A 230,686-nucleotide genomic window follows, 5' to 3' on the forward strand; every position below is an offset into this window, starting at 1 on the left:
GTGAAGATACCTTTTACCAAACTAAACATTGACAAGCTCACCTGCGCCAAAGAGCTGGGGCGGGCATTTTGGCGCGACACTCTGTGCCGTGGCTTGTTAGTTGAAGTGCGCTCAACAGGCGGAAAAACCTACTATCTCAGCTACAGGGACACACGCGGCAAACAGCGCATGTTCAAGCTCGCAAACGCTGGAGACATCACACCAGCACAAGCGCGGCAGCTATGCGACAAGCGCCGTATGCAACTAGCAATGGGCGAAGATATCGCAGATGAGCGTCAAGCCGCACGCAGCTGTCCACGAGTAGATGAGTTTTTTTACGAGCAGTATCTACCCTATGCCAAAAGCTATAAGCGCAGCTGGGATACAGATGTGAGCTATTACGAAACGCACATACGTGATTGCATTGGTGAACTGCACATGGACAGCGTGGGCAAGCGCGAAGTCATAGTTCTGATGCAGACAGCGAATCAACGCATAGCACCCAGCAGCGCCTATCGCCTCTTCGTTCTGGTGCGTTACATGTTCAATCTCGCAGTGCGCTGGAATGTGGGTGGCATCAAACAAAATCCCACTAGCGGCTACGATTTGCCACGCATTGAGAATCACCGCGAGCGCTACCTCAACAAGGAAGAAACGCAACGACTATTAAACGCCATCAACCGTTCGCGCAATCCTATGCTGCGCTTCATCATCCCCATGCTGCTGCTCACAGGCGCACGCAAACGAGAAGTGTTAGATGCACGCTGGGCAGACTTTGACACAGAGCGCCGATTTTGGCGCATTCCCTATACCAAAGCGGGAACCGAACGTCACGTGCCCTTAAGTGATGCCGCACTGGCCTTGCTGCGTAGCATTCCGCGTCGTTCCAACTGCCTTTATGTGTTCGCCAATCCGAACACACATCAGCCTTACGTTTCTATCTACTACTCATGGCACAGTGCTCGCAAAGAAGCGGGGTTGGCAGATGTGCGGGTACATGATTTGCGCCACAGCTTTGCCAGCTTTTTAGTCAACGCGGGATGCAGCTTGTATGAGGTACAAAAGCTTCTCGGACACAGCAGCGCAAAGATGACGCAACGCTACAGTCACCTCAATCAAACGTCGCTGCTGCGAGCCGTGAGCTTGGCGCAGGACTATGTGTGCAGCACTGCGGGTGCCGAGGGTATTTCTACTATGCCTGCCGTCACCGAGCGTAAGGTGTCGTAGAAAAACCCTGCAACCGTCAAAACCGTGTTCTTTTGCGTCGATTTCCAACATTAGCCCTTGGCTCTTAAGCGCACAGACGCTTGCTGTTGTCGCTCAAGCTCCTTTGCACGCCGCTGTCGTTCGCGCTCTACTGCCAGTGCACGCCGCTGCTGCTCAATATTCTTCTGCAGTGCATGGATACGCAGCTGGGAAGGTGTTTTAGCAGTTGTGGGCTTTTTTGCAGAGAACTCAATGTAGCGCATACAGGTATTTATTACCTGCGCACAAAGCCAGCACGCAGTTGCCCACTCACCGCTTCAATCTGCGCATCCAGCTCGCCACTGATGACAGCGGATTTGATGATGTCCAGCGTGGGTACGAGTTCTTCGCGGCTTGCCAGCTCCACGGTGACTTTGCCCTTTGCCAGCTCCACCACCTTGCTGCCATAACGAATATGCACACAGACTTTGCCATTGTCGGATTCAAACCACCAAGGTTTTACCCTTTTTTGTACCTCCACAGTTTTACGCACACCTTCAGTGCTCACGATGCTTTTGAGTTGTTTGCTGGTGTAGGTATTGCCCTGCGCCTGTGCGCGAGCCAGCTCCATTTGCTCCCAGATGCGCTTTGCCAACTTATTGCGACACTGCACGATAGCAGGCTGCTGTGTGGGTTTGCGTGTATTGGTGAGTTTGAGGTTTGCGAGTGCTGTCATGGACTGTCTCCTATTTAGGACAAGGGTTGTAGAACACAGCCTTTACTGTGCAATCAGACGCTGGATAGGACAACAGGCACGCACATCTTCGAAAAGAGAAGAACCATTTTTTATGGCATTTCTTTTCTTTTGCATAAATAAATGTATGCGTAAAACACAAACACCTTTACAGCTGTGGCTAGCACAACAGGGACTCAATGAAGAGCTTTTTGCAGCTTTGCCACTGCTGCACGTACAGGCTTGGCAGGCAGCACATGAGCTGGTTGCCCATCACCGTAATCTGCTCAATCCTGAACAGGTGCAGCTGCTACGCACGTACATCGAAGTAATCCACAATCGCAGGCTACGCCAAGGCATCACCAACACACAATGCTACGCAGTTTTGAATCTCAGCAAGAAAATTTATCGGCAACTGTTTAAGAAACATCGCAGGCACATTGCACGCAATCAAACGCACACAGGCACAGCAACGCACGCAACAACTGTTTAGGCACAGGATACAAGCGCAGATAAGCCACTGCCACAAACAAAGGGCAAAAACGCAGGTTGTAATATGACGGCTAATGAGCCTGCACTTATTCAGTGTTGGATATAGAGGACACTGAAGCAATAAGTGAGCCGCAGAGTTTTACTGGTGTGCGCTGCGCACTGGGCTTTGGAAGTTTCAATCCATTCGTCTTCCACCAAACTCTTCTATATTCGTGTAGTAACAACTCAACTCAAATGAGACTACGCGACACGGCGACTATGGCACGACTATGTTTCTCGTGCTATAGCCGTCGTGCGTCCAATCTAATCTAAATGAGCCATTCAATATCAATCACAACTGCTGTTGTTCAAAGAAAAAAAGTGGCGATGAGCGAAGAGCGAAGAGCAGGCGAACGCAAGTTCGGCTCAACACTACACCAAGCAATGCCACAAAGCGGTAGGACAAAGCCGTAGGACAAAGCGGTAGGACAAAGCAGCATCACGCAAGTGGTGGTTGTGGGGTATAGAAATCACCACACCAAATCCATAAGTACTCCGCAACAGAAAACTGCAGCAGTGGCATATCAGCCACAACATACCCATCGCGCATAACCCAGATGCGGGCTGGGTTTTGTGCACTGAATTGTGTATGTAAGCGTCATGAAAATTGACGCTCAAGCAGCGCACACAACACGCTACAGCGCGCGTTTAGGCGCTAGTGGTTGTGCGGGTAGCGACGGCTGGCTAAAACAGCGCAAAGACGCATTTTATGCAGCGAGCGCAGCTGCTGCGGCATAAATACTGCGAGAAAAGGAAATACACAAAAGCTTATCGCACCACGCTATGTCGTTGATTTGTGGAAGGCTTTTATGAGAGCAGATTCTGGTAGGAAAAACACAGAAATGAAAACACACTTATACGCATCAATTCATTGATAGCACAGGAGCAAAACACAATGGCACAGGCAAAAACACTCACTCAATCCGAAGTCGAACAGGTGCTGCGCTACGCAGCCAGCACTCGCTACCCACAGCGCAATCGCGCACTGCTGCTCACCAGCTTGTGGAGTGGGATGCGGGTGGGTGAGATTGCAGCATTGAAGGTGAGTGATGTGCAAAACAGCGATGGCAGCATAAAGACAGAAGTGCGATTAGCGGCTGCGCAAACCAAGGGCAAGCATGGCAGGGTGGTGTTTTTAAATGACAAACTGCGCGAGGAGTTGGCGGCGTATCTCAATACCCGGCGCATCAAGCAACCCACCCAGCCGCTGTTTTACACAGAGAAGGCAGCAGGATGGACAGCGAACACACTCACGCAATGGTTTCATTGGACATACAAAAAGGCAGGCATCGCGGGTGCCAGTAGCCACAGCGGACGCAGGACGTTTATCACCACGCTTGCCAGCAAAGGCATTGGTGTGCGGGTATTGGCAAGCCTAGCTGGACATCGCTCAATAGCGGTTACGCAAGCCTATATTGATGTAAACGACGAGATGAAACGTGCTGCAGTGCAGCTAGCTTAGGTAGAAGCGCAGACAGAAAGAACAGAAAGAACAGGCGAGTTAAATGGACAGGACGGTGCGCAGTGCGCAGCCACGCTAGCGAGAGAGGCTGTTTTTGGCACTGCAGGGTTTTTTGACGAGACAGGCAATTCCCACACTATTGAGAGGGTTTTTGCTGCTGCTGGGTTTTAGGACAGGATGTCTGCGCAAAAAACCCCGCACTGCGCTAAACTGAAGTAGTTTCGATTTGATCTGACAATTAGGCCTTGCCAAGAGGTGGGGTTACCCAGTTTGATAGAGGTGCGAACTTTTATCAACTAGCGCGAAGCGCAATGGAGTAACCCCATGAGTAGTGTTAACCAAAATGTCATCAAACACAAGGTCGGCCTGTTGAACTTGGCTGCCGAGCTTGGAAACGTATCTCGCGCCTGCAAGGTGATGGGCTTTTCCCGAGACACCTTCTACCGATACCAAGCAGCCGTTGCTGAAGGCGGTGTAGAAGCTTTGCTCGATGCCAACCGCAAGAAGCCAAACTTGCGAAATCGTATTGAGCAAAGCATTGAATCTGCCGTGGTGGCCTTTGCCCTGGAGCAGCCCGCCTTTGGCCAAGTCCGTGTCTCTAACGAGCTGCGTAAGCGAGGTGTCTTTGTTTCGCCATCTGGCGTGAGGTCGGTTTGGTTACGTCATGACCTCGAATCATTCAAGAAGCGCCTGATTTCGTTAGAGAAACATGTAGCAGCCACGGGCGAAGTCTTGACCGAAGCTCAGGTCGCAGCACTCGAGAAAAAGCAAGAAGACGACGTCGCCCACGGAGAGATTGAGACTGAGCACCCCGGTTACCTAGGCAGCCAAGATACGTTCTATGTGGGTACCATCAAGGGCGTGGGTCGTATCTACCAATCAGACCTTTGTCGATACCTACTCCAAGTGGGCGACTGCGAAGCTGTACTGCACCAAGACACCGATTACCGCTGCAGACCTATTGAACGACCGTGTGCTGCCGTTCTTTGCAGAACAGCAGATGGGTGTTCTGAGGATCCTGACAGACCGTGGGACAGAATTCTGCGGCAAGGCCGAAACTCATGATTACCAGCTGTACTTGGCGCTCAATGACATCGAGCACACCAAGACCAAGGTCATGCACCCTCAGACCAATGGCATCTGTGAACGGTTTCACAAGACGATTCTGCAGGAGTTTTATCAGGTCGCCTTCAGACGAAAAATCTATCGGTCCATCGAAGAGCTGCAGGCTGATCTGGACGAGTGGCTGCATTACTACAACCATGACCGAACTCATCAAGGCAAGATGTGCTGTGGTCGAACACCGATGGAAACATTAATTGCTGGCAAACCAGCGTGGGAGGATAAAATCAACCAACTGAATCACTGAACTTGATCTGACATACAGGCACCGCAAACTGGGGATCTGTCAGATCAAGTCGCGACTACTACAGCTAAACCCTATCCTTTCCGTTCTTTTTGCCCCTTTTTATGTCATTTTTGCCATTTTTGCCCTGCTTGCTCCTGCCCCTGCCCACTGCCTGCTGCGATTCCAACTCCCTCGCCATTTCCAGCTGTTCCCGTTCATAAGCGTCCAGTTCGGACTCAAAGCCCTTAAGCAGCTGTTCTTCCATCTCACGCACTCGTCTGTCTCTTGCGCTAACACCACTGTCTCGCAGCGCATCTTCGCGTGCAAACCCATGGCGCTGTAGTGCCGCATTGGCTGCACTGTGCGGATTGGTGCCTTCGTCTGCAGCAAAGTAAGCGTCTAGATACACACGGGCTGCCCGCACTTCACGTCGATGCTGCTCACGCTCCAGCTCCTCAAGCAGATTGTCATGGAGCTGCGCACGTTGCGCCTCTAACAATTCAAGACGAATCTCACGCTTGGTTTTCCAGCCAAAGCGTTCTTCCACACTCACACGCCTGTGTGCGCTGCGGCTGGTGACTAATACGGGCAGCAAATCAAACTGGGTAGTGAGTTGTGCGGTGATGCCGCGCAGTTCGTTTGCGCCAGTGCCACCGTCTAAATTGATTTCAGACAGCCTGTGTGCCACAGCCCTGTCCAGCCAATGTGCATGGCTTGACTGCTCATTAACCACACGCTGCACTTCAGCCTGCGCTGCCGTGATAGCCGCCCACAGTCTTGAGTGCAGTTTCTCCAGTGCTCGCTGTTGTGTCTTGGTATTTACCTCTGCTGCCACACAGCGTGCCAACACTGCCGCAGCTTGGCGATGCAGTGCCTCGTAGTCGTTCAGTGCCGCTGGCTTTTTGGCTTTGCGTAATGTCTGTTGCCGCTGCCACTCCATATCAAACTCACGCTGCTGCGCTGGTGATAACAGCACATTGATGTGTTTGGCATCGATCTCTGCACCCGCATGCAATTCAGTGATGCGCTACTCCAACCTCTCCAGTCGTTCAAACAGGTTCATGCGCAGACTGTAGCGCCAAGACTCACGGACAATAAAAACCCCGCCTTTTGAGTCGGGGCCTGACTAACTAACCCACGATGTTTTGTGGGTTGAAGGGTGTTTAGGCAATAAAGTCCGCCTGAGCAATCCCCGTGCTTTGATTGATGCCCGAAAGAATAATTAATGAGTCGTTATTATCAAATATGTCATTACCGTTCTGATCGATTGCTACCAATGCGTTGCCTTCGGAAATATTCGCAACGTTCCATGCCACATACACAGAATCACCACTGTTTGACACGTGGAAAGCCCTTTCCGCATCCGAGACGAATTCCTCTAGGCTGGTTATCAAAGTTCCGTCAGCGATAGTGACGTCTGCCGATGTCAAGCCAGCGACATTAGTTTTAATTTTGTCTATGCCAGTAGCAAAGTCAAGGATTGTGTCTGCCGTAGCAAGTGTGATGCCAGTTGCACCGTCTGCGTACACAAAAGTATCAGCCCCATTGTTACCCATTAGAAAATCGGCACCCGCGCCGCCAATGATGGTGTCGTTGCCATCGCTGCCAAAAATTCGGTCGTTTCCGGCGTCACCATAGAGGGTGTCATCGCCCTCAAATCCAAAGAACAAATCGTCGCCACCACCGCCCCTAATAGTGTCATTGCCATTGCCCCCCGCAATGGTGTCTCCTAAGTCACCACCTACTGCAGTTCTGTTACCACCATTCGCCAGTGTTACATCCAAACTGATGTGACGTTCGTCAATGGCCAAGACTGTACCATCGTGTGTAGTCACCTTAATGACGGTTACAAAAGGGGAAGAGGTATTTTGATGATTCACCCTCAGCTCACCAGTCGGCCCAGTGCTGTGAGGGAACACGAGAGTAACATCGCTGCTGGTTAAGTCAATCCCAGTCAATAGACCAGTATTATCAATGATGCGTATTTGGTCTGTTCCATTACCGAAGTCGGTGATCGAGTCTTTTGCCTGGTCAGGACTGTCTCCCGACGTTGCATCGATACGCTCGAAATAAAAGATATCGTTGCCAGCCCCACCAGTTAGCGTATCAACACCCACCCCACCATAAATTTTGTCAGCGCCATCACCTCCATCAATTCTGTCGCTACCCGCCATTCCATAAATTTCGTCAGCGCCATCACCACCATTAATTGTGTCGTCACCACCCCCTGCATCAATGTAGTCATCACCTCCGCCACTATCAATTGTGTCGTTACCAGCTCCGGCTTCAATGTAGTCATCACCGCCGCCACCATCAATCGTATCTGCACCAGAACCGGTGATGTAACTGCCTTCACCAGTCGTTAGTGCACCTCCATCAATGGTTACGGAGGCAGTCGAAGTTGAGCCATCGACACGTCGATTAGTCGCAGTGTCACCACCAGCCGTTACGGTGGCACCATCTTCCAGAGCTGCTACGTTGATCCAATCCGATCCCGTCACTTCGATTTCTACTGTCGAATTTGCAGCGTTGTGGGTAATAATGTCCGCACCAACGCCAGCATCGGTGATGACATTGTCACCAGCCCCACCAGTCAGCCTATCCGCACCTGCACCACCCGCAATGGTGTCATCGCCCGCACCACCAATGATGACGTCATTTCCAGAGCCGCCGAGGATGGTGTCATTCCCGGTACCGCCAACGATGGTCTTAGCAGCATCATCGCCTATACCTGAACTACCCGTAATATTCAGTGCTTCAGTTTGAGCGCTAAAGTCGAAGGTGTAGGCACCTCTCACACCCACATTCTCAACGTTCACCAAATCTGCGTCCAGCAAATTCGCTGCCGAAACAGCTGCCGTAAATACTGCCGTGTCAGTATCGTCACCACCGTCGATCGTGTCGGTGTCGTCGGCGATCAATAAGTCTTGTCCCGCCCCACCAGTCAGCGAATCCGCACCTGCACCACCCGTAATGGTATCCGCAAATCTAGATCCAATTAACGTATTTGCACTTGCGCCACCAATCAAATGATAGCCTGTGATGCTATCGTCGGATCCAATGCTCATATCGATGTTGAAGTCGCCTGATAAAGTGACGGCACCAACGCTCGTGTTTACGTTAGAGACCGTTGACGTGTAGTCATCCACGACAGCGGCATTCACAACCGCAGATCCATATGCCAGCAAGATATCAGCACCATCACCAAGATCGGTAATGGTGGCGGATTGGCCAGAGACTGAGAATGTATCTGCACCTAACCCGCCCGTAAGCGTATCGCCACTGCCTTCCGACGTCAGGCTGTCGTCACCGGCACCTCCATCGAGGGTGTTGGTACCACCAAAGCCGGAGATGACGTCGTTGCCGTCACCGCCTAGCAAAGTATCATTGCCAGTGCTCCCGAAAATCCTATCGTCTCCATCACCACCCGTAAAACTGACACTCGCCCCAGGACCGGCCGTTGCTCCACTCATTGCAACTCCGACTGAGCCAGTTACTATTGCACGCATGTCAGCATTAGCCGTACCAGCGATAATTGTGGTGACGCGTTCCGGAACGGAACTGCTTACCTCTACTGTTGTAAGATTTGACGCACCGCCTGTACCCAGATAGATAAAATTAGGAAGTACGCTGTCAATTCTCACAACGTCGAGTCCATCACCCGCGTACACGGTATTGCGACCCGCCCCAGGATTGATGACATCCGCACCTGCACCACCCGTGATAGTGTCATCACCACCATTGCCGTTGATCGTATCGTTTGCACTAGATCCCGTCAGGCTGTCTGCACCGTCACCGCCATTTAGCGTGTAGCCGTTGGTAGCTACCGTAGTCACTGTAGCCAGATTCAAATTAATCGTGGAACTGGTTGTTGCAGCATTGAGAGTCGCGCTACCACCCTCGTTCCTGGTAGCCGCTGTTGCCACAAAGGCAGACACGTTGTTAGCTATCGCGGTTGATCCGTTGCGAACAATTAAAATATCTCCAGTCGATAAGTCCGTAATGGTCGCTGTGCCCGATGCGTTCACATCAAACGTGTCGTTGCCACCACCACCGGTCATCTCATCAGTGCCACCACCACTGATAATCGTGTCATTACCGTCAGTGCCAGTTAACGTATCGGCATTAGCCGTGCCTTGAATTGGGGCTGGTGCCACTGGGGTGCCACCATCCCCGCCACCCCCGTCTCCGCCGCTCTGGATTTGAGAGTTGACGGGCGGCTCCGTTGTTTGACCACCCGCATTTGAATCACCAGCGTCTGAATTGCTGGCGTCAGGGTTCGCCAGTGCATCAAGCCGAGCCCTGATCATCTGCACCGATGCCGGGTCAGCGGTTACACCTTCAAGTGCGCCTGCGGCTAACGCAAAATCATTACTAGCTAGCGTGATCGCCACGTACTTTGCAACAGTGACTTTGTTTTCTACTAAAGCCTGGTCCAGCGGATTGACATCCGGACCTCCCTTAAAGGCTGTGTCGATGATGGCATTGGCAATGTCATAGAAAGGGTAGCCCTCGTTGACCTTACCTACCCAGAAGTCAAGGCCATCGGGATCCACTTCTCGATTCAGTGTGTTCTCGTAGAACCGACTGACCGCATCCCTGACGGTCGCATCACCATACGTCCGCTCAAACTCCACTGTCTGAGCAAACGTCGCTGCAAGCTCAGTTAGCTTTGCCCCATTAGTTAGCGCAGCGACCCAGTGATTAAACCCATCGGCCTCAGGCGCCCGCCCAAAAAACGCAATGTATAGCTTTGCGACTTGATCCTGATAGACCTCTAACTCGGTTGACATCTCTTTACCTCAATCCTATTGATTGCCTGTCATAAGTAACTTATAGTCACTTTGAGCAACCGCACTCTCAGATAGTTCCCGCGCATGACGTAGATTTTTTTCTTAATTCTCAACCGCGACTTATTGCGTTTAGCGATTAGGTTTATTGTGCAAGTCAAGCGCCAATTTGCCTCTCATAGACTCTCATGCTCTTATCGTTAGAGCGGATTAAGATGGGCAATTGAATTTGAGCGACAACCTGATTTAGGAAATACTGTTGGTAGCTATCCGCCATTCACGACTTGTGCTTCAGGTGCTAAGCAGCTTATGTCTGTTCTGCCTTGCACTGTCGCTAGCTGTTGCGAACGAACCCAGCAAACCTACCGTGTTGGTGCAATATTGCCTCGATGGGCAAGATATAGAGACACTCAAAGAAGCGGCGGCGTGCCAATACGGTAATTACGGTGACCTATCCTTAAAAATGCGCTATGCCAGCACGCGTTGGGCCAAGGTAACGGCACAAACAGTTGACCGGCCAGGTCTACTAACCATCCATGTTGCGCCCCACCTACTACAAGAAGTCGAGATCTACGATGGGCAAACAGGTGCAGGCTTAGCGGGTCCAATTGGCACACAATATCCCTACTCATCCGAACACGGACTACTTGCCGGTTACACCTTCGCATTTGATCTAGACACCGCTGGCCAGCACACTTTCTACGTAAGGATGGTGACCTATGGCCTGCCGTACAGCTTTGTCGAAGCATCTCTAGATCCTGTCACTGCCCAAGAGCAGAATCAGCAAATCGGTTTAGGCATTCACCTCGGTGTCTTAGGCTTGCTGACATTGATCAGCACAACCGTATACATCGCCACGCGTAGTCGTATCATGGGTGTGTTTGCTTTAAACATCTTGAGTTTGTTGCTGAGCATCTTGTTGGGATCGGGCTTGATGTACGTCTATTTATGGCCTAACTCACCCGGCTTTAACGAATGGCTATTTACAACACTGTTCTATCTAAAGCCAGCACTCTGGGTACTACTGGCTCAAACCTTTTTACTGCCATACCAGACCCCTAATTGGTATCGCCCAGCCTGCAACATAGCTTACGTGGTCGTATTGCTGATGCTCGGCTTGTCGTGGTTGGGGCATAAAGAGATCAGCAATTGGTTGATGCTGGTGTTTGGCGTGACGCTCATACCATTGATGCAGCTAGTGGCTATCCGCGAAACATCTGACATCCGAGCCTTGTATAGGCGCATACTGATGCTGGGATACGGCCTCGGCGCCCTGGTGATGTGGATAGGACTCTTGATCACCCTTTATCCAAGCGACAATCCACGCCTACCCATTCAGTTATCTAGATTGGTCGATTACGTCAATCCAATTGTGTTGCTCGCATTAGTGATGTTTCACTATCGAGAAACAGTCACTCAGCTTGCCGTAGCCGAAGAAGAAAACCTGACCATGCGACTTGGCTTGGAGTTCGAACAAAGACTGCGTGAAGAAAGAAAGCTGATGATCGACATGTTGACACATGAGCTTAAAAATCCATTGGCTAGCATCAGCATGGCCATGGGTTCGCTGTCCAACGCGTTTAAGGACAGCGACAGTCCTGTAAAGCGTCGCCTTAAAAATATCGATCAATCAGTGCGCAGCATGGATTTAGTGCTTGAGCGCTGTAACCTCATGAATCAGCTTGATCACAGCGCACTGCCATTCAGCCCAGAGACTGTCAACCTGCGCAACGTCATGTCGAACATCATCGAACGATTTGCCGAAGGTGACCGAGTATCGCTCCATTTCTCAGGTTCAGATACGTTTGCTACTGACCCGCAGTTTTTTCAGATGATGGTCTCTAATTTGATAGAGAATGCACTTAAATACTCTGCACCGAATAGCGAGATCAAAGTGTCAATGACGCAGTCGGCGACCAACGAAACATCACGCCTAGTCATTGAAGTCAAGAACCAAATTGGCAGCCACGGTTTTCCCGACAAAGCCCAAGTATTTGCTCGTTTCTATCGCCATCCATCAGCACGCGACAAAGCAGGGTCGGGTGTTGGGCTATATCTGGTGAAAGCACTCACCAAACTTTTAAATGGTCGCATTACCTACGAACACGACACTGAGCACGTTGTGTTTCGCATTGAACTGCCGGAGACAACTAGCGATGCCTGACACACCTCCCTTATCAATTGCCATTGTTGAAGACGATGTGATTCTGCGTGAAGAACTTGGACACTTCCTTCAAGGCATGGGTCATACCGTCCATGAACTTGTCAGTGGCACTGCATTAGACGACATCGTGCAAGAAACCACGATAGATATTGTGATTTTGGATTTAAACCTGCCAGGTGAAAGCGGTTTTGAAATTGCACAACGCTATCGAGAAGACTATCCTGAGCTTGGCATCATCATATTGTCAGCTCGCACGGCACCCCTGGACCGAATTGGCAGCTACGAACAAGGCGCTGACATCTACATCCCCAAGCCATGCCCACCCGACGAACTGTTAGCGGCCATTAGAAGCCTGGCCCGCCGGGTTAAGCCCACGCAAACAACCGACAGCTGGCAACTTGATCCCATTCGTCATCTCCTGCTCAATGCCAATGGCACCATCACGGTCCAATTGCTTGCGGTTGAAAGCAGCATTGTTGCGCTACTCGCACGCGCCCCTAAACACCAAATGAGTGCTGACGACCTGTGTGCTTTGACGGTAGAGAACAACTCAAATCGGGATACCAGTGAAGTCATCACCCGTCGTGCCCTAGAAAACAAAATCAGCCGCCTGCGCAAGAAATTCGCTCAACTCGCACAGAACGAACCAACATTAATCCGCTCGGTTCGTGGTGAGGGCTATCAATTGTGCATCCCGGTAAACGTTCTACCAGACCCCGGCTCGAAGGCTTAGGAAACGAGACCATCGATGTCATCGACATCACCGATCAACGCAACACTTAGGACTACAAACGACTACTGCAACTAAAGGGGTAGTTTTGATCCAGACGGTCATGCGCCGACGTATTGATACTGAAGTGCTAAGTCACCGCTTTGTGAGCTGATAGAGGGATCAAACAGACTGATGTTGTACACGCCGTCCAGCACTAGATTGATGGCCTGACCCAAGACTTCATCCCAATAAGTCACCACAAAATCCGTACCTTGCTTTGCAGTTGTCCACTGCCCTGGGGTACTTACATCCGATGTCGAATTAACTTTGACAGCGTTAAACGGCACCAGGTGCTTCGTCAAATAAAACTGTGAGTCTTCTCGATCGAATCCAGTAACCTCAGCTAAGCCAGTCCCCTGAGTGAGTATCACTGAATTTAAGCCTCCAGCTAAGACCGATAGCATTTCGATGCCTGTGACGTCTCTGCCGACAAAAGAAATTGAACCTGCCTGAGAAAACTCTAGGACGTCCACACCGCCACCTCCCTCAATCGTTTCCCCAACCGCGAATTGAGTAACTTGGGTGAACTGGAACTGGTCATTACCTTCTCCACCAGACAGCCAATCCGCACCCGCACCACCCGTGATGGTGTCATTGCCATCCCCGCCCGCAATGGTGTCGCTATTGTCATAGCCTGTCAACAGATTGTCGCCAGCAGTCCCCGTGAGGTCGTAAGCAAGCGTTTGGAACAGGTCGTTAGCACTAACAGTGGTGCTGGAAAAAACCCTCATCACAATATCGGTGGAACTATCCCCAGCATTAAGCGTACCTGTTGGGGAGATTTTCAAAGAGCTCCACGACATGGAGGTAGGCTCGGTAACCACATAATGCCCCCAGCTTCCTACGCCACCACCACCGTCAAAAGCATCAAGATTCGTGATGTTGACTCGCACGAGATCAGCACCATCACCAAAATCGTAGATTTCGTCTGACGCTGTCGAGGTAGAGTCACTGGAGACGTTTGCTACTGCGTTAATCACAATCGTATCGGCACCCGCCCCAAGAAAATATATATCTCCCCCGGCACTACCAGCGATGGTGTCATCACCACCACCACCACTCAATGTATCTGCACCAGCCGTGCCTACGATGCTATCTGCCCCATCACCAGCAGTGAAGTTGACGGTAGCCCCTGGGCCAGAAGCTGCGCCAGTCATCATCGCACCAATTTGCCCGGTGACGACGGCTCGCATATCTGTTGTTGCCGTACCAGCGCTAATGGTGGTGGTGCGATCCAAGGCCCCCCCACTAATTGCCACGGTCGTAAGATTGGTGTCCAACCCCTTAAGCAAATGAATCGTATTGGTTGATAGCGTATTTACAGTAATCACATCTCGACCATCACCTGAATAAATGATGTTCGTTCCAGATCCCGGGTTGATCTGGTCGTTACCTTCACCCCCTGTAATGGTGTCGTTTCCTGCTCCTGCTGTGATGGCGTCTGGACTCGCAGATCCCACCAATTCTAGATGCTGCGTCGAATTCGCCCGAGATGCATCTATGAGGTTTTGCGCCATGCTGTTCTCATCAGCCGCGAATGAAATCGTGCGCACACCAGCGGCGAACGCGTCGGCATTCAGCGTTAAAGACATGTTGTATTCATGGTCTTGCCCACTGATGGTTATCGTCTCGATTGAGTTTGCACGGCTAAATGAATCTGTTGCTGATATCGTGAAGCCAAGTAGCCCATTGATTTCGATGGTGTCGGTGCCATCACCGCCCACGATGCTATCGACAAGCGCACCACCAGAAAACAGCTCGGCAATGCTAGCGTAGATAAATACATCGTCATCTGCTCCACCGGTCAGGGTATCTGCGCCCGAACCACCGGTTAATGTATCCGCACCACTCCCACCCTGCAAGACATCATTACCAACACCACCTGACAGGCTATCGTTGCCTTCGAACCCAAACATAAAATCGACACCAGCTGTCCCAGTCACTACGTCACCGCTGGGTGATCCGCGGAAGATAGTTTCGCTGCTGTTCGAATAGTTCCCCGCGATATCTCGCACTTCCAAGTACTCTGGCAACACATTGACAGCCCAACTTAACTCCATCGTGACCAGCTGATTGGCAGTAATCGGCGGTATCGCAAGGTAAAACGGATCTTGCCCTGGGATCGGCAAAAGCCCAGCCGTCCCATCTTCCGAACTCACAAACGAGAGCATCTCCTCACCAGCGACTCCGAAACTGGAGATCGTAGGCGCTGTCTGGTCAAGCACATAATTTCGGCTATAGGCGGTGCTGACATTGCCTGCTGCATCCACTACTCTTGCGACTGCTGTGTTTGATCCAACCAGTGTTTGGTTTGCCACCGTCCAGTTGGTATTGGAAACTGTCGCTGTAGACCACGTGGCACCATTGTCCACAGACACTTGTACCGTCTCATCTGCATCCAGTGCCTGTGTCAACAATCCGTTAATGGTCTGCGACGCCGTATTCGTCACAAAATCAGAGGGACTAAACCCTGTGTCTGCGCTTAGCCACATGTTAATGACCGCTGCGACTGGGGCAGATGTATTGATTGTTACGTCAGTACCACTAGAGACACTACTCACATTGCCTGCCACGTCCGTAGCTTGTGCGGTGATCGTGTAAACCCCATCAGCCAGTGTTGAGCTCGTGATACTCCAGTTACCACCATTTACAACACCGGTACCAACTGTTTGACCATTGGCATACAGCGTGACTGTACTGCCTGACTCGGCAGTGCCTGTAAATGTTGGGGTGCTGTCATTGGTCAGGTTGTCGGTATCCAGATACCCCGTGTCGCTACTAGCCAGCAAATCTGGGGGGCTCGGTGCTGCGGGTGGCGTTGTATCTGCGACCGGATCGGAATCGGGTTGCGGCACGACCACAATTGGCAACTCTACTGGAGTTTCCGGTTCAGTTTCAGGATCGACAAACCTTGGTAGACCAGGTACATCAGGCCCAACATAGTCCGGGCTGGTGTAAATGGACTCAATCACATTAAGTGAAGTAGTTTCGATTTGATCTGACAATTAGGCCTTGCCAAGAGGTGGGGTTACCCAGTTTGATAGAGGTGCGAACTTTTATCAACTAGCGCGAAGCGCAATGGAGTAACCCCATGAGTAGTGTTAACCAAAATGTCATCAAACACAAGGTCGGCCTGTTGAACTTGGCTGCCGAGCTTGGAAACGTATCTCGCGCCTGCAAGGTGATGGGCTTTTCCCGAGACACCTTCTACCGATACCAAGCAGCCGTTGCTGAAGGCGGTGTAGAAGCTTTGCTCGATGCCAACCGCAAGAAGCCAAACTTGCGAAATCGTATTGAGCAAAGCATTGAATCTGCCGTGGTGGCCTTTGCCCTGGAGCAGCCCGCCTTTGGCCAAGTCCGTGTCTCTAACGAGCTGCGTAAGCGAGGTGTCTTTGTTTCGCCATCTGGCGTGAGGTCGGTTTGGTTACGTCATGACCTCGAATCATTCAAGAAGCGCCTGATTTCGTTAGAGAAACATGTAGCAGCCACGGGCGAAGTCTTGACCGAAGCTCAGGTCGCAGCACTCGAGAAAAAGCAAGAAGACGACGTCGCCCACGGAGAGATTGAGACTGAGCACCCCGGTTACCTAGGCAGCCAAGATACGTTCTATGTGGGTACCATCAAGGGCGTGGGTCGTATCTACCAAAGAGCAGACCTTTGTCGATACCTACTCCAAGTGGGCGACTGCGAAGCTGTACTGCACCAAGACACCGATTACCGCTGCAGACCTATTGAACGACCGTGTGCTGCCGTTCTTTGCAGAACAGCAGATGGGTGTTCTGAGGATCCTGACAGACCGTGGGACAGAATTCTGCGGCAAGGCCGAAACTCATGATTACCAGCTGTACTTGGCGCTCAATGACATCGAGCACACCAAGACCAAGGTCATGCACCCTCAGACCAATGGCATCTGTGAACGGTTTCACAAGACGATTCTGCAGGAGTTTTATCAGGTCGCCTTCAGACGAAAAATCTATCGGTCCATCGAAGAGCTGCAGGCTGATCTGGACGAGTGGCTGCATTACTACAACCATGACCGAACTCATCAAGGCAAGATGTGCTGTGGTCGAACACCGATGGAAACATTAATTGCTGGCAAACCAGCGTGGGAGGATAAAATCAACCAACTGAATCACTGAACTTGATCTGACATACAGGCACCGCAAACTGGGGATCTGTCAGATCAAGTCGCGACTACTACACATTAAGCCAGTCTCTGATAGGAACTGCCTCTCGAATCATAGCCATGGTAGGCGGCTCACCAGTCAGCGCAAGATACAGCAGCGCAAAGTCAACTTCCTGTGCTCGTAATTCAACCATCTCTGCCGAGCCAGAAAAGCTCTCCAAGACAGATGCTCGTGACAACCCGCCCGACAGTTGCGCTGCCCAATACGCCTGTCCCGCCTCATCAGGTTCGCGTCGCAGGGCGTTTTGATAAAGAGACGTGATGAATTGCTCATCATCCATCTGCCCATACTTGGCTTCAAATTCATCAGCTTGGCTGAATTCCGTTGCAATAACGTCCAATGACACACCAGCACGATGAGCCTTTACCCAAAAGTCCAAGCCATCCGCCTCGGGGGCTCGATCAAACGTCACGAAATACAATTGTGCAATTGGCTGTACATGCACTTTGTATTCAACCGATGAGATGAATTGCTCGGTCATCTTGGCGGCACTGATACCGCCATACTCAATCATCTCGCGCCAGAATGCCAATCCTGATGCATCAGGCTCTCGACCCAGAATGTTTTGATAGAGCTGGCTGACAAATGACGCAGACATCGATGTGCCTCGTTGAGCAAAGAACCGACCATGACCAACTGCTTAGTTAGATCATGCGATTCTCCTCGTCAGACCCAAAAATGGCTCTCAGAGGCTCTCAACCGAGGCTTATTCACTAACTTAACTTTTACTTGCTATTGATTTGTCGAGTTTTTACGACAGTGACTAAGGATATCGGCTGTAAATTTCTGGCAATATCCTTTCAACCCTGCCCTAACCGGCACTAAAACCGATTAGCCACCACAGTGAAGGACACAGTGTCATGGCGAGAGACCTGCATCTGCTTCGATTAGCCACTTGAATCTATGCCTGGCAGTCAACCATCCTAAAAACCAAAGAAGTTCAGTGGACTTATTTCATAGTCCTCACCGACACCCCGCAGAATGATCAATGAATCATTACCGCCGAAGCTGCGGTGATCCTCGCGATTGAGAATGACCCATGTATCACCGGAATCTGCCGCGTTAGGGACGACATAGATATAAGGAATTTTTTCTGCGCGAGGATCATCAAAACCCTTGCTAAACACCTCATTCACTCGGGACTCAAGCTCGTAAAAACTTTCTGGCCCAGTCTCTTCAATCCAAACAAATCGCTCCATAATCTCAAAGGGACTGCCAGGCCCCCAAAAGGACAAGTCCGATGTCAATCTATCTTCGTCTGCGTTAAAGTCGATGATGACATCGGCTGATTCGAGTGTTGTGCCACTATCACCAGGCTCGAACCTAAATGTATCCGCACCTTCATTTCCAATCAGTACGTCCGCTCCCGCATGACCAATAATCCTGTCATTGCTACTACCACCAATTAGCGTATCAGAGCCTGCCGTGCCCTCAATGTGTTGCGGTAAGGAAATGCTCATATTTGTGAGAGCCGCTTTCACCCTAAGCACCTGCGACGGATCAGTGGTCACCCCATCAAGAGCGCCGTCCACCAACTGCTGATCATTGCTAGCTAGCGTCAATGCCACGTACTTTGCAACCTCAACCTTGTTGCGCACAATTGCGGTGTCATTCGTATCAACATCGTCACCACCAGCAAAGGCTGCCTCTATCTTGCCAACGGCAACCTCATAAAAAGTGTGACCTTGATCGATTTTGTTTAGCCAGTAATCAAGTCCCCGTGGATCAGCTGCCCGATCTAGTGCGTTTTGATAAAAACGGCGGATCGCTTCGGAGGCACTTAAGTCACCATAGTGCGACTGATATTCGTCACTCTTTGAAAACCCGACCGCCAGGTCATGAATAGTCGCTCCGTTACTGAGTGCTTGTACCCAGTGATTCATCCCTTCCGCCTCAGGGGCTCGACCAAAGAATACGATGTAGAGTTCAGCGACTTGGTTTTGATATGTTTGCAAGTCGGACGACATTGCCTTGTTCTCCATTTTCTGACTGTCCATTCGGATGGTTGAACTCACCTACACAAAAACAACTCATCACAAATAACACACTATCACCGACCTAATCCTTCCACGTATGCTGAGGCGTACCAAATTCGGTAAACACTCGATTCACCCCTTGAAGCGTTTCTGCTTGATCCATTTGGTTAAGTCAATGTTTCCCAGACTCTCTTGATCGGAATAGATGTCGTTCACTCTATTTATCTGCTGTAAAGCGATCTACTTTTTGGGGAAGTAAGGATGCCTATCGAGGCGCCGACACACTAAGAAAAGGGGCACCAAATCGATAGGTAATCTCTTTGTGGTCACAGCATCAAATCAGGCTCAAGTTTGAAATGAAAATTGCTCAGCTCAAAACTATTTTGAACACCCTGAAGAATGACTAACGAATCTTCCGCATCAAAACTGGCTCGATCTCCACGATTAATCACCACCCAGGTGTCACCCGAGCCAAGCGCGTCCGCTACCGCATAAACAAAAGGAAATCCAACTAGTTGATGTTCTTTAGCTTCTTGAAAAGCCGTCGAAAATTTATCAGCTACTTTTTTGGCAAACAACTCAAAACCATCCTCTTGCAAAGCTCGATCTAAGCCGTGGTCTTGCTCTATCCATACGTATTCATCAACACGTACGTTGCTAGAAACGAGGTCGTGAATCTCAAGGAAGTTAGTCCCCAAAGAAAAATCCATAATGACATCAGCTGTTTGCAATGTGATACCACTGTCACCGGCTGCGAGAACAAATATATCGTTGCCCAAGCCGCCACTCAAAGTATCGGCCCCGTGAGCACCTATTAGCCTATCATTGCCAATACCACCTAACAACACATTAGGACCTGACGTTCCCTCGAGTATTTTTGGTTGAGGATCGGCCTGTGCATAAAGCCAGTCTTCTGTGGTCCGAACAGAGGCAGGGTCTGCCGAAACGTTGTCAAACGCTCGACCGACTATATGAGTTCCGCTGGCACCCAACTCCAATGCAACATACTTCGCAATCTCGACTTTATTACGCACAATCGCAGTATCTTCGGGATGCGTATTATCCCCCCCAACAAATGCTGTCTCGATCTTGCCAACGGCAATCTCGGCAAACGTGTGGCCCTGTTTAAGTTTATTGAGCCAGAACTCTCTTCCTTCGGCATCCGGTTCCCGATCGAGTGCGTTCTTATAAAAACGACGAATAGCTTGACTCACATCGGCATCACCATATGTGCTTGTAGATAGATCACCGTACATCTCTCGATATTCGGAACTTCTTGCAAACTCATCTGCCAAGTCATTCATTGTGACAGCGCCATGGCTTAAAGCGCGCACCCAGTGGCTCATACCCTCAGCGTCAGGCGCACGCCCAAAAAATACGATGTATAGCTCAGCGACTTGGTTCTGATAGGTCTCTAACGGTGTTGCCATGGATTGGCTCGCTTTTAAATCTGTTGTTAGTTGGCTTTGTCAGACATCACCCGACTATGTGCAAATAGTGCGGCTGAGCTGAACCGGTGGAACGCCTTGGGATAATTAACTGACCATTCATTTGTTAGTCAGTTCCGTAACTGCTTGGAGCGCAACAACACTCAGGGCCTCTTTTGAAACCAGTTTTTGTATTGTCCGAGAGACAACGAGAGTTTTCTCTCACAATCTCTCACGAGCTTGGATGTGATGGCCAATGATCGCCAAGAAAGGCTAGTTAAGGATATCCTTGCCTCACATCAAATAGGGATGCGGCTTAAGGGTAAGGACTTGCCAGGGCTTAAGCCGCCAGCCAACTCTGCGAGTCGCCCAGGAGAGCAATATCGGCTGGGGTGACCATGAATGCCGCGACCGCCATATCACCACCACTACCAGCATAATTCACATCATTGCGTGCGATTTCTCCACTGACCTTTTGATGTGCCTCTTCTGACTGGGCAATGATGGCCGCAATTTCAGCGCGCGTGAGCAAGCCGGCTTCGTAGGACTCAGCCCAGTAGTTTTGTGCTGCTTGTTCAGGCTCTCGTTCAAGCACATTCACATAGAGTTTGCGCAAGTAATCAATATCCGATTCCGTGGCATCGGTCTTGAGTTCGTATTCGTATGAATCAATAAAATCCTGCGCAATGACCGCCAGTGACACTTGGCTATCGAGTATGCCCTTCCAATAGGCCAGCCCTTGTGCATCTGGTGTGCGGCCCAATAGTGCTTGATAGAGAGCAAACAAATCATTCACACTGGCCAGATCATCATCTTGATAGACCTGCCCGACGGAATACAAATTGTCTTCAGACAAACCAAGCGCACCATTTGCGCCCGAATCACCATCTGGTCCATGGTGATAGATGCCGCTATCTCCACCCGGGCCGCCTTGACCTGCTTGCCCTCCGGCACCACCGGTACCGGCGTTCGATTCATAGGTGACCTTGTCTAGCCTTAATATGCCGGCATTAAAAAGTGCCCCAACGCCCGCACCACCTTCCCCACCGTTGCCACCGTCACCGCCATGACCACCGTGCCACATTGTGCTGTAACCACCAATGCCACCTGCACCACCATTTCCACCGCCACCACCTCGAGCAATGTTGCCAATGAATTCAACGTTATAGAGAGAAACATTGGCACCGGCTGTGATCGCTAGCCCTGCTCCCAGGGCACTACCACCCACACCACCATTCTCGCCATTACCACCACTGCCACCGCCACTGAACACGTGGTGACTGCCTGTACTGCCTTGGCCTCCATTCTCACCATGGACACCAATCAATTCACCACCGTAAAACGTGAGATTACCTATAAAGACACTCCCATCAAAAAGCGGCATGCCCAAGAGCCCGCGCCCATCAATCAGCATCAAGCCATTGCCATCACCCATGATTGAATGGCCCAGACCGTTGATGGTGAGGGAATCGCCCGACCGGACACCAAACTCAAAGTAATGAGTCGATCTAGACCAAACAGCTCCAGTTAGGTCGATATCAGTCGTGATGTAGATCGTGTCACTTTCAGCGTTCTCTGCTTGCTGAAAGAGTGCGTCTGCGAGCTCTTGTGCATTGTTGACGTAGTAATCCAAAACGTCCTCTATGAGTAAAGATCGCCAATCGAGTATGACGAAAACCGACTCATCACAAATAGATCATCCATTCCTACCTGACCAGTCGATGAGCTCTGTGACTCTGCCGAGGTGAGTAGGCTGATGATGAGCTCGCCCTCGGTTGCTTCATGCACCACCAACGCTTCGACCCAGTGGCTAAGTCCCTCGGTATCAGGGGCTCGGTCGAGGATCGCTTCGTAGAGCTCTTCGACCAGTTGTTCTTCTGATGGTGTGCCATACAGTTGTTTGAACTCTGTCGATTCGGCTAGCGCTTGTGCGACGTCTTGTAATGTCGCACCTTGGCTCATCTGTTCAACCCAGTACGTTAAGCCTTCAACATCAGGGCTACGACCCAACACCTCTTCATACAAATGATCTAACTCCTGATACGCCACACCGCTTGCCATCTGATCATCGGCTTTGATTAGCTCGGCATCGGAGAAAGTAATTCTCTCCACCCCTCTGACAATGATCCGGCCCTCGGGGCCATAGAGCGTGGCTTGTAGCTGCCCCTCAAAGGACTCTTGGGTGATCACATAGTCTGCCATGGCATTCGATAGCTTGACCGTGTCTTGACCCCCATTGCCTTGAATCACCCAGTTACCCACGATGACTTCAAACACATTGTCTTGGGCGTTACCGGTGACCGTATTGTTCAGTCCGTTCTCGGTTAGACGGATATGTTCAATATCATCGGGTAGTGCCACGTCTTGTTGGTGACCGTGGATGAGAAGATCAATATTGGCAGTACCTAGTCCTGTAGCCAGTGCACCGTGTTGCTCAACCGTGATGACGTTACCCCCGGTGCTGTGGGTGGTCGTTGACGTCACAGCCGCTTCGGTATCTGACCCATCCCAGTAGAACTGAATGAGCTCTGACGCAAGTGACACGTTGCCTGCTGCATCCACTTGTCTGACCTGCACTTGATTCAGTCCTGACTGGGCTTCAAACGTATCGCTCCACGTCTGACCACCATCAATCGAGAACTCAAGTGTGGCTCCGTCTTCCACCTTGCCAAACGAGAGCTTGCCCGTGCTCGTACGAGGAATCGTATCGTTGCTATCTGCTGGTACAGCGGCTTTAAATGCGGGTGCAGCCAATGGAGCTGCAACCGCCACCCCATCAACCACCACCTCAGGTGCCTCAGGCGCTGTCGTGTCCAATACAAAGGTGATGGCCCGAGTAGCGGCTGAGGCCTGACCCAGTACATTGACCTGGCGAACATATAGGGTATTACTGCCTTCCTGGGCCGTAAACGTCTCGGACCACGTGGTGCCATCAGAGGAATATTCCACCCTTGCCTGAGGCCACACGCCAGAGACATCCAACTCAAACTTGCCCGTGATCTTGTCACCGGCGACTTGACCGTTCTCGTCTAACACCTGCACCCCTGGCACCGGTGTGACAATCTCGGGCAGGTTCGCCGCCGTGATGAACTCACTGAAACTACCCTGTACATCGCCCATCTGCAGGTTGTTCTCGCCACCAGTGCCAATCACCGTACGGCCCCGCAAGTCCGGCAAAGCAAATGTGGTGACGCCGTCGCCACCAAATGCCGTTCCAAGCAAGGAATACAAAGCGTCGTTATTCGCGATAGAAAGCAGTTGGCCTTGCGCAAGTACCCAACCATCTGGGATTCGCTGCCCGGCAAACAACATCACTTGACCGAGCATTGGGGTGTAATCGTCGTAATACCAATAACCACCCCTTGTATTAATGATGTAGTTCATTCCCAGAGAAGGTTGCATCGTATTGACTAACTGACCTTGTGGCTCAGCAATGTCAACGTTGTTAAGGCTCAGCGATGAAGCACCTAGTTTTTGACCGGTATAAATCTGCTGACCATTGGACGCCAATCCTGTTCCGACCGGCACATGATTGCGCAAGTCTGGCAAAGCAAACGTATTAACGCCATCACCACCATATGCTCTGCCTAAAATTGAATAGAGCACTGGGTTGTCTCTGACACTCAATAGTCGACCGTCGGCCGGTAAAAAACCATCAGGTACTCCACCTTGAGTGGGTGCTGCGTAGGGGTACACCATCCCGATCGTGCTCAAGCTTGGTAGCCCGCCATTTGCTGGATAAAGGCCCGTGGTCTGAATGACATATTGCATGCCAAGCCCGTACTGCTGATTAGCAATAGGGTCTGAGAGACCACCCAACGCCGATGGCAACTGTCCAGGGGAAATAAATTCAGTATTGTCTGGAGTACCCTGCGTGGTTCCCCAGAGAGTGGGGCCCGTGCCTTGTTTCAGATACAGAGGGGCTGCCCCTTGTAAATCAGGCAATCGGTAGGTAGTCGACTGACTGCCGCCGTAGGTATTACCTAACAGCGCATACACCGCTTGATTGCTATTGATGTCTATCGTCTGACCATTGGCTTGTAAAAGTGTTTTGACACGCGAGGGATCAAACGCTGTCTGATAAATGAAACCCAGAAAGCTTGCATCATTCCCTCCCCCGCCATAAAAACTCGGGAACGGCCCTTGAAACACAAACGACTGTGGAAGTGCCAGAGCTGGTTGGCCTAAATTAACCGGGGTCGTCACCGAAGCTCTCCTGACAAAGGGTGGTAAGACATTAGAGGATTGCCCTCAAACATACCGATAGGTACGAGCAGTACCATGTTTTAAGGATTTTTAGCGGTTTTAGCAACAAAAAATTGTGACCAATACAAGTAACTTATCCCGGCACAAACAACCCATTACCGCTGACTTGGTTCGTCGACGCACTCTGCGACTCTGCCGAGGTGAGTAGGCTGATGATGAGCTCACCCTCGGTTGCCTCATGCACCACCAGCGCTTCGGTCCAGTAGGCAAGCCCTTCAGTGTCAGGGGCTCTGTTTAATATGGCTTCGTAGAGTTCCTCGACCAGTTGTTCTTCTGACGGTGTGCCGTACAGCTGCTTGAACTCTGTAGACTCGGCTAGCGCTTGAGCGACGTCTTGTAATGTCGCTCCTTGGTTCATCTGCTCAACCCAGTACGTTAATCCTTCAGCATCAGGGCTGCGTCCCAAGACTTCTTCGTACAGATGATCGATTTCGGTGATGTCTGTGCCAGTGGTTTTGATGAGGGTGACATCACTGAACTCGATCGTCTCAACGTCTCTGACAATGATCCGACCCTCGGGGCCGTAGAGCGTGGCTTGGAGTTGCCCGTTAAGTTGACCGTTATGGGACTCTTGAGTGATCACGTAGTCTGCGAGAGCGTTCGATAGCTTGACCGTATCCTGACCCCCACTGCCTTCAATCACCCAGTTACCGACGATGACTTCAAACACGTTGTCTTGGGCGTTACCGGTGACCGTGTTGTTCAGTCCATTCTCAGTTAAGCGGATGTGTTCAATGTCATCGGGTAGTGCCACATCTTGTTGGTGACCGTGGATGAGAAGATCAATATTGGCAGTACCTAGTCCTGTAGCCAGTGCACCGTGTTGCTCAACCGTGATGAGATTGCCACCGGTGCTGTGGGTGGTCGTTGACGTCACAGCCGCTTCGGTATCTGACCCATCCCAGTAGAACTGAATCAGCTCTGAGGCAGGTGACACATTGCCAGCCATATCCACTTGTCTGACCTGCACCTGATTCAGTCCAGGTTGAGCTTCAAACGTATCGCTCCACGTCTGACCACCATCAATTGAGAACTCCAGTATGGCACCGTCTTCGACCTTGCCAAACGAGAGCTTGCCCGTGCTGGTGCGAGGAATCGTATCGTTGCTATCTGCTGGTACAGCGGCTTTAAATGCGGGTGCTGCCAATGGAGCTGCAACCGCCACCCCATCAACCACCACCTCAGGTGCCTCAGGGGCTGTCGTGTCCAATACAAAGGTGATGGCCCGGGTAGCGGCTGAGGCCTGACCCAGTACATTGATCTGGCGTACATACAGGGTATTACTGCCTTCCTGGGCCGCAAACGTCTCGGACCATGTCGTGCCGTCTGTGGAATACTCCACCCGCGCCTGAGGCCACACGCCCGCAATATCCAACTCTAACTTGCCGGTGACCTTATTACCACTGATCTGGCCCGGCTGCACAACGAGTTGTACGCCCGGCACAATAACCGGGAAATCGACACTTCCCTCCGGTAATGCGCTGACCGCGGACCCTTGTTTATCACCGATTTGCAAGTTGTTCACACCACCTGTTCCGATGATTGCTCGTCCACTTAGGTTAGGCAGGGCAAACGTCACCTCACCATCACCACCGAAATGAGTGCCCAATAATGAAAACAAAGCCTGATGCTGGGCGATTGCCAGAACCTGGCCTTGCGCCTGCATCCAGCCTCCAGGCAGGTACTGACCCGCATACAGTGTCACCTGACCGAGCATCGGGTAATTGGTGTCGTAGGCCTGATATAGACCATCGGTATTGATGATGTAACGCATCCCGAGTGAAGGTGGTTGTACATTCACTTGCCCACTACCAACAACGGGTAAGTTATGGTCCGTGATCACAGTTTGGGCTGCCCCAAGCACACTACCCGCAAGCAACTCATCACCGCCTGGTATCAATCCCATTCCAACTGGGACGCGGTTACGCAAATCGGGTAATGCAAAGGTGTTCACACCATCGCCACCATAAGTTGTGCCCACTACAGCGGCCAAGGCTTTGTATTCATCGATGTTCAACAAACGGCCATCTGCTGGTAAAAACCCAGCTGGCATCCGCTCAGATTCAACCGGTCCTGCAAATGGATACACCATGCCTATGGTCGTCATGGTGGGAGAGTTACCAGATGGGAATGTTCCGCTGACCTGAATCAGGTACTGCATCGTCAATGCTTCTTGCTGATTGTCAATCGGTATGGATCTACCACCAAGCTCCGGTGGCATTTGCCACTGGTTCAACGTTATCTGATTACCGGGGTGGCCAAGTTCGGCTCCCCAGATAGGATGAGCCTGACCTTCAAAAGTCTGTGTTTTGACGAAGGGCATAGACCCTTGCAGGTCTGGCAACTTGGGGTTACCGTCCCAGTACGTATTGCCTAGAAGGCTATACAACGGGGTAGCCGCATTCAAAAACTGACCTTGAGCGGGCGCGACTGTTTGAATCCGCGTTGGTTCAAACGCGAGATTCAGTATGAAGCCAAGCGATGCCGCTGTACCATAACCATCCGGTCCACCCTGGAAGTTCGGAAACATGCCACCGGTCACGATCACCTGTGGCATTGCCACACTGGGCATTGCAATCGAAATTGGCTCTGACACTGGATCTCTCCCGTTATATCTTACTATTTATTCTGCGCACTCGGTCAGGCTCGCTCTGACCAATCATTCATCAACCCAACACAAACAACCCACCAGTGCCGACCTGTGTCGTTGACATGCCTTGCGATTCTGCTGACATCAGCAGGCTGACAATCAACTCGCCCTCGGTTGCCTCATGCACCACCAGTGCTTCAGTCCAGTAGGCAAGCCCTTGCGCGTCAGGGGATCTATTTAAGATGGCTTCATAGAGTTCTTCTACGAGTTGTTCCTCTGACGGTGTGCCGTACAGTTGTTTGAACTCTGTCGATTCGGCTAGCGCTTGCGCGACGTCTTGTAATGTCGCTCCTTGGTTCATCTGGTTCACCCAGTAGGTCAAGCCTTCCAGATCTGGCATGCGTCCCAGTACTTCCTCATACAGATGATCAATCTGCGCAATGTCTGTGCCGTCTGTTTTGAGGAGCGTGGCATCACTGAACTCGATCGTCTCAATGTCTCTGACAATGATCCTGCCCTCTGGACCATAGAGCGTGGCTTGTAGCTGCCCCTCAAAGGACTCTTGGGTGATCACATAGTCTGCCATGGCATTCGATAGCGTGACCGTGTCTTGACCCCCATTGCCTTGAATCACCCAGTTACCCACGATGACTTCAAACACATTGTCTTGGGCGTTACCGGTGACCGTATTGTTCAGTCCGTTCTCGGTTAGACGGATATGTTCAATATCATCGGGTAGTGCCACGTCTTGTTGGTGACCGTGGATGAGAAGATCAATATTGGCAGTACCTAGTCCTGTGGCCAGTGCTCCGTGTTGCTCAACCGTGATGAGATTGCCACCGGTGCTATGCATTGTTGTGGACGTCACAGCCGCGTCGGTATCTGACCCGTCCCAGTAGAACTGAATCATGTCTGAGGCAGGTGACACATTGCCAGCCATATCCACTTGTCTGACCTGCACCTGATTCAGTCCAGGTTGAGCTTCAAACGTATCGCTCCACGTCTGACCACCATCAATTGAGAACTCCAGTATGGCACCGTCTTCGACCTTGCCAAACGAGAGCTTGCCGGTGGCAGTGCGGGGAATCGTTGCATCATCAGAGGGTGTAGCGGGAACGCTGAAAGCGCTGGGAACAGCTGCCTTAAACATCGGGGCGAGCTCAACAATATTGCCGATGGTCAAGTTGGTTAGATTGATCTCGGGTACTTCTGGAGATGTTGTGTCCAGCACAAAGTTGATCGGGCTACTGGCTTCAGACGGCAAATTGAATAGCGCCACTTGCCGTACATACAATGAGTTGTTGCCTTCTTGTGCCTCGTAAGTCCCAGACCACGATGTGCCATTGGTCGAGTACTCCACCCGCGCTTGCGGCCAGACTCCCGAGATGTCAAGCTCAAACTGGCCGGTGATCTTATTGCCTATTGCGGATCCATTGGCGTTTAACAACTGAACGCCAGGTACAGGAACCGTGATTTCAGGGAAATTGTTCAACGACACGTACTGTTCTGCGCTGCCCTGCGTTTCACCGAGTTGCAGATTGTCTGACCCCCCGGTACCTACGACGGTGCGGCCGCGCAAATCTGGCAGGCCGAAAGTCGTGGCGCCATCTCCGCCGAACGTGTTGCCGAGCAACGAATATAAATCCTTATTGCCACTGATAGATAACAACTGACCTTGTGCCAGGGACCAGCCGCTCGGGAGATAAGAGCCCGCATACAACATGACTTGGCCTAGGAGGGGTGTGGCGCCGTTTTCCGGTAGTCCTGTGGTCGAACCCTCGGTGCTGATTACGTAATGCATGCCCAAAGAGGGCTGCATAACTGGGATAGTCCAGCCATCCGGGTCATTGGGCGCCAATAAATTTGTGCTGGTTACACCGAGTTTCTCACCAAGCCGGACATCCGTGCCAGAAGAAGAGACTCCGACGGGCACTCGGTTGCGCAAATCGGGCAATGCAAATGTAGAAAACCCATCCCCGCCGTAGGTGGTCCCAAGCACGGCGTGAAGTGAAGGGAAATCCGAGATCTGTAGCAAACTGCCATCAGCCGGTAAAAAGCCATTGGGCAGACCACCACGAGAAGGTGAGGCAAACGGGTAAACCATGCCGATGGTATTAAGCGAAGGCGAAGAACCCGCCGGAAACATGCCCTCAGCTTGAATCACATACTGCATACCCAAACCAAACTGTTTCAGATCTATCGGTGAAGACCAACCACCGAGCGTAGTGGGTAATTGGTGCAAACCAAGCTCAACCTCAGTGTTCGACCCCCCCTGGGTCTGCCCCCACTGAGCCCCGCCACCGCTCGCACTCAAATACAGTGCTGCTGCACCTTCTAGATTCGGCAAAGAGAAATTGATCATCCCGTTACCGCCGTATGTGCTCCCGAGTAGCGAGAACAAATCGACGTTGGACACGATGCTCATCAAGCTTCCATCGGCTGGCAACAGTTGTGGCTCTCGCGTCGAATTGATATCAAACGCAGTTGTCACCATAAAACCGATGCTTCCGCCTGGATCCGGAGATCCGCCACCGAAGCTCGGATAAAGCCCGCTGGCAATAATTGACTGCGGCAGCGCAATAGAAGGTTGTGCAAGATTGACTGGCGTTGCCACGGCTCATCTCCTTTTTAGTTCGATTGCTTTTTGTGACAACTCGCCACAGATCACTGCGCTTTAACTATACGATCAATCTGTGACCACTTGGTTCAATAAATTGTGATTGATGTAAAGCACGCGATGTAAGCAAATGCCCAGTTTCCATCGAAACTGGGCATGTTTTTTACACGGACATCACGTCAATTACTCACATGACTAATAGCCTATCCCAGCACGAACAAACCAATCGCACCAGCCTGGTGCATTGACGCACTCTGCGACTCTGCGGAAGTGAGCAGGCTGACAATCAACTCACCCTCTGTGGCCCCATGCACCACCAACGCTTCGGTCCAGTAAGCAAGTCCTTGCGCGTCAGGAGATCGATCGAGAATCGCTTCGTAGAGTTCTTCTACGAGTTGTTCCTCTGACGGTGTGCCGTACAGTTGTTTGAACTCTGTAGATTCGGCTAGCGCTTGGGCGACGTCTTGTAATGTCGCTCCTTGGTTCATCTGCTCAACCCAGTACGTTAATCCTTCAGCATCAGGGCTACGACCCAACACCTCTTCATACAAATGATCGATTTCGGTGATGTCTGTGCCGTCAGTTTTGAGGAGGGTGACATCACTGAACTCGATCGTCTCAACGTCTCTGACAATGATCCGACCCTCGGGGCCGTAGAGCGTGGCTTGGAGTTGCCCGTTAAGTTGACCGTTATGGGACTCTTGAGTGATCACGTAGTCTGCGAGAGCGTTCGATAGCTTGACCGTATCCTGACCCCCACTGCCTTCAATCACCCAGTTACCGACGATGACTTCAAACACGTTGTCTTGGGCGTTACCGCTGACGGTATTGTTTAGTCCGTTCTCGGTTAGACGGATGTGTTCAATGTCATCGGGTAGCGTCACGTCTTGCTGGTGACCGTGGATGAGAAGATCAATCGAATCCGTCCCTAGGCCTGTAGCCAGTGCCCCGTGTTGCTCAACCGTGATGACGTTACCCCCGGTGCTGTGGGTGGTCGTTGACGTCACAGCCGCTTCGGTATCTGACCCATCCCAGTAGAACTGAATCAGCTCTGAGGCAGGTGACACATTGCCAGCCATATCCACTTGTCTGACCTGCACCTGATTCAGTCCAGGTTGAGCTTCAAACGTATCGCTCCACGTCTGACCACCATCAATTGAGAACTCCAGTATGGCACCGTCTTCGACCTTGCCAAACGAGAGCTTGCCCGTGCTGGTGCGAGGAATCGTATCGTTGCTATCTGCTGGTACAGCGGCTTTAAATGCGGGTGCTGCCACCGCTACTCCATCAATTACCACCTCAGGTGCCTCAGGGGCTGTCGTGTCCAATACAAAGGTGATGGCCCGAGTAGCGGCTGAGGCCTGACCCAGTACATTGACCTGGCGTAAATATAAAGTGTTAGTGCCTTCCTGGGCCGTAAACGTCTCAGACCACGTGGTGCCATCTGTGGAATATTCCACCCGAGCCTGCGGCCATACACCTGAGACATCCAACTCAAACTTGCCCGTGATCTTGTCACCGGCGACTTGACCGTTCTCGTCTAACACCTGCACTCCTGGTACCGGTGTCACAATCTCGGGCAGGTTTGCAGCCGTAATGTACTCACTAAAGCTGCCCTGTGTGTCACCAATCTGCAGGTTGTTCACGCCACCGGTGCCCACAATCGTACGACCCTGCAAGTCGGGGAGCGCAAATGTGGTGACGCCGTCGCCACCAAAACGGGTGCCAAGTAGAGAATATAGCGATGACGTGTCGTCGGTAATCTCTATCATCTGACCTTTCGCAAAGGTCCACTCATCCGGTATGTGTGCCCCTGCGTACAGGAGCACTTGAGCCATCATTGGTTTACCTTCATTGAATGTGCCATATGGGCCTTCGAGGATAATCACATAGTTCATACCCAAGGACGGCTGCATGACCGAAACCGCAGAGTCACCGGCGATATCAGGCTGCAGCAGGCTTAACGGCGCCACACCAAGCTCTTGACCAACTGCGATGTACTGACCTGTCTCTGTTCTACCTGTGCCTATCGGCACTCTATTACGCAAATCAGGCAACGCAAAGGTGGAGATGCCATTGCCTCCATAAGCAGTGCCGAGTGCTGCATAAAGCGCCGGATAGCTTGCTATATCCAATAGACGACCGTCTGCAGGTAAAAAACCATCAGGCACACCTCGCTCAACAACAGCCGCGAAGGGGTACACCATGCCGATGGTGTTGTACATGGGTTCAGAGCCAACCGGAAAAATACCTTCCACCTGGATCATGTATTGCAAACCGAGACCGTATTGGCTGTTGTTAATGGGCGCCATGGTTCCGCCCAAGGTCGTTGGCAATTGCTCTTGTGAGAGCAGAACCGAGTTTTCTGGGGTACCTTGCGTAATCCCCAAACGCGTTTGCCCACCACTAGTGCTTAGATAGACCGGGGCAGCACCTTGCAGATCCGGCAGACTGAAAGACTCTCGAGCCTCTGCGCCGTAGGTATTACCCAATAATGAATAGAGAGTCCGATTACTCGCAACGCTGATTACCTGTCCGTTTGCGTCATACAAATTAGGTGCATACGATAAGCGAACATCAAAGGCCGTCGTCACAACGAACCCTTGGCTAGAACCAATTCCAAAGGCGCCACTACCCTCAAAACCAGGATAAGCACCCAAGCCAATAACGTAGTACGGCATAGCCATTGCAGGCTGACCAATGTTAACGGGCGTTGTCACGGCTCATCTCCTCTTTACTTTTTACTGTGGTTTACGCTCGTGGCAGTTCGCCATCAGTCAATGCCTTGATTAATCTACACTAACAGTACGATCAATGTTTACCCATTTCGTTCAAAAAATCTACAGTAGGGGAAATGCTGAGGCACTTAAGAGTGGCATACAAAGCAAGCATCTAGGTTATGCCCTGATCTGGTGCACGCCCGCTAGGCAAACACCTTCGCACCGCACCTTACTGAATGAAGTCCGTGCCACTCATCAGGATATCGTTTTGGATGCCTTGCAGAATAATGAGGGAGTCGCCTTCACCGAACGCGAGCGGCGACCCTCCATTGTTGATTGCTACCCACGTTTCACCCACGATGGGATTACTAACGACGTAAACGGGATAACCAGTACCAAACGCTTCAGAAGCTTTGCCGACGAAATCTGCGTAAGTATCAATTTCAGCAGTGCTGGAGTCCTCGATCAGAACCTCGGTCACAGAGAAGTTCGGTAGGTTGGTTTTGATCTTATCAACGCCCGGCTCAAAGTCGGTAATTCGATCTGCTGTTGAGAGCCTCTCACCCGTGGCACCTGAGGCATATACAAACACGTCACGCCCTTGACCACCCGTCAATGAATCAGCCCCGGCCTCACCGACAATCGTGTCATCACCGACACCACCCATGATGGTGTCGGGACCGAGGCCACCTGTTAGCGTCTGCGCTTGCTCGTCACCCTCAATGACACGGCCTGAGCGTCCAGCGGCCTGAGCAGCCAGTCGAGCCTCCGTAGAAGTGACTGAACCAGGTTCTGCCGTGACCCCATCAAATGCGCCGTCTACCAGATCGGTGTCGTTGCTTGCCAGTGTCACGGATACATACTTGGCAACCTCGACCTTGTTGCGCACAATTGCTGTATCGCTCGGACTAACACCATCGCCACCGGCAAACGCGGCTTGAACTTTAGCAATAGCCACATCCGCTAACGCTTTGCCTTGTTGAATTTGCTTAAGCCAGTAATCCAAGCCTTGAGCATCTGCATCACGCTCAAAGGCGTTCTGATAGAACCGTTTGATTTGCTCAGTCGAATACAAACTTCCCTCGATTGATGACAAACCACCATACCTCGACTGGTATTCAGCGCTCATTTCAAAGTGGGCGCCAATATCACTCATGGTCAGACCATCCTTTAATGCCTGCACCCAGTGATTCATCCCTTCAGCATCAGGCGCGCGTCCAAAGAACACGATGTAGAGCTCAGCGACTTGGTTCTGATACGTTTCTAGTTGTGTTGTCATCGCTTGGTTATCTCTTTAATTGGCTGTCAGTCATTTACCCATGGGTTAACCCACCACAAACAACCCACCGCTGCTGACTTGGCTCGTAGACGCACTCTGCGACTCTGCGGAAGTCAGCAGGCTGACAATCAACTCACCCTCTGTGGCCCCATGCACCACCAGTGCTTCAGTCCAGTAGGCAAGCCCTTCGGCGTCAGGGGATCTATTTAAGATGGCTTCATAGAGTTCTTCTACGAGTTGTTCCTCTGACGGTGTGCCGTACAGTTGTTTGAACTCTGTAGACTCGGCTAGCGCTTGAGCGACGTCTTGTAATGTCGCTCCTTGGTTCATCTGGTTCACCCAATAGGTCAGCCCTTCTATGTCTGGGTGGCGTCCCAGTACTTCCTCATACAGATGATCGATTTCGGTGATGTCCGTGCCGTCTGTTTTAACCAGCGTGACATCACTGAACTCGATCGTCTCAACGTCTCTGACGATAATCCTGCCCTCGGGACCATAGAGCGTGGCTTGTAGCTGCCCCTCAAAGGACTCTTGGGTAATGACGTAGTCTGCCATGGCATTCGATAGCTTGACCGTGTCTTGACCCCCATTGCCTTGAATCACCCAGTTACCGACGATCACTTCAAACACGTTGTCTTGGGCATTACCGGTGACGGTATTGTTTAGCCCATTCTCGGTTAAGCGGATGTGTTCAATGTCATCGGGTAGCGTCACGTCTTGCTGGTGACCGTGGATGAGAAGATCAATATTGGCAGTACCTAATCCCGTGACCAGTGCGCCGTGTTGCTCAACCGTGATGACGTTACCCCCGGTGCTGTGGGTGGTCGTTGACGTCACAGCCGCTTCGGTATCTGACCCATCCCAGTAGAACTGAATGAGCTCTGACGCAAGTGACACGTTGCCTGCCGAATCCACTTGTCTGACCTGCACTTGATTCAGTCCTGACTGGGCTTCAAACGTATCGCTCCACGTCTGACCACCATCAATCGAGAACTCAAGTGTGGCTCCGTCCTCAACCTTGCCAAACGAGAGCTTGCCTATGCTCGTACGAGGAATCGTATCGTTGCTATCTGCTGGTACAGCGGCTTTAAATGCGGGTGCTGCCACCGCTACTCCATCAATCACCACCTCAGGTGCCTCAGGGGCTGTCGTGTCCAATACAAAGGTGATGGCCTGAGTAGCGGCTGAGGCCTGACCTAGTACATTGACCTGGCGAACATATAGGGTATTACTGCCTTCCTGGGCCGTAAACGTCTCGGACCATGTCGTGCCGTCGGTCGAATACTCCACCCGAGCCTGTGGCCACACGCCAGAGACATCCAACTCAAACTTGCCCGTGATCTTGTCACCCGCAACTTGACCGTTCTCGTCTAACACCTGCACCCCTGGCACCGGTGTGACAATCTCGGGCAGGTTTGTAGCCGTGATGAACTCACTGAAACTGCCCTGCGTGTCACCAATCTGCAGGTTGTTCACGCCACCAGTGCCTACCATCGTGCGACCTTGCAAGTCAGGAAGGGCAAACGTACTCGTGCCATCGCCACCGAAATTATTTCTGAGTAAAGAGTACAGCGCAGTGTTCTGATTAACGGGGAGCAATTGCCCGTGCGCGAACGTCCAGTTCTCAGGGATCCGGCTACCGGCATAGATGCCGATTTGCCCAATCATGGGTGTTTGCTCATCCATGCCCCAATACACACCATCGGTAGCCACCACATAGTGCAGCCCAAGCGATGGTTGTGCGGTTGGCAGTGGTTCGCCACTAGTTGCTTGCGCAGACGACAATTGGGTTGTCTGGGTACCGAACTCTTGGCCTAATGCAATTTGCTGTCCAGTTGATGTGACACCCGTACCAACCGGGACGCGATTGCGCAAATCCGGCAATGCAAATGTTGTCTGTCCGTTTCCGCCATAAGTGGTGCCAATGACCGCATATAGCGTCTCAAACTCGGCGATGTTTAACAGACGACCATCTGCGGGCAGGAATCCATCAGGCACCCCGCCCATCTCTGGCGCGACGTACGGGTAGACCATGCCGATGGTATTCGGTGTGGGGGAGTTGCCCGTCGGGAAGAGCCCTGCCGTTTGGATCAGATACCGCACACCCAGACCATACTGGCTGACATCAATCGGAACCGAAGCCCCTCCGAGTGCTGCTGGTAGCTGCGGCGAGCTTAATAGGAGCTGATTGTCAGGACTACCCTGAGTTTGACCCCAGTCAGTGATCGTGCCCTCGACAATCTTAAAGATAGGCGCAGCACCTCCTAGATCTGGCAACTTAAAGGTGTGCGGGAAGTTTCCACCGTAGGCATTGGTGAGCAAAGCATAGAGCGTGCTCTGTGAGGGAATCGACAACGCCTGACCGTCAGCGGGCATCAATTCGAGAACATTATCCGGCGAATATTCAAACGCGGTCGTGATTACGAAACCGAGCATTGCAGCCGACCCAAAACCCTGCGGGTTATTGTTGAAACCCGGAAACCAACCATCTGTCACAATCGACTGTTGCAGTGCCAGACTTGGTTGTCCAATATTGATTGATGCGGTCATGCCAACGTCTCCTTCGGCTAAATTTTTATGCGATGCGACTAGAAGTCGCTTACAACTGATAGTTACTATACGATCGTTTTAGTCGGAAATGGTTCACACTGAGTCAAACCACTTGCCCAATCAAGTTAACGCGCGAGTTCGCCTCAGTGGATTAAAAACAAAGACGCCCAACTGTTTGATCAGTTGGGCGTCTTTGTTTAATAACCGTCACTTCTAGCTACTTTCAATTCCGATTAGCGCTCTCGCAAGGCATCTCGCAATGATTCAATCGGTCTAAAGATGTACTCCATCACCGTCTTCTCACCGGTGAGGATATCCACGGTGGCTGTCATACCTGGCCGCGGAATCAATTTCATACCATTGCGCTCGATACCGGCATTGGTGATTTTCACGAGGATTTTATAGAAACCGGGCTCAAAGTTAACGGGTGTGGCATCTGAACGGCCACCACCCTTGGAGTCTTCAATCAAAACGTCCGGGCTCACCAAAATCACCTCGCCGTCGAGATCACCATAACGACGAGTGTCATAAGCACTGAGCTTAACCTTGGCCTGAGCGCCTACTTCCACGTAAGCCACTTCTGTGGGCGGCATGAAAGCTTCGACAAGCATCTCGTCACTCGTGGGCACAATCTCCATAATGACTTGCCCTGAGTTGATGATGGCACCAATGGTCGAGACGCCGATGTCTTTGACAATGCCATCGGTCGGCGACCTGACGGTTGTTCTGGCCAAGGTTTGTTCATGCGCCATGAGGATCTCGCTTACCTGACCTAGCTCTGCATCCACCCTGACTAACTCATCACTGGCAACTGTCAGATAACGAGTACGCAACTCAGCAATCTGTCCTTCAAGACCTGACGCTTGTCGCTTTAAGCGCAAGAGTTCCACCTCAGAAACAACTCCTTGCTTGACCAATGGGGCTGTTAACTCTACCTCGCGGTTCAGGGCATCACGTGATTTCTCAAGCGCGACCAATTGTTCATCAAGCGCTGACTTGCGAGCCTTAAACGCCTTGGTCTCGATCTCGACCAACTCTTTGTCCTCGGCTACCTCCGGCGGGAACTTCAGCTCCATGCCATAGGCTTCAGCGCGCAGACGGGTGGCTCGCGCCAAGAGCGATTGCCACTTTTCGTAAGCCTCGCGGTAGACCGGACCCGCACGCGAATCGTCTAGCTGTAGCAACACCTGACCCTTTTTGACTTCCTCGCCCTCTTTCACATTGAGCTCTTTGAGGATGCCAGTCTCTAGGACCTGTACTACTTGGCCACGGCTAGCCGGAATCACCTTGCCATTGGCAACCGTCACTTCATCCAACTGAAAGTAGGATGCCCAAGCAATCGCTGCCGCTACGACAATCAGCACGAGATAAACAAGGTAACGCCCCCATCTACCCTCATCCTCTTCGATAGCAGAAAAAACAAAATCCTCTTCTTCCTGACTCACCGGTGCTTTATCTTTCTTGCTCATGCTGCACTCGCCTGCTGTTTGTCGTCACCGGGCACGGCCGACATGCGCTGCTTGGCCTGCGCTGCCCCACGTGAAAGTTTTTGCAGGATCTCATCGCGTGGGCCTTCGCTTAAGATCTTGCCTTTTTGCATGACTGCGATACGATCAACCCACGCAAGTAACTGTGGACGGTGCGTTGAGATGAGTAAGGTACGACCTTTAAGCCACTCACCCAACACCTTGATAACACGCGCCTCTGTGTCCTGATCCATGTTGGCAGTTGGCTCATCCATAAATACATACACTGGGTCACGCAACATCATGCGCGCCACGGTGAGCAACTGACGCTGGCCACCGGACAGACCACCACCAGCTTCTGTCAGAGGCATGTCGAGTCCGCGTGGGTGTGCTGCAACCATCGGATACATGCCCAGAGGCTTTAACACCTCCATGATGCGCTCATCAGTAATCCAGGTCTCAGACAACACCAGATTGTCACGCAAGGAACCCATGAACAATTGGGCGTCTTGCCCCACATAGCCAATGCGGCTGCGCAACTCCGAGGGTTCAATCTGCAGGATATCCAGATCATCGACCCGCACACTACCGCTCAGTGGCTTATACAGACCGGCCATTAGACGTAGCAACGTGCTCTTGCCGCACCCTACGTGCCCAAGCAGTGCCACATGATCACCCGGGTCTAAGTTCAACGAGACCTTATCGATGACCTGAATGGGCTGAGGACCTGGGTAAGCAAACTCCAGATTGTCTGCCGCTAGCCGACCTTTGAATGCCTCGGGCACGATGTAGCGTTGATCATGGTCGCGGTCACGTGGGCGCTGCACTAAGCCATCAAGCATTTCCAAGGAGGTCTTGGCCTGTTGATAGCGAGTGGCCAATTGAACGATCTGACCCAATGGCATCACAGCCCGACCCGCCAAAATATTACAAGCAATCAAAGCACCTAGTGACAGCGTGTTGTCATGAATGAGATAAACACCCATCACGATAATCGCCACTGAGGTTGCCTGCTGCAAGGTAGTGGTCAAACCAGTTAACCAGATACTGGTTTTACGGATGTCCATAAACGACTGCACGGCAGCAGCATTGGACTTTTCCCAGCGACGTTGCAAGTAGCTCTCAGCATTGTGGGCTTTGAGCATCTCCAGATTCATGAGTGCTTCAACCAGCACCGATTGCTTTTCTCCTGCTTGCTTCATGTTCTTGCGCATGGCACGCATGAGCTTAGGCTGCACCACAAATGAGAGTATCAGCAGAACAGGCACAACTACGACTGGAATCCAGACCAGTGGACCACCAATCACCCAGATCAGGAACAGGAACATGAAGACGAACGGCAAGTCGGCGATCGTCACAAACAACGACGACGAGATGAATTCACGCAAGGAATCAAAGTCGCGCATTGAACTTGCAAAAATGCCGATCGATTGCGGTCGATGATCAAGTCGCACCGACATGATTTCACGCAAAAGCGTCGAGTTCACTGCCAGGTCAGCGCGCTTGGCGCCTTCGTCAACCAGTCTGGCTTTGAGCCAGCGCATGAGAAACTCCAGCAGCATCGCAAGACCAACACCGATGGTCAGTGTCCATAACGACACATAGGCTTGCGCCGGAATCACCCGGTTAAAGACGTTCATCGTGAAGAACACGGTGGCCAGCGTCAGTATGTTCGCCACCACAGTCGCCACCATGGATTCGTAATAGAACCGGCGAAACCGCCACATGGTGTTAAAGAACCAGCCAAACGCCTCGGTTTTTAATGGAATCAGTTGCTGTTTGCTGCTTTTGGGTTGTAGCTTGACGACTAGGGTGTTTTCACCGAGCAGCGCATCAAACTCTTCGAGCGCCATCTCATGTGGCCGCATCCCCGACTCGGCAAAGAGCACAGTGGCTACACCGTCCTTGACCGACCGCAAAATCGCCATGCGGCCATCCATCAGCGGCGCAGCCACCGGCAACGCATAATTAGGGAAGGCGCTAGCGCGACGTTTGACCCAGGCGGCATTAAACCCATAGCGCGTTGCGACCTCAGGAATGGCCGCCGGCGGAATGTGTCCTTTTGAGTCGAGCGCAAAGCCCGAGCGCAAGGTTGACATCGGAATCGGGTTGTCTAGCAGCTGAGTCATCAGTGCCAGACAAACGAGCAAGGGGTCGCTTTGCGAAGGCCCCTCAAGTTCCACTGTGTTCTGCGATTCGTTATTCGGGTTAGTCAAGTGGGATTACCTGTCATGAAATATCGATAAAAAGAGCATTTTAGCCCTTGGAAGCATCGGAGTTTTCAAACTCACTGGCCCAGCTCTGTGCTGATGTTAGTTGTCGCACCAAACCCGGTTGTCACGGTGTTGGATGATGCGCTAGGTTCAGCGCTGCGAACTGGCGTTGGAGCGGCTGGTCGAGCAGAGGCTGGTTGCCTTGCTGGTGCCGCGCTGGCAGGCTGGGCAGGCATAGCGGCTTGCTGATCATGCGGGCTCTGGTAGGCGAGCGCCAAGCGATTCAAGATCGCCAGAATCTTGGCCTTGGCAATGCGCTCCTCATAGCTGGCATTGGTCGCATTGGTCTGATACGAATACAAATTGTCCTGAATCGTTAGCAAATCAAGCAATGAGCGACGACCAACGCGAAACTGTTTGTCATAGCCTTCGACCAACTTGATGGCATTGACGACTTGCTTTTTACCGAGCACGGCACGCTGCTTGGCTGACAAATATTCAGACCAGCCCGTCAACAAATTTTCTCTTAACGTGACCTTCACTTCAGTCAAGCCCTGCTTGGCTGCATCAAGCTCTGCATAAGCACTGCGGGTCGCACCATAAGCCGAGCCACCATCAAAAATCGGTACCTGCACATTTAGCTGCGTAATGTAGTCACCTTGCCCGCTTCCTTGCGTGGTCTGGCGCTGATAAGACAAGTCAACCCGCGGTGAGAAACCCGACTTGGCACTACGCACCGCGGCTTCAGCAGCATCAATCTGAGCCTGCTGCTGCGCAATCACTGGGTGAGTAGGCGCTAGCAGGGCCAGTGCCTGGTCCGTCGTGGTCGGCAAACGGCCTTTGATCTGCTCATAGCCCGCCGGGAATTGAGGTAACCGCCCTAGTAGCATGCGGCGCAGGCGCTGGGCAAAAATCTCATATTCGGCACGGCGTTGCTCAAGCGACAGCCGAGCATTCTCGGTACGAACCAACGCTTGGTCGACATCAATACGCCGGCCTTGGTCAACTGCGGCAATCTTGTTGACGTCACGGGTCAGGCGCTCATGAGCAGCCAAGTTGTCTTCTGCCAACTTGACCAAATCACGTAACCGCATCCAGTTCAGGTAAGCCTCAACTACCAGGAACGCTACCTCATCTCGGGTGATGCGCTGTTGTTGCTGACGGGTATCGTGTATAGCTTGGGCACGCTCGACTTCGGACTGTACCCGCCAACCCGACCAAACATTCATGTTCACCGTCGGCGACTGGATCCACGTGTCGTTGGGTCCAAACGGAGTCGGCGAGACATCGCTGTAGACACTGTTGGTGCCTTGCCACCCAACCTGCGGAAAGTGGCCGCTGCGCGCACGCGTTATCTCATAGTCTGCCGCTTCCACGCGGGACTGTGCCGCCAGGATACTGGGGTACTGCGATAAGGCAATCTGCACCGCCTCCGGCAGGCTTTGGCTAAGCACAACTGAAGGCATGACGAGCGCGCCTAGGAGCGCTACGTGTTTGAGCCGCATGGGAAATCCGAATTGCATAACAGAACGGGAGATTGTACGCCCCTGAAGTGACATCTCAAATATCGATGACTTAGGTAGATTGGATCATGTGGTCTGATTGATTATACCTATTGACTCGATAGTTTGATTTTACACAACTACGCCACCCAACTATCGAACCACACTCCCTGACCCAGCACTGGTTCCAGCAAGCGAACGTTTTCTGGGGACTCAGAGAACTGGGCAAGCACTTCATAGCCCTGCAATCGACCGGCGTTCATATGATCCACCCAGAACGCTGCGCCCTCAGCGTCTTGCTCGCGCCCCAGAATGTTGACATAAAGCGCTGACACGAAGTCCTCGTTACTGGGGTTTGGGCCGTAACGGTTCACAAACTCCACACTCTCGGTAAATCCTTGCGCGACACCCACTAGCGATGCCCCACGGTCAAGCACATCGGTCCAATAGCCCAAGCCCTCATCATCGGGCTTACGCGCAAAGGCGGCTTGATAAATCCGGTAGGCTTGCTCAACCACACTGTCATTTAGCGCATACGCACGACCGTCACCAAAAACCAATCGCTCCAGATCGCCGGTGGCCAAATGCTCGCGAACACCCGCTACTTGTGACGACAGCAACATCACCGTATCTGATAAGGACTCGATCTCTATCTGCTCGTGACCGACGTTCAGTGTCAATACGTCGTTGCCCTCACCGAAAGACAAAAAACTTCCCGTCAGTCGATCGAGTACCACCCGATCGGCCTCAGCGGTGAACGCTATGGCCTTGTCCAGTAACTCATTAAGATTGTCACCAAGCTTGTAGACCTCGTCGAGGATACTGTCTATCTCAACCGTAATGACATCTGTGAGTAAATCAAGCCCCTGACGCACAAAGCCGCCCATGTCTGAGACGGTGGCCGACAGACGGTCAACATTAAGTCCAAATGTGGTCATGGGTTCTGACCCAAACGCGTAAGACCTGCCATTATTGTCTCTCCAGGCGATTGATGCCACATCAGGATCAATCACGTCTAGTTGATACACAAACGGGGTTAACTGCACAAGGTGAGCGGCACTACCAACCGTCTCATAAATCGCATGCACGATTGCTTCTTTCTGTGGTGCAGAAAACGGCTCATCATAATCGCGCATCTTTGATGTCATTGTCGGGCGCCATACCCCACGGTCGCGATAGTAGCCACCCTCATAAGTGCCCACTACGCCGAGCTCATCGCGATAGCCTAACCAGGCTGACCAAGGCACATCCGTGCGACTGGTCGACAGATGCACGCTATTAGCCAGTGCAGTGCTGGTTAACGGAAAAAATGCCGCAACCTCGGGATCGACATATTCATCGTCAAGCCCAGCAAACGAATGACCTACCTCATGCAACAAGACCTCAATTGACTGTGGATGGCGGGCGGTTACCCACGTCACGTTGCCAGAGGCCGCGCCACCATAGTCGGCCGTATTGACCAACACAATGATGACATCCTGTTCATCGATGGTGGTGTTCTCATTGACAAACCGCCGCACCGCATTACCGTTACCGATGATGCCACGACCATCGGCCAAAGTTGCCGCAGCATCGAACGCTGTATCAATCGGCGAGCTTGAGGTTGAATACCCGGACTGGCTCGATGGGGTAAACAGTGCCTGCACGTTGAAATACTGCTGGTACTCGTGATACGGGGACGTCAACGAATTCGGCGCAAACATGGCATCGGTCAAACGCCTGGCATCTGCGTAAAACCGCTCCATTTCACTGGCGGTATAGCCCTCGGCTACGAGGACAATATCCACGCGCTTGTCAGCAGATCCGGTGTTCTGTATGTACATCTCAGGCTACCCAAGGCACGTAGGCTACACCCAACTCAAGGTCAGCACTAGTATTGGCGAGATTCTCAGCCGACTCAGAGAAATAGGTCAGCACGGATTCCCGGTTCGTCAGCCCAGCATTGAGCACACCCGACCAATAGTCATAACCCGCCGCCTCAGGCGCGCGCAGCAAGACGTTGTTATAGAGCAAATTCACGAATGTATCGGTGTTGGGATCAGCGCCATAGCGCGACTGGAACTCTTCACTGCGCATGAACCAATAGGCAGCATCTTGCAGCGCCACACCGTCTTCAAGTTGGGCCACCCAATAGCCCAAGCCTCGCAGATCCGGCTCCCGACCAAACGCGGCCTGATACAAGCGCAGCGCCTGGCCAGGTGCTTCATCTGCCGCATCGAGTGCTACACGAGCATTGCTAAAGGACAGCAACTCAACGTTATATAGCGTGTCGGTCCCCACCGGCGTGATCAAGGTATAGAACTCTTCACCGCTATTGTCACGGCCCTTGCTAAGCGTGGTCTGCTCACGGCGCAATTCATAGAGCACCATGTCACGACCACCCGCACCATCGACCTCGTCATTGCCACCCTGCGGTTGCAACCAGTTGTCTAATTCATTACCCAAGATCGTGTCGTCGTAGTTAGATCCCAAGGCGTTTTCTATGTCGCCTAGCAGCCAAACCAAGTCCTCGGGCACGACCAAGTCAAGATCGACCATGGGCTCAGCCCGACCGATCTTGGTGTCGACCAAGTCCGAGATCGTGAATCGGGGCAGCTCAATTAACCAGCCCTCGGTGCCAGTGGCCACGCTCACCGTGTCGGTGCCAGACGCATCCCAAACCGAGTGGTACATGCCGGTGCGGTCAATACGGAAGAAAGTATCCCCCACATTGGTCGATTCATTTTTACCGTAGAGATACTGCATGGCGATCACATCGAACACCATGGGCGTGGCGGGGTCCCACTGAACCAGATTCCAGGCGGCATCATCGTTGTAGGACATCACCGAGACATAGTCCTGATCCAAACGACCAATACCTAACTCATCGAAAGTCGGTCGTCCAGTACCACCATCATCATGCGGGTGTTTAAGACCAAAACTGTGACCCAGCTCATGCAACAACAAGAAGTACCCTTGGGAGCCAGGCTCGTAACTCGGCAGGCTGTTGGCTTCACTCTGGGTATTAATAAACACATCACCCGCGGCGCCAACGTAGGGGGAGCGCAGATACTCTTGCGCCGGGAAGAACGCCATCGCCCAAGCGAACGGGCTGGGAAACAAAACCCCTGCACCATCAATTGACAGGTTGATATCGCTGCCAGCACGATAAGCCAAGCTCGGATTGTCATACTGACCGACGTTTTGAAACTTGATGTCAATAAACGGCTCAAAGGCTTGGATGGCGCTGCCAAAATACCCAAGCATCCGCTCCGGATTCAGAAAGTATTCGCCATTAAAACCGTTGGAGATGGAGTAGGTCAGGGTCTTGTTGGAATCAAGCACCCAGCGGAAACCCGTGGTCAATCCATCGACCGCATCATCGCCTGTCAATCCGAGATATTGAACCGAGTTTGCCACGAGAACCACCCGCCTGATACCAGATGACTGGTCAAGACCACCATAGGTTTGCCACTGGGTATCAGTTACTAGTCACATTGTAATGTGACCGCCTACGCCTCGGTAGGTTCCCGAGAAAATCTATAGGTTTTCAAAACTGATGGTGGTATCGTCAGCCAGAAAGCTCAAGTCAATCTCACCCGCCTCGTTCTTGGGCAGCGCAGCCTGTTGCTCGGCAGCCTCATAAGCTTTGGCAAGCTCACCTAGAACCGGCAAGTGCTGCATTGAGAGCAACTGGCAGTAAATGACTGGCAAAGCGCCCCCTTGATGCAAGACGTGTAGTGATTTTTCATCGAGTTGATTAAAGGCAACTTCGTTAATCCTGAACAAGCCCTCAAGATTGCGCTCGGGCTCACCTTCCTTGCCCTTAAGCTTGATGGGCCAAGGCTCAATCAGCCCGTGTTCTTGCAAGAGGGCACAAACTCGCTGAGTTGCTTGACGATTAACCGCCAACTGGGTCAAGAAATTCAAGATATCGTTGATTGCTTGTGTTGGCTTGCCATCTTCACCGAAAAAGGGTTCCCCTTCGGTTTCGCTTAACAAGCCACTGCTGTCATCAAAACAAAGAATCTGCTTGTCCTCAGGTCCATTGGCAAGCACATAAGGATAGCCGCGATAAGCCGCTGGCACGTAACGACCCACCCAACGGCCATCAGGCGCCACAAACAGATTCTTGCCATTGCCTAGCCCAAGCACCGCCACCGGGACAAACGCGTCTTGCACCATCGCAAATCCAACCGGCATCACCATGGTCGCGCGCACCAGCTCTTTCAAGACCAAGGGCGCCAGCGCATCCTTGGCTGCAAAAGCGTACGATTCGTAGCGCTTAAAACGCTTGTTGCCGAACTCGGATTGTGAAATGGGGACGATCGCCATAAAAGAATTTCCTTATCTTTGACTGCAAATGCTGTAATAGACATTGTACGAGTGAAACCAAAGAACAGAACCAGTCAATCAATCCATGAAAATCCTTCTCGTCCATCAGAACTTTCCTGGGCAGTTCAAGCACTTGGTGCCAGTGTTGTTACAAGATCCACGCAATCAAGTCGTAGCATTCACCATGAACGACTATCAAGGGCCCGAGCAACTGCAAGTGGTGCGCTATCAAGCGGCCAAAGGTACCGGCAAAGATGTGCACCCTTGGGTAGCTGAGACGGAAACCAAAGTTATTCGGGGCGATGCAGCGTTTCGTGCCGCATTAAAGCTCAAACAAGATGGGTTTGAGCCAGACCTCATCCTGGCCCATCCGGGTTGGGGTGAAAGCCTATTTCTGAAACAAGTCTGGCCCAATACGAAGATGGTGATTTATTGCGAGTTTTATTACGCTGCCCAAGGATCAGACGTTGGTTTTGATCCTGAGTTCGCGTCACAAGATCCTGCTGACGCTTGTCGCGTGCGCATGAAAAACGTCAATAACCTCTTGCACTTTGATGTGGCCGATGGCGGCATCTCACCCACTGAATGGCAGCGGAGCACATTTCCCGAACCGTTCAAATCCAGTATCGATGTAGTTCATGATGGCATCAACACCGATGTGCTCAAACCGAACCCCGATGCGTGGCTGCAAATCGGACAAAAGAAGCTCTCGCGCCAAGATGAAATCATCACGTTTGTGAACCGTAATCTAGAACCCTATCGCGGTTACCACATCTTCATGCGCGCATTGCCTGAGATCCTCAAATCACGCCCGAACGCCCGCGTACTAATAGTCGGCGGCGACGGGGTTTCCTACGGCGCCAAGCCACCGCATGGTAAAACCTGGAAGCAGATCTTCCTTGATGAGGTCAGAAATGACCTTGACGTATCACGAGTCCATTTCTTGGGTCAGATTCCTTACCAACACTTCATCACACTGCTACAACTTTCAACGGTTCACATCTATCTAACCTACCCGTTTGTGCTGTCCTGGAGTTTGCTTGAAGCCATGTCATGTGGCTGTGCGATTGTCGCAAGTGACACCAAGCCACTGCATGAGGCAATTATCAACGAAGAAACTGGCGTGCTTACCCCATTCTTTGACCCCAAACAGCTCGCACAAAATGTCACGCAGTTACTCAATGACCCAGACAAGCGAGAAAGACTCGGTCGCAATGCCCGTGAATTTGCTGTCAAACACTACGACTTAAAGCAAGTGTGCCTGCCAAAGCTCATGTCAATCATCGAACGGTATCGATAACTCCCCACAAAACAGTCATCGGCTCGATTTGTTACGATGATGAGCTATTGACACCCAACCTATAAAAGGAGCACAAATGGCTGAAATCACCATTGACGGCAAACCATACGACACCGACAAACTCTCAGACCAAGCCAAAGCACAACTCGGCAACCTGCAGTTTGTTGATCAGGAAATTGCACGCGCACAAGCCAATCTGGCCGTGCTGCAAACAGCCAGACAAACCTATGCACAAGCGTTAAAGGCTGAGCTAGAAAAACAGTAATTCTTGCAAGCAACAGCCTTAGATAAGAATAGGGGTAGCAGCGTACTCAATTGACCGACTCATGCACGCATAAAACCAGTGCCCAGCCCACTACCCCACGAACGCCACGTACTGAATTCCATCTTCAATTAGCGGCGCAACATTGGCCACGTTTTCCCTCGACTCACTAAACTCAGCCAGCAAACCTGCACGCGTTAAACCACGGTCCAAGGCCCCGATCCAGAAGTCATAGCCCGATTGATCGGCCTGACGATCCAGCACGTTGGCATAGAGCAAATCAACAAACTGCTCGTCCGTTGGATCCGCACCATACATACGAATGAACTCGGCGCTATTGATGAACTCTTGGGCCACAGCCTCAAGACTCACGCCTGCATCCATGTTCTTGATCCAGAAACCCAAGCCAGTCAGGTCTGGTTGACGATCAAACGCTGCCTTGTAGATCCGATAGGCTTCGGCTGCGATGCCATCGATGTCCAAGGCAAGTGTGACGTCTGAGAACTGCAGGCGATCAATATTCAAAAGCTCATCAGTCCCGTCTCTCGTCGAAAAAAAGTCCTGGACTGAAAACTGATGGGATCCCAGACCCATAATTACATAGTCACTAAAGCGACCCTGATATATGGCACGATCAAAGCCATCGGATCCAACCAGAGTATCGTCCCCTGCTTTTCCAAAAAAAGTATCGCTACCATTGAAGCCACGGATTAAATCATGACCCATGGTGCCAGTCAGCGTCTCATCTCCGTTTACTCTCCCAAGAGGCTCCCTGGCGCGAACGGTAAACGCGTGCGTGTAAATTGGTTCCGACTGGGGAATCGCACCCAATGGAGTTTGCACAAATCCTAAAAAATCAATAAGGCCATCGTTCCCAAGATCAATCGGATGCATTTCAGGTACGGCAGTTTTTTGCCATTGCTCTAGGTGCTCAAATCCTGCCATCTGAAACGGCTGAACGTAGGCGATGACCTGATTCAACGGCACTAACTTTCCTTTTTGATTTAGAAATATGGTCGTCTGGTCACCCAAGGACTCAGGTTGCCCGGGTTGACCAAACATGGGGGCACCACCCATCAAAATCAAATCAACCCACCCATCAGCATTTACATCTTGGGCCAGTACGTTAGCGCCACCCTGCCTTATCCCAGCATGGGGATCGATAATATGGTCTAACCTCTCAACAAAACCGCCCCGTCCATCCCCTGAAAATAATCGCAATAGACCGTTTCTGTAATAGTTGGTGGAGTCACCGCTATTAGTTACCCAACCGTGCTCAAACAAAACCAAATCCAGCTTACCGTCACCATCAAAATCAGCGGACGCTATCGAACTAGTCCCAACGTTATCAGCGCCCCCTGCTCTGAAGACTGATTGAGCCGAATCTGCGTCTAGCAAACCACCCGGGCCGCCAAACATCACAATAAGATCGCCACCATTTCTAGTTGGATCACCAATATCTGGACCACTTGAGGATGCAATGTCAGAGAATCCATCACCATTGAAATCTGCAGCAGTGATTGCATTACCGCCAACACCAGACAATCTCTGTAACGAAAAAGTCAAGTCTGACTGGCCATAAAATGCATACCAACCTGAGACCCAGTCATCGAATCCATCGCCGTTGAAATCCCCGACCGCCATGATGTGGCTTTGGCCGTAATCCTCAGCGCTCATCCCTTCGAATTGATCAGTCGCAGCGGACGGTCCTTGTAAACCGCCAAAGATGACGAGTGGTGTTTGTTGCTGCGCCGTATCTCGCCAGTCCGGCAAAGACAAGTCCCGCAGACCCTCAGAGCCGAGTGCGACGTCTTGGATACCGTCGCCGTTAAAGTCACCACTTTTTATCTGATTCAGAAAATGCTTGTTTGGCAGACTCAAGCCAAAGTCTGTTGACTCTTTTAAGCTGATTGCGCCATTTTGATCTTGCATCAAAAATAATGGCTGTATTTCCGTTTGTCTTGGTACAACGTGGGGCACCATCATGGGCCTAGCGATCAGGTCTTCAAACCCATCACCATTTAGATCCACAGCATGTAATGGCCATGGCGTAACGCCAAACCAACCAGGCTCTTTCACATCATTGATCGTTGGATACGCATATGCGCCGTGCTGCTCAGTAGTGCTTAAAACCAAGATCCCGAAATCTGCAACCTCAAACCAAGAGGTCTGAAGTCCTGCGGTCTTGGTTTGGGACAGGGCCCGGGCAACGTAAGAGTCAGGTGCTAGCAACGACATGAATCACCGCCCGTAAGCTGTTTACATACCTCAGTGTAGAGCACTCAGAGTTCAGCCGATAAACGCCACGTACTGAATCCCGTCTTCAATCAAGGGCGCCACATTGGCCACGTTCTCTCTGGACTCACTGAATTCAGCCAGCAAACCCGCACGCGTTAAACCACGATCCAAGGCCCCGATCCAGAAGTCATACCCCGATTGATCGGCCTGACGGTCAAGCACGTTGGCATAGAGCAAATCAACAAACTGCTCGTCGGTGGGGTTGGCCCCATACATCCGGATGAATTCGGCACTGTTGATGAACTCCTGGGCAACAGCTTCCAAGCCCATCCCAGCATCCATGTTCTTGATCCAGAAACCCAAGCCAGTCAAGTCTGGTTGACGATCAAACGCTGCCTTGTAAATCCGATAGGCTTCGGCTGCAATGCCATCGATGTCCAAGGCAAGTGTGACGTCTGAGAACTGCAGGCGTTCGACACCGACCAACTCATCTGTATCGTCACGCGAGCTCACCAAGTCAGTAACCCTATAGCCTGAAGCGCGAGTACCATCGTTTGCACGACCATCCCAAATATCATCCGAACTAACAATGACATACTCACTTAACTTTCCCTGGTACACAGACGTATCAATACCGCCTTCCCCAAAAAAGTAGTCACTCTCGCCCACCGAGCCATAGCCCATAAAGACATCATTACCATCACCACCGCGCACACCATCGCCCGAATCATCATGACGTAACGGTGAGCCCGCAAAGTAGTCGTTGCCGCTGAGCAGAGACATTTGGAACGCGTACGATCCGTTTTGCCAGGCATTAGCTGAAGTGCCCGCAGGAAAGATTTCTTCCGCAAATAGCGTCTCGTTCAGATAAGCCTTCCATTCGGAAACAGTGCCATAAATCTGTGTGGTTGCCGTGATAGGCGCTGACCATTCAAACGCACCAGTGGCGACTATCTTGAAGATAACCCCACCATATGGGATTTGGAATTCGAGACGATTATTGGTTGCCGACACCGGCTCTACAGGAGCGTCCTCATCGTCATCGGGTCTTAAATTCCAAACACTATTAGTTGCGTAAGCTTTATTCACGTAGTTGTAGTTCGCCACTTTTATTCCTCAGAAAATATCACTTCACTTTGTGTCACTTCATTTTGATTAATCAGTCAACTAACCCACAAAAACCGTGTACTGAATCCCGTCCTCAATCAAGGGCGCCACATTGGCTACGTTCTCCCTCGACTCACTGAACTCAGCCAACAAGCCTGCACGCGTCAAACCACGGTCCAAAGCCCCAATCCAGAAGTCATACCCAGACTGATCGGCCTGACGGTCAAGCACATTGGCATAGAGCAAATCAACAAACTGCTCGTCGGTGGGATTGGCCCCATACATCCGGATGAATTCGGCACTAGTGATGAACTCCTGGGCAACAGCTTCCAAGCCCATCCCTGCATCCATGTTCTTGATCCAGAAACCCAAGCCAGTTAAGTCTGGTTGGCGATCAAACGCTGCTTTGTAAATCCGATAAGCTTCGGCTGCGATGCCATCAATGTCTAAGGCAAGTGTGACGTCTGAGAACTGCAGGCGTTCGACGCCCACCAGGCGGTCGGTGTCGTCACGAGCCGTCACAGAATCAGTGACGATGTATCCAGACGTTGTTGTACCGTCTTGCAGGCGCCCATCCCAAATACTTTCTGACCAGACAATGGTGTATTCAGAGAACTTACCTCTGTAGATAGCCGTATCAATTCCAGCCTCCCCGTAAAACTCATCGTCGTACTGAGTCGACCCATATCCAATAAAAGTGTCATTACCATCGCCACCGCGGATACCGTCGTTGTCATAATTGTCATGACGCATCGGTGAACCGGCGAAATAGTCATTACCGTTGAGCAAGGACGTATCAAATGCGTAGCCACCATTTCCGAGATTCCAAGCTTGCACAGAGGTTCCAGCGGGAAATATTCTTTCACTCTGAGGTAAGTCGTTGAGCCAAACGTAGAGCGAGTCAATGGTTCCGGTTACATCTGAAAAGCTGTCAATTGTCAGTGGTGCGGTGAACTCAAAATGACCCCGAATTTCCCCATAAAGGCGATTTCCTTGGCTCTGCGCCGTTAACGTGATCAAGTTCTTATCTGCCTGACCCACTGTTAGCGTTAGAGAATCACTGTCTTCGGCAGACGGCAAGTTCCAGACATTATCTGTACCAAATGCCTTCCATACAAAGTTGTAAGCCGCCATTATCAATCCGCCTTTGTGTTTTTAATACCACTAACCCACAAACGCCACGTACTGAATCCCGTCTTCAATTAGCGGCGCGACGTTGGCCACGTTCTCCCTGGACTCACTGAACTCAGCCAGCAAGCCTGCACGCGTTAAACCACGATCCAACGCACCAATCCAGAAGTCATACCCAGACTTATCGGCCTGACGGTCAAGCACGTTGGCATAGAGCAAATCAACAAACTGCTCGTCGGTGGGGTTGGCCCCATACATCCGGATGAATTCGGCACTGTTGATGAACTCCTGGGCAACAGCTTCCAAGCCCATCCCAGCATCCATGTTCTTGATCCAGAAACCCAAGCCAGTCAGATCTGGTTGACGATCAAAGGCTGCCTTGTAGATCCGATAGGCTTCGGCTGCAATGCCATCGATGTCCAAGGCAAGTGTGACGTCTGAGAACTGCAGGCGTTCGACTTCGACCAAAGCGGTTGCATCATCACGTGCGTTTAACCTGTCAGTCACGACATAACCTGTAGCGTTGGTGCCATCACGTAAACGGCTATCCCAAATACTGCTTGACTCTTCAATCAAGTATTCGCTTATCTTGCCCCGGAAGATTGCTGTGTCAATCCCCGCCTCACCGTAGAACTGATCCCAGCCCGGGGCCGCACCATAGCCGATAAAGGTATCGTTGCCATCACCCCCACGAATGCCATCATTCGAGTTAGCATGCGGCAACGGTGATCCCGCAAAATAGTCATTCCCGGTGATGAGAGCCATTTCGAGGGCATACCCGCCTTTGAATAACATCGACATGGAAATACCATCAGGGTATTGCTCTTCTTGGGTCAAGATCTGGTCTTCGTAGATTTTTAATGTGCGAGGGCTTCCACCCACGTCACCCAAGTTATCAGCAGTCAAAGGGCCCGAATAAGTAAAGTCACCCCCGAGAACAACACGCGCGGTATCGCTAGAATCCGAGACATCCAAAACGATTTGAGTTCGATCGTAAGATATCAGTGTGAACGCCTCATCGATCCCGTCGTCGAAAGGGAAAGTATTCCAGATAGAGTCCGCGCCATAGATCTTCCAAACGTAATCGTACTGCTCCATCATCAAGCCCCTGTAGGGTTTAAATATTTTTTAACTCATGTAGGCCGTGTACTGAATCCCGTCTTCAATCAACGGAGCCACATTGGCCACGTTCTCCTTTGACTCACTGAACTCAGCCAGCAAACCTGCACGCGTCAAACCACGGTCCAAAGCCCCAATCCAGAAGTCATACCCAGACTGATCGGCCTGACGGTCAAGCACATTGGCATAGAGCAAATCAACAAACTGCTCGTCGGTGGGATTGGCCCCATACATCCGGATGAATTCGGCACTAGTGATGAACTCCTGGGCAACAGCTTCCAAGCCCATCCCTGCATCCATGTTCTTGATCCAGAAACCCAAGCCAGTTAAGTCTGGTTGGCGATCAAACGCTGCTTTGTAAATCCGATAAGCTTCGGCTGCGATGCCATCAATGTCTAAGGCCAGCGTGACGTCCGAGAACTGCAGGCGTTCTACACCCACCAAGCGATCTGTATCATCACGAGCCGTCACGGTGTCAGTGACGATGTATCCGGAAGTCGTCGTACCATCACGCAAACGTCCATCCCATATATTGTCTGACCATTCGATGGTGTATTCAGAAAACTTTCCCCGATAGATGGAGGTATCTATACCCGCCTCACCGTAGAACTCATCGTCATACTCTGTTGAACCGTAACCGATAAAAGTATCGTTACCATCGCCGGCTCGAACGCCGTCACTATCATCAGGATGACGAAACTCAGACCCTGCAAAGAAGTCGTTTCCGCCTAATAGCGACAATTGGAAGGCGTAATCCCCTTTGATAAAAGGAATCACGTCTGTACCGGCGGGCAGACGCTCTTCAAAATGCAGTTGATCTTCTCGATAAACAGTGAGTGAATCAGCGGTACCATTGAAAGTGTCCAGTGCAGGCGTTGGGACGCCTTGGAATTGAAAATTACCGCGAACTTCAAATACAAAACTAGTGCCCTGAAAGATCACTTCGGATACGATGGTTTGTTGATCGTATGATCTGACAGTAAACGAGAGATCAGCGGTATCCGGTGCCAGATTCCAGGCAGACGAAGTACCGTATGATTTCCAAACGTAATCGTATTGATCCATATTTGTCTAGGTGAGCAACGATAGGGTTATTTGGCTATCCAAACCAATCACAATCGCATCTGCAATGACCGCACGGTCATATTTCGACTGATTGGTAACTATTTCATAGTTGGCAAGAATAACCTATCCAAAGAACGGTGTGTAGAAAATTCCGTTAGCAATCAAAGGCTCGACGTTTACCTGGTTTTCTGGGGACTCGCTAAACTCTGCTAGCACCTGGGCACGACTGACGCCACCGTTCATGGCATTGATCCAGAAGTCATATCCCGACTGATCCGCCTCGCGCTGCAGGACATTCTCATAGAGCAGATCAATGAACTGCTCATTTGTCGGATTGCTCCCGTACAACTGCTGAAACTCAGTGCTAACCAAAAAGCCCTGTGCCGCTTCGGTCAGGGTGACACCAGCGTCCATGTTTGCAATCCAGAAGCCCAATCCCTCGGCGTCAGGCTGACGATTAAAGGCGGCTTTGTATATGCGGTAGGCCTGCCCTGCAACTCCATCGGTGTCGAGCGCTAAATCCGCGTCATGGAATCGGAGCCGTTCGATGCTTTCGAGCACATCGACGCCATCCCGAGAAACCGCAATCGAATCAGTTACTTGCAACAATCCATCATCGTTAATCTGTGCACTGTACTGACCTGCGCTAGCGGCATACACCGCGTAATCCAGGCCGGCCCCACCCGAAATGGTGTCATTGCCGGGACCGCCAACTAGCGTGTCGCTACCATCCCCACCAAGCAAGGCGTCGTTACCCGACAGGCCGTAGATGAGATCATTGCCGCCCTCACCAATTAGACGATCGGCGGCCGATGACCCGCGCACCAGATCATTACCTTGCAAAGCTGCGCTTTGCAGTAAGGCATGATTGCCTTGGACTAGGGCTTGTTGAACCGCGGCTCCATCGAAGCTCACACCGCGCACCTGTACTTCGAGTGATGAACCCTTAAATAAATCGTAGCCATCCACCACTCCACTGACGATCCCATCATCGCTATAGGTGAAGTTACCGAGATACACGCCGGCATTACCTGTGCCTTGCAATCCGAAGTAACGGCTTTGGGCCACTACAAATTCTCCGGTCCAGGTGGGAACTGTGCTCATGTCGACTGCTTGAAAGTAGGTGAGTTGTGCCATTGAAAAGTCCATCTAATTGTTGATTTACGCACTTAATAGAGCCGTTATGGAGGTTTTGGTTCCAAATCTGTAACTGCCTCCAATTCCTTATTCGACCACAACTAGGCATAGGCAATCATCCGGTATCGCCACTTACCAGCGCGCCAAGGGAAAAATTCACATGATTTGGATACACCTACTTACGATCGGAGTCAGGAGTTTGTGCCGTCTAACAATCAAGTGGCAAGATCGCCAAGCCATCACGAATATGCATTTAGGCGGTACTTCTGGCAGCGAACGATTGCCTATTACCCCGACTCCCCATAGGGTAGATACACAATGCCACCTGCAATTGCATCCTGCACGTTTGCAATGTTTTCAGCTGACTCACTGAAGTACGCTAACACGTCAGCTCGACTTAGTCCCTTGCTCATGACATCAATCCAGTAGTCGTAACCAGACTGATCCGGTTGGCGATCGAGCACATTGGCGTACAGTAAATCTACGAACTGCTCGTCACTGCTTGATGCACCATAACGAGTTTCGAACTCAAGGCTCTGGACGAACCCCATGGCAACCGAAGACAGCGACGCCCCCTGATCCATCTGAGCAATCCAATAACCCAGACCGCTGGTATCGGGTGCACGGTCAAATGCGGCTTGATAGATGCGATAGGCTTGACCAGAGATCCCACTGATATCTAGCGCTACGTTCACGTCCGTAAAACTCAACCGCTCGATACTCTTGAGTGTGTCGCTATCTGAGCCGGCGCTAGTCACTATCCATTCATCGTCGCCTCGACGATCAATGGTAACCATTGCGAAACTGACCCTGTAGGCAGCTGTATCTAGACCTACGCCACCATCCAGTGACAGATTTGTGCCCGTAACATCAAATAAGTCATCACCCGCATAACCCTTGATGTCAGTGCCAACGCCAGCAGCATTCAATCTTTCGCTGGCATCACGATACAGTGCATTGATGACAGCGGTGACTGGCGTGCCATCCTGTTGCATCACAAATAATTCGGGTCCGCTGTCAAACGTATCAATGACTCGGATGTACTCAGTCGTTGTGAGCAAGCCAGGCAGCGTTAAGCCTCTTGCGCCCGCAGCACTCAACTGCACAAATTGCTGGCCATCGACATTGCGAAACATCTGAGGGGCCAAGTTCCAATCTGCACCCGAACGATTGGCTGTTCCATTCCAACCATTGAGAATGATGTCTTGATAGCCATCACCGTCAAAGTCAACGATCTCGAACTCGCGAAACTGCAGCTCAGAAAACGACCAAGCGTTGCGAGCCATCAGCTCGCTCGTCACTCGCTCAAGGCCACCGAGACCATCGTTCTCATAAATTTCTAGTCCGTTCCCCGTATAGCGTCCCTGCAAATTGCCATACTGTCCCTCGAACGACAGCACCAAATCGAGGTCACCATCCAGATCATAGTCAACTGGCACGACACGAGTGGCGCCCATACTGTTAAATAAGCCATCGCGCGGCATCACGGACGCCACCCGATAGTCACCCGAGCCTGAACGCTCTAGCACCCGAATGGCACCCCAGTCAGGATTGCCCTCGTGATGCAGGTAGTTCACCTGAATAACCTGATCTGCACCGGCGCCTTTGATGTCGGCTAGCGCCACAGCACCAGAGCCCCATGATTGAGAAATCACAGAAGCAAACCCTCGATCTTGCACAAAACTGCCATCGGCTTGTTGCAGGTAAGCGTGTAAGTCGACATAAACTCCACCTTCCTTTACGCCCATGTGACTGCTGACTACATCAACACGACCATCACCATTCAAGTCCCCCGTATCAACAGCATGATTAAACGCACGGGTATTTGATACTTGCTCGAATACAAAGCCATCGCCTCGGTCTGTTGCGACCCAGACATGCCCAAACGGCCATGCCTGATAACCACCGTCAGCATATTCCGCACCATGATCCACCACCACAAAACTAGCGGTACCAGCGCTGCCATCACTGATTACCGCAAAATCTCTGGCGCTCCCCATGGTCACGTCATTCAATATCCGAGACAACTCAAATCCACTATCGCTTGAGCGTACATACTCAAGCCCCGGCAGCTGCGGATCCCGATAAAAAAGGGTGGGAAAGACATAAGCGTAATCACGACCGTCTGATCCGGTCACAAACGCAGTGCCCCCCGGCTGGAACGGTAAGCCCTCCAGAATGTTCTGCGCGTCCACAGATGCACCAGACAAATCAGGGGTCGCACCGCGAATCACATTGACATTAAAAGATAAGTTTGTGTCGGTTATCATGGCAGCGCCTAGCTAAAAAAGGATAGATACTGAAACTTGCAATCTGAACTATCACATTCTAGCCAGGCGAGATCCACCTTAAAACGCCCAATCCACCACCGTGGAGATACCACCCGCAGCAGAGAACACACCCTTGACCGTGTCATTGCCCCACATCTCGGGCTCACCCGCAAAATCCACTGCTACCTGAGCGCGCGCCGCACCGCTTTGTAGTTGTTCAACCCACCAGTTGCGACCCTCGCCTTCGGGATCACGACCCAAGCCCTGCGTGTAGAGCTGATCGACAAAGGCTGCATCCGACAAATTAGGTTGCTCTTGACTGAGCACATCGACCATGTGGTTGGCCATCGCAAGTTCCGACCCGCCTTTTGCTAAAAAGTCTGACCAATGGTTCAAGCCCTCTTTGTCTGGCGTTGGACGGTTTAGCACCATCTGATACATCACACCTGCTTTCAGGTCGTTCATATCGAAATAAGACAGGGGGTTGTAGGTCGATACCAGTCCGGGTGCCAAGGCGAGTTTGTCACCGCCCGGTTCAATCGACACAACCGTGACACCCGGATTCGTCACAAAGCTCGTGATGCTGCCATTGTCGTTGGTTGAATAAATATCGTAGACCGTCTGCAATGACGAGCCTAACTCCCCAATCACTAATTGGTACCAACCAATATCTCCATCGGCTACCGGCACATTGTCAATGAACAAGAACCCATCCAGACCAGAGGTACCCGCATTGGTAATCGTGAAATCACTGTTCATGACCCAGGATGACCATGGATCGGATTTGGCATCCGATGTGGCTAGGTCATACGTCACAAACCCATCTGCACCCGCTTTCTCACTAGACGGTGCATACACACGAAATGTCATCGGATAGTTCGCATCGGGGTGATACTTCCCGCCCAAGCGCGTATCAATTTGCAGCAAGTTCCCGACACCCGCGCCTGCAAAATCATCAGCAGGTTGGTAGTACCAACTGTTGGGTGGCGTAGTGGTCGGTGCAAGATAGCCCGTCGGGCTTTCGTTAAAACCCGATGGTGGGTTGGACGTCGCACTTGGCGTGGAGCCATTGGCAAACACATTGATGTCTACACTAGCTGCATCCTGTGTACCCGTCCAGAGATTAGGCGCAGGCGTCACACCGCCTACAGCCAACAAATCAGAGAACGTGTAGCCATAGGGATTACCGAATCCCGCAATCGCACCGGCATACTGATCATGGGTCGCATTAGGCAATACATTATCAACACTGATGGTTGTGACACCCTGTGCCTTTGCTGCCGCCGCCTCATAGTTATAAAGCTGTGACCAATTCCAACTATTGGACAGAGAAATCTTCGCTACACCAGGCCCACCATTGATTGCCGTATCCGTGGTGTGCGGGTTGGTATATGTGGCACTAGCGCCCCACAGTCCGGCATCAAAGCCAGACACCAAATACGACTTCACAAACCCATTTGCGTCATTGGCAAACGTCGGCGCATAAATCGCATTTTGTAGATCAGCATACGAAACAGTCACTGTCTCCGTATTCGATCCTGGCAACCCAGGAAACAATGGCTTTAATACAAAATCGGCATTCTCATCTTTGCCTTGAACACTCAATTGATACAAGTTCAACGTACTGGCATTAAAGAAATACTGCGACTTCACGCCTGCCGCGACACGCGGGTTAGAAACCAGATCATTCAGGTACGGTTGCCACACATCGGTTGGCCAAAGATCTGCATTAGCGTTAGGCCCCAAAATCATCGGGACATTCGTGCCCGCACCTTGCACGGCTGCAGCCGGCATCGCGTCGATCATGGTTTGCAGGCTGACCTTGAACCCAGACGAACTAATCGTGCCGGCTGGCTGGCCGTTGACATGCACCGCCACATTGGGTCCGTAGTTGTTCAGAGCCGATATATCGATCTGGTCAAACACTGACGGTGTCAAGACCGCCTCAACCAACGTGAAGCTGTATCCAGATGCCAGGGCATTGGCAGTCGTGATATTGGTCTTGTCTGACAGGATGCTGCTCAGATCGCCCGCAGTCGAGTCAACCGACTGCATCACCACAAAGTAGTTTGACGGATACACGCCAGGCTCATTTGATCCTTGATTAACCGTCGCTTGGACAACGCTTGGAAACGCGCCGTTCTCCAACAAGGAAATGACGTTGCTGCTGGTACCGGTCTGCCCATTAACGGGCACCGGGTTACCGCTCTGGTCAAAAGCCGCGAAATAAATATTGCTGTAATCCGATACCGAGATGGCCGGATCTAGATTCAAGTTAAATGTCGTGGTTGCCATGGTGCTTTACCTCCTGACTAGACCGAAGCAGCGCTGCATCTGTCGCATACACAACGCACTGACGACTGAACACTGGTTTCAGGCTATACCCATTGGTAGCATCGGGCAAGCGCCTTCATCACAAAATAGGCCATCTGATTGTTGACACAGACGGTTAGAATCAAGGCATTGATCCCTATAACCAAGGCAAACTTTATGACCGACTGGACCGCTGGCTATGTAGCTGACATTGGCTACACCTATGGCTACTACACTGAACTGAACCCTTTGCGCGCCCGCCTGGCCTTGATTCAATCCGGCATTGCGCCACCAGCGGCCAACGGCGCGTCTTGCGAACTGGGATTTGGCCAAGGTGTCAGCGTGAACATGCACGCGGCAGCGACCGCTTCTTCATGGTGGGCAACCGACTTTAATCCTAGTCAGGCGGGATTTGCCCAGTCGTTGGCACAACACTCCGGTGCCGCCGCACAGCTGTCGGATGAAGCATTTGAAGAATTTTGTAACCGCGACGATCTGCCCATGTTTGATTTCATTGGCTTGCACGGCATCTGGAGCTGGATATCAGATGACAACCGCGCAGTAATCGTCGATTTTGTACAAAAACGGCTCAAGGTCGGTGGTGTGCTCTATATCTCCTACAACACACTACCTGGCTGGGCGGCCTTTGCCCCGATGCGTCACTTGATGACCCATCACGCCAGCGTCGTCGGTTCTAGTGGCGCCGGCATTGTGTCGCGTATTGACGGTGCGATTGATTTCGCAGAAAAGTTACTTGCGACCAACCCATTGTTTGCCAGAGCCAACCCGCAAGTTGGTGAGCGGATCAAGAAACTCAAAGAACAAAACCGTCACTATCTGGCACATGAATACTTCAACCGTGACTGGCACCCCATGCACTTCGACACGCTGATGCAATGGCTTGAGCCCGCCAAGGTTCAATTCGCAGGATCAGCGAACTATCTGGACTACGTTGATGCGCTAAACCTCTCAAAAGAGCAACAAGAACTGCTCGCCAGTATCAGCGATCCCATGTTCAAGGAAAGTGTGCGTGATTTCATGATCAACCAGCAGTTCCGTAAAGATTACTGGGTCAAAGGCAAACGCTCACTATCGGCTCTCGAGCGCTTGGAAGCATTGCGCCAAGAAAAAGTACTACTGACCACCCCACGCGCTGATATTGCACTGAAAGCCACAGGCTCACTGGGCGAGGCGACGCTCACCGAATCGATCTACAACCCGATTCTTGATCTTTTGGCTGACCATCAGGTCAAATCCATCGGTGAACTCGAGCAAGCACTGGCCAAACAAAACGCCAATGTCAATCTAGGACAGCTGTTGCAAGCCATTTTGGTGTTAGCCGGTCTGGGTCATGTTTACTCGGCTCAAGATGATGCGACCGCCACGAAAGCCAGTAAACAGACACAAGCACTAAACAAGCACCTGATGCAACTAGCCCGCAGCAGCCAGGACATCACCGTTCTGGCCAGCCCGGTCACGGGCGGTGGCCTGCCAGTGAGCCGCTTTGGGCAACTGTTTCTTCTTTCACTCGCTTCGGGCAAGAAAGAGCCCAAACAGTGGGCCGAGGATGCCTGGCACTGGCTCGAGATCCAAGGGCAACGTTTACTAAAAGAGGGTAAGACCTTGGAAACCAAAGAAGACAACCTGAAAGAACTGACCGAACAGGCGCAAACCTTCGCAACCAAACAGTTACCTATCCTGAAGTCAGCCAAGGTCATCTAACACCCTCGCCAGCAACCTAGCCATCCATATCCACCCCATTTAAAGAGATTTTTTCTCTCTAAATGGGGTGGATATTTGTTTTCATGCGATAATTGGCGCCTCAAAGATAATTTTTCCGTTTAAAAGCGATGATCATCAGCTTTACCGTCGAGAATTGGATGTCGTTTCGGGACCGGGTCACGTTTTCCATGGTGGCCAGTCGCGAACGTCAGCATGGCGACCGATTGCCCAAACTGGCCAAATACAACACCCGTGTGCTGCCGTTGGCTGCCATTTATGGTGGCAACGCATCGGGCAAGACCAATTTCTTCAAAGCACTTAATTTCGTCAAAACACTTGTGGTCAAGGGAACCCAACCCGACAGTTACTTGGCAGTTGACGGCTTTCGGTTGGATGAGGTCAGCACCGACCGTCCATCTCACTTTGCCTTGGAGCTTCTCATCGATGACATCATTTATGAGCTGTCCTTTACGGCCAACCGCAAAGTAATCCTCGAAGAAAAGCTGGTGATGATCACAAGTACCAGCGAACGAGTGCTATACGAACGACTAGGTGAAGCCATCCGTTTCGACGCATCATTAAAAAAAGACCAATTTCTGCAATTTGCCTTTAAAGGCACTCGCAGCAATCAGCTGTTCCTGACCAATTCAGTCTCACAGAAAGTTAACAACTTCCGGGGTGTCTACGACTGGTTTAAGGACACACTGGACCTAGTGGCACCAGACTCACGGTTTGAGCCGTTCGAGCAATTCCTAGACGACAGTCACCCGCTTTACAGCACAATGAATGAACTGCTGCCACAACTGGACACTGGAATCACTCATCTGGGTGGTGAACAAATACCCTTTGAGAATATTGCTCTGCCAGAGGCAATGAAAGTTATGTTGCAAGAAGAAATCAAAGAAGGCATGACGATTCGGCTGATGTCCGACAAAAATGATCGATTCGTCTTTACCCGCAAGAGCGGTGAACTCACCGCCCAAAAACTAGTCACCTTCCACCCTAAAGCCAATGGAGCCCTTGCTAAATTTGAGATCAGGCAAGAGTCCGATGGCTCGCAACGAGTCATCGATTTGCTGCCCGCATTTCTTGAGCTCGCAACGCCCGGGTCAAAGAAGGTGTTCGTGATTGATGAGCTCGATCGCAGTTTGCATACGCTGCTAACTCGCCGGCTGCTGCAAGCGTATTTGGCAAGTTGCAGTGCCGGTTCAAGGTCACAACTGTTGCTCACCACCCATGATGTACTTCTAATGGATCAAGATTTGCTTCGTCGCGATGAAATGTGGATTGCCGAACGCAAGTCAGATGGCGCATCAATATTAATGTCATTTGCTGAGTATAAAGATGTGCGCTACGACAAAGATATTCGCAAAAGCTACCTGCAAGGCAGGCTAGGTGGTATTCCACAGTTGCTGCTCGGTGAGCATCTTCTAAAAAACACAAAGTAAACGCCTGCAAGAGGTTTACCGCTTGACGACATCACGCAGAAAATTCCAGCGCCCACTTGGTGTGCGACGTTACAAAAAATTATTTGTCATCGCCACAGAAGGCACCAAAACGGAACCGATCTATTTCCGCATGTTCAATGATGATGCACTTATCGTGCGCATTAATTGCTTGAAAGGAAATGTAGGCAGTGCGCCCCTCAAAGTCTTAAAAAGAATGACTGATCACCTACAACGCGAGAACCTCCGGCCCTCAGACCAAGCATGGCTGGTTGTAGACAAAGATCAGTGGACCGAAGACCAGCTAGGTAAGTTACACCAATGGTCGCTGAAACAGAGGAATTATGGATTTGCATTAAGCAATCCAAAATTTGAATACTGGTTATTGTTGCACTTTGAAGAAGGAATCGGGGTCGCTTCGTCCCGCGATTGCACGGAACGACTCAAACGCTGGCTGCCAGATTACGATAAAGGGCTAGACACAAGAAAAACTGGCCGTCCACAAATCAACGCAGCGATTAAGCGGGCCAAAATACGCGATCATCAAACATGCGAAGACTGGCCCAGATCATTCGGACAGACAACGGTTTATCGCCTTGTAGAGAACATCCTGAATACCCATGTTGAGCAAGCCGCATAATCACCCAGGGGTTTCCAGCACGCGAGCGTAGACCGCCAGCAAAGTCTCTTGTAGGCCTTGCACTGCCCGGGGTAGATCCATCAGACTTGAACCTTGCATGCGTGCCCGCAGTCCTGCTCTCATCGATTTCAAGGCCTCGGTATCGCTAGCCAGTTCAGTCGCGATTCGTACATAATCATCCGCATCCGAAGCAGCCAGTGACTCCAAACCCATCGTTGTCAGGAATGCCCGCGTCTGACGACTAACGACCGAAGTCTGCGGCCAGGTCACTACGGGCACACCCATCCAGAGCGCCTCACAACTGGTCAGCCCACCCGTAAAGGGAAAGGGATCAAGTGCGATATCAATATCGCCATATTCCTTCAAGACATCAACATGAAACCCTGCACCACGTAGTTCAAGGCGAGACGGATCTATACCTCTGGTCGTAAATGCCGCTCTAATTGATTCACGCAATGCCTCATCATTGAACGTGCGCCATTTCAGTACCAAGCGGGCGTCTGGCACCATGGCTAATACCTTTGACCAAACTTCAAATACTTCCGGATTCAATTTAGCGCTGTTGTTAAAGCATCCAAACGTGATGTAACCATTTTGCGTAAACGGCAGATCACTGACCTCTTTGGGTGCCCAAGGTACGCTGCCATAATAAAAACGTCCTGATGGCAGTAACTCGATCGGCTCAACAAAGTGCTGTTTGGTGCCTGATGTGACGTGCCATTGGTCGAGCAACACGGCGTCAATATATTCCAACCCCGTCGTCGCAAAATACCCCAACCAGCTCACCATCACCGGTGCCGGCCTAAGTGCAAAGGCCGTTAAGCGTGATCCTGCCGTGTGACCAGACAGATCAATCAGAATATCAATCTCATCGTCCTGAATCTGCTTGGCAAGCACCGCATCATCCATAGCGGATACATTGCGCCACTGACAGGTTGTTTTGATCAGCTTGCTGACCCAGTCCTCATGGGCTCGGGCGTGATAGGCAACCACTGGCCAAGTCTTACCCAATTCACGCAGGATGTCTTTGACGAACAACCCAACCGTGTGTTGGCATAGATCAGCTGACACCACGCCGACTCGTGGCACGCGGTCAATCAAGGGTTGAACCGGTGGCCGTGGCTGGTGACCACCAGCACGCGCGATCGCCCACTGACCCCAGGCCATCGCTTGCTGGTAGCGATCGTAATCAGAAGCGTCAGGGTTGTACTGCTCTGCCACCAACGCGTTGCGTCGTAATACTTCGCTATCAGGCCATTGCGCGACCAAGCGTTGATAAATCTTGCTCGCCTGCCCATGCTCACCCACATCAGTGGCCACTCGGGCCAACCCCGCCCAAGCTGCCAGGCTCTCGGGCTCTGACTGCAAGACCGCTTCGTAGTAGTGCCGCGCATGCGTTACAAACCCGTATTCAATACACAGACCTGCCGCTTGCAACAAGATATCTGGAGAAGAGTTGGTCTGGGTCGCCTGCGCCAACATCGATAGCATCTCGGCAGATTGCCCTTGGCGTGCATGCTGCGCAGCGAGAAACAAGGTGTGGGTAGGATCAGACATCAACGATGGTATTCCACAAGACTAGACGCGACAGTGACCTTACCTAAGCGATATTAGCGTTAACTAACTTTTTGTGAGTGTGAAAACTGTAGGCAATTGCAAGGTTTTGCAAGGTTAGCGCAGTATGGTTTGTTTTTTAGCATCAAAACTTCCAAAGGCACTCTCATGGCTATTGTCTACACCCAACTGGCTGACCCCCTACTCAATTACCTGAGTTCCGTAGAAGCAGACACCAGCGGTACATCGGCTAGCCTGAGTAACAACTTGGCACTATCAGCTGATTACTTCAACAGCCAGCCACAGATACTGACAGCTAACTTCGGGTTTGATGGTTACATGGGCGTACCAGGTTTGCTTGGCACGGGCACCAACGCCCAAACCGCCGCCTATCAGTACGGCGTCTCTTATGAAGCCATTGATCCGGCACTCGGTGCGCCAGCCCGTGCCTATTACTCAGCGGTCGGGTCAGCTGCGTTTTTAGCGACCTACGGTGTGCCCGCCAATTTGCTAGATACGATTCCTGTGGTGTTTAGCCATCCCGTGTTGGGCACATCACTGAATCCCGAGGATTTCAGGATTGAACTGAACACCGGTGAGTTTGTCACCCCGATAGCGGCTAGTTTCTTGCCAAACGTTGAGTTTAACGAACGCCAGACTGTTGTCATTACCGGTGATTGGGGTAATCGCTTGCAACCGAGTGATCCAGACGCCCTGTATCCGGTCAGTGTCAGCATCGTTGATGATGGCACCCCTTTGCAACTGATCACCAAGTCAGGGCTGGTTTCAGCCGTCGGGTTCACCGTGGCAAGCGCCAACCCCTACGTACAAGGCAATGGTCCCAGAATATTGTCAGCAAAACTTGATGCCTACACTGATCTTGGCGAAGGCGCGCCGGCCTGGTTAACTGCATCAACCACCAACAGTGGCTCTGATCTCTATGGCGATCAAGCCATGTATCGGTTGCGCATCTATACCAGTGCTGGATTCTCGCCTGACGGTATTGCCAGCCTCACGCCTGATGACTACTCGAAGTTCTTTCAGATGAAGGCACTTGATCAGAACGGCAACGAAATCATGTTGCTGGAATCTGGTGTGGATTACACCATCGCGGGTTACGGTACGGTCCGAATCCTCGGTATTGCCGATACCGGCCCGGCACAAGACACCTATAACGCTGCGTACGTGGAAGACCACGACAACCAGTACGACATTATCTTAAGTGGCGATGCGGCAGCCATTGCGCAACTGCAAACCATACGCATGCCGTCTAGCGGTGACTACTCACCGGTGTACAACCCCGGCGGTCCAGGTAATGACCCTGAGAACAACCCACCCGTGCCGTTTACGGTACCAAGCTCGGATCAGACGGTAGCCATTACGCATGATTTTGACGATGGCGCATTCGTCTCGTATGTCGAAGTCGATGGGCCTGTGGTCCGTAACACCTTGACTGGCCAACCCATCGGTGCCGACTGGGGTTTGGCTGTCGATGATCTGAGCACTGGCCATCAAATCCATCAGTACATCGATCCAGATGGCAAGATTTTTTATGCGTCGTTTGAAGTGAGCCCGATCTACGACATCCGTCTCACAGATAGCAACCCCAGCACCAACTCTAGAGTGACCGATGATCAAATATTTGGGTCAGATGCCATCAACACCGTCACATTTGCGGGCAGCTTTGACCAATATGTCAGAGCCGGTAACTTACAAACGCTGTCCTCTGAAGACCAGGTGCCACTGCGTGATGCCGATGACAACTTGTTCGATGTCGAGCGTCTGATCTACACCGATACAGGGTTCGCATTGGACATTGAAGGCAACGCAGGGTTTGCGTATAGCTTGTACGGTGCCTTTGATCGTGCCCCTGATGTCGATGGCCTTGGATACTGGATCGCCAAGTTTGACCAAGGTGCAAGTCTGACCGACGTCGCGGCTGGCTTTATCGATAGCGCCGAATTCACGGCAGACTATGGCTCATCACCTACTAATACCAGCTACGTTGAAGATCTCTATCAGAACTTCTTTAACCGGCAAGCTGAAACTGAAGGTCTTGAGTTCTGGGTTGGTCTACTCGATGCAGGTCTACTCGATCAGGCTGATGTGATGGCGGGCTTTTCTCGGTCGGCGGAGTATCAAGCCATCATCGCCCCCGATATTGATAGCGGGATTCAGTACCAGATGTGGGTGGGATAGGCTCAAAGATTATCGATTTAAAGATAGTCGATGACATGCGAGCGGTTCGCTTGCGATCCGAAGAACGAGATTTTGCGTCTCAGATTCCGAATGGGATGGTCGGCGCTGTTCTGACTGCATGTCCGAAATGCTTATACAAATTTCGGACAAGAATTAAAAATTTTTACACCCTCAATCAGTGCCACACCAGCACGCAGAACGAGCAGCTCATCAATTGACCGTCAGGCTTATTCTGGCGGCTTAGGCAAGTGCTTGCGCCACGCGAGTCGCCACAGAGCCGCCAAACACAGTGCGTGCGCAGCGTTGTATGCAAGGTCAAATCGACTCTCGAGCGCTAACGTCAAGTTAGTAGCATCTCGCAGTCTAGCTAGTCCAGATCCAATCAAACCGGTGATTTCACTCTGATCGAGCGACTCCTGGCGCAATGGTTTGCCAGGGCCCAAGAGGTTTTCAAGTGAGGATATCTGCTTCACTACCATTAATCCAGATCTTCGGTTGCGCAAGGCCGAAAGTTTTTTGAAATACCCATATTGGGTATTTACAGCTGCGATCTGAGCTCGTCTTCCCTTTGGTCATCACACCGGCATGCGCTCGAGTGATGGGCTAACTCGATGCCCAGACCGTCCCATCAGCCGACTGTGTGCGCACCAAATCGATGCCGTAGTGATAGACATCGGGTCGATATTGCACCGAGATAAATTCAACTGGCTTGTCATGCACATCAAAGACTAGGCGCTCTGACAGCAGCAGTGCCGTGTTGTGTTCCACATGGAGCGATTTAGCGACTTCGCGGTTTGCTGGTACCGCTGAAATCAACTGTTGTGCACGCCCTATACGAAACCCGGCTTCTTCCAGCAAGGTCAATAGTGCTTTACTGGACATTCTCTTGACATCGATTTTCTTGGCCACTGACTGCGGTATGTACGTCACCGCATAAGAAAACGGTACCTCACCGAGATAACGCACACGCACCGTCCAAAGTACCTTTTGAGCGGGCTTGATTTGCAACTTGGCAGCAATCTCGGCACTGGCTGGCACATATTCACTGGCCAGCAATTGCACCGAGGTCTCAAGTCCCATGCGGCGATTGTTTTCGACGAGGCCTTCCACGGTGGCCACCACACTGGTTTGTGGTTTGTAGGCAGTCACGGTAGAGACCTTGCCTTGCTGCCGTTGAATCAGTCCACGCGCCGCAAGCTCCTGCAGTGCTCGACGTATGGTGACGCGTGAAACTTGTAACGACTGTTCTAGCTGGTGTTCACTGGGAAACACTGATCCGCGTTCAAATGTGCCATCCAGAATCCGGTCACGCAGGTGATTAAAAATCTGGTGATACAGCGGTTGCGCAAGCGAATTGTCGACGCGGAATTTTCGCCAATCGTTTTTTACATCTGGTGTCAGTCGTTGCTTACCACGTCGCATATATAAGTCCTGTCCAGACCAAATCGATCAACCATACAGCCCGGCATCATAGCGTTAGCTAAGCTGTTTGTAACCAGGCAAGTGATTACAGAGCTTGGTCACCAAAGATCACCCACAAAAAATACTTGCATGGCGATGTTTTACTTGTTACAACAAGTTAGAACAAGGGGTCGGCTCGACTGACTGACTCCGTAAAAAGAACCATCTCATTTTCCGGGGACGTAGCATGGCCGATCATTCGACCTACCCTGTCGGGTTACGACATAGCCCAGACAAACACCAACGCCTGCGCCAGGCGCTAAGCAACCCATCTATCCTGATGGCACCCGGCTGCTTTGACTGTATTACGGCCAAACTGGTAGCCAACGCTGGCTTTAGTGCTGGATACATCACGGGCTCTGGCGTATCGATGAGTGCGCTTGGCGCGCCCGACATGGGCGTGATCTCATTTGCTGAAGTATTGGAGCGCGCCATGCGCATCGCCGACAGCGTTGATATTCCGCTGATCTGTGATGCGGATACCGGCTACGGCGGACCAATCAACCTGATTCGCACCGTGCGAGACTTGGAGCGCGCCGGAGTAAGCGGTATCCAGATTGAAGATCAGGCCTGGCCGAAGAAGTGTGGCCATGAGCCTGGCCGCAAAATCGTGGATACTGACGAAATGGTCGGTCGAATCAAAGCAGCAGTCGATGCCCGCCATGATGATGACTTGGTCATCATCGCGCGTACCGATGCGCGTACAACCGAAGGCATTGAACGCGCCATTGAGCGCGCACAGCGTTACCACGAAGCCGGTGCTGACGTGCTGTTTGTAGAGTCCCCCGAAAGCGAAGCCGAGATGCGTCTGATTAACCAATCACTGACCGCACCGACACTGGCCAACATGGTCGAGGGCGGTCGCACGCCAGTGCTGCCAGCTACCGAGCTTGAAGGCATTGGTTACGCATTAGCGATCTACCCCAACTCTCTGACACGCATGATCGCCCATCAAGGGGCCGCGATGCTTCAGGTCCTTAAGCAAAGCGGTGCCACAGCGGGCTTTGCGGATCGCATGGTGAATCACCGCGGCCTTTGGGATCTGTTTGACTACCCAACATGGACTGAACTGGAAAATCGGTTCAGTAAGACCTGATGCAGTTTTTTGTGTGACATCGACAGCTGGACTTGTGAGGAGGTAACAAACATGAAGCTATTTGAACGGAAGTTGTTTAAGCAGCAAGCCGCACCCCTGTTGGCCGCGTTCGGCGTGGCATGTGCGCTGACTTTGGGCGGGACTGATGCGCAAGCGCAATCCAAGCAGCTCTCGATCGGTGCAACTAGTCAGGCATCCTCTTTGTATGCCTACCACGTAGCAGTTGCTCAATTACTCAATGAGAAGCTGCCTGGCGTAAACATCACCGTGGTGGAAACTGGCGGCGGTCTAGACAACATGCGTCGTTTAAGCCAAGGTCAAGTCGATTGGGGCATGATGGCTGAGCCAGATCTGTTTGAGTACTACAAAGGCTTGGGGCCATTCGAAGGCAAACCCAATCCGAATTTCAGAACCTTCTGGCTGACAACTGCCTTGGCGTATTTCCCAGTGGTGGGTGCCGACTCTGGCATTAACTCAATTGCAGATCTGAATGGCAAGCAATTCAATGGCGGCGGTCGCGGTTCCGGTACGGAACGGGCCACTGTTGAAGCGTTTGACGCATTGGGCATCAAACCCGATTGGTTTAGAACTGGCATGGGTGATGCCGTCACTGCATTTAAGGACCGTCGCATCGTCGGTTTTACCAAAGCCGGACCACCAGCTTCACCCGATAGCGCCATTCTCGATGCACAAACGGCCCGACCCATCAAGATCCTGAACTGGACCGATGCAGAGATGGCCAAAGTCAAACAAGCCTATCCGCACTTTGACTTCATGGCAGTGCCTGATACCCCCTATAAAACCGGCCCGATGAATTTACGGGTGGTCTTTATCACCATGGGCACCACCACTGACATGAGCGAGCAACAAGCCTACGATATCTTTAAAACCATCGTCAACAACGTTGACACGGTTGCTCAGTCGTATCCAGCGGTCAAAGGACTCGATATCGCCAAGCAAACCATTGAGCGGGCGCAAACACCATTGCATCCCGGCGTAGTGCGCTACTTCCGTGAAAACGGTGTTGCTGTACCCGATCGTCTGATCCCCCCCGAGATGAAGTAAGGTAAACATGATGTGATGGCATCAGCTGGCGGCAGCGATGCTGCCGCCAGCATCTCGCAGACGTGACAACATCCCCATGACATTTCTAACACCAGCACGTCAGTCACTCATCACGCTGCTAAGTCTTGGGCTGGTGTTGTTTCACCTTTACACCAGTGCATTTGGCTCATTTCCCGATCTGATCCAACGTTCGATCCATGTCGGTGGCACTTTGATGCTGGCGTTTTGTTTATTCGGGTTTCATCGTCAAGACGCACGCCAACTGCCTTTGCGTTGGATTGATGTGCTGCTGATTGTCGCCACCGCTGCCTTCACCATTCATATCTTGGCTAGCTACGAGCGCATGATGGGATTTACCTTCCGGATGGAAACGCTCGACTACGTGCTAGGTGCACTTGCGATTGTGCTGGTGCTAGAGGGTTGTCGCCGTGTCATTGGCTGGACGATCCCATTGCTAGGCATCGCCGGTTTGGTGTATGCCTTGGCCGGGCCCTACCTGCCAGAGTTTATGGCCCATCGTGGACTCGATTTCCGCTTGGTCATTGAAGTGCTGTACATGTCGACCCGAGGCCTGTACGGCATGGTGACGGGGATTTCTGCCACGGTGATCGCCATCTTCGTGATCTATGGCGCAGTGTTACTGCGCACCGGTGGCGGCCAGACTTTTATGGATCTCGCCATTATTCTGGGTGGTCGTTCCATTGGTGGTGGCGCCAAAGTAGCCACCATATCGAGTGCATTTTTTGGGAGTGTGTCAGGGTCGGCTGCCGCCAACGTCGCTACCACCGGCGCCTTCACCATCCCCCTCATGAAAAAACTGGGCTACAAACCGGCGTTTGCCGGTGCGGTAGAAGCCGTGGCCTCCACGGGTGGGCAGATCATGCCGCCGATTATGGGTGCCGGTGCTTTCATCATGGCCGAATTGCTCGGTGTGTCGTACCTGTCAATCATGACCGCGGCGATTATTCCGGCGGTGTTGTATTTTGTGGGTTGTTTAGCGGGGATCCATTTCGAATCAAAACGCTTAGGTTACAAACCGGTTCCCGTTGAGAACCTACCGAAACTGAAAGAGGTACTGTCACTGCGGCGTGCAGGCCCGGTATTTAGCTCACTGGCTGTGCTAATTGGCTTATTGGTCAATGGCTACTCACCAGGCTTCGCAGCATTTGCAGCGACAGCGATTCTGATTGTGTTTTTTATGCTGGGAACACGATCCACCAAAGATCTTAAAGCCCGACTGACCGATCTGAAGCACGGCTTTATTGATGCGGGTGTCGGCTTGGTGGCGATTGCGGTGTTGATTGCTGGAGCGCAGATACTGCTGGCCATGATCAGCACCACCGGCCTTGGCGTGTCGTTTACTTCCGCCATCATCGGTTTAGGTGACAACAGTCTGTTGCTTTCCTTGCTGCTAGCCATGCTCGTAGCCATGTTGTTGGGCACTGGACTGCCCACGGCAGCGGCTTACTTGCTAGCGGCTGCCGTGGTGGCCCCAGCTTTGATCAAGCTCGGGGTTGAGCCACTGGGTGCCCACATGTTTATCTTTTACTTCAGTATCCTGGCTGGCTTAACGCCGCCCTTGTGCGCCACGGTCTTTATCAGTGCGTCGATGGCAGGGGCCAACTGGTTTCCCACCAGCTTATATGCCGTGCGTCTTTCCTTAGTTGCATTCCTGATTCCATTCGCGTTTGTGTTTCATCCGGAGATTCTGTTAATTGGTGACACCACAAACATTGTGGTATTTGGTCTGAGCGGTCTACTCGGTGTCGTGGTCATTGGGGCTGCACTAGCAGGCTATCTCACACACCCACTGAATGCGATGATGCGAACAGCACTGTTACTGGCTGCCGTCTTGCTGATTGCCCCGGGTATGGTTGCACCTCTAGTCGGTCTGGTATTACTGGTCGGTTTAATCGTTTGGCATCAGTGGCGAGCAAAGCCCGCCATTTGAATATTCATAAATTGATTGATTGTTTCAGAGAACACGGACTCAACATGATCGAAATTCACGGCAAACAAGTCTGCCAAACACTGCCCGAGGTGTTGGTACCCCATCAAACTGCTGTTGTCGCTATCGACATACAGAACGATTTCTTCTCTCCGAAAGGCGTGTTCGCAGCCGCCGGACGCGACATGTCATTGGCAAATCAGCACTTGCCCAACATGGTGAAGCTGATGCAAACCGCCCAGGCCAATGGAATTTTTACGGTCTTTGTGCGCCAACTCACCTTACCCGAGGGCAAAGGTGACAGCCCGGCCTGGCTAAGACTCAAGGTGCGTGACGGCAAAAGCCCCGATTACACACTAATAGGGTCATGGGGTGCCGAGTTCTGCGAGGGCATCAAACCCAGAGCCAGTGACCCTGTGGTCGACAAATTCCGACCCGATGCGTTTCACCGCACCAACCTTGATCTCATCCTGCGCTCTAACGGTATTCAAACCGTGGTGCTGCTCGGCGCCAACACCGAAGGCTGCGTGGAATCAACCGTGAGAAGCTGCGCCCACCACGATTACTACACCGTAGTGGCTGAGGATGCGGTGGCTAGCAGCAACGTGGCCTACCACGATGCTTCACTTAAACTCATGCGCAACCGATTCCTGGTGGGATCGACCAAAGAGATCCTGGATTGTTTGGTTGGCTAGGTCGGGTAATCACGCAAGAAACGTGAAATCCTGAGCATCTAACGCCCCAGTTATACCAGTCATGTTAATGACCGCATCGACATCTGCAATACCACCCACGTTGTCATTAATTATTAATAGTCGGTCAACTCCCGCATAGGCCGTTGTTAACGTAACATCGTAAATTTGTGCGGTTGAACTCGAAGAGGCCGCCTCTGTACCAGAAATCGCGCTTTGGATTTGCGCGAAAATATCGTTGATGTTATTAACTGTGACTGATCCACCCGCAATCGTCACTGCCGTCACGTTAGCGGTGCTCGATGCCGTAAAGGTGATCCCGGCGCCAAATGCATCAGCTCCAAGACCGAGATTTATCGAGTCACCCGAAGATTGACCAGCGCCATCAAAGTCAGTAATTGCGTCAACATTGCTCCAATCACTGTTCAGACCATTGTAATCATCTCCCTTGGTATGGCTGTTAGTTCCAATAACGAAAGTATCACTTCCCGCACCACCAGTCATCACATCCGCACCGGCGTTTCCAATGATCATGTCGTCACCGGCACCGCCGGTGATTATGTCGTCCGCAAAGCCCCCGGCATATGTACCATTCCCATTTGTTACCCCTGCGCCATTAATGGCGACAGCAGCCAAAGACTGAGATGCATTAACCGATCGAGAGTTGCTGTCATTGCCTGTAACGGTTGCCGTTGCACCGGTTTCTGTAGCTACTAGTGTGACTTCGTCTGACCCAATGACTGCGATTGCCACAGTTGAGCTTGCCGCATCGTGAGTGATGACGTCCGCACCAACGCCAGCATCCGTAATGACATTGTTACCAGCCCCCGCGTTAATGACATCCGCACCTGAACCACCACTGATAGTGTCGTTACCTGTGCCGCCATTGATCGAATCATCGCCCTGCCCACCAGCAAGATCATCATTACCTGCTCCACCTCTGATGGTGTCGTTCCCATCTAATCCGATGAGGGTATCATTCCCCTCAGCACCTGTCAGAGAATCATCACCATCGCCACCCGTAATGGAGTCATTACCATTCCCACCACGAATTATGTCGTTGAGGTCACCCCCAACTGCAGTTCGATCTCCCCCATCTGCTAGAGTAACGTCGAGAGCCACATTAGATTTATCTATGGTCAGCTGAACACCACTATCGTTCTTGATTGATATGACTGTATTTGTTGAGCCGAGTTGCGTAACTGTGAGGTCTGCAGTCGAACCTGCTGCTAAGGTCAGCCCAGTGAAACCACTCGTGAGATCTATCGCCTGAAGTGTGCCGCTGTAATCCATAATCTTGATTACATCTGCACCATTACCGAAATCGGTAATCAGGTCCTTATCAGTTGATATGCTGGCGCCATCAGTAAATTCGAACACATCATTGCCAGAGCCTCCAGTCAACTCATCCGCACCTGCCCCGCCCCGGATGGTGTCATTACCAACACCACCAAGAATTGTATCCCTACCAAAGCCACCTCTGATCTCATCGTCACCAGTACCACCGATTACCACATCGTTCCCTTCAAGTGACGTTGCGAACATACCGCTATCACCCAAAACGATGTAATCGCTTAAATCAGACCCACCCACTTCCTCAAAATTCTGAAGACTATCTCTCACCATCGCAATGGTAGAGGCACTAGCAGACGCAGCAAGATATCCTGCAGTACCTGCAGCCAAGTCTAAACCTGCTACACCTGCTCCACCACCGATGACCACACCACCACCCATGGCTGTCGCGATATCAGCTGCAGTTACCGCTGCACTGGACAAGTTAATGGCCATACCTGCAATACCCGTCAGGCCATGTGATGTATGACTTGTGACGTCCTTGTATGAGACTCTGTCAGTCCCGGCGCCTCCGTCCAAGTTATCAGCACCGGCTCCACCGGCAACCCAGTCATTCCCACCGCCGCCTTCGAGTGAGTCGTTACCTTGACCACCCGTAATTGAAAGGTTGTTAGTAACGTCACTTCCAACGGACAGGGTGTTATTACCCGTCGCTTGAGAAAAATCGAATGTTTCCACCACTGGCATTCGAATGACAGTGACATTGAATAAGTTGTCAATGTAAAATCCGGCGTCAAAACTATTAGTCCCACTACCAGTTACTCGCACGGTCTCGATAGAACCAGAGGGCAAAACAAAGTCATTCAAAATGACATGATTAGTGCCAGTCGTGTCTATAGTTAGCGTTTCAACCGCAGACTGGCTGTTGATGTAGGTCTCGTCGGTTGGAGACCCTGCATTTGAGAGAGCCACCTGTAACGTATCGGTCGTGCCAGTAACCAAACCATCTTGAATACCAATGTTGTACATCGTCTCCTTCGAGGAGTCCTTCACACCGTAGACGGTAGACAATAAACCCTTAGAAATTGTCACCGCGTTCGGGACACTGTCGTTATTCGCAATCCACGCCTGCCCAACGTTTGTCCAGTTTTCGGCATCGACAGTGACCGTACCGCCACTGGTATTTACAAAGTCAAACTCAAGGTACCCAACGTTGGAAAGCGTTGGTGCAACTGTCGGCGTGGTGCTTTCGATGTCAACATTGACACGCGAATAATTGGAAATACTATCGCCTGTCTGAAAGGTTCCATTTGGGGACTGTGCAATCACACCCGATACGATCGCCCCGTCCGAATTACCACTTAGCGTGTCTACTCCATTCGTTAGGCTGACATTCTGCGGACTGGGTGTAACCACAGGATCGGGGGCCGGGGAGTTATCGACAGGTGTTTCCACCACTTCAGGCTCTTCTACTGGATTGAGCTGTCGGAAGAGTGATTCACGAGCCACTCCCACGGATGCTGGATCAGTCGTCACATCATTAAAAGCATTTTGGATGACTTGCCCATCATTCGTACCTAGCTCGCTTGCCAGATACTTTGATATGTCCACTTTATTGCGCAACAGGGCTGTGTCATTCGGATTAATGCCAGCACCGCCACCAAATGCCAGGGCACCGATCAGATAAGCCACGTCAGTAAATGGTATTTGCCCGGTAACGATCTTTCCGCTCCAGAACGCAAGCCCATCAGGATCTGCATCTCGAGAAAACAAGTTTTGGTAGAGGCGATTGACTTGCTGTTCAGGTGTTAGATTTTGATAGATTGCTTCATATTCAGATGATTCACTCATCCAATCAACGATTTTTTTGATGGCAAGTGCATCTTCGCCGCTGTACAGCATAAGTGCCTCTAGAGCGCTCGTCCAATGCTCAAAGCCTTTAGCATCTGCAGCGCGTCCGAACAGCGCAATATAGAGAAAGGAAATGGTGTCACTTATTCCAGCGTTTCTAGTTTCCATCAAGTTTCCATCAAAAGTGATCCTGGTGGATCTTAAATAAAGCTCGCTTGAGCCAACTCAGGTGATTCCGACATCACAGTCTTTCTGCGAGAGGACGTGAGAGAACCGCGGTTTTCAACGTGTTTTGCTAGACCATACCAAGACTGGCGGTCAGAAACCTCTCACAACCTCTCACACCAAAGGCTAGATTGGCGATTTGGCGATTGAGCTACCTACTTTTGCGACCGTCACGATGCGCAAAGGTTCAGGTTACCTCACATGATTTTGGGTAGCGCAACAATCAGAATGTTTGCAACTTGTTGTGTTCGCGGCCAATGTCTATGCCGGTACAACGACTGCTATTTAGCCGCAGTCAGCACGAAATTCCCATGCCTCTGGAATCAAGATTCATTTGGAGCCCGTATCCATAAAAATACTCAACGTCCCTCATAAAATTTCAACAGCCGATCCAATTCCGCTATCGATTGCCTCGCTTTATCCAACAGCGCCTTTGAGCAATACGCGGAGTAACCTTTGCGCCCCATCAGATCGATACCCAAATGTTGCGCAAGCACTTTTTTACAGTCAACCGATTGCGTCGGCGGGCGTTTGCCTAGAATCGCCAGCAAGAACCCCTCAAAACAAAGCGTAGATCCCATCCTGAATCACAAAGCTGCCATCGAAATGTTGTTCGAAGACGCCGATGAGGTTGACTTTGACGCCTTCACCTTCAAGAACCTGCATGCAGTTTTGTCGCAAGAGTTGATGCGTGACCCAACCACCTGTGGCCGCTTGCGTCAGCGATTGGGAGAAATCTCCAGTACCGTGTTTTATCCGCTGGCGCTACCGCAGGTAATTGAGGACTGTTTTTCGTTGTTGTTGGCCAAGGCAGCCGCGATCCCGGACCCATTTGAGCAAGCGTTCTTTCTGATGGTGCAGTTACGGTACCTTCAGCCATTTGAAAACGTCAATAAATGTGTCTCGCGCATCGGTACCAACATACCGCTCTACAAACACAACCTGTGTCCCCTGTCCTTTGTTGACGTACCAGAGCAAGCTTATGTCGAAGCAACGCTCGGCGTGTATGAACTCAATCAGGTCGAATTGCTACGCGATGTGTTCGTCTGGGCCTATGAAGGTTCATGCCAACGATACCCGGCGATTACGCAAACGATGGTGGAACGCGGTCCAATAAAAATCAAGTATCGAGAGGCGCTGATTCAGGCGGTGCAGACCATTGTCAGGGGACTAGAACAACCCACCCCTGCAGTCATTGAGCAAGTGGCGAAAGAGCATGTCCCTGGACTCGATCGAGAAGCCTTCCGTGAAATGCTCGTGCAAGCGCTACGCAACTACATGAGGGCAGTATTGCCCGCTTCCGACTGCGGCGCTCAGAGTACAGCGCATGGCAACACGGACAAACTCTACCCTAAGATGAACAAAACGTCGGTATTTGTCAATATTTACCGACGTTTTGTTTAATAAGGTAAAAGTGAACTCTTTTCACCCCGCCGTCTGCGCAATTGCTGACATCGCCGCATTGGCCGCTTCTCTCAAAGTGTCATGGCTTAAGTGTGCATATCGTTGTGTGGTCTTGATCTGCGTATGGCCCAGCAATTTCTGAACCTCATATAGAGATCGACCGGCGTTCACCAGAAAGCTGGCAAACGAGTGACGCAGGTCATGAATGCGCACATCGGCCAGACCGGCTTCGGTGCGAGCGGTGTCCCAGGAGTAGAAGATCGAGATAAATGGTTTGCCTGTTTTAGGGTTCGGAAACAGGTAGTCAATACCGGAAGTCTTTGGGATTTCATTTAGCAGTGAGACCACAGCATCAGAGATCGGCACGTGTCTGGGCTTACCAGCTTTTGTGATGGGTATGGTCCAGAGCATACGAGCCATGTCGAAATCGGCCCATTTGCAATCAAGCACCTCGCGTTTGCGTGCCCCCGTGAGAATCAACATGCGGATGATGTACTGCAACAATCCGTTGTCGCTGCGTGCAACGCAGTCAAGCAGACGTCGGGTTTCTTCAGGCGACAAGAAGCGTTCCTTTTGATTGTCGAGTTTGTAGAGCGTCACTTCTTTGGTGGGATTCTCGGTTACCCCAGGCTCTCCCCAGCGTTTAGCCAAGTTAAATGCGTAACGAATCAACACCAGGCAACGATTGCAGGTGCCTAGTGCGTAACCTTTTTCTCGCATGCTGTGCTGAAACTTGATCAGATCAGTTGGCTTGACCTCATCCATGTACTTGCGCCCAATGGCTGGCAGGATGTGATTACGCAGATAAGAATCATCGGCTGGCCACGCACGCTTGTACGTTTTGATGTGCGGCAAGTAGCTCTCAACCATGAAGGCCTCAACGGTGCGAACCTCCCTAAGTGTTTTCTTTTCTTCGGCAGGATCGCGCCCCAACGCAATCTCCGCACGCTTGGCATCAGCTAGTTGGCGTGCTTGAGCCAACGTGACATCACGCTGATCGGCTATACGCAACTGGCGAATGCGGCCACGCTTATCGCTGTATCGCAGATAGTAAGTTTTGCCGCCCGATGCTCTGATTTCCAACATCAGCCCTTTGCAACCGATATCGAAAATATCTTCCTTGGCTTTGCCTGGCGGGCAAACGGCTGTTTGTACGAATCTGGCACTTAATATCATCTTAGCCATGGGGTGGGCTCCTTATTAACTACTTCTATCTCTGGTACGCTCTTATGAGACGCCCACTGCGGCCCCTTTTCGATACAACAGGAGATAGAATTTGGGCATTCTGATCGCATGAAATACCCATATCAACTAAATAGTTTTTATCTCTCGCCATGCTGGTATCGATAGTTATAATTTAAGTATTTTTTAGGACAAAATATAAAAAAATAGAGAAAATTCTCCAATTTAATCAAATAGTTAATTCAGTAAACTTAATCTTAACTATCGTGTTTTTAGGACACTAAATTGTAAATAGGTATATCGTGGGTTTCTATCCGTGTGTCCACGGAATCAATGCTCTCCTTAAGGAATATCTAGGGCAAAACTAACCTTAGATACTTGTTCGCTCACTACAGGTGTGGATACTCAGACAGCAACAACATTTATCGGTCTCGTAAACGGCGCCAGTGGTAACACCTTCACTCCCTTGGACACCCTAACTGGTGAGAAATCTGTAGCAACGCTGAATACCCTAAAGTTGGTTGATCAGGACTCGGCATTAGCTACAGCCGACATTACTCCAGTTGGTGCGAGCCTCACCAACATTGGTAGTTTAGAAATTGTGGCTCAGACTTCAGTAGGCGCATTGAGTACTGCTGGCTCGCTGTTCTCCGGTGTCACCAAAGTCACTCTTGATAACGCTGGTGCTTTGACTGGTTTCACCGCTGGTGCTGGCCAAGACGTGGTTGCGACAAACTCAGCCCAAGGCGCTAACAACGTTGCTTATAACGGTGGTAACAACGTGACTATTAATACGACCGATGTCACAACCGGTACAACAACCATCGGTGGTACCACGGCGGCGGCGGGTGATGTTGTGCTTAACATCGGCAGTGATACAGCCGGCACTGTTGGTGCCGTCACGATTACCGGTGGCGATACAGTTGTGGTCAACTCGACTACAAGCAATGCTGTTAACACCACGGTTGTACAGGCTGGCGTGACTGTTACCGGGAATGCGAGCACAACAGAAGTCACTGTTAATCAGGCGGCTACCGTGACTGCTTCCACTACTGTGGCTGGTGCAACCGCTGGTGCAGTAAAAATTGACGACGTCAATGCTGCCTCTAATACAAAGGGTGGCGTCATCACAACAGTGACACTTGATAACTTTGGCGCCGCCACGATCAACTCTGGTGCTTTATCAACGCTCAATTTGTCGGGTAAGGGTACGTCTGCTGCAGTCACACTCGGTGCATTGACCACGCCGAATGTAGCCATATTCAACTTGAATGTTGACGGCTTGACCACAACTGCTGCCGTGACAGTACCGACAGCAACCACATTGAATGTGACATCAACGGGTGATGACAGCACGGTTGCTTCTCTAGTTGCTGCCGCAGCTAAGACCATCAACTTTGCAGGTGATGCTAGCTTTACCGCGACCGCTCAAACGATTGGTGCCGCGACAGCCATTAATGTCACTGGCGCTGGCGGTGTCTCGCTTGGTAGCGCGCTAGGTACTGGCGTGGCATTCACTGGTGGCGAAGGTGATGATTCGGTTTCCATCGCTGCAACAACAAAAGCCATCAAAATGGGTGGTGGTGATGACGTTGTGACCATCTCAACTACCACGTTGGGGTCTGGTGGTTCAGTAGATGGCGGTGCTGGCACTAATACGATCGTTGCCAACACGAACGGTTCGTCTTTAAGCGCAGAGCCGGCATTTACAAACTTCCAGACACTGCGTGTTGCCGGTGGCGCCGCAGCTGGTACACATAACGCTAATGGCTTCACGGCTCTTGAAGTGGGGGCTTTAAATGGCGCCGTGGTATTTAGCAACGTAGCTGCTGATGTCGGATTGACGGTCTTGGCAGATACAAATGCTCAAACAACTTACACACTGGCGAATGCAACCGGTAAAGCTGACTCATTGAGCCTGACACTGTCTTCTGCAGCCGCCATTAATGCAAATACAATTGTTGCTGCTGGAATTGAGTCAGTCGATATCACAACCGTCGATACAAACTCAACAGCACACACGGATACGCTAACTCTAACGGCAGCTTCTGCAACAACGATCACCGTTTCAGGTAATGCTGGTTTAAATTTGACTGCAACGGGTTCGACTAAAGTCACGACCTTTGATGCGAGTGGTGTTCAAGGTGATGCTGATGACGCTGCGCAGTTAGCAGTTACTTACGTTTCTCTTAACACGACGGTTGGTGCTCAAGTAGCAATCACAGGCGGTTCTGGTAATGATGCTTTGACAGGCACTTCGGTTGCTCTAGACACGATTGACGGTGGTGCGGGTGATGATATCCTGACCTGGAACGGCGCTGCTGATGTATTTACGGGTGGTGACGGGAACGACACTTTTGTTAATGCAGCCAACACTCTTGGTACGGCTACAATTCATCTGACCATCACAGACGCAACCGCCGGCGATAAGATCAGCACGGCTGCAATTGACAACGGGACTGCAACATTTAATCAGACAGCAGTTAGTCTTGGTGGCGCAGCAACGTTTGCTCAGTACTTGGACGCTGCTGCGGCTGGGAACGGTGCAACTAACTCGATTAACAGTTACTTTGTTTTCGAAGGAAACACATATCTCGTCACGGATAACACTGCAGGAGCAACATTCACTGCGACTGACTCGGTCATGATGTTGTCAGGGATTGTAGATTTGTCAGACTCCACGATTGCGGCCGGGGTTATTACGATCGTCTAATGGGAATAATCCATCAGTCTGCCAGACTCGATTTGCTCAGGCGGGTTGAGTCTGGTTGCAATAATTTCTTTGGATGATATGTCATACCACCCACTCGGCACCGTGGGTGTAGTACTTAACCCCACTGCTCTCCTAGGCGGTGGGGTTTTTTCATGCCATGCTCAGACATCAAATCAATCTCATACCAAACTCACCCGACGACGTGATTACGCCGACTCCGGAAAACACCCGGGGATTCAGCTGGTGGTCAGTCGTACTATCTACAAACTCGGCACACATAAATCGTGCACGGCCTGTGTTGACGACACTTTCCAGTGCTATTGCTTTCTTTTGTACGTCGGAGCACTGATCAATACCGCCTATGACCTCGCGCGAAAGATAAGACAATCGACTCATTAGATTCACTTCACGCATGGCTGCTCGGGCTTCTGCAATGGGAGTCTTGTAATTGGGGTCGTCTGACCCACTGCCGTGCGCTTTATCCAAAAGTTCACGTCCCCGCTGTTTCTGCCACGCCCACGTAGGGCGTGGACAAGAAATGAATCTGAGCAGGAATTGTGTGGCGCGATTCCAAGACTAGTTCGCGTGCATCCTCTGTAATGGTTGAGGCGCGTAGCTCAACCAGTCGGGATAGCAGCATGTAATCGCGATCGCTGATATCGAATGTGACTGTTTGCATGGGCAGGCTCTCATCATATCTCGCCACGCGTGCATCCTTACATTGCAGCAAATACTCTCCGTTACCACCAACGCCCTCGGCTGCGACTTTGAACCTTACGGGAACACAATCGCTATGCAACGGGTGCGCAATAGGGACGCGGCCATGACCTAAAGGGCTTGCACAAAATAACAAGTTTCGTTTAGTATTTCCCGCATTTGATCAGCGATATGTCCTAGGGCGGCTATGTTGGGTGGGAGTGCAAGTATGTTGTGGGCGCGTGTGTTGATGCATCTGACCACCTCAGTTAATGAGGAGGTGCTCACTCAGAACCAGATGCTGACGCTTCAGGTGCAAGAGCTCAAGCGACTGCTCGGTGGTCGTCTCCGGTACTCGGTATCTTTCAAGATGCAGATGGCCAGACTGGGACGCAAGCTAACGGCAGCGGCTCTTGAAAGGGCATGTATCGCAATACGCCCTAACACGGTGCTGGGTTGGTTTAGCAAGCTGGTCAAGCAAAAGTATGACCACTCAGAAAAGCGCCAGCCTGGCAGACCACGGATTCGGGCCGAGGTTGAGCAACTGATTGTTCGGCTTGCAATAGAGAATCCTCGCTGGGGTCCAAAGCGAATTGTTGGCATGCTCGATCACCTGGGTATCAAAGTGTGCACGCAGACGGTGGTCAATGTATTGAAACGCCATGGCATCAGACCTGGCCCCGCACCTGGCAAGGGACGTGGCATGACATGGAACGAGTTTATTGCTGTACACAAAGCCTTGATCGTGGCCACTGATTTCTTTACCGCTGAGGTCCTAACGTTAAGAGGGCTTGTGACCTATTACGTCCTTTTCTTCATTGACCTCGATACCCGAATAGTGAGGATTGCTGGGATCACCCGAAATCCAAATGAAATGTGGATGGTACGAATGGCCCGCAACCTGACCATGGATGATGAACCACTATTTATAGGCAAGAAGTACTTGATCCATGATGGAGATACCAAATTCTGTGAACAGTACAAACGTATACTTCGAGATGCTGGCATCAAGTGCAAGAAGACCTTGCCATATTGCCCAGACATGAATGCCTATGCGGAGAGGTGGATAAGGTCTATCCGTAGCGAGTGTTTGGACCATGTCATCTTGCTGGGCGAGGGTTCACTCAGAAGAGCAGTCAGCCAATACGTTGAACACTACAATGCCGAGCGTCCACACCAGGGCATGGACAATCAAGTGCTGTCTGCCCAAGACAACCGCGAGTCAGTTGATCAAGACCAACACCAAAATACTCAAGCCGCTGCAAACAAAGACATCGCCGGTCTAGTCATTGAACGCAAAGAGCGGCTCGGTGGTCTGTTAGCGACGTACAAAAGGAAGCAGTAAGGCTGGAAAATGGCGTCAATGCTGACAATGCGAGGTTTTTAGGTGACGAGTTTTTAGATAGTACGCCACGTAGCCAAATTCCCAGTTCACGACCGCCCAGCGACTGGGTTGCACCATATCCAGCTGAACCGCCTGCCACGTCAAACCTCGGATGCTGTCTGGTTGTGATTGTTCGAGATCGCCGTCGATTTCGTCGGGTGAATTTGGTGTTAAGTAAATTCGGTGTTTCAGCATAGCTAACTGTAACTTGGCTGACTGCCGACTCTCAACTGCCTGATCCTATGTTTGTGGTGTTTGTGATGCTCTTCGTCACGCTCTCGGTTTTGTTCAGTGTCAGATTGCCAACACCAAAGAAAAAACCCCACCAGCTTGTGGCCAGTGGGGCTGAATAACTAACCCACGGTGTTTTGTGGGGTAGGCGTTGGGCTTTTAAGCGAATACGAAGTTACCTGCTGCCAAGTTTCCAGTGTCCCCGTCCAACAAAATTGCCATATCTGACGCAGCTTCCCACGCACCGTCCTTATTGGCATCGATAAAGACAAAGGTGTGATCAGTACCAGACTTTTGGAATACTACGCCAGTCTGCACACCGCTGTTGGTAAAGAATGACGCAGCGTTTGCAGCAGATATGCTGAAGGTACTGTTGAGACCTGAATCGGTCAAGGTAGCCTTGCTCGTAGCAGCTACTGTAGCTTCAGCACCCGTAAAGCCCAAAAAGGAGACGTCAATTTTGTCTTCAATCGAGTTATCAGCCTTCAGCGCAGAGAACCCATCAACCATATCCCAAGCGGCACCCGTTGAATCTGACTGCGCCTCGTAGTTCAAAATTGAGACCTTATCAGCTGTAGTGTTAAGGTAAATGGTGTCTGCCGCACTATTACCCTGAACGATAGATCCATCGACACCGTTTGCCCGTAGCGTATCAGCCGCACTTCCGCCAAGTATCAACGTTGCGTTAGTGCTCGCGTCCGCGTTGGTCATAATAAATTTACCGGTCATTTCAGACGCATCAATCAGTCCGACAACAGTAGAGTTGGTAAAGGCCGTCACTGTCAACTGATTTGCGCCAGTGAAATTTATCGATGTTGCTTTAGCAGCTGTCAGAGCGTCGATTGTATTTGCGATTGAAGAGATACCCGACGTTGCAGTAGTGCTTGAATCAATATTGATCGTCTGCACGTTGTCAACCACGATCACACCCGTGACTACGTTTGCCTTGCCAGCCAAGTTGATGTCAAGAACGTTGTTGATCGAACCGGGATCAGTCGCGCCCTTAACGTTGACAGTCAACTGTTGAACTGCATCCGCGCCAGAGAAATCAACAGATGCACCCTTTGCTAGGTTATTCGCAACAGCAGCAGCACGCAATTCACCGCTAACCCTCAGTTCTCCGATGGTGTTGTTAGCCTCGAGAGTCGCGAGCTCGTATGTGCCGCCTCCCCCGACTAGATCAACCACTTCAAAACTACTGAACTGCTTGCCGGTAGTTGCATTAACCAAGTCACCATAGGCGTAGTTCAGAACGTCAGTACCTTCACCGCCGTTAAAAGTAGCACCAGCAGCGATTTTTGCTGCGGTTTCAAGCAAGGTGATTTTCAGGGTGTCGTTCCCGTCACCTAAATTCACTGAAGTCTCTTTTGTAACGCCGGCACCAGCATTTGCATAAGACAGGGTTACAGTATCCGCACCTGAGCCGGTTGCAATCACCACCTTTGCCACAGCCGAGTTTAGCCCCAACTTGCCAGTCGCTGCGGTACCGTCAATGTTTGTGACGTTTGCGATCGTATCCGTAACAGTCAAGTTTCCATCTCCGGAAATTGTCAGGTTCTTCGCATCAGTTCCAAAATCTAGAGTCTTGATCTTGTTAGTACCAACAGCTGAAATCGCAAATGTTTCAACACCACCACCTGCGGACCCATCGTCTGCACTAATGACACCCGCGTCGGCCGATCCCGATGTGACGATGTTGACCACATTATCTGTACCTTCGAGCAATTCGGCATTAAATACTACCGTCGTTAGCTCAGCTGGTCCTCCGGTCACATTTTTCAATCCGACAGTTGCAAGCGACTGGACATTGGTGACTACCAAATCTTTTGTACTTGCGTTATTCCAAATTTGTTGTGCTCCGGACACGTTGAGGAAATTCACGCCCGTAGTATCAACGATCGACTGAAGGTAGAAATTCTGCACATTCGATACAGTCATTGGCGCCATCGTTGCTGCGCCAAGATAAATATCAAATTCGTTCGTTCCACCACCACCATTGATACGATCACCTGCCTGAATCGTCGTTTCAGCAGCGGTCGCTCCCGTTTGACCAATGAACGTGTCACCGTTCGAGCCACCCGTGATAACATCGATGCCAGTAGTGAGCGTATAAGTCGTGCCGGCGTTAACTTCGGCGTCGAGCTCGGCTTCTTTTGCGTCAACCGAAGCTTGCGTGTCGTCGATACCAACAAACGCGGTTTGAGCCAAAGCAAAGTCGTTCGAAGCCAAGTCGAGCGAGAAGTACTTAGCAATCGTGACCTTGTTGTTTACCAGAGCAACGTCATCCTGGTTTACGTTGGGGTTACCCTCGCCAGCGAAAGCCGTGTTCACGATGCTGTAAGCAACGGTTGCGAAAGAAACACCCTGATTAACGATCAGGTTTTCCCAGTATTCCAAACCGGCATCGTCAGCATCACGGTTGAGCGTGTTCACGTAAAACTTATTGATGGCCTCTGCGGGTGTCAGACCACCGTAGTTCGAAACGAACTCGGGGGAATTGGCGAAAGCCGTGCCGATTTCTTCGACAGTTGCACCGTTAGCGAGTGCCTGAACCCAGTGGCCCATGCCTTCGGCGTCAGGCGCGCGGCCGAAGAAGGTAATGTAAAGCTCAGAAACTTGGTTCTGCATTTCAACTGTCACGACTGACATATGTTTCTCCTAGATCTCAGGTAAGGTAGGCACCAGGGTCTGGCCCCTTATAGCCATCCCTATTGACTGCATTCTAACTGTGGCGGTTATCACGTATGTGATATGCGTCACAAAATGGTACTATTTCATATGGGTGTTGCATATAGCCCACATTATTTAGTTCATAAAACTCTTCTGAAAGCCTTGTGGCAGTAGAGCTCGGAGCGCACTGTATACCTTATGACCCCGTTCGTCAACGGTTTTTACCCTCATCGGTAGAGATGCCCTATGTCTATTAGCGTATCGCTTTTGAATTCCTTGCCTTTTTTTCAAGGGCTCGATGACTCTCAAAAAGAAGAGTTTTGCGGCGCTGCGACATTGCGCAGCTTCAAATCAGGCACACAGATCGGTCGGGCGGGCGAAATACACGATGCCATTGCTTATGTCATCTCGGGGCAGCTGCAGTGCAAAGAACTCGCCGACGATGGCCGTGTGGTCAGCCTCTCGGTCATGGGACCTGGGGCCTGGGTAGGGTGGCTTGCCATCGTAGACCAAGGCTATGTGAGTGAAGAAATCCTTTGCTTAACGACCTGCCAGCTGATGACCTTTCCCACGCGCCAATTAAAGACGCTCGTACAAACAAACGCTGTTTTGTTAAACCGATTTCTAGGATTGGCAGCCACCAATATTAAGGCCGCCCGTGCGGAGCGCATGATGCTGACCCTGCCCAACGCCTTTCAGCGTATATGCTTTCAAATTAGCAACCTTTCTGGCGAGTTTGATCCCGAGACGCTAGAGCGCATCAGCGCACTGCCGCGCCAGCAAGAACTCGCAAGTGCTGCCAACACCAGCCGGGAAACAGTCTCGCGCACACTGCAATTACTGATCAAAGCTGGTGTGATCCACAAAACAGGTCACCGGGTTGTGGTCAGACGGCTAGACCTCTTAAAACGTCTGGCCTATGACGGCCCCGAATCGTTGCTGCCGGCCGAGACCCAACCCACCAAAACACCCGAAACCATCGGCTAAGCAGTCGACCTTGATCCGCTGGTCGCGCTGCGCTCTTTGAGTCTGTAGCTATAGCAATCGAGCAATCGGTTAACCTCTTGGGTCATGACAGGCTTCAAACGATGCCTCAACCTAGTTGCGCACGCTGGTGACTCATCAGGTTTTGCGAGCCGCCAAGCCACGCTGCCAGGTTGTTCGACACTCGTTATTCGACACTCTCTTGGCAACTAGACCATGACCACTGATTTTTATCGTCAGTTTGAGGATCGGTTTCGGACCTCACGCGAGAACATCAAACTGCGCCTGGCGTTTTATCAACCGCTACTGCAGTCACTACAGGCACTGCCCACACCGAGGCGCGCACTTGATCTGGGGTGCGGTCGTGGAGAATGGCTGGAATTGCTAGTGCAGGCAGGATTCGAGGCCAATGGCGTCGATCTTGATGCTGGCATGCTACAAGCTTGCGAGCAACTGAACCTGCCTGCCAAGCAAGGCGACGCCTTATCCCTACTCAAGCAAACCCCAGATAACAGCCTCGCGCTGGTGTCAGCGTTTCATATGGTTGAGCATATTCCTTTTGAGATGCTGCTTGAACTGGTACGCGAAGCTCGTCGTGTGCTGGTGCCCGGCGGTGTTTTGCTGATGGAAACGCCTAATCCAGAGAACTTATCCGTAGGCACTTCAAACTTTTATTTAGACCCCACCCACAGCAAACCTATTCCGCATGCCTTGCTTGCATTTGTGACTGAACACGCCGGATTTGCAGCCCATCAAATCCTTCGGGTGAACCAACCATTTGATCTACACCCGGATGATCGGGTGCTATTAAGCGACCTGGTGTTTGGGGCTAGCCCCGACTATGCCGTTGCCGCTGTGAAGGGCGGCAACGATGAGGCCCTTGCGCGGTTCAAGTCTGTATGGCCCAGTGACCCGGGCGCAGCACTCGATGCAATTGCTTACCGATACGACGATCAACTCACCCGCCAGTTAGCCCAGCTTGATCGGGGGCTATCGCGAGTGACGCATTTTGGGAATGGGTTGTATGGGCATATCGAAGAGCTACGTAGCCTGAATGCCCAACTTGCGCAAAGAGTCAGCGATCTGGAAACCCGCCTGCTTGCCCAGCAAGCCAAAGGGTTGCGCTGGTATGCCTTGCGGCCGTTGCGCATCGCCAAACGTTTTTATTTGGGACTAAGACAGGAAGGTATCCGCGGCATTTGGCAGCCAGTGGCCCAGTACCTAAACGCGAGCCCGCATCGGCGCAACCGAGCATTGAAACTATTGCGGCGGTGGCGCTTACACCGTATCAGCGCCGCGTTATTTAACCCGGCTCAGATACGGCAACGTATCGCCGAACAAGCGCCCCCGCCAGCCATTGAAGCCTTGCCACCCTCAAGCCGGGCGATCGATACGCTAGTGACCGCCAAACTCTATACCCACTTCGAGGAATAACGCATGCGTGTCGTGCTTGATGTTGCCAATCAATCGCCTTCAACCTCTGCCCTCGAACAACTACGCGCTTGCTTAAACCATGGTGAGGGTGCGCAGCCACATCACCACATCATTGTGGTGTGTAACGCTGAGAATGCCGACCAAGCACTGGGATGGCGCCAGGTCATTGAGCAACGTACTCAAGGCACCGCCCTTAGTGTCTGGCAACCATCGGGCATCGACGCACCAGAGGTTGACTCATGCCTGCTGGCCTCGTTTGTTTCTCAGCTAGCTCCAGATCTAGTCGTTCAATTAGGTGAACAAGCACTCCCCATCGCACCCTATCTAAATACCCCGACCATCAGGCTTGCTAGCCCACAAGCTGATGCCGAAGTTGGTGCAACCTACGATTGGTCCGAAGTGAGCGCAAGACTACAAACCATATCGACCAACCTCGCTGCCACCGATGCAAGTGCCACACCTCACCGCCTGCGCCTAGCACTGCTTTCACCCATGCCACCAGCACGCAGCGGAGTGGCTGATTGCAGCGCTGACCTATTCGACGGCTTAAAAGCTTTTTATGACATCACACTGATCGACACCACGCCGCCAGAGTTTCGCCATTGGGATGACACTGAGCGCATCAGTCAAAACATCCAAAGCCTATCGTGGTTCCTTGAGCATGCAGATGAGTTCGATCGCGTGGTCTATCAATTAGGTAACTCGGACTATCACGCCGGCATGTGGCCAGCCATGGCCAAGATCCCTGGCGTAGCTGCCCTACACGATCTGTTTGAAGGTGACTATCTCTCATCGGAACAAGAACGCGGCTATTGGCAAATGTGGCCCGAGATCCTGGTGTACGAACACGGCTACAAAGCACTCGCACGAGCACACGCCAATCACCATGATGCGGTCTTGAACTATCCGGGCAACTATCGCGTGTTTCGTGATGCGTTGGGTGTGGTGTTGCATTCTTCATTTGCTCAAGCGCTCGCAAGACAACAAGTAGGCACCGGCATTGACCTAAAAACCCGTGTGATCCCATTGGTTCGACGTCCTGTCGGCACCCCTAGCGCAGCACAAAAATCGGCTGCGCGCCAAGCGCTAGGGCTTGGCGGTGAAGGAACGATTGTTTGCAGCTTCGGTTACATCGGCGCATCGAAACTGCCGCTGCGTCTGCTAGAAGCCTGGCACGCCAGCGATTTGGCAACCGACCCCCACGCCCAGTTGATATTTGTGGGACGCAATCACCCTGGCCCGCTGGGCCAGCAAGTGCTCGATGCGATTGCCAACTTACCGAATCCCGAGCAAGTGAAGATTACCGGGTTTGTTGATGCGGATGATTTCACGCACTACCTCAATGCAGCGGATTTTGCGGTGCAGTTACGTGACTTTTCTCGGGGTGAGACATCCGGGGCGGTGTTGCATGCGATGGGACATGGATTGCCGCAAATCGTCAATGCCAATGGCTCATTTGCCGAACTAGATGAGCACGCGGTGTTAAAGCTGCCAGATCGATTCACCACCGAAGAACTGGCGCAAGCCATGAACACCTTGTTTCATGACACCGGTGCACGAGCTGCCATGGCGGCTCGTGCACCGGAAGTGATCGAACAACTTCATTCACCACCGGTTTGTGCACGTCAGTATCGTGACTTCATCGAACACTGCTACCAGCACCGATTGATGACCCACCCAAGCAGTGTATTGACCACCATTGCACGCGATTGGCCAGATGGCAGTCTCTCATCAGATCAACGCGCAAGCTTGGCAGCAGCGATTGATTTCAATCGCGCCGCCAGTCTGCCTCGCAGAAGGCTTTTGTTGGACCTGACAACGACGTACAACACGCATATGCAAACCGGTATCCAGCGTGTTGCACTGGCGTTATTCGACGAACTCGTTGATATGGAACCCGAGGGATTGATCGTCACCCCGGTATATTTGAGTCAGACCAACGGTCGGTGGCGCTACCACCAGGCCAATCAACTCATGACCGATCGCCTGAACTTGAAAGAGCACTGGCTAACTGATCATGAGATCCTGCCACAACAAGGTGACATTCTGTTGACGCTTGATTTGTCGACCTATCAGTTACAGGCAGCCAATCAACAAGGTCTGTTCCAAGCGCTTCGCGCTCATGGTGTGCATTGCTACAGCATCGTCTATGACCTGTTGCCAGTCACCATGCCAGATAAGTTCCCACAGCATGCAGACCAGGCCCATCGACAATGGCTAGAGGTGATCACGGGTTTTGATGGTGCTTTGTGCATCTCGGCACACGTCGCTGACGAACTCGCTCGTTGGCGCGATGCACACCCAATTGAAAGCGCCCCTGATGCGTACGAGATTGGGCACTTTTTGCTCGGTGCGGATACCGAAACATTCCGGCAACAAGAACAGCGCCAGACACCGGTTCATCCACCATCAGCTGGTTCGACCGCCAGACCCCCTGTGTTTCTGATGGTGGGCACGATTGAACCTCGCAAGGGTTATCTTGAAACCATTCGTGCATTCTTTGAGCTGTGGCAGTCCGGGTTTGATGCGCACTTAATCATCGTTGGCCGGGAAGGCTGGTCTCATCTGCCAGACCATGACCGCAAGGATATCCCCGAGACCGTCTCGTTATTACGCAATCACCCCGAGCGTTTTAGACGCCTGCGCTGGTTTGACAATGCCGATGACGCCATGCTTGAGCGTGCCTACGCACGCGCTGACTGCCTGATTGCAGCCTCATATGACGAAGGCTTTGGCTTACCCATCATTGAAGCCACGCGCCATGGCGTACCGGTCATAGCACGCGACATTGCCGTGTTTCGAGAAGTCGCTCCTCTCGGCACACAGTTCTTTAAAGACGGCGAGCTCGCCGATGCGATCCGCCGCTGGCAAAAGCCAGCCCACCCACCTGAAGACAAACACACCATCACCTGGCGTCAAAGCGCTCAACAGGTGTTGCAGTGGTTAAACGACCAGCGCCATTAGCCTTGGGGCGCATGCGCCCCAAGGCTGGCTTACAATCTTCAGATTGATCAGCAAATTCGTCTAGTCAATCAACCCCTCGTCAAGAGACCTGTTTCACTGATGTCTACTGCTACCGACCTGTCATTTGTGCCCGTTGTGTTGTGCGGAGGTTCTGGCACTCGCCTGTGGCCACTATCGCGCAACGGCTTTCCCAAGCAGTTTCTGGTATTACACGGCAATCAAAGCCTGTTCCAGATGGCCGTTGCCCGTCTCGGAGGCGTGGCGGGCGATGACTTGCATGCATCTGCTCCGCTCATCATTACCAATGAAGCCCATCGGTTTTTAGTAGCAGACCAATTACGTGAGATCGGTGCGTACGACGATGCGAGATTGCTGCTAGAACCTGAAGGCCGTAACACAGCACCTGCGATTACGTTGGCAGCATTGGCTGCGCTGGCTAATCATCAAGGTGGGCAAGACCCTGTGCTGGTAGTCTCACCAGCCGATCAGGTGGTCACCGACATCGATGCTTACACCACCGCGCTGCGTGCAGCCATTACGTGTGCCAGCCACGGTGCCGTAACCATCCTGGGTGTTACCCCTACACGTGCTGAAACAGGATTTGGCTACATCGAATGTGGTGCAGCAGGGCAAAGCAATCAAAGCTACGTCGTCAATGCCTTTAAAGAAAAACCTGATGCCCAAACAGCTGCCCAATACCTCGCTGCAGGTAACTACCACTGGAATAGCGGTATGTTCGTGGTCAAAGCCAGCGTATGGTTGGCCGCCATCGAAGCGTTTGCACCTAGCGTATTTGAAAAAGTAAACGCCGCTTGGACAAGCGCCCGAATCGATGATCACTTTGTGCGCCCTAACCCCGAACAGTTCGTGCAAGCTCCGTCAATCTCAGCTGACTACGCCGTCCTGGAAAACTGCCCAGGCAGCCAGTTCCCCATTGAAGTCGTGCCATTAGATGCCGGCTGGAGTGATCTGGGTGCTTGGGATGCGGTCTGGCAAATTGCCGACAAAGATGATCACGGCAACGCAACCCTGGGTGACACCATCACGGTAGACACGCGCGACACCCTGATTCATGCCAACTATCGTCTGGTGGGTACCGTTGGCGTAGAAGACCTGGTGGTAGTCGAAACCGCTGATGCAGTGCTGATTGGCAAACGCAGTGAATCACAACGCGTCAAAGACATCGTCAACACCATTGCCTCGCGTGACCGCGAAGAACACCTGTTACACCGTAAAGTACATCGCCCCTGGGGTTGGTATGACAGCATCGATGAAGGCGAACACTTCAAGGTCAAACGCATCATGGTCAAACCCGGTGCCAGTCTAAGCCTGCAAAAGCATCATCATCGTGCCGAACATTGGATCGTGGTTAGTGGCCAAGGTGAAGTCACGTGTGACGACAAAGTCATCACGCTTGGTCCCAACCAGTCCACCTACATTCCCCAGGGCTCCATTCATCGCCTAGCCAACCGCACGAATGAGCCGCTCGAACTGATTGAAGTCCAGTCCGGCAGCTACCTCGGTGAAGATGACATCGTTCGGTTTGAAGACCACTACGGCCGCGTGAGTTCGTAGTCGTCAACTCGTGAGCACCGTGGGTTTTTGGCGTGATTAAGGGGCTTATTCACGCCAAAAAATTGGATTTTTTGGCGTGAATGTAGTGTGACCCCACGATGACATGGATATGGCAACAGCCTGATTGGCCGCAGTTTAGATATGACCCCCAATGCTACCGAGAAGGAGCGAATACGTTTCATCGCTGCGCCGAACGCGTGGCTGGCCGATTTGAAACCCTACCAAGTGCGATACGCAACGAAGCATTGGTTGCACTCATGCAGTCTGAAGCGCTAAGTACCAGCGCAATCGAAGGCGAGAGTCTAGACCACCATTCGGTTCGATCATCACTGCTATCCCTGATAGCTTCAGACTCGATACCTGAGAATACCGATCAAAAGGCAGCTGGTGCCGCGCTCCTGCTGATCGATGTCCGTAAAAACTGGAACCAACCCCTATCAGACGAGTTGCTAGGTCGCTGGCAGTCAATGGCAGTGCCAGACCAGCGCTACACACTGATCACGCGAGGGGCCTACCGCCACGATCCGTCTGCCATGCAGATTGTCAGTGGTCCCTATGGAAGGCCAACGGTTCACTATGAAGCCCCTCCTTCATCTGATGTACCCAAGGAGATGGCCCAATTCATAGATTGGTATAACCAATCAAAACCCACGAAAGAACAAAAACCACTGGCAGGATTGGTTCGGGCGGGTATTGCACACTTGTGGTTTGAAGCGATTCACCCGTTCGATGATGGCAACGGACGTGTCGGTCGAGCCATCTCTGACCATGCCCTATCGCAGTCGCTTGGTTACCCCCCCCACGGCATGTCTGGCAACTTCTATGGCGGCAGATAGAAAGTCCTACTACACGGCTCTTGAGAAGGCTAGCCGTTCAAGCCTCGACATCAACAGCTGGCTGGACTACTTTGCGGATCGGGTGATCCGAGCCCAGGAAATAGCGAAGGAAGAAGTGGACTTTGTTTTGGCCAAGACACGTTTTTATGGTGCATTTAACGACCAACTGAATGAACGGCAACGCAAAATGGTGGCACGAGTATTTGCCGAAGGTCGGCAGGGCTTCAAAGGCGGTATCACCACTAAAAAATACGTGACCATCACGAAGTGCCCAAACCGAACCGCTAGCCGAGACTTGTCCGACTTGCTAGCCAAAGGCATCATTACTCCACTTCCGGGTGGTGGCAGGACCACACGCTATACGTTAACGATCCTACCGCCACCGGTCAGTCTGCTATGAGGGGCAGATCGAATCTCTGACCTGTATTTTTGTAAGTTTTAACTGGCAAAAATCTGTTTTTTTATTCATAATGCAAGTTATGACTGACAAAATAAGACTTCTGGATGAACTCGGCGAGCAAGTGCGTCAACGCCGTAAGGCGCTTGGCATGAGCAAATCAGAACTCGCCCAACGTGCCGGCAAAGTACGGGAAGTGGTCTATCGCCTAGAGGCTGGCGAGGACGTGACCGTCTCATCGTTGATCGCGGTGCTCAACGCGCTGAAGCTCGCCATGAGGCTGGAGCCTGCGGGCTTGCCTACTGCCGAAGAGGCCGCGCGACGATTCCGAGAAGATGATGAATAGGCAACGGTGACAAGTACTCCATGAATGCGACCCTCCCTGAAAAAATTCGTGAGCTCGAAGTCTCTATCGGCTCACAAACTGACGCTGGACAACTACTCAAGGCCTCACGATACGAGTTCCGCTATCGAAGTCCTGACCCGAATCAACAAGCGGTGGCCTTGTTCATGCAACCTTCAGAACAGCTCACCTGGCAAGACGGTGATTTATTTGCACCGATGGACCAGAACTTGCCTGAAGGTGACTTGTTCATGCGCATTCGAGCCATGTATCCAAAGCAACCGCTCACCCCGATGCATTTACTGGCACTGATCGGCAGTAACGGTATTGGCCGATTAGGGTATCAAGTCCCCGGTTTCGGTAAGCCGCCTGTGAGCCTCTCAATCAGCAAGACAGACCTCCTTAAGCTAGCCTACACGCCAGCGGTATTCGACGAGCTAGTGTCAGCATACCTAAGCACAGGCATCGGCATTGCCGGCATGCAACCCAAGGTCATGGTTCCTGACCGATCAACAATTGCCATTCCATCGCTCATCGTCAAGGCAGCCAGCGATACCTATCCTGGTCTGACCGCAAACGAATATCTTTGCCTAAGCGCCGCAAAGCGCGCAGGCATTGACGTCCCTGTGTTCGAACTGTCCGATGACGGTCAACTGCTGGTACTCGATCGGTTTGACATCGTCATTCATGAGAACGGATCCGTTGAACGACTCGGGTTTGAAGACATCGCCGCACTAGCCGGTTTAAGAGTGCGTGATGTGCTGTCAGACCGCAAGTACCATGGCAGCTATCAACGAATTGCCGAGCTAATGCGACTGCTCGGATTGGCTAGCGAGAACCTGCATCGATTTTTTGAGCAGGTGGCGTTTTCTGTGATGGTGCGCAATGGTGATGCCCACCTTAAAAACTTTGGTTTGCTATACCGCTCATCAGATGACATATGGCTTGCACCGATGTTTGATGTGGTGACGACGAGCATCTACAAGTACACCCAATACCCCGGTGGTCCCGAACTGGAGGATCGCACCATGGCACTCAAACTCTTTGTCGGTCGCGGTCGCTCAAAGATGTACCCGAACGCAGCTGAGTTGATTGATTTTGGGCGACGGATTTGCGGTGTGGCTCACCCTGAACGGACACTCATCCGTATGGCCGATGCGATGCAAGAGACTCTGCATGCCGCCCGTGCTGATGAGCGCATACCCAAGGATCTGTTAAACGACATGTGCTCGGCCTGGCAATCCGGCTTGATGATGGTGAGCGCCTAGTGATGCCAAAGGTCAGTAAAGCAACCCCATTCACCTAATCGTCCGCTTGCAACAAACTCGCCATAGCAGCGGCCTTGACTGCTTGGGTCAAGGCCGCTGCATGCCGTGGTTCTTGTTGCCAGTGCTGCCAATAGAGTTGTACATCCAGATAACACCCCGGCATAACCTCCTGCAGTTTGGCGGTCGGCTTTTTACCGCTTGGGCTTGCTCTGACCGCATCGGGTACTAGCCCCCAACCTAGCCCAAGATCAATGGCTGCCTCAAACGCATCAAGCGCCGGCACAAAATGCTTGGGGTAGGCCGGTGACTGCAGTTTTAGAAAGCGCTCAAGGAAACGGTCATGGATCGCATCCTTGCGATTAAAGATCACTGCAGGCTGTGCCAGAAGACGATGGGCAGACAATCGCCCTGCTGACGTTTGAACTCGTGTCATGATTTCAGAAGTGGCTAACGCACGGTAACGCATCACACCCAGGGGCTCGGCTACACAGCCCGGCATGGCCTCGGCCAACGTGGTGACACACCCCATCACCTCACCGGTGCGCAGCGCCTCATGGGTGTGGTCCTGATCGTCAATCACCACGTCCAACAACAGATGCTGCTGCCCCAAAGCATCGGCCACACCCGGCAAGAACCAGCTCGCGATCGAATCTGCGTTCACGGCTACCCGCAGCGTGCGCCAGCGTTTGTTGCCATGATAGGTTTGCGCATCCAGATTCAAGGCTCGTAAGAGCTCATCTTGCAACAATTCATTCTTATGATGAAACGCCACAATCGCCTTGCCCTGTGGGGTTAAACGCAATTGTTTACCTCGCACCAACACACGCGCACCGATCTGTGCTTCAAGCGCCTTGATGCGTTGCGTGACTGCCGCAGGCGTCAGATTCAACACCCTGGCAGCTGCCTGGAAACTGCCCTCATTAACCACAGTAAAGAGCGACTTGGCGAGCTTGTCTTCAATCATCAGAACCACCAGAGACAGTAAAGGTACCGCGTGAGCAATCAGGTATATCCGTGTCTTAACAAAGAGCTAGTGAACAAAGAACTCGTGAACTGATTTAATTTTAATTAATTTAAATAAATTTTATTTATTTTTATTTAATAAGTAGCGGGGTTTTGTCATGATGGCGGCTACGTCGTGTGTGACTGCGCACACCATCACTGTCGATTAACGCTGTAGAACATCATGTTTGACGTCTTACCCTCAATAGTCACCGCACTTACTGGATCACTTGCTGCACCGACATTACCGGCTTTCTCAACGGCCTTCCTAGCGGGCATGGCGCTAAGCCTATCGCTCATTATGGCAATCGGTCCCCAGAACGCACACCTGTTGCGCATGGGGCTGTCACGACAACACCTGTGGCTAACGGTTGTGGTCTGTGTGATTGCTGACATGGCCTTGATCGCCGTTGGCGTGATCGGCTTAGGGCAACTGGGCCAACTGTCCGATCGGCTCTATGGCGCGTTGCTGGGTGCCACGGTACTGGTGTTGCTTATCTATGGCTGGCAAGCTGCAAGGCGGTTTTGGGAGGGCTTCTGGCGAGGTTTTAAAGTGCCAGCACAGGAAGTTGACAGGGCCAATCAAACAGTGTCTCGTCGACAGGCGGTGACCGCAGCTTTGACGTTTTCTTGGTTGAATCCGCATGCCTGGATTGACACTGCAGTGTTGATCGGGGGTGCATCACTGGCTTATCAGGCTGATGCACGAACCGGTTTTGGGGTAGGCGCCATGGTCGGCTCCTTGATCTGGTTTGTAGCGTTTGGCGCACTGGCCTGGTGGATGGGCAAACGGCTAGGCCAGACGAGTATTTGGCGCTGGATGGATGGGTTGGTGGCCATCATGATGTGGGCGATTGCAGCGACCATTGCCTTGGATGTGGTGAGCTAAACATTGATCGCGCACTGAGCGCATCATTATTCAAGCTCAAGATCCGCCACAATCGGTGAATGGTCAGACAGTAAGCTCCACGGCTTGCCACGCAGCACTTGGGCGCGCGTCACTGCAAAGCCGCGCTGATAGATCCGGTCTAGCCTCAGCATCGGGAATTTGGACGGGTAGGTCTTGGGCGGTGGCTGCAAGCTGTCGGCGCCATTCATCGACAGTTGGTTGTGTCGTAGCTGGCGATCGCGGGACAGCACAGTTGATAGCGCAGCCAGTGGTTGTTCACCGCGCAGCACTTGTTTGATTTGTTTGACCGAATCGCGCAAGCGCGGCACATCGCCCGAGGACTGTGATGCATGGGTGAACACTTCAAATACGCCCAACTGCTTCACAAAGAGGGGCGCAAGCTCATTGCGCCAGTCATTAAAGTCGCCCGCAATCAGGATGGGTTCCTGTGGTCCGACCAAACGCTCGATGCGCTGCGCCATGGTTTGAATCTGGCGCATACGACTGCCGGCAAACAATCCCAAATGAACCACAAAGCAGTGCACGCGGCGTCCTTCGATATCAATCTCGCCATGCAACAAGCCACGCTGCTCGAGCGGATGGTCTGAGACGTCCTCGTTCTCGAAACTCAAAATCGGAAACCGTGACAGCAACGCATTGCCATGATCGGTCATTTGACGAACCGCATTGCAGCCATAAGCCACCTGCATATGCAAGGCGGCCGCAAGCGATTCATGTTGGGCGTCTAGATTAGCGCGCTGCTCGTTTCGCCCTTGGACTTCCTGTAGAAACAATATGTCAGGGTGTAATCCATGCAGACCGAGCCTAAGCTCAGGCAGGGAATCACGGCCGCTTAGTGAGCGGCCTTTGTGAATGTTGTAACTAACAACCCTGAGCTTAGGCATATCCCTAAGGTTTTGGCTGGGTAGCCGCCTCTGTTTGTCTTACCCGGATGTGTAGCTCTCGCAATTGCTTTTCATCCACGGGTGAGGGTGCCTGGGTCAGCAGACACTGGGCACGCTGGGTTTTAGGGAAGGCGATCACGTCACGAATCGACTCGGCACCGCTCATCATGGTGACAATGCGATCCAGACCAAATGCGATCCCACCATGCGGTGGCGCACCGTACTGAAGCGCATCGAGCAAGAAACCAAACTTTTGTTGTGCCTCTTGTTCATCGATTTTTAACGCTCTGAACACTTTGCTTTGCACTTCTTCGCGGTGAATACGCACGGAGCCACCACCGATTTCCCAACCGTTTAGCACCATGTCGTAGGCTTTTGACAAGGCTTGCGCGGGATCGGTTGAGAGATAGTCCTCGTGGCCATCCTTTGGGCTAGTGAAGGGGTGGTGTAACGCGACATAGCGACCCGAGTCTTCATCAAACTCAAACATCGGGAAGTCCACCACCCAGAGCGGCTTCCAGCCCGGCTCGAACAAGCCTTTGGCCTGACCGAACTCGCTGTGACCGATCTTTAAGCGCAGCGCCCCCATGGCATCGTTCACCACTTTGGCGCGATCGGCACCAAAGAACAGAATGTCACCATCTTGTGCACCGGTGCGTTTGAGCATCTCAGTCAACGCAGCATCGTGGATGTTCTTCACAATCGGTGACTGCAAACCATCACGACCTTTGGCGACTTCATTGACCTTGATCCAGGCCAAGCCCTTGGCACCATAGATACCAACGTACTTGGTGTACGCATCGATTTCGCTGCGCGACAGTTCACCACCACCCGGCACACGCAAAGCCACCACGCGGCTACCTGGTGCAGTGGCTGCTTGTGCAAACACCTTGAACTCCACGTCTTGCATCACGTCACCCAAGTCGGTGAACTCAAGCTTGACGCGCATGTCTGGCTTGTCTGATCCAAAGCGACGCATGGCCTCTTCAAATGTCATGATCGGAAAAGGACTGGGTAGCTCAACGCCCTGCACCGATTCAAACACCTGGCGAATCATGCCTTCAAAGATGTCTCGGATTTCCTCTTCACCGAGAAACGACGTTTCACAATCGATCTGGGTAAATTCAGGCTGACGATCGGCACGCAAGTCTTCGTCACGGAAGCACTTGGTGATTTGGTAATAGCGATCAAAGCCCGCCACCATCAGCATTTGCTTGAACAACTGAGGCGACTGCGGTAACGCAAAAAACTCACCCGCATGCACGCGTGATGGCACGAGATAGTCACGCGCACCTTCCGGGGTGCTCTTGGTGAGCATGGGTGTTTCGATATCAATAAAGCCCTGCGCATCCAGGTAACGACGCACCGCCATCGACACGCGATAGCGCAGCATCAAATTGCGTTGCATCTGATCACGACGCAAGTCAAGTACACGATGCGTCAAGCGCGTGGTTTCCGAGAGATTCTCATCATCGAGCTGGAAAGCCGGCGTGACGGACGGATTGAGGATCTCCACTTCACGGCACAGGATTTCAATTTCACCAGAGGCCAGGTCGGTGTTGACGGTTCCCTCAGGGCGACGGCGCACGAGTCCGGTGATGCGAATGCAGAACTCGTTGCGCAAGCGCTCAGCGATTTCAAAGGCAGCTGCATTGTCAGGATCGAACACGATCTGTGCGAGCCCGGCGCGGTCTCTCATGTCAATAAAAATCACCCCACCGTGGTCACGGCGCCGATGCACCCATCCAAACAAGGTAACCGTCTGGTCAAGGTGATCAAGGCAAACTTCGCCGGTATAACAAGTACGCATTCAGTCATGCTCCTTCAAGCGTCTTCGGGGGTGCGACCACCCCCATGGAAACAATGTATTTGAGCGCGGTATCCACGGTCATGTCCAATGCAATGGTCTGACTAGCTGGCACCACTAAAAAATAGCCCGATGTCGGGTTCGGTGTCGTGGGCACATACACGCTGATGTGCTCGCCCTCCAAATGCTGTGCGACAGCCGCGCTTGGTGTGCCGGTCACTAGCGCCACCGTCCAACTGCCAGCGTGCGGGAACTGTACCAGTACCGCACGACGAAACGCCTGACCGTTGGGAGCCAGCACCGTATCGCCGACTTGCTTGACAGATTTATAAATGGACCGGATCAAGGGAATTCGGCCCAGTAACTGCTCCCAGCGTTCAACCAGGCTGCGCCCCAAAAAATTAGCCGCAAACAGCCCCGTCAAAATAAGCACGGCCAACACGATCAGAATCCGAAACCCGGGGATGTCGATACCGAACAGCGCTTTGGCGGACAGGCTTTCAGGCAAGATCTCTTCCAGCGTTGTGACCAACAAGGTCACGACCCAGGCAGTGATCACCAAAGGCGCCCAAATCAGCAACCCGGCGATGAGATAACGTTTAAAAGCCCGCATGTTGTTCCAGTGCGCCCGACGCGACGGATCAAGGCAGGCCTTGACCCCGTGTCAGGCTAGGTTGAGGCCGCCGTGCTTTCGGCCTTAGTAGATGCCGCCGGCGTTGATGCTGGCGAAGTCGAACTGGCATCTGAGCTAGAACTCGAGCTCGAATCTGATGCGGACTCTGCCGTCTGAGCAGTCTTGCCAGTGCTCGCACCTGACTTGGCGCCGTTGTTTCTAAAATCAGTGACGTACCAGCCAGACCCCTTGAGCTGGAAACCAGCCGCGGTCACCTGCTTGGCATAGGTCGACTGCCCGCATGCGGGACACTGCGTTAGCGGCGCATCCGACATCTTCTGCAGAACGTCCTGCTCATGGCCGCAGTTTGAGCAACGATAGGCGTAAATAGGCACCTTTCACTCCTTCGGTAAAAGTCGTGCAAATACGGTGGAAAGCCTTAGATTTTAGCGCTTTTTAATGGCCATCCGCCTCCCAGTCACAGCCCCAGGCTAGAAAGGTTGGGCCGCTGGCGGTGCCAATCGGTTACTCGCTGCACGGCCACACCGGCGCGCAAGATGGCCGCCTCACCGAACGGCTTACCCAAAAGCTGCACACTCAAGGGCAATCCTTGCTGGGATAAGCCCGCCGGCAATGCCAGGCCGCAGGTAGACAAATAGTTACCCGCCCTACAAAACGCGGCCATCGGGGTTTGTGCCTCATCGATCTCGGCCAACGGCAAGGCCGGGAACGGGAATGTCGGTGTCAGCACTGCTGTAAAGCCTTGCATGAGTTCAACATACTGTTGGCTGCAGGCTCTCTGGTGCTTGAGCGACTCAATGTACTGGGCCGCAGAGATGCCCTTGCCGCCAACGACCCGCCCCCGAACATATTGACCCAGTGGCAATGACTCGTCTTCGATGTAGGCCTGATGCTGGGCATAGGCTTCAGCGGCGATGATCTGGCCGTTGCGCACCATCAGATCATGGAAATCAAAGGGCAGTGGCAAGGGTTCAAGCGCAGCACCTAGATCCTTGAGCACCGCACACATCGCCTCAAAGGCCGCAAGCTCTTCAGGGTCGACTGCCAATGGATACTGCTCGGGCGGTAAAACACCGAACTTCATGCCAGACAGTGGTTTACCAGCAGGTGCCGTGGCACCTGACTGCCAGACAAACCGGGGCTGATGCAAGCTCGTTGGATCCAGAGGGTCAGCGCCGGCCATGATGGCCGTCCAGAGGGCAGCATCTTCGGCGCTATGCGTCATCGGTCCAATGGTATCCAACGTGTGAGACAGGGACACGGCGCCATACAGACTGATCAGACCGCGGGTGGTCTTTAACCCAGTCAACCCATTTAAGCCCGACGGGATTCTGACCGACCCCCCGGTATCTGAGCCAATCGCTGCAGGCGCTAAGCCAGCTGCTACCGCTACGCCAGAGCCGCTAGAGGATCCGCCAGGTGCCCGGTGGGTATTTAGATCCCAAGGGTTCCAAGGCGTGCCCATGACTGGGTTAGTGCCCCAGCCCCCAAACGCAAACTCCACCATGTGGGTTTTACCGAGCATCACCAGGCCCGATTGCAGGCATTTGACCAAGGCCGTGCAGTCAACCTGGCTTTGACGATCAAGCCAGGCTTGTGAGCCGGCGGTGGTGATCGTGCCTTTGAGTTCACACAGGTCTTTGGCCGCGAACGGCACGCCATCGAGCGGGCTAAGCGCTACGCCTTTGGCGCGTCGATCATCGGCAGCTCGCGCCATCGACATCGCCAGATCCTCATCCACGCTCACATAGGCGTGCAACTTGTCATCGGCCTTGGCGATGCGGTCAAGGTACAGACGAGTAATTTCACTTGAGGTGAATTCGCCGCGCGCCAAGGCACCGGCAATCTCTGTCATCGTCATAAAGGCTGGGTCTGTCGACATGGCAATTCCATCTAGGGTGGGTTGATATGATGAAGCGAAAGCGCGTTTGCACGTGGTGTGACATTAGCGGCAGGCGCTTGTCAACGCAAGGCGTTTACAGATGGTTCAAGCAAGACCCATGCCAAAACTGACGGGCGGATACATGGGTCTTCTGCCATAATGCCGTCAAAAAAGCTAAGACTTTAAATACTTTCGTTCCCGAAGGGTTTCGTCCGAAGACCGGCACAAACTGATAGTATTCGGGCGAGAAACCAACAACGAGGTGGCTGTCCAATGCACATAGTTGTCTTGTTCATCACGCTTGCCGCGCTTTGGCTACTTTGGTCAGGGCTGTATTTGCCATTGATGCTCGCCTTAGGCGCGGCCTCAGTGGTGTTAGTGATTTGGCTAACCCGACGGTTCGAGACCATCGATCACGAATCGGTTCCTGTTCATTTGGGCTTCAAAGTGATCACTTACTGGGCTTGGCTGCTCAAAGAGATCGTAGTCTCTAGCCTGCAAGTCACCAAAATCGTCCTTTCTCCCTCCATGCCCATCAGCCCTAAAGTGGTGCAAGTGCAATCAAAGAGCAAGGGCGAAGTGCGCCAAGTGATATTTGGCAACTCGATTACGCTCACACCCGGCACGTTAACGACCGACCTTGACGACAACGGCTTGGTGACCGTGCATGCGCTAACAGAAGAGGGTGCCGATGGTGTGGTCAATGGCGACATGAATGACCGGGTGGCAGCGCTGCCTGGCTTTGGAGGCAAATGATGCTGATTGCTGCTGGTTTGGCCATTGTGGTCACCATGTTCATGGCCGTCATTAGAGGCTTGCTCGGCCCGGGGGTCTATGACCGGGTATTAGCCATGAACATGTTTGGCACTAAAACCGTCTTGTTGGTGGCTGTTGTGGCCATGATCATGGGCCGCCCGGACTTTTTAGATCTGGCTCTGGCCTATGCACTGATTAACTTCATCGGCGTGCTGGCGATTTTGCAGTTCGTACAAAACCGTGAGGCGCGCCAAGCTCAACAGAAAAATCAAACAGGAGCGTCCTCATGATTATTCTGGATGTGATTTCCTGGGTGCTATTGGGCTTAGGCGGGTTTTTTGTAGTAGTCGGCGGCATTGGTGTGCTTCGCATGCCGGATCTCTACACCCGGATGCACGCCGTTAGCGTGACTGAAACGCTGGGCACGATTCTGGTGCTGCTTGGACTCATGGTGATGGCAGGATGGTCACTGGCGAGCTTCAAGCTATTTGCGATCTTGTTGTTTCTGCTGTTTACCGCACCGGTCTCTTCTTATGCGCTGGCCAACACCGCCATGCTCGGTGGCACCAAGCCGCTTCTGGATGGGGAGAAGCAATCATGATGCTTGAGACCATTCTGGGCCTGTTTACGCTCACCATGGTGGCTATTGTGGCGATTGCCACCATCATGTCGAGCAATCTGTTTGTAGCCAGCATGTGGTTCGGGATTTTTAGTTTGCTGATGGCCTCGAACTTCTTTATTTTGGATGCCGCTGATGTGGCGCTGACCGAAGCGGCGGTGGGTGCTGGGGTGTCGACCGTGCTTTTTATGGGTGCACTAGCGCTGACTGCCGAAAAAGAGACCATTAGGATGCGCACCAACTGGCTGCCAGTCGCAGCATTGGTTGCGCTTTCCCTGGTGTTGTTCGTAGCCACTTTCGAGCAGCCCGTGCTTGGTGATATCAACGCTCCGGTTCATCAACACGTTGCGCCCTGGTACATAGAAAAAACCCCGGAATACATCAACATCCCCAACATCGTGACGGCGATCCTGGCATCGTTTCGTGGCTACGATACCTTGGGTGAAGTGCTGGTGATTTTTACCGCAGGCATTGGCGTACTGTCGGTGCTGAGCTTTAAACCCAAATCAAAGCAGTCTCTGTCTGGCGAGCAGCTCGGACAAAAGGTACGTGGGGTGCAACACCATGTGATCTTGCGTGTCGTGGGCAAACTCATCATTCCGATCCTTCTGCTATTTGGGCTACTGGTGCAGTTTCACGGCAAGTACAGCCCTGGCGGCGGGTTCTCTGCTGGCGCTTTGTTTGCGGCTGCTGTCATGCTCTACGGCATTTTGGAAGGGGCAGACCGTTCGGAGGCTGCCATGCCACAACGCATCATGCTGCGCTTGGCTGCCTTGGGTGCCACACTCTATACCGGCGTAGGCATCGCTTGCATGCTGCTTGGCGGCCACTTCCTGGACTACAACGTGCTGTGGTCTAACCCGGTGACTGGCCAGTATGTAGGCATCTTGCTGGTTGAGTTCGGCGTAGGCCTGACCGTGACCACGGTGCTGGTGATGATTTTTAATGCGATTGCCAATCGCCCAACCTATCAAGCCTAGAGGGCTCGCAGATGACGCTACTCGGACTTTACAACTATTGGGTATTTATTCTGCTGCTAGTGGTGGGCTTATACGCCGTCATTGCCAGTGGTAACTATGTCAAGCGGATGATTGGACTCGGTATTTTCCAGTCGGCTGTATTTCTATTGTTCATTACCATGGACAAGGTCGAAGGCGGCACGGGACCTATTTTCCGTGGTCCGCCATCGCCTGACCAATTGTTTGCTAACCCACTGCCGCAAGTGCTGATCCTGACGGCCATCGTGGTGGGCATTGCGGTCACGGCACTAGGGCTTGCGATTGCCATTCGCATTCGTGAGGAATATGGCTCGGTCGAAGAAGCCGATACCCGCCGACTGGATGAGCAAGCATGACGTTACTGGAACAACTCCCCATTCTGGTTGTGGTGGTACCGCTATTTGTGGCGCCTCTGCTGGCCATGGTCGCTAGCCGTGGGCGTGCGCCTTGGCTGATTGCCACTGTCACGAGTGCTGTCACGTTTCTGATTGCCATTGGCTTGACAGCCCAAGTCTTGCAAACCGGCACGATCTATTACGAACTGGGCAACTGGCCAGTGCCGTTTGGCATTGGCTTGGCGATTGGTCCGTTCTCGGCACTGATGGTGTTGATCATCAGCGGCGCATCGCTGGCAGCGCTCGTGGCCGGCGCCCAAAGCATGGACAGTGAAGTTGGCGAGCAACATCAATCATTGCTGTATTCCTGCTGGCTGTTGGCGCTAGCCGGTCTGATCGGGATCACCGTGACTGGTGATGCGTTTAACGTGTTCGTATTCATGGAGATCTCGTCACTGGCCTCGTATGTCATGGTGGCCAACGGACCCAACCGCCGTGCGCTGACCGCGAGCTTCACCTACTTGGTCACGGGTACCACTGGCGCGACGTTTTATCTGATCGGCGTGGGTTATCTCTACATGATGACAGGCACGCTGAACCTGGCTGACATGGCCGATCGCCTGGCCGATGTATCAGACACCTTACCGGTTCTGATCGCAGGTGGGTTCCTGATTCTGGGTTTGGCGCTCAAAGCCGCGCTATTTCCCATGCATGCCTGGATGCCCAATGCCTACCAGTTTGCACCGACACCGGTGGCTGTTTTCTTTGCGGCGTGTTCAACCAAAGTAGCGCTCTTTGTGATGCTGCGCTTTGACTTTGTCGTACTGCTACCAAACCTCGGTGATCAGGCTTACTTCCTGTCTTCGCTGCTTATTCCGCTATGTGTGGCTGCTTTCCTGGTGGGCTCGGCCGTGGCGATCTTTGAGCGTGACCTCAAACGCATGCTGGGTTATTCATCAGTAGCTCAGATTGGTTACATCGTATTAGCCATCTCACTGGTCAGCAGTGCCGGCATCACCGCTGCCGTGGTGCATTTCTTTAACCATGCGTTGATGAAAGCAGCCTTATTTACGGCTGTAGCCGGCATTGTTTTACGGTTTGGCAGTGCCAACCTTGATCAACTAGCCGGTCTTGGTCGTCGCATGCCATTGACCATGCTGGGGTTTGTGATCGCTGGCCTGTCACTAATCGGTGTGCCACTGACCGCAGGTTTTATCAGCAAGTGGTATCTGATACAGGCTGTGCTTGAAGAGCCCGGTCTGGGTATCTTGCTAACCATCTTGATTCTGACAAGCTCACTCATGGCGGTTGTCTACATCTGGAAAGTGGTCGAAGTCGCCTATTTCAAAGCACCGGCCACGGGCTCACTCGATGACATCAAGCGCGAAGAAGCGCCCATGCCAATACTGGTCACCCTGTGGGTGTTAGTGGCAGCCAACATTTGGTTTGGCATTGACCCCGAACTTCCCTTGAGCCTAGCCAACATGGAAGCTTTTGATCTGATGGGAGGCGGACGATGAGCGATGTGACATTGATTCTGTCCGCCTTGGCGATCCCACTGGTAGGCGCCTTGGTGATTGCGCTGACGGGTGCCAACCGCAACTTACGCGACAGTTTGATGGTGGCCTCGGCAGTCTTGGTATTTCTGACTGTGCTCTCGATCCTGCCATCGGTCAATGCGGGCGGTCGACCCGGCGTGGTGCTGTTTGAGATCATGCCCGGTTTGCCATTGGCGTTTGCCGTTGAACCGCTGGGCATGATATTTGGATTGGTGGCATCGGGCCTTTGGGTGGTGACCTCGCTGTATGGCATCGGTTACATGCGCGGTGCGCATGAGAAGAACCAGACCCGATTTTTTGCGTGTTTCTCGATCGCGATCTTCGCAGCTCTGGGCGTGGCATTTGCTGACAACATGTTCACGCTGTTTATCTTCTATGAAGTGTTGTCGCTATCGACCTATCCATTGGTCGCACACAAGGGCAATGAAGAGGCCAAGCGCGGCGCCCGTATTTATTTGGGGCTTTTGTTAGGCACTTCGATTGGCTTGATGCTGCCTGCCATGCTCGTGACCTGGTTTATGGCCGGTACGTTGGATTTTGTGCCGGGCGGGATTTTGCAGGACAACGTCAGTCGCGGCATTGGTGCTGTGCTGCTAATCCTCTACATGTTCGGTATCGGTAAAGCCGCACTGATGCCGTTTCACCGCTGGCTGCCATCGGCCATGGTCGCTCCCACGCCAGTCAGTGCCTTGCTGCATGCCGTGGCCGTGGTTAAGGCCGGTGTATTCACGGTCCTCAAAGTCAGTGTGTATTTGTTTGGTCTGGATTACCTGCAAAGCCTCTGGAGCAGTGACCTCATCATGTGGGTAGCGGCGTTCACGCTCTTGTCCGCTTCAATCGTTGCCCTGCAAAAGACCAACCTGAAAGCCCGGTTGGCGTATTCCACGGTCAGCCAACTGTCCTACATTGTGCTCGGTGCCATGCTTGCCAATGAATTGGCAATCTTGGGGGGTGGCCTACATATCGTGATGCATGCGTTTGGCAAGATCACGCTGTTTTTCTGCGCCGGTGCGATCTATGTCGCGGCTCACAAGAGTGAGATCCCGCAAATGGATGGTTTGGGTCGCAAGATGCCGATTACGTTTTTTGCGTTCCTATTGGGTGCGCTCTCTGTGATTGGTGCGCCACCACTTGGTGGTTTCTGGAGTAAGTGGAATTTGATGCTAGGCGCCGTAGAAGCTCACCACGCCATCATGATTGTGGTGTTGCTCATCAGCACGCTACTGAATGTGGCGTACCTGATTCCACCGGTGATTCGCGCATTCTTGCTCGCGCCACCCAAAGAAGATGCCCATCATGATCACCACGATGAGCATGACAGCACCAGCTTACGCCGCTTTGGCCTGGCAGAAGCCCCGCTGTTTTGTTTGGTGCCGCTGGTGTTCACCGCACTGGGTACATTTGTGCTGTTTTTTGAATGGGTACCCATTCGCGCTTTGCTTCAGACAATCTTCACCGGAGCCGCGTCATGAAAATCTCCCGACTCGGACGCATCCTCGAATGGATGGTCAACAATTCCAAACTGCTTAGCCGTGTGATGCTCACGATCATGGCGCTGCTGGTGATTGCCAACTTCATTTTCCCGGCAGGCTACGACCGGTTCTTCTGGGAGTCACTACCAGGTGCGGGTGCGGTTTATGGCATCTTCTCCTGCTTCGTGATTGTGGTGGTGTCTAAATTCCTCGGCTACAAATTTTTGTATCGCCCTGAGGACTACTACGACAATGAAAGCAAGCCCAACAGTCTGATTGGTGACCCGGCCAAGCGGGAGGCCCAAGATGACTGAAACCCAAGCCGTGATGCAAAGTGGCTGGTGGCTGCATCCAAGCATTTTTCTGATCCTCGGTGCGCTCGTCATCCCGTTCCTGAAAGGAACAGTCCAGCAAGGCTATCGGGTCGCACTGGCACTGGCTTTCATCTTCATTGTGTTCCAGACTCAAGCCGGCGTATATGGACAGTTCTCTGTCGCGGGTCTGGAATTTGTCACCGGTCGTGCGGACAAGCTAAGCCTGGCATTTGCCTATGTCTTTAGCCTGATCACGCTGATCGCTACCATCTACTCCCTGCACGTGAAGGACAACATCCAGCATGTGTCCGCATTAATTTATGCAGCGGCAGCGACCGGGGTGGCATTCGCCGGCGACCTGCTCACACTCTATGTGTTCTGGGAAATGATGATGCTAGCGTCAGTCTGGCTCATCTGGCGTCGCAACACGCCGACCGCCTACACCGCTGGCTACCGTTACCTGCTGGTTCACGCGGTCAGTGGTGTCATGCTCTTGGCAGGCATCGTGCTGCAGTACGGTGAGACCGGATCGATGGCGTTTGAGCAGATGCAAGCCACTGGCACGGCGTTCTATTTGATCCTGATCGGGTTCCTGATCAATGCTGCTGTGCCACCACTGCATGCCTGGCTATCAGATGCTTACCCAGAGTCGACCATCACTGGGGCGATTTTCTTGAGTGCACTGACCACCAAGACAGCGGTCTACACCTTGATTCGCGGATTTCCAGGTACGGAGTTCCTGATCTGGATGGGCGTGGTCATGGCACTGTGGGGCGTGGTGTATGCAGTGCTTGCCAACGACATCCGCAGACTGTTGGCCTATCACATCATCAGTCAGGTGGGCTACATGGTGGCCGGTGTCGGTATGGGCACAGCCATTGCATTAAATGGTGCCACCGCACACGCCTTTACCCACATTCTTTACAAGTCCGTGCTGTTCATGGGGGCTGGTGCCGTTATTCATATGACCGGCAAGAGCAAGCTGACCGAACTAGGCGGCATCTATAAGTACATGCCGCTGACCTTTGTGCTTTACATGATCGGTGCTGCCTCCATTTCTGCCTTCCCGCTATTTAGTGGCTTTGTTAGCAAGACCATGGTGGTTGAAGCCGCGGCAGTCGACAAACTCGCTTGGGTATGGCTACTGCTGTCAATGGCATCAGCCGGTACGTTCTTGCACACAGGCTTAAAACTTCCGTACTTCACGTTCCTGTCCAAGGACGCGGGCTTGCGTCCGGCCGAGGCGCCGTGGAACATGTTGCTAGCCATGGGCATTGCAGCGTTTTTCTGCATCTTCATCGGCGTCTACCCAGCATGGCTCTATAGCTTCATGCCTGCACCGGTGGAATACAACGCTTATTCAGCAGGCCACTTGTTCTGGGAGCTGCAGTTACTGCTGTTCACAGGATTAGGCTTTTTCTTGATGCTCAAACATCTGGGTGGTGAGCGCAAGCTAAGCGTGGATACCGACTGGGTCTATCGCAAACTTGCGCCCATTGTTGTCTTTGGCATCAGTGATGTAGTCCGTCAGAGTTGGCGAGGCTTTATCACTGCCATGCAAAAGCGCCTAGGCAACATATGGCAATCGATGGGTCAAACCTATGGCAGCAATGGCCCCATCGGCCAGACCTGGAGCATCGGGCTAACCACGGTGTGGGTGGTGTTCTTTGTGGCGCTCTACGGACTGTACATACTGCTGTTCTGATGAGCGACATACTGCATATCGAGCCGTTGTCACAGTCAGCGTTCACCGACTACGGCGATGTCATTGGTGGTCACATGGCCACCAATGGCAAGCTGATCAATCAAGGCACGACCACGAAGTTTGCGTCTGAAGCACTCAGCCTTACAGCCAAAGACGGTCAAGGCCAAGCATTTCTCTACCGTGCCAAAGGACAAGCACTGCCACTGACACTGCGGGAGCTTGAACGTCACCGATTGGGTAGTCAAACATTTGTGCCCATGGGTGGCGTGAACTTTGTAGTCGTGGTGGCGCAATCAGATTCAAGCGGCCAAGCACCAAACCTCCATACCTTGCGAGCATTCTGGGTCGATGGCAATCACGCCATCACATTGCGTGCAGGCACCTGGCATCACGGGTTGATCGCTGCCGAGGATGGGGATTTTGTGGTGATTGAGCGGGTAGCGGCTGAGGTGGATTGCGACGTGTTTATGATCGAGCAACCGATCACGCTAAAAGCCTATGCTTTGTAGTAGGGTAAAGCTCTTATCAGGAATGCCTTTCGTACAAAACTTTGCCAACCCGGTTGATGTGGGATATCAGCTCCGGGTTTTGAAGTTGGTGATAGAGCGAAAGATCAATTTGATAAGGTAGTAGCAGATCATCTAGATCCGTCAATAACTGACCATACGTTTGGCTATCCATTTTTGCTTCTAACGTCATATCGATATCAGAACCGGGTTTGAAATTTCCTTTTGCCCTAGAACCGTACAGAATGACTCGATTTACCTGTGGATACCGCTCAAATACTTCTCGCATTTTTTCCAGATCATTGGCGAGTAATCCATACATAGGTTCCATAAGCGAAGTACAAATCAAAGTTATGAACTAATGTTCGAAAGACGATCGAACTGCTCTTCGAGCTCATTGAATAAAACAGCATAACGCTGCTTCAAGTTATCCAGAACTATACTCACGGTTGCCTCATCATAAATATGTACCGTATTGTTACGATCTTTCAACATCTCCATCCAAGCATGTCCATCACTGATTAACCCTAATTTAAACGCTTCGCGTATCGCATCTCGTGATCCAGCGATAGATGCTACGCCCTGCCAAATTAGATAGTCTCGCAGCACTTTCCAAGACAGCTCATATATAAATTCAAACCCCTTGATCACGCCTTGCTTTTCTAGATTCGTCAGCGGACGCTGTTGCATGAGGGTTAAAGCCTCTTTTAACTGTACATGTGCTTTTTTGAAGTTAACAAAGCGCTGTTTCCAGCGAATATCTTGATCTGACATATGCGGTCTCCTAAAGCCGTGGAGCATAGCAAGACACCTGCAGCCCCTGATCACCAGTAGGGCAAAATCTACCCGGAGCGTTAGTCCTTTGCTAGCCTCAATATTTCAGCGTATTACGTCAACTGCAAAATAGCATCAGCCGCCTTTTGCGCAATCACCAACGTCGGTGAATTGGTATTGCCCGACGTAATGGTTGGCATCACCGATGCGTCTGCAACCCATAGCCCGTCTATGCCATGCACCCGAAGCGAAGAATCAACCACGGCCATCTCATCTTTGCCCATCTTGCAAGTACCCACCGGATGAAAAATCGTGGTCGCAATATCACCTGCCGCTTGGGCTAATGCCTCTGGGCTCGTGATCTCTGGACCGGGCTTGATTTCTTCTGGATGATAGAGTGCTAATGCGGGCTGTGCGACGATGCGTCGGGTCAACTCAATGCTTTGTGCGGCCACCTTGCGATCTTCTTCGGTCGAGAGGTAACAGCAATTAATGCGTGGTGCGACATCGGTGTCGGGTGACACGATCTCAACAAACCCACGACTAGAAGGCCTGAGATTACAAACTGATGCGGTAAACGCTGGAAAGTCATGCAAAGGGTCACCAAACTTCTCTAGTGACAAGGGCTGCACGTGATACTCGACATTGGCTCGATCGTAGCTTGGGTCGGACTTGGCGAACACGCCCAACTGCGAGGGTGCCATGCTCAAGGGGCCAGTCCGATTGATGAGATATTGCAAGCCCATCTTGGCTTTACCCCACAGGCTATTGGCCATGGTATTCAAAGACTTGGCATTCTGGATTTTGAATACCGTTCTGATTTGTAGATGGTCCTGCAGGTTGCGGCCCACACCTGGTAAGTCATGCAGCACCGGGATGTTCAGCTTTTGTAAGAGCGTAGCTGGACCAATACCGGAGGACTGCAGAATTTGCACTGAACCGATCGATCCGGCGGCCAGCACTACCGCGCCTTTGGCAGTAGCGATTAGCTTTTGTGCGTGGCGCACAAACTCAACGCCCGTAGCTCGCTTGCCATCGAAGATTAGGCTCGTGGTGCGCGCATGCGTGAGGATGGTCAGGTTGGTCCGGTGTTCAATGGGCTTGATAAACGCTTTGACCGCATTCCAGCGCCAGCCAGAACGCTGATTTACCTCAAAGTACGAAGCACCCTCATTGTCGCCACGATTGAAATCCTCAATCTTGGGAATGCCTGCTTGGGCTGCCGCCTCCCGAAATGCATCCAGAATCTCCCACGATAGACGTTGCTTTTCTACTCGCCACTCGCCGCCGGCACCGTGCATATCACTTGCACCACCGTGGTAGTCCTCCATGGATTTGAAGATCGGCAACACATCATCCCAGCCCCAGCCTTCATTGCCCGCATCACGCCAGCTGTCGTAATCCTGGCGCTGGCCACGCATGTAAATCATGCCGTTAATGGATGAACAGCCGCCCATGACCTTGCCACGGGGGTAACCAAGTTGACGGCCATTGAGCCCCGGATCGGCCTCGGTTTTAAACAACCAGTCAGTTCTGGGGTTTCCAATGCAGTAGAGATACCCCACCGGGATATGAATCCAGTGGTAGTTGTCCTTGCCACCAGCTTCAAGCAACAACACCCGTTTGGAGGGGTCGGCTGAGAGCCGGTTGGCCAACAGGCAGCCTGCTGTGCCCGCCCCCACCACGATGTAATCAAACTCGCCTGCACTCGGAGTGTTTGAGCGGTTGGTTGAATCGGTCGGCATCTTGTCCCCGGCAAGCTCCCTGAAGAGCGTAAATTATGTGTACAGTTGTAGTTTTGTTGGATTTAGTTCATTTTGTAGGTCAACGTCAAGTTGCCTTTACTTCGCCGCCTTTGGCCCTAACCAGTTTGAACCCATTATGACCGCTACTGCTACTCTCGAATTTTCGGTGACAACCTCGAAGAACCGTCGCAGCGACGAAGAAAGAGCAAGGATACTTGCCAACCCTGGATTCGGTGTCAATTTTAGCGATCACATGGTTGGCATCGACTGGTCGCTCGAACGCGGCTGGTACAACGCCAGAGTACAGCCCTACGGTCCGCTGTCGTTGGACCCAGCCTGTTCAGTGCTGCATTACGCACAAGAGATCTTTGAAGGTCTTAAGGCTTATCGCCATGCCGACGGCTCGGTCTGGGCATTTCGGCCACAGGCCAATGCGGCACGGATGCAGCGCTCAGCCGAACGTCTGGCACTACCCCCACTACCTGAAGCCGAGTTTCTGGAATCGATTCGACAACTGATCCTCGTTGACAAAGCGTGGGTACCGACCGCACCCGAGACCAGCTTGTATTTGCGTCCGTTTACGATTGCCAGCGAACGGTTCTTGGGCGTACGAGCTGCTCAACACGCCTCTTATTATGTGATCGGTTCTCCTGCGGGCGCTTACTTTCCCAAGGGTGTCGCCCCCGTGTCGATCTGGGTGTCTGAACACTACACCCGCGCCGGACGCGGTGGCACCGGTGCCGCCAAATGTGGCGGTAACTACTCTGCGTCGCTGTTGCCGCAACAGGAAGCCTACAAACAAGGTTGCTCTCAGGTCTTGTTTTTGGATGCCGTCCATGGAACCTATCTGGAAGAGCTAGGTGGCATGAATCTGTTTTTAGTGCGCAAAGACGGCTCGCTGTTAACCCCGTCGCTAACTGGCAGCATTCTGGAAGGTGTCACGCGTGACAGCCTGATCCAATTGGCCAAAGATCAAGGCCGGGTGGTTGAAGAGCGACAAATCACGCTTGAGGAAGTGCAAGCGGGCATGAACAATGGCGAGATTTCTGAGGCCTTTGCCTGCGGTACCGCCGCTGTGATCACCCCGATTTGCTCGATCAAGGGTAAAGACTTTGTAGCCGGGCGTGATGATGCGCCGGCTGGTGAACTCACCATGTCACTGAGGAAAGCATTGACTGATATTCAGTATGGCCGTGCTGCTGACCCGCATGGCTGGATGATGAAACTGGCTTAAGCGCTCCCCCACATGAAAACTGCCATCTCGAAATGGAATGAACGATTCCTCGCCTCTGACGATTATGTGTTTGGTAAAGAACCAAACGCATTTCTGGTCAAACACGCTACACCCCGAATCAAACCCGGCATGACCGTACTGGCTGTGGCCGACGGTGAAGGTCGCAATGGCGTGTGGTTAGCCGAGCAAGGCTGTGAAGTGTGGTCGGTTGATTCAGCACCGGCTGCATCAGAAAGAGCCCGAGCACTGGCGGCCGAACGTGGTGTCAACATGCACGTAGTGACAGCAGACGCTACCGAGATGGACTGGGATGCCCGACAGTACGACATGGTAGTCGGTATCTTTTTTCAGTTTGCCAACCCCAAGTTACGGGCCGAGCTGTTTAAAGGCATGAAGCAAGCCACCCGATCCGGTGGATACCTTCTCATCGAAGGCTATGGCCTTAAACAACTGGAGTACAAGACCGGTGGCCCCGGGATCCCGGAGCACCTCTACACCCTTGACCTCATGCGCGAACACTTTGGTGACATGCAAGTCGAGGTACTCGAGGAATACGACGCCGCACTAAGTGAAGGCAAAGGCCATCAAGGGATGTCAGCCTTGGTGGATCTGGTGGCCCGTAAGCCATAAAAATCCAGCCTGTCGTTTCAGACTGAAATCTCAACTGGTCTGTTGGAGTTTGGCGTCATACCAGGCGCGTGATCGGTTCACCATGCGCACAAGCCACAGCATCACGGGTACCTCGATCAGCACACCCACCACCGTGGCCAAGGCCGCGCCACTGTCAAAGCCATAAAGTACGATGGCCACGGCCACCGCCAACTCAAAAAAGTTCGAAGCGCCAATCATGGTCGACGGCCCCGCCACATCGTGACGCACACGGCAACGTAAATTCAACCAATAACCAAGACCTGCAATCAACAGGCCTTGCAACAAGATCGGCACAGCCAGCATGGCGATGATGAGTGGTTGCTCAATAATCGCTTGCCCTTGAAATGAAAACAACAGCACTAATGTGGCCAACAACGCCATGATGGTGAACGGACCAATCCGTTCAAGCATGCGTGCATACGCCTGTGGTCCCTTTTGCATGAGGCGCTTGCGCGCCCATTGAGCGATCGCCAACGGAATGACGATATAGATCACCACCGACAACAACAGAGTATCCCAAGGCACCGGAATCGAAGACACCCCGAGCAACAACGCCACGATCGGCGCAAAGGCAAACACCATCACCAGGTCGTTCAGTGCCACCTGACTGATGGTGAAGTTCGCATCGCCTTTGCACAAATTGCTCCAAACAAACACCATGGCGGTACATGGCGCAGCTCCAAGCAGTATCAGACCAGCAATGTAGCTATCGATCTGGTCTGCCGGCAACCACGGTTTGAACACGTAACCGATAAAGAGCCAACCGAGAGCAGCCATGGTGAAGGGTTTGATGGCCCAGTTCACCACCAGGGTGATGCCAATGCCCGCGCGCTGTTGCCATACATCCGCAATGCGCGAGAAATCTATTTTCATGAGCATCGGAATGATCATGATCCAGATCAGTAAACCTACCGGAAGATTGACGTGTGCAATCTCCAGCTTGCCAACGAACTGGGCTAGCCCCGGTGCGACATTACCAATCGCAATGCCCGCCACCATGCACAACACCACCCAGACGCTTAAGTACCGCTCAAAGACACTCATGCAGTTGTTCTACCAATCTCATCGACCTTCGATTGTAGAGACAAGCGGTCCAGTTTTTCGATCGGCAGCTCGACAAATATCTCAAGTCGACGCCGGATCTGACGTAACGCATCGCCAAATGCTGTCATCTGAAGCGCCTCATTGCCGGTTACCGCGGCTGGATCGCTGACACCCCAGTGCGCTGTCATCGGCTGCCCCGGCCAAGCCGGACACACTTCGCCAGCCGTGTCGTCACAAACGGTAAACACGAAGTCCATCACTGGCGCATCCGGTTTGCCAAACTCGGCCCAGTCCTTGGGCCGTAACTGATCCAACGGATAGTCCAGCCCCTTGAGCACTTCGAAAGTCAGCGGATGCACCGCCTGGGCTGGCTGGCTGCCGGCACTGTAGGCCTTGAAACGACCCTGGGCCATGCGGTTTAACAATACCTCGGCAATCTGGCTGCGCGCTGAATTGGCGCGGCACAAGAACAGAACATTCCAGGGTCGATCTTCTGTGGTCATGATGTTTCCGATTTAGGTTTGGACGTGCAACGTGGCGTTGACGTTGCATTTGGCATACAGGGGTTACCGCCGCAACAGTTGTCCGTCAGAAACCCGAGCAATTCAGACATGGCATCGAATAATGCTGTGTAGATCACAAACCGGCCCTGTGTACGGGATGTCACCAAGCCACTTTGTTGCAACGCACGCAAATGGAAATTCAAGGACGACGGCGGCATATCAAGTAACCGGGCCATCTCGCCAGCAGGCAAGCCGTTCGGACCGGCTTGCACCAACTCTCTAAAGAGCCGTAAGCGCACGGGATGGCCAATGGCAGCCAACATGGCGGCTGCTTGCTCGGTAGATACGGACTCGGTTTGTGTTTGCATGGGAAGGATTGTATTTCGATAATTATCGAAATGTTTGTGAATTTTTAATGACAGGTTTTTAAATGGCGATTCCCTCAATGAGATTCCCGCTTCTAAACTGAACGAGTCCACTGTACTGATGAAGGCATCCATGAACTCTGCCAGCTTGAACCGCCTGCTTTGCCCACAGACTGTCGCTGTGATCGGCGCCTCGGAAGACGCCTCACGCATCGGTGGCAAACCGATTGCTTATATGCTCAAGCAAGGTTTTGCGGGGACAATCTTGCCGGTTAATCCAAAACGCGAGACGGTTCAAGGCTTGAAAGCCTATCCGAGTATTGATGCCCTACCAGAGACACCGGATGTGGCCATCGTCGCTGTGCCAGCCTCAGCAGTGCTAGACACGGTCACGGCGCTGGCCAAGCGAGGCTGTGCCGGCGCGATTCTTTTTAGTGCCGGGTTTGCTGAAATCGGTGAAAAAGGGGCTGCACTACAAGATGAGATAGTGGCCATGGCCAAAGCCCATGGCATGCGCTTGATTGGCCCGAATTCACTGGGCATGATTAATCCACAAACTCATTTTTACGGTAGTTTTGCGACCGGTCTTGAGCTTGGCTTTCCTAAACCCGGTAACGTCGCCATCGTGAGCCAGTCTGGCGCCTACGGCGCTCACCTGATGACGGCTGCGGTGGCTGCCGGCATTGGCCTATCAGCCATGGTCATGACCGGTAACGAGGCCGATCTGACTTTAGGCGACATCGTTGACCTACTGGTCGAGGATCCAAACACCAAGGTCATTGCCCTTTACTCCGAGGGTGTAAAAGAGGCCGATACGCTGGTGGCCGCGCTTGAACGCGCCCGCCAAAAGCGCAAACCCGTGGTCATCATGAAGGTGGGACAAAGCGCATTGGGCCAAGCCGCTGCTTTGTCGCACACGGCGTCTATCGCCGGCGATGACAGGGTGTTTGACGCCGTCATGGCTGAACTAGGTGTCGTGCGAGTGCAAACCACCGAGCAAATGCTTGACATTGCGCGGCTAGCCACCCGTGGCATTTACCCGGCTGACAACACGCTCGGTGTGTTTACCGTCAGCGGTGGTGCTGGCGTGATTATTTCGGATGCCGCCGCACTACATCAGCTTGCCATGCCACCCATGCCTGAATCCGCCCAGAAAAAACTGCTTGAACTCTTGCCATTTGCCACCCCTGTCAATCCAGTGGACACCACTGCACAGGTGCTAAATGACATGACGCTGATGCGAGCATTTACCGAATCACTCGTTGTCGACGGCGGCTACCGGTCCATTCTCGGATTTGTCACCTACACCGCCACAGCCGCTACCACCGGTGATCGCCTACGTGAGGAACTGAAGTCGCTCGGTCAGGCGCATCCTGATCGTCTGTTTGTATTGATTGCCTTGGGCGATGCCGACAAACTCAGGCGTTATGAAGAAGATGGTTTCACCGTGTTTGAAGACCCAAGCCGGGCGGTGGCTGCAATTGCGGCCATGGGTCATTATGGTCAGGCGTTTGATCGCCAACCTAAGCAAACGCCCCCTGCTATGGCAGCCATCACTTTGCCCGATACCACCCCAAGCGAAGCCACTGCCAAAGCCATTCTATCCGCGGCAGGGATCTCAGTGGTTCCAGAGACTGTCTGTACAACACCAGAGCAAGCCATCGCCGCTAGTCAAGCTCTCAATGGTCCGGCAGTCCTTAAAATCGTCTCGCCCGATATTCTCCACAAAACCGAGATGGGTGGCGTGCTGCTAAATGTGCAAGGCGATGACCAAATACGGGCAGGATTTCAGACGTTAATCGAGCGTGCCAAGCAACATGACTCTGCCGCCAGAATTGAAGGCGTACTCGTTGCCAAACAAATGCAGGGTGGGGTGCAATGTCTGCTGGGCATTCAGCGTGACCCCGTGTTTGGCCCCATGGCCGTGTTTGGCTTAGGTGGCATATTTGTTGAAATTCTCGATGACGTGGTGCTACATCGCTGCCCATTTGGTGAAGACGTCGCGCTCGAGATGATTCACAGCATCAAGGGCGCACCGCTGTTGCTCGGCGCACGCGGACAAGCAAAGGCAGATCTCAAGGCCTTGGCGAAGATGCTGGCCAAGCTGTCGGCCTTTGCTGTGGCCGCAGGCCCCAAGCTACAGTCCATCGACCTGAACCCGGTGTTTGTCATGCCTGAGGGCGAAGGGGTCTACGCCGCCGATGCGGTAATTACGTTGCAACCTTAGCCAAGTAAAGCTCAGGCCGCCTGCAGCATAAACTCAACCTTCACCGCATCAAACGGAAACTGCACTTGACCTTGACCGTCCTGGTTTCTGCACACCACACCAGCGGCGATCAACGCAGTGATATCACTGTGGACTGCTTTGACATCCCGATTGACACGGCGCGCTGCCGCCCGAATAGACATTGGCCCGGCGCCACACATTGCCTTCAGCAATTCCCAACGCTTAGCGGTCAATACCTGCCATAGCAACTCTGGCGTTGCGAAGCCGATGCGCGCGCAGGGATCGGCTTTGCCCGTTTGCATAGCTCTGGCAGCATCAGCCAAACCCTTATTAAGGTCACGAAGGTCCAAAATCAATATGTTCACTTTATCAACCTATTGTGTCTTAGCGGGAAAATTTGCCCATTTTGCTTTCGTCATATGTGGCAGCACACACTGCAACCAAACCAGACAACAGTTACACACCCCCCACAAACAACAAGTCCCGGCCAACATCGATTGGCCGGGACTCGGTATTGCTTGGCTATCTGAAATGACCGCTAAGCGGTCGACTACTCAAAACGGAATGTCGTCGTCCAGATCACCCAGATTAGCGCTGCCACCCGCAGCAGGGGCTGCCGGTCGCTGTGCTTGAGGACGGGCTGCGGGACGCGAACCGCCTTCGTAGCCGCCGCCACCGCCACCCTCACCACCCATGCCATCGCGCCCACCTAACATTTGCATCTGGTCGGCTATCACTTCCGTGGTGTATTGATCCTGCCCTTCCTTGTTCTGCCATTTGCGGGTGCGCAGGCGACCTTCGATATAGACCGGGCGACCTTTGCGCAGGTATTCACCGGCAATTTCAGCCAGACGGTTATACATGACCACGCGGTGCCACTCGGTTTCTTCGCGGCGCTCGCCGGTTGCCTTATCTTTCCAGTTGCTAGTGGTTGCAATCGAGATATTGCAAATCGCGCTGCCTTCAGCACTGTAGCGTACCTCTGGGTCACGTCCCAGATTGCCCACCAGAATCACTTTATTGACCGATGCCACTCAGTTCTCCCTCACTCAAAATTTACCTTCGCTTGCGTCAGAAACCGCAATGTCGTCATGTTGCCTGACATAGCCGGACAACGGTGACAAAGTGCAGACGATTGCCCATCAGTGTATTCCACAACGGATGGCTAAGCAGCCGTTTTAGGCGCCGCCGTTGCCATCGGTGGCATGGTTAGGCGCCAGGTCACTAGCAGCCAGGCCACACTCAGTCCAGCGATCACCCAAAAAACCGCAACATGGCCCATGGACTGCACCAGCCACCCGCCTAGAGCACCCCCAAGAAAGAGCCCGGTTGCCTGCGTGGTGTTGTAAACACCCAAAGCCAGACCCTTCAGTTCTGGCGGCGCGACCCTAGAGACCAGAGACGGTTGCAAGGCTTCAAGCACATTAAACGCCACAAAAAATGCTGTCAGCCAAAACAGCAACCAGGCCCAGTGCGCACCGGTCAACGCAAACCCCAGTCCGACCGCCACCAACCCAGCCACCGCCCACCGCAAAGTCTTGGGATGGGCGCGGCGCTTTTCTGTGAAGATGATGATGGGCACCATAAACAGGAATGAAATAAACAGCACCGGCAAATAGACTTGCCACAAGCTGTCAGTCTGAATGCCACCTAGCTTGACCAGAAGGGGTGGCATCACCACAAACAACGCCACCTGGCTCAAGTGCAAGCAAAACACCCCAAAGTTCAAGCGCAATAGCCCAGGATGGATCAAGACATCTTTGGCTGGTGCCGGGTGCGCCGGTTTGGGGGCTTTGGGGGCGGCAGGCACCACGACAGCAGCCACCACAAAGGCCACCACGCCCAAGCCCGTGATCAACCAAAACAGGCCAGACAAGCCACCCCAACCCACCATGAGCGGCGCAATCACCAGCGATAACGCAAACGACAAACCAATCGAAGCCCCGATCATGGCCATGGCCCGGGTACGCACCTCGGGACGGGTGGCGTCAGCGAGCCACGCGGTGACCGCCGCCGAAATCGCCCCCGAGCCCTGAATCGCCCGACCAATGGTGACCCAGAAGATATCGTCAGACAATGCACACATGATGCTACCCAGCACAAACAGGGTAAGCCCGGTCAACACAATTGGGCGCCGACCAAACCGATCTGAGGCCATTCCAAACGGAATCTGCATGACAGCCTGTGTCAGCCCGTAGATACCCAGGGCTAATCCAACCTTAGCTGGATCCATGCCGCCATCCAGGCTCTTGGCCGCCACTGCAAACACGGGCAGCAACAAAAACAGCCCGAGCATGCGGGCAGCGAACAGTCCTGCTAAGGAAATACTGGCACGGCGCTCAGCGCTCGTGAGTGCCAAGCCAGGAGAGTGAGATTGCATAGAAAAACATCCGTTGAGCGCGTTATAGTACCAAGTTACCCTCAAAATTCGTACCGGAGCCGCCTGTCGGCATGGATCAGATCAGAATTCGCGGTGCTCGCACCCACAACCTGAAGAACATTTCACTGGACTTGCCACGCAACTCGCTCGTGGTCATCACGGGGCTGTCCGGTTCAGGTAAGTCTTCTCTAGCGTTTGACACTCTGTATGCCGAAGGCCAACGGCGCTACGTCGAGAGCCTCTCAGCCTACGCACGCCAGTTTCTGCAGCGTCTAGAAAAGCCCGATGTGGATCTGATCGAAGGACTGTCGCCAGCCATTGCCATTGAACAGAAGTCGGCAAGCCACAATCCGCGCTCAACCGTGGGGACGATCACCGAGATACACGACTACCTGCGCCTGCTGTTTGCGCGTGTGGGCACACCGTATTGCCCCACACATGGCGATGCACTGATATCCCACAGTATCAGTCAGATGGTTGACACCATCATGCAGTGGCCAGAAGACACCCGTATTGCCATCGTGGCGCCCGTGGTACGTGAGCAGGTGGGTGAGACTGACCGTCTATGCCAACAGTGGCAGGCGCAAGGTTTTGTCCGGATCCGTGTCAACGGCGAGATGCTAGCGCTCGACCCCTTGCCCAAACTGCCGGGTGATACGCCCCTCGATATTGACGTGGTGATTGATCGGCTACGTGTCAAACCCAACAGCCAGACACGCATCGCAGAAAGCCTGGAAACAGCGACTGGCCTGGCTGAGGGCAAGGTACTGGTACTGAATCTGGATACGGCAAGCGAACAGGCTTTCTCAAGTCGCTACGCCTGCCCGCAGTGCGACTACACCGTGACCACACTTGAACCCCGGCTCTTCAGTTTCAACAGTCCCTCAGGTGCCTGTCCGAGTTGTGACGGTCTGGGGTTTGTCGATGTGTTTGATCGACACAAGGTTGTTGCGTTTCCCGAACTGAGCCTAGGTGCAGGTGCCATTGAAGGCTGGGACAAGCGCAATGCGTTTACCTTTGCACTGCTCACAAGCTTGGCAGCTCATTATGGTTTTGAGCTTGACACGCCTTGGCAGGACTTGTCACCCGACATACAAAACGTGATCTTGCACGGTTCTGGCACCACCGAAATCCCGTTCTTTTATCTCGATCCGAACGGCACGAGTAGCGTCAAGCGTCACCCCTTTGAAGGGGTACTGCCGAATCTGCAGCGGCGTTGGCGCGAAACCGATTCGGCGACCGTGCGTGAAACACTGAACCGGCTGCGCAGCCAGCGCCACTGCCCGGATTGTGGTGGCTCTCGACTCAGAGACCAAGCTCGATGCGTGCATGTCGGTGACAAAGCAATTCATGAAGTTGAATCGCTGACCTTGCTGGACTGCTTGAGGTGGTTTGAAGCATTAACGCTAGAGGGCGCCAAACATGAGATTGCCGAGCGTATCGTGCGTGAAATCCGCGCGCGACTGACGTTTCTGAATAATGTGGGTCTGACCTATTTGTCACTTGACCGGCGCGCTGACACCATCTCTGGCGGTGAGGCCCAACGCATTCGCTTAGCCAGTCAAATCGGATCAGGCTTAACCGGTGTCATGTATGTGCTGGATGAGCCGTCGATTGGCTTACACCAGCGCGACAACGACCGGCTCATCAGTACACTGACGCACCTGCGTGAATTAGGCAATAGCGTGCTGGTTGTCGAACACGACGAAGACATGATCCGGCAAGCCGACTGGGTAGTGGACATGGGACCCGGCGCAGGTGAGCACGGTGGCCAGGTCGTGGCCGAAGGCACACCGGCCATGATCACTGAATCACGCGACTCGCTGACTGGTGACTATTTAAGCGGCAGGCGCGAGATCGCCATACCCAAGCGCCGCGTGGTCGACACCGATACACCGCGGTTGTCTGTGCTCGGTTGCACCGGCAATAATTTGAAATGCGTAGATCTGCATGTGCCACTTGGCCGTTTGGTCTGTGTCACTGGCGTATCTGGCTCAGGCAAATCAACGCTGATCAACGACACCCTCGCAGCCGCCCTGTCGCGCCAGCTAAACCGCAGTCACGATGAACCTGCTGACTACGTCAGCATTGAGGGCCTGACCCACCTCGACAAAATCATCACGGTCGACCAAAGTCCAATTGGACGAACACCCCGCAGCAATCCGGCCACCTACACCGGCCTGTTCTCACCGATCCGCGAACTGTTTGCTGGTGTGCCTGAAGCGAGAGCACGCGGCTATGACCCGGGGCGCTTTAGCTTTAATGTCAAAGGCGGGCGTTGCGAGGCCTGCCAGGGCGATGGCATGGTCAAAGTCGAGATGCATTTTCTGCCGGACATGTATGTGCCGTGTGAGGTCTGCCATGGCAAACGCTATAACCGCGAGACGCTTGAGATTCGCTATCGCGGCAAGAATATTCACGAAGTATTGGAGCTCACTGTCGAGCAGGCACTGTCGTACTTTGATGCCGTGCCAGCGATTGCCAGACGCCTGCAGACACTGCTAGATGTCGGTTTGTCATACATCCGCCTCGGGCAAAGCGCCACGACGCTGTCGGGTGGCGAGGCGCAACGCGTGAAGCTCTCACTTGAGTTATCCAAGCGCGGCAGCGGCCAGACACTTTACGTGCTCGATGAACCCACCACCGGGTTACATTTCCATGACATCTCGCTGCTGATGACCGTGCTGAACAAACTCGTAGAAGCAGGCAATACAGTCGTGGTAATTGAGCACAATCTTGATGTGATCAAGACCGCTGATTGGGTGATTGATCTAGGACCTGAGGGCGGTGAAGGTGGTGGACGCATCATCGCCCAAGGCACGCCAGAAGCAATCACGCAATCCGATGAGAGTCATACCGGGCACTACTTGAAAACGGTTCTCGATCGTCAAGCGCAACTCAAACAACAACGTAAGATGAAGTCGGTCGGCTAGCCTCTAGCGCAGGCCGCTTTGACGCAACAGCACCGCTGCCTGTGGCGAACAACTCACTGACTCCACGAGCGGAACAACCGAGGCACACTGCTGAGCCTGAGGCAATTGCTCAATTTGCAACGCGCTATCCATCGGCAATTGTTTTAACGCAGCCTCATTGCCTGACCAGTATGCCCATTGGACGTTGACGTGGTTGGCATCTCGACAAATACCAAGCGTTTGTTCATCACACGCAATAAACAGAGCCCGTAGGGCGTTAGTCGGTTCGGTGTGACCACACACCACCGCTTGACCACGATTAACACCCCCCTTCTCAACCGTACCACGCTCGGCTGTCACGTGTGCCAGCCACCCGGGCGAACACGTTTGTGTAATGTCGCCACTGGCTTTCATGCCAGCCGGGGTCTGCACAAAGGACAGATTGCAACGACCACCCTTGGACAATGAGGCGCACTGCTGAACAATGTAGAGTGACAGATCCGTCGTAGCTACTTGGCTACTTTGTGCATAGACCGTTGAGCCAAACCCAACGGCCATCACCACAGTGCATGCCGTAGCGATTGTTTTAAACATACTGACCTCCTTAAAATGACTCATCCATCTGGAACAGCCTACGATGCTCAAGCACCGCATACCGATCTGTCATGCCAGCGATATAGTCTGCAATCGATCTGGCTTGCGATATCCGATCATCGCGTCGATATTCAGGTGGCAGCAGTCCTGGTTGCGTTAAAAACGCCTCGAACAATTCTCGCACCACCCGTTTAGCCTTGCCGGTCATGCGCAGCACTCGATAATGCCGATATAAAGCCTTCAGTAAAAACCGCTTGAGCTCGTCGGCTTGCGCCCGGATCTCATCAGAAAACACCACCAGTGGCCCACATGCCTTGGCATCGTCAGCGCTAGCAAGCTTGGCCGCCTCTATCTTGGCTAGTGTGGTCGTGGTGACGTCCATGATGAGCGTGTTGATCATCTGACGAATGGTCTCCGCGATGGCGCGCTTTTGGGCAACATTTGGCCACCGCTTGCACACCGCCTCATAATGCTGTGCCACGATCGGCACGGTCAACAATTGCTCTAGGGTAATCAGGCCAGAACGCAAACCATCATCGACATCATGATTGTTGTAGGCGATTTCATCAGCCAGATTCGCGAGCTGCGCTTCAAGTGAGGGTTGCGTGCGATCAATAAAGCGTTGGCCAACATCGCCCAGTTTTTTTGCGTTGTTCAATGAGCAATGCTTCAAGATCCCTTCTCTGGTCTCAAAACAAAGATTCAACCCATTAAATGCGGGATAACGCTCCTCGAGCTCATCCACCACCCGCAAGCTTTGCAGGTTGTGCTCAAAGCCGCCTGCTTCTGGTGCTAGCTCTTGCAGGCATCGATTTAATTCGTCTTGCCCGGCATGCCCAAATGGTGTGTGGCCCAAGTCGTGGGCTAGCGCAATGGCCTCGGTCAAATCAACGTCTAACCGCAAACTCGCAGCAATCACTCGGGCAATTTGTGCTACTTCCAGCGAGTGCGTCAGGCGTGTACGAAACCAGTCACCTTCGTGGTTAACAAATACTTGCGTCTTGTATTCCAGCCGTCGAAACGCATTGGCATGAATGATCCGATCACGGTCGCGCTGAAACTCGGTTCGATTGGCTGGCGCTGGTTCAGTGTGACGCCGACCGCGCGTGCGGCTTGGATCACTGGCATATGGCGCACGTTCACCCATCAAACTATTGCCCTCTATCAAGTCAAACTGCGTATTCGTTCAGCACGGCTGCAACATCTTTCGAATCAGCCGCGCCCACCGTGGCCTGGCCGACTTCTGGCATCAGTACAAACTTGATTTCACCGGCCTCGGCCTTCTTGTCCGAGCGCATCAGCGACATCCACTGATCGACACCTAGCAATTTGGGTGCGCGGGTGGGGCATCCAATCGCTTTAACCACCGACTCAACCCGTTGGACATCTTCAGCTGGCAAACCAAGCGTGCGTTCCGACAGCGCCGCGGCCAGCAACAGACCGCAACCGACGGCCTCGCCATGCAACCACTGACCATAGCCGAGCCCGGCTTCAATCGCATGGCCAAAGGTATGGCCCAGATTCAAAATCGCCCTAAGGCCGGACTCACGCTCATCGGCTGAGACGACCTTGGCCTTGAACTCGCAGGAGCGACGAATAGCCGTGGCCAACAGATCAGGATCTCGGGCACGCAAGCCCTCGGCATGGGTCTGGCACCACGTAAAAAACGCCGCATCCATAATCAGGCCGTATTTCACGACTTCTGCTAAACCAGCGCTGATTTCACGGTCTGGCAGGGTGTTTAACACGGTGGTATCGATTTCCACCGCAATGGGCTGGTAAAAAGCGCCAATCATGTTCTTGCCAAGCGGGTGGTTGACGGCGGTTTTACCGCCAACCGAGGAGTCGACCTGGGCCAACAAGGTCGTCGGTACCTGAATGAAACGAATGCCTCGCATGTAGACAGCAGCCGCAAACCCGGCCATGTCGCCGATCACACCGCCACCAAGCGCAACGATCACGGCACGCCGATCGAGCTGCAGGCCGAGCATGTGATCAAAGATCAGATTCAGGGTCTGCCAGTCCTTGTACTGCTCACCATCTGGCAGCTCAAGCGTTGTCACGGGCTTGCCTGTTTTAGCGAGCGCGGCTCTGACTGCGTCACCGAACAGACGATTGACCGTCGGGTTGGTCACGATGACCAGCGCCGAGGCGTTGGGCGGCACCGACTCATCAATACGGGTCAGTCGCCCAGCCTCAATATGAATGGGATAGTCGCCACCGGGAGTTGAAACCAGTACATCATTCATGTGTTTTCCGTATCTTTTAGTCTTGTCACAATTTGCTGCACAACCGAAGGCACGCTAGCTGATCCAGTCTCCACTACGATGTCTGCTAGCGAGTCATAGATCGGGCTGCGCTCGTCAAGCAATTCATACAAGCGTGTCTTGGGATCGTTGGTTGCCAGCAACGGTCGATTGCGGTCCCGACTCGTGCGCCGAACCAACTCCTCAACCGAAGCTTTCAGATAGATCACCACACCATGCTGGCTCAAGATCTCTCGGTTTGACTCAGCCAACACCGCGCCGCCCCCTGTAGCAATCACCACATCTGGCTGTTGGGCGACCTCTTCGAGCACTTGTGACTCTCTCTTGCGGAACCCTGGCTCGCCTTCGATCTCAAAGATAACAGGTATTGCTACACCACAACGAGCCTCTATCTCATGATCAAGGTCGATAAAGGGACGACCAAGTGCTTTGGCCAGACCCTTGCCGATGGTGGACTTGCCCGAGCCAGGCATACCGATCAGAAACAGGCAGTTTGTTTGGTTTTTCATACCGTTAATTATCACATCGTTGGCTCTGAAGCGTAAAATCCTGAACTTATGAGCAAATCTACCCCCAAAGACCGTTCTGCCGGCATCGCAGCCGCTTCGTCATCGAGCCCCTGGATCGTCCGGTTCTTTATGAAACTGTTCGTACTCGGCTTAGCCGGTGCGGCCAGTGTCGCCTTGCTGCTCGTGATTGCCTTGTCCATTGCCTGGCCCAACCTGCCAGACTTGACAGCAATGACTGACTATCGCCCCCGAGTGCCACTGCGGGTCTTTACGGCTGACAAGGTCCTGATCGGGGAGTTTGGTGAAGAGCGTCGCAACGTTTTGCGATTCAATGAGTTTCCGGATGTGCTGAAGTCTGCGGTGCTGGCCGCTGAAGATGACGGTTTTTATCAGCATGGCGGCATCGACTGGGCTGGGGTAGTTCGTGCCGGCTTGGCCAACGTGGCTGCCATGTCAAAAACCCAGGGTGCCAGCACCATTACCATGCAGGTTGCGAGAAACTTCTACCTGTCCTCAGAAAAAACCTACACCCGCAAGTTCTACGAACTGCTGCTGACATACAAGATTGAATCGAGTCTGACCAAAGACCAGATTCTGGAACTTTACTTAAACCAGATTTATCTGGGCCGTCGCGCATACGGTTTCGCGGCAGCAGCCAGAACATATTTCGGCAAAGAGGTCTCGGAGCTGACCGCTGCTGAAGCGGCGATGTTGGCTGGCATTCCCAAGGCGCCCTCGCGATTTAACCCAGTGACCAACATGGTGCGCGCACAAGCTCGTCAACGGTATGTGCTTGGCCGCATGCACGAACTAGGCTACCTGACCAATGCTGAATACCAGGCCGCGCTTGCCGAGCCTATCGTCTTGAACGCAGGCAAGGGTACGCCGGCGGGCGGTTATGCGGTGCATGGCGAGTACGCTGCCGAATTGGCGCGACAGCTGATGTTCTCGCTTTACGGTGAAGAGGTGTACTCACGTGGTCTAAACATCTACACCACGATTCAGTCCACCGACCAAGAGTGGGCGTGGCGTTCATTGAGAGACGGTGTGTTGCAGTACACACGTCGTGCGCGCTATCCGGGCCCTGTGGCACAACTTGATTTGCCAGCTGGACTAGAAAAGCAACCGGAGCAATTTGACGCATGGATGGACGGTGTGCTGGAAGAGTATCCGGATGCGGCTGGATTTAGAACCGCTGTGGTTTTGTCGGCCAATCCGAAATCGGTCACGCTTGCTCGTGCATCTGATGAGATCATCACCATTGATGATAAAAAGATCCTCGCCGTCATTAGCCGATCCCTGAATCCGAAGGCTGACGATCAAATGCGCATGCGTCGCGGCTCGATCGTCACCATGACCCGCCTGGAAAACGGTCAGTGGGAAATCCTGAACTTCCCAGAAGTCGAGGGTGCCATGGTGGCCATGACACCCCAAGATGGTGCCATTCGAGCAATGGTCGGGGGTTTTGATTTCTTTAGCGGCAAGTTCAACCGCGTGACTCAGGCTTGGCGGCAGCCAGGCTCTTCCTTTAAGCCCTTTATCTATGCCGCGTCTCTTGAACGCGGCATGACACCGACGACACTGATTTCTGATCAGCCGTTTATGTTGACAGCCGAACAAACCGGCTCGGGTGAAGATTGGAACCCCAAGAACTACGGCAACGAATACGATGAAGAGCTCACCATGCGCCAGGCCATGGCCAAGTCACGCAACATGGTGTCAATCCGCATCCTGCAAGCCATCACGCCCCAGTACGTGCAGGACTACATCACCCGGTTTGGGTTTCAACCAGAGAAACATCCACCGTTTTTACCCATGGCGCTTGGCGCAGGTTCAGTCACACCGCTACAAATGGCAGCCGCCTTCTCGGTATTTGCCAATGGCGGCTATCGGGTCACCCCGTTTTTAATTGACTATGTCACCGACTCAGAAAACAACGTGCTGATGCGGGCCAAGCCCACGATCGCTGGCGATGCCGCAGCACGCGTGCTTGATCCTCGCACGGTCTACGTGATGAACGACATGCTGCGTGGCGTGGCACAGTTCGGCACAGCCGCCCGTGCTGGCCGCGAGATTGGTCGGCGCGATCTCGCCGGTAAAACCGGAACCACCAACGATTCTGTGGATGCCTGGTTTGCGGGCTACACACCACGGCTAGTAGGCGTTGCCTGGCTCGGGTTTGATCAACCCAAATCCCTTGGTAGCCGCGAGACAGGTGGTGGTGCTGCGCTACCCATCTGGATGGGCTACATGAAAAAAGCGCTGGAGAAATTCCCAGAAGAGCCACCGGGACCACCACCTAGCGGCTTGATTGTTAATGGTGAGGCGATGTTCTTTGCTGAATACCCACCAAACGAGTCGATTTCACGTGTCGGGCTCGACCAACCAAAAGAATCGATTGATGAATTGCTGGAGTCGCTAAATATGAGCGGCAACAGCTCGGCGGTCACGCCCGCACCGATTACAAACTAACGCAAGCCATCGCCAACGCTAGAGCTGAATCTGGATCGTGTGTCCCGTGACATCGGAGAATATTTGCGACAATGCCTCATGTAAATCGGGACCACCACGTGTGTCTTTCCAGTGCTGACCATCAAAGCGATAGTGAAACCCGCCGCTTGGTGCTGCAACCCAGAGCTCTTGCATCGGCGCTTGGCTATTAATGACCACAGGGGTTTTGTTGTTGAACAGCATGTTCAGAACATTCGCTTCACGTTTGGTGTCAACATCGACATCGAGTTTGTCGTACCAATCGTCTGCGTGGGTCTCAATCCTGTCTAGAATGCCACTTATTAGTTCATCAAACTCTGTTTCCGTCATAATCTAGTCCTTTTTGTGTTTTAGGAGCCCACCGTGACCGTAGCCGCATCTCGCTTTGCTCGCCACAGCCGCTGTATTGTCGCGCCGGTGTTGCTTGCTTCCTTGATCGGTTGTGGCTACAGGGGTCCGCTTTATCTACCGCCACCACCGGATACCATCTCCGGTCAAGGCTCTGTTCTAGAGAACCCTGAAACCAATATTCCACCCGAATCTAAAAATCCGTCGCTAGAACCTGCGCCGATCGTCATTGAATAGTTTATTTCACCGTTTGTCGACCATGCCCTCACTTACTGATCAACAAAGCTTGGCAATCCCCGCCGGGCAACCATATTTTCATTATCGCGACAGCGAACTTTTTGTTGAAGAGGTGTCGTTGGCTGCGCTTGCTTCGCAACTTGGAACGCCACTTTATGTTTATTCCAAAGCGGCACTGCAAACCGCGTGGGATGCCTATGCACAAGCGGCCAAGGGCCATCAGGTACTTGTTTGTTATGGCATGAAAGCCAACTCCAATCTGGCTATCTTGCAGCAATTTGCCCGCTTTGGGAGTGGCTTTGACATTGTGTCTGGCGGCGAGCTTAAGCGCGTCATCAAGGCCGGGGGCAATCCGGGCAAGGTCGTGTTCTCCGGTGTGGGCAAAGAAGTTTGGGAAATGGAGTTGGCGCTAGAAGCCGGCGTGAAATGCTTTAACGTCGAATCCGTACCCGAACTCAGGCGTTTATCTGATGTGGCGACCCGCTTGAGCAAAGTCGCTCCGGTCTCGCTACGTGTGAATCCAGATGTTGATGCGCAAACCCATCCCTACATCTCCACAGGCCTGAAAGAAAATAAGTTTGGAATCGCCATTGAGTCGGCGCTTGATGCTTATCGGTTGGCCAAGGAACTGCCAGGGCTTAATGTCGTGGGTGTCGACTGTCACATTGGCTCACAGATCACCGAGGTCAGTCCTTACCTCGACGCGCTAGACAAGTTGCTAAGCCTGATCGCACAGCTGAAGGCTGAGGGTATAGAGCTACATCATCTGGACTTGGGGGGTGGCTTGGGGATTCGTTATGACGATGAGACACCCTTGGCACCTGGTATCTTGCTAGATGCCGTGTTTAAAAAACTTGCTGACAAGGGACTTGAGCTTGAACTGGTGCTCGAGCCAGGCAGATCTCTGGTTGGCAATGCTGGTGTGCTGGTTACCGAAGTTCAGTATCTAAAGCACACCGAGGACAAAGACTTTGCGATTGTAGATGCCGGCATGAATGACTTGATGCGACCGGCACTCTATGAGGCATGGCATGGTGTCTTGCCGATCAAACCGCGCTCAGCACAAGCACGGGTATACGACGTTGTCGGGCCCGTCTGTGAGAGCGCGGACTGGCTGGCCAAGTCTCGTTGTCTAGCAGTTCAAGAAGGTGATCTGCTCGCTATCGAGTCAGCTGGTGCCTATGGGTTTGTCATGGCCGGACACTACAACTCCCGACCACGCGCTGCCGAGGTCTTGGTTGACGGTAAGAACTGGCATCTGATTCGTGCGCGTGAGTCGTTTGATGACTTGATTCGCGGCGAACGTCTATTGGATTGAGCGGCTACAAAAGCTGGTAAAACTCGTCGTAAATTGCATTGCCTACTTAGTTTGCCACCCAGCGCTTTCGGCTAACCCACAACAACACGGCAATCACAAAAGCGGGAATCATCAACAAGGCGTAGGCATCGCCGTAGCTGCCTAACCGTGAAGCAGCTACACCGAATAGGGGTGGCCCACACAGAACACCTAGAAAGGTAAATCCAAGCGTGCCACCAGTGGCCATGCCTGCGAGCCCCGAAGGTGCTTGACGGGCGACCTCAGCCAGATACACCCCATTCCAGCCAATGGCTGTGGCACCCAAGAGCATGAGCAGCAAGTAAAGCCAGAGCGTTGGGGTGTCTATCGTTAGCCAGGGCACCAGCGCCGCACCGCCAAATAGCAAACCGGCAATACCAATCAACATAAAGCCTGAGCCCAGCCAGTTGTCTGCCATCCATCCCCACAGTATCCGGCCACCCACACCGGCTGCTTGTGAGACCGTTAATGCCAACCCTGCCGCCACCAGTCCCCAGCCCAGGTCCTCATACAGAAATGTCACCAGGTATGTTGTCAGTGATAGTTGCGTGATGGCAAACAGAAAGGAGACTGCTGCCAGGATGCGCAGTGACGCTTGGCCCAGCACTAGCTTGATGGGTTCCACAAAGCTTTTAATCAATGACGGTCTAATCGCCGGATTGCGATCTTCGTCTAGCTGCAAACGCAATGGGCTAACGGCCAATGCACACAGCACGCAAAATAGCGCCACCATGACGAAGGCGGCTTGCCAGCCCATCAAGATTTCCATCGAGGGCACCAACAGACCAGCTAACATGCCCCCGACTGGCACGCCGGTTTGCTTGATCGAAAAAACCAGCGACATTCGCTCTGGTGGTGTGGTTTTAATCAGCAGGTGTGAGCTCGCTGGCGTCACAGGTCCATAGCCTAGACCGATCATCAATGCGCCAATCACGATGGTGGCTGGCCAAGGCAACGCGCACAACACCAAGCCAGTGGCTGTGAACAACAGGCTGACTTGACTTAGCCGAAGCGCTCCCCAGCGCTTAACAAATGACCCGCCCATGATGGTCGAGATCATGGCGGCGACATAGACAATGGCGACGTAAAAGCCGACATAGGTCGTCGATACACCGATCGCATCGCTAACCACCGGTGCAACAACCGGCAGTGTGATCAGTGCCATCGCGACTAGCGCCTGGATCATTAGGGTCGCAACCAAAATGATCCAGGCGCTAGCAGTTTGTTTCATATCAGCACATCAATTTCGAATATTTAATTTACAGCTCACCATAAGAATGCAGACCCGAGAGGAACATGTTCACACCCAGAAACGCAAAGCCTGTAATTAGTAAGCCTACCAGTGCCCAGTAAGCTGCGATCGTGCCGCGCATGCCTTTCATTAGACGCAAATGCAGCCACGCCGCGTAATTGAGCCAAACAATCAACGCCCAGGTCTCTTTGGGATCCCACTGCCAGTAGGCTCCCCAGGCATCAGCGGCCCACAGGGCACCTAAAATGGTTGCCACCGTAAAAAACGCAAACCCGATTGCGATTGCCCTATACATAATGTCATCTAGAACCTCTAGTTTGGGCAACTTTTGCGAAATCGGTCGACGGAAAGCCAAAATCGAGCCTACCAATACAGCACCAATACCAAAATACAACATCCAGGTCGCTGACAGACCTTCTGTACGGAACACCATCGGTTCAGCGGCCAACAGCACGCCGAGAATAAATAGAGGTGCAAGTTTCTTGTAGGACTTGGTCTCACCGTTTTCTTTAACCAGATACGCAAAACCCACCATCGCCGCTAAAGAGAATGTGCCGTATCCAATAAAGTTGGTGGGCACGTGCAGCTTCATCCACCAGCTCTTGAGTGCAGGCACCAAGGGCTGAATCTCATAGGCTTCGCGTGTGAATGAATACCACAGCAAAAAGACGACGATAGAAGTGACTACCAACATAACGAAGCCGCCCAGTGCACGTGTGGCATAGCGACGCTCGTAATACAGATAGAAGAGTGTTGTGATGATCGCAAACAACACAAAGACTTCGTAGAGGTTGCTCACCGGGATGTGACCCAAGTCTGGACCCATCAAATGACCTTCACGCCACCGCACCAACAGACCGACCGTGCCAGCGTAAGTCGCCCCCCAGGACAGAAATGTCCCTAGCCACGCGGCAGTGTTACTGGCAAAGCCAATCCAATAACAGATGGTGGCCAGCAAATACATCATGCACATCCAGAGGATCGCTGACTGGGAGGAGAAGAAATATTTCAGGAAGAAGTTTTGTTCAGCGTTTGCCAGATTGCCGTCATACAGCCAAATCGCAAATAATGCGGTTAACCCACTGGCAACCATGTACGTGCGCAAAGGTCGCCACAACCAGCCAACCCAAACCACAAACGGCACCGTACCAACCAGAATCCATTTCTCATAGATATCCATGGACTCGCTGTAGGTGGTTAATGCATAAGCAGCACCAGCAGCCAACACAACGAAGAACAACAAATCAGTCCAATCAGGCTTACCACGCAACTGGCGTGAGTCGCCGGACTCAGTCAAGTCCTCCCAGGAAGCTCGCTCTGCAGTGATGGTCTGTGCCATGGTCACTCCTTTTTCATGTCTAGCCGGCTAAGTGCCTGCTTGAACCGCTCAAATTCGCGATTGAAATCCAATGAACGCTTTTGTGAAGTCATGGCCGCGAGCACTTGCGTGCTGTCTTGACCTGGTTCACGCTTTAGCCATACCCAGATGCGACGGTCGCGCACGTAAAACATGGCAAACACCCCGATGGTTAGCAGCAAACAGCCCAAATACACTGTCAACATGCCGGGGGCACGACTGACCTGAAACACACTTGCCTGAACCAGGTCAAACGATTTCATGGAAAACAATATCGGCGCCGGATAAAAACTCAAATCCGACAACGAGGCAACGGCCAACTGCGTCCAGCGAACGTTCTCGGGCGTGGCTGGATTGATCGGATCAAGTCCGGCACGTTCACGTGCAATCGCACGCAGCTCACTCATCGAAGAGCCCAGGAGCCGCACAATCACATCTGCCGCGCGCGCCTGTTCCGCTTGTGGCACGCTGGTCTCCAGAAACCGCGATAGCGCCTCGAGGCCGCCCGTGGCAAAGGTATCTAGTGCACGCTCGGCCGAGAGCTGCAAAGCGGCGCTATCCATACCTGGTGGCACGTTGTTGGTGGCAAACCGTTCGGCAGCGAGTTTGCGCGCCTCGGGATCAGCAAGTGCGGCACGCAGGTTCATGAACTCCACTGCCGATGAAGACTCATCAGCCGGGATGCGCAGATAACGGTAATTGTCCGAGTTATCCATGGCAACGCCAGCGAGAATTACGCGATCGCCGTCAAGCTCAACAGGCAACATGTAGTTGTGGAAACGCTGAGCCTGGCCACTGTCGTCGATCACCGTGTATTCAACGCTTGGACCCAGATTTTGCAGGTTCTTTTCTCGTTTGCTGGTGGCACTACCGGTCACAGCGGCCACATGCTCAATCACGGTTGCTCGCGATGGCACGCCGTCACTGAGGTCTTCTACATTGATGGGCCGCAAGCCCGTGATCTCTAGCTTGACCTCGCGGCCGGTGTTACCGATGGGTAAACGCATCCCTTCGCCCACCCGTTTGGAGAACTCAAATGGCCCAGGGGCAAGTCCACTCAGCGGAAACGCCAGCATCTCAATGTTGCTGCCGCCATCATCAAAACTCGACTGGTAGACCGTTACACCCTTGTAACGCAGCGGCTCATTGACCTCGATGGTGCGATCAAACGTCTCGCCCGTCTCAAGATCTCTAACCGTTACATCGCTGGCAAACCGACTCGGCATGCCTGTGGAGTAATAGTCCACAAAAAATTTATTTAGCTTGAGCTCAAATGGCAAGGGCTGCACCAGCGCGCCTTCACCGACGGTCACGACCGCGTTACTGCGCGTGCCTCCCTCGGGAACAAACAGGTTGGCCCTAAAGCTCGGGTTGTCCAACCCCAGGCGACCGGAGCCCGGCACGTCAGCAATCAACATGTTGTCAATGATCGGGGTCTTGCCAAATAACCAGACTTGCATACGGACGGGTAGCTCACTATCGAGCAGGCCGCCCACACAGATCATCACAATCGATGCATGTGCCGCGATATATCCGAAGCGATTGCCACTACCTTTTTTAGCGGCAATCATCACGCCGTTTTCTTCTTCACGCACTTTGTAGGCATAGCCCTGCTGCTTTAGCCAGGCCTTGACAGCGTTGTCACTATCATTCAACCCCCGTTCGGTAGCTAGCTCGACTTTGTGAGGGAATGCTCGCAAACTTGAGCCACGCACCGTCTCGCGATAAGTGCGCATCTCACGGATCATTTTTGGGGTGTTGCGAATCAGGCAAATACTGGTTGAGACCACCAGAAATGCCATGATCACCAAAAACCAGGTGCTGTTATAGATCTGCCAAACAGAGAACTTTTGTAGGACCTCGAACCAAAACGGCCCGAATTGGTCGATATAAGTGTTTTCTGGCCGGTTTTGCGGAATAACGGTGCCGATCACGCTGGCGATACAGATGATCACCAACAGGCTAATCGCAAAACGCATCGAGCCGAGCAACTCGAAGAGCGCCGATAACGATACCTTGGCCGCCGGTGGGCGGGCGGTCAACTGACTATTTTGTGACACTGTCACTACCCTCAATTAAGTAGAGGCTTAATTAAACCTCTAGTTTGACGGTGTCAGCGCGAACTCAGTTCCCGCGACCGACAAATAAATTGATGTCGGTCAAATTTACCTCAGACCAGCCGCGTAGTCAGCAACTGCCTTGATATCCGCATCCGACATCCGGGCAGCAATCTGTATCATCATTTGATTGTTACCTCTATGCCCGGCACGAAACAGTATCAGCTGTTGTTCCAAATAGGAAGCAAACTGCCCCGACAAGCGGGGGTATTGTGAGGGAATGCCCTCGCCGTTGGCGCCATGGCAAGCCGCGCAAGCAGGCACCTTGGTCTCTTTGATGCCACCACGCCAGATTTCTTCGCCACGAGCCACCAGCGCTTCGTTGCTTGCAGTCGCAGGCTTGGTTAATTGCTGCTCTGCAATATAAAGTGCCAGATTCCGCATGTCATCAATCGTTAGCGGGGTGGCCAATGCAGTCATCACAGAGGGGGAACCATCTGGGCCCCGGCGCGGCGCCATGCCGTCTTCCTTGGGTTGAAACTCCGTGAGCTGCTTGTAAATGTACTCGTGCGGTTGGGCGGCGAGGTTAGGGTTCACTGGCAGATCACTATTGCCACCGGCACCATGGCAGGTCATACAGGCCACGATGCCTCGAGCGGGGTCACCCTCGTTATAGAGCTTTTCACCGGCCTTCACATCAGGCTTGATCGGTCCAATCGGCACCTCGGCGGCTTGCGCCATTGCAAACAGGGATGAACCCACCAAAAGGCTGCTAGCTAGGAAGCTGCGCACTAACACTCGTTTCATGTAAATGACCTCAGGACGATCTTGCGTACGGCAAACGGTCTGATTATACAATAGCAAATTCCCTTAAATGTTTGATCTATCTTGACCATCCTTCATCGCGCCGCCTTTGTAACGTCCGCTGCCAGATTGGATCAGCTTCCTCTGCCTGGTGCGCCGGAGGTGTGTTTCGTAGGGCGCAGCAACGCCGGTAAATCAACGGCGATTAACGTGCTGACCAACCAGAAGCGACTGGCCTATTCGAGTAAGACACCCGGACGGACCCGTCTAATCAATATGTTTGGGCTGCCCGATACGCTCAACCCTGGCGAACAACTTGGCTATCTGGTCGACTTGCCAGGCTACGGATATGCTTCAGTGGCGCATCAGGCCAAGGAGCAATGGGCCGATATTCTGGGAGACTACTTGCGCCATCGCCCATCGCTAGCTGGCATTGTCATGCTAATTGACATCCGTCGCGGGGTGACTGAGCTAGACAGACGCCTGGCGAACTGGATTGCACCGACGGGCAAGGGCGTATTGGCTTTGTTAACGAAAGCCGACAAGCTCCCCTTCGGGCAACGCAAGAACGCTGTGTTTGCGGTAAAAAAACAACTGGCTGATATTGGTCAGCTTCACGCATTGCCGTTTTCTGCAACCGCCCGGATTGGGATTGAAGAGGCAACTGCCCAAATAGAAAACTGGATTTCCCCAAAGGTTGTGCCATGACAACTCCGCATCTGATTTTGACTGACTTCCCTCATGCCCGGCCACGGCGACTGCGTCGTGATGATTTCACGCGCCGCTTGGTGCGCGAACATCAGCTAACAGTCGATGATCTGATTTACCCGGTTTTTATCGTCGATGGCACAGGCATTGAACAGCCGGTGCCCTCCATGCCTGGCGTGTGTCGATATTCACTAGACAAGCTGCTGCCCGTGGCCGAGGAATGCGTCAAACTAGGCATCCCGGTCATGGCGTTGTTTCCGGTCATTGACCCGTCACTGAAGGCACTAGATGGCATCGAAGCCACCAACCCCGAGGGACTGGTGCCGACGGCTGTTCGAGCACTGAAGTCGAACTTCCCTGAGCTTGGCGTGTTAACCGACGTGGCACTTGACCCATACACCAGCCACGGCCAGGACGGCGTGATTGATGAGGACGGTTACGTCATTAATGACATCACGCTGGAGATCCTAGTCAAGCAAGCAGTCGTGCAAGCACAAGCTGGTGTTGACATCGTGGCACCGAGTGACATGATGGATGGGCGCATTGGCGCCATTCGACAGGCTCTAGAGGCGAATCAGCACATTCACACGCGAATCATGGCCTATTCAGCCAAATTCGCCAGCGCCTTCTATGGCCCCTTCCGTGACGCGGTGGGGTCAGCGAGCAATCTGGGCAAATCCAACAAAATGACCTACCAGATGGACCCGGGCAACATTGATGAAGCCCTGCGCGAAGTCGGCGCCGACCTGAAAGAAGGAGCTGATATGGTGATGGTCAAGCCCGGCATGCCGTATCTCGATGTGCTCAGACGGGTAAAAGACGCGTTTCGAGTGCCTACCTTCGCCTACCAGGTCAGCGGTGAGTACGCGATGCTAAAGGCTGCGGCTGCCAATGGCTGGCTCGACCACAACAAGGTCATGATGGAGTCACTGCTTGGCTTTAAACGCGCCGGTGCCGATGGCATCCTCACGTACTTTGCGCCGGCAGCAGCCAGGTTATTGCGTCACGCTTAAAGACGCATCCCCATGGGCTTTCAGGTCGGACCTCTTTCTTTTGCTGGCACCTTCAGCTATGCGGCCGGTTCGGACTTTACATACGCGGTTCGCTACAACTATCCCGTGGACCTGAACAATGACGGTGTCGACGAACTGATATTTGCCGGCTTTGAAACGCAGCCCAACACCCCAAGTCAGTACTCTGACACCAAAGTCACGATATTTGGCTGGGAGAATGGCCGATTTCAAAACCTGACCGACAAATGGTTACCAGACAACCATGTTCAAGGTGTGGGTGATATCGCAGCTGGTGACTTCAACAACGATGGCTTGATCGATTTGTATCTGTCTGGTTATGCCGACATGGATCATCAGGTTCAAGCCTATCAGTTGCTAAACACGGGGACTTCACTCGTGAAGGCTAGCCTGGGGCTAACCGAATGGGAGCATGGCGCGGCCGCCGGCGATTTAGACAATGATGGGTTTGATGACGTCGTGGTGTTTGGTTATCTATATCCAGTGCCGTTACTGCGTGGCGGGCCGCAGGGGCTCGAGCGCGGATTTGCTAGCGCGCAATGGCCACACACAGAAGGCTATGCCACCAATGGCTCTGGCGGTGCGGTCGGTGATTTTTATGGTGATGGCACGATGTCGGTGGTTGTATCTGACAACGGCACAATCACTGATGCCGACACCACACTGTCGCGAGTGCATATTAATGCTGGCGGTGCCGCCGTGGGTTTCAGTGCCGTCACCCAGTTACCTATGCCTACCCTTGGCACAAAGAGTCATGACGTTCGCGCCAAAGCTTTTGATTTCAACGACGATGGTCTACTGGACGTACTGGTTTTTAGTCGTGAAACTTGGGATGGGTCACAATGGCCTGTTAACTCCCGATTGCAGTTTCTCGAGAACCAGGGCAATGGTCGGTTTGTTGACGTTACTGAACAACGGTTAGTCGGTTACCCCATACAGAGTAACGCGAGCTACCACCCCGTATTTGCAGACTTCAACCGTGACGGTCTGACTGATATTTTTATCAGTGAGTCTAGTTTCGATGCAACTCACAACTCGACTGCAATTTTGTTGCAAACGCAAGATGGCCAATTCATTGACACCGGACGTAGCGATTTATCGAGACTGATTGAAGCTGACGGTGGCATGGCTGGCATCGTTCGCGGCCCGGATCAGTCCTACTACCTTGTCACAGAGTACCAATCCCGGGGCGGACAGGCTACGGTCTATACGGCCAAGCTTAGTTTCCCCGAGCGCGAAGAACGCGATACCCCTGAAAAGCTCAAGGGTACGCGTGGTGCAGATCATATTTGGGGCTTCGGCGGTGCTGACACCATATCAGGCTCACCAGGCAATGACACCATCGACGGTGGAGCAGGTGTCGATCTTCTGACATACAACTCAAACCGATCTGGTTTCGATGTTGCAATCAACCTTGTTAATGCGACCACCATTCTTAGACACGATGGAATATTCGGTGTTGACACATTGATCAATATAGAGCTCCTAGCCTTTACGGATGTTCATGTCACGCTTGACGTTACCGGGACTGCGGCTCAGGCCTATCGACTCTATGAAGCTACCTTTAATCGAGCGCCTGACAAAGAAGGTATGGGTTACTGGATTTGGCGCATGGACAATCAGGCGTCTTTGCTCGAGGTGGCCAACGAGTTTGTGCAAAGCACCGAGTTTGAGACACGCTACGGTGCTGATCTGTCCAATACTGAGTTCTCAACGCAGCTCTACCAGAACGTACTCGACCGATTTCCGGACCCAGACGGTCTGGCTTATTGGGTAAAAGCACTTGAGAGCGGTCAGAGTCGCGCCGCAGTGTTGGCATACTTTAGCGAGTCCCCGGAAAACCAAACCAACACTGCAAACTTGATTAGTACCGGTATTGAATTCACACCGTTTATGGGGTGAGTTCATCACGCTTAGACAAGGCGCAACTGAATGCCATCCCGAGAATGGGTAGTGCAGCACAGGCGCCAATCAATACCCATTGAATACCCACTGTATCAACCACCAAGGCGCCCGCGGCAACCCCTAAGGCTTGGCCTAAGAAAAGGAACGATGCAAATAGCGAAACCGCCGTGCCACGCACCTGGGGAGCCATCTGGGTAGCATTGGTCTGTAAAACAGCGTGTAGCAAGTAGTAGCCAAGCCCACAGAACACGCTCGCAAAAATCGCCCATGACCAATGCGGACCGATTAAATACAACAGGTAACAGGCTCCTAATACCCAGCCACCGGCAAACGTAAGCTTAAGCTCACCAAAGCGTGAAACTAACCACTTTGCACGCAATACGTACAACATCGCCCCGAGCCCAAAAAACGCTGTGATAAGACCGGCCATGGTCGAACTCATGTCCTGCGTCTTTTGTAAAAAAGCCGGTACAAACGATAAACCGCCAAACACCAACGCACCCTCGATGAGCACCACCAGTAAAACAATCCTGGCCCAAGGCAAGGCAAACACGGACACGATAGGCGCCACCAATTGCAGGCCCTGCGTGCTCGGCGGCACTTCGGGAACGTCGTTCAGTTGTGTCAGTAGCCAGATGCCCACAATGCCATACATGGCTGCGAGAAACAGGAACGACCATCGCCAACCCAAGGTATCGGTCAAAGCTCCACCTATGACCAAACCAGCAGACATGCCCAGGATAGTGCCTGTCATAAATTGCGCCAGCGTCACCTGCCGATCTTCGTAAGCGACATGGTCGCCAATCCACGCCATCGACAACGGCACAATGGCTGCAGCGGTGGCACCTGACATGGCTCGGCCTGCGAGCACCCCCTCAAAACTTGATGCACTGGCAGCCACCAGATTGCCAATGGCGCAAGCCAGCGTGGCAAATGCCAAGGTGCGAAACTTGCCAAAGCGGTCGCCCACGGGCCCATAGAAAAATTGCATCACCCCATAAGCGAATACAAACCATGTGATTACCTTGGCTGCTTCACCGGTGGTAATCGAAAACTCCTGACTTAATTGAGGCAAAGCGGGATCAAGCACACGAAATGCACTCGTGCTGGAAAAAGCAGCACAGGCCAACAACAAAATGCTGCGCTTGGATGGCAGATGTGCTGCGGTGTGAGTCATCTCTATGGTTTAACGTGCCAAGACTTGGTCAAGCACACCAGCAAATCGCTCAGCGTTCTGAAACCCAACCACGCGGATGTCTGACACCTCTCGCCCACCTGGCTCAAAGAAAATAATACCTGGCGGGCCAAACAAATTAAAGCGTTTTAACAAGGCGCGATCGTTGGCGTTGTTAGCTGTGACATCCGCTTTAAGCAACAACATCTGACCCATACGTTGTGCCACGGCTGAGTCAGAAAAAGTAAAGAGTTCCATCTCTTTACAGGAGACGCACCAGTCAGCATAAAAATCCAGCATCACCGGCCGTGTTGATTGAGCAAGTCGTTGGTCAAGCTCGGCTACGCTGGCCACTAATTCAAATACCGGCTTGCCTGTAGGGCTAGCGACCTGTGTGGGGCTGCCAGAGCCTGCGAGATGTTGCAATGGCTGCAGCAAGGAGCGACCACCACTTGCCAACCCCACTAGCCAAATAACCGCCACCAATGCCAACAGTAAACCCAAGGTTTTTCGGATAGCTGAACCTAACGACAAGCCCTTTGGCAAGCTCTCAAATGCGCCAAGTAAGACTGCTGAGAGAACCGCTAACAAACTCCATCCTAAAATCTGTATCCAACTTGGTAGCACCGGTCCGAGCATCCACCAGGCGGTTGCGAATAAAAGCACCCCAAAAAATGCCTTCACACCGTCCATCCAGGGACCTGCCTTGGGTAGCAGACTGCCTGCAGAGGCCCCCACTATTAACAATGGCAAGCCCATGCCCCACGCCATCGCAAACAGTGCTGTTCCACCAAGCACCCAATCACCGGACTGAGAGATATAGAGCAAAGCGCCCGCCAATGGAGCAGCGACGCACGGCCCCACAATCAAGGCCGATACAGCACCCATGATCAAGGCGGCCCAGAGTCTGCCGCCTTTAAAACCTGATGCCGCGCTGCTCAGTTTTGTTTGTACTGATTGCGGCATTTCGACGCGGATGACATCGAACATGGCCAAACCGAATAACACCAGAAGCAAGGCAAAGATCGACAACACCCAAGGTGTTTGCAACCAGGCAGCCAGACCAGCGCCGCTGATGCCTGCGAGCACCCCAAGCAAGGTGTAAATTACCGACATACCAAGCACGTAAGCTGCTGCCAAGGATAGCCCACGCAATCGGGAGACCTGGTTGCCTTGCCCGACGATCAGCACCGACAAAATCGGGATCATGGGTAACACACATGGCGTAAATGCCAGCAGGGCACCCAACGCAAAAAACAGCAACACGATTTGCCAAACGGCACTGGAGTCAAGCGCGCTGGCAATGCCGCGGTCATCGCCGCCAGACAAGAGACCTTGCCATGAGCCACTATTTTGTACGCCGGTGCCAGCCGCTGTTGCGCCTACCGCCGCACTGGCCGCGAGCAGCGGGCGATCAACATCCACGATGGGCTGCTGATGCACAATCTGATATGAACCGCCGTTCCACAAAAGCTGCACCGCAGACTCCATGGGCGGATAACATAACCCGGCTTCAGCGCAACCCTGGCTGACCAATATCAGCGTCAATACTGCTGGGCTTACATCACCAGGCCAATTAGGTAAAGCAACCCCAAATTCGACACTACCAAAATAAAGTGCCATGTCTTTTTCAAAGGTGGGGTCGTATTTGATCTCACCGGGTGGCAAGGTAATGTCTGGCAAATTGAAGGGCGCATCGCGCAGATCGAATTCGAATCGCTCCTGATACATGTAGTACTTAGGAGCAATGTCGTAACGCACAGCCATTGTGTTGCCGTCGAGCATGCGTGCCTGCATGGCAAAGGCTTTTTCTGGGGCAAGGAAGTCTTGCGCATAGGCTACCTTGGTGACGCCAATACAAAGGCTCAGAAAAACCAACAGCAAGAAATAAAAGCGTCGTGTGATCATGGCGTTGTCTGTTGGCTAACCCAGTTTAGATATTCGCTATGCCCACCCACGATTGGTAGCACGATTGCCTCGGGTACATCGTAGGGATGCATTTGCACCAAGCGATCTATCGCGCCTCGTGCGGCTGACCGACTCGTTTTGATGATCATGCCGATTTCCTCGTCACCTTGCACCTCGCCCTTCCACTCATAGATGGAAAGGCTAGGGGGCGTGAGTTGAACACAGGCGGCGAGCTTTTCTTCGACAAGCACATGCGCGATTCGCTTGGCCAACAAAATATCAGGGGCCGTGCTTAGTATGACCACACACATTGGGTCTGCAGCGGTCTGTGTCGGGCGCTCAGCTGTGTCCACGCAAGTTCCTTCAAACGTCAACACTTTATTGTATCGGCTCAGCTGTATTTGAGCCGATTGATCATCATTTGTTCAAAAAAAACGGATCAGAATTAGCATCTGATCCGTTTTTTGCCAGAACAAAACCAACTAAGGGTTTAAGATTCGCTGGACTCTTGCGTTGTGGTCTGCTCGGTATCGTCAACTTCTGGGCGATCCACCAATTCCATAAAGGCCATCGGTGCATTGTCGCCTTGGCGATAGCCCATCTTGAGCACACGGGTGTATCCGCCGTTGCGGTTGGCATACCGTGGTCCAATTTCAGCAAACAACTTGATCACCGCATCACGATCACGCAAACGAGCAAAGGCTAGACGCTTGTTTGCCAATGTCGGTTGCTTACCGAGCGTAATCAAAGGCTCAACCACGCGACGCAGCTCTTTAGCCTTTGGCAACGTGGTTTTAATAGCTTCATGAGTCAACAAGGCAACTGCCATGTTGCGAAACATCGCCAAGCGATGGCTGCTAGTGCGATTTAGTTTGCGTAATCCATGTCCGTGACGCATTTTCTTTCCTTTTTGAATCTACTTGTTGCCTCTTCTATCGGCTAGGCCGCGGGGCAATCTACGTTAAATAAAACTGCGGGTAACACTACCCGCAGGTCGAAACATTACGGGCGCTCAAGACCAGCCGGTGGCCAGTTCTCAAGCTTCATGCCCAATGTCAAGCCACGTGCGGCCAATACTTCTTTGATTTCATTAAGCGACTTACGACCCAGATTCGGTGTCTTGAGCAGCTCGTTTTCAGTGCGCTGGATCAAGTCACCAATGTAGTAAATATTTTCAGCTTTCAAGCAGTTTGCCGAACGAACGGTCAGCTCAAGATCATCGACCGGGCGCAACAATACGGGGTCGATCTGAGGAGCGCCACGAGCAGGCGCTTCGAATGAGTCGCCAGCGCCTTCAAGAGCTGCAAACACCGAGATTTGATCCATCAAGATACGTGCAGACTGACGCACCGCTTCTTCAGGAGAAATAACGCCGTTGGTCTCAACATCGAGCACTAGCTTGTCGAGGTCGGTACGCTGCTCAACACGGGCATTTTCAACCGTGTAGCTAACGCGACGAATCGGGCTAAAAGACGCATCCAGAACGATGCGGCCAATTGACTGGCTGCGATCATCAGCCAAAGCGCGGACGTTGCCAGGCACGTATCCACGACCTTTCTCGACTTTGATTTGCATCTCAAGCCGGCCACCCTCGTTCAGGTGCGCAATAACGTGGTGCGGATTAACGATTTCAACGTCATGTGGCAACTCAATATCGGATGCTAAAACTGGACCCTGACCTTGCTTGCGCAATACGAGCGAGACCTCGTCGCGCGTGTTCAGCTTAAAGACGATACCCTTGAGATTAAGGAGAATATCAACGACATCCTCACGAACGCCATTAATTGTGGAGTATTCGTGAACCACACCTGTGATTTGTACTTCGGTGGGCGCAAAGCCAGTCATGGAAGACAACAAAATGCGACGCAGCGCGTTGCCAAGTGTGTGGCCATAGCCGCGCTCAAACGGTTCCATCACGACTTTTGCGTGATTAACCCCAACCGATTCGACCTCAATGGAGCGGGGCTTTAGGAAAGCTTGTGATGACATTGATACGGTTCCTTATTCAATACCCTCGGTTCGTTACACCGATAAGGCTGATGGAAACAAAAAAACAATAAAGAGTTGACCCCTGACAGGAGCCAAACTCTTCAAATTAACGTGAATACAATTCAACGACCATTGACTCGTTGACGTCACGAGCCACGTCACTGCGATCAGGCATCTGCTTGAACACGCCGGTGAACTTGCTGGCATCGACCTCTACCCACTGGGGCAGGCCAATATCAGTTGCCAAGTCCATGGACTCCTTGATGCGCGACTGTTTCTTGGCCTTCTCGCGAACGGAGATAACATCACCAGCCTTAACCAGCATCGAGGGAATATCAGCGGTGTGACCGTTGACTTCAATGGCGCGGTGAGCAACGAGCTGACGAGCCTCAGCACGCGTTGAGCCAAAGCCCATGCGATACACGACGTTGTCCAAACGCGACTCGAGCAATTGAATCAGTGTCTCGCCGGTGTTGCCGCGACGACGTTCTGCCTCGGCAAAGTACTTGCGGAACTGCTTTTCCAGAACGCCGTACATACGCTTGAGCTTTTGCTTTTCACGTAGCTGCAAGCCGTAGTCGGACAGACGAGCACCAGAGGTGCGACCGTGCTGGCCAGGTTTGGAATCAAGCTTGCACTTGGAATCCAACGAGCGACGGGCGCTCTTGAGGAACAGGTCGGTGCCCTCGCGACGAGAGAGCTTGCATTTAGGTCCAATGTAACGTGCCATGTCTCTATTCCTTAAATACGACGGCGCTTGGGCGGACGGCAACCGTTATGGGGCACCGGTGTGATGTCCGCAATACTTGAAATCTTGATACCCAATGCGTTCAACGCACGCACGGATGACTCACGACCTGGGCCCGGCCCTTTGATTCGCACTTCAAGCGTTTTAATGCCACACTCGATTGCGACACGACCAGCCGATTCGGCGGCGACCTGTGCAGCAAACGGCGTTGACTTACGCGAGCCCTTAAAGCCGGCACCACCTGACGTTGCCCATGACAACGCGTTGCCTTGGCGATCAGTGATGGTGATGATGGTGTTATTGAAAGAAGCGTGAACGTGGGCGATGCCATCGGACACATTCTTTTTGACTTTCTTGCGCACTCGTGATGCGCCTGCACTGGCTTTTGCCATTTTGCAATCCCCTTATTTCTTCAAGCTGGCCGCTGCGCGACGAGGACCTTTACGGGTCCGCGCGTTGGTGCGGGTACGTTGACCGCGAACCGGCAGGCCGCGCTTGTGACGCATGCCACGGTAGGTTCCCAAATCGATCAAGCGCTTGATCGACAGCTGAACCTCACGGCGCAGATCACCTTCGGTCGTGAACACACCGACGTGCTCACGAATGCGCTCTAGTTCTGCGTCGCTCAAGTCTTTGACTTTTTTGGACAAGGGCACACCAGCCGCTTCGCAAATCTTGCGAGCGCGAGTGCGTCCGATACCAAAAATGGCGGTCAGACCGATCTCAGCGTGCTGATGTGGCGGAATATTGATGCCAGCAATACGGGCCATGGCTTTTCCTCAGATATATACGTGTCGCGACCAGGATTAGCCCTGACGCTGCTTATGACGTGGGTCCGTGCAAATCACACGAACTACGCCGTGACGCTTAATGATTTTGCAGTTTCTGCAAATTCGCTTAACCGATGCCATTACTTTCATGGTTGACTCCTATAGTCCTTTCTATGCGCCGATCACTTGGAACGGAACACAATTCTTGCCCTGGAGAGATCATATGGCGTGAGTTCCACAGTCACTTTATCTCCAGGCAAAATCCTGATGTAGTGCATTCGCATCTTGCCGGAAATGTGGCCTAGCACTACGTGGCCATTTTCAAGCTTGACGCGGAATGTCGCGTTTGGCAGGTTCTCAAGAACCTCCCCCTGCATTTGAATAACGTCGTCCTTGGACATCTGCTACTTATCTCGTTGGTAGGCTCCCGCCCTTGAAGTTCGCCTTCTTGAGCAGGGAGTCATACTGTTGGGACATCATGTAGGCCTGAACCTGAGCCATGAAATCCATCGTTACGATCACAATAATGAGCAAAGACGTTCCACCAAAATAGAAAGGTACGTTCCAGCGCATCACCATAAATTCGGGCAACAAGCAGACCAGCGTGATGTAAAGAGCACCGGCCAACGTCAAACGGGTCAAAATCTTGTCAATAAAGCGAGCTGTTTGATCTCCCGGACGGATACCAGGTACAAACGCTCCACTACGTTTCAAGTTATCTGCTGTCTCTCGGCTGTTGAACACAAGCGCCGTGTAGAAAAAGCAGAAGAAAATAATTGCAGTCGCATACAGCGTGATGTACAGGGGTTGCTGCGGTGCGAGCGCCGCGGCCAAATCACCCAACCAAGTCAGGTTCTCACCACTAGCAAACCAGCTACTAACCGTTGCCGGAAACAAAATGATCGATGAAGCAAAGATGGGCGGGATCACACCAGCCATATTGAGCTTCAGAGGCAGGTGCGATTGCTGCCCGCCGTACATCTTGTTGCCAACCTGGCGCTTGGCGTAGTTGACCGTGATTTTGCGCTGACCACGCTCCACCAAAACTACAAACGCTGTGACCAAAACAACCAACACCAATATGAACAAGGCCGACAAAATCGACATCGCGTTGGTGCGGACCAGATCAAACAAACCGGCTAGTGCGGAGGGCAGGCCTGCAACAATACCGGCAAAGATAATGATCGAAATACCGTTACCAATGCCACGCTCCGTGATCTGTTCACCAAGCCACATCACAAACATCGTACCGGTCACGAGGGTAACGACAGTCGTCAGTCTAAATATCATTCCCGGCTCGATAACCAAGCCCGGCTGTGCTTCCAGCGCAACCGAAATACCAATCGCCTGAACCAGCGCCAGCAAAACCGTCCCGTAGCGGGTGTACTGAGTAATCTTGCGGCGTCCGGCTTCGCCTTCCTTCTTGATGGCCTCTAGCGACGGTACCACCACCGACATCAATTGCATGATGATCGATGCAGAAATGTACGGCATGATACCGAGAGCAAAAATCGAGAATCGCGATAGAGCACCACCAGAAAACATGTTGAACAGGCCCAGAATGCCACCCTGATTCTGCCTAAACAGATCAGCGAGCACCTCCGGATTGATTCCCGGCACAGGAATATGAGTTCCCAACCGGAAAACAATCAGTGCAAGGATCAGGAATCCTAAACGGCGACCTAGATCGCCATACTTAGGTCCTGCTTTACCCAGAGCCTGTGTTGCCAACTTACACCTCGCCTTTAGGCTACCGAGCCGCCTGCGGCTTCGATCGCTGCTTTAGCGCCAGCAGTCGCGGCCATGCCCTGAAGCGTCACCTTGCGGGTCAACTCACCAGACTTGAACACTTTCACGAACTTCACAGCCTGACCAATTACACCAGCCTGCTTCAAAGCCTGTACGTCAATTTCATCAACGGGCATTTTTTGAAGGTCTGACAAGCGGACTTGAGCATGTAAATGCTGGTCGCGGCTTGTGAAGCCCCGCTTGGGCAAACGGCGGTAGAGCGGCATCTGACCACCCTCAAAACCGACCTTATGAAAGCCACCAGATCTCGACTTTTGACCTTTGTGGCCACGTCCAGCCGTCTTGCCAAGTCCCGAGCCAATACCACGGCCAACGCGACGCTTTGCGTGCTTGGCTCCCTCGGCGGGCTTGATGCTATTCAATTCCATCGACATGATGATTCCTCTCAAACCTCTGAGACACGCACGAGATAATCGACCTTACGGATCATCCCACGTACCTCTGGTGTGTCGTTAAGCACTCGTGAGCTATTCAGACGACGCAGACCCAGACCACGCACCGTTGCACGGTGGTCTTCCCTGGTGCCGATGACAGAACGCACCAGCGTTACTTTGATTTGCTTTTGCGCCATGACTTACCCCAGAATCTCTTCAACGGTCTTGCCACGCTTTGCTGCGATCTCCGACGGCGTCACTGCCGCACGTAGCCCGTTAAGCGTTGCACGAACCAAGTTGTACGGGTTACTTGAACCCAAGCTCTTGGCCACCACGTTACGCACACCCATCACTTCGAAGATCGCGCGCATTGGACCACCAGCAATCACACCGGTACCTTCAGCTGCCGGCGCGATCAGCACTTTAGAGGCACCATGTTGCCCAACCACTGAATGGAAAACCGTTCCATTCTTAAGGGGTACTTTGAACAAGTCACGACGGGCCTGCTCCATCGCCTTTTGAACGGCTACTGGAACTTCGCGAGCTTTGCCCTTGCCCATGCCAACTCGGCCATCGCCATCGCCGACAACGGTTAGCGCCGCAAAACTCATCGTGCGACCACCTTTGACCACTTTGCTGACGCGATTGACTGCAATCATCTTCTCGCGAAGACCGTCATCACGCTCTTCCGCAGCACTCTTGCCTTGTACTTTAGCCATTTGACCTATCCTCGCTTAAAACTTGAGACCGGCTTCACGAGCCGCATCTGCCAATGCCTTCACACGGCCGTGATACCGAAACCCGGAGCGATCAAACGCAACGAGCTCAATACCTGCTGCCTTCGCCTTTTCGGCGACTCGCTTTCCAACCACTGAGGCAGCCGAGACATTACCGCCACGACCCGTTTGACCGGATAACTGCTGACGAACCTCTGGCTCAACGGTGGAGGCTGAAACCAACACGCGATCGCCTTCAGGCGAAATAATGTTGGCGTAAATATGTTGATTCGAACGAAATACCGTGAGTCGGTGCACGCGCAATTGCGCGATCTTCCGACGGGTCGGAATCGCACGACGCAAACGGGAAACTCTTTTGTCCATGATCTATCCTTGTCGGTGCGATTACTTCTTCTTGGTTTCTTTGATCACCACGCGCTCATCGGAATAACGCACACCCTTGCCTTTATATGGCTCTGGTGGACGATATGCCCGAATTTCAGCGGCGACTTGACCAACCACCTGTTTATCAATGCCCTTGATGACCACCTCGGTTTGAGATGGGCACTCAGCCTTGATACCGTCAGGCAAGTTGTGCAGTACGTCGTGCGAGAAACCAAGTTGCAGCTTGATCTGAGTACCTTGGACTTGAGCACGGTAACCCACACCCACGAGGTTCAGGCGGCGCTCAAAACCGGCGCTCACACCTTTAACCATGTTGGCGACAAGTGCCCGCAAGGTTCCAGACATTGCCTTAGCTTGTTTTGAATCGTTGGCGACAACAAAGGACAGCTTGCCTTCATTTTCGTTGACGATAACGTCACCGGTTAGCGTCTGGCTAAGAGTGCCCAACGGACCTTTTACGGTGATGGCATCAGCAGCAATCTTTGCTTCGACACCTTTTGGCAATTCGACCGGATATTTAGCAATACGTGACATGTTCCTCTCCTTACGCCACGTAGCACAAAACTTCACCACCAACGCCCGTAGCACGAGCTTTGCGGTCAGTCATGACACCACGAGAGGTTGACACAATCGCCACACCCAAACCATTCATCACTTGCGGAATGGCGCTGCGACCTTTGTAGATCCGCAACCCTGGGCGCGAGACACGTTCGATACGCTCAATCACGGGACGACCAGCGTAGTACTTGAGAGTGATTTCAAGCTCTGGCTTGGTTGCCGTGCCCTTGATCTCGTAGCTTTCGATGTAGCCTTCATCTTTCAAGACGTTAGCAATAGCCACCTTCAGCTTGGAGCAAGGCATGGACACGGTGGGTTTATCCACCTGCTGCGCATTACGAATGCGAGTCAGCATATCTGCGATGGGATCGCTCATGCTCATGTTCTATTCTCCTACCAGCTGCCCTTGGTCACGCCGGGAATTTCACCCTTCATGGCCAAATCGCGCAGTTTGTTGCGAGCCAAACCGAACTTGCGGAATACACCGCGGGGCCGGCCAGTGATTGCGCAGCGGCTACGCTGACGCGTTGGGTTTGCGTTGCGGGGCAACTGCTGTAGCTTCAGTCGTGCCTCGTAACGCTCTTCGTCGGACTTGCTGGAGTCATCAATGATGGCTTTCAGCTCAGCGCGTTTGGCCGCATATTTCTCAGCCAGCTTCACACGCTTGATATCACGATTAATCAGTGAAAGTTTTGCCACGTCATCACCCCTTTAATTGCGAAACGGAAAGCTAAAAGCCGTCAGCAGCGCTTTTGCTTCATCGTCCGTTTTTGCTGTCGTGGTGATACTGATGTTCATGCCACGCAGCGTATCAATCTTGTCGTACTCAATTTCTGGGAAGATGATCTGTTCTTTGATACCCACGTTGTAGTTACCACGACCATCAAATGCTTTGCCAGAAATCCCGCGAAAATCGCGAACACGAGGCAAAGCCACGTTGACGAAACGATCGAGAAATTCGTACATCCGACGACCACGCAAAGTCACCATGCAACCAATTGGGTAGTCTTCACGGATCTTAAAGCCGGCAATCGACTTGCGTGTCTTGGTCACGACAGGTTTTTGCCCAGCGATCTTGGTCATATCAGATACAGCGTGCTCGATAACTTTCTTATCGGCCACAGCCTCTGATACGCCCATGTTCAGCGTAATTTTGGTGATACGAGGAACTTCCATCGCGCTTTTGTAACCAAATTGCTCCTTGAGCTTTGGGGCGATTTTTTCCAAGTAGATGTCTTGTAAACGTGCCATTTGATTGCTCCTTACGCCTTGGCACCGACGGGCTCGCCGCTAGAGCGATACACACGTACTTTACGGCCGTCGTCTTCTAGCTTGATGCCAACACGATCACCCTTGCCAGTAGCAGGGTTGAAAATCGCCACATTCGAAATATGAATTGGCATGGACTTTTCGATAATGCCACCCGGAGTTCCCAACATTGGGTTAGGACGCGTGTGCTTTTTAACGATATTGATGCCTTCGACGACCACGTGATCAGCGTCGACTCGCTGAACAACCGTGCCACGACGGTTCTTATCACGCCCGGTCAGCACGATTACTTCGTCACCTTTACGAATTTTTTCCATGGTTCTCGCCTTTTAGAGCACTTCAGGCGCCAGGGACACAATCTTCATGAACTTCTCCGTACGAAGTTCACGGGTCACCGGGCCAAAAATACGGGTGCCAATCGGCTCAAGCTTGGCGTTAAGCAGCACGGCTGCATTGCCACCAAAGCGGATCAGCGAACCATCTTTGCGGCGCACGCCCTTGGCAGTGCGAACAACGACGGCGTTGTAGATCTCGCCTTTCTTGACACGGCCACGCGGTGCGGCCTCTTTGACACTAACCTTGATGATGTCGCCAATAGCGGCGTAGCGGCGCTTCGAGCCTCCCAACACCTTAATGCACATCACTGAGCGTGCACCTGTGTTGTCGGCCACGTCTAGCGTGGTCTGCATCTGAATCATGATTTTTCCTGTTCCCAACTTAATTCGCTAAACAAGTCTAGCGAATCAGTTTTGGTCCCGTCAGGCTGTTACACCCTGGGTCGAAATCTGTTTAATTACGGGGCTATCAGGTATTGCTATCTGACAACCGAGTTCTTTTCTCTCCCGAGTTAGGTTTGCTATGCAAGCCAATTAAATCGGGAAAGCCTTGTATTCTATAACAGATTTTTTTTTGTTGCAAACACAATCGATGCTCTAGCCAATACCGCTACCATATCTGGCTCTCTAGGCACGATCCAGCTTAGAGGATGCATCTTTTGAGCCCGAGTCGATAGTACATGTGAACTATTTTAGTGTGCCCAAGTCCAAACTAAGTACAATGACACCAGTTTCGGGGCCGATCCGGATTCGACGGGGGTCACAAAACAGCGTAGGGCATGCCGAGCACCAGTTCGCTCGTAAATCCACTGGAAAACCAATAAACGCCAACGACGAGCGTTTCGCCTTAGCCGCTTAAGCTAGGCCGCTGCACTGATTTGTCTTTGGGTCAGGTGGGTAAAACCACAGCAGCGTCATATACAAAGAATCGGCCTTTGCTGGGTCACACAGTAAAGGGCTAAAGCTACGTGAATCGCCTTGAACCGGCCTGTCGGCTGGCTAAGTTCCGGGTTAAATCAAAATAGGTCGACTAAGCATGTAGAACTGCCTGCGGCGGGCTTTCGGACGGGGGTTCAATTCCCCCCGGCTCCACCAATCCCACAGGGCTCGGATATTCTCCGGGCCCTTTTTCTTGCGCCAAAGAACCGCACCGAGCGGAGCTCGCGCCCTCGGGCTTGCGGACGTGATTGTGCAAAATGACAGCTTTTTGTCGCCAAATTGCCCCGATTTGTTCTCTATTCTCCGTTTAGGCTGCGGATACCCGCAGCCCCTGGGTCAGTAATTATGGGGGTCATCAGAGGGTGTTTCCTAGTCAACCATGCTTACCATTATTGGCTTGGCTATATGAAATAGCATTGCCAGGTATTTGATAGATGGTGCAGGCAGCGGGGCGAGTTTTCCTGAACTCACTGCCGCAAAAGTTGCCAAAGTTAAAATTGTCTCTACAAATTATGTGGCAAATTTTGCCAAACATATCGAAAGCCGCTAGAATCTCGCTATGGGCACCATGAATATTTCGCTCCCCGAAACCCTGAAGTCATTTGTTGATCAACAGGTCAGCCAGGGGAGGTATAGCACCAGTAGCGAATACCTCCGCGAGCTGATACGCAAAGATCAAGATCGCCTACGGCTTCGTGATTTACTCCTCTCGGGTGGTGCCTCTGCGTCAGGCGCACCCGCTAACGCCAGCTACTTTGAAAGCCTGCGTGACCGGGTACGCAAGAGCCCCAAGTCCGGCGCTCAGGAGTGAGGGCAAAGGCAATCATTCCGCGAGAAGTGGCTCACCGGGATGTGGATGAAGCAGTTGCCCATTATCTTGAACACGCAAGCGAGGATGTAGCACTGGGTTTTATTGATGCGCTTGAGGCAGCATACAATCATATCCGTCGCCACCCAGCAACAGGTTCCTCGCGCTACGCTCACGAACTAGATCTGCCTGGTCTGCGCTCGTGGTCAGTCAGCCGTTACCCCTACATTGTTTTCTATGTTGAACAGCCTGATTACATCGATGTCTGGCGAGTGCTTCATGGACAGCGTGATATTCCCGCATGGATGCAAGAGCCGGGCGGTGGACCAACCAACTGACTGACTCAAGTCCGGTTTCAATGGCCAAGACCGAATATTGTTATGCGTAGCTTGGTCGAATAAGCCAATGGTTTTTAGACAACGGCCCATATCTGATGGCTAAATGAGTTCATGGGATTTTTAACCCATTGAAACATCGGGATTTGTTATTTACCGATTTGTCCAAATAATGCGCCAAACACGCTCCCGTAGTTCCGGAAGCCCAGCGCCACTATTTGAGACCAATGACGACCACCTGTCATTCGTGATCATGCTTACGCGGCATCCTTTGTCTCTCGCCCCAGCAGTTGGCGCAGGAGACGTCACAGGGGAAGTCACCGATCAAATCACCGACCAAGTCATCGCAGAGATTGCGCGGTTACTGGCACGCACCCCGATGATGCGCGTTCAGAACACGGAACAATGCCCAATGACTATCGAATCGCTTTCTGGCTTCAGCCGCCGCGCGCGCCCACGCTGAGCATCCATCCTCGCCGATATCCGCCAACTGCTGGTGACCAACGTTTGGTGTGGGCAATGCCGTCACGCAGTGACAATCACCAATTCAGTGGAGCCATCAGGGGCAGCGACCTGCTGCTCGTGGGCAAATGTGCCGAGTTCCAAGGCGATGTGGCACGAGTAATCGAAGCTGGATGAGCATGTTCCCCGGAATTAATCCGCGCACAGCTGAACCGCTGAATCTGTTTTCTTGCCTGAAGAGAGGCAAACATAGGACCTTACACCCAGGGACTTGCGGTTGAACTTGTCCAAAATGACCGCCTTTTTCTCCTAACTCGTTCCCATTTGTTCTCTATTCTCCGTTTGGGCTGCGGATACCCGCAGCCCCTGGGTCAGCAAACACACGGGTTTTCAGAGGGTGTTTCGCAGTCAACCATGCCTAGCATTATTAGCTTGGCGGTATGAAATAGCGTTGCCAGGTCTTTGATGCCTAGAGCCCTCGCAGCATTGTCTGTTTTGCACTTACCGTCAAAATAGTTGCCAATGTTAAAATTGTTCTGGCAACATCCCCTCTCGCCTTTGAGTGATGCGCCCCATGGCGGGGCACCCCCAACGAAGGCATCCCAATCTCGGTCTCTAAGGGTTGTTTATTCCGGGTCATCAGACTCATATTTACGCGTCGGTTTTGCGCTTTGTCAGAAATAGATTTATATTTCTGACAATTGGAGTTTAATCATGAGCCAACTTGCTAAAACCATCTTGTCTGCTGCACAAACCCTGCCAGAGGGCGGCTTGTTGTCGGCCAAGGAATTTCTTCATCTGGCCTCTCGGGCTGCGGTGGACCAGACTCTTACCCGCCTTACCCGCGAAGGCAAACTCATGCGTGTGGGGCGAGGCGCCTACGCAGCACCGGTTGTAAGCCGTTTTGGTGTGCGTCCGCCTTCGACTGAAGCTGTGTTCAAAGCCATTGAGTCCACAAGCGGTGAGGTGATCGTGGCTAACGGTGCCACTGAGGCCAATGCGCTGGGCTTGACCACCCAAGTGCCGACCCGCGAGGTATTCCTGACTTCCGGACGTTCGCGTAAGCTGCAACTCGGTAACCGCGCCGTTGAGCTCAAGCATGGCAACCGATGGCAACTTGCCCTAGGCGCTCGACCGGCTGGCATGGCAATCCGTGCGCTCTCCTGGCTTGGACCCGAACAAGCATGCTCGGCCCTGAAGGTACTAAAGTCCAAACTGCCTTCAGAAGAATGGGCTGCCATGCGCTCTGCGCGAGCAGTATTGCCTAGTTGGATGGCGCGTGCGGTGAGCGAGGTCAGCGCACATGCCTAAGTCGTGGTTTGAGCTCAGCCTAGCCGACCGGTCCGAAGCCGTTTGCCGCATTGGATTGAACAAAACGTCCGACCCGTCATCGAGCAGGCACTGGTGGCGTGTGGACAGCAAGCTGAACTGAGTCTGGCAGGCAACAGTGGTGACAAGCTCATCATCACTTATCCGGCAATCAAAAAAGGAACCGGCTACGCTGCTGCTGCGATACAACTGGAGTTTGGGGCGCGAGCCACTGGCGAGCCCCACCAGAGACATCTTGTCGCCTGCGACATTGCTCCGCTCATTGATGGGGTGACATTTCCGACAGCACAGCCCTTGGTGATGACAGCCGAACGTACATTTTGGGAGAAAGCGACAGCGGCACACGTCTACTGCTTGCAAGGGCGTCTGCGTGGGGATCGCTATTCACGCCATTGGTACGACCTTGCCGCTTTGGCTAAAACAACGCACTTCGGTTCAGCGGCCAGCAATCACGAGCTGGCGCGACAGGTAGCTGAACACAAGTCCATGTTCTTTACCGAGAAAGATGCAAACGGCGACAAGATAGATTATTTCCGAGCGACCTCCGGACAACTGCAACTGATTCCGCAAGGGCCATCGTTTGACGCGCTAGCGCAGGACTACACCGCCATGCTCGAGGACGGGCTGCTGGCGATTGATCAACCTGCTTTCGAGGTCGTCATGGCGAGTTGCAAGACGGTTCAGGACAAAATCAATCGTCTGGCTCTGAAAGGCTGACAAGAAAATAGGAAATCTGCGTGGCACCGGATGTCTGGTGTGCGCGACTTTCTCCACGCCGTTTTCTCTCGAGTCTTTCTCTACTGATACGTTTGCTACAATTTGGTTTGTCATTGGGGAGTAGCCTCTCTCACCACGAGCGGCTTGCGTCAACATACTTGACCTGACAGGTCATGGCGTAAGCGGTCACCATCCTACATGGATGGGTACTTGGCAAGACCTTTGACCAAAACAGCACCGCATGGGCCGGGGTGCGTTTTGGTCATTGCGTATCAACGGCCAAGGATAGTGTCGTGGAATCTTTCTGGATCTCAACCGGTGTTGTTGCCCTGGCGGAAATGGGCGATAAAACTCAACTGCTCGCGTTGATTCTGGCCACCCGCTTTAAAAAACCTATGCCAATCGTCCTGGGGATTTTTTTGGCCACCGTTCTAAATCACGGTTTAGCGGGTGCCTTAGGTGCTTGGATCACCTCAAATGTAGATCCAAACTGGTTGCGCTGGGGTCTGGGTATTTCGTTTATCGCGATGGGGTTTTGGGCTCTGGCCCCAGATAAGTTTGAGTCTGAGCAAGCAGCGCTCAAAGGTAACTGGGGCGTATTTGGTGCCACTTTCGTCTTATTTTTTATCGCCGAAATCGGAGACAAGACCCAACTCGCTACTGTTGCACTTGCAGCCAACTACACAAGCACAAGCTCCGTGGTGATTGGGACGACCCTTGGTATGCTCATCGCAAATGTGCCTGCTGTGCTGCTCGGCGACAAAATCCTATCACGCATACCCATGCGGTTATTACGGTGGGTCGCGGCCTTCATCTTCGTAATTCTCGGAGGCTGGACAATTCTGAGTTGATTTAAGCTCGTCGAATCTTTTTGAAAAAATTGAGCGATGCCGCCCGTAAGGACATGATGTTCGCTAGACTAAAGGTGTACAGATTCAAAAATTACAGTCATCTTCATAAAACGGGACAATCATGTATCAGAAGCTTTCTCTCTATATTGACGGCAAATTTATTGACGCCGAAGGGCGGCAGACCCAGGAAGTTATAAATCCGGCCAATCGCGAAGTACTTGGGCATCTTCCTCATGCAACCGAGGCGGATCTGGAAGCCGCGCTTCAAGCCGCCGACAAGGCATTTCAATCTTGGCGCAAATCATCGCCGATCGAACGCGCTGCAATCCTCAGAAAAGTCGGCGAACTCACCCGCGAACGCGCACCAGAAATTGCTCGCAATATGACGCTTGATATGGGCAAGCCGCTTGCGGAGTCGATGGGCGAGTTGATTTCCTGCGCTGACCATTGCGATTGGCACGCAGAAGAGTGCCGCCGTATTTATGGGCGCGTGATCCCCCCGCGCAACCCGAACGTACGTCAGTTCGTACTGCGTGAACCGATTGGCGTTTGCGTTGCCTTCACGCCCTGGAACTTTCCTTATAACCAAGCGATTCGCAAGATCACTGCTGCAATTGGGGCCGGTTGCACGATTGTTTTAAAAGGCCCAGAAGATGCGCCAAGTGCAGTCATGGCCATTGCCCATATGTTTGCTGATGCGGGGCTACCACCAGGTGTATTAAATATTGTGTGGGGTGATCCGCCGAAAGTATCGGATTACCTTATTCGTTCACCGATTAGTCGTAAGGTTTCCTTCACCGGTTCAGTGGCTGTTGGTAAACATCTGGCGGCATTGGCTGGGCAGCACATGAAGCGAGTAACCATGGAGCTTGGCGGACACTCGCCCGTGTTGGTATTTGATGATGCGGATATCGAGAAAGCTGCAAAAATGCTCGCAAAGTTCAAGGTACGTAACGCTGGTCAGGTCTGCGTATCGCCAACGCGCTTTTATGTACAAAAGGGTGCGTACGATAAGTTCGTAGAAACATTCACTGCGGTGATGGGCAGCACGAAAGTCGGTGATGGTTTGGTCGAAGGAACGGAAATGGGTCCGTTGGCACATGAGCGGCGCGTGCCTGTCATGTCGAAGTTTGTGGAAGATGCGGTAAGCCGCGGCGGCAAGGTGCTCGTCGGGGGTAATCCTATTGAGGGAAATGGTTTCTTTTTCCCGCCGACGGTCATCACTGGCTTGCCAGAAGACTCCATGTTGATGACACAAGAGCCATTTGGTCCGGTCGCACCTGTGGTGTCATTCGATGACCCCGAGGAAGTCATTCGCAAGGCCAATAGTTTGCCATTTGGCCTGTCTTCTTATGTATTTACAAATTCGTTGCAGACCGCTACGAAGGTTTCCAATGCACTAGAGGCTGGCATGGTGAACATCAACCATTTTGGCAGTGCGCTTCCCGAAACACCATTTGGTGGTGTTAAAGAGAGTGGCATCGGCAGTGAAGGTGGCTCTGAGACGTTTGACGGCTATCTCGTTACGAAGTTTGTGACCCACGTCTAAGTTCACACTCTCACGCTAAAACAAAAGCGACACCTAAAAGTGTCGCTTTTGTTTTGTGCCATGACCTCGTCGAGCCATGGCTAACTAAACAGCGTTGGCTTAGATAATGCGTGCAGCCTCTACTAACCGCGTGACACGCCAAGACTTGTCACGAGAAATCGGACGGGATTCGGCGATTTCAACCATATCACCAGCCTTGAACTCGTTGGCTTCGTCATGTGCCTTGTAGCGTGCCGAGCGCATCACGACCTTGCCGAGCAAGGGGTGCTTCACGCGACGCTCAACCAGGACCACGACGGTCTTGTCCATCTTGTCGCTTACAACTTTGCCCACCAGTTTACGTTGGCGCTTGGCCGGGGTGGTTTGCGTTTCTGTCATGATCAGGCTCCAGCTTTCTGAGTCAGCAGGGTGCGCACGCGAGCAATGTCGCGACGAACCTTGCGGATCTCACTGTTGTTAGTCAGCTGTTGCGTGGCTTTTTGCATACGCAGTCCAAACTGAGCCTTGAGCAGACTGTCGAGCTCTTGCTTCAGTTCCGCAACGTCCTTGCTACGCAATTCACTTGCTTTCATTTGAATTCCTTTAATCGTTCGCTCAAGCGCCTAAATGGCGTGAGACGAAGGTCGTCGAAATCGGAAGCTTGGCCGCAGCAAGGCGGAAGGCTTCTCTTGCCAGCTCCTCACTCACCCCTTCCATCTCGTAAAGCACTTTGCCCGGCTGGATCTCAGCAACCCAATACTCAGGGTTGCCTTTACCGTTACCCATACGGACTTCAGCCGGCTTTTGTGAAATCGGCTTGTCCGGGAAGATACGGATCCAAATACGGCCACCACGTTTGATGTGACGGTTAATGGCACGACGAGCAGATTCGATTTGTCGTGCAGTCAACCGGCCACGGCCAGTTGCCTTAAGACCGAACTCACCGAACGACACATTTGTGCCGCGTGTAGCCAAGCCAGTATTACGGCCCTTTTGCTCTTTGCGATATTTTCTACGTGAAGGTTGCAACATAATTATTCTCCCTCAGGCGCTGGTGCAGCTTCAGGTGCGGCTGCTTCAGCACTCTTTCTTGGGGCACGGGTTCGACTGGCCGGGCGGCCGGCTTTGGCATCAGGCCGATCACCACGTGGTGCACGGCGCGGGCGACGCTCTTCTTCACGAGGAGCGGCCGTATCTGCAGGCAACTCACCGTTGGGCAGCATATCGCCTTTGTATACCCAAACCTTGATACCGATGACGCCGTAAGTCGTTTGAGCCTCGGATGTACCGTAGTCGATGTGCGCGCGCAGGGTATGCAGTGGCACACGACCTTCGCGATACCATTCGGTACGGGCAATTTCAATACCGTTCAAACGACCTGAGCTCATGATCTTGATACCCTGAGCACCTAGACGCATGGCATTTTGCATGGCGCGCTTCATGGCGCGACGGAACATAATGCGCTTCTCGAGCTGCTGGGCGATCGAATCGGCGATCAACTGAGCGTCTACCTCGGGCTTGCGGATCTCTTCGATGTTCACGTGCACTGGTACGCCCATCAAGCGCTGAAGATCCGATTTCAAACCTTCAATATCCTCACCGCGTTTGCCGATCACTACACCCGGACGAGCCGAGTAGACCGTGATACGTGCATTCTTGGCAGGACGCTCAATCAAGATGCGACCAACCGAGGCGTTTTTGAGTTTCTTCTTCAGGTACTCGCGAACGCGAATATCTGAAGCAAGCAAACCCCCAAAGTCTTTTTCTGACGCATACCAGCGCGATGCCCAGTTACGTGTAACTGCGAGGCGGAACCCAATCGGGTTAATTTTCTGACCCATCTTGACTCCTTAAGCGCTGACTTTGACAGTGATATGGCAAGTCTGCTTCTCAATGCGATTACCGCGACCTTTCGCGCGCGCTGAGAAACGTTTCATCGACTGTGCCTTATCGACATAAATCGTGGAAATCTTCAACTCATCAATGTCGGCACCATCATTGTGCTCTGCATTGGCGATGGCAGATTCCACGGCCTTTTTAAGAATGCCAGCGGCCTTCTTGTTCGTGAATGCCAAGATATTCAGCGCCTGAGCGACCGACTTGCCCCTGATCAAATCAGCAACTAGACGGGTCTTTTGCGCGGAAATTCGAACGCCACGAATATTAGCTGTCGTTTCCATGATTTACCTCTTCGCCTTTTTATCGGCTGCGTGACCTTTGAACGTACGGGTCAACGCAAACTCGCCGAGTTTGTGGCCAACCATGTTCTCGTTGATATAAACGGGAACATGCTGGCGGCCATTATGGACGGCGATGGTAAGCCCAATAAATTCGGGCAGGATGGTTGAGCGGCGCGACCAGGTCTTGATCGGCTTTTTACCTTGCTCGGCTACAGACGCTTCCACTTTCTTGAGCAGATGCGCGTCTACAAACGGGCCTTTTTTGATCGAACGTGACATGATTCGCCCTCTTACTTACGCTTGCGACGCTGGACGATCATATTGTTCGTCCGCTTGTTGCGACGGGTCTTGTAACCCTTCGATGGCGTACCCCAGGGGCTCACTGGCTCCTGAGCTTCACCCGTGCGGCCCTCACCACCACCATGTGGGTGATCGATCGGGTTCATGGCAACACCACGCACCGTCGGACGAATACCGCGCCAACGCATCGCACCGGCTTTGCCGATCTGACGCAGGCTGTGCTCTTCGTTGCCAACTTCACCGATGGTGGCACGGCACTCGATATGCACACGGCGAACTTCGCCTGAACGCAATCTGACCTGTGCGTAGGTGCCTTCACGGGCTAGCAAGACAGCTGAAGCACCAGCAGCACGGACCATCTGAGCACCCTTGCCCGGAAGCATTTCAACGCAGTGAATGGTCGTACCGACCGGAATGTTGCGAATAGGCAGTGTGTTGCCAACCTTGATCGGCGCTTCGATGCCCGAGAGCAACGTCGTACCAACCTGCAAGCCGCGTGGCGCAATGATGTATCGACGCTCACCGTCTGCATAGCAAAGCAATGCAATGTGTGCCGAGCGGTTGGGGTCATACTCAAGACGCTCAACCTTTGCCGGGATACCATCTTTGTTGCGACGGAAGTCAATCAAGCGATAGTGCTGCTTGTGACCACCACCACGATGACGGACCGTGATGTGACCGTTATTGTTACGGCCGGAACCACGCTTTTGCTTTTCAACGAGCGAGGCAACTGGGGCGCCTTTGTGCAGTGACGGGGTCACTACCTTGAGCATGCCGCGGCGACCGGGCGATGTCGGTTTAACTTTTACGAGGGCCATTTAGTTTACCTCCGCAAAGTTGAGTTCCTGACCAGCCTTCAGAACCACATAGGCCTTGCGCTCATTGCGACGGCGACCCATGTAGCGGCCGAAACGCTTTTCCTTGCCCTTGCGGTTAAGGACCTGGACAGAGTCAACCTCAACTTTGAACAACAGCTCAACAGCTGCTTTGATTTCAGGCTTCGTGGCATCGGGTGCAACACGAAACACGATCTGGTTGTTGCGCTCCGCAACCTCTGTAGCTTTTTCGGTCACGATGGGAGCGAGGATTACTTGCATCAAACGATCGTTGTTCATCCCAGCATCTCCTCAAGTTGAGCAACAGCCGGCTTGGTGATCAGCACTGTCTTGTAGTGAATCAAGGACAGCGGATCAGCGTAACGCGGCTCAATTACAGCCACGTGCGGCAGGTTGCGCGTTGCCAGGTAAACGTTCTCATCAACCTCATCAGTAATGATGAGCACCGAATCCATGCCCATGTCGCGCAGCTTCTGTGCAGCGAGCTTGGTCTTTGGAGCCTCGAGTGTGAACGTATCAACGATGGCAATGCGGTCTTCGCGAGCAAGTTGCGACAGGATCGAACGGATACCTGCGCGGTACATCTTTTTGTTCACTTTATGGCTGAAGTTCTCGTCGGGCGAATTCGGGAATGTACGACCACCCCCACGCCACAGCGGTGACGACGTCATACCAGCACGTGCACGACCAGTGCCTTTCTGTTTGAAAGGCTTCTTGGTCGAGTGCTTGACCTCAGCACGATCCTTCTGGGCACGATTACCCATACGCGCATTGGCCTGGTAGGCGACGACGATTTGGTGAATCAGTGCCTCGTTATAGTCACGGCCGAACACGGTATCCGGTACGTTTACTGTCGAGTCTGACTTGCCTTGATCATTCAGGAGCTTGATATCCATTTCTATTAGGCTCCTTTCTTAACGGCGGCTTTAACTGCTGGGCGAACGATGACGTTTGCACCAGCATGCCCGGGCACTGCGCCCTTGACCATCAAAAGACCGCGCTCAACGTCAACACGCACCACGTCCAAATTTTGGATCGTGCGGGTAACATCACCGAGGTGACCCGCCATTTTCTTGCCAGGGAAGATACGGCCGGGGTCTTGAGCCTGACCAATCGAACCAGGCGCGCGGTGTGACACAGAATTACCGTGTGACGCACGCTGCGAACCGAAATGGTGACGCTTGATGGCACCAGCGAAGCCTTTACCAATGGTCGTGCCAGTTACGTCAACTTGCTGACCAGCCTCGAACACGCTGTCAACAGCAACGACGGCACCAGGGGCAAATTCGGCTGCTTTTGCCGGATCAAGGCGGAACTCTTTGAGCACACTACCCGACTCAACGCCAGCCTTGGCGAAATGACCTGCGAGGGGTTTGTTAACTCTGGACGCACGGCGAGTGCCAAACGTCAGTTGGACAGCCGCGTAACCGTCAGATTCTTGCGTCTTAACCTGGGTGACACGGTTGTTCGACACGTCAAGCACTGTCACGGGGATCGATTCTCCCTCATCTGTGAACAGGCGAGTCATGCCGACCTTCCGACCAACCAAGCCAAGCCGATGCGCGGCGGGCGTAGGTGTCGCTTTCGACATCATATTCTCCCGGGTGTTACCCGATTCCCGACTTCGATTGGCCGGGGCTAGTAAAAATTCAGATAAGGCGCCTTTAAAAACGCTTTTCTGAACCGCTTATTCAGTCACTTTTCAGTGAGCCAAAGATACTACCACGATGTGAGGGTTTTCCGCAAGGGTTATCCCCACATCCGTATTCCATTATTGCAAAGCAATCTCAACATCTACACCGGCAGGCAAGTCCAGACGCATCAAAGCATCAACGGTCTTGTCGGTCGGATCAACGATGTCCATCAGACGCTGGTGGGTGCGCATCTCAAGCTGATCACGCGAGGACTTGTTCACGTGTGGTGAGCGCAAAATGTCATAGCGACGGATCCGTGTGGGCAGCGGCACAGGGCCGCGAACAACAGCACCAGTGCGCTTCGCCGTATCAACGATTTCTGCTGCTGACTGATCGATCAACTTGTAGTCAAAAGCTTTTAGGCGAATGCGGATTTTTTGATTCTTCATGAATAGATTCCAAAGAGCGCATTTATAAAAACCACCCCACTTCAATAGCGAGGTGGTTTCTTGGATTTACTTCAAGATTTTAGCGACGACGCCGGCGCCCACGGTACGACCGCCTTCGCGGATCGCAAAGCGCAGGCCCTCTTCCATGGCGATCGGCGCAATCAGCTTGACCGTCATCGCCACGTTATCTCCCGGCAACACCATCTCTTTGTCTGCCGGCAGATCAATCGTGCCCGTCACGTCCGTCGTACGGAAGTAAAACTGCGGACGATAGCCGTTAAAGAACGGCGTGTGACGCCCACCTTCTTCCTTGGACAAGATGTACACCTCGGCGGTGAACTCCGTGTGCGGGTTGATCGAACCGGGCTTGGCCAACACCTGACCGCGCTCGACTTCCTCGCGCTTGGTGCCACGCAGCAAAATACCCACGTTATCACCGGCCTCACCCTGATCGAGCAACTTGCGGAACATCTCCACGCCCGTGCAGGTCGTCTTCAGCGTATCGCGGATACCCACGATCTCGATTTCCTCACCGACCTTGATCACGCCACGCTCAATACGGCCCGTGACCACCGTGCCACGACCCGAGATCGAGAACACGTCTTCAACCGGCATCAAAAACGCACCATCCACCGCACGCTCAGGCGTCGGAATGTAGGTGTCCAGTGCCTCGGCCAACGCCAAAATCGCCTGCTCACCCAGCTCACCGGTGTCACCCTCAAGCGCCTTGAGCGCCGAACCCTTCACGATCGGGGTATCGTCACCCGGGAAGTCATACTTCGAGAGCAATTCGCGAACTTCCATCTCCACGAGCTCAAGCAGCTCGGCATCATCGACCATGTCGGCCTTGTTCAGGAACACGATGATGTAAGGCACGCCCACCTGACGTGACAACAAAATGTGCTCACGCGTCTGGGGCATTGGGCCGTCAGCAGCCGACACCACCAAAATCGCACCGTCCATCTGCGCTGCACCCGTGATCATGTTCTTCACATAGTCCGCGTGGCCTGGGCAGTCAACGTGCGCGTAGTGACGATTCGCTGTCTCGTACTCCACGTGCGCGGTGTTAATCGTGATGCCACGTGCGCGCTCTTCGGGCGCCGCATCAATGGCTGCGTAGTCCTTGGCCTCGCCACCAAACTTGCGCGACAGCACTGTCGTGATCGCCGCTGTCAGCGTCGTCTTGCCGTGATCCACGTGACCAATCGTGCCCACGTTCACGTGGGGCTTGGTACGCTCAAACTTGCCTTTTGCCATGATGATTTCCTCTTAAATTTAATTATTTGCTACGAGCCGCGATGATTTCGTCGGCCACGTTTTTCGGTGCTTCAGCGTAGTGCTTGAATTCCATGGTGTACGTCGCACGACCTTGCGTCAGAGAACGCAGGTTAGTGGCGTAACCAAACATTTCAGCCAGTGGCACTTCCGCGCGAATAATCTTGCCGCCACCAACCATCTCGTCCATGCCTTGGACCATGCCACGGCGTGATGACAAATCGCCCATCACCGTACCGGCATAATCTTCTGGCGTTTCTACTTCCACAGCCATCATGGGCTCCAGAAGAACAGGGCTAGCCTTGCGCATACCGTCTTTAAAAGCCATGGAGGCGGCCATACGGAATGCGTTTTCATTCGAGTCCACGTCGTGGTATGACCCGAAGAACAAGGTAGCTTTTACATCCACGACAGGATATCCAGCTAACACGCCGGAGGGCAGAGTTTCCTGGATTCCTTTATCAACAGCCGGAATGTATTCGCGAGGAACCACACCGCCTTTGATGGCGTCAACGAACTCATAGCCACCACCTGGCTCAAGCGGCTCGAGCTTGAGCACCACGTGGCCGTATTGACCACGACCACCGGACTGCTTGACGAACTTGCCTTCGATTTCTTCGCAAGTCTTACGGATCGTTTCGCGATAGGCAACCTGTGGCTTACCAACGTTGGCTTCAACGTTGAACTCACGGCGCATGCGGTCAACAAGAATTTCAAGGTGTAATTCACCCATGCCTGAAATAATCGTTTGCCCGGACTCTTCATCGGTACGCACACGGAACGAAGGATCTTCTTGAGCCAGACGCGAGAGCGCCAAACCCATCTTTTCCTGGTCGCTCTTGGTCTTGGGCTCAACCGCCTGAGAAATCACAGGCTCAGGGAACACCATCCGCTCAAGCGTGATGTGTGAATCAACATCACACAGAGTTTCACCGGTCGTGACATCCTTCAGACCCACGACAGCTGCAATGTCACCAGCAACAACTTCTTTGATCTCTTCACGGTTGTTGGCGTGCATCTGCAGAATTCGACCGATGCGCTCTTTCTTGCCTTTAACCGGGTTGTAAACCGTGTCGCCGGATTTAAGCACGCCCGAATACACGCGCACGAAAGTCAGCTGACCAACATAGGGGTCGGTCATAAGCTTGAATGCCAACGCGGAGAACTTCTCGCTATCGTCAGCTTTACGCGACACTTTGGTTTCGTCGTCGAGTTCGCCTTCAACCGGAGGAATGTCGATAGGCGAAGGCAAGAACTCGATCACCGCGTCAAGCATACGCTGAACGCCTTTGTTCTTAAATGCCGTACCGCACAACATGGGCTGTATCTCGTTGGCAATCGTACGCGTACGCAATGCCTTGACAATTTCCTCTTCGCTCAAATCGCCGGACTCGAGATACTTGTTCATCAAGTCTTCTGAAGATTCAGCTGCGGTCTCGACAAGCTTCTCACGCCATTCTTTGGCTGAAGCTTCGAGTTCAGCAGGAATGTCGACGTAGTCAAACTTGGTACCTTGACTGGCCTCATCCCAGATGATCGCTTTCATCTTGATCAAGTCGACCACGCCCTTGAAATTCTCTTCAGCACCGATTGGGATTACGATCGGCACCGGATTGGCTTTCAGACGCATCTTAAGCTGGTCATAGACCTTGAAAAAGTTCGCGCCTGTACGATCCATCTTGTTCACAAAAGCCAAGCGAGGTACACGATACTTGTTGGCCTGACGCCAAACCGTCTCGGACTGCGGCTGCACACCACCCACGGCGCAATACACCATGCAAGCGCCATCGAGCACACGCATTGAGCGCTCAACCTCAATGGTGAAGTCAACGTGTCCCGGGGTGTCAATCACGTTAATGCGGTGCTCTTGGAAGTTCTGCCCCATACCACGCCAGAAGGCAGTGGTCGCCGCTGAGGTAATCGTGATGCCACGCTCTTGTTCTTGCTCCATCCAATCCATGGTGGCAGCGCCATCATGGACTTCACCAATCTTGTGATTGACGCCTGTGTAGAACAGGATGCGCTCAGTAGTCGTGGTTTTTCCAGCGTCAATGTGCGCGGAAATACCAATATTGCGGTAGCGCTCAATCGGGGTTTTACGGGACATGATGATGACTTCCTAAAATTACCAACGGAAATGGCTGAAAGCTTTGTTGGCTTCGGCCATCTTGTGCGTGTCTTCACGCTTTTTCATCGCAGCGCCGCGACCTTCAGCAGCGTCTAGCAGTTCACCAGCCAAACGCAAGTCCATTGACTTCTCACCGCGCTTCTTGGCTGCTTCACGCACCCAACGCATCGCCAACGCCAGTCGACGCACAGGGCGAACTTCGACGGGCACCTGATAGTTCGCACCACCAACACGGCGGCTCTTGACTTCGACGAGCGGCTTGACGTTATTGATGGCGGTATCAAATACCTCCAGGGGATCTTTGCCAGACTTTGACTGGATCTGCTCGAGCGCGCCGTAAACAATGCGCTCAGCGACTGCTTTCTTGCCAGAAAGCATGACGACGTTCATAAACTTGGCAAGCTCAACACTGCCAAACTTTGGGTCGGGCAGAATATCGCGTTTGGGGACTTCGCGACGACGCGGCATATCAATTCCTTTGTGTCAATTCAGTTGGGAACGAAAAGTTTCGTTACCCTCGGCAACCAAAATGGCAGCCACTTACGTTCCCGGTCTCAACCGGTTGCACTCACCTAACCGTTTTTGCGGTCAAAGTGACTCTGTTGCGCACACTAAGTGTGCAGTTAAAAACGCCAAAAACTTGGCATTTAAAACGGATCTAATCTTATGCTTTCTTTGGACGCTTGGCGCCGTACTTGGAGCGGGCTTGCTTACGATCTTTCACGCCCTGCAGATCGAGCGAACCACGAACAATGTGATAACGCACACCTGGCAGATCCTTTACACGACCGCCGCGAACGAGCACTACTGAGTGTTCCTGCAGGTTGTGGCCTTCACCACCGATGTAAGAAATCACCTCATAGCCATTAGTCAAACGTACTTTGGCGACCTTACGCAAAGCGGAGTTTGGCTTCTTAGGGGTCGTCGTGTAGACACGAGTACACACACCGCGACGTTGGGGGCACTCCTCCAACGCAGGGCTTTTGCTCTTGGCAATGGCTACAGCACGCGGTTTGCGTACGAGCTGGTTAATGGTTGGCATACCTCTTTCCTATAAAACCGTTGTCTTTCGACTAACTGGCGGAACTTCCGAATCCGGTTGCGGGCCAAATTTGACGCATGCCCACCCCCTGACGGAGAACCGTAAAAGAGCAGGTATGCCGAACGCCTTACCCGTTAGGCCCGGCTAAACCGGTAAGGCAAAAACTACACCAGATGCACCGCACCGGTGGCCCTGCAATTTCGCTACAAACAATGATGCGAAATCACAGGATATTTCTCTACCAATTTGACAGAGCCCGTAAGCATATACGACTGCCCTGGATTTGTCAAATTTGATACCAACACAGTTACCGGGATCAAGACCGACTTGATCCCGGTGATCTTACTGAGCTGAAGCCTCGTCGGTTGGCTCAGACCCCGGCTCTCCCGAGTCTTCACCACCTTCTGCCACAGTTGCCGGCGCCTCATCGAAAGGATTGGCAAGCGCCCGTGCTGCCTCGCGCTCAGCCTCATCGAAGGCTTCTTTATCACGACGCGCTTCATGGTAGGCCATGCCAGTACCAGCTGGAATCAATCGACCGACAATGACGTTCTCTTTCAGGCCACGCAATTCATCACGCTTACCCATAATGGCAGCTTCGGTTAGGACACGCGTGGTCTCCTGGAACGATGCAGCCGAAATAAACGAATCTGTCGATAGCGAGGCCTTAGTGATACCAAGCAACACGTTTTCATAAGTGGCGGGCAATTTACCCTCAGCGATAACGCGATCATTCTCATTCAGAAGCTCTGAGCGCTCGACTTGTTCACCCGGAATGAACGAGGTGTCACCCGCATCAACGATCAGAACACGACGCAGCATCTGGCGCACAATCACTTCGATGTGTTTGTCATTGATTTTCACGCCCTGCAGACGATACACATCTTGAACTTCATCAACCACGTAGGTCGCTAGTTGTTCAATGCCCTTCAAGCGCAGAATATCGTGTGGATCAGGTGGCCCGTCGACAATGACCTCGCCCTTGTTGACCACTTGGCCATCGTGAACAAGGACTTGCTTGTCTTTGGAAATCAAGAACTCGTGGGATACGCCATCGAGGTCTGTGATAACCAATCTCTGCTTGCCTTTGGTGTCTTTTCCAAAAGAAACAGTACCAGTCACCTCTGCCAACATACCCGCATCTTTCGGTGAGCGGGCTTCAAACAATTCCGCCACACGTGGCAGACCGCCAGTAATGTCTCGAGTCTTTTGCGATTCCTGCGGGATACGCGCCAAAACTTCACCGATGTGGACTTGCTGTCCATCACGAACCGTAATCAGCGCACCTACCGGGAATGAGATGTTGACCGAGTGGTCGGTGCCGGCGATCTTTACCTCTTCGCCATTATCACCAATCAACTTGATCTGCGGGCGTTGAGCGGTCTTACCACCACGAGTCTTCGGTGTGATAACCACAAGCGTTGACAAGCCTGTTACTTCATCGACCTGTTTGGCAACAGTCACCCCCTCTTCGATGTTCTCAAAGCGGATTGTTCCGGCGTACTCCGAAATGATCGGGCGGGTCAATGGATCCCAGGTCGCCAAACGAGCACCTGCTTTAACGCCTTCGCCATCATTAACCTGCAGTGTTGCACCGTAGGGTACTTTATGACGCTCACGTTCGCGGTCGTTCTCACCAAAAATAATGATCTCGCCAGAACGTGAGATGGCAACACGTTCGCCCTTGGGGTTGGTTACGTAGCGAATTGAGCTAGCAAAGCCAACTGTACCGGCCGATTTGGTTTCCACACTACTAGCCATCGCGGCACGGGACGCAGCACCACCAATGTGGAAGGTACGCATCGTGAGCTGCGTTCCGGGCTCACCAATCGATTGGGCAGCAATCACGCCAACGGCTTCGCCCACGTTCACCAACGAGCCGCGACCCAGGTCACGTCCGTAACAATGAGCGCAGAGGCCATGACGGGTTTCGCAAGTCAGCGGGGTGCGAACTCGAACTTCGTCGATGCCAAGGCGATCGATGTAATCAACCATATCTTCATCGAGCAAGGTTCCGGCTGAAATCGCCGTTTCTTGAGTATCGGGATTAACGATATCTACAGCAGCGACTCGACCCAAAATACGCTCGCGCAAAGGCTCAATGACCTCACCACCCTCAACAAGGGCTTTCATTGCATAGCCATGAGTTGTACCGCAATCGTCTTCTGTAATCACCAGATCCTGCGTGACATCAACCAAACGACGAGTCAGATAACCTGAGTTCGCTGTTTTTAACGCCGTGTCTGCCAGACCCTTACGAGCACCGTGCGTTGAGATGAAGTACTGCAGAACGTTCAACCCTTCACGGAAGTTAGCGGTAATAGGCGTCTCGATAATCGAACCGTCAGGCTTTGCCATCAAACCGCGCATACCTGCAAGCTGACGAATCTGGGCCGCAGAACCACGGGCACCTGAGTCTGCCATCATGTAGATCGAGTTAAACGATTCCTGGCGAGTCTCTTTACCATGGCGATCAACGACAGGCTCGGATGCAAGCTGCTCCATCATCGCCTTGCCGACTTTGTCGCCGGCCTTGCCCCAGATATCCACTACGTTGTTGTAGCGTTCCTGCGCGGTGACGAGACCCGAAGAGTACTGCTTGTCAATCTCTTTGACCTCGGTGCTAGCTTGAGCAAGAATTTCCGCCTTGACCTCAGGTACCAACATGTCACCCATGGCAATCGAAATACCACCACGGGTTGCCAGTCGAAAGCCCGACTGCATTAACTTATCGGCAAAGATCACCGTATCACGCAAGCCACAGCGGCGGAATGATTGGTTGATCAGGCGGGAAATTTCTTTCTTTTTCAGCGCTCGGTTCATTGCCTCAAATGGCAATCCACGCGGCATGATTTCCGACAGCAAGGCTCGCCCAACCGTCGTCTCTACACGCTTGGTTTCGGAAACCCACTCACCATGAGCATCATGACTCCAATCGGTTAAACGAACCGTGATGCGGGTCTGAAGCTCCACTTCCTTGTTGTCGTAAGCGCGCTGAACCTCAGCCACATCGGCAAAGAACATGCCTTCACCCTTGCCATTGACACGCTCTCGGGTTGCATAGTAGAGGCCAAGCACAATATCTTGCGAAGGCACAATCGATGGTTCGCCGTTGGCTGGGAAAAGGACATTGTTTGAGGCCAGCATCAGCGTACGCGCTTCTAGCTGCGCTTCTAACGATAATGGCACGTGCACTGCCATCTGGTCGCCGTCGAAGTCAGCGTTGAAAGCGGCGCAGACCAGTGGGTGCAACTGAATTGCTTTACCCTCGATCAACACCGGTTCAAATGCTTGAATACCAAGACGGTGCAGTGTCGGCGCACGGTTCAACAGCACTGGGTGCTCGCGAATGACTTCTTCAAGAATGTCCCAAACCACTGGCTCTTGACTCTCAACAAGCTTCTTAGCCGCCTTGATCGTAGCAGCCAAGCCCATCATTTCAAGTCGATTAAAAATGAATGGCTTAAACAACTCCAACGCCATTAGTTTGGGCAAGCCGCACTGATGCAGCTTAAGTGTCGGACCCACCACGATGACAGAACGTCCAGAGTAATCAACACGCTTACCCAAGAGGTTCTGGCGGAAACGACCGCTCTTACCCTTGATCATGTCAGCCAGTGACTTCAACTGACGCTTATTGGCGCCGGTCATGGCTTTGCCGCGACGGCCGTTGTCAAGCAAGGAGTCTACAGACTCTTGCAACATTCGCTTTTCGTTGCGCAGAATAATCTCTGGCGCTTTCAATTCAAGCAGGCGCTTCAGACGATTGTTACGATTGATGACGCGACGATACAAATCGTTCAAGTCAGAAGTCGCAAATCGACCGCCATCAAGCGGCACGAGTGGGCGTAAGTCTGGTGGCAACACCGGCAAGACTTCCATCACCATCCAATCGGGCTTGATGCCAGATTTTTGGAAACCCTCCAGCACTTTCAAGCGCTTGGAGATTTTCTTGATCTTGGCATCTGATGACGTGGCTTTCAATTCGGCGCGCAGAGTCTCTACCTCGCGATCAATGTCGATCGTACGCAGTAACTCGCGAACCGCTTCAGCGCCCATCAACGCCTTGAATTCATCGCCGTACTCTTCGGTCTTCGCCAAAAAGTCGTCGTCTGACATGATTTGACCGCGTTTAAGCGGGGTCATACCCGGCTCGATAACGCACCAAGCCTCGAAATACAAGACGCGCTCAATATCACGCAGCGTCATGTCGAGCACCATACCCAACCGGGACGGCAAACTCTTTAAGAACCAAATATGTGCGACTGGGCTTGCAAGTTCGATGTGCCCCATGCGCTCACGGCGCACTTTAGCAACGGTGACCTCAACGCCACATTTCTCACAAATAACACCGCGGTGCTTTAAGCGCTTGTATTTACCGCACAAGCACTCGTAGTCCTTGATGGGGCCAAAGATCTTTGCGCAAAACAAGCCATCACGCTCGGGTTTGAACGTACGATAGTTGATCGTCTCAGGCTTACGAACCTCACCGTAAGACCAAGAGCGAATCTTCTCTGGGGAAGCAATGCCAATCTTGATAGCATCAAAACGCTCGTCTTGCGAGACTTGTTTAAATAGGTCTAGTAGCGCTTTCATTATTTACGCTCCAAATCCATGTCCAAGGCCAAAGAGCGAATCTCTTTGACAAGAACGTTGAAGGACTCCGGCATGCCAGCGTCGATGGTGTGATCACCCTTGACAATATTTTCATAAAGCTTGGTACGACCACCAATATCATCCGACTTAACCGTAAGCATTTCCTGCAGGGTATAAGACGCGCCATAAGCCTCGAGTGCCCAGACTTCCATCTCACCGAAGCGCTGACCACCAAACTGTGCCTTACCACCGAGCGGTTGTTGCGTAACGAGCGAGTACGGACCCGTTGAACGGGCATGCATCTTGTCATCGACCAAGTGGTGTAGTTTAAGGTAGTGCATATAGCCGACCGTAACGGGTCGTTCAAACTGATCACCCGTGCGACCGTCGTATAGCCATGCCTGAGTTCGGCTTGGTGTCAGACCAACCTTTTCAGAGATGTCCTCTGGATACGCCATGTCGAGCATCTTGCCAATCTCAGCTTCCGACGCACCGTCAAACACTGGGGTAGCGAACGGAACACCATCGGTCAGGTTACGAGCAAGCTCGAGAACCTCCGCATCTGTGAGCTTGTCAATTTGCGCACCGGCACCAGTTTCATTGTAGACCCGGTCAAGATAGGCCCGAACCGCCTTGGCATCAGCTTTTTGCTGCTCGCGCAACATATCATTGATGCGGTAGCCAATACCTTTAGCTGCCCACCCGAGGTGAACCTCCAGTACTTGTCCGACGTTCATCCGTGAGGGCACGCCCAGCGGATTCAAAACGATATCGACAGGTGTGCCATCAGCCATGTGAGGCATATCTTCCACGGGCACTATTTTGGACACCACGCCCTTGTTACCGTGGCGACCAGCCATCTTATCGCCAGGCTGCAAGCGGCGCTTGACTGCCAAGTAGACCTTGATCATCTTCAGCACGCCTGCGGGCAATTCGTCACCCTGCGTCAACTTCTTGCGCTTTTCTTCAAACGCTAAGTCGAACTGGTGACGCTTGGCTTCGAGTGACTCTTTGGCTTGTTCAAGCACAACGGCATGGTCTTCATCAGCCAGACGGATATCAAACCACTGCCAACGATCGAGTTCCCCGAGATAGTCTTTGGTAATCGTCGAGCCTTTTGCTAGCTTACGTGGACCACCATTAACTGTCTTACCGACCAGCACCTTCTCGATACGATCAAACGTGTCGTTTTCTACGATACGCAGCTGATCATTCAAGTCCTGCCGGTAGCGACGCAACTCATCATCGATGATGGACTGGGCCCGCTTGTCACGAGCGATGCCTTCACGCGTGAAAACCTGAACATCGATGACGGTTCCAACCATGCCGGAAGGCACACGTAACGACGTATCTTTCACATCGGAAGCTTTTTCACCAAAAATTGCACGCAGCAACTTTTCTTCAGGCGTCAGCTGAGTTTCGCCTTTGGGCGTGACCTTACCAACGAGCACATCATCGGCACGCACTTCTGCGCCGATATGCACAATGCCCGATTCATCAAGGCGGTTGAGCTGACTCTCGGCCAAATTACTAATATCACGGGTAATCTCTTCCGGACCGAGCTTGGTATCCCGCGCCACCACCGTAAGCTCCTCAATGTGGATTGAGGTGTAGCGGTCTTCAGCGACAACCTTCTCCGAGATCAGGATCGAGTCTTCGAAGTTGTAACCGTTCCAGGGCATGAAAGCGATCAGCATATTCTGACCAAGCGCCAACTCGCCAAGATCCGTCGATGCGCCATCTGCAAGCACATCACCTTTGCGAACACGATCACCCCGTCCCACGATCGGACGCTGATTAATGTTCGTATTCTGATTCGAGCGGGTGTACTTGATCAGGTTGTAAATATCAACACCGACTTCGCCGGCGACGTTCTCGTCGTCATTGACACGGATCACAATACGCTCGGCATCAACGTAATCAACCACGCCGCCACGCAAAGCCTGCACCGTCGTGCCAGAGTCGACAGCTACGGTTCTTTCAACACCAGTTCCCACCAGCGGCTTTTGCGGACGCAAGCAAGGGACTGCCTGACGCTGCATGTTTGCACCCATCAATGCGCGGTTTGCGTCATCATGCTCAAGGAATGGGATCAAAGAGGCTGCCACCGAAACAATTTGCGAAGGCGCCACGTCGATGTAATTGATGTTTTCCGGCGACGTCAGCAAGGTTTCACCTGCTTGTCGACATGCCACCAAATCATCAACAAATACACCATTGTCGTTGAGTTGTGCGTTTGCCTGAGCAATTACAAATTTGCTTTCTTCAATGGCAGACAAATACTCAATTTCATCGGTGACCTGTCGGTCTACCACTTTGCGGTAAGGCGTTTCTAGAAAGCCGTACTCATTGAGTCGAGCATACAGTGCCATCGAATTGATAAGGCCAATGTTAGGACCTTCTGGCGTCTCGATTGGGCAAACACGACCGTAATGAGTAGGATGGACGTCGCGCACCTCAAAGCCTGCACGCTCTCGAGTCAAGCCACCCGGGCCGAGTGCTGAGACACGGCGTTTGTGTGTGATCTCAGAAAGCGGGTTGGTCTGATCCATGAACTGCGACAACTGGCTCGACCCGAAAAACTCTTTGATTGCCGCTGAAATTGGCTTGGAGTTAATCAAATCATGCGGCATCAAGTTCTCAGTTTCCGCCTGACCCAAGCGCTCTTTAACTGCACGCTCAACTCGTACTAAACCAGCGCGGAATTGGTTCTCAGCCAACTCTCCAACACAGCGTACACGGCGATTGCCCAAGTGGTCGATATCGTCGATGTTGCCGCGACCATTACGCAATTCCACCAAAAGCTTGATGGTCTCCAGAATGTCCTCGTCAGTCAAAGTCATCGGGCCCGACGCATCGTCGCCGCGGCCAAGTCGACTGTTAACTTTCATACGTCCGACTCGGGACAGATCGTAAGTTTCCTCGCTGTAGAACAAACGTTGGAACAGCGCCTCAACTGCATCTTCGGTTGGCGGTTCACCAGGACGCATCATGCGATAGATGGCAACGCGGGCTGCCATCTGGTCTGCTGTCTCATCCGTGCGTAACGTTTGTGAGATGTACGGACCCTTATCGAGGTCGTTAATGAACAGCGTTTGAATCTCCCGAATACCCGCAGCACGAATATTCGCGAGCAAGCCCTCGGTAATCTCATCATTTGCTGCGGCGACCAGTTCGCCAGTCTCTGTATCCACGATCTTGCCAGCCAATGTGCGACCGATCAGGAAATCGTCGGTTACCGAAATACGAGTGATGCCGGCCGCAGCGATGTCACGCAAATGCTTGGCGTTGATTCGCTTGTCTTTTTCGACAATCACTTTGCCGCTCTTATCTGTGATGTCAAAGCGAGCAACTTCACCTTTCCAGCGTTCCGCCACAAAATCGATGTAAGCGCCATCTGCCTGTAGTTCGAACTGGTCAAAGTCGAAGAAATGCGCAAGGATCGCTTCAGGCGTCATCCCGATTGCCTTAAGCAAAATCGTCACAGGCATCTTGCGTCGACGGTCTACCCGGAAGAACAGAATGTCTTTCGGATCGAACTCAAAGTCAAGCCAAGAGCCGCGGTACGGAATGATCCGTGCTGAGAATAAAAGCTTGCCAGAGCTGTGCGTTTTACCGCGGTCATGTTCAAAAAACACGCCTGGTGAACGATGCAGCTGCGATACGATGACCCGCTCGGTACCATTGATCACAAATGAGCCGGTACTGGTCATGAGCGGCATTTCGCCCATGTACACTTCCTGCTCTTTGATTTCTTTGGTAGTTGGCTTACTGGCCTCACGGTCCATTAGCACCAAACGCACCTTGGCGCGCAAAGCCGACGCATACGTTAGGCCACGCTGCTGACATTCCTTCACGTCAAACACTGGTTCGCCAAGCGAATAGCTGACGAACTCCAGCCTTGCCATATTGTTATGGCTGACTATCGGAAAAATAGATGTGAAAGCAGATTGCAATCCTTCATCATGTCGCTGTGATGGCGCAGTATCTGCTTGCAGGAAAGTAAGGTAGGATTGAAGCTGTGTCGCTAGAAGAAATGGAACGTCCTGCACGTCCTCACGCTTCGCGAAGCTTTTGCGGATGCGCTTTTTTTCGGTGAACGAGTATGGCATGAGCACTCCGACTCGAGGTTACAGGGGCCGTCAACCACGGCCCGGAGGTACGACTTCAGGAAACTCGACTGTCAAATAACCGAACTACAAACGGGTTTCCTGAAGGCGCGAAACCCGGAGAGGCCATTGGGCATCTCCGGGCAACGTAAAACAACAATTACTTGAGCTCGACCTTGGCACCAGCCTCTTCGAGCTTTTTCTTGGCTTCTTCAGCGTCAGCCTTGGCAACACCTTCCTTGACAGGCTTCGGTGCACCATCAACCAGATCCTTGGCTTCTTTCAAGCCCAGGCCGGTCAATTCACGCACAGCTTTAATGACGCTTACCTTGTTGGCACCTGCTTCAGCCAAGACAACGGTGAATTCGGTTTGCTCAGCAGCACCGCCGCCAGCATCGCCACCACCAGCAGCGGGGGCTGCAACAGCAACTGCAGCAGCAGCAGCTGATACACCGAACTTTTCTTCCATTTCTTTAATCAACTCAGACAATTCCAGCACGGTCATGCCGGCGATTGCGTCGAGAATTGCAGCTTTATCCATTGTGAACTCCAAAATATTTGTTTAACCAGGTTTAAGACGTTGTTGTCGTCCATTCCAACTTATTTTTTCAAGCTCCCGCGGTCAGGCCGCTTGCTTTTGATCGCGAACGGCCGCTAGGCCACGCACAAACTTCGTTGGAACTTCGTTAAGCGTACGAACAAACTGTGCAACGGGTGCTTGCATCGTGCCAAGCAACTTGGAAAGCAGTTCCTCACGAGACGGCATCGTGGCCAAAGCTTTGACGCCGTTAGCATCAAGCACGCTATTGGGTAGCGCACCTGCTTTGATAATGAGCTTCTCGTTGGTTTTTCCAAAAGTTGACAACACTTTTGCAGCACCGACAGGGTCTTTGCTAATCCCGTAGATCAGCGGACCCGTCAGCTGCTCTGACAGAGCCTCGAAAGGCGTGTTTGCCAGAGCGCGGCGTGCCAACGTGTTCTTCAGAACACGCAGATAAACGCCAGACTCACGCGCAGTTTTGCGCAGTACGGTGACGGTAGCAACATCCAGACCACGATACTCAGCAACCACTATCGACTGGGCACCGACCAACTGGGCGGAAACCTCCTCGATGACGATCGCTTTCTCTTGACGATTGAGACTCACGGTTTGAACACTCCATCAAATGACACTGAGAAAAATTCTCTGTGTCGGCCGAATGCGGCGAACCTGGTTGAGTTCAATTAAGAATTCTTCCATGGACGCCGTCTGCGCTGGATCCGAATTCGGTATTAAGTGCTTGTCTAACTGCTACAGGCACTCCAGCGGTCTTTGACAGCAGTGTCTGCATACAACCGCAGACACAGCCCAAAGTCTTTACAAATTATTAAGACTGCGGTGCAGTAACCGAAGAAACTTCGATACGGGCACCACCACCCATTGTTGATGAAACAGCCACCTTTCGCAGATAAACGCCTTTAGCTGCTGTAGGTTTCGCTTTGTTTAAAGCGTCCACAAGTGCAGAAAGGTTGGTTTGCAATTGTTCTACACCGAACGATGCGCGACCAATCGTGGCATGGATAATGCCTGCCTTATCGGTACGATATTGAACCTGACCCGCCTTGGCATTCTTGACTGCCTGCGCAACATCGGGAGTCACCGTACCCACTTTGGGATTAGGCATCAGCCCGCGTGGGCCAAGCACTTGACCAAGCGCACCCACGACACGCATTGCATCGGGTGAGGCGATGACGACATCAAAATTTAGATTGCCACCTTTGATTTGTTCAGCCAAGTCTTCCATGCCGACAATATCGGCACCGGCTGCTTTCGCTTGCTCAGCTTTATCGCCCTGCGCAAACACGGCAACCCGCATGGTTTTACCGGTACCAGCAGGCATCACCACGGAGCCACGAACCAGTTGGTCAGATTTCTTGGGGTCGATACCGAGCTGAACCGCAACGTCGATCGATTCATCGAACTTGGCGGTAGCACACTCTTTTACGAGACTTAATGCTTCAGAAACCGGATAGAGTTTTGTGCGGTCTATTTTCTGTGCAACAGCCGCCATACGCTTTGATAGTTTGGCCATCTTAAACTCCTTCCACCGTAACGCCCATGCTGCGAGCGCTACCCGCAATGGTGCGCACAGCAGCGTCTAGATCGCTTGCCGTCAAGTCTGGTGTTTTGGTTTTTGCGATTTCTTCAGCCTGAGCTCTGGTGAGCTTGCCGACCTTATCCGTATGGGGTTTGGGGGATCCTTTCTGGATACCAGCTGCTTTTTTGATCAGAATTGACGCGGGTGGCGTCTTCATCACAAATGTAAAGCTCTTATCAGCAAAGGCTGTGATAACCACTGGGATTGGCAAGCCTGGCTCAAGAGATTGCGTTTGCGCATTGAACGCTTTGCAGAACTCCATGATATTCAAGCCGCGCTGACCCAGTGCCGGACCAATCGGAGGGGATGGGTTGGCTTTACCAGCTGGCACTTGCAGCTTGATGAAACCGACGATTTTCTTCGCCATTTAATACTCCTTGTGGGTACAAGCGTCATCAATAGATGACTCCCCGGTTTAAAAATAAATTGCTACTACGTTTTTTCTACTTGGCTAAAGTCAAGCTCTACAGGTGTGGAACGACCAAAAATCGCTACAGATACCCGTACCTTGCTTTTTTCGTAATTCACTTCCTCAACGTTGCCATTAAAGTCAGCAAACGGTCCTTCTTTAACTCGCACCATCTCACCAACTTCGAACAGGATCTTGGGTCTCGGTTTCTCGACACCTTCCTCCATTTGAGACAGGATCTTATTGACCTCATTCTCAGAGATAGGGGTCGGACGGTTACCGGAACCACCAAGAAACCCTGTTACTCGCGGCGTACTCTTCACCAAGTGCCACGTTTCGTCAGTGAGTTCCATTTCCACTAACACGTAACCAGGGAAAATTCGCCGCTCGCTGATTGATTTTTGGCCACCTTTAACTTCCACGACCTCTTCGGAAGGCACAAGAATCTTTCCGAACAAGCCACCTAATTCAGCTCTCTCAATACGTTCACTTAGGGCCTTGGAAACACTTTTTTCCATGCCGGAGTAAACATGAACCACGTACCATTTCTTACTCATCGTTGTTCCTGTTATCTCCAGCCAAGCACTACGCTATAGAGCAACCACTCCAAGCTTTTGTCCAGCACCCACAAAAAAATACCCATAACAGCAACAAAAGCGAAAACGATACCCGTCATCTGTATCGTTTCTTTACGGGTAGGCCAAACAACTTTTCGGACTTCGTAATAGGACTCTTGAGCAAACCCGATAAATCTACGGCCAGGCTCACTGATAGCAGCAATACCCGCAGCCACTAGCAAACTTACAATGAAGATTGCCACACGCACAGGAGTCGCAAGCTGAGGATCTAATGCGGAAAAGGCCACTATGCCTGCGACAATAACCAAAACCGCAGCAAGCAATTTAATGCGGTCTGCCATACTGGTAACTGTCTGCACGTTTTGGTTGGACATTCTTTCCACCGACTCCGCCTCTAGAACTATCGAGGCACGTTAATCTGTTCTGGTCATCGTGGCAGGGGCAGAGGGAATCGAACCCCCAACCTTCGGTTTTGGAGACCGACGCTCTGCCAATTGAGCTATGCCCCTAAACCCCTGACAGGCCTCTAGACCGTAGTCCAGAAGCCTCGATACCGATTTACTTCAAGATTTTAGCGACGACGCCGGCGCCCACGGTACGACCGCCTTCGCGGATCGCAAAGCGCAGACCCTCTTCCATGGCGATCGGCGCAATCAGCTTGACCGTCATCGCCACGTTATCTCCCGGCAACACCATCTCTTTGTCTGCCGGCAGATCAATCGTGCCCGTCACGTCCGTCGTACGGAAGTAAAACTGCGGACGATAGCCGTTAAAGAACGGCGTGTGACGCCCACCTTCTTCCTTGGACAAGATGTACACCTCGGCGGTGAACTCCGTGTGCGGGTTGATCGAACCGGGCTTGGCCAACACCTGACCGCGCTCGACTTCCTCGCGCTTGGTGCCACGCAGCAAAATACCCACGTTATCACCGGCCTCACCCTGATCGAGCAACTTGCGGAACATCTCCACGCCCGTGCAGGTCGTCTTCAGCGTATCGCGGATACCCACGATCTCGATTTCCTCACCGACCTTGATCACGCCACGCTCAATACGGCCCGTGACCACCGTGCCACGACCCGAGATCGAGAACACGTCTTCAACCGGCATCAAAAACGCACCATCCACCGCACGCTCAGGCGTCGGAATGTAGGTGTCCAGTGCCTCGGCCAACGCCAAAATCGCCTGCTCACCCAGCTCACCGGTGTCACCCTCAAGCGCCTTGAGCGCCGAACCCTTCACGATCGGGGTATCGTCACCCGGGAAGTCATACTTCGAGAGCAGTTCGCGAACTTCCATCTCCACGAGCTCAAGCAGCTCGGCATCATCGACCATGTCGGCCTTGTTCAGGAACACGATGATGTAAGGCACGCCCACCTGACGTGACAACAAAATGTGCTCACGCGTCTGGGGCATTGGGCCGTCAGCAGCCGACACCACCAAAATCGCACCGTCCATCTGCGCTGCACCCGTGATCATGTTCTTCACATAGTCCGCGTGGCCTGGGCAGTCAACGTGCGCGTAGTGACGATTCGCTGTCTCGTACTCCACGTGCGCGGTGTTAATCGTGATGCCACGTGCGCGCTCTTCGGGCGCCGCATCAATGGCTGCGTAGTCCTTGGCCTCGCCACCAAACTTGCGCGACAGCACTGTCGTGATCGCCGCTGTCAGCGTCGTCTTGCCGTGATCCACGTGACCAATCGTGCCCACGTTCACGTGGGGCTTGGTACGCTCAAACTTGCCTTTTGCCATTACAAACTCCTAGACCTGAATGGAAGCTGTTAGGGTTTAAAAACTACGCATTTAACAAACCAGCTTTTCAGAACTGGCCTGCTTCATTCTGGTGCCCATGACGCGGATCGAACGCGTGACCTCTCCCTTACCAAGGGAGTGCTCTACCACTGAGCCACATGGGCAATACCGAACTACCTATAAGTAGCTCCTCTTGTCGGTCGGGATTCCGATCCCCCGCATACACCTCGGCAATCTAAGATTGAACAAGGAGTCTGGAGCGGGTGAAGGGAATCGAACCCTCGTCGTAAGCTTGGAAGGCTTCTGCTCTACCATTGAGCTACACCCGCGTGGGTCGACTATCCCAAACAACAATTCTCTGGTGGAGAGGGTTGGATTCGAACCAACGTAGGCGCAAGGCCAACAGATTTACAGTCTGCCCCCTTTAACCACTCGGGCACCCCTCCGAAAGAGAACCGACAATTATGAGGGTAAGTCGTGAAGTTGTCAAATTGAGTGGGTTTGTAGTCAGGGTGGTGAGTATCGATATTTCGTGTTGATGTGGCGAGGCACGGTATCAATACGCATCCTTGAATTCTCGTCTAACAAAACTTACTCGGGTGCCGCTTAATAAGATATTTTTGCGTGCCTTCCATGACTAGCTCTTGACGTTGGTTATGGACTGTTGAAGCCAGAGTAACGACGCCCGTGCTTCGACCGCAGTCTAGCTGCGCCACTTTTAAATGAGGGTAAAGGGTGTCTCCCACATACACCGGCTTGATAAAACGGCTTGACTGCTCGATGAATCCCTTCATCGACTCCTCAACGTAGTGTGGGAACCACCCGGCACCGGCGGCTGTCTGTATCAGTATCTGAAATCCATGCGCCCCAAGGTTCGGCATCCCTCGTTGACGGCAATACTCCACATCGTAGTGACTTGGGTGATTGTCTGCACTCGCCAATTGAAAGGCTGCAAACAATGCTTCGGTCATGGTTCGTGAAGGGATGGGAAACTCTTCTCCCACCTCAAAATCATCAAAGTAATACTGTTTGAATTGAAACATTTACAACACTACTCCACTGTCACGCTCTTGGCTAAATTGCGAGGTTTATCAACATCGGTACCCCGACTGCAAGCAGTGTGATAGGCCAATAATTGCAAGGGAATCGTGTGCAGAATGGGCGATAGCAGGCCGTAGTGCTCGGGCATCCTGATCACATGCATACCTTCAGCCGGTTTAATGTGAGTATCGGCATCAGCAAATACATACAATTCACCACCTCTGGCTCGAACCTCTTGAATATTTGATTTTAGTTTTTCCAATAAGGCATCATTCGGTGCAATCGTCACGACCGGCATTTGATCTGTCACCAACGCTAGCGGCCCGTGCTTTAGTTCACCAGCTGGGTAAGCCTCCGCATGGATGTAGCTTATTTCTTTGAGCTTCAGTGCACCCTCGAGTGCGATCGGGTAATGTAGACCACGCCCAAGAAACAGCGCGTTCTCGCAAGAGGCGAATCGCTCAGACCAGGCAATTATTTGTGGTTCGAGCGCCAGAACCGCGGTGATCGCCGATGGCAAATGTCGCAACGAATGAAACTGTCGGATTTCCTCTTCGGAATCAATTTTACCCTTAGCATCAGCCAGTGTTAGCGCCAATAAAAACAATGCTGTTAGCTGTGTGGTGAAAGCTTTGGTCGATGCTACCCCGACCTCAACACCTGCGCGAGTGATGAAGTTTAATTTGCTAGCTCTCACCATGGCGCTGCTTTGTACATTACAAATCGTCAGGGTGTAGCCCATCCCCAAAGACTGGGCGTGCTTTAGTGCTGCTAGCGTATCGGCTGTTTCGCCCGACTGAGAAATAGTAAGGACTAATGTACTTGGGTTTGGGACGCTATCGCGATAGCGATATTCGCTCGCTATTTCAACCGACACCGGAATTCTTGCGATCGACTCAATCCAATACTTAGCTGTCAAGCCAGCGTAATAACTCGTGCCGCAAGCCAAAATTAACACTCGGTCAATCGTAGTAAAAACTGCATGAGCACCATCACCGAACCACTCTGAGGTTACCCCTGTGATGTCATCGAGCGTATCAGCGACTGCGCGAGGCTGCTCAAAAATCTCCTTTTGCATGAAGTGGCGATAGGGGCCTAGTTCAACAGCGGCTGAATGCGCTAGCAAGGGATGCTGGGGACGTGTCACTAGTTGGCCGGAGCGATCGAATATCCAGATGTGCTCCGTTTGCAGGTCTGCGACGTCACCATCCTCCAGATACATAACCTGCTTAGCCGCACCAGCCAAGGCCAGTGCATCTGAGGCTAACAAGCTCTCTTGGTCGCCCAGACCGACCACCAATGGCGATCCGTCGCGAGCCACGATAATTCTATGCGGTTCGTCCCTACAAAATACAGCGATGGCGTAAGCTCCCTTCAATTGCCCTACCGCAAGCTTGACGGCCTCTAGCAAGTCTGAGTCGTAACAATCATTCACGAGATGCGCAATGACTTCTGTATCGGTCTGGCTTTCGAATTGGTAGCCCTTGTCCTGAAGGCGGGTGCGAAGTGTTTCGTAGTTTTCAATAATGCCGTTGTGAACCAATGCAAAGCGCGGTGCTGATCCACCCTTAGCTGAAAAGTGCGGGTGAGCGTTTTGTGTTTCAGGGGCCCCATGTGTCGCCCACCGGGTGTGAGCAATCGCGGTGTAACCAATCAGCTTTTCAGCCTTCACCGTTTCGGCCAATTGCGATACACGCTCGGTACTACGCGCTCTTCGTAATTCGCCATTGGTGAAGGTAGCAACACCGCAAGAATCGTAGCCACGATACTCAAGCCGCTGTAATCCTTCGATTAACAATGGCACGATATCTCGCTTGGAAACCGCCCCCACAATTCCGCACATGGTTGATCCTTAATCACGGTCATTATGATGTTTGCTGATTATCAACCTAAGCATGATATTTTTTTAATCAAATTTTCTTACTTATTGAGAAAAAAAAGTGATAGTCTCAGAAAATAATTTTTTTGCTCATTTTTCTAGCTGTTTCAATCAAAATGAAAATAGATCAGATTGATCGACAAATTCTGCGTGAGTTGCAAATCAACGCTGACTTAACTAACGAAGCATTGGGTCAACGCATACATCTATCCCCGGCGACTTGTCAGCGGCGGGTTCGTCGTTTGAAAGAAATGGGTGCCATTGAAAAAGTGGTTGCCATCGTGAATCCACAAGCAGTTGGCCAACCACTGCTCGCCTTAGTTGAGATCACCCTTGGATCCCAAACAGTAGAGTCATTAACGGCTTTCGAATCGATAGCTTCTGCTTCTGGGTTTGTTCAACAGTGTTATCAGGTCTCAACCGGCCCTGACTTTATCCTTGTCTTAGCACTTCCTGATATGCAGGCTTATCACGAGCTTGCCTCAAACCTGTTTACTGTGTCGAATGGGGTACGCAATGTGCGGTCATTCTTTACAGTTTTGCGCTCAAAGTTCACTACCAGTATTCCAGTCTAGGAGCCTTGGTGCGTCGCGAAAGCTATCCGATACACCAAGCATGTAGATGCCGCGACTCTGCGCGGCATCTTTCTTATTTAGCAGTTCATATCGCCCTAAAGCAGCGCTTGGCTACTGTGCTAATAATTTAGGCGGCCTTAGGCTCTCTTACCAATCTAGGTTCGACCCTGGCGCCAATCTCAATGCGTTTTGGCTTGGAGGCTTCGGGTACGATGTTTTGCAGATTAATAACGAGCAAACCATTCTGCATATCAGCAGAGCGAACCACCACCGTCTCTGCCAACGTGAACTCGCGAGTGAAATCACGTGTGGCGATGCCGCGATGTAGATACTCGGTATCGCTGGTTTGAGCAACTTTGCCAGTAACCGTTAGTTTGTTATTGTCGACAGTGATATCGATCTCATCGCTATTAAAACCAGCCACTGCTATCTCGATCGCGTAATCATGCTCACCCATCTTGAGAATGTTATACGGGGGATAAGTCACCGATTTAGTTTCTGCTACGGATTTTTCGAGGTCGTTAAAGGCATTTAGCAGCCTGTCAAAACCAACCGTGCTTAATAGAATGTTGCGTCCAAATGGATAGTTCATCTCTTTCATCTCCTACGAAGAGCAAGTTGAAGTTTGTGAGTCAGCCTTGGTTAAGCACTGACTCTGTCAAAGAGATGAGGGCGATTAATTTTTTTTCAAGGGGTAGATATGTGTGATTCTGCGTTAGCCCACTAGGATGTCATGTCTCATCAAGCAGTGAGCGTAGGCCCATCTTTTCGAGCAGTCCGTGAAACTGTTCCCAGTCGTGAAAGCTAAGTGTTAACTGACCAGCTCCTTTGGCGTTCGCTTTGATGGCAATCTTTGTACCAAACTCGTCAGCCAGTCGGTCCTGCATGCGCACAAGATCCTGGTTGGGGTTTTCCTTTTTGTGAGAGGATTTTTTGGGTCCAGACAATCCGCGGTTTACCAGGTGTTCAGCTTCACGTACTGATAACCCTCTGGCAACAATCAGGTTGGCCGCCTGAATTTGCTCAGCTGCCTGAAGGGACAGTAATGCACGCGCATGGCCCATGTCGAGTGCTCCTTGCATCACCATCTCTTGAACCGGCAGCGCTAGATTTAAAAGTCGAAGTAGGTTGCTAGTAGCAGAACGCGACCTTCCAATAGTTGATGCGATTTGATCATGGGTGAATGCAAACTCATCGAGAAGTCTTTTGATTCCTTTAGCCTCTTCCATTGGGTTGAGATCTTCTCGTTGAATGTTTTCAACTAAGGCCATGATGGCGGCTTGTTCATCGTCAACATCTTTGATAATGACAGGAACTTCATCAAGTCCGGCTTTGATGGCTGCCCGCAGTCGTCGTTCGCCAGCAATAACTTCGTAGGCGTCTTCACCAACCTCGGTTGTGACGCTTCTTACGAGCAATGGCTGCATAACGCCCTGTTGAGCTATCGAATCTGCTAGCGCCGCAATAGCGGCGTCATCCATTTTCGTACGCGGCTGATATTTACCAGCTTGCAGCTGGCTAACACTTAACGTCTGCTTAGGCATCGCATCCGTTCCAGATAAATTATCCAAAGCATTGGTGTCAGAGCCTAGCAGTGCGTCTAGGCCTCGGCCCAATCCCTTCGTCTTTTTTCTGGTTACCATCTTGTCAGATCCTTGTTTTAATTTTCTTCGCTTACTGGTTCTCTACGCGTTGAATCAGCTCTGTTCCAAACTCAAGATAGGCCTTGGCGCCCCGCGACGATTTATCGTAAATCACGCCCGGTAAGCCATAGCTAGGTGCTTCGGCCAATCGAACATTTCTTGGGATAACCGTTTGAAACACTTTTTCCCTAAAGTGTTCTTCTAATTGCTTTGATACCTGTTGCTGTAGGGTCACTCGCGTATCGAACATGACTCTTAGTAGGCCAATCAGATTTAGGTTTGGATTTATGTTTCGGTGTACACGCTTTACGGTGTTCACCAGATCAGACAGCCCTTCCAACGCAAAGTATTCGCATTGCATCGGTATGATCACGCCATTGGCTGCAGCCAAACCGTTCAAGGTCAGTAAAGATAGCGTCGGTGGACAGTCAATCAGAACGTAATCGTACGTAGTCGAACTACTTCGAATTGCTTGACCCAATTTGCGCTCTCGCTCGGGCATCGTCACCAAGTCGATTTCTGCGCCTGCGAGCTCTCGATTTGATGGCAGGACATCATAGCCACCTTCCGGGGCTTTGATTGCTGCCTGAGATAGTGAGGCTTCTCCAAGGAGTACGTGATAAAGGTTATGTTCTTGAGCGGCCTTATCAATGCCACTACCCATCGTGGCATTACCTTGAGGATCCAGGTCCACCAAAAGGACTTTGCGCCCATGCAAAGCTAGGCTTGCTGCTAAATTGATGGCTGTGGTTGTCTTCCCTACACCACCCTTTTGATTGGCAATACAAAATATCTTTGGTGTTGTAGGTCTTGCTGTTTCAGTCATCCTGCTTCCTTTGCAACCAGGCCAAATATCGTTTAGCGCTCATTTCCGGAACTCGAATTTCATCTACCTGGTGTACGTTCCATCCATCGCTTCGATGACCGAGTACTTGTATTTCGGACTCCAGCTGTTTCGATTTCATCGCGGCCATTGTTCCGCTGTCATCTACGATATTGCTTGATAGGTCTACGAACTGCTCTAGTGATGCAAAGGCACGAGACAAAACTAAATTCGCCTTAATGTCTTTGATTTTTTCTACTCGGTCATGCCTAACCTGCAAGTTTACTAGACCAAGCCGATTGGCGACATTTTGTACAAATGCTGTTTTTTTCTCAACGGTATCGATACTAATAACTTGACTATGCGGTCTGGAGATCGCTAACACAACTGCTGGTAACCCAGCACCGCTGCCAACATCAGCGATTAGATCAAACCCAGTTTTATGACATTCTTCATAGGCATTAATGGATGGGACAATCGCCAGGCAATCGAATACATGTTGAATCAACATGTCGTCAATTGATCTAATTGCCGTTAAGTTGTACGTTCGATTCCATTTTTCTAGCTCGTACAGGAACTGGATTAGATTGGTCTGATCCTTTTCTGACAAACCCAATTGAAGCTGCATCTGTGCTCTTTGCAACCTTCGAAACAACGGTATCTTATGCTGCTCAGAGGTCGACATCACGCTGCGCTTTTTACAGTCGATTTAACGCTTTTCTTTTTCAAGTAGATTAGCAACGTCGCAATAGCTGCTGGTGTGATACCTGAAATCCGGCTCGCAGCCCCTATTGTAAGCGGTCTATGCTCTTTCAGCTTTTGTCGGACCTCAAATGACAAGCTGGTGAGATCATCATATTCAAGGTCTGCAGGGATCTTAAGCTCATCTTGCAGCTTTTGTCTTTCGACATCTTCATGCTGGCGCTTTATGTACCCTTCATACTTGGTCTGAATCTCGACTTGTTCGGCTTCCGGACTATTAGCAGCGAGTCCTTGGCTCAGGCGATTCCCATCGATGTCCTCGAGCGTAATCAGAGTTTCATATGTAACATTGGGTCGGCGCAATAGGTCTGCTAGCGAATATTCACGCTCCAGTGCCTTCCCAAACACTCGAGTCGCTTCTTGCTCACTAATAAGCCCCGGGTGAATCCAGGTGGATTTCAACCGCTGCTTTTCCATCTCTACCGCATCACGTTTGCGGTTGAAGTGGTCCCACCGCACATCGGTAACTAGTCCTAGCTTGCGACCTAGTTCGGTCAAACGTATGTCTGCATTGTCTTCTCGCAAGCTAAGGCGGTATTCTGCTCTCGACGTAAACATGCGGTAGGGTTCGGTGACACCTTTCGTCACTAAATCATCTACTAAAACCCCTAAATAGGCTTGGCCACGAGTCGGTACAAATTGCTCTGTTTCACGTGAAACACCTGCAGCATTAATACCTGCTAATAGTCCCTGAGCAGCAGCTTCTTCATATCCCGTCGTACCGTTAATCTGGCCGGCGAAAAATAGGTTTTTGATGCTACGGGTTTCCAATGTTGGAAACAAAGCTCTTGGATCGAAGTAATCATATTCAATCGCATAACCAGGTCTGACAATGTGTGCATTCTCAAGGCCTGGCAATGAACGAAGCATATCAAGCTGCACATCATAGGGCAGCGACGTTGAGACACCATTGGGATAAAACTCGTTGGTGTCTAACCCCTCAGGCTCGAGAAATACCTGATGGCTATTTTTCTCAGAAAAGCGATGAACCTTGTCTTCTATTGAGGGACAATACCGTGGCCCCACACCCTCAATAACACCACTGTACATCGGTGACCGATCCAACCCGCCCCGAATAATGTCGTGAGTCCTCTCATTCGTATGCGTAATCCAACACGGAACTTGTGGTGGATGCATGTCAGCTGTACCTAAGTACGAGAAAACCGGCACAGGATTCAAGTCACCTGGTTGTTCTGTCAACACTGCAAAATTAATTGACGACCCATCAATTCTTGGCGGCGTCCCTGTTTTTAAACGCCCTTGCGGAAGCTTCAGCTCTTTTAGTCTCGCCGCTAATGAAATTGCTGGAGGGTCACCAGCTCTACCTGCTGAATAGTTTTGCAATCCGACATGTACAAGCCCATTTAAAAATGTTCCAGTGGTTAACACCACTGCTTTGGCTTCGAATCGAATACCTAACTGGGTCACCACCCCAACAACGCGATCTCCCTGAACAATGAGATCGTCAGCAGCTTGCTGAAAAATTTTTAAGTTGGGCTGCTTTTGGAGTCTGCTACGAATAGCTTTTTTGTACAGCGTTCTATCTGCTTGTGCCCGTGTTGCCCTGACTGCTGGACCCTTAGACCCATTCAGGATTCTGAACTGTATCCCGGCCTCATCTGTTGCTAGCGCCATAGCACCGCCTAGGGCATCAATTTCTTTAACCAAATGCCCTTTTCCAATTCCACCTATTGATGGATTGCAAGACATTTGCCCTAGAGTATCCACATTATGTGTTAGCAATAGTGTCTTCGCGCCCCGTCGAGCAGCCGCCAGACTGGCCTCTGTACCTGCATGGCCACCGCCGATGACAATAACATCGTAGGTTTCTGCGAAAGACATTTCTGTAATCCTATGGCACTAAGCGGACACGTATTATACGGCCCGCTCAGTAAGACGACAAAGCTGTTTCACGTGGAACATTCCGGTGTCAGCTCTACTTATTTGTGTTTCACGTGAAACAGTCTCGCCTACCTAGGTCTGTGGACAACCATGTGGATAGCCTGTGGAAATGCTGTGGACATCTTTTAATAACTTTTTTGTTCTGATAGATCGATTAGTCAGTTATTCGTCGAATGTTTTACACGTGGCTCAATTAGCCATTTATATATGGCACCGGTCGATAGAACGACAAAAGCCATCCTACTAACCTGAAAAGCCGTCACCATCGGTACCCCAAGCAACAGAACTTTTGCCGTAATTGCCATCTCTGCCAAACCACCTGGCGCCATACCCAACCAAATTGTTGGTAGCGCCAAACCAGTTAGCTTTGCTGCAAGCAAACCTATGACTGCAACAATACAGATCGACATAACGGAAAAAATGGCTACTGCAGACATGAATCTCGGAGCTGCCTTGAAAAAAGCCGGGCGGTACCTGTCGCCTATGGACCATCCAAGAAACAACTGACCACTATTGATAAACCAACTCGGTACGGTAGTCATAGAAAACTCCGTTAGAGACAAGATTGCAGTAGCAGTCAGCGGTCCCAAAACCCAAGCACTTGTAATTCGTAACCGAGCAAATAAAAAACCAGCTATTAATGCGACTAGTCCTGTCATTGACAAATCAATGTAGTTAAGCGGCACCAGCGACAATACGCTTGCATCTGAACCACTGATTCCAGCAAACTCAAAACCAAACGGAATGATGGTTACAACTGCCAATACCCGCAAACTATGTGCGCTGGCGACCAAATCCACACGTGCTCCATAACGCTCGGCTAGCACACTCATTTCAGAAGCACCACCAATCGCAGAGGAAAACCAGGCAGTCTTAACGTCAACCCGGCCAAGACGACATAAAAGCCACGTCCCAAAAACCCCCAGTAACAATGCAACCAACATGCCGATCAAAAGTGCAAACCAATGATCAAGAATCAGCCTTCCAATTTCGGGGGAAAAGTAAAGTCCTAGCGAAACACCAATGATCCATTGCCCAACATTTCTTAGGGGCTTAATGGTGGATATCGGCGCGCTCATCAGACGTAAAGCGCCCACAAAAAATAATGGTCCCAACAGCCACGGCAATGGCACGTTCGCTAACTGTGCCAGCAAGGCTCCAACTAACGAGGCGACACCACCAAAAACAACTCGAAACGCAAAGTGACTAAACATGCGACCAGCAAAATTCTCTATGATTCGACAGCAACACTATATAAAACCCAAAGGCCAAGAAACATGCTACTGACCTCAAAACTACCAGATATCGGCACCACCATCTTTACCGTAATGAGCAAAATGGCGCTCGATCATAACGCGATAAATCTCGGTCAAGGCTTTCCAGATTTCAATGCTGACCCCAGGCTTTTAGAATTGGTCAATGAGGCCATGCTAGCTGGTCACAATCAATACCCATACATGCCTGGTGTGGACTCATTGCGCGAAGTAATTAGAGACAAGGTTAGTAGCCTATACAAACGCAACTACAACAAAGACACTGAAATAACAGTCACTAGCGGAGCAACTGAAGCGATCATGGCTAGTGTGCTATCTATCGTAAATACAGGCGATGAGGTCATCGTGATTGAGCCTAATTACGATAGCTACGTTCCGGCTATACGCCTGGCTGGCGGAGTTCCAGTAAGAGTCAGCATGGATCCGCCGAGCAATTTAGATGACACGTTTCATGTGAATTGGGACCGTGTCAGTGCGGCTGTAACGAAAAAGACCAAGCTTATCATGGTCAATTTTCCTCACAATCCAACTGGTGCTGTGTTAACTGACAGTGATTTGAATGAGCTAGAAAAAATTATTGCCGGCACTGATATTTTGTTGCTATCGGATGAGGTCTATGAACATATCATTTTCACCGCACAAGGGCATTTGAGTTTAGCTTCTAGACCAAAACTTGCAGAAAGATCATTTGTGATTTCATCTTTCGGTAAAACAACACATACAACGGGTTGGAAGATAGGTTACTGCTGTGCTCCCGAAGCTCTAACCAAAGAACTCAGAAAAATTCACCAATTTTTAGTTTTCACGGTGCCTTCGCCACTACAACACGCACTTGCCAACTATACCAGTGATTCTTCAACTTATCTAAATTTACCTGAGTTCTATAAGACTAAGAGAGATCGCTTAGCTACTGGATTAAGCAGGACTCGTTTTAAACCATATGCCTGCCCCGGAACCTTTTTTATGCTGGCTGATTACAGTGCCATTTCAGATATGCCAGAGGCCGAGTTTGCAATGTGGCTAACCAAGGAGCATGGCGTCACTGTCATACCAGTGTCTGCCTTCTATGCAAGTCCTGACGCTATTGAAGCGAACCATGGATTGGTGCGCTTTTGCTTTGCTAAAACTGACGATACCTTGGATCGAGCGATAGAACGGCTAATGCAAATATGAGGGAGTCACAGAGTTGCAGATCTTTTCTGTAGATAGATTGTTGGTTGTGGATTTGTTAATAAGTACTTATATATAAAACTAATGGTAGTGATAGATCCAGTGGATAAGTGGAACAACATAAATTTTTCAAATTTAATCATAAACTTAGAGAGCAAAAAGGCTGTGGATAAACTCTGTTTAACTTTTTGGATAAAGTTGGATAACTTTTGGCTTAGTCGGTAAATGATGACTTATCCCCAATCGGTCCACAGTCCATCCACAGCCTTGTCCACAGCAATTTGAATGAAATTGGATTGATTTAGTAACTACTTGACGGTTTATAGAGTTATCTTACCGGAAGATATCGACTTCGCCTAATGATTCGAGATCGCTTTTGAAGGTTGGGTACCTCGAAAAGTTGAAGTACCGTTTACTTACCAATACAAAACGATGAGAATATGTGCCCAAGCATGTCGTCAGCACTGACTGTGCCAGTAATTGTGCCAAGCTCATCATGTGCCAGGCGCAGCTCTTCGGCTAGTAAATCAAGCACACGATCGTCATACATAGCATGCTCAATCGCCCTATCGAGATGTCTGGATGCTGATTCAAGTGCTAGCACGTGCCTTTGCCTTCCAAGCCATGGTGATACGTCCCCAAGTTGTCTTCCAGCTTTGGCTAGGATCAGTGATTTGAGGCGATCTATACCATAGCCGGATTTGGCAGAAACCATTATTTTTTCACCAATTTCTTCTAAATGTATTGATTTTTCATTTATAAGATCGCTTTTGTTATTAACACGAACTATTGCCTTGTTCGCAAGTTCAGGTTGGTTAGGCCATTGTTCTAGCAAAGAGTTTGGTTGTCTCGCATCCACAATATCGAGAATCAAATCAGCCTCAGCGATAGCTTGCCAAGAGCGTTCAATCCCTATGGCTTCAATCTTGTCAGTTGTCTGACGCAAGCCAGCAGTGTCGGTCATCAGTATCGGCACCCCATCGATATCGAGAGTTTCTCTTATGCGATCTCGCGTTGTACCAGCAATATCGGTGACGATGGCAATATCTTGTCCGAAAATAGCATTTAACAAGCTAGATTTACCGACGTTTGGTTCACCAGCCAGTACAACTTTTAAACCCTCTTTTAAATAACTGCTCTGTCTAGATGTCGTCAATACGACATCTAACTGCTCTTTGATAGATGCGAGCCTGCTACGCACTTGATACTTTTCAATGAACTCGATCTCTTCTTCGGGAAAGTCCAGAGTCGCCTCAACCAGGATTCTCACTTCAGTGATTGATAGCGCCAATTTTTCTATCTCTCGCGAGAACGTGCCAGACAGCGAAGCAGCAGCTGCTTTGGCTGCTGCAGTTGAGCTAGCCTCAATCATGTCGGCAACAGCCTCGGCTTGAGCTAGGTCTAATTTGTCGTTTAAAAACGCACGAAGTGTGAATTCACCCGGCTCGGCTAGCCGCAAGCCTATTGATTGACCGATAGTCAGACACCGCTTTAACAGCAATTGCATAACTGCAGGGCCACCGTGCCCTTGCAATTCGACAACATCTTCGCCGGTATAGGATTGAGGTGCCTGAAAGTAAATGACGATTGCTTGGTCAATTAGTGAACCATCGGCATCTAGTATGGGTAAATAGTGGGCTGATCGCGGCGAGGGTGTAAAGCCAGCTGTGATTGCTTGAAAGAAATTTTGTAAATTTTTGCCCGACACTCGTATGACACCGATGCTGCCGCGCCCACTAGCAGTTGCGATAGCAGCGATCGGGTCATCATTGGTCATTGAAATCAGCGATGTGGCTGGTTCGCTGCCTGCGTCATTTTGTGAGTGATATACCACTGTTGCGCAATAGAAAGTATGTTGTTGACCACCCAGTAAAGCACCAAACCGGCCGGGAAAAAGAACATGAAGCCGCCAAAGACGAGTGGCATGATCATCATCACCTTTGCTTGCATCGGATCGGGGGGTGTTGGGTTGAGCTTAATTTGCAAGAACATCGTAGCCATCATGATGACTGGCAAAATGTAAAGCGGATCTCTGGCCGACAAGTCGTCAACCCACAGAACCCATGGTGCACCGCGCATTTCCACGCTAGCCAACAACACCCAATAAAGTGAGATAAATACCGGAATCTGAATCAAAATCGGTAGACAACCACCAAGAGGGTTAATCTTCTCGTTGCGGTACATCTCCATCATGGCCGTGTTCAGCTTTTGACGGTCATCCCCGAACTTTTCTTTTAGTGCTTGCAGACGAGGAGCAACCTGCTTCATCTTTGCCATCGAGCGATAGCTAGCGGCTGACAAGGGATAAAACACTGCTTTAATCAGCACGGTCAGCGCGACAATTGTCCAACCCCAGTTACCAAGCAGATCATGAATCCAGGTCATCAAGATAAACAGGGGTTTGGCAATGATGGTCAACCAACCATAGTCAACCACAAGATCCAGTCCAGGCGCCAAAGCCTCCAACCGATCCTGATCTTGTGGCCCAACCCATAGGCTGCTCTTGATCGTCGAGGTCGCGCCAGGGCCTACATCACCAATACCTTCAATGCTTCGAACCGCATAAAGGTTGTCTCCCACCATCGCCATGTCATAGCTACGTTGAACACCTTGTGGTGGGACCCAAGCAGTTACAAAATAGTGCTGGATCATGGCGAACCAGCCATTATCAGCAGTCTTAATGAACGTGGCGTCTTTTTTCTCGATATCGGAGAACGATACCTTCTGGAATTTGTCTTGTTCCGAATAAACGGCCGGGCCGGTAAACGTGTGATAGAAACTCGAGGTGTCTAGAGGATCATCACCATCACGCGTAATCTGAAGATAGACAGACGGGGTAACGGGAGAATCGCTTATGTTTTGAACATCGTGTTGAACATCGATTACGTAGTCACCACGCTTGAAAGTAAAAGTCTTGATGACCTTCACACCCCCAGATGTAGCCTCAAATTGAACGTCGAGCTTATCGCCCTGCAGTTCAGTATCAGTGCTAATCATGCGAAAGGGCACTAAATGCGTCGGATAAGACGTCCCGGGTGGACCCACTACACCAGTCTGCACAATATAGGTACGACCACCGTTTTGCTCGAGCAAAACGGTCGGCTCATCAGGGTTGCTCTTTGATGGATAGTTCAGCAACTCAGCACGAATGAGTTGTGCACCATTTAGATCAAAAGTCAGCTTGAAGACGTCGGTTGTAATCTCGACGGTCTCACCGGGTGCGGGCATTGGGGCGGGGGCCGTAGGATTTTGAGCGCCGCTTGAGGCTTGACTAGGAAGCTGTCCTGCAGGTACAGCACTATTATTTGCAGTAGTCGCCGTCGAGGCTGACTGCTCGCCTGTATTGGAAGTCGCCGTTGATGGGGTCTCGCCAAACAGAGATGTACCGGTTTGATGAACCTGCCAGTTGTTCCAAAGCATGAGCAATGAAAAAGCAAAAATCATTAGCAGGATTGTGCGACGGATATCCATTCTGACCTAGATGTGAAGTAGCTTAAGAAACACAGCAGTTTAGCCTTAATTGTTGTCACTGTTTGTTGCGGCTAGTCGGTGGCACAGGGTCATCACCGCCTTTGGCCCAAGGGTGACATCTACCAATTCGCCTAATCCCAAGCCAGCTACCTTTGATTGCACCATGTTGTTTAATACTTTGAATGGTGTATTCGGAGCATGTAGGATTGAAACGACAGTTTGAACCAAGCCACGGACTAAGAAAATATTGATAACCCCGGACGAGCTTGATGAGTATCCAGCGCATCATTTTTTTAAACTCGCTTTAATCAATATCGAATCAGCTTGTTGCCTGATAAGCCGTTTCAGCTCAGTCAGTGAGACCGTTGGTAAGGGCGCTGCCAAACGAGCGACGTAGTAGCCACCAGGTAGTTTGGATTGTTGGTGTCTAAACGACTCACGCAGCACTCGTTTGATTGCGTTGCGCTGAACGGATAGCCGAGCCAGGCGTTTCGGAATGATTAATCCAAGCTTTGGCTGGCAGTTGTCGGTGGCCTCCACAGTTGGAGACTTGCACCAGTGAAACGTCAGCAAAGGGGAGCGACCTACTGGCCTTGAACGAAGCGCTACAGCGAACTGTTCTGGTGATAGGAGTCGTAATTTACGGCTAAAAGATAAGGATGAGGAGGCCAAAATTGCCTCCTTTAGTGGGCGGAGGTCTCTGAAACGGATGCAGAAAACCACTCCCAGCGCGCTAGCAACTGGGTAGTCCCTGACGGCAGCTCAATCTGAAATATCAACAATGTACCGTTAAGCGCCGTTGAGATTTTTATACGGCTAGACGCTTGCGACCTTTAGCTCGACGTGCGTTAATCACGGCACGACCGCCACGGGTCTTCATACGGACACGGAAGCCATGGGTGCGCTTGCGACGGGTGACTGATGGTTGGTAAGTACGTTTCATGATGAGTTGTAGCCCAGAAATATTGGGGAAAGCCCTCTATTTCATCAAAAATTGGGCGCTTCGTCAAATTTTAAGCCCCTAAACTCGTTATAGCCTGTGGATAAGTCTTCCTCGGGCAGGGTAAAATAGCCAAAACTCAAAGACACCCATGGATGAATTCTGGCAATCTTGCCTGAGGCAACTCGAGCAAGACCTACCCCCTCAGCAATTAAGTGCCTGGATTAGGCCAATTGTTCCGCGTACATACGATGCGGAGCAAGGGGTGCTGTACTTGACGCTACCGAACCGTTTCAAGCTCGACTGGGTTAAAAGAAACTTTTTGCCGCGATTGCAACAATTGGCAACTGAGTGGCATGATGCCCCTGTCGAAGTGGCGCTTGAGTTGGCAGTCAATGAGCAGCAGGCGCACCAACCTAGCGCGGCTCAGGATCAAACACCCAGTGCAGTCACGCAGACCACGACGCCACCGGCCTCAGCGCCGCCAAGCTCTGACAATCGCTCCAGACTGAATGGGCAGCTAACGTTTGCTAATTTTGTGACAGGTAAGGCGAACCAGTTGGCACGTGCAGCCGCACTACAGGTCGCTCAAAACCCTGGCACCTCATACAACCCGTTGTTTTTATATGGAGGGGTAGGTCTCGGCAAAACCCACCTGATCCATGCAATTGGTAATGCCGTTATCGATCACAAGAGCAACGCCCGTGTTCGTTATGTTCATGCTGATCAATACGTATCGGATGTCGTCAAAGCCTACCAAAAGAAGGCTTTCGATGATTTCAAGCGCTATTACCACTCGCTAGATCTTTTGCTGATTGATGATATTCAATTCATCTCGGAAAAAAAACGCACACAAGAAGAATTTTTCTATGCGTTTGAAGCCATGGTCGCGCAGGGCAAACAAATCATCATCACGAGCGACACCTATCCAAAAGAACTAGCCGGCATTGATGACAGACTAATCTCGAGGTTCGATTCAGGCTTGACGGTGGCAATCGAGCCGCCAGAGCTTGAAATGCGAGTAGCGATTTTGTTAAAGAAAGCTCAAGCTGAGGGATTCACGATGCCCGAGGAAGTTGCTTTCTTCATCGCCAAGCACTTGCGTAGCAATGTCAGAGAGCTCGAAGGGGCGTTGCATAAAGTGTTGGCCTACTTACGCTTTCATGGACGAGACGACCTTACGCTTGACATCTGTCGCGAAGCGCTCAAGGACCTTTTGTCGGTGTCTAGTGGCCAGATCACTGTGGAGAACATTCAAAAAACGGTCGCGGACTTCTACAAGATAAAAGTGGCTGACATGTATTCCAAACGACGTCCGGCCAATATCGCTGTACCTCGGCAAGTGGCCATGTATCTAGCTAAAGAGCTAACACACAAAAGCTTGCCCGAAATTGGTGACCTATTTGGTGGCCGCGACCATACCACTGTCCTGCATGCTGTGAGAAAAATATCGGATTTGAGAAGCAAGCAGGCCGAACTTAACCATACGCTGCATGTGCTCGAACAAACTCTAAAGGGATAAATTCATGCAACTTATCAAAGCAAATCGCGATGCGTTACTAAAGCCGCTAACCACGGTTGCCGGAATTGTCGAGCGCAGGCATACATTGCCGATACTCGCCAATATCCTCATACGCAAGCGTGGCTCAGAGGTTTCATTTATCGCCACAGACCTTGAGGTCCAAATTACGGCAACAGCGCAGTTCGGTATTGGTGACGATGATGTGGCTGTGACCGTTGCCGCCAGAAAACTTCTAGATATCTTGCGCGCCTTGCCAGACAGCGAGCAAATTACGCTTTCTCAAAGCACCAACAAACTGACCGTGCAGTGTGGCAAAAGCCGATTTTCATTGCAAACCCTGGCAGCGCAAGAGTTCCCGACGCTGGCCGAACCAGAAGTGATTGACGTCAGTGTCTCGATCGCACAAAAGACGCTGAAGCATTTGTTTGGCATGACGCACTATGCGATGGCTCAACAAGATATCCGGTATTACTTAAATGGCACCTTGATGGTGTTTGAGAGCGACACGTTACGGGCAGTAGCCACCGATGGTCATCGTCTTGCGCACTGCAGTTGCCCCGCCACCGGCGTGCAAACCCGTTCGGAAATTATCCTGCCGCGTAAGACGGTGCTGGAATTGCAGCGACTTCTAGAAGATAGCGATGAACAGGTTTCAGTAGATGTGGGAGCCGGGCAAATACGTTTCCGCTTCGAACAAGTTGAATTGATCTCAAAGCTGGTGGAGGGCAAGTTCCCTGATTACAAACGAGTCATACCAACCAATTACACCAGGCACTTTGATGTGTCACGAGAGGACTTGCTTGCTAGCTTGCAGCGGGCATCGATTCTGAGCACTGATAAATTGCGTAGCGTTCGCTTTCAATTGGCCGACAATACGCTGACGGCCTCATCGACAAATGCTGAGCAAGAAGAGGCGCTTGAGCAAATTGAAATCGACTACACCTTTGAGCCACTGGATGTTGGCTTTAACGTCAGCTATCTGCTGGACTTTCTCTCTAGCATCAAGAACGACACAGTTCGATGGTCAGTCATGCCAGACACAAATGCGTCGGCTTTGCTAACACTGCCAGATGATGACTCTTTCCAATATGTTGTTATGCCCATGCGGATCTAAACCTTATGTCTGATACTGAACAAACAAATCAAGGCGCTTACGGCGCCGACTCAATCAAGATGCTCAAGGGCCTTGAGGCGGTGCGTAAACGCCCGGGCATGTACATCGGAGACACCTCTGATGGCACGGGTTTGCATCATATGGTGTTTGAGGTGGTTGACAACGCAATTGACGAAGCTTTAGCTGGTCACTGCGATGATATTGTCGTCACCATTCATTCAGACAACTCGATTTCCGTGACTGATAATGGTCGTGGCATCCCGACTGATGTCCACAAGGACGATGAGTTTGAGCGCAGTGCGGCCGAGATTGTCATGACCGAGTTGCATGCCGGCGGAAAGTTTGACCAGAACTCTTACAAGGTGTCCGGGGGCTTGCATGGCGTCGGCGTGTCGTGTGTGAACGCCTTATCTGCCTGGCTACGCCTGACGATTCGTCGCAATGGCGAAGTCCATCAAATGGAGTTCCGCCGAGGTGAGCGCGTTGCTCCGTTGACGGTTACGGGCAAGACCGAGCGGCGCGGTACGGAAGTTCACTTTCTCGCGGATACCGAGATCTTCAACAATGTTGAATATCACTATGACATTTTGTCCAAACGGTTACGCGAACTTTCGTTTTTGAATAACGGCGTGAAAATCCGGCTGGTAGATCAGCGCCAGGGCAAGGAAGAGGATTTTGCATTTTCAGGTGGTGTTCAAGGCTTTGTGCAATATATCAATCGCTCAAAAACAGTCTTGCATCCAAACGTGTTTGCCGTAGCGACGGAATCCGAGGCTGGTGGAGTGCCTGTTGGTGTCGAAGTCGCGATGCAGTGGAACGATGGTTATAGCGAACAGGTGCTTTGCTTTACCAACAATATTCCACAGCGTGATGGTGGAACCCACTTAACCGGCCTACGCGCAGCCATGACGCGCGTCATTAACAAATATATCGCCGACAACGAACTCGCTAAAAAGGCCAAGGTCGAAACGACAGGCGACGATATGCGCGAAGGCTTATCTTGTGTGCTGTCAGTTAAGGTACCAGAGCCAAAATTCAGCAGCCAGACCAAAGACAAATTGGTGTCGAGCGAAGTCCGTCCGGCAGTTGAGGAGGCAGTCGCTAAGACGCTGGAAACGTGGCTACTTGAACATCCCAATGATGCCAAGGCCTTATGCAGTAAGGTTGTAGAGGCTGCTCGTGCGCGCGAAGCGGCGCGTAAAGCCCGTGAAATGACACGTCGTAAAAGCGTGCTCGAAGGCGCAGGTTTGCCGGGCAAGTTAGCAGATTGCCAAGAAAAAGATCCTGCATTGTGTGAGCTATATATAGTGGAGGGTGACTCAGCGGGTGGCTCAGCAAAACAAGGCCGTGACCGCAAGTTCCAGGCTATTTTGCCGCTGCGAGGCAAAGTGTTGAACGTTGAGAAGGCTCGATTTGACAAGCTCATTGCCAGCGAACAGATTGCCACATTAATCACTGCATTGGGCACTAGCATTGGACCGGACTTCAACCTCGAGAAGTTACGCTATCACCGAATCATCATCATGACCGATGCCGATGTCGATGGTGCTCACATCCGCACTTTGCTATTGACGCTTTTATATCGTCAGATGCCTCAATTAGTAGAGCAAGGGCATGTCTACATCGCTCAGCCACCGCTCTACAAGGTCAAGGCAGGCAAGGAAGAGCGTTACTTGAAAGACGAACTTGAAGAGGCACAGTTCATGTTGCAGATGGCCTTAAAGGATGCCGAGGTTATTCCAAGGGAAGGTCAATCACCGATTCGAGGTGAAGCACTTGAAGAGCTCGCACGCCAGTACTCACTTGCCGAAGCTGTAGTTGCCCGCCTGTCACGGTTCATGGATGAGCAAGCCTTAAATGCCATCGTCGGTGGTGTTAGCCTTAAGCTAGACACATTGGAGCAAGCCCAGCGTAGCGCTGCAGAATTGCTTGCACACATTCAAGACCCTCTTTTGCCTGGTGTCGTCGATGTACAGGCTCAGGTGGACACCAAGACTGAGAAGTTCAAAGTCATGGTGTTGCGCAATCACCATGGCAATATCCGCGTTACTAACTTTGATGAAGACTTTGTCAACGGTGCGGACTATGCGGTGTTGGTCAAAGCTAGTGAAACCTTCAAGGATTTTGTGGGTGCGGGCGCGTTCGTGGCTCGAGGTGAAGGTGAGAAACGTAAAGAGTCTGCTATTGAAACCTTCGGTCAGGCGCTTTCATGGTTACGCAGCGAAGCCGAACGAGGCGTTAGCAAACAGCGTTACAAAGGTCTTGGCGAGATGAATCCCGACCAACTTTGGGAAACAACCATGGATCCAGCAGTGCGCCGCTTGTTGCGCGTTCAAATTGAGGATGCAATCGCAGCCGACGAACTCTTTACCACGTTAATGGGTGATCAGGTCGAACCGCGCAGGGATTTCATCGAAACGCACGCCCTGCAAGCATCGAATATTGATCTGTAAGTAGGCTCATGTGGGCAAGCGGAGCGCTTGCCCACTCTTTTAAGACAAAGTAAGCCGATGAGCCAGACGCTACCAGCCCGAACCGGTTTCCCACATGACGGGTGCATTCGCTTGTTTGGCTTTGCGCATCATGGCTAAGACAGGGTAAGCGCGTTGCTCGAGCAATACGTGCTCTTTGGCTTTGCGCTCATCGTCATCATCATCAGGGGCTGGTCTTGGTTGTTCGGCCGCGATAGCGCGTTCCAAATTGGCGATGGCTTGGTCAAGTTGCTCGGCGGTAAAGACCCCGCGTTCTGGCACGGTTGTACCGATTTCCTTGCCAGCGGCTTTCAAAACCTGTTTAGCGTGTTCGCCCATCATCAAAACATCGGCATCGACTTTACTACTAAAGGTAACCAACATGGCTCGACCCTCCTGCAACGTTAGCGCCGACACAAATAAACTGGCCGGCTAATCATCTTTCTTCAGGCTATCATTATTTTTTTACTTTTTGCGTGAAATTTTTATGCTTCCTGCGCAATCGCAAATTCTTGAGCGAGCTTTAACCGAAATCGCCACCACATTGGCACCAACGGCTACGCCCAAGGTGACACTGGAGCGACCCAAAGTGGCCGAGCACGGCGATATGGCGACCAACGTGGCCATGCAAATCGCAAAGGCGGCAGGTAAACCGCCCAGAGAGCTTGCGCAGCAGATCATGGACTTGCTGGGTAAAAATCCCGAGGTGAGGGATTTGCTAGATGCAATGGAAATCGCAGGCCCAGGATTTATTAATTTCAGGCTATCCCAGACCGCCTTGGTTGCCGTTCTTGACGAGGTAGTGCGACAACAGGATGACTTCGGTACATGGCCTGCAACCGGTCAAAAGGTGCTTGTAGAGTTTGTCTCGGCCAATCCCACTGGACCTTTACATGTGGGGCATGCCCGCCAAGCGGCCTTAGGTGATGCGCTGTGCCGGCTATTTCAAGCTGATGGTTATGAGGTATCTCGGGAGTTCTACTACAACGATGCTGGCAACCAAATCGAGAACTTGGCTGCCAGTGTTCAAGCCCGCGCCCAGGGTATCGATCCAGACTCGCCGCAGTATCCAGCAGATGGCTACAAGGGAGACTACATATTTGATATTGCTCGTGACTATCTTGCCAAAGCCACAGTGCAGGCTAGCGATGGCGAGCCGGTAACAGCTACAGGCGATCTCGAAGATCTGAATGCGATCCGGGCTTTCGCAGTTGCTTATTTGCGTCGAGAGCAGGATCTCGATTTACAGGCCTTTGGCTTGGTTTTTAACAATTACTTTCTGGAGAGCTCGCTATACACCAGCGGCAAAGTGCAAGACACGGTGGATCAGTTGATCGCTTCTGGCCACACCTATGAGCAAGACGGCGCATTGTGGTTGAGAACCACAGAGTTGGGTACGGGTGATGATAAAGATCGCGTCATGCGCAAGCGCGAAGGGGGCTACACCTATTTCGTGCCGGACGTGGCCTACCATGTGAACAAGTGGCAACGGCAATACCATCAAGCAGTCAATATTCAGGGTTCAGATCACCATGGCACAGTGGCGCGAGTTAGAGCCGGTCTGCAGGCGCTTGATATCGGTATCCCCAAAGACTACCCCTCTTACATCTTGCACAAGATGGTCAAGGTAATGCGTGGTGGCCAAGAGGTAAAGATCTCCAAGCGCGCAGGCAGTTATGTCACCATGAGGGATCTGATCGATTGGGTTGGACGTGATGCGGTACGGTTTTTTCTGATACAGAGACGCGCGGATACAGAGTTCGTGTTCGATGTCGACCTTGCCCGATCACAAACTGATGAGAACCCGGTTTATTACGTGCAATACGCGCATGCTCGAATCTGCTCTATTTTGTTGCAGGCCGCGCTTGAGCCATCAAGGATTCATGAGGCAGACCCCTTGAAATTAACTGCGCCAACCGAACAAACCTTGTTACGCCGCCTCGCAGAGTTTCCTGGTTTGGTACGTCAGGCTGCTAGTGACTTGTCGCCACATTTGGTGGCTTTCTGGCTGCGTGATTGTGCGTCGGATTTCCATGCATGGTACAACGCAGAAAGAGTTCTGGTTGATGATCAGGCGTTAAAGCTAGCACGCCTCAGATTGGCCGATGCGACTCGTCAGGTCATTGCCAATGGCTTGGATTTATTAGGTGTGAGCGCCCCTGAGCGGATGTAAAGAATTTAACCATGGCAAAACAAAAACGAACCTCTAGAGGCGGCACGTTTTACGGCTTGATTGCTGGGCTGTTGATCGGTCTATCGGCTGCGGCAGCGGTTGCGTATTTCGTCATGAATTCGCCTATGCCGTTCGTTGACAAAGCCAGTCGCTCGGTTGCCGATACCCAACTTAGCCCTGAACAATCACCTGACCCGAATCAGGGTTTGGTTCCATCGGCGGGGACGCCAAGGGATAACAAGGATACGCTCGGTGAGTTGATTGCTACTTTGCCAGTGGATCAGGGACAGGCAAAGCCGCCTTTGCCAGCGCCACCACCGCCAAAGGCGTTGCCAAAGTCGGTGGCACCACCACCGGCAGCTGCGCCAGCAGCAGGTACCAACTATTACTTGCAAGTTGGCGCGTTCAGGGTGCTAGAAGATGCTGAGTCATTGCGAGCAAGAATGTTGCTTTTGGGGTTACCGGTTCAGATACAGCGAGCCGAAGTTAATGGCATACAAGTCAATCGCGTGCGAGTCGGGCCCTACGCGAAGCTCGATGACATGAATGCGGCACGGGAAAAATTGGCTGCTGAGAAAATAACCGCGAACGTTGTTCGCCAATAATCGTCAAACAGAGCGTTTGGATATAACGAGGGGTTTATTGTCATGCTGAAGTTTTTTGTAAAGTTCATCGGAATAGGCTTGCTCACAGCAGGGGTCGCGGTTGCTCAGCCGGCGGACAAGTTTGTCAACGTCAATCCGCCTCAACCGACCGAGCCAGGCAAAATAGAGGTTTTAGAGTTTTTCGCTTATACCTGCCCGCATTGCGCGGTGCTCGAGCCGCTTGTGACCAAGTGGAAAGCAGGCTTACCCAGCAAGGTGGCCTTCAGCTCGGTGCCCGTGGCATTTAATCAGGCGATGAAGCCATTTCAGTACTTTTATTATTCACTCGAGGCCGTGGGGCGCCTGGATTTGCATCCAAAGTTCTTTGTCGCTTTGCATCAAGAGAAAAAGCGTCTGTTCTCGCAAGAGGCCATGATTGACTGGGCAGTTGATCAAGGCGTTGATCGCAAACAGTTTACGGCAGCGATGAACTCCTTTGGTGTTAAGTCCAAAGCTACTCGGGCAGATCAACTTGCCAAGGGCTATGCCATACAGGGAACGCCGTCAATTGCCGTAGGTGGCCGCTATTTGACCTCACCGTCTGAGGCGGGCGGATATCAGGAAACCATCGATGTGGCCAGCGAGCTGATCGAGCGGTTTTAATCCACAACGGCCTGTTATGCGGGATCAGGCAGGACTGACAATGCCTGATCCAAATCAGCTATCAAGTCTTCAACGTTTTCCAGGCCAATGTGTAGCCGCACGACAGCTTTGCCTTGTTCTTGCCAGTAATGGTGATTTGTCAGCGCTGCTGGGCTGACCCACTGAACCAGGCTCTCAAATCCTCCCCAGGAAAACCCGATTCCAAATAGCGTCAGACGATCAACAAATGCCTTGGCATCGGTTGGTGTGCAGTTAAGCGATATGCTTAACAGGCCATTAGCCCCGCTACAGTCGCGTCGCCACAGACCATGGCCGGGATCATCTGGCCATGCCGGGTCGTAGATTCGGCTCACCTTGGGATGTGTCGCCAGAAACTCACTGACTCTGCGAGCCTGATTGGCGTGCTCACGTAGTCGAAGACCCAATGTCTTGGCACCCCGCAGTGATAACCAGACATCATCGGCACTGATGCTATTGCCCAGGGCGTATTGCATTTGGTTGATCTGACCAGCAAGGTCGTCGCGATTAGTGACTACTGCGCCAATCAATAGGTCGGAGTGACCATTGACGTATTTCGTGCCTGCGATGATGGAGATGTCGGCACCTAGCGTCAAAGGCTGGTAGATGTAGGTTCCCCAAGTGTTATCGGTAGCCACAACAAGACCATGGCGATGTGCTTTGGCGCATAAATCTGGCAGGTCTAGCATTTCCATCAGTAACGACCCGGGCGATTCGAGATAAAGCATTTTGGTATTGGGCCGGATTAACGTGTCGAGGTCATCTTTGCTAGGCGAAAAAAAAGTGGCCTCGATATTTAGCCGTTTCAGCAAGGTGTCATTGAGGTTTCTGACGGGCCCGTAAACATTGTCTGAAATGAGGACATGATCACCAGCCTTAAGCACACTCATGAAGACCAAGTGAATGGATGCCAAGCCAGAGCCGCTAAGCACGCAGTAATTGCCGTTTTCCAGCGTATTAAACACCTCCTCAAGCGCCCGGTGAGTCTGCAGCCCACCGATACCGTAAGTGAACACGCGCTGCCCATCGGCACGCTTGGCCAAGGTCTTTTCGAGTGCGCTCAAGTTCTTGAATCGGACGGTACTTGTGCGTACCGATGGCAGGCTGACGGGCGCACTATCGGTCAAGGGGTCAAACGGTGCGCTGTCAATATGCAGCAGCTTCGTGTCTCGGTGATGTGTCATTGCTCTGTATGCCGTTTGTTATTTTTCAGGCCCGAACGAACTCAATGAGCCCATCTTCCTGGACCTGGCGTTTAAGTTTGCCTTCAAAGTAAAGGGCATGCAGGTGCGCAATAGCCTCGCCCATGGCAAAAGTCATCTGGTGTAAATCGAGCTTGCGTTTAAAGAGCACGGGAACGATGTCAAATGTCGATTTCGGGGTATCACAGGCTTGCAAGACCTCATCGAGTCGTTCCTGATGGTGTTGGTGTTGTTGGGCGATACGTTCGTGTAGACCCACAAAAGGCTTTCCGTGTGACGGCAGCACCAGTGTGTCCTGTGGCAGACCCGCGTATTTATCGAGGGACTTCAGGTACAACGGCAAGGGGTTGCCAAGCGGCTCAAGGTTTTGCACGCTAACGTTGGTGGAAATCCTCGGCAGAACCATGTCACCAGATATCAAGAGATTTTTTTCTGCACAAAACAACGACAAATGTTCTGGCGCATGCCCGTAGCCCGAAATGACGGACCAGTCAGATCCTCCGATTTCAAGGGTGTCACCATCCATTAATCGAATGAACTGATCAGGCACTGCAGGTACCATGCCTTTGTAATATGAAGACCGGCCCCGAATTTGCTCGAGCGACTCTGGGTCGCGCATGCCATGGGCGTGGAAATGTCGATATGCACCCTCTCCGCCGGCGGCGCTGCTGCTGCTGCCGCTAGACCATAGACGAGCCGTCATGTAGTCAGTCATGCTCATCCACAGGGGTGCTTGCCAGCGCTCGCACAGCCAATGAGCCAGTCCAATATGATCCGGATGCATATGGGTTACCACAACCCGAAGCACCGGCAAGCCGTCAAGCACGTTGTCAAATAAAGACTCCCAAAGCGCTTTGACCTCATCACGTGTGATGCCACAGTCAATGATTGTCCAGCCATCGGTACCCTCGATGCGGTCCCGAACTAACCAGAGATTGATATGATCAAGGGCAAACGGCAATGGCATTCGAATCCAGTGCACGCCCGGACCGATTTCAATGCTGCTGCCCGGTTCAGGCATAGAGTTCTCTAGTGGGTAGATTAGTTTGTGTTCCTGAGGGTTCATCTGGTTTGTCTCTAGATTGAAATTTTTGATTTAAACGTTGATCCATCATACGACTAGAAATGACGGATCGCCACTTCATCATTGATGGTTGACTGTTTATGCAAACATCCGACACGCTAGTTGTGGAGCCCAAGCCAGTAAAGCTAGATCCTGCCGAGGTTGCTCGCATGATTTTGGCGGGTTTTGATCGTCACTATTCGTTGTTTCGCTACGGAGCCCAACGTGCCAAGTCTTTATTTGAATCAGGTGACTGGCTTGGTATTCAAAAACTCTCGCGAGAACGAATTGAATACTATGATCGGCGCGTGCGCGAGTGCCTGGCTAAATTAAATCCCGTACTTGCCCGTCAGGCTGGTAGTCAGGACCCTGTTATGAGCACGGAGCAACAGCAGTTTTGGCAGGCGGTACGGCAAAGTTTTGTGACACTGCTCTCGGACCACCAGCAGCCGGAGTGCGCTGAAACTTTTTACAACTCAGTCACCTGTAGAGCTTTGCATCGCGATTATTTCCACAATGATTTTTTGTTTGTTCGGCCTGCAGTTGCTACAGACTATCTGGATAGTAAGCGGCCAGTCTATCGCGCCTACTATCCGACTCGAGATGGCTTGCGTCGTTCGTTGACGCAAATGTTTGCTGACTTTGGATTAGCGTGTGGGTTTGCTAATTTGCCACGCGATGTTCGTCTGTTGGCGCGCATGGGTTGTCGCAAGCTTGCCAAACGGATTGAAAGAACCAGTGGTCATCGGCTGGCCAGCGATTGCCAGTTGCATGTGCTCGGTAGTCTTTTCTATCGAAATAAAACTGCCTACGTCGTTGGTCGACTCATTAATCAGGGAACCTTATATCCTTTCGTGATTCCGTTGGTGCGTAATGTGGCTGGTCAGGTTGAGGTTGATGCGCTGTTGGCCGATGATGCCGATTTGAGCACCATCTTTAGCTTTACACGGGCTTACTTTTTGGTCGATATGGAGGTCCCGGCGGCATATGTTGAATTTGTGGCCTCATTGATTCCGCGTAAAGCCAAGGCAGAGATCTACACCATGGTCGGCCTGCAAAAGCAGGGCAAGACGCTTTTTTATCGCGACTTTCTGCAGCACCTCGCGCATTCGCATGACCAGTTCGATCTCGCGCCAGGCATCCCCGGGTTAGTCATGAGCGTGTTTACATTGCCCTCTTACCCTTACGTCTTTAAGTTGATCAAGGACAAAATTTCCAAGGAGGGCATGACACCGGCCACCGTTCGAGCGAAATATCAGATGGTCAAGTTGCATGACCGTATTGGACGAATGGCTGACACTTGGGAGTATTCGCAAGTGGCTTTGCCCAGGCAGCGCTTTTCTGACGCACTTATTGCAGAGCTTGAACGCGTGGCACCAAGCCAGGTGGAAATCCGCGGTGATTTATTGGTCTTAAAGCACCTGTATATTGAACGCCGCATGACGCCGCTTAATTTGTATTTGGTCGATGCACCGGAAGCACTGCGGCACAAGGCGATTGTAGATTACGGTGATGCGATCCGAGAGCTCGCGGCTGCCAATATTTTTCCGGGTGACATGCTGTACAAAAACTTTGGTGTTACCAGACTCGGTCGGGTTGTTTTTTACGACTACGATGAGATACAGCCGATGACGGAAATGAACTTTCGCGCCATTCCTCCCGCACCGAATGAAGAAGCCGAGATGGCCAGTGAGCCATGGTATGCGGTGGGACCCAATGACGTATTTCCAGAAGAGTTCGCGACTTTCTTGCTAGGCAATGCAGAAATCCGTACGGTTTTTCGTCACGCTCACCACGAATTGTTAAGCCCTCAGTGGTGGCAAGGCTGCCGCGAACAGGTTGCTAGAGGCGTATTTCAGGATCCAAGACCTTATGCGTCTGATAAGCAGTTGCGGCCTACAACGGTTACCTGAGTGGGGTGGGCTCGACAGTGACGGCGATGCTCAGCTCATGATGTCCTCCACCTCGAATAATGCCCCGCAATGGTGAGATGTCCCCAAAATCACGACCTTCAGCCAGGCAGACATGGTCAAGATCAGCGATGGTGGCATTGGTTGGATCAAGCGCCAACCAGTTGCCGGCAGCATTCGGACAATAGACGTTGACCCAGGCATGGGTGGCGTCAGCGCCGCGTAGGCGCTCTTGTCCTGGTGGTGGTTTGGTGAGCAGGTAGCCACTGACATATTTAGCGGATAGCCCCAGTGTTCGCAGACACCCAATCATGATGTGTGCAAAGTCCTGACATACGCCTTTACGATGATTGAACGCCACTTCCAGCGGGGTGTGCACTTCGGTCGAGCCGCTTTCATAAGTAAAGTCATGAAAGATGCGCTCACACAACTCCATGGCTGCCAAGCCAATTGGGCGGTTGCGAGTAAAAGACGGCAAAGCATATTCTTTTAGCGAAGCTAACCAAGCAACGTAGGGGCTAGGCCAGACGAACTCAGACGCGGCGACGAAAGGTTGTTCAAGTGAGTACACCATTGAGTCGCGAACCAGTTCCCAAGCGGGTGTTTCCGACAGCGTTAGGTCGCCATAGCGCCGACGAACCTCAACGGTGCTTCTGCAATGGACATCGAGTGCTCGATGCGGATGAGTCAAAGCAAAGAACACACGATGATTGCCAAAGGCATCGGTCTCGGTTTGCATTTCGTCGGGAGTCGGTGTCACAACGAGTTGATAATCAGTCACGGTCTGCCAAACCGTGTTTTGCGGGCGCAGATAACCGAGATGTTGGGCAAGAATTACGTCCTGACCATATTGATATTGGGTCGAGTGTTCGATGCTAAGGCAGCTAGTCATGATGCAAATCGCTGTTCGTTAACGTGGGCAAAGAACTGATGCCCGATTTCGTCTGATAACGCCAAGCCAGTCAGGGTAATGTCTTTGACTTGCGCCAGAATATCGAGCGTCGTCTCAGGCGTTATTGTCAGACTCGACAATTTGGCGCTAATCTGCCCACTATCTGGCAGATGTGCCATGTGTTCGGCAAGGCCACTAATCACGGCATGCAGGGCACGCGGATTTGTTTTATCAAGCACGAGCAAATCCAGCAATGCCAGGATTTCCTGTTGTCTTTGATAGCGAGTTCGATACGTAATGCCGCTGTCAAATAGTGTTAGCAACGAATCAAACCCTTGCTCGGTGTAGACAGCTGCCGATTCAAAGAATTGGTTAATCATTTGCGATTGATTGATGAGTCGCTCAAGCAAGCGTCCGACTGCCAGCATCCGCCAGCCAATATCCTTCGTCATACGATCAAGCTGATACCCCACGAGGGCTGCCAGAGGTAGCTCGACCGCATCGAGCACCTGCATCATGTCATTGCCAGAGCGCGGAGCGATTAGCATCGCCTTGATTTTGGTGGGGATCTCTACGTGCTCGGCAGGTAAGCGGTCACGCACTGACCGCATGGCATTTAGCATCGCCTGTACAACATCCATCAAGCCACCACACCCAGATTGCCGCAGGCGGCTGATGACCTCATCACCAAACACAGCTGGCGCATCGGACATGGAGGGTCCATCGAAGCGAACCAGGCTTTGGGAGCGTGCCAGTTGTGTGACGGCATCGTTTAGCGTTGACAGACTCGCGACCCGGTTGGTCGAAAGCAGCATCAGGATCTCGCGTGCCAATCGAACCATCGCTTCAGCGCGTTCGGTGTATCGCCCTAGCCAGAACAGATTTTCTGCTGAGCGACTAGACACAAGCTCGTTATCGGTGTGCCAACGCTTGGCTGATGTGTGGCTAGGTAGCATCGAAAAGTTGTCTACTTCTTCGTTTGAGATGATCCAAGTATCCAATGTACTGCCGCCACTGCGAATGGACACAATGTGGGGGTCAAGGGCTGCTACGCGAGTCATGCCGCCAGGCATGACATGCCATTGTTTGTCCGGGCCAATCAGGGCATAAAAGCGCATCATGGCTGTTCTCGGCTCTATGTGCTGGCCATTAAAGATTGGCACTTGAGAAAACGGTAAGTAGGTTTGCGTGGTGTAGATGTCGGGCTGCCGCTCAATTCGCGCGCGCCAATGATTTCGGGCAGACTCATCTAGCAGGCTGGCAATGGCAGGTTCGAAGTTGGTTGACTGGCGGTTGGCAAAGGTGGGTTTGATCACTTGGCTGTGCAGCCTTGGACTGACATCTTTCCATGCGGCGGTTTCCCCACACCACCAGGTATGCAGTGATGGCATCAGTAGTGGCTCACCTAAAAGGTGCTCCGAAATAGCGGGCAAAAACCCCTGTATTGCTGGTGATTCAAGAAACCCTGTTCCCAATGCATTGGCCATCACAACCTTGCCAGCTCGAATTGATTGCAACAACCCAGGAATGCCAAGTGCGGAATCGGCACGCAGCTCTAGCGGATCGCAGAAGTCATCATCAAGCCGACGCATCAAACCATGGATACGTTGCAGTCCCTGAACTGTTTTCAGGAACACTTCGTTATTGCGTACAGTCAGATCGGGTCCTTCGACTAATGGAATGCCAAGGTATCGCGCAAGGTAGGCATGCTCGAAATAAGTCTCGCTGTATGGGCCGGCAGTCAGAAACGCAAACCGAGGTGTTCCGTTGGCCAAAGGCTGAGCTTGCGCCTCAAGACCAGCCAAAAGTCTACGGTAGCTCTTGGCTAGGTGTTGCACACGCATCTCACGGTAGGCTTGGGGAAACAGACGCGAAATAATTAGACGATTCTCTAGAACGTAGCCAAGCCCCGAGGGTGACTGTGTCCGTTGCCCAATGACCCACCAGCCGCCCTGCTCATCACGTGCGAGGTCGAAGGCAATCACATGAAGATAGATATCATCAGGCACTTTTACGTTTCGCATGGCGTGCAGATAGCCAGGGTTGCCTAACACCAGTGCACTGGGTAGATAGGCAGCTGCCAGCAGATCGCCTTTCTGGTAAACGTCGTGAACAATGCTGTTTAAAAGCTTAGCGCGTTGAGCCAGCGATGCTTCGATGTGACGCCATTGATCGGCATCGATCACCATCGGCAGAGGATTTAAAGACCAGGGCCTTACCTGATCTTCCCGGTCAACGAATACGTTGTAGGAAATGCCATTTTGTGAAATGACCTGGTTGACGTTGTCAGCTGACTGCGCCAGATGTGCGACGCCGTCTGCGCCAAGCTTGGTGAACAAAGACAACCAGGGCTCGCGCATCGCATCTGGCGAAGATCGCATCTCATCAAAGTGCCCGGGTTTGGCTGGCGCTATCTGACGACAAAGCGAGGATAGCCAGTCACCAAGGTGTTGTTGAGTCTGCGGTGTTGCTGTGTCGTCAGTTTGGGCAGATGAGCTCATGAATCAATTCAGAATGGTTTCTTTGGAAAGCCTTGAAAGTGTATCGACAAATCCAGCACCGCCGAAAACCAATGCGCCCAAATGGGGCGCTAACGCCCATCTTGGTGCATAGAGAAGACTGCCTTGCGGTCAATGCATCATGTCGTGGCAAACATGAGCAATTCGCGTGCCAAGCTGGCCCCATACTGACCATATGGCACGAGATTTGCTGTGAACAGAAGGCAAATCCAATCAAGGCAGCTCTTTTTAGCGGTGAAAGATAGTGAATCAAGTAAAACCGAATACCTACGATGAAATGCTGCAGGCACTTTCGGTGTCGGGTGAGCCACCAGACTTTTGTCGGGGCGTGGCTCGCGAACACTATCTACAAGTGCAGCGGTGGCTTGCACAGCAGACCCTTCAGAGCCTGCAAGCTAGACATGAAGAGGCTGAGTTGCTTTTTCGGCGGGTGGGCATCACTTTCGCTGTTTATGGCGATGACGATGGAACGGAGAGAACCATCCCCTTTGACATTGTTCCGAGAGTTTTTCCGGAACACGAATGGGTCAAACTGCAACAAGGCCTGCAGCAACGTGTTCAGGCATTGAACCTGTTTTTACGCGATGTCTATCACGAGCAAAAGATCCTGAAGGCGGGCGTGATTCCGCCCGAGCAAGTGCTCGGAAATACTCAGTACCGTGCTGCCATGACAGGGGTAAAAGTATCGCTAGATATTTATGCCCATATCGCAGGCATTGATCTGGTACGGGCTAATCACGGGCAACAAGAAGGGGAGTTCTTTGTGCTTGAAGATAACCTTCGAGTGCCATCGGGCGTCTCTTACATGATAGAGAACCGCAAAATGATGATGCGGTTGTTCCCCGACTTGTTCAGTGCACATCGCATCGCGCCAGTCGAACACTATCCCGATTTGTTGCTAACAGCCCTGCAGCAGGTGTCCCCACCCACACAGCACTACAGCAATGTAGTCGTCTTAACGCCAGGCATGTACAACTCGGCCTATTTTGAGCATGCGTTTTTAGCGCAACAAATGGGGGTGGAATTAGTTGAAGGCCAAGATATGTTTGTGGATGACGATGATGTGGTGTACTTGCGCACAACACAGGGTCCGCGGCGTGTTGATGTCATTTACCGGCGGGTCGATGATGATTTTCTGGATCCAGAGACTTTCAGAGCTGACTCTGTTCTGGGGCCGGCGGGATTAATGCGGGCTTATCGCGCTGGCAATGTTGTTATATGTAATGCTGTGGGGACAGGCGTTGCAGATGACAAGTCGATTTACCCTTATGTGCCAGAGATGATACGGTTTTATCTGTCTGAAGAGCCTATCCTAAATAACGTACCCACTTACCTTTGTCGCAAGCCCGATGAGCTTTCGTATGTCTTGGCTAATCTAGAGCAGTTAGTCGTTAAGGAAGTGCATGGTGCGGGCGGCTATGGCATGTTGATTGGTCCTGCGGCCACTCGCGCCGAAATCGAGAGTTTCCGTCAGCAATTACTTGCCAGACCAGATAACTACATTGCACAGCCGACTTTGTCGCTCTCGACATGTCCAACATTTGTCGATGCTGGCATCGCCCCAAGACATATTGATCTGAGACCATTTGTGCTGTCTGGCAAGGAAGTTCGAATGGTACCCGGCGGGTTGACCAGAGTGGCACTTAAGGAGGGTTCACTGGTGGTGAATTCCTCGCAAGGTGGTGGTACGAAAGATACATGGGTGTTGCAATCAACAGGACGTGGAGGGCGATAACCATGTTGTCACGAACAGCAGACCATTTGTACTGGATGTCTCGCTACACCGAACGAGCAGAAAATACTGCACGCATGCTCGATGTGAGTTGGCAGATGTCGCTATTGCCGCAATCCGAGCAGGCCGCCCAAGCTGCCTGGAGGGCGATGCTGGAGATCTCGGAACTGACAAACTCATTTGATCAGAAGTATAGAGAGGTCACACCGGCCAATGTCTTGTCGTACATGACGCAAGATATGGATAACCCATCCTCAATCATGAGCTGTCTGCGAGCTGCCCGAGAAAACGCGCGTGCCGTGCGCGGCGCCATGACCACGGACCTGTGGGAAACGGTTAATGCCACCTGGCTAGATGCGCAGCGTCAGATCAGTCAAGGTGTGCTGAAGATAGCGCCGATGGATTTTTTCGAATGGGTCAAGCTGCGTTCCAATCAATCGCGAGGCGTGCATATCGGAACGATGATGCGGGATGAAGCGTTTCACTTTATTACCCTGGGTATTTTTATCGAACGAGCAGATAATGTCGCGCGCCTGCTGGACGTGAAATTTCTGGCGGCATCCCAATACATGGACGCAGATCTGGAGCATGTGGAGGATTTCTACTACTGGGCTGCGATCCTGCGCTCATTGTCGGCATTTGAGAACTACCGAATGATGTATCGCAATGCGATTACGCCAGAGCGGGTGGCAGATCTGATGATATTGAGCCGTCGCAACCCGCGCTCACTGGTGGCTTGCCTGGAGCAAATTGTCGAGCTCCTGACCCGACTAAGAAACGCGAGCTCAGCGAGGGCCGAGCATGATGCGCGTGCATTGTTGGCACGTTTTCGGGATATGGAGATTGAAGAAATCTTCGATGAGGGCATGCATGACTTTCTGGGGCAATTTTTAGTAAAAATCAATCAACTGGCGCTAGACATCAGCGAGCATTTTCTGGTTCCGCTACAGCCATCAATCAAATCAGCATGAGGCAAGCGGATTAACACCTAAATTGCTTCGTCCAATTTCAGCAACGGTTCGCGTTTATTTGCCCGGTTGACCCCGATGCAGAGTGCTCGTGCTTCTACAATCGGGGCATGAACAAATTCGATCAAGCATGGTGTTACGAAATCGTTCGGTTGCACGAGCACGATGGCAATCGGCTTGATGATGGCCATGCCAATCTGCGTGCCATTGAAACCGGGCCGCCCATTGAAAAACAGCTCTTAACCCGGGCTTTGGCGCTTACGCGTTCAGCTAGCCTGAATCGGTCATTGTCCGATACCAGGCGAGTGATGCGAATTATCCTGTTGGCAGTTTGGGTAATCAGCTTTTTGACAGGTGCGAGTGCTGGCTTGGCAAGCTTGGGCGATGGTACGCAGCCAGTTAATGTGATTTGGGCGATCGGGGCGCTACTGCTGCTACCCACGACCATGCTGTTGGTCTGGTTGCTAATGTTTGTCATACGCGCTGGCTCGGGAGGTTGGCTTGGACATTGGCTTGAATGGCTTGCAGGCAAATTCCTGCGCAAAGGTGACACCGCGATTGCCTGGCGTGCCTGGCTACGAATGGCAGCGCGTGCCCGGACACATCAGTGGTGGTTGGCTTTCATTACCCACACTGCCTGGTTCTGGGTTTTGTCGGGCATGTTGGTGTCGCTCTTATTAGCCTTTAGTTTGCGGCACTATACGTTTGTTTGGCAAACCACCTGGTTATCTGAAGATGTATTCGTTCAGTTCGCGCGCACAGTGGGTACCTTACCCGCACAGTTTGGTTTTGCGATGCCCACTGCGGCTGACATTCGTATGAGCGGCAATATCCCAGTTGATGATCCAGCCGTGCGATTAGCCTGGGCCAATTGGTTGGTTGGAGCTTTGCTTGTCTTTGGCTGGATTCCAAGATTAGTTTTGGCAATGCTCAGTTTGTTCTTGCTGCAAAGAGCGAATGCCAGATACCGAATTGACGCGCATGATGCATATGCATTGCAGATTCAACATAAGCTAGAACAACTAGCCCGAGTCTATGGCGTCGATGCACCCCCAGGACCGGTGATGGTGCGGCAACGGCTTGTTGGCATAGAGTCCGATCAGGCATTATCACCATCGGTAGTCGCCGTTCTTGAGACTGACTTGCCAACACAACTGCATGCTCAGATGCCAGTTGATACGGTTTTGTTGCCACCGGTCGATGATTACGTTTCGAGAAAGCAAACCGAGCAACGCCTGCTTGAATTAAAACCACATCGATTGCTGCTGATTGCAGATGCCCGTCAAACACCAGATCGCGGGATGATGCGTACGATACTAGCCTTCGGTTCACGCGCGGTTCATACGGAAGTTTATTTGCTGCACTCTGATGATGAGCGCGCCAGAGTTGCATCATGGGAAAAACAGCTCAGTGAAATTAATGTGCCCATGCAGAAAGGAGATTTTGCTGCTCAGACCCGTTGGCTTAAGGGATTAACCAATCATGCACCTGAGTAATCCACTACACATTGCTGTGGTTGGTCATACCAATACCGGTAAAACCTCTTTGCTGAGAACGCTGAGCAGAGATCGTGCTTTTGGTGTGGTTGATAATGCGCCCGGCACAACGCGTCAGGTTTGTTCATTGCCGGTCTTGCTTGAGCAGCAAACGGTGCTGGTTTGGTATGACACGCCAGGACTTGAGGATAGTGTGTCGTTACGAGATTGGATTGATGGCTTGACATCCGGGCAAGGTAGGCTAGATGGACTTGATCGGGTTAATCAGTTTTTGCAGGATCAGCAATCCAAGCTTGAGTTCGAACAGGAGTGGCGTGTATTGGAACAGGTCGTCCACAGCGATGCCATGCTCTATGTGGTCGACGCCCGCGATCAAGTGCTAGCCAAGCATCGCGATGAGCTCTACTTGTTACAGTGTTGCGCCCGACCGGTCTTGCCGGTGCTGAATTTTGTGGCTAGCCCACACGCCAACCCGCAGCCTTGGATTCAGGTGTTTGCGCGCCACGGCATGCACATTCATCTTGCTTTTGACAGTATCAGCCCACCGATTAATGGTGAGCAGATGATGTATGAAACGCTAGGTCAATTACTTGGTGAGCATAAGCCATTGCTTCAAGCCTTGGCTGAGCAATCCGTTTTGAAGCGACGTGCAAGAGTGAAAGCAGCAATAGATTTGTTGTCTGCCCTGTGCCTAGACGTCGCGGCTGTACATTCATCAGTCAAGAACGAAGCTACGCAGATTGATGAGGCCGTTGACCGCCAACAGCAACACGTGCGAGATCTTGAACAGACCTTTGTAGAGCAGCTTTTAAGTCTCTACCAGTTCAGCCAAGAAGACTATCTACCACCCACGCAAGGCTGGGCTAAAGGTCAGTGGCAAGCCGATCTGTTTTCTCAGCGCACGCTCAAAGAGCTCGGCCTGGATATTGGCAAAGGGGCGGCCGTGGGCGCAGTTGCTGGGGCGGCAGTCGATGTTTTGAGTGCCGGATTATCACTTGGGACAGGGACATTGATTGGTGCGGCAGCGGGGTCAGCCTGGCAAGGCATAGATCGTTGGGGCAAAAGCATTAAGGCTAGCGTGATGGGTGAGCGTGATCTGGTGGTTGCCCGCGCAGTGCTGCTGGCGCTAGCCACGCGAAATATCCGGTTAGTGGCGGCGCTCGAGCAACGAGGACATGCCAGCCAACGACCGGTGGTTATTGCTGATGCGCAAACGAGCCCCGAGTTTGACCACGCCGCCCTGCTCGCCTGTTGTGACCGGGTCAGAGAGCAGACGTTTACACATCAGGTAAAGCAATTTTTTGGGGCAACCGTATCGCGTGCTGAGATTCAGACGGACATTGCTCAGATACTTTCGCGGGCACGTACACTCGAGCCGCTGACCTCAGATGGGTTACACTGAGCACTCGTCAGATTGTTCCAGTCCACCTGACGCCTCGGAGCTAACCTTGGCTCACCGCTGCAGTCCCATGCCTTAACAGCACCCCGGACGGGCGTTTTTCCTGATGCGCGCGCGATGATTGGAGTCGTTAACAAAACGGCTCGCGTGGCAACGGAGTCATTTAATTGTCTACAACGAATTCTTTTGCTGACCTTCGGTTGGCACAACCTCTTTTGCAAGCGATTGAACAAGAGGGCTACACACACCCCACCCCTATTCAGGCCAAAGCCATTCCCGAGGTGCTCGCTGGCCACGACCTGATGGCAGCTGCTCAGACCGGGACCGGTAAAACCGCCGGCTTTACATTGCCAATTCTGCAGCAGTTGTTAGCGGCTGGTGCCAGCAAACCCGTGCCAGGCCGACCCAAAGTTTTGATTCTCACCCCCACGCGCGAGCTTGCCGCTCAAGTTCAAGAGTCAGTAAGGACTTATGGACGCCACACTCGAATTAGCTCGATGGTCATGTTTGGTGGCGTCAATATCAACCCGCAAATCACCGCATTAAAAAAACCAGTCGACATTCTGGTGGCCACCCCCGGTCGATTGCTTGACCACCTTTCACAAAAGACATTGAGCCTGTCTGATATCAGTGTGCTAGTGCTCGATGAAGCTGACCGCATGCTAGACATGGGCTTTATCCGGGACATTCGAAAAATTCTCGCCTTGTTGCCATCCAACCGTCAAAACTTATTGTTTTCCGCAACGTTTTCGGATGACATACGCCAGTTGGCACGCGGTGTTTTACGTAACCCTGTTGAAGTTTCGGTCAATCCACCCAACACCACTGCCCAGCGTGTCGAACAAACGGTTCATCTCGTACCGCAGTCCGATAAACGAGATGTGCTGAGCCACATCATTCGTGAAAGCGGTTGGCATCAGGTGCTGGTGTTTACGCGAACCAAGCACGGAGCCAATCGCCTGGCTGAACGGTTGGTCAAAGACGGGCTACAAGCAGCTGCCATTCATGGCAATAAAAGCCAGGCGGCACGTACACGGGCGCTAGAGGGATTTAAGACTGGCAAGGTCAGTGTCTTGGTGGCTACCGATATCGCCGCACGAGGTTTGGACATTGATCAGTTGCCCCAGGTGGTGAACTTTGAGTTGCCCAATGTGCCAGAGGATTATGTTCACCGTATCGGACGCACGGGTCGGGCGGGTGCGGCTGGTTGCGCCCTATCGCTAGTCGATCAAGACGAAGTCAAATATCTCAAAGCCATTGAGCGACTGACCAAACAGACAATTGAACAAAAGCCTGCACCAACGGGTTGGGTTCGTCGTGCAGAGCCAGAATTACCCCGCCCACCTAGGCCCGTCTCGAACCGGCCTCGCAACGCTCAGTCCGACAGGTCGCGCGCGCGCTCGGCAAGTCAAACACCTGGTGCCAGTGCTGGGCGGGGCCGCAGACGAGCAGCAAACTCACCGGCGCGCGCCAGTGTGAGCCGTTAAACTACCACGCTTTAGCGGGCGGCAAACAGGGTTTGCCGCTTTTGCTGACGCTGATTTTTGATCGCTACCGATGTCAATCCATTCCACTAAACAAGAAGTCGCCAGGCGACGCACATTTGCCATCATCTCTCACCCAGACGCTGGTAAGACAACGCTTACTGAAAAAATCCTGTTGTTTGCCGGCGCGATTCAGATTGCAGGAAGCGTGAAGGCGCGTAAAGCATCACGTCATGCCGCATCGGACTGGATGGAAATCGAAAAGCAGCGTGGTATTTCGGTTGCGTCATCGGTGATGCAAATGGAGTATCAGGATTGTGTCATTAACTTGTTGGATACACCTGGTCACCAAGATTTTTCTGAAGACACCTATCGCGTCTTGACCGCCGTTGATGCAGCTTTAATGGTGATTGATGCGGCCAACGGTGTTGAGCCGCAAACGATTCGCTTGCTAGAGGTATGCCGCGCACGCAATACACCAATCATCACTTTTATCAACAAGCTTGACCGGGAGGTCAAACCACCGCTTGATTTGATTCAAGAGGTTGAGTCACATTTGCGTATGGATGTGGTGCCGTTTTCTTGGCCGATTGGAATGGGTAAGCAATTCGCAGGTGTATTTGATGTGCAGCTTGATCGCATGCGATTGTTTCAATCGGGACGCGACCGTCGTCCCGAGCAGGAAGACCAGACGATTGAGGGGCTGAATAATCCAGAGTTAGAACAAAAGTTTGGCCAGGCTTTTTTGCAGGCTCGCGAGGAAATTGAGCTTTTGCAGGCGGCCTCGCCGGCTTTTGATCATGAGGCGTTCTTGGCAGGTCGCCAGACGCCAGTATTTTTTGGGTCTGCGATCAATAATTTCGGGGTTCAAGAAGTGCTCGAGGCTTTGGTCAAGTATGCGCCAGCGCCAGGGCCGCGACAGGCGTTAGAGCGCACAGTCAACCCCGATGAGGGTAAATTCACTGGCGTCGTGTTCAAAGTGCAAGCCAATATGGATCCGGCCCATCGTGATCGGGTTGCGTTTGTGCGGGTCAGTTCTGGTCAATTTAACCGAGGCATGCGCCTGAAAGTCAGCCGCAATCAGAAGGAGATCCGCCCAAACAATGTGGTGTCATTTCTGTCGCAGCGGCGCGAGTTGGTCGAAGAGGCGTTCGCGGGTGATGTGATTGGAATTCCCAACCATGGGATATTGCATCTCGGAGACGTGTTGACCGAAGGCGAGGTCCTTCACTTTACGGGCCTGCCATTTTTTGCGCCTGAATTATTTCAGGCCGTGGAGGTTAAAGATCCATTACGCACCAAACAGTTACGTACTGGTTTGACCCAACTAGGCGAGGAAGGTGCAATCCAGGTCTTTCGGCCAGTTGCCGCAGGTGCTACCTTGTTACTTGGCGCGGTTGGCCAGTTGCAGTTTGAGGTCGTTATCCATCGCTTAAAGACCGAATATGGTGTAGAAGCCCGGTTAATGCCGGCGCGCTTTACCTTGGCGCGTTGGGTCACTGCTGATGACCCTAAGGTATTGGCCAAGTTTTTAGATGCCAACGCGGCCCAGATTGCCTATGATGTCGTAGAGGCGCCGGCTTACCTCGCGGGATCACCGGCCCAGTTACGGGTAGTTCAGGACCGCTATCCCGATGTACAGTTTCACACGATGCGAGAGCACGGTGGCAAGGTGTTTCAGTAGTTTGGGCCTACACAGGGATTTTCTTTAAAACTTATGTCTTGGCGTGTGTTGTTTGTCTTGGTGGTGTTGATGCTCGGCGCTTCGGCCGCTGCAGGCATTGGTGTTGGCAACTGGCTCGTTGATCAGGCCCCAACCATTTCGGCCGATGCACGCACCAATACAACCCGACCGCCGGAGATTGTGCGTGATGCCGCTGGCAGGCCTTTGGCTGCCATCCCGCCGCAACCGTTGCTAGACGGGTCACTTGGTCAGCCAATGGAAAAAATCCAGCCTATGTGGGAAGTGCAGGCGGTGTCTCTATTTGAGAGCAATCTTGACCCGATGGTGGTGCTTGGTCGTGGCGACCAGTCTTACACAGTGTCTGACATGCTATCTGGGGCTGGTGCTGGTTTGGGACAAGGCGAGGCAGACGTGGCAATGGTCGATTTAACGGCTGCGGCCGCGCCAGCGCCGTCTGCGCAAGAGCCTGTGCAAGTAGCCCAGGCGCCGGCGGTCACGCGTTCCTGGGATGAGCAACTCGCCGATGCTATCGACGCTTGTGACAACGTAGGATTTTTTTCTCGGCCAGGCTGCATCGAACGTGCCAGAAAAAAGTTTTGTGATCCCAACCGTGCCTGGGGACGCCATCCGTTGTGTCCATCTACCAATAATTTGGTCAACTAAGACTACTTAGCGACGGGCAAGTGCCTGCGATTTCCTCAGAGAGGCGCTGGGAATCCGCATCAGTTCACGGTACTTAGCCACCGTTCTGCGGGCGACCTGAATCCCTTCTTTATCAAGCAAGGTTGCAAGTTGGCCATCAGACAGGGGTTTATTGGCGTCCTCCTGCTCTATCAGATGGCGAATCTTGGTCTGTACGGCCATCGAAGAGGTGGTCTCACCATTACCACTGCTCAGCCCCGTGGCAAAAAATCGCTTTAATTCAACGGTCCCAAAAGGAGTGAGCATGTACTTCTGGTTAGTCGCACGTGAAATCGTCGACTCATGTAACCCGAGTTCCGCGGCTACCTCGCGAAGAGTTAACGGCTTCAGCGCACCCCAACCCGCATCAAAAAAGGCTTGTTGATGTGTCACGATAAAATCCGACACTCGCAGAATCGTCTCAAATCGTTGATTGATATTACGGATCAACCAGCGTGCCTCCTGCAGCTGTCCTTGCAAAGCAGAGTGCTCACCCGAGCGTGCTGAGCCGAGCGCTTCTGCATAGACCGCGTTGATGTTCAGCTTGGGAAGCGCAGATTCATTCAGTACAGGGCGATAGCCGCTAGCGGTTTTGCGCACAATGACGTCTGGGATGGCGTAATCAGCAGCGGGTTTGGACCATGGGCTACCCGGGCGCGGATTTAAGCGAAGGATGCATGCGTGAGCTTGCTGAAGCGTTGGTGTATCGCAACCAAGGAGCTCTTGTAGTTTGGTTAGGTTGCCACTTGCCAAGGTAGCGAGGTGGTCTTTACAAATTAAACGGGCGATCCTCAGAATGCTCTCATCACGTAAGCCGGGTAGACAGTCGTAGTCCGGTTGCTCGAGCTGCAAGCACAGACACTCAGACAAATCGCGAGCGCCTACACCGCTCGGTTCAAACGACTGTAAGAGTCGTAGTGCTGCATGTAACTCGTCTAACTCAACACCGGTGGCCGGATCTAGCATCTCTAAGATAGTCGCTAGAGACGACTCCAGAAATCCGTCATCGTTTAGGTCATCGATCAATAGACTCACCAGCGCGCAATCACGTGCGCTTACTCGGGTGGTGCCAAGCTGGCTCAGTAGATGTTCGCGTAATGTCAGGCTTGCCCCGGTTTCGGGTCTCTCAGCATAGTCATCGTCACGGCTGCGCCGGGTGCTGCTGTAGAGCTCAGCTTGCTTGTCAGGCTCCGGTGCGGATTCAACCTCCTGCACCACAGCTAGCACTTCGGCAGTATCCTCACCAGCCTGAGCCTCGAGCATCGGGTTCTCGTCAAGCGCCCGCTCAATTTCAGCCTGTAAGTCAAGGCTAGATAGCTGCAGCAGCCTGATCGACTGTTGCAAGGCAGGCGTCAACGTAAGATGTTGACCTAAACGGATGTCTAAAGATTGCCTAACCATGCTTACAATGTCGCCTATGCGTACGGATGAATCTACCTTGACCACTAAAACTGATATCGGGCAGCTAAGCTCGTTGCTTCGTCGCCTTTGCCTACCACGCTGGATCTGGCGCAGCGTTGTGCTAGTGCTGGCAGCCTTGGCCTGGCTCTGGGTTGCCAAGCAGATTCTGATCGGAGGATCACTGGTCAGTTACGAGGGGCTACAGTCCTTAGGGACACAGGTCGTCACTTTTCTGACTCGAATCAACCCATATTTATGGTGGGCAGTCACCATCATACTCACATTGATTGTACTGTCGCTGGCTCGTAGCTGGCTAAAGTCTAGTGTCAAGGCCGGTCGAGAGGTGTCTGTCTCGGTGGCCGATGTGCAAAAGCTCGCTCAAGGCATGAGTCCTGAGGGTGTAGATGTTTTACTGTGGGTATGGGACAAGGAAGCGGGTCCAGTCACCATTGGTGACTTGATCGCTGCTCGTGAACAACTCAGGCGTGGCCGCGTACGCAAACTGGCAACTGCCAGAGCCCAGCATCAGGTTCTCCTGTCGGCACGCGACGGTCAGACGCCAGGCAGTGCATCGCCTGACGCTTGACCCACGAGTACTGATAGCACAGAGACGGTGACTGATTTGTGGTGAATTAGCTGCAAGTTTGCTCGATCCGAAGGTGTTTTGTTATTCGGATGGATGTCCTTTAGTCGCTAACCCCTTGCCAAATATCGTATTTTGTGTTTATCTACGACTTATGAACTCAATTACCAACCGTTTTGATGCAGCCAAGGGAACGCTCGTTCCCGGTCGTTTTGCGTCATTTGAAGGTTGCGTCTCTGGTGCCGGCTCATCGGCCCTACTTCCCCTACTACTACCGATCGGTTGCCGGGCCTAGTGCCCCGTGGCAGTCCGGCAGCCCTTGGCCACATTTGCGACAGACGGTGAATCGTCTGGTCGTCTATCCAGTTAATTTCGAACAAAAGAGATGATTGCCTGCAAAGCAGGTCAAAAGAGGTACAAAATGCTTGCAAACCCAGCCACCAAGTACATTCCTTTCAAGCCATTTGAGCGCGACTTTTCTGAGCGCACATGGCCAAGCAAACGAATAACCCACCCCCCAATCTGGATGAGCACCGATTTGCGCGATGGCAATCAGTCGCTTATTGAGCCCATGAGCGTTGAGCGCAAGTTGGAGTTTTTTGACATGCTGATTCGCATCGGTCTTAAAGAGATCGAGGTCGGGTTTCCGTCAGCCTCTCAAACAGACTTTGATTTTGTGCGCAAACTCGTTGATGAGAAGCGCATCCCTGAGGACGTGACTATCATTGCCTTGACGCAGGCGCGCCCCGAGTTGATTGAGCGCACGGTCGAGGCAGCTGCGGGTGCCAAGAAAGCCATGATCCACTTGTATAACGCTTGCGCGCCGGCGTTTCGCAAGATCGTGTTCAACATGAGCAAAGAAGAGGTCATGCAAGTGGCTGTCGACGGCACCAAGACGGTGATGGCGTGCATGGCCAAGCATCCAGAGACAGATTGGTACTACGAGTATTCCCCTGAGGTTTTTAGCACCACCGAGCCGGAATTCGCGCTCCAGGTGTGCAATGCGGTGACTGAGGCTTGGAACCCGAGCCCACAAAAAAAGATTGTGTTTAACTTGCCCGCCACGATTGAGGCCACCACGCCCAATATGTACGCGGATCAGATCGAGTTTATGCACACACGACTCAATCGCCGCGACAGCATCGTATTAAGCCTGCACCCACACAATGATCGTGGCACCGCTGTGGCTGCTGCTGAGCTCGGACTGATGGCGGGTGCTGATCGTATTGAGGGGTGTTTGTTTGGTAATGGCGAGCGAACCGGCAATGTGGACTTGGTGACTTTGGCGTTAAATCTCTATACCCAAGGGATTCATCCTGGGCTTGATTTCTCAGATATCGATGAGGTTCGCCGCACAGTGGAGCATTGCAACCAGTTGCCCGTTCACCCACGCCATCCCTATGTGGGTGATCTGGTGTTTACGGCGTTTTCTGGGTCGCACCAAGATGCCATCAAAAAAGGCTTCGCCGTGCAAAAGCCGGATGCCGTTTGGGAAGTGCCCTACCTGCCCATTGACCCCGCCGATTTGGGCCGTAGTTATGACGCCGTGATCCGGGTCAACAGCCAGTCAGGTAAAGGCGGGGTGTCATATTTGCTTGAGCAAGAGCAAGGGTTGGCGCTGCCGCGTCGATTGCAGATTGAGTTCAGTCGGGCCATCCAGCGAGTGACCGATGAAACCGGGCGCGAGGTCAGTGCGCGTGATGTGTATGGAATTTTTGAGCGCGAGTATCTCTCGTTGCACTCACCGTTCAAACTCATCAAGCACCGGATTACGGGTGATCCTGATGCAGGTGAAGGCAAGC

At 52.2% G+C, this 230,686-nt stretch carries 198 protein-coding genes, 4 tRNA genes, 1 other RNA gene, 3 pseudogenes and 1 riboswitch (1 of these 207 cut by a window edge); of the genes and pseudogenes, 76 read left to right on the top strand and 130 right to left on the bottom strand.

The window, feature by feature from the left end:
* Complete coding sequence (locus DHf2319_RS00005; protein ID WP_243478780.1) at positions 1-1,206, top strand: site-specific integrase; 1,206 nt, start codon at positions 1-3, stop codon at positions 1,204-1,206.
* A 50-nt stretch (positions 1,207-1,256) separates the two neighbouring features.
* On the opposite strand, the gene DHf2319_RS00010 is transcribed toward DHf2319_RS00005, so the two are convergent.
* Together DHf2319_RS00010 and DHf2319_RS00015 are read right to left on the bottom strand one after the other, a co-directional pair.
* Complete coding sequence (locus DHf2319_RS00010; RefSeq protein WP_243478781.1) at positions 1,257-1,448, bottom strand: hypothetical protein; 192 nt, start codon at positions 1,446-1,448, stop codon at positions 1,257-1,259.
* Between the two features lie 11 nt (positions 1,449-1,459).
* Entirely contained in the window at positions 1,460-1,900 is a 441-nt protein-coding gene (locus DHf2319_RS00015) for a DUF6641 family protein (protein ID WP_243478782.1), read from the bottom strand.
* Positions 1,901-2,045: 145 nt separating this feature from the next.
* On the opposite strand from DHf2319_RS00015, the gene DHf2319_RS00020 reads away from it, so the two are divergent.
* From DHf2319_RS00020 to DHf2319_RS00035, 4 genes and pseudogenes are all read left to right on the top strand, one after another.
* Positions 2,046-2,390, top strand: coding sequence for a hypothetical protein (locus DHf2319_RS00020; protein ID WP_243478783.1), 345 nt, complete (start codon positions 2,046-2,048; stop codon positions 2,388-2,390).
* A 638-nt stretch (positions 2,391-3,028) separates the two neighbouring features.
* Positions 3,029-3,166 (top strand): hypothetical protein, encoded by a 138-nt coding sequence (locus DHf2319_RS00025; protein ID WP_243478784.1) that lies wholly within the window; start codon positions 3,029-3,031, stop codon positions 3,164-3,166.
* A gap of 157 nt (positions 3,167-3,323) precedes the next feature.
* Positions 3,324-3,890 (top strand): tyrosine-type recombinase/integrase, encoded by a 567-nt coding sequence (locus DHf2319_RS00030; RefSeq protein ID WP_243478785.1) that lies wholly within the window; start codon positions 3,324-3,326, stop codon positions 3,888-3,890.
* Positions 3,891-4,214: 324 nt separating this feature from the next.
* Positions 4,215-5,259: pseudogene (locus tag DHf2319_RS00035) on the top strand (IS481 family transposase).
* 64 nt (positions 5,260-5,323) lie between these two features.
* Here the strand turns inward: DHf2319_RS00035 and DHf2319_RS00040 are convergent.
* A complete protein-coding gene (locus DHf2319_RS00040; RefSeq protein WP_243478786.1) occupies positions 5,324-6,253 on the bottom strand; it encodes a hypothetical protein in 930 nt (309 codons plus the stop codon).
* 148 nt (positions 6,254-6,401) lie between these two features.
* On the bottom strand, positions 6,402-10,031 hold the full coding sequence (locus DHf2319_RS00045; protein ID WP_243478787.1) for a DUF4214 domain-containing protein: 3,630 nt from the start codon (positions 10,029-10,031) through the stop codon (positions 6,402-6,404).
* Positions 10,032-10,395: 364 nt separating this feature from the next.
* Here DHf2319_RS00045 and DHf2319_RS00050 point away from each other — a divergent pair, with 364 nt between their 5' ends.
* Positions 10,396-12,192 (top strand): sensor histidine kinase, encoded by a 1,797-nt coding sequence (locus DHf2319_RS00050; RefSeq protein WP_243478788.1) that lies wholly within the window; start codon positions 10,396-10,398, stop codon positions 12,190-12,192.
* Positions 12,185-12,925, top strand: coding sequence for a response regulator transcription factor (locus DHf2319_RS00055; RefSeq protein ID WP_243478789.1), 741 nt, complete (start codon positions 12,185-12,187; stop codon positions 12,923-12,925). Before DHf2319_RS00050 ends, DHf2319_RS00055 begins: the two co-directional genes overlap by 8 nt.
* Before the next feature lie 98 nt (positions 12,926-13,023).
* Here the strand turns inward: DHf2319_RS00055 and DHf2319_RS00060 are convergent, their stop codons facing one another.
* Entirely contained in the window at positions 13,024-15,969 is a 2,946-nt protein-coding gene (locus tag DHf2319_RS00060) for an Ig-like domain-containing protein (protein ID WP_243478790.1), read from the bottom strand.
* Between the two features lie 86 nt (positions 15,970-16,055).
* Between DHf2319_RS00060 and DHf2319_RS00065 the strand changes: the two are divergent.
* Positions 16,056-17,103 (top strand): annotated as a pseudogene (locus DHf2319_RS00065) (IS481 family transposase).
* A 58-nt stretch (positions 17,104-17,161) separates the two neighbouring features.
* Here the strand turns inward: DHf2319_RS00065 and DHf2319_RS00070 are convergent.
* The 17 genes and pseudogenes from DHf2319_RS00070 to DHf2319_RS00170 form a co-directional block, all read right to left on the bottom strand.
* Positions 17,162-17,632 carry a DUF4214 domain-containing protein gene (locus tag DHf2319_RS00070; RefSeq protein ID WP_256462180.1) on the bottom strand — a complete coding sequence of 157 codons (471 nt, stop codon included), beginning with the start codon at positions 17,630-17,632 and terminating at the stop codon, positions 17,162-17,164.
* Positions 17,606-17,758: pseudogene (locus tag DHf2319_RS13025) on the bottom strand (DUF4214 domain-containing protein); the annotation flags it as partial. The gene DHf2319_RS00070 and the pseudogene DHf2319_RS13025, both read right to left, overlap by 27 nt.
* A gap of 316 nt (positions 17,759-18,074) precedes the next feature.
* Positions 18,075-19,118 carry a DUF4214 domain-containing protein gene (locus DHf2319_RS00075; protein WP_243478792.1) on the bottom strand — a complete coding sequence of 348 codons (1,044 nt, stop codon included), beginning with the start codon at positions 19,116-19,118 and terminating at the stop codon, positions 18,075-18,077.
* A gap of 335 nt (positions 19,119-19,453) precedes the next feature.
* Positions 19,454-20,557 carry a DUF4214 domain-containing protein gene (locus DHf2319_RS13080; protein ID WP_305802162.1) on the bottom strand — a complete coding sequence of 368 codons (1,104 nt, stop codon included), beginning with the start codon at positions 20,555-20,557 and terminating at the stop codon, positions 19,454-19,456.
* 337 nt (positions 20,558-20,894) lie between these two features.
* Positions 20,895-22,187, bottom strand: coding sequence for a DUF4214 domain-containing protein (locus DHf2319_RS13085; protein WP_305802163.1), 1,293 nt, complete (start codon positions 22,185-22,187; stop codon positions 20,895-20,897).
* Positions 22,188-22,195: 8 nt separating this feature from the next.
* Positions 22,196-24,760: a tail fiber protein gene (locus tag DHf2319_RS00100; protein WP_243478793.1), complete on the bottom strand. Its 2,565-nt coding sequence runs from the start codon at positions 24,758-24,760 to the stop codon at positions 22,196-22,198.
* Between the two features lie 133 nt (positions 24,761-24,893).
* Positions 24,894-27,416, bottom strand: coding sequence for a tail fiber protein (locus tag DHf2319_RS00105; protein WP_369810201.1), 2,523 nt, complete (start codon positions 27,414-27,416; stop codon positions 24,894-24,896).
* A gap of 70 nt (positions 27,417-27,486) precedes the next feature.
* Positions 27,487-30,024 carry a tail fiber protein gene (locus DHf2319_RS00115; RefSeq protein WP_243478794.1) on the bottom strand — a complete coding sequence of 846 codons (2,538 nt, stop codon included), beginning with the start codon at positions 30,022-30,024 and terminating at the stop codon, positions 27,487-27,489.
* A 206-nt stretch (positions 30,025-30,230) separates the two neighbouring features.
* Positions 30,231-32,747 carry a tail fiber protein gene (locus DHf2319_RS00120; protein ID WP_243478795.1) on the bottom strand — a complete coding sequence of 839 codons (2,517 nt, stop codon included), beginning with the start codon at positions 32,745-32,747 and terminating at the stop codon, positions 30,231-30,233.
* A gap of 229 nt (positions 32,748-32,976) precedes the next feature.
* A complete protein-coding gene (locus DHf2319_RS00125; protein ID WP_243478796.1) occupies positions 32,977-34,026 on the bottom strand; it encodes a DUF4214 domain-containing protein in 1,050 nt (349 codons plus the stop codon).
* Between the two features lie 45 nt (positions 34,027-34,071).
* Complete coding sequence (locus DHf2319_RS13125) at positions 34,072-36,576, bottom strand: tail fiber protein (protein ID WP_369810202.1); 2,505 nt, start codon at positions 36,574-36,576, stop codon at positions 34,072-34,074.
* A 233-nt stretch (positions 36,577-36,809) separates the two neighbouring features.
* Positions 36,810-38,045, bottom strand: a complete 1,236-nt coding sequence (locus DHf2319_RS00145; protein WP_243478797.1) for a beta-barrel domain-containing protein — start codon at positions 38,043-38,045, stop codon at positions 36,810-36,812.
* The gene (locus DHf2319_RS00150; RefSeq protein WP_243478798.1) at positions 38,042-40,258 is read right to left on the bottom strand and encodes a type I secretion system permease/ATPase; all 2,217 of its coding nucleotides are present in this window, start codon (positions 40,256-40,258) and stop codon (positions 38,042-38,044) included. The genes DHf2319_RS00145 and DHf2319_RS00150 overlap by 4 nt, the downstream gene beginning before the upstream one ends.
* Before the next feature lie 71 nt (positions 40,259-40,329).
* Positions 40,330-41,760, bottom strand: a complete 1,431-nt coding sequence (locus tag DHf2319_RS00155; RefSeq protein ID WP_243478799.1) for a TolC family protein — start codon at positions 41,758-41,760, stop codon at positions 40,330-40,332.
* 137 nt (positions 41,761-41,897) lie between these two features.
* Entirely contained in the window at positions 41,898-43,580 is a 1,683-nt protein-coding gene (locus DHf2319_RS00160; RefSeq protein WP_243478800.1) for a M64 family metallopeptidase, read from the bottom strand.
* Between the two features lies 1 nt (position 43,581).
* Entirely contained in the window at positions 43,582-45,156 is a 1,575-nt protein-coding gene (locus DHf2319_RS00165) for a DUF4214 domain-containing protein (RefSeq protein WP_243478801.1), read from the bottom strand.
* A gap of 120 nt (positions 45,157-45,276) precedes the next feature.
* Positions 45,277-46,071 (bottom strand): SapC family protein, encoded by a 795-nt coding sequence (locus DHf2319_RS00170; protein WP_243478802.1) that lies wholly within the window; start codon positions 46,069-46,071, stop codon positions 45,277-45,279.
* A gap of 85 nt (positions 46,072-46,156) precedes the next feature.
* On the opposite strand from DHf2319_RS00170, the gene DHf2319_RS00175 reads away from it, so the two are divergent.
* Entirely contained in the window at positions 46,157-47,371 is a 1,215-nt protein-coding gene (locus tag DHf2319_RS00175) for a glycosyltransferase family 4 protein (RefSeq protein WP_243478803.1), read from the top strand.
* Between the two features lie 76 nt (positions 47,372-47,447).
* A complete protein-coding gene (locus tag DHf2319_RS00180) occupies positions 47,448-47,636 on the top strand; it encodes a DUF6447 family protein (RefSeq protein ID WP_243478804.1) in 189 nt (62 codons plus the stop codon).
* 90 nt (positions 47,637-47,726) lie between these two features.
* On the opposite strand, the gene DHf2319_RS00185 is transcribed toward DHf2319_RS00180, so the two are convergent.
* From DHf2319_RS00185 to DHf2319_RS00225, 8 genes are all read right to left on the bottom strand, one after another.
* The gene (locus DHf2319_RS00185; protein ID WP_243478805.1) at positions 47,727-49,871 is read right to left on the bottom strand and encodes a DUF4214 domain-containing protein; all 2,145 of its coding nucleotides are present in this window, start codon (positions 49,869-49,871) and stop codon (positions 47,727-47,729) included.
* 51 nt (positions 49,872-49,922) lie between these two features.
* Entirely contained in the window at positions 49,923-50,960 is a 1,038-nt protein-coding gene (locus DHf2319_RS00190; protein WP_243478806.1) for a DUF4214 domain-containing protein, read from the bottom strand.
* A 78-nt stretch (positions 50,961-51,038) separates the two neighbouring features.
* Entirely contained in the window at positions 51,039-52,112 is a 1,074-nt protein-coding gene (locus tag DHf2319_RS00195) for a DUF4214 domain-containing protein (RefSeq protein ID WP_243478807.1), read from the bottom strand.
* Between the two features lie 30 nt (positions 52,113-52,142).
* Positions 52,143-53,210, bottom strand: a complete 1,068-nt coding sequence (locus DHf2319_RS00200) for a DUF4214 domain-containing protein (RefSeq protein WP_243478808.1) — start codon at positions 53,208-53,210, stop codon at positions 52,143-52,145.
* A 27-nt stretch (positions 53,211-53,237) separates the two neighbouring features.
* A complete protein-coding gene (locus tag DHf2319_RS00205) occupies positions 53,238-54,293 on the bottom strand; it encodes a DUF4214 domain-containing protein (protein WP_243478809.1) in 1,056 nt (351 codons plus the stop codon).
* 123 nt (positions 54,294-54,416) lie between these two features.
* Positions 54,417-55,430, bottom strand: a complete 1,014-nt coding sequence (locus DHf2319_RS13090; RefSeq protein ID WP_305802165.1) for a DUF4214 domain-containing protein — start codon at positions 55,428-55,430, stop codon at positions 54,417-54,419.
* A 287-nt stretch (positions 55,431-55,717) separates the two neighbouring features.
* Positions 55,718-57,700 carry a DUF4214 domain-containing protein gene (locus DHf2319_RS00220; RefSeq protein WP_243478810.1) on the bottom strand — a complete coding sequence of 661 codons (1,983 nt, stop codon included), beginning with the start codon at positions 57,698-57,700 and terminating at the stop codon, positions 55,718-55,720.
* A 78-nt stretch (positions 57,701-57,778) separates the two neighbouring features.
* Entirely contained in the window at positions 57,779-59,995 is a 2,217-nt protein-coding gene (locus DHf2319_RS00225) for a DUF4214 domain-containing protein (protein ID WP_243478811.1), read from the bottom strand.
* Positions 59,996-60,190: 195 nt separating this feature from the next.
* On the opposite strand from DHf2319_RS00225, the gene DHf2319_RS00230 reads away from it, so the two are divergent.
* The 3 genes from DHf2319_RS00230 (at position 60,191) to DHf2319_RS00240 (ending at position 63,820) form a co-directional block, all read left to right on the top strand.
* A complete protein-coding gene (locus DHf2319_RS00230; protein WP_243478812.1) occupies positions 60,191-61,735 on the top strand; it encodes a methyltransferase regulatory domain-containing protein in 1,545 nt (514 codons plus the stop codon).
* 158 nt (positions 61,736-61,893) lie between these two features.
* Positions 61,894-63,183: an AAA family ATPase gene (locus DHf2319_RS00235; protein WP_243478813.1), complete on the top strand. Its 1,290-nt coding sequence runs from the start codon at positions 61,894-61,896 to the stop codon at positions 63,181-63,183.
* 22 nt (positions 63,184-63,205) lie between these two features.
* On the top strand, positions 63,206-63,820 hold the full coding sequence (locus DHf2319_RS00240; protein WP_243478814.1) for an RloB family protein: 615 nt from the start codon (positions 63,206-63,208) through the stop codon (positions 63,818-63,820).
* Here the strand turns inward: DHf2319_RS00240 and DHf2319_RS00245 are convergent, their stop codons facing one another.
* Positions 63,821-65,377: an O-linked N-acetylglucosamine transferase, SPINDLY family protein gene (locus DHf2319_RS00245; RefSeq protein ID WP_243478815.1), complete on the bottom strand. Its 1,557-nt coding sequence runs from the start codon at positions 65,375-65,377 to the stop codon at positions 63,821-63,823.
* A 165-nt stretch (positions 65,378-65,542) separates the two neighbouring features.
* Here DHf2319_RS00245 and DHf2319_RS00250 point away from each other — a divergent pair, with 165 nt between their 5' ends.
* On the top strand, positions 65,543-67,573 hold the full coding sequence (locus DHf2319_RS00250; RefSeq protein ID WP_243478816.1) for a DUF4214 domain-containing protein: 2,031 nt from the start codon (positions 65,543-65,545) through the stop codon (positions 67,571-67,573).
* A 227-nt stretch (positions 67,574-67,800) separates the two neighbouring features.
* Here DHf2319_RS00250 and DHf2319_RS00255 read toward each other — a convergent pair whose 3' ends face one another.
* Entirely contained in the window at positions 67,801-68,046 is a 246-nt protein-coding gene (locus DHf2319_RS00255) for a hypothetical protein (protein WP_243478817.1), read from the bottom strand.
* 130 nt (positions 68,047-68,176) lie between these two features.
* Positions 68,177-68,995 (bottom strand): GntR family transcriptional regulator, encoded by an 819-nt coding sequence (locus DHf2319_RS00260; RefSeq protein ID WP_243478818.1) that lies wholly within the window; start codon positions 68,993-68,995, stop codon positions 68,177-68,179.
* A 226-nt stretch (positions 68,996-69,221) separates the two neighbouring features.
* Here DHf2319_RS00260 and DHf2319_RS00265 point away from each other — a divergent pair, with 226 nt between their 5' ends.
* The 4 genes from DHf2319_RS00265 to DHf2319_RS00280 are packed head-to-tail and all read left to right on the top strand — an operon-like array spanning position 69,222 to position 73,838.
* Positions 69,222-70,130, top strand: a complete 909-nt coding sequence (locus DHf2319_RS00265; RefSeq protein ID WP_243478819.1) for an isocitrate lyase/PEP mutase family protein — start codon at positions 69,222-69,224, stop codon at positions 70,128-70,130.
* A gap of 51 nt (positions 70,131-70,181) precedes the next feature.
* Complete coding sequence (locus DHf2319_RS00270) at positions 70,182-71,195, top strand: TAXI family TRAP transporter solute-binding subunit (protein ID WP_243478820.1); 1,014 nt, start codon at positions 70,182-70,184, stop codon at positions 71,193-71,195.
* A gap of 37 nt (positions 71,196-71,232) precedes the next feature.
* The gene (locus tag DHf2319_RS00275; RefSeq protein ID WP_243478821.1) at positions 71,233-73,146 is read left to right on the top strand and encodes a TRAP transporter permease; all 1,914 of its coding nucleotides are present in this window, start codon (positions 71,233-71,235) and stop codon (positions 73,144-73,146) included.
* Between the two features lie 44 nt (positions 73,147-73,190).
* On the top strand, positions 73,191-73,838 hold the full coding sequence (locus DHf2319_RS00280) for a cysteine hydrolase family protein (RefSeq protein ID WP_243478822.1): 648 nt from the start codon (positions 73,191-73,193) through the stop codon (positions 73,836-73,838).
* A 9-nt stretch (positions 73,839-73,847) separates the two neighbouring features.
* Here DHf2319_RS00280 and DHf2319_RS00285 read toward each other — a convergent pair whose 3' ends face one another.
* Positions 73,848-77,147 (bottom strand): DUF4214 domain-containing protein, encoded by a 3,300-nt coding sequence (locus DHf2319_RS00285; RefSeq protein ID WP_243478823.1) that lies wholly within the window; start codon positions 77,145-77,147, stop codon positions 73,848-73,850.
* Positions 77,148-77,735: 588 nt separating this feature from the next.
* Between DHf2319_RS00285 and DHf2319_RS00290 the strand changes: the two genes are divergently transcribed.
* Positions 77,736-78,608, top strand: a complete 873-nt coding sequence (locus DHf2319_RS00290; RefSeq protein WP_243478824.1) for a Fic family protein — start codon at positions 77,736-77,738, stop codon at positions 78,606-78,608.
* A 21-nt stretch (positions 78,609-78,629) separates the two neighbouring features.
* Here DHf2319_RS00290 and DHf2319_RS00295 read toward each other — a convergent pair whose 3' ends face one another.
* Positions 78,630-79,793, bottom strand: coding sequence for a site-specific integrase (locus DHf2319_RS00295; RefSeq protein WP_243478825.1), 1,164 nt, complete (start codon positions 79,791-79,793; stop codon positions 78,630-78,632).
* Positions 79,794-80,256: 463 nt separating this feature from the next.
* Here DHf2319_RS00295 and DHf2319_RS00300 point away from each other — a divergent pair, with 463 nt between their 5' ends.
* Positions 80,257-82,503 carry a beta strand repeat-containing protein gene (locus tag DHf2319_RS00300; RefSeq protein WP_243478826.1) on the top strand — a complete coding sequence of 749 codons (2,247 nt, stop codon included), beginning with the start codon at positions 80,257-80,259 and terminating at the stop codon, positions 82,501-82,503.
* 168 nt (positions 82,504-82,671) lie between these two features.
* On the opposite strand, the gene DHf2319_RS00305 is transcribed toward DHf2319_RS00300, so the two are convergent.
* Both DHf2319_RS00305 and DHf2319_RS00310 read right to left on the bottom strand, forming a co-directional pair.
* Positions 82,672-82,989, bottom strand: a complete 318-nt coding sequence (locus tag DHf2319_RS00305; RefSeq protein ID WP_243478827.1) for a hypothetical protein — start codon at positions 82,987-82,989, stop codon at positions 82,672-82,674.
* Between the two features lie 4 nt (positions 82,990-82,993).
* Positions 82,994-83,182 (bottom strand): hypothetical protein, encoded by a 189-nt coding sequence (locus tag DHf2319_RS00310; RefSeq protein WP_243478828.1) that lies wholly within the window; start codon positions 83,180-83,182, stop codon positions 82,994-82,996.
* Between the two features lie 246 nt (positions 83,183-83,428).
* On the opposite strand from DHf2319_RS00310, the gene DHf2319_RS00315 reads away from it, so the two are divergent.
* Positions 83,429-84,544 (top strand): integrase core domain-containing protein, encoded by a 1,116-nt coding sequence (locus tag DHf2319_RS00315; RefSeq protein WP_243478829.1) that lies wholly within the window; start codon positions 83,429-83,431, stop codon positions 84,542-84,544.
* Positions 84,545-84,973: 429 nt separating this feature from the next.
* On the opposite strand, the gene DHf2319_RS00320 is transcribed toward DHf2319_RS00315, so the two are convergent.
* Positions 84,974-87,463, bottom strand: coding sequence for a DUF4214 domain-containing protein (locus tag DHf2319_RS00320; protein WP_243478830.1), 2,490 nt, complete (start codon positions 87,461-87,463; stop codon positions 84,974-84,976).
* A gap of 267 nt (positions 87,464-87,730) precedes the next feature.
* On the opposite strand from DHf2319_RS00320, the gene DHf2319_RS00325 reads away from it, so the two are divergent.
* The 8 genes from DHf2319_RS00325 to DHf2319_RS00360 all read left to right on the top strand — a co-directional run bounded on the left by DHf2319_RS00325 (position 87,731) and on the right by DHf2319_RS00360 (position 97,285).
* Positions 87,731-88,471 (top strand): Crp/Fnr family transcriptional regulator, encoded by a 741-nt coding sequence (locus DHf2319_RS00325; protein ID WP_243478831.1) that lies wholly within the window; start codon positions 87,731-87,733, stop codon positions 88,469-88,471.
* Positions 88,472-88,684: 213 nt separating this feature from the next.
* Positions 88,685-89,902, top strand: coding sequence for a class I SAM-dependent methyltransferase (locus DHf2319_RS00330; protein WP_243478832.1), 1,218 nt, complete (start codon positions 88,685-88,687; stop codon positions 89,900-89,902).
* A gap of 3 nt (positions 89,903-89,905) precedes the next feature.
* Positions 89,906-92,866: a glycosyltransferase gene (locus DHf2319_RS00335; RefSeq protein ID WP_243478833.1), complete on the top strand. Its 2,961-nt coding sequence runs from the start codon at positions 89,906-89,908 to the stop codon at positions 92,864-92,866.
* 99 nt (positions 92,867-92,965) lie between these two features.
* Complete coding sequence (locus DHf2319_RS00340; RefSeq protein ID WP_243478834.1) at positions 92,966-94,441, top strand: mannose-1-phosphate guanylyltransferase/mannose-6-phosphate isomerase; 1,476 nt, start codon at positions 92,966-92,968, stop codon at positions 94,439-94,441.
* Between the two features lie 98 nt (positions 94,442-94,539).
* A complete protein-coding gene (locus DHf2319_RS00345) occupies positions 94,540-95,277 on the top strand; it encodes a Fic family protein (protein ID WP_243478835.1) in 738 nt (245 codons plus the stop codon).
* The gene (locus DHf2319_RS00350; protein WP_243478836.1) at positions 95,264-95,677 is read left to right on the top strand and encodes a Fic family protein; all 414 of its coding nucleotides are present in this window, start codon (positions 95,264-95,266) and stop codon (positions 95,675-95,677) included. The genes DHf2319_RS00345 and DHf2319_RS00350 overlap by 14 nt, the downstream gene beginning before the upstream one ends.
* 79 nt (positions 95,678-95,756) lie before the next feature.
* A complete protein-coding gene (locus tag DHf2319_RS00355) occupies positions 95,757-96,020 on the top strand; it encodes a helix-turn-helix domain-containing protein (RefSeq protein WP_243478837.1) in 264 nt (87 codons plus the stop codon).
* Between the two features lie 20 nt (positions 96,021-96,040).
* On the top strand, positions 96,041-97,285 hold the full coding sequence (locus tag DHf2319_RS00360) for a type II toxin-antitoxin system HipA family toxin (RefSeq protein ID WP_243478838.1): 1,245 nt from the start codon (positions 96,041-96,043) through the stop codon (positions 97,283-97,285).
* Positions 97,286-97,319: 34 nt separating this feature from the next.
* Here the strand turns inward: DHf2319_RS00360 and argP are convergent, their stop codons facing one another.
* Positions 97,320-98,249 carry an HTH-type transcriptional regulator ArgP gene (gene argP / locus DHf2319_RS00365; RefSeq protein ID WP_243478839.1) on the bottom strand — a complete coding sequence of 310 codons (930 nt, stop codon included), beginning with the start codon at positions 98,247-98,249 and terminating at the stop codon, positions 97,320-97,322.
* Between the two features lie 222 nt (positions 98,250-98,471).
* Here argP and DHf2319_RS00370 point away from each other — a divergent pair, with 222 nt between their 5' ends.
* Positions 98,472-99,176, top strand: a complete 705-nt coding sequence (locus DHf2319_RS00370; protein WP_243478840.1) for a LysE/ArgO family amino acid transporter — start codon at positions 98,472-98,474, stop codon at positions 99,174-99,176.
* Positions 99,177-99,202: 26 nt separating this feature from the next.
* Here DHf2319_RS00370 and DHf2319_RS00375 read toward each other — a convergent pair whose 3' ends face one another.
* The 5 genes from DHf2319_RS00375 to DHf2319_RS00395 all read right to left on the bottom strand — a co-directional run bounded on the left by DHf2319_RS00375 (position 99,203) and on the right by DHf2319_RS00395 (position 104,404).
* Positions 99,203-100,081, bottom strand: a complete 879-nt coding sequence (locus DHf2319_RS00375; protein ID WP_243478841.1) for an endonuclease/exonuclease/phosphatase family protein — start codon at positions 100,079-100,081, stop codon at positions 99,203-99,205.
* A 4-nt stretch (positions 100,082-100,085) separates the two neighbouring features.
* A complete protein-coding gene (aspS, locus tag DHf2319_RS00380; protein ID WP_243478842.1) occupies positions 100,086-101,891 on the bottom strand; it encodes an aspartate--tRNA ligase in 1,806 nt (601 codons plus the stop codon).
* A gap of 4 nt (positions 101,892-101,895) precedes the next feature.
* Positions 101,896-102,501 (bottom strand): DUF502 domain-containing protein, encoded by a 606-nt coding sequence (locus DHf2319_RS00385; RefSeq protein WP_243478843.1) that lies wholly within the window; start codon positions 102,499-102,501, stop codon positions 101,896-101,898.
* Positions 102,502-102,557: 56 nt separating this feature from the next.
* Positions 102,558-102,896 carry an FmdB family zinc ribbon protein gene (locus DHf2319_RS00390; RefSeq protein ID WP_243478844.1) on the bottom strand — a complete coding sequence of 113 codons (339 nt, stop codon included), beginning with the start codon at positions 102,894-102,896 and terminating at the stop codon, positions 102,558-102,560.
* 83 nt (positions 102,897-102,979) lie between these two features.
* A complete protein-coding gene (locus DHf2319_RS00395; protein ID WP_243478845.1) occupies positions 102,980-104,404 on the bottom strand; it encodes an amidase in 1,425 nt (474 codons plus the stop codon).
* A 273-nt stretch (positions 104,405-104,677) separates the two neighbouring features.
* Here DHf2319_RS00395 and DHf2319_RS00400 point away from each other — a divergent pair, with 273 nt between their 5' ends.
* The 10 genes from DHf2319_RS00400 to DHf2319_RS00445 are packed head-to-tail and all read left to right on the top strand — an operon-like array spanning position 104,678 to position 112,671.
* Positions 104,678-105,160 carry a Na+/H+ antiporter subunit E gene (locus tag DHf2319_RS00400; RefSeq protein WP_243478846.1) on the top strand — a complete coding sequence of 161 codons (483 nt, stop codon included), beginning with the start codon at positions 104,678-104,680 and terminating at the stop codon, positions 105,158-105,160.
* The gene (locus DHf2319_RS00405) at positions 105,157-105,450 is read left to right on the top strand and encodes an MrpF/PhaF family protein (RefSeq protein WP_243478847.1); all 294 of its coding nucleotides are present in this window, start codon (positions 105,157-105,159) and stop codon (positions 105,448-105,450) included. The genes DHf2319_RS00400 and DHf2319_RS00405 overlap by 4 nt, the downstream gene beginning before the upstream one ends.
* Positions 105,447-105,761: a monovalent cation/H(+) antiporter subunit G gene (mnhG, locus tag DHf2319_RS00410; protein ID WP_243478848.1), complete on the top strand. Its 315-nt coding sequence runs from the start codon at positions 105,447-105,449 to the stop codon at positions 105,759-105,761. Before DHf2319_RS00405 ends, mnhG begins: the two co-directional genes overlap by 4 nt.
* Positions 105,758-106,759, top strand: a complete 1,002-nt coding sequence (locus DHf2319_RS00415; RefSeq protein WP_243478849.1) for a DUF4040 domain-containing protein — start codon at positions 105,758-105,760, stop codon at positions 106,757-106,759. The genes mnhG and DHf2319_RS00415 overlap by 4 nt, the downstream gene beginning before the upstream one ends.
* Before the next feature lie 11 nt (positions 106,760-106,770).
* On the top strand, positions 106,771-107,133 hold the full coding sequence (locus DHf2319_RS00420) for a cation:proton antiporter subunit C (RefSeq protein WP_243478850.1): 363 nt from the start codon (positions 106,771-106,773) through the stop codon (positions 107,131-107,133).
* Positions 107,130-108,632 carry a monovalent cation/H+ antiporter subunit D family protein gene (locus tag DHf2319_RS00425; RefSeq protein WP_243478851.1) on the top strand — a complete coding sequence of 501 codons (1,503 nt, stop codon included), beginning with the start codon at positions 107,130-107,132 and terminating at the stop codon, positions 108,630-108,632. Before DHf2319_RS00420 ends, DHf2319_RS00425 begins: the two co-directional genes overlap by 4 nt.
* Complete coding sequence (locus DHf2319_RS00430) at positions 108,629-110,143, top strand: proton-conducting transporter transmembrane domain-containing protein (RefSeq protein ID WP_243478852.1); 1,515 nt, start codon at positions 108,629-108,631, stop codon at positions 110,141-110,143. The genes DHf2319_RS00425 and DHf2319_RS00430 overlap by 4 nt, the downstream gene beginning before the upstream one ends.
* Positions 110,140-110,457 (top strand): hypothetical protein, encoded by a 318-nt coding sequence (locus DHf2319_RS00435; protein ID WP_243478853.1) that lies wholly within the window; start codon positions 110,140-110,142, stop codon positions 110,455-110,457. Before DHf2319_RS00430 ends, DHf2319_RS00435 begins: the two co-directional genes overlap by 4 nt.
* Positions 110,450-112,162 (top strand): Na(+)/H(+) antiporter subunit D, encoded by a 1,713-nt coding sequence (locus tag DHf2319_RS00440; RefSeq protein WP_243478854.1) that lies wholly within the window; start codon positions 110,450-110,452, stop codon positions 112,160-112,162. The genes DHf2319_RS00435 and DHf2319_RS00440 overlap by 8 nt, the downstream gene beginning before the upstream one ends.
* Positions 112,162-112,671, top strand: coding sequence for an ureidoglycolate lyase (locus DHf2319_RS00445; RefSeq protein ID WP_243478855.1), 510 nt, complete (start codon positions 112,162-112,164; stop codon positions 112,669-112,671). Before DHf2319_RS00440 ends, DHf2319_RS00445 begins: the two co-directional genes overlap by 1 nt.
* Before the next feature lie 16 nt (positions 112,672-112,687).
* Here the strand turns inward: DHf2319_RS00445 and DHf2319_RS00450 are convergent, their stop codons facing one another.
* The 3 genes from DHf2319_RS00450 to DHf2319_RS00460 all read right to left on the bottom strand — a co-directional run bounded on the left by DHf2319_RS00450 (position 112,688) and on the right by DHf2319_RS00460 (position 115,187).
* Positions 112,688-112,999 (bottom strand): nucleotidyltransferase domain-containing protein, encoded by a 312-nt coding sequence (locus DHf2319_RS00450; protein ID WP_243478856.1) that lies wholly within the window; start codon positions 112,997-112,999, stop codon positions 112,688-112,690.
* A gap of 20 nt (positions 113,000-113,019) precedes the next feature.
* A complete protein-coding gene (locus DHf2319_RS00455) occupies positions 113,020-113,442 on the bottom strand; it encodes a nucleotidyltransferase substrate binding protein (RefSeq protein ID WP_243478857.1) in 423 nt (140 codons plus the stop codon).
* 113 nt (positions 113,443-113,555) lie between these two features.
* Positions 113,556-115,187, bottom strand: coding sequence for a GMC family oxidoreductase (locus DHf2319_RS00460; RefSeq protein ID WP_243478858.1), 1,632 nt, complete (start codon positions 115,185-115,187; stop codon positions 113,556-113,558).
* Between the two features lie 136 nt (positions 115,188-115,323).
* On the opposite strand from DHf2319_RS00460, the gene DHf2319_RS00465 reads away from it, so the two are divergent.
* Both DHf2319_RS00465 and DHf2319_RS00470 read left to right on the top strand, forming a co-directional pair.
* Positions 115,324-116,421 carry a branched-chain amino acid aminotransferase gene (locus DHf2319_RS00465; RefSeq protein WP_243478859.1) on the top strand — a complete coding sequence of 366 codons (1,098 nt, stop codon included), beginning with the start codon at positions 115,324-115,326 and terminating at the stop codon, positions 116,419-116,421.
* A 12-nt stretch (positions 116,422-116,433) separates the two neighbouring features.
* Positions 116,434-117,051: an SAM-dependent methyltransferase gene (locus tag DHf2319_RS00470; RefSeq protein ID WP_243478860.1), complete on the top strand. Its 618-nt coding sequence runs from the start codon at positions 116,434-116,436 to the stop codon at positions 117,049-117,051.
* A 30-nt stretch (positions 117,052-117,081) separates the two neighbouring features.
* On the opposite strand, the gene arsB is transcribed toward DHf2319_RS00470, so the two are convergent.
* Genes arsB through DHf2319_RS00485 form a run of 3 tightly spaced genes read right to left on the bottom strand, consistent with a single transcriptional unit; the run spans position 117,082 to position 118,987 of the window.
* Positions 117,082-118,116, bottom strand: a complete 1,035-nt coding sequence (gene arsB, locus DHf2319_RS00475; RefSeq protein WP_243478861.1) for an ACR3 family arsenite efflux transporter — start codon at positions 118,114-118,116, stop codon at positions 117,082-117,084.
* Positions 118,113-118,619 (bottom strand): arsenate reductase ArsC, encoded by a 507-nt coding sequence (locus tag DHf2319_RS00480; RefSeq protein WP_243478862.1) that lies wholly within the window; start codon positions 118,617-118,619, stop codon positions 118,113-118,115. The genes arsB and DHf2319_RS00480 overlap by 4 nt, the downstream gene beginning before the upstream one ends.
* Entirely contained in the window at positions 118,616-118,987 is a 372-nt protein-coding gene (locus DHf2319_RS00485) for an ArsR/SmtB family transcription factor (RefSeq protein ID WP_243478863.1), read from the bottom strand. The genes DHf2319_RS00480 and DHf2319_RS00485 overlap by 4 nt, the downstream gene beginning before the upstream one ends.
* Before the next feature lie 130 nt (positions 118,988-119,117).
* Here DHf2319_RS00485 and DHf2319_RS00490 point away from each other — a divergent pair, with 130 nt between their 5' ends.
* Complete coding sequence (locus tag DHf2319_RS00490) at positions 119,118-121,211, top strand: acetate--CoA ligase family protein (RefSeq protein WP_243478864.1); 2,094 nt, start codon at positions 119,118-119,120, stop codon at positions 121,209-121,211.
* Positions 121,212-121,222: 11 nt separating this feature from the next.
* Here the strand turns inward: DHf2319_RS00490 and DHf2319_RS00495 are convergent, their stop codons facing one another.
* The 3 genes from DHf2319_RS00495 to DHf2319_RS00505 form a co-directional block, all read right to left on the bottom strand.
* The gene (locus DHf2319_RS00495) at positions 121,223-121,576 is read right to left on the bottom strand and encodes an HVO_A0114 family putative DNA-binding protein (RefSeq protein ID WP_243478865.1); all 354 of its coding nucleotides are present in this window, start codon (positions 121,574-121,576) and stop codon (positions 121,223-121,225) included.
* Positions 121,577-121,765: 189 nt separating this feature from the next.
* Positions 121,766-122,245 (bottom strand): single-stranded DNA-binding protein, encoded by a 480-nt coding sequence (gene ssb / locus DHf2319_RS00500; RefSeq protein WP_243478866.1) that lies wholly within the window; start codon positions 122,243-122,245, stop codon positions 121,766-121,768.
* A gap of 131 nt (positions 122,246-122,376) precedes the next feature.
* On the bottom strand, positions 122,377-123,591 hold the full coding sequence (locus tag DHf2319_RS00505) for an MFS transporter (RefSeq protein WP_243478867.1): 1,215 nt from the start codon (positions 123,589-123,591) through the stop codon (positions 122,377-122,379).
* A 71-nt stretch (positions 123,592-123,662) separates the two neighbouring features.
* Here DHf2319_RS00505 and uvrA point away from each other — a divergent pair, with 71 nt between their 5' ends.
* Positions 123,663-126,524, top strand: a complete 2,862-nt coding sequence (uvrA, locus tag DHf2319_RS00510; RefSeq protein ID WP_243478868.1) for an excinuclease ABC subunit UvrA — start codon at positions 123,663-123,665, stop codon at positions 126,522-126,524.
* Positions 126,525-126,527: 3 nt separating this feature from the next.
* Here uvrA and DHf2319_RS00515 read toward each other — a convergent pair whose 3' ends face one another.
* Genes DHf2319_RS00515 through DHf2319_RS00530 form a run of 4 tightly spaced genes read right to left on the bottom strand, consistent with a single transcriptional unit; the run spans position 126,528 to position 129,873 of the window.
* On the bottom strand, positions 126,528-127,097 hold the full coding sequence (locus DHf2319_RS00515; protein WP_243478869.1) for a hypothetical protein: 570 nt from the start codon (positions 127,095-127,097) through the stop codon (positions 126,528-126,530).
* Between the two features lie 10 nt (positions 127,098-127,107).
* Complete coding sequence (locus DHf2319_RS00520) at positions 127,108-128,244, bottom strand: deoxyguanosinetriphosphate triphosphohydrolase (protein ID WP_243478870.1); 1,137 nt, start codon at positions 128,242-128,244, stop codon at positions 127,108-127,110.
* Positions 128,245-128,266: 22 nt separating this feature from the next.
* Entirely contained in the window at positions 128,267-129,346 is a 1,080-nt protein-coding gene (aroB, locus tag DHf2319_RS00525) for a 3-dehydroquinate synthase (protein ID WP_243478871.1), read from the bottom strand.
* Complete coding sequence (locus DHf2319_RS00530) at positions 129,343-129,873, bottom strand: shikimate kinase (RefSeq protein ID WP_243478872.1); 531 nt, start codon at positions 129,871-129,873, stop codon at positions 129,343-129,345. Before DHf2319_RS00530 ends, aroB begins: the two co-directional genes overlap by 4 nt.
* A 48-nt stretch (positions 129,874-129,921) precedes the next feature.
* Here DHf2319_RS00530 and DHf2319_RS00535 point away from each other — a divergent pair, with 48 nt between their 5' ends.
* Positions 129,922-132,345, top strand: a complete 2,424-nt coding sequence (locus DHf2319_RS00535) for a penicillin-binding protein 1A (RefSeq protein WP_243478873.1) — start codon at positions 129,922-129,924, stop codon at positions 132,343-132,345.
* Positions 132,346-132,363: 18 nt separating this feature from the next.
* Here DHf2319_RS00535 and cyaY read toward each other — a convergent pair whose 3' ends face one another.
* Entirely contained in the window at positions 132,364-132,693 is a 330-nt protein-coding gene (gene cyaY / locus DHf2319_RS00540; RefSeq protein WP_243478874.1) for an iron donor protein CyaY, read from the bottom strand.
* A 33-nt stretch (positions 132,694-132,726) separates the two neighbouring features.
* Here cyaY and lptM point away from each other — a divergent pair, with 33 nt between their 5' ends.
* Entirely contained in the window at positions 132,727-132,948 is a 222-nt protein-coding gene (gene lptM, locus DHf2319_RS00545) for an LPS translocon maturation chaperone LptM (protein ID WP_243478875.1), read from the top strand.
* Positions 132,949-132,970: 22 nt separating this feature from the next.
* Entirely contained in the window at positions 132,971-134,266 is a 1,296-nt protein-coding gene (lysA, locus tag DHf2319_RS00550) for a diaminopimelate decarboxylase (protein ID WP_243478876.1), read from the top strand.
* A 46-nt stretch (positions 134,267-134,312) separates the two neighbouring features.
* Here lysA and DHf2319_RS00555 read toward each other — a convergent pair whose 3' ends face one another.
* From DHf2319_RS00555 to DHf2319_RS00570, 4 genes are all read right to left on the bottom strand, one after another.
* The gene (locus tag DHf2319_RS00555; RefSeq protein ID WP_243478877.1) at positions 134,313-135,515 is read right to left on the bottom strand and encodes an MFS transporter; all 1,203 of its coding nucleotides are present in this window, start codon (positions 135,513-135,515) and stop codon (positions 134,313-134,315) included.
* Positions 135,516-135,543: 28 nt separating this feature from the next.
* Positions 135,544-136,875: a c-type cytochrome biogenesis protein CcsB gene (gene ccsB, locus DHf2319_RS00560; protein WP_243478878.1), complete on the bottom strand. Its 1,332-nt coding sequence runs from the start codon at positions 136,873-136,875 to the stop codon at positions 135,544-135,546.
* A 2-nt stretch (positions 136,876-136,877) separates the two neighbouring features.
* Complete coding sequence (locus tag DHf2319_RS00565; RefSeq protein WP_243480119.1) at positions 136,878-138,872, bottom strand: cytochrome c biogenesis protein ResB; 1,995 nt, start codon at positions 138,870-138,872, stop codon at positions 136,878-136,880.
* Between the two features lie 186 nt (positions 138,873-139,058).
* Entirely contained in the window at positions 139,059-139,757 is a 699-nt protein-coding gene (locus DHf2319_RS00570; RefSeq protein ID WP_243478879.1) for a c-type cytochrome, read from the bottom strand.
* An 81-nt stretch (positions 139,758-139,838) separates the two neighbouring features.
* Here DHf2319_RS00570 and yihA point away from each other — a divergent pair, with 81 nt between their 5' ends.
* The 3 genes from yihA to DHf2319_RS00585 are packed head-to-tail and all read left to right on the top strand — an operon-like array spanning position 139,839 to position 143,395.
* Entirely contained in the window at positions 139,839-140,462 is a 624-nt protein-coding gene (gene yihA / locus DHf2319_RS00575) for a ribosome biogenesis GTP-binding protein YihA/YsxC (protein ID WP_243478880.1), read from the top strand.
* A complete protein-coding gene (hemB, locus tag DHf2319_RS00580; RefSeq protein ID WP_243478881.1) occupies positions 140,459-141,475 on the top strand; it encodes a porphobilinogen synthase in 1,017 nt (338 codons plus the stop codon). Before yihA ends, hemB begins: the two co-directional genes overlap by 4 nt.
* A 12-nt stretch (positions 141,476-141,487) precedes the next feature.
* Positions 141,488-143,395 (top strand): FG-GAP-like repeat-containing protein, encoded by a 1,908-nt coding sequence (locus DHf2319_RS00585; protein ID WP_243478882.1) that lies wholly within the window; start codon positions 141,488-141,490, stop codon positions 143,393-143,395.
* On the opposite strand, the gene DHf2319_RS00590 is transcribed toward DHf2319_RS00585, so the two are convergent.
* The 21 genes from DHf2319_RS00590 to rplN form a co-directional block, all read right to left on the bottom strand.
* Entirely contained in the window at positions 143,385-144,575 is a 1,191-nt protein-coding gene (locus DHf2319_RS00590; protein WP_243478883.1) for an MFS transporter, read from the bottom strand. The two genes, DHf2319_RS00585 and DHf2319_RS00590, sit on opposite strands and share 11 nt — an antisense overlap.
* A 9-nt stretch (positions 144,576-144,584) precedes the next feature.
* Positions 144,585-146,480 carry a protein-disulfide reductase DsbD gene (gene dsbD / locus DHf2319_RS00595; protein ID WP_243478884.1) on the bottom strand — a complete coding sequence of 632 codons (1,896 nt, stop codon included), beginning with the start codon at positions 146,478-146,480 and terminating at the stop codon, positions 144,585-144,587.
* Complete coding sequence (gene cutA / locus DHf2319_RS00600; protein ID WP_243480120.1) at positions 146,477-146,791, bottom strand: divalent-cation tolerance protein CutA; 315 nt, start codon at positions 146,789-146,791, stop codon at positions 146,477-146,479. The genes dsbD and cutA overlap by 4 nt, the downstream gene beginning before the upstream one ends.
* Positions 146,792-146,970: 179 nt before the next feature.
* Complete coding sequence (gene rplQ / locus DHf2319_RS00605) at positions 146,971-147,378, bottom strand: 50S ribosomal protein L17 (protein ID WP_243478885.1); 408 nt, start codon at positions 147,376-147,378, stop codon at positions 146,971-146,973.
* 104 nt (positions 147,379-147,482) lie between these two features.
* The gene (locus tag DHf2319_RS00610; protein ID WP_243478886.1) at positions 147,483-148,469 is read right to left on the bottom strand and encodes a DNA-directed RNA polymerase subunit alpha; all 987 of its coding nucleotides are present in this window, start codon (positions 148,467-148,469) and stop codon (positions 147,483-147,485) included.
* A gap of 106 nt (positions 148,470-148,575) precedes the next feature.
* The gene (gene rpsD, locus DHf2319_RS00615) at positions 148,576-149,199 is read right to left on the bottom strand and encodes a 30S ribosomal protein S4 (protein ID WP_243478887.1); all 624 of its coding nucleotides are present in this window, start codon (positions 149,197-149,199) and stop codon (positions 148,576-148,578) included.
* 11 nt (positions 149,200-149,210) lie between these two features.
* Positions 149,211-149,609 carry a 30S ribosomal protein S11 gene (gene rpsK / locus DHf2319_RS00620; protein WP_243478888.1) on the bottom strand — a complete coding sequence of 133 codons (399 nt, stop codon included), beginning with the start codon at positions 149,607-149,609 and terminating at the stop codon, positions 149,211-149,213.
* Positions 149,610-149,621: 12 nt separating this feature from the next.
* A complete protein-coding gene (rpsM, locus tag DHf2319_RS00625) occupies positions 149,622-149,987 on the bottom strand; it encodes a 30S ribosomal protein S13 (RefSeq protein WP_243478889.1) in 366 nt (121 codons plus the stop codon).
* Positions 149,988-150,023: 36 nt separating this feature from the next.
* The gene (rpmJ, locus tag DHf2319_RS00630; RefSeq protein WP_003805360.1) at positions 150,024-150,137 is read right to left on the bottom strand and encodes a 50S ribosomal protein L36; all 114 of its coding nucleotides are present in this window, start codon (positions 150,135-150,137) and stop codon (positions 150,024-150,026) included.
* A gap of 32 nt (positions 150,138-150,169) precedes the next feature.
* Positions 150,170-150,388 (bottom strand): translation initiation factor IF-1, encoded by a 219-nt coding sequence (gene infA, locus DHf2319_RS00635; protein WP_165023363.1) that lies wholly within the window; start codon positions 150,386-150,388, stop codon positions 150,170-150,172.
* Between the two features lie 7 nt (positions 150,389-150,395).
* Complete coding sequence (gene secY, locus DHf2319_RS00640; protein WP_243478890.1) at positions 150,396-151,718, bottom strand: preprotein translocase subunit SecY; 1,323 nt, start codon at positions 151,716-151,718, stop codon at positions 150,396-150,398.
* A 14-nt stretch (positions 151,719-151,732) separates the two neighbouring features.
* A complete protein-coding gene (gene rplO / locus DHf2319_RS00645) occupies positions 151,733-152,164 on the bottom strand; it encodes a 50S ribosomal protein L15 (protein WP_369810203.1) in 432 nt (143 codons plus the stop codon).
* 17 nt (positions 152,165-152,181) lie between these two features.
* The gene (gene rpmD, locus DHf2319_RS00650) at positions 152,182-152,367 is read right to left on the bottom strand and encodes a 50S ribosomal protein L30 (protein WP_243478891.1); all 186 of its coding nucleotides are present in this window, start codon (positions 152,365-152,367) and stop codon (positions 152,182-152,184) included.
* Between the two features lie 3 nt (positions 152,368-152,370).
* Positions 152,371-152,889 carry a 30S ribosomal protein S5 gene (gene rpsE / locus DHf2319_RS00655; protein ID WP_243478892.1) on the bottom strand — a complete coding sequence of 173 codons (519 nt, stop codon included), beginning with the start codon at positions 152,887-152,889 and terminating at the stop codon, positions 152,371-152,373.
* Between the two features lie 15 nt (positions 152,890-152,904).
* A complete protein-coding gene (gene rplR, locus DHf2319_RS00660; protein ID WP_243478893.1) occupies positions 152,905-153,270 on the bottom strand; it encodes a 50S ribosomal protein L18 in 366 nt (121 codons plus the stop codon).
* Positions 153,271-153,291: 21 nt separating this feature from the next.
* Positions 153,292-153,825, bottom strand: a complete 534-nt coding sequence (rplF, locus tag DHf2319_RS00665; RefSeq protein ID WP_243478894.1) for a 50S ribosomal protein L6 — start codon at positions 153,823-153,825, stop codon at positions 153,292-153,294.
* Between the two features lie 10 nt (positions 153,826-153,835).
* Entirely contained in the window at positions 153,836-154,231 is a 396-nt protein-coding gene (gene rpsH / locus DHf2319_RS00670; RefSeq protein ID WP_243478895.1) for a 30S ribosomal protein S8, read from the bottom strand.
* 11 nt (positions 154,232-154,242) lie between these two features.
* Positions 154,243-154,548: a 30S ribosomal protein S14 gene (gene rpsN / locus DHf2319_RS00675; RefSeq protein WP_243478896.1), complete on the bottom strand. Its 306-nt coding sequence runs from the start codon at positions 154,546-154,548 to the stop codon at positions 154,243-154,245.
* Between the two features lie 12 nt (positions 154,549-154,560).
* Positions 154,561-155,100, bottom strand: coding sequence for a 50S ribosomal protein L5 (gene rplE, locus DHf2319_RS00680; RefSeq protein WP_243478897.1), 540 nt, complete (start codon positions 155,098-155,100; stop codon positions 154,561-154,563).
* Positions 155,101-155,111: 11 nt separating this feature from the next.
* A complete protein-coding gene (gene rplX / locus DHf2319_RS00685) occupies positions 155,112-155,435 on the bottom strand; it encodes a 50S ribosomal protein L24 (RefSeq protein WP_243478898.1) in 324 nt (107 codons plus the stop codon).
* Between the two features lie 12 nt (positions 155,436-155,447).
* Positions 155,448-155,816, bottom strand: coding sequence for a 50S ribosomal protein L14 (gene rplN, locus DHf2319_RS00690; RefSeq protein WP_243478899.1), 369 nt, complete (start codon positions 155,814-155,816; stop codon positions 155,448-155,450).
* A gap of 372 nt (positions 155,817-156,188) precedes the next feature.
* Here rplN and ssrA point away from each other — a divergent pair.
* The 8 genes from ssrA to DHf2319_RS00730 all read left to right on the top strand — a co-directional run bounded on the left by ssrA (position 156,189) and on the right by DHf2319_RS00730 (position 162,443).
* Positions 156,189-156,548, top strand: a transfer-messenger RNA (tmRNA) gene (gene ssrA, locus DHf2319_RS00695).
* Between the two features lie 403 nt (positions 156,549-156,951).
* Positions 156,952-157,203, top strand: coding sequence for a type II toxin-antitoxin system ParD family antitoxin (locus DHf2319_RS00700; protein ID WP_243478900.1), 252 nt, complete (start codon positions 156,952-156,954; stop codon positions 157,201-157,203).
* Positions 157,200-157,538 carry a type II toxin-antitoxin system RelE/ParE family toxin gene (locus DHf2319_RS00705; protein ID WP_243478901.1) on the top strand — a complete coding sequence of 113 codons (339 nt, stop codon included), beginning with the start codon at positions 157,200-157,202 and terminating at the stop codon, positions 157,536-157,538. Before DHf2319_RS00700 ends, DHf2319_RS00705 begins: the two co-directional genes overlap by 4 nt.
* Positions 157,539-157,940: 402 nt before the next feature.
* Positions 157,941-158,174, top strand: coding sequence for a hypothetical protein (locus DHf2319_RS00710; protein WP_243478902.1), 234 nt, complete (start codon positions 157,941-157,943; stop codon positions 158,172-158,174).
* A 537-nt stretch (positions 158,175-158,711) separates the two neighbouring features.
* On the top strand, positions 158,712-159,308 hold the full coding sequence (locus DHf2319_RS00715) for a DUF6088 family protein (protein ID WP_243478903.1): 597 nt from the start codon (positions 158,712-158,714) through the stop codon (positions 159,306-159,308).
* Positions 159,309-159,350: 42 nt separating this feature from the next.
* The gene (locus DHf2319_RS00720; protein ID WP_243478904.1) at positions 159,351-160,043 is read left to right on the top strand and encodes a nucleotidyl transferase AbiEii/AbiGii toxin family protein; all 693 of its coding nucleotides are present in this window, start codon (positions 159,351-159,353) and stop codon (positions 160,041-160,043) included.
* Between the two features lie 97 nt (positions 160,044-160,140).
* Positions 160,141-160,328, top strand: a riboswitch (yybP-ykoY riboswitch).
* A gap of 8 nt (positions 160,329-160,336) precedes the next feature.
* Positions 160,337-160,894, top strand: coding sequence for a TMEM165/GDT1 family protein (locus tag DHf2319_RS00725; RefSeq protein WP_243478905.1), 558 nt, complete (start codon positions 160,337-160,339; stop codon positions 160,892-160,894).
* Positions 160,895-161,015: 121 nt separating this feature from the next.
* Entirely contained in the window at positions 161,016-162,443 is a 1,428-nt protein-coding gene (locus DHf2319_RS00730; protein WP_243478906.1) for an NAD-dependent succinate-semialdehyde dehydrogenase, read from the top strand.
* Positions 162,444-162,542: 99 nt separating this feature from the next.
* Here the strand turns inward: DHf2319_RS00730 and rpsQ are convergent, their stop codons facing one another.
* The 30 genes from rpsQ to glmS all read right to left on the bottom strand — a co-directional run bounded on the left by rpsQ (position 162,543) and on the right by glmS (position 188,729).
* Complete coding sequence (gene rpsQ / locus DHf2319_RS00735) at positions 162,543-162,821, bottom strand: 30S ribosomal protein S17 (RefSeq protein ID WP_243478907.1); 279 nt, start codon at positions 162,819-162,821, stop codon at positions 162,543-162,545.
* A 2-nt stretch (positions 162,822-162,823) separates the two neighbouring features.
* On the bottom strand, positions 162,824-163,015 hold the full coding sequence (gene rpmC, locus DHf2319_RS00740; RefSeq protein ID WP_243478908.1) for a 50S ribosomal protein L29: 192 nt from the start codon (positions 163,013-163,015) through the stop codon (positions 162,824-162,826).
* 22 nt (positions 163,016-163,037) lie between these two features.
* Positions 163,038-163,454, bottom strand: coding sequence for a 50S ribosomal protein L16 (gene rplP / locus DHf2319_RS00745; protein ID WP_243478909.1), 417 nt, complete (start codon positions 163,452-163,454; stop codon positions 163,038-163,040).
* Positions 163,455-163,456: 2 nt separating this feature from the next.
* A complete protein-coding gene (gene rpsC, locus DHf2319_RS00750) occupies positions 163,457-164,263 on the bottom strand; it encodes a 30S ribosomal protein S3 (protein WP_243478910.1) in 807 nt (268 codons plus the stop codon).
* A 9-nt stretch (positions 164,264-164,272) separates the two neighbouring features.
* A complete protein-coding gene (gene rplV / locus DHf2319_RS00755; protein WP_243478911.1) occupies positions 164,273-164,602 on the bottom strand; it encodes a 50S ribosomal protein L22 in 330 nt (109 codons plus the stop codon).
* Positions 164,603-164,605: 3 nt separating this feature from the next.
* Positions 164,606-164,881: a 30S ribosomal protein S19 gene (gene rpsS, locus DHf2319_RS00760; protein ID WP_243478912.1), complete on the bottom strand. Its 276-nt coding sequence runs from the start codon at positions 164,879-164,881 to the stop codon at positions 164,606-164,608.
* Between the two features lie 11 nt (positions 164,882-164,892).
* Positions 164,893-165,720, bottom strand: a complete 828-nt coding sequence (rplB, locus tag DHf2319_RS00765) for a 50S ribosomal protein L2 (protein WP_243478913.1) — start codon at positions 165,718-165,720, stop codon at positions 164,893-164,895.
* Positions 165,721-166,017, bottom strand: coding sequence for a 50S ribosomal protein L23 (rplW, locus tag DHf2319_RS00770; RefSeq protein WP_243478914.1), 297 nt, complete (start codon positions 166,015-166,017; stop codon positions 165,721-165,723).
* Entirely contained in the window at positions 166,014-166,634 is a 621-nt protein-coding gene (gene rplD, locus DHf2319_RS00775) for a 50S ribosomal protein L4 (RefSeq protein WP_243478915.1), read from the bottom strand. The genes rplW and rplD overlap by 4 nt, the downstream gene beginning before the upstream one ends.
* A gap of 5 nt (positions 166,635-166,639) precedes the next feature.
* A complete protein-coding gene (gene rplC / locus DHf2319_RS00780) occupies positions 166,640-167,329 on the bottom strand; it encodes a 50S ribosomal protein L3 (protein ID WP_243478916.1) in 690 nt (229 codons plus the stop codon).
* Between the two features lie 180 nt (positions 167,330-167,509).
* On the bottom strand, positions 167,510-167,821 hold the full coding sequence (gene rpsJ, locus DHf2319_RS00785; RefSeq protein ID WP_243478917.1) for a 30S ribosomal protein S10: 312 nt from the start codon (positions 167,819-167,821) through the stop codon (positions 167,510-167,512).
* 66 nt (positions 167,822-167,887) lie between these two features.
* Positions 167,888-169,078 (bottom strand): elongation factor Tu, encoded by a 1,191-nt coding sequence (gene tuf, locus DHf2319_RS00790; protein WP_243478918.1) that lies wholly within the window; start codon positions 169,076-169,078, stop codon positions 167,888-167,890.
* 22 nt (positions 169,079-169,100) lie between these two features.
* Positions 169,101-171,203 (bottom strand): elongation factor G, encoded by a 2,103-nt coding sequence (fusA, locus tag DHf2319_RS00795; RefSeq protein ID WP_243478919.1) that lies wholly within the window; start codon positions 171,201-171,203, stop codon positions 169,101-169,103.
* A gap of 18 nt (positions 171,204-171,221) precedes the next feature.
* Positions 171,222-171,692 (bottom strand): 30S ribosomal protein S7, encoded by a 471-nt coding sequence (rpsG, locus tag DHf2319_RS00800; RefSeq protein ID WP_243478920.1) that lies wholly within the window; start codon positions 171,690-171,692, stop codon positions 171,222-171,224.
* Positions 171,693-171,888: 196 nt separating this feature from the next.
* Positions 171,889-172,266: a 30S ribosomal protein S12 gene (gene rpsL / locus DHf2319_RS00805; RefSeq protein ID WP_243478921.1), complete on the bottom strand. Its 378-nt coding sequence runs from the start codon at positions 172,264-172,266 to the stop codon at positions 171,889-171,891.
* A gap of 342 nt (positions 172,267-172,608) precedes the next feature.
* Positions 172,609-176,862, bottom strand: a complete 4,254-nt coding sequence (gene rpoC / locus DHf2319_RS00810) for a DNA-directed RNA polymerase subunit beta' (RefSeq protein ID WP_243478922.1) — start codon at positions 176,860-176,862, stop codon at positions 172,609-172,611.
* Entirely contained in the window at positions 176,862-180,974 is a 4,113-nt protein-coding gene (gene rpoB / locus DHf2319_RS00815; RefSeq protein WP_243478923.1) for a DNA-directed RNA polymerase subunit beta, read from the bottom strand. Before rpoB ends, rpoC begins: the two co-directional genes overlap by 1 nt.
* A gap of 157 nt (positions 180,975-181,131) precedes the next feature.
* Positions 181,132-181,512 (bottom strand): 50S ribosomal protein L7/L12, encoded by a 381-nt coding sequence (rplL, locus tag DHf2319_RS00820; protein ID WP_243478924.1) that lies wholly within the window; start codon positions 181,510-181,512, stop codon positions 181,132-181,134.
* 81 nt (positions 181,513-181,593) lie between these two features.
* Entirely contained in the window at positions 181,594-182,118 is a 525-nt protein-coding gene (rplJ, locus tag DHf2319_RS00825) for a 50S ribosomal protein L10 (RefSeq protein WP_243478925.1), read from the bottom strand.
* Between the two features lie 220 nt (positions 182,119-182,338).
* Complete coding sequence (rplA, locus tag DHf2319_RS00830) at positions 182,339-183,043, bottom strand: 50S ribosomal protein L1 (protein WP_243478926.1); 705 nt, start codon at positions 183,041-183,043, stop codon at positions 182,339-182,341.
* Between the two features lies 1 nt (position 183,044).
* Positions 183,045-183,476, bottom strand: a complete 432-nt coding sequence (gene rplK / locus DHf2319_RS00835; protein WP_243478927.1) for a 50S ribosomal protein L11 — start codon at positions 183,474-183,476, stop codon at positions 183,045-183,047.
* A 65-nt stretch (positions 183,477-183,541) separates the two neighbouring features.
* Entirely contained in the window at positions 183,542-184,075 is a 534-nt protein-coding gene (gene nusG, locus DHf2319_RS00840; protein WP_243478928.1) for a transcription termination/antitermination protein NusG, read from the bottom strand.
* An 11-nt stretch (positions 184,076-184,086) separates the two neighbouring features.
* The gene (secE, locus tag DHf2319_RS00845) at positions 184,087-184,470 is read right to left on the bottom strand and encodes a preprotein translocase subunit SecE (protein WP_243478929.1); all 384 of its coding nucleotides are present in this window, start codon (positions 184,468-184,470) and stop codon (positions 184,087-184,089) included.
* Positions 184,471-184,529: 59 nt separating this feature from the next.
* Positions 184,530-184,605, bottom strand: a tRNA-Trp gene (locus DHf2319_RS00850).
* A gap of 49 nt (positions 184,606-184,654) precedes the next feature.
* Complete coding sequence (gene tuf / locus DHf2319_RS00855) at positions 184,655-185,845, bottom strand: elongation factor Tu (protein WP_243478918.1); 1,191 nt, start codon at positions 185,843-185,845, stop codon at positions 184,655-184,657.
* Between the two features lie 89 nt (positions 185,846-185,934).
* Positions 185,935-186,009, bottom strand: a tRNA-Thr gene (locus tag DHf2319_RS00860).
* Positions 186,010-186,100: 91 nt separating this feature from the next.
* A tRNA-Gly gene (locus DHf2319_RS00865) sits at positions 186,101-186,174 on the bottom strand.
* A gap of 30 nt (positions 186,175-186,204) precedes the next feature.
* Positions 186,205-186,291: transfer RNA gene (locus DHf2319_RS00870), tRNA-Tyr, on the bottom strand.
* Positions 186,292-186,426: 135 nt separating this feature from the next.
* Positions 186,427-186,888, bottom strand: coding sequence for a MaoC family dehydratase (locus DHf2319_RS00875; protein WP_243478930.1), 462 nt, complete (start codon positions 186,886-186,888; stop codon positions 186,427-186,429).
* Between the two features lie 8 nt (positions 186,889-186,896).
* Positions 186,897-188,729: a glutamine--fructose-6-phosphate transaminase (isomerizing) gene (gene glmS / locus DHf2319_RS00880; RefSeq protein ID WP_243478931.1), complete on the bottom strand. Its 1,833-nt coding sequence runs from the start codon at positions 188,727-188,729 to the stop codon at positions 186,897-186,899.
* Positions 188,730-188,881: 152 nt separating this feature from the next.
* Between glmS and DHf2319_RS00885 the strand changes: the two genes are divergently transcribed.
* The gene (locus DHf2319_RS00885) at positions 188,882-189,340 is read left to right on the top strand and encodes an Lrp/AsnC family transcriptional regulator (protein ID WP_243478932.1); all 459 of its coding nucleotides are present in this window, start codon (positions 188,882-188,884) and stop codon (positions 189,338-189,340) included.
* A 127-nt stretch (positions 189,341-189,467) separates the two neighbouring features.
* Here DHf2319_RS00885 and DHf2319_RS00890 read toward each other — a convergent pair whose 3' ends face one another.
* The 6 genes from DHf2319_RS00890 to DHf2319_RS00915 form a co-directional block, all read right to left on the bottom strand.
* Positions 189,468-189,932, bottom strand: a complete 465-nt coding sequence (locus DHf2319_RS00890; RefSeq protein ID WP_243478933.1) for an Hsp20 family protein — start codon at positions 189,930-189,932, stop codon at positions 189,468-189,470.
* 139 nt (positions 189,933-190,071) lie between these two features.
* On the bottom strand, positions 190,072-190,983 hold the full coding sequence (locus DHf2319_RS00895; protein WP_243478934.1) for a ParB/RepB/Spo0J family partition protein: 912 nt from the start codon (positions 190,981-190,983) through the stop codon (positions 190,072-190,074).
* 31 nt (positions 190,984-191,014) lie between these two features.
* Entirely contained in the window at positions 191,015-191,809 is a 795-nt protein-coding gene (locus tag DHf2319_RS00900; RefSeq protein ID WP_243478935.1) for a ParA family protein, read from the bottom strand.
* Positions 191,802-192,434 carry a 16S rRNA (guanine(527)-N(7))-methyltransferase RsmG gene (rsmG, locus tag DHf2319_RS00905; RefSeq protein ID WP_243478936.1) on the bottom strand — a complete coding sequence of 211 codons (633 nt, stop codon included), beginning with the start codon at positions 192,432-192,434 and terminating at the stop codon, positions 191,802-191,804. Before rsmG ends, DHf2319_RS00900 begins: the two co-directional genes overlap by 8 nt.
* 56 nt (positions 192,435-192,490) lie before the next feature.
* Complete coding sequence (mnmG, locus tag DHf2319_RS00910; RefSeq protein WP_243478937.1) at positions 192,491-194,410, bottom strand: tRNA uridine-5-carboxymethylaminomethyl(34) synthesis enzyme MnmG; 1,920 nt, start codon at positions 194,408-194,410, stop codon at positions 192,491-192,493.
* A gap of 218 nt (positions 194,411-194,628) precedes the next feature.
* Positions 194,629-195,684 carry an AbrB family transcriptional regulator gene (locus DHf2319_RS00915; RefSeq protein WP_243478938.1) on the bottom strand — a complete coding sequence of 352 codons (1,056 nt, stop codon included), beginning with the start codon at positions 195,682-195,684 and terminating at the stop codon, positions 194,629-194,631.
* Between the two features lie 63 nt (positions 195,685-195,747).
* Here DHf2319_RS00915 and DHf2319_RS00920 point away from each other — a divergent pair, with 63 nt between their 5' ends.
* Positions 195,748-196,917 carry a methionine aminotransferase gene (locus DHf2319_RS00920; protein WP_243478939.1) on the top strand — a complete coding sequence of 390 codons (1,170 nt, stop codon included), beginning with the start codon at positions 195,748-195,750 and terminating at the stop codon, positions 196,915-196,917.
* Positions 196,918-197,326: 409 nt separating this feature from the next.
* On the opposite strand, the gene mnmE is transcribed toward DHf2319_RS00920, so the two are convergent.
* The 5 genes from mnmE to rpmH form a co-directional block, all read right to left on the bottom strand.
* On the bottom strand, positions 197,327-198,691 hold the full coding sequence (mnmE, locus tag DHf2319_RS00925) for a tRNA uridine-5-carboxymethylaminomethyl(34) synthesis GTPase MnmE (protein ID WP_243478940.1): 1,365 nt from the start codon (positions 198,689-198,691) through the stop codon (positions 197,327-197,329).
* Positions 198,692-198,696: 5 nt separating this feature from the next.
* On the bottom strand, positions 198,697-200,385 hold the full coding sequence (gene yidC / locus DHf2319_RS00930) for a membrane protein insertase YidC (protein ID WP_243478941.1): 1,689 nt from the start codon (positions 200,383-200,385) through the stop codon (positions 198,697-198,699).
* A gap of 55 nt (positions 200,386-200,440) precedes the next feature.
* A complete protein-coding gene (yidD, locus tag DHf2319_RS00935; protein WP_243478942.1) occupies positions 200,441-200,674 on the bottom strand; it encodes a membrane protein insertion efficiency factor YidD in 234 nt (77 codons plus the stop codon).
* Positions 200,671-201,108 (bottom strand): ribonuclease P protein component, encoded by a 438-nt coding sequence (locus tag DHf2319_RS13130; RefSeq protein ID WP_369810204.1) that lies wholly within the window; start codon positions 201,106-201,108, stop codon positions 200,671-200,673. Before DHf2319_RS13130 ends, yidD begins: the two co-directional genes overlap by 4 nt.
* An 85-nt stretch (positions 201,109-201,193) precedes the next feature.
* A complete protein-coding gene (gene rpmH / locus DHf2319_RS00940) occupies positions 201,194-201,328 on the bottom strand; it encodes a 50S ribosomal protein L34 (protein ID WP_006578231.1) in 135 nt (44 codons plus the stop codon).
* Between the two features lie 148 nt (positions 201,329-201,476).
* Between rpmH and dnaA the strand changes: the two genes are divergently transcribed.
* Genes dnaA through gyrB form a run of 3 tightly spaced genes read left to right on the top strand, consistent with a single transcriptional unit; the run spans position 201,477 to position 206,414 of the window.
* Positions 201,477-202,847, top strand: a complete 1,371-nt coding sequence (gene dnaA, locus DHf2319_RS00945) for a chromosomal replication initiator protein DnaA (RefSeq protein WP_243478943.1) — start codon at positions 201,477-201,479, stop codon at positions 202,845-202,847.
* Between the two features lie 4 nt (positions 202,848-202,851).
* Positions 202,852-203,961 carry a DNA polymerase III subunit beta gene (gene dnaN / locus DHf2319_RS00950; RefSeq protein ID WP_243478944.1) on the top strand — a complete coding sequence of 370 codons (1,110 nt, stop codon included), beginning with the start codon at positions 202,852-202,854 and terminating at the stop codon, positions 203,959-203,961.
* 5 nt (positions 203,962-203,966) lie between these two features.
* Positions 203,967-206,414 (top strand): DNA topoisomerase (ATP-hydrolyzing) subunit B, encoded by a 2,448-nt coding sequence (gyrB, locus tag DHf2319_RS00955; RefSeq protein ID WP_243478945.1) that lies wholly within the window; start codon positions 203,967-203,969, stop codon positions 206,412-206,414.
* Positions 206,415-206,483: 69 nt separating this feature from the next.
* Here gyrB and DHf2319_RS00960 read toward each other — a convergent pair whose 3' ends face one another.
* On the bottom strand, positions 206,484-206,816 hold the full coding sequence (locus tag DHf2319_RS00960) for a DUF1840 domain-containing protein (protein WP_243478946.1): 333 nt from the start codon (positions 206,814-206,816) through the stop codon (positions 206,484-206,486).
* A 103-nt stretch (positions 206,817-206,919) separates the two neighbouring features.
* Here DHf2319_RS00960 and argS point away from each other — a divergent pair, with 103 nt between their 5' ends.
* Genes argS through DHf2319_RS00975 form a run of 3 tightly spaced genes read left to right on the top strand, consistent with a single transcriptional unit; the run spans position 206,920 to position 209,852 of the window.
* Complete coding sequence (argS, locus tag DHf2319_RS00965) at positions 206,920-208,605, top strand: arginine--tRNA ligase (protein ID WP_243478947.1); 1,686 nt, start codon at positions 206,920-206,922, stop codon at positions 208,603-208,605.
* An 11-nt stretch (positions 208,606-208,616) separates the two neighbouring features.
* Positions 208,617-209,210, top strand: coding sequence for an SPOR domain-containing protein (locus tag DHf2319_RS00970; RefSeq protein WP_243478948.1), 594 nt, complete (start codon positions 208,617-208,619; stop codon positions 209,208-209,210).
* Positions 209,211-209,252: 42 nt separating this feature from the next.
* The gene (locus DHf2319_RS00975; RefSeq protein ID WP_243478949.1) at positions 209,253-209,852 is read left to right on the top strand and encodes a thiol:disulfide interchange protein DsbA/DsbL; all 600 of its coding nucleotides are present in this window, start codon (positions 209,253-209,255) and stop codon (positions 209,850-209,852) included.
* A gap of 14 nt (positions 209,853-209,866) precedes the next feature.
* Here DHf2319_RS00975 and DHf2319_RS00980 read toward each other — a convergent pair whose 3' ends face one another.
* Positions 209,867-211,054, bottom strand: a complete 1,188-nt coding sequence (locus DHf2319_RS00980) for a trans-sulfuration enzyme family protein (protein WP_243478950.1) — start codon at positions 211,052-211,054, stop codon at positions 209,867-209,869.
* Between the two features lie 25 nt (positions 211,055-211,079).
* Positions 211,080-212,138, bottom strand: a complete 1,059-nt coding sequence (locus DHf2319_RS00985) for an MBL fold metallo-hydrolase (protein ID WP_243478951.1) — start codon at positions 212,136-212,138, stop codon at positions 211,080-211,082.
* 98 nt (positions 212,139-212,236) lie between these two features.
* Here DHf2319_RS00985 and aceK point away from each other — a divergent pair, with 98 nt between their 5' ends.
* A complete protein-coding gene (gene aceK / locus DHf2319_RS00990; protein ID WP_243478952.1) occupies positions 212,237-214,048 on the top strand; it encodes a bifunctional isocitrate dehydrogenase kinase/phosphatase in 1,812 nt (603 codons plus the stop codon).
* Here the strand turns inward: aceK and DHf2319_RS00995 are convergent.
* Together DHf2319_RS00995 and DHf2319_RS01000 are read right to left on the bottom strand one after the other, a co-directional pair.
* Positions 214,041-214,937, bottom strand: a complete 897-nt coding sequence (locus DHf2319_RS00995; RefSeq protein WP_243478953.1) for a transglutaminase family protein — start codon at positions 214,935-214,937, stop codon at positions 214,041-214,043. The two genes, aceK and DHf2319_RS00995, sit on opposite strands and share 8 nt — an antisense overlap.
* Positions 214,934-217,438, bottom strand: a complete 2,505-nt coding sequence (locus tag DHf2319_RS01000; protein WP_243478954.1) for a circularly permuted type 2 ATP-grasp protein — start codon at positions 217,436-217,438, stop codon at positions 214,934-214,936. Before DHf2319_RS01000 ends, DHf2319_RS00995 begins: the two co-directional genes overlap by 4 nt.
* Positions 217,439-217,733: 295 nt before the next feature.
* Here DHf2319_RS01000 and DHf2319_RS01005 point away from each other — a divergent pair, with 295 nt between their 5' ends.
* From DHf2319_RS01005 to DHf2319_RS01035, 7 genes are all read left to right on the top strand, one after another.
* Positions 217,734-219,191 (top strand): circularly permuted type 2 ATP-grasp protein, encoded by a 1,458-nt coding sequence (locus tag DHf2319_RS01005; protein WP_243479957.1) that lies wholly within the window; start codon positions 217,734-217,736, stop codon positions 219,189-219,191.
* A gap of 2 nt (positions 219,192-219,193) precedes the next feature.
* On the top strand, positions 219,194-220,159 hold the full coding sequence (locus DHf2319_RS01010) for an alpha-E domain-containing protein (RefSeq protein WP_243478955.1): 966 nt from the start codon (positions 219,194-219,196) through the stop codon (positions 220,157-220,159).
* Positions 220,160-220,266: 107 nt separating this feature from the next.
* Positions 220,267-221,652, top strand: a complete 1,386-nt coding sequence (locus DHf2319_RS01015) for a DUF2868 domain-containing protein (protein WP_243478956.1) — start codon at positions 220,267-220,269, stop codon at positions 221,650-221,652.
* Positions 221,639-223,054: a GTPase/DUF3482 domain-containing protein gene (locus DHf2319_RS01020; RefSeq protein WP_243478957.1), complete on the top strand. Its 1,416-nt coding sequence runs from the start codon at positions 221,639-221,641 to the stop codon at positions 223,052-223,054. Before DHf2319_RS01015 ends, DHf2319_RS01020 begins: the two co-directional genes overlap by 14 nt.
* 164 nt (positions 223,055-223,218) lie before the next feature.
* Positions 223,219-224,538, top strand: a complete 1,320-nt coding sequence (locus tag DHf2319_RS01025; protein WP_243478958.1) for a DEAD/DEAH box helicase — start codon at positions 223,219-223,221, stop codon at positions 224,536-224,538.
* A gap of 70 nt (positions 224,539-224,608) precedes the next feature.
* Positions 224,609-226,219: a peptide chain release factor 3 gene (locus DHf2319_RS01030; RefSeq protein ID WP_243478959.1), complete on the top strand. Its 1,611-nt coding sequence runs from the start codon at positions 224,609-224,611 to the stop codon at positions 226,217-226,219.
* A gap of 33 nt (positions 226,220-226,252) precedes the next feature.
* Positions 226,253-226,882, top strand: a complete 630-nt coding sequence (locus tag DHf2319_RS01035; RefSeq protein ID WP_243478960.1) for a hypothetical protein — start codon at positions 226,253-226,255, stop codon at positions 226,880-226,882.
* 6 nt (positions 226,883-226,888) lie between these two features.
* Here DHf2319_RS01035 and rpoN read toward each other — a convergent pair whose 3' ends face one another.
* Positions 226,889-228,301 (bottom strand): RNA polymerase factor sigma-54, encoded by a 1,413-nt coding sequence (gene rpoN / locus DHf2319_RS01040; protein ID WP_243478961.1) that lies wholly within the window; start codon positions 228,299-228,301, stop codon positions 226,889-226,891.
* 37 nt (positions 228,302-228,338) lie between these two features.
* Here rpoN and DHf2319_RS01045 point away from each other — a divergent pair, with 37 nt between their 5' ends.
* Together DHf2319_RS01045 and leuA are read left to right on the top strand one after the other, a co-directional pair.
* Positions 228,339-228,887 (top strand): hypothetical protein, encoded by a 549-nt coding sequence (locus tag DHf2319_RS01045; protein WP_243478962.1) that lies wholly within the window; start codon positions 228,339-228,341, stop codon positions 228,885-228,887.
* A 418-nt stretch (positions 228,888-229,305) separates the two neighbouring features.
* On the top strand, positions 229,306-230,686 hold the 5' portion of the coding sequence (gene leuA / locus DHf2319_RS01050; RefSeq protein ID WP_243478963.1) for a 2-isopropylmalate synthase. Its footprint extends 332 nt past the window's final position; only the first 1,381 of its 1,713 coding nucleotides appear in the window; the start codon lies at positions 229,306-229,308; its stop codon lies off the right edge, out of view.

The organism is Orrella daihaiensis, assembly GCF_022811525.1.
Classification (GTDB): domain Bacteria; phylum Pseudomonadota; class Gammaproteobacteria; order Burkholderiales; family Burkholderiaceae_B; genus Algicoccus; species Algicoccus daihaiensis.

What these genes read in the sequence shown, in the direction of transcription:
- DHf2319_RS00555 (WP_243478877.1), bottom strand. Translation starts at nt 135,515, where the DNA reads ATGAAACAAACTGCTAGCGCCTGGATCATTTTGGTTGCGACCCTAATG.
- rplF (WP_243478894.1), bottom strand. Translation starts at nt 153,825, where the DNA reads ATGTCACGTATTGCTAAATATCCGGTCGAATTGCCAAAAGGTGTCGAA.
- DHf2319_RS00205 (WP_243478809.1), bottom strand. Translation starts at nt 54,293, where the DNA reads ATGGATCAATACGATTACGTTTGGAAATCATACGGTACTTCGTCTGCC.
- DHf2319_RS00710 (WP_243478902.1), top strand. Translation starts at nt 157,941, where the DNA reads ATGCCCAATGACTATCGAATCGCTTTCTGGCTTCAGCCGCCGCGCGCG.
- DHf2319_RS13125 (WP_369810202.1), bottom strand. Translation starts at nt 36,576, where the DNA reads ATGACCGCATCAATCAATATTGGACAACCAAGTCTGGCACTGCAACAG.
- DHf2319_RS00330 (WP_243478832.1), top strand. Translation starts at nt 88,685, where the DNA reads ATGACCACTGATTTTTATCGTCAGTTTGAGGATCGGTTTCGGACCTCA.
- rpsJ (WP_243478917.1), bottom strand. Translation starts at nt 167,821, where the DNA reads ATGAAGAATCAAAAAATCCGCATTCGCCTAAAAGCTTTTGACTACAAG.
- dnaN (WP_243478944.1), top strand. Translation starts at nt 202,852, where the DNA reads ATGCAACTTATCAAAGCAAATCGCGATGCGTTACTAAAGCCGCTAACC.
- secE (WP_243478929.1), bottom strand. Translation starts at nt 184,470, where the DNA reads ATGTCCAACCAAAACGTGCAGACAGTTACCAGTATGGCAGACCGCATT.
- DHf2319_RS00895 (WP_243478934.1), bottom strand. Translation starts at nt 190,983, where the DNA reads ATGGTAACCAGAAAAAAGACGAAGGGATTGGGCCGAGGCCTAGACGCA.
- DHf2319_RS00025 (WP_243478784.1), top strand. Translation starts at nt 3,029, where the DNA reads ATGAAAATTGACGCTCAAGCAGCGCACACAACACGCTACAGCGCGCGT.
- DHf2319_RS00340 (WP_243478834.1), top strand. Translation starts at nt 92,966, where the DNA reads ATGTCTACTGCTACCGACCTGTCATTTGTGCCCGTTGTGTTGTGCGGA.
- DHf2319_RS00470 (WP_243478860.1), top strand. Translation starts at nt 116,434, where the DNA reads ATGAAAACTGCCATCTCGAAATGGAATGAACGATTCCTCGCCTCTGAC.
- DHf2319_RS00020 (WP_243478783.1), top strand. Translation starts at nt 2,046, where the DNA reads ATGCGTAAAACACAAACACCTTTACAGCTGTGGCTAGCACAACAGGGA.
- DHf2319_RS00275 (WP_243478821.1), top strand. Translation starts at nt 71,233, where the DNA reads ATGCTGCCGCCAGCATCTCGCAGACGTGACAACATCCCCATGACATTT.
- DHf2319_RS00310 (WP_243478828.1), bottom strand. Translation starts at nt 83,182, where the DNA reads ATGCAAACAGTCACATTCGATATCAGCGATCGCGATTACATGCTGCTA.
- DHf2319_RS00355 (WP_243478837.1), top strand. Translation starts at nt 95,757, where the DNA reads ATGACTGACAAAATAAGACTTCTGGATGAACTCGGCGAGCAAGTGCGT.
- DHf2319_RS01010 (WP_243478955.1), top strand. Translation starts at nt 219,194, where the DNA reads ATGTTGTCACGAACAGCAGACCATTTGTACTGGATGTCTCGCTACACC.
- yidC (WP_243478941.1), bottom strand. Translation starts at nt 200,385, where the DNA reads ATGGATATCCGTCGCACAATCCTGCTAATGATTTTTGCTTTTTCATTG.
- rplO (WP_369810203.1), bottom strand. Translation starts at nt 152,164, where the DNA reads ATGGAATTGAATAGCATCAAGCCCGCCGAGGGAGCCAAGCACGCAAAG.
- DHf2319_RS01030 (WP_243478959.1), top strand. Translation starts at nt 224,609, where the DNA reads ATGTCAATCCATTCCACTAAACAAGAAGTCGCCAGGCGACGCACATTT.
- DHf2319_RS00325 (WP_243478831.1), top strand. Translation starts at nt 87,731, where the DNA reads ATGTCTATTAGCGTATCGCTTTTGAATTCCTTGCCTTTTTTTCAAGGG.
- DHf2319_RS00160 (WP_243478800.1), bottom strand. Translation starts at nt 43,580, where the DNA reads ATGTACATACAGAACACCGGATCTGCTGACAAGCGCGTGGATATTGTC.
- DHf2319_RS00015 (WP_243478782.1), bottom strand. Translation starts at nt 1,900, where the DNA reads ATGACAGCACTCGCAAACCTCAAACTCACCAATACACGCAAACCCACA.
- DHf2319_RS00250 (WP_243478816.1), top strand. Translation starts at nt 65,543, where the DNA reads ATGGCTATTGTCTACACCCAACTGGCTGACCCCCTACTCAATTACCTG.
- DHf2319_RS13090 (WP_305802165.1), bottom strand. Translation starts at nt 55,430, where the DNA reads ATGGCACAACTCACCTACTTTCAAGCAGTCGACATGAGCACAGTTCCC.
- DHf2319_RS00235 (WP_243478813.1), top strand. Translation starts at nt 61,894, where the DNA reads ATGTCGTTTCGGGACCGGGTCACGTTTTCCATGGTGGCCAGTCGCGAA.
- DHf2319_RS00960 (WP_243478946.1), bottom strand. Translation starts at nt 206,816, where the DNA reads ATGTTGGTTACCTTTAGTAGTAAAGTCGATGCCGATGTTTTGATGATG.
- aspS (WP_243478842.1), bottom strand. Translation starts at nt 101,891, where the DNA reads ATGCGTACTTGTTATACCGGCGAAGTTTGCCTTGATCACCTTGACCAG.
- DHf2319_RS00535 (WP_243478873.1), top strand. Translation starts at nt 129,922, where the DNA reads ATGAGCAAATCTACCCCCAAAGACCGTTCTGCCGGCATCGCAGCCGCT.
- rpsE (WP_243478892.1), bottom strand. Translation starts at nt 152,889, where the DNA reads ATGGCTAAAGTACAAGGCAAGAGTGCTGCGGAAGAGCGTGATGACGGT.
- DHf2319_RS00010 (WP_243478781.1), bottom strand. Translation starts at nt 1,448, where the DNA reads ATGCGCTACATTGAGTTCTCTGCAAAAAAGCCCACAACTGCTAAAACA.
- DHf2319_RS00155 (WP_243478799.1), bottom strand. Translation starts at nt 41,760, where the DNA reads ATGCGGCTCAAACACGTAGCGCTCCTAGGCGCGCTCGTCATGCCTTCA.
- mnhG (WP_243478848.1), top strand. Translation starts at nt 105,447, where the DNA reads ATGATTATTCTGGATGTGATTTCCTGGGTGCTATTGGGCTTAGGCGGG.
- rpsL (WP_243478921.1), bottom strand. Translation starts at nt 172,266, where the DNA reads ATGCCAACCATTAACCAGCTCGTACGCAAACCGCGTGCTGTAGCCATT.
- dnaA (WP_243478943.1), top strand. Translation starts at nt 201,477, where the DNA reads ATGGATGAATTCTGGCAATCTTGCCTGAGGCAACTCGAGCAAGACCTA.
- DHf2319_RS01035 (WP_243478960.1), top strand. Translation starts at nt 226,253, where the DNA reads ATGTCTTGGCGTGTGTTGTTTGTCTTGGTGGTGTTGATGCTCGGCGCT.
- DHf2319_RS00315 (WP_243478829.1), top strand. Translation starts at nt 83,429, where the DNA reads ATGTTGTGGGCGCGTGTGTTGATGCATCTGACCACCTCAGTTAATGAG.
- mnmE (WP_243478940.1), bottom strand. Translation starts at nt 198,691, where the DNA reads ATGACCAATGATGACCCGATCGCTGCTATCGCAACTGCTAGTGGGCGC.
- DHf2319_RS00230 (WP_243478812.1), top strand. Translation starts at nt 60,191, where the DNA reads ATGACCGACTGGACCGCTGGCTATGTAGCTGACATTGGCTACACCTAT.
- DHf2319_RS00220 (WP_243478810.1), bottom strand. Translation starts at nt 57,700, where the DNA reads ATGATAACCGACACAAACTTATCTTTTAATGTCAATGTGATTCGCGGT.
- DHf2319_RS00485 (WP_243478863.1), bottom strand. Translation starts at nt 118,987, where the DNA reads ATGCAAACACAAACCGAGTCCGTATCTACCGAGCAAGCAGCCGCCATG.
- aroB (WP_243478871.1), bottom strand. Translation starts at nt 129,346, where the DNA reads ATGAATGATGTACTGGTTTCAACTCCCGGTGGCGACTATCCCATTCAT.
- DHf2319_RS00455 (WP_243478857.1), bottom strand. Translation starts at nt 113,442, where the DNA reads ATGTCAGATCAAGATATTCGCTGGAAACAGCGCTTTGTTAACTTCAAA.
- argP (WP_243478839.1), bottom strand. Translation starts at nt 98,249, where the DNA reads ATGATTGAAGACAAGCTCGCCAAGTCGCTCTTTACTGTGGTTAATGAG.
- DHf2319_RS00610 (WP_243478886.1), bottom strand. Translation starts at nt 148,469, where the DNA reads ATGTCATCACAAGCTTTCCTAAAGCCCCGCTCCATTGAGGTCGAATCG.
- rplB (WP_243478913.1), bottom strand. Translation starts at nt 165,720, where the DNA reads ATGGCCCTCGTAAAAGTTAAACCGACATCGCCCGGTCGCCGCGGCATG.
- rpsS (WP_243478912.1), bottom strand. Translation starts at nt 164,881, where the DNA reads ATGTCACGTTCGATCAAAAAAGGCCCGTTTGTAGACGCGCATCTGCTC.
- rplL (WP_243478924.1), bottom strand. Translation starts at nt 181,512, where the DNA reads ATGGATAAAGCTGCAATTCTCGACGCAATCGCCGGCATGACCGTGCTG.
- DHf2319_RS00070 (WP_256462180.1), bottom strand. Translation starts at nt 17,632, where the DNA reads ATGACCGAGCAATTCATCTCATCGGTTGAATACAAAGTGCATGTACAG.
- rpmJ (WP_003805360.1), bottom strand. Translation starts at nt 150,137, where the DNA reads ATGAAAGTAATGGCATCGGTTAAGCGAATTTGCAGAAACTGCAAAATC.
- DHf2319_RS00440 (WP_243478854.1), top strand. Translation starts at nt 110,450, where the DNA reads ATGACTGAAACCCAAGCCGTGATGCAAAGTGGCTGGTGGCTGCATCCA.
- rsmG (WP_243478936.1), bottom strand. Translation starts at nt 192,434, where the DNA reads ATGCAGCTTCAATTGGGTTTGTCAGAAAAGGATCAGACCAATCTAATC.
- DHf2319_RS00075 (WP_243478792.1), bottom strand. Translation starts at nt 19,118, where the DNA reads ATGTCGTCCGACTTGCAAACATATCAAAACCAAGTCGCTGAACTCTAC.
- DHf2319_RS00490 (WP_243478864.1), top strand. Translation starts at nt 119,118, where the DNA reads ATGAACTCTGCCAGCTTGAACCGCCTGCTTTGCCCACAGACTGTCGCT.
- DHf2319_RS00730 (WP_243478906.1), top strand. Translation starts at nt 161,016, where the DNA reads ATGTATCAGAAGCTTTCTCTCTATATTGACGGCAAATTTATTGACGCC.
- uvrA (WP_243478868.1), top strand. Translation starts at nt 123,663, where the DNA reads ATGGATCAGATCAGAATTCGCGGTGCTCGCACCCACAACCTGAAGAAC.
- ccsB (WP_243478878.1), bottom strand. Translation starts at nt 136,875, where the DNA reads ATGGCACAGACCATCACTGCAGAGCGAGCTTCCTGGGAGGACTTGACT.
- DHf2319_RS00375 (WP_243478841.1), bottom strand. Translation starts at nt 100,081, where the DNA reads ATGCCTAAGCTCAGGGTTGTTAGTTACAACATTCACAAAGGCCGCTCA.
- DHf2319_RS00055 (WP_243478789.1), top strand. Translation starts at nt 12,185, where the DNA reads ATGCCTGACACACCTCCCTTATCAATTGCCATTGTTGAAGACGATGTG.
- mnmG (WP_243478937.1), bottom strand. Translation starts at nt 194,410, where the DNA reads ATGTCTTTCGCAGAAACCTACGATGTTATTGTCATCGGCGGTGGCCAT.
- rplP (WP_243478909.1), bottom strand. Translation starts at nt 163,454, where the DNA reads ATGTTGCAACCTTCACGTAGAAAATATCGCAAAGAGCAAAAGGGCCGT.
- tuf (WP_243478918.1), bottom strand. Translation starts at nt 169,078, where the DNA reads ATGGCAAAAGGCAAGTTTGAGCGTACCAAGCCCCACGTGAACGTGGGC.
- DHf2319_RS00175 (WP_243478803.1), top strand. Translation starts at nt 46,157, where the DNA reads ATGAAAATCCTTCTCGTCCATCAGAACTTTCCTGGGCAGTTCAAGCAC.
- DHf2319_RS00585 (WP_243478882.1), top strand. Translation starts at nt 141,488, where the DNA reads ATGGGCTTTCAGGTCGGACCTCTTTCTTTTGCTGGCACCTTCAGCTAT.
- DHf2319_RS13080 (WP_305802162.1), bottom strand. Translation starts at nt 20,557, where the DNA reads ATGGCAACACCGTTAGAGACCTATCAGAACCAAGTCGCTGAGCTATAC.
- lysA (WP_243478876.1), top strand. Translation starts at nt 132,971, where the DNA reads ATGCCCTCACTTACTGATCAACAAAGCTTGGCAATCCCCGCCGGGCAA.
- DHf2319_RS00185 (WP_243478805.1), bottom strand. Translation starts at nt 49,871, where the DNA reads ATGTCGTTGCTAGCACCTGACTCTTACGTTGCCCGGGCCCTGTCCCAA.
- rpmD (WP_243478891.1), bottom strand. Translation starts at nt 152,367, where the DNA reads ATGGCGCAAAAGCAAATCAAAGTAACGCTGGTGCGTTCTGTCATCGGC.
- rplC (WP_243478916.1), bottom strand. Translation starts at nt 167,329, where the DNA reads ATGTCGAAAGCGACACCTACGCCCGCCGCGCATCGGCTTGGCTTGGTT.
- hemB (WP_243478881.1), top strand. Translation starts at nt 140,459, where the DNA reads ATGACAACTCCGCATCTGATTTTGACTGACTTCCCTCATGCCCGGCCA.
- DHf2319_RS00415 (WP_243478849.1), top strand. Translation starts at nt 105,758, where the DNA reads ATGATGCTTGAGACCATTCTGGGCCTGTTTACGCTCACCATGGTGGCT.
- rplR (WP_243478893.1), bottom strand. Translation starts at nt 153,270, where the DNA reads ATGGACAAAAGAGTTTCCCGTTTGCGTCGTGCGATTCCGACCCGTCGG.
- DHf2319_RS00395 (WP_243478845.1), bottom strand. Translation starts at nt 104,404, where the DNA reads ATGTCGACAGACCCAGCCTTTATGACGATGACAGAGATTGCCGGTGCC.
- rpsQ (WP_243478907.1), bottom strand. Translation starts at nt 162,821, where the DNA reads ATGACAGAAACGCAAACCACCCCGGCCAAGCGCCAACGTAAACTGGTG.
- rpsK (WP_243478888.1), bottom strand. Translation starts at nt 149,609, where the DNA reads ATGGCAAAAGCCAGTGCAGGCGCATCACGAGTGCGCAAGAAAGTCAAA.
- DHf2319_RS00200 (WP_243478808.1), bottom strand. Translation starts at nt 53,210, where the DNA reads ATGATGGAGCAGTACGATTACGTTTGGAAGATCTATGGCGCGGACTCT.
- DHf2319_RS00335 (WP_243478833.1), top strand. Translation starts at nt 89,906, where the DNA reads ATGCGTGTCGTGCTTGATGTTGCCAATCAATCGCCTTCAACCTCTGCC.
- DHf2319_RS00975 (WP_243478949.1), top strand. Translation starts at nt 209,253, where the DNA reads ATGCTGAAGTTTTTTGTAAAGTTCATCGGAATAGGCTTGCTCACAGCA.
- argS (WP_243478947.1), top strand. Translation starts at nt 206,920, where the DNA reads ATGCTTCCTGCGCAATCGCAAATTCTTGAGCGAGCTTTAACCGAAATC.
- rplE (WP_243478897.1), bottom strand. Translation starts at nt 155,100, where the DNA reads ATGGCACGTTTACAAGACATCTACTTGGAAAAAATCGCCCCAAAGCTC.
- cutA (WP_243480120.1), bottom strand. Translation starts at nt 146,791, where the DNA reads ATGTGTGTGGTCATACTAAGCACGGCCCCTGATATTTTGTTGGCCAAG.
- rpoC (WP_243478922.1), bottom strand. Translation starts at nt 176,862, where the DNA reads ATGAAAGCGCTACTAGACCTATTTAAACAAGTCTCGCAAGACGAGCGT.
- DHf2319_RS00565 (WP_243480119.1), bottom strand. Translation starts at nt 138,872, where the DNA reads ATGCGTTTTGCGATTAGCCTGTTGGTGATCATCTGTATCGCCAGCGTG.
- nusG (WP_243478928.1), bottom strand. Translation starts at nt 184,075, where the DNA reads ATGAGTAAGAAATGGTACGTGGTTCATGTTTACTCCGGCATGGAAAAA.
- DHf2319_RS00420 (WP_243478850.1), top strand. Translation starts at nt 106,771, where the DNA reads ATGACGCTACTCGGACTTTACAACTATTGGGTATTTATTCTGCTGCTA.
- DHf2319_RS00995 (WP_243478953.1), bottom strand. Translation starts at nt 214,937, where the DNA reads ATGACTAGCTGCCTTAGCATCGAACACTCGACCCAATATCAATATGGT.
- rpmH (WP_006578231.1), bottom strand. Translation starts at nt 201,328, where the DNA reads ATGAAACGTACTTACCAACCATCAGTCACCCGTCGCAAGCGCACCCAT.
- DHf2319_RS00480 (WP_243478862.1), bottom strand. Translation starts at nt 118,619, where the DNA reads ATGACCACAGAAGATCGACCCTGGAATGTTCTGTTCTTGTGCCGCGCC.
- DHf2319_RS00515 (WP_243478869.1), bottom strand. Translation starts at nt 127,097, where the DNA reads ATGTTTAAAACAATCGCTACGGCATGCACTGTGGTGATGGCCGTTGGG.
- DHf2319_RS00245 (WP_243478815.1), bottom strand. Translation starts at nt 65,377, where the DNA reads ATGTCTGATCCTACCCACACCTTGTTTCTCGCTGCGCAGCATGCACGC.
- DHf2319_RS00885 (WP_243478932.1), top strand. Translation starts at nt 188,882, where the DNA reads ATGAAAATAGATCAGATTGATCGACAAATTCTGCGTGAGTTGCAAATC.
- rplD (WP_243478915.1), bottom strand. Translation starts at nt 166,634, where the DNA reads ATGGATATCAAGCTCCTGAATGATCAAGGCAAGTCAGACTCGACAGTA.
- glmS (WP_243478931.1), bottom strand. Translation starts at nt 188,729, where the DNA reads ATGTGCGGAATTGTGGGGGCGGTTTCCAAGCGAGATATCGTGCCATTG.
- rpsC (WP_243478910.1), bottom strand. Translation starts at nt 164,263, where the DNA reads ATGGGTCAGAAAATTAACCCGATTGGGTTCCGCCTCGCAGTTACACGT.
- rpoB (WP_243478923.1), bottom strand. Translation starts at nt 180,974, where the DNA reads ATGCCATACTCGTTCACCGAAAAAAAGCGCATCCGCAAAAGCTTCGCG.
- dsbD (WP_243478884.1), bottom strand. Translation starts at nt 146,480, where the DNA reads ATGATCACACGACGCTTTTATTTCTTGCTGTTGGTTTTTCTGAGCCTT.
- arsB (WP_243478861.1), bottom strand. Translation starts at nt 118,116, where the DNA reads ATGAGTGTCTTTGAGCGGTACTTAAGCGTCTGGGTGGTGTTGTGCATG.
- DHf2319_RS00385 (WP_243478843.1), bottom strand. Translation starts at nt 102,501, where the DNA reads ATGCGGGCTTTTAAACGTTATCTCATCGCCGGGTTGCTGATTTGGGCG.
- DHf2319_RS00045 (WP_243478787.1), bottom strand. Translation starts at nt 10,031, where the DNA reads ATGTCAACCGAGTTAGAGGTCTATCAGGATCAAGTCGCAAAGCTATAC.
- DHf2319_RS00985 (WP_243478951.1), bottom strand. Translation starts at nt 212,138, where the DNA reads ATGAACCCTCAGGAACACAAACTAATCTACCCACTAGAGAACTCTATG.
- DHf2319_RS00405 (WP_243478847.1), top strand. Translation starts at nt 105,157, where the DNA reads ATGATGCTGATTGCTGCTGGTTTGGCCATTGTGGTCACCATGTTCATG.
- DHf2319_RS00320 (WP_243478830.1), bottom strand. Translation starts at nt 87,463, where the DNA reads ATGTCAGTCGTGACAGTTGAAATGCAGAACCAAGTTTCTGAGCTTTAC.
- DHf2319_RS00400 (WP_243478846.1), top strand. Translation starts at nt 104,678, where the DNA reads ATGCACATAGTTGTCTTGTTCATCACGCTTGCCGCGCTTTGGCTACTT.
- rplV (WP_243478911.1), bottom strand. Translation starts at nt 164,602, where the DNA reads ATGGAAACGACAGCTAATATTCGTGGCGTTCGAATTTCCGCGCAAAAG.
- DHf2319_RS00125 (WP_243478796.1), bottom strand. Translation starts at nt 34,026, where the DNA reads ATGACAACACAACTAGAAACGTATCAGAACCAAGTCGCTGAGCTCTAC.
- DHf2319_RS00225 (WP_243478811.1), bottom strand. Translation starts at nt 59,995, where the DNA reads ATGGCAACCACGACATTTAACTTGAATCTAGATCCGGCCATCTCGGTA.
- rpsD (WP_243478887.1), bottom strand. Translation starts at nt 149,199, where the DNA reads ATGGCACGTTACATTGGACCTAAATGCAAGCTCTCTCGTCGCGAGGGC.
- cyaY (WP_243478874.1), bottom strand. Translation starts at nt 132,693, where the DNA reads ATGACGGAAACAGAGTTTGATGAACTAATAAGTGGCATTCTAGACAGG.
- DHf2319_RS00715 (WP_243478903.1), top strand. Translation starts at nt 158,712, where the DNA reads ATGAGCCAACTTGCTAAAACCATCTTGTCTGCTGCACAAACCCTGCCA.
- DHf2319_RS00970 (WP_243478948.1), top strand. Translation starts at nt 208,617, where the DNA reads ATGGCAAAACAAAAACGAACCTCTAGAGGCGGCACGTTTTACGGCTTG.
- aceK (WP_243478952.1), top strand. Translation starts at nt 212,237, where the DNA reads ATGCAAACATCCGACACGCTAGTTGTGGAGCCCAAGCCAGTAAAGCTA.
- rplQ (WP_243478885.1), bottom strand. Translation starts at nt 147,378, where the DNA reads ATGCGTCACGGACATGGATTACGCAAACTAAATCGCACTAGCAGCCAT.
- rpsG (WP_243478920.1), bottom strand. Translation starts at nt 171,692, where the DNA reads ATGCCGCGTCGTCGCGAAGTCCCCAAACGCGATATTCTGCCCGACCCA.
- DHf2319_RS00350 (WP_243478836.1), top strand. Translation starts at nt 95,264, where the DNA reads ATGGCGGCAGATAGAAAGTCCTACTACACGGCTCTTGAGAAGGCTAGC.
- DHf2319_RS00445 (WP_243478855.1), top strand. Translation starts at nt 112,162, where the DNA reads ATGAGCGACATACTGCATATCGAGCCGTTGTCACAGTCAGCGTTCACC.
- DHf2319_RS00435 (WP_243478853.1), top strand. Translation starts at nt 110,140, where the DNA reads ATGAAAATCTCCCGACTCGGACGCATCCTCGAATGGATGGTCAACAAT.
- DHf2319_RS00520 (WP_243478870.1), bottom strand. Translation starts at nt 128,244, where the DNA reads ATGGGTGAACGTGCGCCATATGCCAGTGATCCAAGCCGCACGCGCGGT.
- DHf2319_RS00170 (WP_243478802.1), bottom strand. Translation starts at nt 46,071, where the DNA reads ATGGCGATCGTCCCCATTTCACAATCCGAGTTCGGCAACAAGCGTTTT.
- DHf2319_RS00900 (WP_243478935.1), bottom strand. Translation starts at nt 191,809, where the DNA reads ATGACTGAAACAGCAAGACCTACAACACCAAAGATATTTTGTATTGCC.
- rplA (WP_243478926.1), bottom strand. Translation starts at nt 183,043, where the DNA reads ATGGCCAAACTATCAAAGCGTATGGCGGCTGTTGCACAGAAAATAGAC.
- DHf2319_RS00920 (WP_243478939.1), top strand. Translation starts at nt 195,748, where the DNA reads ATGCTACTGACCTCAAAACTACCAGATATCGGCACCACCATCTTTACC.
- DHf2319_RS00450 (WP_243478856.1), bottom strand. Translation starts at nt 112,999, where the DNA reads ATGGAACCTATGTATGGATTACTCGCCAATGATCTGGAAAAAATGCGA.
- DHf2319_RS00360 (WP_243478838.1), top strand. Translation starts at nt 96,041, where the DNA reads ATGAATGCGACCCTCCCTGAAAAAATTCGTGAGCTCGAAGTCTCTATC.
- DHf2319_RS00270 (WP_243478820.1), top strand. Translation starts at nt 70,182, where the DNA reads ATGAAGCTATTTGAACGGAAGTTGTTTAAGCAGCAAGCCGCACCCCTG.
- DHf2319_RS00180 (WP_243478804.1), top strand. Translation starts at nt 47,448, where the DNA reads ATGGCTGAAATCACCATTGACGGCAAACCATACGACACCGACAAACTC.
- DHf2319_RS01015 (WP_243478956.1), top strand. Translation starts at nt 220,267, where the DNA reads ATGAACAAATTCGATCAAGCATGGTGTTACGAAATCGTTCGGTTGCAC.
- DHf2319_RS00145 (WP_243478797.1), bottom strand. Translation starts at nt 38,045, where the DNA reads ATGAGCAAGAAAGATAAAGCACCGGTGAGTCAGGAAGAAGAGGATTTT.
- DHf2319_RS01020 (WP_243478957.1), top strand. Translation starts at nt 221,639, where the DNA reads ATGCACCTGAGTAATCCACTACACATTGCTGTGGTTGGTCATACCAAT.
- DHf2319_RS00370 (WP_243478840.1), top strand. Translation starts at nt 98,472, where the DNA reads ATGTTTGACGTCTTACCCTCAATAGTCACCGCACTTACTGGATCACTT.
- DHf2319_RS00030 (WP_243478785.1), top strand. Translation starts at nt 3,324, where the DNA reads ATGGCACAGGCAAAAACACTCACTCAATCCGAAGTCGAACAGGTGCTG.
- rpsM (WP_243478889.1), bottom strand. Translation starts at nt 149,987, where the DNA reads ATGGCCCGTATTGCTGGCATCAATATTCCGCCACATCAGCACGCTGAG.
- infA (WP_165023363.1), bottom strand. Translation starts at nt 150,388, where the DNA reads ATGTCCAAGGACGACGTTATTCAAATGCAGGGGGAGGTTCTTGAGAAC.
- DHf2319_RS00430 (WP_243478852.1), top strand. Translation starts at nt 108,629, where the DNA reads ATGAGCGATGTGACATTGATTCTGTCCGCCTTGGCGATCCCACTGGTA.
- DHf2319_RS01005 (WP_243479957.1), top strand. Translation starts at nt 217,734, where the DNA reads ATGCTGCAGGCACTTTCGGTGTCGGGTGAGCCACCAGACTTTTGTCGG.
- DHf2319_RS00530 (WP_243478872.1), bottom strand. Translation starts at nt 129,873, where the DNA reads ATGAAAAACCAAACAAACTGCCTGTTTCTGATCGGTATGCCTGGCTCG.
- DHf2319_RS00700 (WP_243478900.1), top strand. Translation starts at nt 156,952, where the DNA reads ATGGGCACCATGAATATTTCGCTCCCCGAAACCCTGAAGTCATTTGTT.
- tuf (WP_243478918.1), bottom strand. Translation starts at nt 185,845, where the DNA reads ATGGCAAAAGGCAAGTTTGAGCGTACCAAGCCCCACGTGAACGTGGGC.
- rpsH (WP_243478895.1), bottom strand. Translation starts at nt 154,231, where the DNA reads ATGAGCATGAGCGATCCCATCGCAGATATGCTGACTCGCATTCGTAAT.
- DHf2319_RS00345 (WP_243478835.1), top strand. Translation starts at nt 94,540, where the DNA reads ATGACATGGATATGGCAACAGCCTGATTGGCCGCAGTTTAGATATGAC.
- DHf2319_RS01000 (WP_243478954.1), bottom strand. Translation starts at nt 217,438, where the DNA reads ATGAGCTCATCTGCCCAAACTGACGACACAGCAACACCGCAGACTCAA.
- DHf2319_RS00590 (WP_243478883.1), bottom strand. Translation starts at nt 144,575, where the DNA reads ATGACTCACACCGCAGCACATCTGCCATCCAAGCGCAGCATTTTGTTG.
- DHf2319_RS00195 (WP_243478807.1), bottom strand. Translation starts at nt 52,112, where the DNA reads ATGGCGGCTTACAACTTTGTATGGAAGGCATTTGGTACAGATAATGTC.
- fusA (WP_243478919.1), bottom strand. Translation starts at nt 171,203, where the DNA reads ATGTCCCGTAAAACCCCGATTGAGCGCTACCGCAATATTGGTATTTCC.
- DHf2319_RS00465 (WP_243478859.1), top strand. Translation starts at nt 115,324, where the DNA reads ATGACCGCTACTGCTACTCTCGAATTTTCGGTGACAACCTCGAAGAAC.
- rpmC (WP_243478908.1), bottom strand. Translation starts at nt 163,015, where the DNA reads ATGAAAGCAAGTGAATTGCGTAGCAAGGACGTTGCGGAACTGAAGCAA.
- rpoN (WP_243478961.1), bottom strand. Translation starts at nt 228,301, where the DNA reads ATGGTTAGGCAATCTTTAGACATCCGTTTAGGTCAACATCTTACGTTG.
- rplK (WP_243478927.1), bottom strand. Translation starts at nt 183,476, where the DNA reads ATGGCGAAGAAAATCGTCGGTTTCATCAAGCTGCAAGTGCCAGCTGGT.
- DHf2319_RS00875 (WP_243478930.1), bottom strand. Translation starts at nt 186,888, where the DNA reads ATGTTTCAATTCAAACAGTATTACTTTGATGATTTTGAGGTGGGAGAA.
- DHf2319_RS00460 (WP_243478858.1), bottom strand. Translation starts at nt 115,187, where the DNA reads ATGCCGACCGATTCAACCAACCGCTCAAACACTCCGAGTGCAGGCGAG.
- yidD (WP_243478942.1), bottom strand. Translation starts at nt 200,674, where the DNA reads ATGATGCGCTGGATACTCATCAAGCTCGTCCGGGGTTATCAATATTTT.
- DHf2319_RS00265 (WP_243478819.1), top strand. Translation starts at nt 69,222, where the DNA reads ATGGCCGATCATTCGACCTACCCTGTCGGGTTACGACATAGCCCAGAC.
- DHf2319_RS00285 (WP_243478823.1), bottom strand. Translation starts at nt 77,147, where the DNA reads ATGGAAACTAGAAACGCTGGAATAAGTGACACCATTTCCTTTCTCTAT.
- DHf2319_RS00425 (WP_243478851.1), top strand. Translation starts at nt 107,130, where the DNA reads ATGACGTTACTGGAACAACTCCCCATTCTGGTTGTGGTGGTACCGCTA.
- rplN (WP_243478899.1), bottom strand. Translation starts at nt 155,816, where the DNA reads ATGATTCAGATGCAGACCACGCTAGACGTGGCCGACAACACAGGTGCA.
- DHf2319_RS00890 (WP_243478933.1), bottom strand. Translation starts at nt 189,932, where the DNA reads ATGAACTATCCATTTGGACGCAACATTCTATTAAGCACGGTTGGTTTT.
- DHf2319_RS00260 (WP_243478818.1), bottom strand. Translation starts at nt 68,995, where the DNA reads ATGCGACGTGGTAAGCAACGACTGACACCAGATGTAAAAAACGATTGG.
- rplX (WP_243478898.1), bottom strand. Translation starts at nt 155,435, where the DNA reads ATGGAAAAAATTCGTAAAGGTGACGAAGTAATCGTGCTGACCGGGCGT.
- rplW (WP_243478914.1), bottom strand. Translation starts at nt 166,017, where the DNA reads ATGAACAACGATCGTTTGATGCAAGTAATCCTCGCTCCCATCGTGACC.
- DHf2319_RS00505 (WP_243478867.1), bottom strand. Translation starts at nt 123,591, where the DNA reads ATGCAATCTCACTCTCCTGGCTTGGCACTCACGAGCGCTGAGCGCCGT.
- DHf2319_RS00980 (WP_243478950.1), bottom strand. Translation starts at nt 211,054, where the DNA reads ATGACACATCACCGAGACACGAAGCTGCTGCATATTGACAGCGCACCG.
- DHf2319_RS00295 (WP_243478825.1), bottom strand. Translation starts at nt 79,793, where the DNA reads ATGGCTAAGATGATATTAAGTGCCAGATTCGTACAAACAGCCGTTTGC.
- DHf2319_RS00570 (WP_243478879.1), bottom strand. Translation starts at nt 139,757, where the DNA reads ATGAAACGAGTGTTAGTGCGCAGCTTCCTAGCTAGCAGCCTTTTGGTG.
- DHf2319_RS00915 (WP_243478938.1), bottom strand. Translation starts at nt 195,684, where the DNA reads ATGTTTAGTCACTTTGCGTTTCGAGTTGTTTTTGGTGGTGTCGCCTCG.
- gyrB (WP_243478945.1), top strand. Translation starts at nt 203,967, where the DNA reads ATGTCTGATACTGAACAAACAAATCAAGGCGCTTACGGCGCCGACTCA.
- DHf2319_RS00280 (WP_243478822.1), top strand. Translation starts at nt 73,191, where the DNA reads ATGATCGAAATTCACGGCAAACAAGTCTGCCAAACACTGCCCGAGGTG.